Origin of the sequence: Paenibacillus sp. FSL W8-0919 (genome assembly GCF_038003785.1) — a bacterium.
GTDB lineage: Bacteria > Bacillota > Bacilli > Paenibacillales > Paenibacillaceae > Paenibacillus_AQ > Paenibacillus_AQ lactis.
This window is the reverse complement of record NZ_JBBOPV010000001.1, coordinates 5,792,108-6,022,793: the sequence shown is the minus strand read 5'-3', so window position 1 is coordinate 6,022,793 and position 230,686 is coordinate 5,792,108. Positions and strand designations below refer to the sequence as shown.

The 230,686-nt window shown below is 53.7% G+C and carries 206 protein-coding genes, 4 tRNA genes, 1 other RNA gene and 2 other annotated features (2 of these 213 cut by a window edge); of the genes, 184 read left to right on the top strand and 27 right to left on the bottom strand.

Translation table 11 applies throughout. The features are described 5' to 3' along the window. Together NST44_RS27370 and NST44_RS27365 are read right to left on the bottom strand one after the other, a co-directional pair. A protein-coding gene (locus NST44_RS27370) for an ABC transporter ATP-binding protein (RefSeq protein ID WP_007129333.1) crosses the window boundary here: on the bottom strand, positions 1-799 show its 5' portion. It extends 227 nt beyond the left edge of the window; 799 of the gene's 1,026 nt are visible here — the first part of the coding sequence; it begins with the start codon at positions 797-799; the stop codon falls past the left edge of the window. Positions 800-801: 2 nt separating this feature from the next. Next, positions 802-1,965 (bottom strand): COG1470 family protein, encoded by a 1,164-nt coding sequence (locus NST44_RS27365; protein ID WP_007129334.1) that lies wholly within the window; start codon positions 1,963-1,965, stop codon positions 802-804. 262 nt (positions 1,966-2,227) lie between these two features. On the opposite strand from NST44_RS27365, the gene NST44_RS27360 reads away from it, so the two are divergent. The 9 genes from NST44_RS27360 to NST44_RS27320 all read left to right on the top strand — a co-directional run bounded on the left by NST44_RS27360 (position 2,228) and on the right by NST44_RS27320 (position 11,925). After that, positions 2,228-2,830, top strand: a complete 603-nt coding sequence (locus NST44_RS27360) for a sigma-70 family RNA polymerase sigma factor (protein WP_007129335.1) — start codon at positions 2,228-2,230, stop codon at positions 2,828-2,830. Further along, entirely contained in the window at positions 2,811-3,665 is an 855-nt protein-coding gene (locus tag NST44_RS27355; RefSeq protein WP_007129336.1) for an anti-sigma factor domain-containing protein, read from the top strand. Before NST44_RS27360 ends, NST44_RS27355 begins: the two co-directional genes overlap by 20 nt. Beyond that, positions 3,652-3,846: a hypothetical protein gene (locus NST44_RS27350; RefSeq protein ID WP_138919324.1), complete on the top strand. Its 195-nt coding sequence runs from the start codon at positions 3,652-3,654 to the stop codon at positions 3,844-3,846. The genes NST44_RS27355 and NST44_RS27350 overlap by 14 nt, the downstream gene beginning before the upstream one ends. A 127-nt stretch (positions 3,847-3,973) precedes the next feature. Then, complete coding sequence (locus NST44_RS27345; RefSeq protein WP_210095236.1) at positions 3,974-5,017, top strand: dienelactone hydrolase family protein; 1,044 nt, start codon at positions 3,974-3,976, stop codon at positions 5,015-5,017. Between the two features lie 381 nt (positions 5,018-5,398). Continuing rightward, on the top strand, positions 5,399-6,097 hold the full coding sequence (sigK, locus tag NST44_RS27340) for an RNA polymerase sporulation sigma factor SigK (protein ID WP_007129338.1): 699 nt from the start codon (positions 5,399-5,401) through the stop codon (positions 6,095-6,097). Positions 6,098-6,311: 214 nt separating this feature from the next. Further along, on the top strand, positions 6,312-7,868 hold the full coding sequence (locus NST44_RS27335) for a PucR family transcriptional regulator (protein WP_340901128.1): 1,557 nt from the start codon (positions 6,312-6,314) through the stop codon (positions 7,866-7,868). A 142-nt stretch (positions 7,869-8,010) separates the two neighbouring features. Continuing rightward, the gene (locus tag NST44_RS27330; RefSeq protein ID WP_007129341.1) at positions 8,011-9,276 is read left to right on the top strand and encodes a cytosine permease; all 1,266 of its coding nucleotides are present in this window, start codon (positions 8,011-8,013) and stop codon (positions 9,274-9,276) included. Further along, entirely contained in the window at positions 9,276-10,379 is a 1,104-nt protein-coding gene (locus NST44_RS27325; RefSeq protein WP_007129342.1) for a DUF917 domain-containing protein, read from the top strand. Before NST44_RS27330 ends, NST44_RS27325 begins: the two co-directional genes overlap by 1 nt. Beyond that, on the top strand, positions 10,372-11,925 hold the full coding sequence (locus NST44_RS27320) for a hydantoinase/oxoprolinase family protein (RefSeq protein ID WP_340901126.1): 1,554 nt from the start codon (positions 10,372-10,374) through the stop codon (positions 11,923-11,925). Before NST44_RS27325 ends, NST44_RS27320 begins: the two co-directional genes overlap by 8 nt. Positions 11,926-11,994: 69 nt before the next feature. Here NST44_RS27320 and NST44_RS27315 read toward each other — a convergent pair whose 3' ends face one another. Both NST44_RS27315 and NST44_RS27310 read right to left on the bottom strand, forming a co-directional pair. Further along, positions 11,995-12,270, bottom strand: a complete 276-nt coding sequence (locus tag NST44_RS27315) for a hypothetical protein (RefSeq protein ID WP_007129344.1) — start codon at positions 12,268-12,270, stop codon at positions 11,995-11,997. 176 nt (positions 12,271-12,446) lie between these two features. After that, a complete protein-coding gene (locus tag NST44_RS27310) occupies positions 12,447-13,292 on the bottom strand; it encodes a sugar phosphate isomerase/epimerase family protein (RefSeq protein ID WP_040738439.1) in 846 nt (281 codons plus the stop codon). A gap of 288 nt (positions 13,293-13,580) precedes the next feature. Between NST44_RS27310 and NST44_RS27305 the strand changes: the two genes are divergently transcribed. Together NST44_RS27305 and NST44_RS27300 are read left to right on the top strand one after the other, a co-directional pair. Beyond that, positions 13,581-14,543, top strand: coding sequence for an acetylxylan esterase (locus NST44_RS27305; RefSeq protein WP_007129346.1), 963 nt, complete (start codon positions 13,581-13,583; stop codon positions 14,541-14,543). Positions 14,544-14,690: 147 nt separating this feature from the next. Continuing rightward, the gene (locus NST44_RS27300; RefSeq protein ID WP_210095242.1) at positions 14,691-15,767 is read left to right on the top strand and encodes an SDR family oxidoreductase; all 1,077 of its coding nucleotides are present in this window, start codon (positions 14,691-14,693) and stop codon (positions 15,765-15,767) included. A gap of 145 nt (positions 15,768-15,912) precedes the next feature. Here the strand turns inward: NST44_RS27300 and NST44_RS27295 are convergent, their stop codons facing one another. Then, entirely contained in the window at positions 15,913-16,287 is a 375-nt protein-coding gene (locus NST44_RS27295) for a winged helix-turn-helix transcriptional regulator (RefSeq protein ID WP_028404356.1), read from the bottom strand. Between the two features lie 500 nt (positions 16,288-16,787). Continuing rightward, positions 16,788-17,861, bottom strand: a complete 1,074-nt coding sequence (locus NST44_RS27290) for a M42 family metallopeptidase (protein ID WP_028404355.1) — start codon at positions 17,859-17,861, stop codon at positions 16,788-16,790. Between the two features lie 634 nt (positions 17,862-18,495). Between NST44_RS27290 and spoVAC the strand changes: the two genes are divergently transcribed. The 20 genes from spoVAC (at position 18,496) to leuS (ending at position 38,917) form a co-directional block, all read left to right on the top strand. Then, positions 18,496-18,987 carry a stage V sporulation protein AC gene (gene spoVAC / locus NST44_RS27285; RefSeq protein ID WP_007129352.1) on the top strand — a complete coding sequence of 164 codons (492 nt, stop codon included), beginning with the start codon at positions 18,496-18,498 and terminating at the stop codon, positions 18,985-18,987. Between the two features lie 6 nt (positions 18,988-18,993). Beyond that, the gene (spoVAD, locus tag NST44_RS27280; protein WP_007129353.1) at positions 18,994-20,013 is read left to right on the top strand and encodes a stage V sporulation protein AD; all 1,020 of its coding nucleotides are present in this window, start codon (positions 18,994-18,996) and stop codon (positions 20,011-20,013) included. Next, a complete protein-coding gene (gene spoVAE, locus NST44_RS27275; protein ID WP_007129354.1) occupies positions 20,013-20,363 on the top strand; it encodes a stage V sporulation protein AE in 351 nt (116 codons plus the stop codon). Before spoVAD ends, spoVAE begins: the two co-directional genes overlap by 1 nt. A gap of 179 nt (positions 20,364-20,542) precedes the next feature. Next, complete coding sequence (locus NST44_RS27270) at positions 20,543-21,499, top strand: AAA family ATPase (protein WP_007129355.1); 957 nt, start codon at positions 20,543-20,545, stop codon at positions 21,497-21,499. Between the two features lie 2 nt (positions 21,500-21,501). Continuing rightward, positions 21,502-22,749 carry a DUF58 domain-containing protein gene (locus tag NST44_RS27265; protein WP_007129356.1) on the top strand — a complete coding sequence of 416 codons (1,248 nt, stop codon included), beginning with the start codon at positions 21,502-21,504 and terminating at the stop codon, positions 22,747-22,749. Next, positions 22,746-24,959: a DUF4129 domain-containing transglutaminase family protein gene (locus tag NST44_RS27260; RefSeq protein ID WP_007129357.1), complete on the top strand. Its 2,214-nt coding sequence runs from the start codon at positions 22,746-22,748 to the stop codon at positions 24,957-24,959. The genes NST44_RS27265 and NST44_RS27260 overlap by 4 nt, the downstream gene beginning before the upstream one ends. A gap of 255 nt (positions 24,960-25,214) precedes the next feature. Beyond that, on the top strand, positions 25,215-25,745 hold the full coding sequence (locus tag NST44_RS27255; protein WP_007129358.1) for a YqeG family HAD IIIA-type phosphatase: 531 nt from the start codon (positions 25,215-25,217) through the stop codon (positions 25,743-25,745). Next, positions 25,742-26,866 carry a ribosome biogenesis GTPase YqeH gene (yqeH, locus tag NST44_RS27250; protein ID WP_007129359.1) on the top strand — a complete coding sequence of 375 codons (1,125 nt, stop codon included), beginning with the start codon at positions 25,742-25,744 and terminating at the stop codon, positions 26,864-26,866. Before NST44_RS27255 ends, yqeH begins: the two co-directional genes overlap by 4 nt. 65 nt (positions 26,867-26,931) lie before the next feature. After that, positions 26,932-27,786, top strand: a complete 855-nt coding sequence (aroE, locus tag NST44_RS27245; protein WP_007129360.1) for a shikimate dehydrogenase — start codon at positions 26,932-26,934, stop codon at positions 27,784-27,786. A 107-nt stretch (positions 27,787-27,893) separates the two neighbouring features. Beyond that, positions 27,894-28,184 (top strand): ribosome assembly RNA-binding protein YhbY, encoded by a 291-nt coding sequence (gene yhbY, locus NST44_RS27240; protein WP_007129361.1) that lies wholly within the window; start codon positions 27,894-27,896, stop codon positions 28,182-28,184. Between the two features lie 54 nt (positions 28,185-28,238). Beyond that, positions 28,239-28,829, top strand: coding sequence for a nicotinate-nucleotide adenylyltransferase (locus NST44_RS27235; protein WP_007129362.1), 591 nt, complete (start codon positions 28,239-28,241; stop codon positions 28,827-28,829). Continuing rightward, entirely contained in the window at positions 28,813-29,391 is a 579-nt protein-coding gene (gene yqeK / locus NST44_RS27230; protein WP_007129363.1) for a bis(5'-nucleosyl)-tetraphosphatase (symmetrical) YqeK, read from the top strand. Before NST44_RS27235 ends, yqeK begins: the two co-directional genes overlap by 17 nt. Continuing rightward, the gene (rsfS, locus tag NST44_RS27225; RefSeq protein WP_007129364.1) at positions 29,388-29,735 is read left to right on the top strand and encodes a ribosome silencing factor; all 348 of its coding nucleotides are present in this window, start codon (positions 29,388-29,390) and stop codon (positions 29,733-29,735) included. The genes yqeK and rsfS overlap by 4 nt, the downstream gene beginning before the upstream one ends. After that, a complete protein-coding gene (locus NST44_RS27220; protein ID WP_007129365.1) occupies positions 29,732-30,634 on the top strand; it encodes a CvfB family protein in 903 nt (300 codons plus the stop codon). The genes rsfS and NST44_RS27220 overlap by 4 nt, the downstream gene beginning before the upstream one ends. Before the next feature lie 37 nt (positions 30,635-30,671). Continuing rightward, a complete protein-coding gene (locus NST44_RS27215) occupies positions 30,672-31,442 on the top strand; it encodes a class I SAM-dependent DNA methyltransferase (protein WP_007129366.1) in 771 nt (256 codons plus the stop codon). Between the two features lie 457 nt (positions 31,443-31,899). After that, on the top strand, positions 31,900-32,766 hold the full coding sequence (locus NST44_RS27210) for a sugar phosphate isomerase/epimerase family protein (RefSeq protein WP_007129367.1): 867 nt from the start codon (positions 31,900-31,902) through the stop codon (positions 32,764-32,766). A 68-nt stretch (positions 32,767-32,834) separates the two neighbouring features. Next, a complete protein-coding gene (locus NST44_RS27205; protein WP_007129368.1) occupies positions 32,835-34,004 on the top strand; it encodes a Gfo/Idh/MocA family protein in 1,170 nt (389 codons plus the stop codon). A 26-nt stretch (positions 34,005-34,030) separates the two neighbouring features. Beyond that, positions 34,031-35,104, top strand: coding sequence for a Gfo/Idh/MocA family protein (locus NST44_RS27200; protein ID WP_007129369.1), 1,074 nt, complete (start codon positions 34,031-34,033; stop codon positions 35,102-35,104). Between the two features lie 76 nt (positions 35,105-35,180). After that, positions 35,181-36,068 carry an AraC family transcriptional regulator gene (locus NST44_RS27195; protein ID WP_007129370.1) on the top strand — a complete coding sequence of 296 codons (888 nt, stop codon included), beginning with the start codon at positions 35,181-35,183 and terminating at the stop codon, positions 36,066-36,068. 48 nt (positions 36,069-36,116) lie between these two features. Continuing rightward, positions 36,117-36,383: a binding site (T-box leader), on the top strand. A 92-nt stretch (positions 36,384-36,475) separates the two neighbouring features. After that, entirely contained in the window at positions 36,476-38,917 is a 2,442-nt protein-coding gene (leuS, locus tag NST44_RS27190; RefSeq protein WP_007129371.1) for a leucine--tRNA ligase, read from the top strand. On the opposite strand, the gene comER is transcribed toward leuS, so the two are convergent. Continuing rightward, positions 38,898-39,740 (bottom strand): late competence protein ComER, encoded by an 843-nt coding sequence (gene comER, locus NST44_RS27185; RefSeq protein WP_007129372.1) that lies wholly within the window; start codon positions 39,738-39,740, stop codon positions 38,898-38,900. The genes leuS and comER overlap by 20 nt on opposite strands. 177 nt (positions 39,741-39,917) lie before the next feature. Between comER and NST44_RS27180 the strand changes: the two genes are divergently transcribed. The 6 genes from NST44_RS27180 to holA all read left to right on the top strand — a co-directional run bounded on the left by NST44_RS27180 (position 39,918) and on the right by holA (position 47,338). Further along, positions 39,918-40,574 (top strand): ComEA family DNA-binding protein, encoded by a 657-nt coding sequence (locus NST44_RS27180; protein ID WP_007129373.1) that lies wholly within the window; start codon positions 39,918-39,920, stop codon positions 40,572-40,574. 49 nt (positions 40,575-40,623) lie between these two features. Next, entirely contained in the window at positions 40,624-41,142 is a 519-nt protein-coding gene (locus tag NST44_RS27175; RefSeq protein WP_007129374.1) for a deoxycytidylate deaminase, read from the top strand. Between the two features lie 125 nt (positions 41,143-41,267). After that, positions 41,268-43,997, top strand: coding sequence for a ComEC/Rec2 family competence protein (locus NST44_RS27170; RefSeq protein ID WP_007129375.1), 2,730 nt, complete (start codon positions 41,268-41,270; stop codon positions 43,995-43,997). 183 nt (positions 43,998-44,180) lie between these two features. Beyond that, on the top strand, positions 44,181-44,729 hold the full coding sequence (locus NST44_RS27165) for an RNA polymerase sigma factor (RefSeq protein ID WP_007129376.1): 549 nt from the start codon (positions 44,181-44,183) through the stop codon (positions 44,727-44,729). After that, a complete protein-coding gene (locus NST44_RS27160; RefSeq protein ID WP_007129377.1) occupies positions 44,726-46,018 on the top strand; it encodes an anti-sigma factor family protein in 1,293 nt (430 codons plus the stop codon). Before NST44_RS27165 ends, NST44_RS27160 begins: the two co-directional genes overlap by 4 nt. Positions 46,019-46,318: 300 nt before the next feature. Next, positions 46,319-47,338 carry a DNA polymerase III subunit delta gene (gene holA, locus NST44_RS27155; protein WP_007129378.1) on the top strand — a complete coding sequence of 340 codons (1,020 nt, stop codon included), beginning with the start codon at positions 46,319-46,321 and terminating at the stop codon, positions 47,336-47,338. 96 nt (positions 47,339-47,434) lie between these two features. Here holA and rpsT read toward each other — a convergent pair whose 3' ends face one another. Beyond that, positions 47,435-47,707 carry a 30S ribosomal protein S20 gene (gene rpsT / locus NST44_RS27150; protein ID WP_007129379.1) on the bottom strand — a complete coding sequence of 91 codons (273 nt, stop codon included), beginning with the start codon at positions 47,705-47,707 and terminating at the stop codon, positions 47,435-47,437. A 162-nt stretch (positions 47,708-47,869) separates the two neighbouring features. Here rpsT and gpr point away from each other — a divergent pair, with 162 nt between their 5' ends. The 18 genes from gpr to NST44_RS27060 all read left to right on the top strand — a co-directional run bounded on the left by gpr (position 47,870) and on the right by NST44_RS27060 (position 67,049). After that, positions 47,870-48,871: a GPR endopeptidase gene (gene gpr / locus NST44_RS27145; protein WP_007129380.1), complete on the top strand. Its 1,002-nt coding sequence runs from the start codon at positions 47,870-47,872 to the stop codon at positions 48,869-48,871. A 417-nt stretch (positions 48,872-49,288) separates the two neighbouring features. Then, positions 49,289-50,686 (top strand): stage II sporulation protein P, encoded by a 1,398-nt coding sequence (locus NST44_RS27140; protein ID WP_007129381.1) that lies wholly within the window; start codon positions 49,289-49,291, stop codon positions 50,684-50,686. Positions 50,687-50,707: 21 nt separating this feature from the next. Beyond that, positions 50,708-51,109 carry a hypothetical protein gene (locus NST44_RS27135; RefSeq protein ID WP_007129382.1) on the top strand — a complete coding sequence of 134 codons (402 nt, stop codon included), beginning with the start codon at positions 50,708-50,710 and terminating at the stop codon, positions 51,107-51,109. A gap of 112 nt (positions 51,110-51,221) precedes the next feature. Beyond that, the gene (gene lepA / locus NST44_RS27130; protein WP_007129383.1) at positions 51,222-53,039 is read left to right on the top strand and encodes a translation elongation factor 4; all 1,818 of its coding nucleotides are present in this window, start codon (positions 51,222-51,224) and stop codon (positions 53,037-53,039) included. Positions 53,040-53,234: 195 nt separating this feature from the next. Beyond that, positions 53,235-54,398, top strand: coding sequence for a radical SAM family heme chaperone HemW (hemW, locus tag NST44_RS27125; RefSeq protein ID WP_007129384.1), 1,164 nt, complete (start codon positions 53,235-53,237; stop codon positions 54,396-54,398). A gap of 77 nt (positions 54,399-54,475) precedes the next feature. Beyond that, entirely contained in the window at positions 54,476-54,937 is a 462-nt protein-coding gene (locus NST44_RS27120) for an N-acetyltransferase (protein WP_007129385.1), read from the top strand. Between the two features lie 107 nt (positions 54,938-55,044). Next, positions 55,045-56,079, top strand: coding sequence for a heat-inducible transcriptional repressor HrcA (hrcA, locus tag NST44_RS27115; RefSeq protein WP_007129386.1), 1,035 nt, complete (start codon positions 55,045-55,047; stop codon positions 56,077-56,079). 13 nt (positions 56,080-56,092) lie between these two features. Then, positions 56,093-57,628 carry a TCP-1/cpn60 chaperonin family protein gene (locus NST44_RS27110; protein WP_007129387.1) on the top strand — a complete coding sequence of 512 codons (1,536 nt, stop codon included), beginning with the start codon at positions 56,093-56,095 and terminating at the stop codon, positions 57,626-57,628. Between the two features lie 145 nt (positions 57,629-57,773). Beyond that, on the top strand, positions 57,774-58,349 hold the full coding sequence (gene grpE, locus NST44_RS27105; RefSeq protein WP_373872036.1) for a nucleotide exchange factor GrpE: 576 nt from the start codon (positions 57,774-57,776) through the stop codon (positions 58,347-58,349). 89 nt (positions 58,350-58,438) lie between these two features. Then, complete coding sequence (gene dnaK, locus NST44_RS27100) at positions 58,439-60,277, top strand: molecular chaperone DnaK (protein ID WP_007129389.1); 1,839 nt, start codon at positions 58,439-58,441, stop codon at positions 60,275-60,277. 94 nt (positions 60,278-60,371) lie between these two features. Next, entirely contained in the window at positions 60,372-61,490 is a 1,119-nt protein-coding gene (gene dnaJ / locus NST44_RS27095; protein WP_007129390.1) for a molecular chaperone DnaJ, read from the top strand. Between the two features lie 276 nt (positions 61,491-61,766). After that, positions 61,767-62,138, top strand: coding sequence for a hypothetical protein (locus tag NST44_RS27090; RefSeq protein WP_007129391.1), 372 nt, complete (start codon positions 61,767-61,769; stop codon positions 62,136-62,138). A gap of 57 nt (positions 62,139-62,195) precedes the next feature. Beyond that, a complete protein-coding gene (locus NST44_RS27085; protein ID WP_007129392.1) occupies positions 62,196-62,381 on the top strand; it encodes a YfhD family protein in 186 nt (61 codons plus the stop codon). A 262-nt stretch (positions 62,382-62,643) separates the two neighbouring features. Next, a complete protein-coding gene (prmA, locus tag NST44_RS27080) occupies positions 62,644-63,621 on the top strand; it encodes a 50S ribosomal protein L11 methyltransferase (protein ID WP_007129393.1) in 978 nt (325 codons plus the stop codon). Between the two features lie 2 nt (positions 63,622-63,623). After that, complete coding sequence (locus NST44_RS27075; RefSeq protein WP_007129394.1) at positions 63,624-64,307, top strand: site-2 protease family protein; 684 nt, start codon at positions 63,624-63,626, stop codon at positions 64,305-64,307. Between the two features lie 83 nt (positions 64,308-64,390). Beyond that, entirely contained in the window at positions 64,391-65,161 is a 771-nt protein-coding gene (locus NST44_RS27070) for an RsmE family RNA methyltransferase (RefSeq protein ID WP_340901108.1), read from the top strand. Between the two features lie 2 nt (positions 65,162-65,163). Continuing rightward, a complete protein-coding gene (gene mtaB, locus NST44_RS27065; RefSeq protein WP_144866985.1) occupies positions 65,164-66,507 on the top strand; it encodes a tRNA (N(6)-L-threonylcarbamoyladenosine(37)-C(2))-methylthiotransferase MtaB in 1,344 nt (447 codons plus the stop codon). A gap of 86 nt (positions 66,508-66,593) precedes the next feature. Then, a complete protein-coding gene (locus NST44_RS27060; protein ID WP_007129397.1) occupies positions 66,594-67,049 on the top strand; it encodes an NUDIX hydrolase in 456 nt (151 codons plus the stop codon). Here the strand turns inward: NST44_RS27060 and NST44_RS27055 are convergent. Next, entirely contained in the window at positions 67,039-68,013 is a 975-nt protein-coding gene (locus NST44_RS27055; protein WP_340901105.1) for a Na/Pi cotransporter family protein, read from the bottom strand. The genes NST44_RS27060 and NST44_RS27055 overlap by 11 nt on opposite strands. Positions 68,014-68,133: 120 nt before the next feature. Here NST44_RS27055 and NST44_RS27050 point away from each other — a divergent pair, with 120 nt between their 5' ends. From NST44_RS27050 to NST44_RS26905, 30 genes are all read left to right on the top strand, one after another. Next, a complete protein-coding gene (locus NST44_RS27050; RefSeq protein ID WP_340901103.1) occupies positions 68,134-69,507 on the top strand; it encodes a class I SAM-dependent rRNA methyltransferase in 1,374 nt (457 codons plus the stop codon). A 395-nt stretch (positions 69,508-69,902) separates the two neighbouring features. After that, on the top strand, positions 69,903-73,421 hold the full coding sequence (gene addB, locus NST44_RS27045) for a helicase-exonuclease AddAB subunit AddB (RefSeq protein ID WP_144866990.1): 3,519 nt from the start codon (positions 69,903-69,905) through the stop codon (positions 73,419-73,421). Next, positions 73,411-77,607 (top strand): helicase-exonuclease AddAB subunit AddA, encoded by a 4,197-nt coding sequence (gene addA / locus NST44_RS27040; RefSeq protein ID WP_340901461.1) that lies wholly within the window; start codon positions 73,411-73,413, stop codon positions 77,605-77,607. The genes addB and addA overlap by 11 nt, the downstream gene beginning before the upstream one ends. Before the next feature lie 326 nt (positions 77,608-77,933). Then, positions 77,934-79,115, top strand: a complete 1,182-nt coding sequence (locus NST44_RS27035; protein WP_210095257.1) for an exonuclease SbcCD subunit D — start codon at positions 77,934-77,936, stop codon at positions 79,113-79,115. Further along, the gene (locus tag NST44_RS27030) at positions 79,112-82,564 is read left to right on the top strand and encodes an AAA family ATPase (protein ID WP_340901100.1); all 3,453 of its coding nucleotides are present in this window, start codon (positions 79,112-79,114) and stop codon (positions 82,562-82,564) included. The genes NST44_RS27035 and NST44_RS27030 overlap by 4 nt, the downstream gene beginning before the upstream one ends. A 288-nt stretch (positions 82,565-82,852) precedes the next feature. Next, positions 82,853-83,212, top strand: coding sequence for a histidine triad nucleotide-binding protein (locus NST44_RS27025; protein ID WP_144866998.1), 360 nt, complete (start codon positions 82,853-82,855; stop codon positions 83,210-83,212). A 181-nt stretch (positions 83,213-83,393) separates the two neighbouring features. Next, positions 83,394-83,567, top strand: a complete 174-nt coding sequence (rpsU, locus tag NST44_RS27020) for a 30S ribosomal protein S21 (RefSeq protein ID WP_005547957.1) — start codon at positions 83,394-83,396, stop codon at positions 83,565-83,567. Between the two features lie 16 nt (positions 83,568-83,583). Further along, complete coding sequence (locus NST44_RS27015) at positions 83,584-84,024, top strand: GatB/YqeY domain-containing protein (protein ID WP_007129405.1); 441 nt, start codon at positions 83,584-83,586, stop codon at positions 84,022-84,024. A 245-nt stretch (positions 84,025-84,269) separates the two neighbouring features. Next, complete coding sequence (locus NST44_RS27010) at positions 84,270-85,631, top strand: NfeD family protein (protein WP_210095259.1); 1,362 nt, start codon at positions 84,270-84,272, stop codon at positions 85,629-85,631. 107 nt (positions 85,632-85,738) lie between these two features. Next, entirely contained in the window at positions 85,739-86,752 is a 1,014-nt protein-coding gene (floA, locus tag NST44_RS27005; RefSeq protein ID WP_007129408.1) for a flotillin-like protein FloA, read from the top strand. Positions 86,753-86,770: 18 nt separating this feature from the next. After that, positions 86,771-87,352 carry a hypothetical protein gene (locus NST44_RS27000; RefSeq protein ID WP_144867002.1) on the top strand — a complete coding sequence of 194 codons (582 nt, stop codon included), beginning with the start codon at positions 86,771-86,773 and terminating at the stop codon, positions 87,350-87,352. Positions 87,353-87,623: 271 nt separating this feature from the next. After that, positions 87,624-87,917, top strand: a complete 294-nt coding sequence (gene yqfC, locus NST44_RS26995) for a sporulation protein YqfC (protein WP_007129410.1) — start codon at positions 87,624-87,626, stop codon at positions 87,915-87,917. Next, the gene (yqfD, locus tag NST44_RS26990; RefSeq protein ID WP_340901095.1) at positions 87,914-89,107 is read left to right on the top strand and encodes a sporulation protein YqfD; all 1,194 of its coding nucleotides are present in this window, start codon (positions 87,914-87,916) and stop codon (positions 89,105-89,107) included. Before yqfC ends, yqfD begins: the two co-directional genes overlap by 4 nt. Before the next feature lie 6 nt (positions 89,108-89,113). Beyond that, positions 89,114-90,085 carry a PhoH family protein gene (locus NST44_RS26985; RefSeq protein ID WP_007129412.1) on the top strand — a complete coding sequence of 324 codons (972 nt, stop codon included), beginning with the start codon at positions 89,114-89,116 and terminating at the stop codon, positions 90,083-90,085. 14 nt (positions 90,086-90,099) lie between these two features. Next, on the top strand, positions 90,100-92,406 hold the full coding sequence (locus NST44_RS26980) for an HD family phosphohydrolase (protein ID WP_028404324.1): 2,307 nt from the start codon (positions 90,100-90,102) through the stop codon (positions 92,404-92,406). A gap of 3 nt (positions 92,407-92,409) precedes the next feature. Beyond that, entirely contained in the window at positions 92,410-92,907 is a 498-nt protein-coding gene (ybeY, locus tag NST44_RS26975; protein ID WP_007129414.1) for an rRNA maturation RNase YbeY, read from the top strand. A gap of 44 nt (positions 92,908-92,951) precedes the next feature. Continuing rightward, positions 92,952-93,290: a diacylglycerol kinase family protein gene (locus NST44_RS26970; RefSeq protein ID WP_260842821.1), complete on the top strand. Its 339-nt coding sequence runs from the start codon at positions 92,952-92,954 to the stop codon at positions 93,288-93,290. Positions 93,291-93,309: 19 nt separating this feature from the next. Further along, positions 93,310-93,717: a cytidine deaminase gene (gene cdd / locus NST44_RS26965; protein WP_028404322.1), complete on the top strand. Its 408-nt coding sequence runs from the start codon at positions 93,310-93,312 to the stop codon at positions 93,715-93,717. A gap of 195 nt (positions 93,718-93,912) precedes the next feature. Beyond that, a complete protein-coding gene (gene era / locus NST44_RS26960; RefSeq protein WP_007129417.1) occupies positions 93,913-94,815 on the top strand; it encodes a GTPase Era in 903 nt (300 codons plus the stop codon). A 152-nt stretch (positions 94,816-94,967) separates the two neighbouring features. Then, complete coding sequence (locus NST44_RS26955; RefSeq protein WP_007129418.1) at positions 94,968-95,108, top strand: YqzL family protein; 141 nt, start codon at positions 94,968-94,970, stop codon at positions 95,106-95,108. A 36-nt stretch (positions 95,109-95,144) separates the two neighbouring features. Then, a complete protein-coding gene (gene recO / locus NST44_RS26950; RefSeq protein WP_340901092.1) occupies positions 95,145-95,897 on the top strand; it encodes a DNA repair protein RecO in 753 nt (250 codons plus the stop codon). 362 nt (positions 95,898-96,259) lie between these two features. Beyond that, positions 96,260-97,147: a glycine--tRNA ligase subunit alpha gene (gene glyQ, locus NST44_RS26945; protein WP_007129420.1), complete on the top strand. Its 888-nt coding sequence runs from the start codon at positions 96,260-96,262 to the stop codon at positions 97,145-97,147. Continuing rightward, complete coding sequence (glyS, locus tag NST44_RS26940; protein ID WP_340901089.1) at positions 97,140-99,215, top strand: glycine--tRNA ligase subunit beta; 2,076 nt, start codon at positions 97,140-97,142, stop codon at positions 99,213-99,215. Before glyQ ends, glyS begins: the two co-directional genes overlap by 8 nt. A 233-nt stretch (positions 99,216-99,448) precedes the next feature. Beyond that, positions 99,449-99,922 (top strand): YaiI/YqxD family protein, encoded by a 474-nt coding sequence (locus NST44_RS26935; RefSeq protein ID WP_210095278.1) that lies wholly within the window; start codon positions 99,449-99,451, stop codon positions 99,920-99,922. 41 nt (positions 99,923-99,963) lie between these two features. Continuing rightward, a complete protein-coding gene (gene dnaG, locus NST44_RS26930) occupies positions 99,964-101,781 on the top strand; it encodes a DNA primase (protein WP_007129423.1) in 1,818 nt (605 codons plus the stop codon). A 41-nt stretch (positions 101,782-101,822) separates the two neighbouring features. Then, complete coding sequence (gene rpoD / locus NST44_RS26925) at positions 101,823-102,953, top strand: RNA polymerase sigma factor RpoD (RefSeq protein ID WP_007129424.1); 1,131 nt, start codon at positions 101,823-101,825, stop codon at positions 102,951-102,953. A 370-nt stretch (positions 102,954-103,323) separates the two neighbouring features. Further along, positions 103,324-104,085, top strand: a complete 762-nt coding sequence (locus NST44_RS26920) for a tRNA (adenine(22)-N(1))-methyltransferase TrmK (RefSeq protein WP_210095261.1) — start codon at positions 103,324-103,326, stop codon at positions 104,083-104,085. Next, positions 104,061-105,176, top strand: coding sequence for a Nif3-like dinuclear metal center hexameric protein (locus tag NST44_RS26915; RefSeq protein ID WP_210095262.1), 1,116 nt, complete (start codon positions 104,061-104,063; stop codon positions 105,174-105,176). The genes NST44_RS26920 and NST44_RS26915 overlap by 25 nt, the downstream gene beginning before the upstream one ends. A gap of 164 nt (positions 105,177-105,340) precedes the next feature. After that, an RNA gene (gene rnpB, locus NST44_RS26910) (RNase P RNA component class A) lies at positions 105,341-105,747 on the top strand. A gap of 208 nt (positions 105,748-105,955) precedes the next feature. Then, positions 105,956-106,240: a hypothetical protein gene (locus NST44_RS26905; protein WP_007129428.1), complete on the top strand. Its 285-nt coding sequence runs from the start codon at positions 105,956-105,958 to the stop codon at positions 106,238-106,240. A gap of 142 nt (positions 106,241-106,382) precedes the next feature. Here the strand turns inward: NST44_RS26905 and NST44_RS26900 are convergent, their stop codons facing one another. Beyond that, positions 106,383-108,308, bottom strand: coding sequence for a S8 family peptidase (locus NST44_RS26900; RefSeq protein ID WP_340901086.1), 1,926 nt, complete (start codon positions 108,306-108,308; stop codon positions 106,383-106,385). Between the two features lie 256 nt (positions 108,309-108,564). Here NST44_RS26900 and NST44_RS26895 point away from each other — a divergent pair, with 256 nt between their 5' ends. The 6 genes from NST44_RS26895 to thiI all read left to right on the top strand — a co-directional run bounded on the left by NST44_RS26895 (position 108,565) and on the right by thiI (position 113,457). Next, on the top strand, positions 108,565-109,071 hold the full coding sequence (locus NST44_RS26895; RefSeq protein ID WP_007129430.1) for a YpuI family protein: 507 nt from the start codon (positions 108,565-108,567) through the stop codon (positions 109,069-109,071). A 296-nt stretch (positions 109,072-109,367) separates the two neighbouring features. Next, positions 109,368-109,592 (top strand): DUF1540 domain-containing protein, encoded by a 225-nt coding sequence (locus tag NST44_RS26890; RefSeq protein WP_340901084.1) that lies wholly within the window; start codon positions 109,368-109,370, stop codon positions 109,590-109,592. A gap of 95 nt (positions 109,593-109,687) precedes the next feature. Then, on the top strand, positions 109,688-110,050 hold the full coding sequence (locus NST44_RS26885; RefSeq protein ID WP_007129432.1) for a hypothetical protein: 363 nt from the start codon (positions 109,688-109,690) through the stop codon (positions 110,048-110,050). Between the two features lie 157 nt (positions 110,051-110,207). Beyond that, the gene (locus NST44_RS26880) at positions 110,208-110,900 is read left to right on the top strand and encodes a lytic transglycosylase domain-containing protein (protein ID WP_340901083.1); all 693 of its coding nucleotides are present in this window, start codon (positions 110,208-110,210) and stop codon (positions 110,898-110,900) included. A gap of 161 nt (positions 110,901-111,061) precedes the next feature. Further along, the gene (locus tag NST44_RS26875; protein WP_340901082.1) at positions 111,062-112,222 is read left to right on the top strand and encodes a cysteine desulfurase family protein; all 1,161 of its coding nucleotides are present in this window, start codon (positions 111,062-111,064) and stop codon (positions 112,220-112,222) included. Beyond that, positions 112,219-113,457 (top strand): tRNA uracil 4-sulfurtransferase ThiI, encoded by a 1,239-nt coding sequence (gene thiI, locus NST44_RS26870; RefSeq protein ID WP_340901080.1) that lies wholly within the window; start codon positions 112,219-112,221, stop codon positions 113,455-113,457. Before NST44_RS26875 ends, thiI begins: the two co-directional genes overlap by 4 nt. A 203-nt stretch (positions 113,458-113,660) precedes the next feature. Here thiI and NST44_RS26865 read toward each other — a convergent pair whose 3' ends face one another. Continuing rightward, entirely contained in the window at positions 113,661-114,347 is a 687-nt protein-coding gene (locus NST44_RS26865; RefSeq protein WP_007129436.1) for a TerC family protein, read from the bottom strand. 130 nt (positions 114,348-114,477) lie between these two features. Here NST44_RS26865 and NST44_RS26860 point away from each other — a divergent pair, with 130 nt between their 5' ends. The 6 genes from NST44_RS26860 to NST44_RS26835 all read left to right on the top strand — a co-directional run bounded on the left by NST44_RS26860 (position 114,478) and on the right by NST44_RS26835 (position 119,861). Further along, positions 114,478-115,143 (top strand): TerC family protein, encoded by a 666-nt coding sequence (locus NST44_RS26860; RefSeq protein ID WP_007129437.1) that lies wholly within the window; start codon positions 114,478-114,480, stop codon positions 115,141-115,143. A 237-nt stretch (positions 115,144-115,380) separates the two neighbouring features. Beyond that, positions 115,381-115,893: a hypothetical protein gene (locus tag NST44_RS26855; protein ID WP_340901079.1), complete on the top strand. Its 513-nt coding sequence runs from the start codon at positions 115,381-115,383 to the stop codon at positions 115,891-115,893. Between the two features lie 138 nt (positions 115,894-116,031). Beyond that, positions 116,032-117,873: a translational GTPase TypA gene (typA, locus tag NST44_RS26850; RefSeq protein ID WP_007129439.1), complete on the top strand. Its 1,842-nt coding sequence runs from the start codon at positions 116,032-116,034 to the stop codon at positions 117,871-117,873. Between the two features lie 47 nt (positions 117,874-117,920). Further along, the gene (locus NST44_RS26845; protein WP_007129440.1) at positions 117,921-118,214 is read left to right on the top strand and encodes a YlaH-like family protein; all 294 of its coding nucleotides are present in this window, start codon (positions 117,921-117,923) and stop codon (positions 118,212-118,214) included. A 168-nt stretch (positions 118,215-118,382) separates the two neighbouring features. Beyond that, positions 118,383-119,486 carry an LCP family protein gene (locus NST44_RS26840; protein WP_007129441.1) on the top strand — a complete coding sequence of 368 codons (1,104 nt, stop codon included), beginning with the start codon at positions 118,383-118,385 and terminating at the stop codon, positions 119,484-119,486. A 75-nt stretch (positions 119,487-119,561) separates the two neighbouring features. After that, on the top strand, positions 119,562-119,861 hold the full coding sequence (locus NST44_RS26835) for a hypothetical protein (protein WP_007129442.1): 300 nt from the start codon (positions 119,562-119,564) through the stop codon (positions 119,859-119,861). Positions 119,862-119,932: 71 nt separating this feature from the next. Here NST44_RS26835 and NST44_RS26830 read toward each other — a convergent pair whose 3' ends face one another. Continuing rightward, positions 119,933-120,631, bottom strand: coding sequence for a YhcN/YlaJ family sporulation lipoprotein (locus tag NST44_RS26830; protein ID WP_007129443.1), 699 nt, complete (start codon positions 120,629-120,631; stop codon positions 119,933-119,935). Between the two features lie 87 nt (positions 120,632-120,718). On the opposite strand from NST44_RS26830, the gene NST44_RS26825 reads away from it, so the two are divergent. Continuing rightward, positions 120,719-122,050, top strand: coding sequence for a PhoH family protein (locus tag NST44_RS26825; protein ID WP_040738501.1), 1,332 nt, complete (start codon positions 120,719-120,721; stop codon positions 122,048-122,050). Between the two features lie 377 nt (positions 122,051-122,427). After that, complete coding sequence (locus NST44_RS26820) at positions 122,428-123,687, top strand: extracellular solute-binding protein (protein ID WP_007129445.1); 1,260 nt, start codon at positions 122,428-122,430, stop codon at positions 123,685-123,687. A gap of 221 nt (positions 123,688-123,908) precedes the next feature. Here the strand turns inward: NST44_RS26820 and NST44_RS26815 are convergent, their stop codons facing one another. Continuing rightward, positions 123,909-125,018 carry a coiled-coil domain-containing protein gene (locus tag NST44_RS26815; protein ID WP_007129446.1) on the bottom strand — a complete coding sequence of 370 codons (1,110 nt, stop codon included), beginning with the start codon at positions 125,016-125,018 and terminating at the stop codon, positions 123,909-123,911. A gap of 269 nt (positions 125,019-125,287) precedes the next feature. Further along, entirely contained in the window at positions 125,288-125,524 is a 237-nt protein-coding gene (locus NST44_RS26810) for a DUF2626 domain-containing protein (protein ID WP_007129447.1), read from the bottom strand. A 343-nt stretch (positions 125,525-125,867) separates the two neighbouring features. On the opposite strand from NST44_RS26810, the gene NST44_RS26805 reads away from it, so the two are divergent. The 37 genes from NST44_RS26805 to ileS all read left to right on the top strand — a co-directional run bounded on the left by NST44_RS26805 (position 125,868) and on the right by ileS (position 167,997). Next, positions 125,868-126,518 (top strand): RsfA family transcriptional regulator, encoded by a 651-nt coding sequence (locus tag NST44_RS26805; RefSeq protein WP_007129448.1) that lies wholly within the window; start codon positions 125,868-125,870, stop codon positions 126,516-126,518. Positions 126,519-126,670: 152 nt separating this feature from the next. Beyond that, positions 126,671-127,630, top strand: coding sequence for a ketopantoate reductase family protein (locus tag NST44_RS26800; protein ID WP_007129449.1), 960 nt, complete (start codon positions 126,671-126,673; stop codon positions 127,628-127,630). Positions 127,631-127,643: 13 nt separating this feature from the next. Then, positions 127,644-128,030: a DUF3397 domain-containing protein gene (locus NST44_RS26795; RefSeq protein ID WP_007129450.1), complete on the top strand. Its 387-nt coding sequence runs from the start codon at positions 127,644-127,646 to the stop codon at positions 128,028-128,030. Between the two features lie 148 nt (positions 128,031-128,178). After that, positions 128,179-129,840 carry a peptide ABC transporter substrate-binding protein gene (locus NST44_RS26790; RefSeq protein WP_007129451.1) on the top strand — a complete coding sequence of 554 codons (1,662 nt, stop codon included), beginning with the start codon at positions 128,179-128,181 and terminating at the stop codon, positions 129,838-129,840. A gap of 263 nt (positions 129,841-130,103) precedes the next feature. Further along, positions 130,104-131,036 carry an ABC transporter permease gene (locus tag NST44_RS26785; RefSeq protein WP_007129452.1) on the top strand — a complete coding sequence of 311 codons (933 nt, stop codon included), beginning with the start codon at positions 130,104-130,106 and terminating at the stop codon, positions 131,034-131,036. A gap of 2 nt (positions 131,037-131,038) precedes the next feature. Continuing rightward, the gene (locus NST44_RS26780) at positions 131,039-131,989 is read left to right on the top strand and encodes an ABC transporter permease (RefSeq protein WP_007129453.1); all 951 of its coding nucleotides are present in this window, start codon (positions 131,039-131,041) and stop codon (positions 131,987-131,989) included. A gap of 13 nt (positions 131,990-132,002) precedes the next feature. Continuing rightward, positions 132,003-132,998, top strand: coding sequence for an ABC transporter ATP-binding protein (locus tag NST44_RS26775; protein ID WP_007129454.1), 996 nt, complete (start codon positions 132,003-132,005; stop codon positions 132,996-132,998). Next, on the top strand, positions 132,995-133,933 hold the full coding sequence (locus NST44_RS26770) for an ABC transporter ATP-binding protein (RefSeq protein WP_007129455.1): 939 nt from the start codon (positions 132,995-132,997) through the stop codon (positions 133,931-133,933). Before NST44_RS26775 ends, NST44_RS26770 begins: the two co-directional genes overlap by 4 nt. A 169-nt stretch (positions 133,934-134,102) precedes the next feature. Continuing rightward, positions 134,103-135,734, top strand: a complete 1,632-nt coding sequence (gene bshC, locus NST44_RS26765; RefSeq protein WP_007129456.1) for a bacillithiol biosynthesis cysteine-adding enzyme BshC — start codon at positions 134,103-134,105, stop codon at positions 135,732-135,734. A 41-nt stretch (positions 135,735-135,775) separates the two neighbouring features. After that, complete coding sequence (locus tag NST44_RS26760; protein WP_007129457.1) at positions 135,776-137,044, top strand: adenosylhomocysteinase; 1,269 nt, start codon at positions 135,776-135,778, stop codon at positions 137,042-137,044. Positions 137,045-137,254: 210 nt separating this feature from the next. Next, complete coding sequence (gene mraZ / locus NST44_RS26755) at positions 137,255-137,692, top strand: division/cell wall cluster transcriptional repressor MraZ (RefSeq protein WP_007129458.1); 438 nt, start codon at positions 137,255-137,257, stop codon at positions 137,690-137,692. An 84-nt stretch (positions 137,693-137,776) separates the two neighbouring features. Beyond that, entirely contained in the window at positions 137,777-138,730 is a 954-nt protein-coding gene (gene rsmH, locus NST44_RS26750; RefSeq protein ID WP_210095269.1) for a 16S rRNA (cytosine(1402)-N(4))-methyltransferase RsmH, read from the top strand. A 31-nt stretch (positions 138,731-138,761) separates the two neighbouring features. Beyond that, complete coding sequence (locus NST44_RS26745) at positions 138,762-139,172, top strand: cell division protein FtsL (protein ID WP_077565021.1); 411 nt, start codon at positions 138,762-138,764, stop codon at positions 139,170-139,172. Between the two features lie 17 nt (positions 139,173-139,189). Further along, on the top strand, positions 139,190-141,484 hold the full coding sequence (locus NST44_RS26740; RefSeq protein ID WP_213614231.1) for a penicillin-binding transpeptidase domain-containing protein: 2,295 nt from the start codon (positions 139,190-139,192) through the stop codon (positions 141,482-141,484). 87 nt (positions 141,485-141,571) lie between these two features. Next, complete coding sequence (locus NST44_RS26735) at positions 141,572-143,518, top strand: stage V sporulation protein D (RefSeq protein ID WP_007129462.1); 1,947 nt, start codon at positions 141,572-141,574, stop codon at positions 143,516-143,518. 61 nt (positions 143,519-143,579) lie between these two features. Then, positions 143,580-145,064, top strand: coding sequence for a UDP-N-acetylmuramoyl-L-alanyl-D-glutamate--2,6-diaminopimelate ligase (locus NST44_RS26730; RefSeq protein ID WP_213614229.1), 1,485 nt, complete (start codon positions 143,580-143,582; stop codon positions 145,062-145,064). Then, positions 145,064-146,482 (top strand): UDP-N-acetylmuramoyl-tripeptide--D-alanyl-D-alanine ligase, encoded by a 1,419-nt coding sequence (locus NST44_RS26725; RefSeq protein WP_213614227.1) that lies wholly within the window; start codon positions 145,064-145,066, stop codon positions 146,480-146,482. The genes NST44_RS26730 and NST44_RS26725 overlap by 1 nt, the downstream gene beginning before the upstream one ends. Before the next feature lie 4 nt (positions 146,483-146,486). Continuing rightward, entirely contained in the window at positions 146,487-147,452 is a 966-nt protein-coding gene (gene mraY / locus NST44_RS26720; protein WP_213614226.1) for a phospho-N-acetylmuramoyl-pentapeptide-transferase, read from the top strand. Positions 147,453-147,455: 3 nt separating this feature from the next. Then, complete coding sequence (murD, locus tag NST44_RS26715; RefSeq protein ID WP_213614224.1) at positions 147,456-148,889, top strand: UDP-N-acetylmuramoyl-L-alanine--D-glutamate ligase; 1,434 nt, start codon at positions 147,456-147,458, stop codon at positions 148,887-148,889. Positions 148,890-148,938: 49 nt separating this feature from the next. Beyond that, positions 148,939-150,036: a stage V sporulation protein E gene (gene spoVE / locus NST44_RS26710; RefSeq protein WP_028406602.1), complete on the top strand. Its 1,098-nt coding sequence runs from the start codon at positions 148,939-148,941 to the stop codon at positions 150,034-150,036. A gap of 5 nt (positions 150,037-150,041) precedes the next feature. Next, the gene (gene murG / locus NST44_RS26705; protein ID WP_007129468.1) at positions 150,042-151,151 is read left to right on the top strand and encodes an undecaprenyldiphospho-muramoylpentapeptide beta-N-acetylglucosaminyltransferase; all 1,110 of its coding nucleotides are present in this window, start codon (positions 150,042-150,044) and stop codon (positions 151,149-151,151) included. Between the two features lie 157 nt (positions 151,152-151,308). After that, positions 151,309-152,214, top strand: a complete 906-nt coding sequence (gene murB / locus NST44_RS26700) for a UDP-N-acetylmuramate dehydrogenase (RefSeq protein ID WP_213614222.1) — start codon at positions 151,309-151,311, stop codon at positions 152,212-152,214. Between the two features lie 16 nt (positions 152,215-152,230). Continuing rightward, entirely contained in the window at positions 152,231-153,514 is a 1,284-nt protein-coding gene (gene murA / locus NST44_RS26695) for a UDP-N-acetylglucosamine 1-carboxyvinyltransferase (protein WP_213614220.1), read from the top strand. Positions 153,515-153,572: 58 nt separating this feature from the next. Next, positions 153,573-154,328: a cell division protein FtsQ/DivIB gene (locus tag NST44_RS26690; RefSeq protein ID WP_007129471.1), complete on the top strand. Its 756-nt coding sequence runs from the start codon at positions 153,573-153,575 to the stop codon at positions 154,326-154,328. A gap of 213 nt (positions 154,329-154,541) precedes the next feature. Continuing rightward, positions 154,542-155,825: a cell division protein FtsA gene (gene ftsA, locus NST44_RS26685; protein ID WP_007129472.1), complete on the top strand. Its 1,284-nt coding sequence runs from the start codon at positions 154,542-154,544 to the stop codon at positions 155,823-155,825. 57 nt (positions 155,826-155,882) lie between these two features. Then, positions 155,883-157,001: a cell division protein FtsZ gene (gene ftsZ, locus NST44_RS26680; RefSeq protein ID WP_007129473.1), complete on the top strand. Its 1,119-nt coding sequence runs from the start codon at positions 155,883-155,885 to the stop codon at positions 156,999-157,001. Positions 157,002-157,391: 390 nt separating this feature from the next. Then, positions 157,392-158,408: a sigma-E processing peptidase SpoIIGA gene (gene spoIIGA, locus NST44_RS26675; protein WP_244869137.1), complete on the top strand. Its 1,017-nt coding sequence runs from the start codon at positions 157,392-157,394 to the stop codon at positions 158,406-158,408. A gap of 144 nt (positions 158,409-158,552) precedes the next feature. Further along, positions 158,553-159,275 carry an RNA polymerase sporulation sigma factor SigE gene (sigE, locus tag NST44_RS26670; RefSeq protein WP_007129475.1) on the top strand — a complete coding sequence of 241 codons (723 nt, stop codon included), beginning with the start codon at positions 158,553-158,555 and terminating at the stop codon, positions 159,273-159,275. 77 nt (positions 159,276-159,352) lie between these two features. Then, the gene (sigG, locus tag NST44_RS26665; protein ID WP_007129476.1) at positions 159,353-160,135 is read left to right on the top strand and encodes an RNA polymerase sporulation sigma factor SigG; all 783 of its coding nucleotides are present in this window, start codon (positions 159,353-159,355) and stop codon (positions 160,133-160,135) included. Positions 160,136-160,296: 161 nt separating this feature from the next. Next, positions 160,297-160,638, top strand: coding sequence for a YlmC/YmxH family sporulation protein (locus NST44_RS26660; RefSeq protein ID WP_028406598.1), 342 nt, complete (start codon positions 160,297-160,299; stop codon positions 160,636-160,638). Positions 160,639-160,752: 114 nt separating this feature from the next. Beyond that, the gene (gene pgeF / locus NST44_RS26655) at positions 160,753-161,610 is read left to right on the top strand and encodes a peptidoglycan editing factor PgeF (RefSeq protein WP_007129478.1); all 858 of its coding nucleotides are present in this window, start codon (positions 160,753-160,755) and stop codon (positions 161,608-161,610) included. Positions 161,611-161,618: 8 nt separating this feature from the next. After that, on the top strand, positions 161,619-162,308 hold the full coding sequence (locus tag NST44_RS26650) for a YggS family pyridoxal phosphate-dependent enzyme (protein WP_040738455.1): 690 nt from the start codon (positions 161,619-161,621) through the stop codon (positions 162,306-162,308). Positions 162,309-162,311: 3 nt separating this feature from the next. Further along, entirely contained in the window at positions 162,312-162,758 is a 447-nt protein-coding gene (locus NST44_RS26645; RefSeq protein WP_007129480.1) for a cell division protein SepF, read from the top strand. A gap of 8 nt (positions 162,759-162,766) precedes the next feature. Then, on the top strand, positions 162,767-163,042 hold the full coding sequence (locus NST44_RS26640) for a YggT family protein (RefSeq protein WP_007129481.1): 276 nt from the start codon (positions 162,767-162,769) through the stop codon (positions 163,040-163,042). Positions 163,043-163,048: 6 nt separating this feature from the next. Further along, positions 163,049-163,831 carry a YlmH family RNA-binding protein gene (locus tag NST44_RS26635; protein WP_007129482.1) on the top strand — a complete coding sequence of 261 codons (783 nt, stop codon included), beginning with the start codon at positions 163,049-163,051 and terminating at the stop codon, positions 163,829-163,831. Positions 163,832-164,003: 172 nt separating this feature from the next. Next, complete coding sequence (locus tag NST44_RS26630; RefSeq protein ID WP_007129483.1) at positions 164,004-164,498, top strand: DivIVA domain-containing protein; 495 nt, start codon at positions 164,004-164,006, stop codon at positions 164,496-164,498. A gap of 64 nt (positions 164,499-164,562) precedes the next feature. Continuing rightward, positions 164,563-164,842: a binding site (T-box leader), on the top strand. A 65-nt stretch (positions 164,843-164,907) separates the two neighbouring features. Continuing rightward, a complete protein-coding gene (ileS, locus tag NST44_RS26625; RefSeq protein ID WP_007129484.1) occupies positions 164,908-167,997 on the top strand; it encodes an isoleucine--tRNA ligase in 3,090 nt (1,029 codons plus the stop codon). Between the two features lie 345 nt (positions 167,998-168,342). Here the strand turns inward: ileS and NST44_RS26620 are convergent, their stop codons facing one another. Further along, a complete protein-coding gene (locus tag NST44_RS26620) occupies positions 168,343-169,203 on the bottom strand; it encodes an IS3 family transposase (RefSeq protein WP_244152709.1) in 861 nt (286 codons plus the stop codon). A gap of 11 nt (positions 169,204-169,214) precedes the next feature. Then, on the bottom strand, positions 169,215-169,511 hold the full coding sequence (locus tag NST44_RS26615) for a transposase (RefSeq protein WP_007131733.1): 297 nt from the start codon (positions 169,509-169,511) through the stop codon (positions 169,215-169,217). A 1,080-nt stretch (positions 169,512-170,591) separates the two neighbouring features. Between NST44_RS26615 and NST44_RS26610 the strand changes: the two genes are divergently transcribed. Next, positions 170,592-170,933 carry a DUF5665 domain-containing protein gene (locus NST44_RS26610; protein ID WP_007129485.1) on the top strand — a complete coding sequence of 114 codons (342 nt, stop codon included), beginning with the start codon at positions 170,592-170,594 and terminating at the stop codon, positions 170,931-170,933. Between the two features lie 90 nt (positions 170,934-171,023). Here NST44_RS26610 and NST44_RS26605 read toward each other — a convergent pair whose 3' ends face one another. After that, on the bottom strand, positions 171,024-171,764 hold the full coding sequence (locus NST44_RS26605; protein WP_007129486.1) for a TraR/DksA C4-type zinc finger protein: 741 nt from the start codon (positions 171,762-171,764) through the stop codon (positions 171,024-171,026). Between the two features lie 221 nt (positions 171,765-171,985). Between NST44_RS26605 and lspA the strand changes: the two genes are divergently transcribed. The 21 genes from lspA (at position 171,986) to NST44_RS26500 (ending at position 190,946) form a co-directional block, all read left to right on the top strand. Beyond that, the gene (gene lspA, locus NST44_RS26600) at positions 171,986-172,495 is read left to right on the top strand and encodes a signal peptidase II (protein WP_213614218.1); all 510 of its coding nucleotides are present in this window, start codon (positions 171,986-171,988) and stop codon (positions 172,493-172,495) included. After that, complete coding sequence (locus tag NST44_RS26595; protein ID WP_007129488.1) at positions 172,495-173,463, top strand: RluA family pseudouridine synthase; 969 nt, start codon at positions 172,495-172,497, stop codon at positions 173,461-173,463. The genes lspA and NST44_RS26595 overlap by 1 nt, the downstream gene beginning before the upstream one ends. 189 nt (positions 173,464-173,652) lie before the next feature. Further along, on the top strand, positions 173,653-173,805 hold the full coding sequence (locus NST44_RS26590; RefSeq protein ID WP_007129489.1) for an RAxF-45 family protein: 153 nt from the start codon (positions 173,653-173,655) through the stop codon (positions 173,803-173,805). Positions 173,806-173,955: 150 nt separating this feature from the next. Then, positions 173,956-175,920 carry a ribosomal protection-like ABC-F family protein gene (abc-f, locus tag NST44_RS26585; protein WP_007129490.1) on the top strand — a complete coding sequence of 655 codons (1,965 nt, stop codon included), beginning with the start codon at positions 173,956-173,958 and terminating at the stop codon, positions 175,918-175,920. Positions 175,921-176,047: 127 nt separating this feature from the next. Beyond that, positions 176,048-177,301 (top strand): LL-diaminopimelate aminotransferase, encoded by a 1,254-nt coding sequence (locus NST44_RS26580; RefSeq protein WP_213614216.1) that lies wholly within the window; start codon positions 176,048-176,050, stop codon positions 177,299-177,301. 315 nt (positions 177,302-177,616) lie between these two features. Then, complete coding sequence (gene pyrR, locus NST44_RS26575; RefSeq protein ID WP_007129492.1) at positions 177,617-178,177, top strand: bifunctional pyr operon transcriptional regulator/uracil phosphoribosyltransferase PyrR; 561 nt, start codon at positions 177,617-177,619, stop codon at positions 178,175-178,177. A gap of 1 nt (position 178,178) precedes the next feature. Next, positions 178,179-179,093: an aspartate carbamoyltransferase catalytic subunit gene (locus NST44_RS26570; RefSeq protein WP_007129493.1), complete on the top strand. Its 915-nt coding sequence runs from the start codon at positions 178,179-178,181 to the stop codon at positions 179,091-179,093. 123 nt (positions 179,094-179,216) lie between these two features. Beyond that, on the top strand, positions 179,217-180,515 hold the full coding sequence (locus tag NST44_RS26565; protein ID WP_213614214.1) for a dihydroorotase: 1,299 nt from the start codon (positions 179,217-179,219) through the stop codon (positions 180,513-180,515). 59 nt (positions 180,516-180,574) lie between these two features. After that, a complete protein-coding gene (locus NST44_RS26560; RefSeq protein ID WP_007129495.1) occupies positions 180,575-181,711 on the top strand; it encodes a carbamoyl phosphate synthase small subunit in 1,137 nt (378 codons plus the stop codon). Position 181,712: 1 nt separating this feature from the next. Beyond that, complete coding sequence (gene carB / locus NST44_RS26555) at positions 181,713-184,919, top strand: carbamoyl-phosphate synthase large subunit (RefSeq protein WP_213614212.1); 3,207 nt, start codon at positions 181,713-181,715, stop codon at positions 184,917-184,919. A gap of 18 nt (positions 184,920-184,937) precedes the next feature. Then, complete coding sequence (gene pyrF, locus NST44_RS26550) at positions 184,938-185,675, top strand: orotidine-5'-phosphate decarboxylase (RefSeq protein ID WP_210095547.1); 738 nt, start codon at positions 184,938-184,940, stop codon at positions 185,673-185,675. Next, a complete protein-coding gene (gene pyrE, locus NST44_RS26545; protein WP_007129498.1) occupies positions 185,672-186,313 on the top strand; it encodes an orotate phosphoribosyltransferase in 642 nt (213 codons plus the stop codon). The genes pyrF and pyrE overlap by 4 nt, the downstream gene beginning before the upstream one ends. Before the next feature lie 243 nt (positions 186,314-186,556). Further along, positions 186,557-187,369: an alpha/beta fold hydrolase gene (locus NST44_RS26540; RefSeq protein WP_210095546.1), complete on the top strand. Its 813-nt coding sequence runs from the start codon at positions 186,557-186,559 to the stop codon at positions 187,367-187,369. Positions 187,370-187,468: 99 nt separating this feature from the next. After that, positions 187,469-188,050, top strand: coding sequence for a TetR/AcrR family transcriptional regulator (locus NST44_RS26535; RefSeq protein ID WP_028406168.1), 582 nt, complete (start codon positions 187,469-187,471; stop codon positions 188,048-188,050). Between the two features lie 115 nt (positions 188,051-188,165). Next, positions 188,166-188,315: a hypothetical protein gene (locus NST44_RS26530; RefSeq protein ID WP_210095545.1), complete on the top strand. Its 150-nt coding sequence runs from the start codon at positions 188,166-188,168 to the stop codon at positions 188,313-188,315. 4 nt (positions 188,316-188,319) lie between these two features. Continuing rightward, positions 188,320-189,084 (top strand): hypothetical protein, encoded by a 765-nt coding sequence (locus tag NST44_RS26525; RefSeq protein WP_210095544.1) that lies wholly within the window; start codon positions 188,320-188,322, stop codon positions 189,082-189,084. Between the two features lie 336 nt (positions 189,085-189,420). Continuing rightward, the gene (locus NST44_RS26520; RefSeq protein WP_007129503.1) at positions 189,421-189,585 is read left to right on the top strand and encodes a hypothetical protein; all 165 of its coding nucleotides are present in this window, start codon (positions 189,421-189,423) and stop codon (positions 189,583-189,585) included. Between the two features lie 82 nt (positions 189,586-189,667). Beyond that, positions 189,668-189,744 (top strand) — tRNA-Met (locus tag NST44_RS26515). A 54-nt stretch (positions 189,745-189,798) separates the two neighbouring features. After that, positions 189,799-189,872 (top strand) — tRNA-Ile (locus tag NST44_RS26510). A gap of 614 nt (positions 189,873-190,486) precedes the next feature. Beyond that, positions 190,487-190,642 (top strand): hypothetical protein, encoded by a 156-nt coding sequence (locus NST44_RS26505; protein WP_007129505.1) that lies wholly within the window; start codon positions 190,487-190,489, stop codon positions 190,640-190,642. 115 nt (positions 190,643-190,757) lie between these two features. After that, positions 190,758-190,946: a hypothetical protein gene (locus NST44_RS26500; protein ID WP_028406165.1), complete on the top strand. Its 189-nt coding sequence runs from the start codon at positions 190,758-190,760 to the stop codon at positions 190,944-190,946. A 140-nt stretch (positions 190,947-191,086) separates the two neighbouring features. On the opposite strand, the gene NST44_RS26495 is transcribed toward NST44_RS26500, so the two are convergent. The 3 genes from NST44_RS26495 to NST44_RS26485 form a co-directional block, all read right to left on the bottom strand. Next, positions 191,087-192,295 carry an MFS transporter gene (locus NST44_RS26495; protein ID WP_007129507.1) on the bottom strand — a complete coding sequence of 403 codons (1,209 nt, stop codon included), beginning with the start codon at positions 192,293-192,295 and terminating at the stop codon, positions 191,087-191,089. Positions 192,296-192,469: 174 nt separating this feature from the next. After that, on the bottom strand, positions 192,470-193,066 hold the full coding sequence (locus NST44_RS26490; protein WP_007129508.1) for a TetR/AcrR family transcriptional regulator: 597 nt from the start codon (positions 193,064-193,066) through the stop codon (positions 192,470-192,472). 173 nt (positions 193,067-193,239) lie between these two features. Further along, positions 193,240-194,007 carry a polysaccharide deacetylase family protein gene (locus tag NST44_RS26485; RefSeq protein WP_028406164.1) on the bottom strand — a complete coding sequence of 256 codons (768 nt, stop codon included), beginning with the start codon at positions 194,005-194,007 and terminating at the stop codon, positions 193,240-193,242. A gap of 191 nt (positions 194,008-194,198) precedes the next feature. Here NST44_RS26485 and NST44_RS26480 point away from each other — a divergent pair, with 191 nt between their 5' ends. The 4 genes from NST44_RS26480 (at position 194,199) to NST44_RS26465 (ending at position 196,612) form a co-directional block, all read left to right on the top strand. Next, positions 194,199-195,080 carry a glycoside hydrolase family 25 protein gene (locus NST44_RS26480; RefSeq protein WP_210095543.1) on the top strand — a complete coding sequence of 294 codons (882 nt, stop codon included), beginning with the start codon at positions 194,199-194,201 and terminating at the stop codon, positions 195,078-195,080. 206 nt (positions 195,081-195,286) lie between these two features. After that, positions 195,287-195,372 (top strand) — tRNA-Leu (locus NST44_RS26475). Between the two features lie 130 nt (positions 195,373-195,502). Next, positions 195,503-196,189, top strand: a complete 687-nt coding sequence (locus NST44_RS26470; RefSeq protein WP_028406163.1) for a uracil-DNA glycosylase — start codon at positions 195,503-195,505, stop codon at positions 196,187-196,189. A 27-nt stretch (positions 196,190-196,216) separates the two neighbouring features. After that, on the top strand, positions 196,217-196,612 hold the full coding sequence (locus NST44_RS26465) for a hypothetical protein (RefSeq protein WP_007129512.1): 396 nt from the start codon (positions 196,217-196,219) through the stop codon (positions 196,610-196,612). Between the two features lie 102 nt (positions 196,613-196,714). Here the strand turns inward: NST44_RS26465 and NST44_RS26460 are convergent, their stop codons facing one another. Next, entirely contained in the window at positions 196,715-197,791 is a 1,077-nt protein-coding gene (locus NST44_RS26460; protein WP_007129513.1) for an AI-2E family transporter, read from the bottom strand. A 116-nt stretch (positions 197,792-197,907) separates the two neighbouring features. Next, the gene (locus tag NST44_RS26455; RefSeq protein WP_007129514.1) at positions 197,908-198,246 is read right to left on the bottom strand and encodes a L,D-transpeptidase; all 339 of its coding nucleotides are present in this window, start codon (positions 198,244-198,246) and stop codon (positions 197,908-197,910) included. 190 nt (positions 198,247-198,436) lie between these two features. On the opposite strand from NST44_RS26455, the gene NST44_RS26450 reads away from it, so the two are divergent. The 10 genes from NST44_RS26450 to NST44_RS26405 all read left to right on the top strand — a co-directional run bounded on the left by NST44_RS26450 (position 198,437) and on the right by NST44_RS26405 (position 218,206). Then, on the top strand, positions 198,437-200,260 hold the full coding sequence (locus NST44_RS26450) for a cache domain-containing sensor histidine kinase (protein WP_210095542.1): 1,824 nt from the start codon (positions 198,437-198,439) through the stop codon (positions 200,258-200,260). Beyond that, positions 200,253-201,764 carry a response regulator transcription factor gene (locus NST44_RS26445; RefSeq protein WP_007129516.1) on the top strand — a complete coding sequence of 504 codons (1,512 nt, stop codon included), beginning with the start codon at positions 200,253-200,255 and terminating at the stop codon, positions 201,762-201,764. Before NST44_RS26450 ends, NST44_RS26445 begins: the two co-directional genes overlap by 8 nt. A 126-nt stretch (positions 201,765-201,890) precedes the next feature. Further along, positions 201,891-203,372: an ABC transporter substrate-binding protein gene (locus NST44_RS26440; RefSeq protein ID WP_007129517.1), complete on the top strand. Its 1,482-nt coding sequence runs from the start codon at positions 201,891-201,893 to the stop codon at positions 203,370-203,372. A 149-nt stretch (positions 203,373-203,521) separates the two neighbouring features. Next, positions 203,522-204,451, top strand: coding sequence for an ABC transporter permease (locus NST44_RS26435; protein ID WP_167324103.1), 930 nt, complete (start codon positions 203,522-203,524; stop codon positions 204,449-204,451). Positions 204,452-204,505: 54 nt separating this feature from the next. Next, positions 204,506-205,402, top strand: a complete 897-nt coding sequence (locus tag NST44_RS26430; RefSeq protein WP_034273797.1) for a carbohydrate ABC transporter permease — start codon at positions 204,506-204,508, stop codon at positions 205,400-205,402. Positions 205,403-205,430: 28 nt separating this feature from the next. Next, complete coding sequence (locus NST44_RS26425; RefSeq protein ID WP_007129520.1) at positions 205,431-207,728, top strand: glycoside hydrolase family 3 N-terminal domain-containing protein; 2,298 nt, start codon at positions 205,431-205,433, stop codon at positions 207,726-207,728. Positions 207,729-207,733: 5 nt separating this feature from the next. Further along, positions 207,734-210,952 carry an alpha-mannosidase gene (locus tag NST44_RS26420; protein ID WP_213614208.1) on the top strand — a complete coding sequence of 1,073 codons (3,219 nt, stop codon included), beginning with the start codon at positions 207,734-207,736 and terminating at the stop codon, positions 210,950-210,952. A gap of 38 nt (positions 210,953-210,990) precedes the next feature. Continuing rightward, a complete protein-coding gene (locus NST44_RS26415; protein ID WP_007129522.1) occupies positions 210,991-212,310 on the top strand; it encodes a glycoside hydrolase family 125 protein in 1,320 nt (439 codons plus the stop codon). Then, positions 212,307-215,444 (top strand): beta-galactosidase, encoded by a 3,138-nt coding sequence (locus NST44_RS26410; RefSeq protein WP_007129523.1) that lies wholly within the window; start codon positions 212,307-212,309, stop codon positions 215,442-215,444. Before NST44_RS26415 ends, NST44_RS26410 begins: the two co-directional genes overlap by 4 nt. Positions 215,445-215,467: 23 nt before the next feature. Continuing rightward, the gene (locus tag NST44_RS26405; protein WP_340901064.1) at positions 215,468-218,206 is read left to right on the top strand and encodes an alpha-mannosidase; all 2,739 of its coding nucleotides are present in this window, start codon (positions 215,468-215,470) and stop codon (positions 218,204-218,206) included. 214 nt (positions 218,207-218,420) lie between these two features. Here the strand turns inward: NST44_RS26405 and NST44_RS26400 are convergent, their stop codons facing one another. After that, positions 218,421-218,582 (bottom strand): hypothetical protein, encoded by a 162-nt coding sequence (locus NST44_RS26400; protein ID WP_007129525.1) that lies wholly within the window; start codon positions 218,580-218,582, stop codon positions 218,421-218,423. Positions 218,583-218,695: 113 nt separating this feature from the next. Here NST44_RS26400 and NST44_RS26395 point away from each other — a divergent pair, with 113 nt between their 5' ends. Further along, positions 218,696-219,079, top strand: a complete 384-nt coding sequence (locus NST44_RS26395) for a VOC family protein (RefSeq protein WP_007129526.1) — start codon at positions 218,696-218,698, stop codon at positions 219,077-219,079. 99 nt (positions 219,080-219,178) lie between these two features. On the opposite strand, the gene NST44_RS26390 is transcribed toward NST44_RS26395, so the two are convergent. Then, positions 219,179-219,655, bottom strand: a complete 477-nt coding sequence (locus NST44_RS26390; protein ID WP_007129527.1) for a L,D-transpeptidase — start codon at positions 219,653-219,655, stop codon at positions 219,179-219,181. A gap of 225 nt (positions 219,656-219,880) precedes the next feature. On the opposite strand from NST44_RS26390, the gene NST44_RS26385 reads away from it, so the two are divergent. The 4 genes from NST44_RS26385 (at position 219,881) to NST44_RS26370 (ending at position 223,595) form a co-directional block, all read left to right on the top strand. After that, positions 219,881-220,531 carry a TetR family transcriptional regulator gene (locus NST44_RS26385; protein WP_028406154.1) on the top strand — a complete coding sequence of 217 codons (651 nt, stop codon included), beginning with the start codon at positions 219,881-219,883 and terminating at the stop codon, positions 220,529-220,531. A 4-nt stretch (positions 220,532-220,535) separates the two neighbouring features. Next, positions 220,536-221,075 (top strand): GNAT family N-acetyltransferase, encoded by a 540-nt coding sequence (locus tag NST44_RS26380; RefSeq protein ID WP_007129529.1) that lies wholly within the window; start codon positions 220,536-220,538, stop codon positions 221,073-221,075. A 71-nt stretch (positions 221,076-221,146) separates the two neighbouring features. Next, positions 221,147-221,932, top strand: a complete 786-nt coding sequence (locus NST44_RS26375) for an ABC transporter ATP-binding protein (RefSeq protein WP_007129530.1) — start codon at positions 221,147-221,149, stop codon at positions 221,930-221,932. Position 221,933: 1 nt separating this feature from the next. Beyond that, positions 221,934-223,595, top strand: a complete 1,662-nt coding sequence (locus tag NST44_RS26370) for a hypothetical protein (RefSeq protein ID WP_210095538.1) — start codon at positions 221,934-221,936, stop codon at positions 223,593-223,595. Here NST44_RS26370 and NST44_RS26365 read toward each other — a convergent pair. Next, complete coding sequence (locus tag NST44_RS26365; protein WP_007129532.1) at positions 223,561-223,851, bottom strand: hypothetical protein; 291 nt, start codon at positions 223,849-223,851, stop codon at positions 223,561-223,563. The two genes, NST44_RS26370 and NST44_RS26365, sit on opposite strands and share 35 nt — an antisense overlap. Before the next feature lie 802 nt (positions 223,852-224,653). Here NST44_RS26365 and NST44_RS26360 point away from each other — a divergent pair. Genes NST44_RS26360 through NST44_RS26350 form a run of 3 tightly spaced genes read left to right on the top strand, consistent with a single transcriptional unit; the run spans position 224,654 to position 225,939 of the window. Next, on the top strand, positions 224,654-225,337 hold the full coding sequence (locus NST44_RS26360) for a hypothetical protein (protein WP_144878385.1): 684 nt from the start codon (positions 224,654-224,656) through the stop codon (positions 225,335-225,337). Beyond that, entirely contained in the window at positions 225,273-225,836 is a 564-nt protein-coding gene (locus NST44_RS26355; RefSeq protein ID WP_186311185.1) for an accessory gene regulator ArgB-like protein, read from the top strand. Before NST44_RS26360 ends, NST44_RS26355 begins: the two co-directional genes overlap by 65 nt. Next, positions 225,799-225,939 carry a cyclic lactone autoinducer peptide gene (locus NST44_RS26350; RefSeq protein WP_144878386.1) on the top strand — a complete coding sequence of 47 codons (141 nt, stop codon included), beginning with the start codon at positions 225,799-225,801 and terminating at the stop codon, positions 225,937-225,939. Before NST44_RS26355 ends, NST44_RS26350 begins: the two co-directional genes overlap by 38 nt. A gap of 168 nt (positions 225,940-226,107) precedes the next feature. On the opposite strand, the gene NST44_RS26345 is transcribed toward NST44_RS26350, so the two are convergent. Continuing rightward, a complete protein-coding gene (locus tag NST44_RS26345; protein WP_244869126.1) occupies positions 226,108-226,347 on the bottom strand; it encodes a DUF5316 family protein in 240 nt (79 codons plus the stop codon). 928 nt (positions 226,348-227,275) lie between these two features. On the opposite strand from NST44_RS26345, the gene NST44_RS26340 reads away from it, so the two are divergent. After that, complete coding sequence (locus NST44_RS26340) at positions 227,276-228,133, top strand: ATP-dependent DNA ligase (protein ID WP_144866493.1); 858 nt, start codon at positions 227,276-227,278, stop codon at positions 228,131-228,133. 329 nt (positions 228,134-228,462) lie between these two features. Next, complete coding sequence (locus tag NST44_RS26335; RefSeq protein ID WP_007129541.1) at positions 228,463-229,026, top strand: dihydrofolate reductase family protein; 564 nt, start codon at positions 228,463-228,465, stop codon at positions 229,024-229,026. A 392-nt stretch (positions 229,027-229,418) separates the two neighbouring features. On the opposite strand, the gene NST44_RS26330 is transcribed toward NST44_RS26335, so the two are convergent. Next, positions 229,419-229,491: transfer RNA gene (locus NST44_RS26330), tRNA-Val, on the bottom strand. A 141-nt stretch (positions 229,492-229,632) separates the two neighbouring features. On the opposite strand from NST44_RS26330, the gene NST44_RS26325 reads away from it, so the two are divergent. Together NST44_RS26325 and NST44_RS26320 are read left to right on the top strand one after the other, a co-directional pair. Next, positions 229,633-229,896 carry a hypothetical protein gene (locus NST44_RS26325; protein WP_007129596.1) on the top strand — a complete coding sequence of 88 codons (264 nt, stop codon included), beginning with the start codon at positions 229,633-229,635 and terminating at the stop codon, positions 229,894-229,896. Between the two features lie 377 nt (positions 229,897-230,273). Next, positions 230,274-230,686 carry the 5' portion of a GNAT family N-acetyltransferase gene (locus NST44_RS26320; RefSeq protein ID WP_007129598.1) on the top strand. It continues 31 nt past the right edge of the window, so the window shows 413 of its 444 coding nt (coding positions 1-413); its start codon is at positions 230,274-230,276; the stop codon falls past the right edge of the window.

The window sequence follows — 230,686 nt, the reverse complement described above, 5'->3', positions numbered from 1 at the left end:
GTCCTACAGTCTCGATTTCCAGGCGATGCACGCCATCAATCCCGCGGATGCTCTCCTCCAGGGCAGGCGATAGACCTTCGATGTCCGCTGTAATCAGCAGCGGATCGTCGGCGAACAGCGTCCTCGACAGGCTGGGGACATCGCCTTCGGCGAGCAGCCGTCCCCGGACGAACAGGCCGACTCTGTCGCAAATCTGCTGAACCTGATGGAGCTGATGCGAGGACAGGAGCACCGTCAGATTCTGCTCACGGCTTAGCTTGCGAATCAGGCTGAGCAGCTCCTCCATCCCGGTCGGGTCGATGCCCAAGGTCGGCTCGTCAAGAATGATGATTTCCGGGGACTTGACGAGCACATCGGCAAGCCCCAGGCGCTGGCGCATGCCTCGGGAATAAGCGCCAGTCTTCTTATGGGCGGCGTTATCCAGCCCGACCTGCTCCAGCAGCAGCTTTGCCCTCTCGCGCGCGGCATCCTCCGGGATGCCGTTCAGCCTGGCGGTAAGCATCAAGTTCTCCAGTCCCGTGCGGTCCTCATAGAAACCGACGTCATCAGGGAGGTAGCCGACCCGCTGCTTAACCGGAATCGGCTCTCGGGTCGGATTCATGCCGAGCACGTTAATCGTTCCGGAATCGGGCTCGCTCAGTCCGAGCAGCATCAAGATCGTGGTCGACTTCCCTGCCCCGTTCGGACCGAGCAGGCCGAAGATTTCGCCGCGCGATATTCGCAGGGAGAGGCGGTCGACGGCTTTCGCCTTGCCGTAGCTCTTCGTCAGCTCGTGAATGTCTATGACCGTTTCCGTCACGGTTATCTCCTCCCGTATTTGCGAATCAGATAGTAGATGCCGCCAATAATGGCCAAGATGATCAGGACGCCGATCCAGCCCCATAGCATGGAGCCTTTCACCGAAACGCGGAATTGGGCATCCGAGCTGGCCTCAGCCGCGGAAGCCTTCATGTTGGTTACATAATCGCCGGCGATCGCTTTATCGCTTGCGGTCAGCTTCGCCTCCACGGTCGTGGACTGGCCGGCCGGCAGGTTCTCGATCGTCTTTGGATTGAAGGTCACCTCCCAATCCACCGGTGCTTCGGAGCTCAAATTGATGTCCGACAGATCGGCGGTTCCCGTATTCTTTACCTGCAGCTCGACCGTCTTGCTGCCACCGGCGCTCACGCTCGTGCTCAGGAGGCCGGTCGGCGTCGTCAGCTCAAGCCCATAGGAACCGGTAATGACGGCTTCCAGCGTCAACTCGGACGAGGTGGATTGGTTGGAGGCCCGGATCGGAATCTTGAAGGTTCCTTCCGTAACCTCAGCCGGCGGTTTGACATCAACCGTGATCGATTGGTTCGCGCCCGGTTCGATCTCTACGGAAGACACCTGGTTCCCCCCTGAGGTGAATTTAACGTCCCAGCCTGCCTGGGCATCGGCTTGCAGCGCGTAATTTTGTTTACTGGCCGTACGGTTCTGCAGATTCACTGTGTAGGTGAAGGTGGAATCGGCATGGCCTTCCAAATTCGCCTGGTCGGTGGTCAGCTCCGTCTGATACGTTCCCTGCTCTGTAATATCGACGGTGAGCGGAAGGCTGCCCATGGAGCCGGCCGATAACTGGAAGCTGTAGGAGCCCTTGTTCACCTTGAGCGGAACGGTCACCTCAAGCGTTACGGATTCAGCTTCTCCCGGCTTGACCGATACCTCCTTCAGCTGCCATCCACCCCCGCTCAGCTTGGCTGTCCAGCCGTCGGGAAGGTTGTTTAATTGAAGCGGCGCCGTAACAACGCCGCCGGTATTGTTCTTGACCTCAACCGGATAATTTATCGTCTCTCCCGGCGGAGCGGATATGGAGGTATAGGGTGTATACAGCGTAACTTCCCCGGCTGCAAACACCGGCCTGCCTCCCGTCAGCAAGCTTGCGCCCAGCATAATGAGGAGCAGCAAGCTCAACGATTTTATTGACTTTCCAGCGATTCTCATGACAAAACCCCTCCTAGTGATTTCATTCATCCTTAGTACGAAGTAAAGGCGGGGATTGGATTTACGCGGAAGCTTAAAAACACATAAAAAATTCATTAAAGGAAGCTTAAAAAGCGAATGCTCCGTTCAAAACCGAAATCCGCTTTGCTACAATAATGAATCGAAAATAGCTGTCATAGCGCGTTTATGGTCAGCTTCGGGTTCCTTCATGGACAATCGCCTGGTTCGGGCGAAGACGATAAAGTCATGTTAGGGGGAGAAGATGGTGGGCGAGCATCCTGCGGAATGGCTTGCAGAGATTGCGGACGGATCGGCTGCGGCATTCGGGCGGTTCTATGACAACTACGCCCAGATGGTATATCGGCTTGCGCTGACGATGACCAAGGATCCGGCCGATGCGGAGGATTTATGTCAGGATATCTTTATGGAAGTGCTGCATAAGGCGGATCAGTACGATCCCGACCGGGGGAGCGTGGAGGCATGGCTTGCCGTACGAACGCGCAGCCGGGCGATGGACCGGCTCCGCCGCAAGCAGCGCATGACGGTGTGTGATTGGAATGAGGAGGAGCTGCCGGAGCCAATTCTGTTCAGCGAACGGGAATCCGTCGAGATGGCCGCTCTGCGCCGCGTGGAGCTGGATCAAGTGAAGGAGGCGCTGCGGGCCATTCCGCCGCTCCAGCGCATGGCCGTATATGGCAGCTACGTCGAACAGCTGTCCCACAGAGAAATGGCAGAAATGATGAAGCGCCCTGTCGGGACGATCAAATCGCTGATCCGCTACGGAATTCACAACGTGAGGCGGCGCCTTGACGCCGCCGATCCGAAGGAAGGGGGAGAGCCGAAGCATGATGCATACAAAGCATAGTCATCACGAAGATGATGCTGTCGTAAGCTGTCCGTTGTACTCGGAGGAGAAGCTGGCCGATTACGCGATGAATCGGCTGTCTGAAGCGGACCGCTCTGCAGTGGAACGCCATTTGCGGCATTGCGAAGCCTGCGCCCGGACGACCGCCGAGTGGCAGGCGATCTTGGGCGAAGCCGGGGGCTTCAGCGGCGGCTTGGTTCAGGAAGCCAGCGAGGGGGAAATCCCCGGCGGTTTCGATGCGGAGCCTGCATTCAGCACCGGGAAGGCATCCGATCGGACCGAGCCCAAGCCCGAGCCGTCCCAGCGGCTGCGAAAGAGACTTATGCGCGCGGCTTATGCGCGATCCCTGCGCAAACGTGCAGCCGCCAATCGCCGTTATGCGCTGCAGGCGATCGCGGGGGCGGCCCTCCTCGCCCTGTTCGTCGGGCTGTTTGCCTCGAAGGGGGCCGCGGGCAAGGAAGAAACCTTTGATCATGCGGTGAATCAGCGGATCGCGCATATGCAGAGCGCCGATACCGAACGGTTTGCCATCCAGCCGGTGGAGCCTTTCTATGGCAGCGGATCGGTCTGGTTAAAGCGCGGATCCGGGGAAATGCTGATTGTCGTTAACGGATTGTACTCTTTGAAGGAGAAGGATTACCAGGTATGGCTGCAGGATGAGGATCAGCTGTCGAGCGCAGGCTTTATGCTCGTTCAAGGGACGCAGGGCCGAAGCTATTATTACGGCTTTGGCGCTAAAAAAGCCAAGCGGATCGTCGTCAGCATGGAGCCTAAAGGAGGAAGCCTGCGGCCGACAGGTCCTGAGGCGGTGCTCGTCGATATTGAGAAGGAATAACACGAGCGCAAATCCGCAGCTGCGGGAGACAGCCGACCTGCGAAACAGCGGACTGCCGTTGGCAATCAATCGTATCGCCCGGTGCCGCAACGGCAAGATCCGCCGTCTTGGTGAGAGCAAGACCAATGACCGTTACACACCGGTTCCCTTAAGGATTGCGTCTGGTCAAGCAACCCGGTAAGGGGAACGGCCATGCATATGCCGGATGTCTAGCGTCTGTCTATAGAAAATAGAGCAATCGAGACACGGATCATATACGAATCATGTGATCCAATCTGAAATTTACTAAAAGGGCGGTGTAATAGCGGATGTGGTGGCATGCGGACGAATATTTGGAGAAGCTGTACGACAACAGCATGAAGTGTATAGAGACGGCGAAGGCGTCCCGTACGGCAGAGGAGAGAAAGCAGTACTTGAAGCATAAGCTGCGTGAGCTGCTCGGCGATTTTGATGCAAGCAAGGGTCCGGAGCCCGTACTGCTTGAACGAACGGTCTGTGACGGTTATATTCGGGAACGGGTTCAGCTGTCGGCGATACCCGGATTGTCGTTTGCAGCGTACGTGCTCGTTCCGGACAGCTACAGCCGCGACCCGCTGCCTGCTGTCGTAGCGCTTCACGGCCACGGATACGGAAGCAGGGAAATTGTCGGATTGAAGCCGGACGGCTCTCCGGACATGGAGCCGCCCGGAGCCCACGGGCATTTTGCCATCCAATTGGTGAAGCGGGGGATGATCGTCATCGCCCCGGACGTTGCCGGCTTCGGAGAGCGGCGGCTTATGGCGGATGTGACAGCTAACCCTGACGTGAACCACTCCTGCCTTCGCTTATCCACCCGGCTGATGATGCATGGCAAGACGCTGGCAGGTCTGCGCGTGACGGAGGCGTTAAAGACGGTCGATTATGCCGCCGGTCGGGCAGAGGTCCGTGACGATCGAATCGGCATCATGGGTTTTTCAGGCGGGGGGATGATTTCGTTCTTGACCGCGGTGCTGGACTTGCGAATCCGGGCTGCCGTCATTGCTGGATATCTGAATACGTTTAAGGACAGCATCTTGGCGATGCAGCACTGCGTCTGCAATTACATCCCCGGCATGCTGGCCCATGCCGAGCTCCCGGAGTGGCTGGGGCTGATCTCTCCCAGACCCTTGTTTGTGGAATCGGGCACCGATGATCGGATATTTCCCGAGCAGGGCTTTCGTGCCGCTGCTGATCAGCTCCGGGATATTTACCGGCGCGACGGGGCGGAGAATCGGCTGGTGGCCGATCTGTTCCCGGGAAGGCACCAAATCAGCGGTAGGTACTCGTACGATTGGCTGTTCGATCAGCTGAGCCAGCCGGGCGCGATAGAATGAGCAGGGATTCTGTAGCTCATTGGTGAGGTTCCTATTGCGAGACTCTCTGTTATGAAGCGCTGTATTGCGAAGCTCCCTACTATGAAGCTTTCTGTTGTGAAGCTCTCTAAGGAGCATCTCTTTTATTATGGACCTCCCCGGCATCACATGACGGCAAGACTGGAGCTCGCCTAGGCGAAGCCGAACGTCAGCTGGATGCAAATCGCGGTCCTTGCAGAACGCCAACAGACATGCCGAGCACCCGCTTCCTGATCGATTTTATTGGACGCATTTCCAAACGTACAGGCACTTCTGGGCCACAGCCTACATACAATGAGAAGACCGAGAACCGAGCGCGTATAGGGCCGGTTGCATTGTATTTTTCGCAGGAGGTGTCCTACAGTGCCTGGATTGTTTACCGCAATTGCTTTGTTCATTAAAGAGTTGACCCTGCTCGTTTCGTACGTGAAAAACAATGCGTTTCCCCAGCCCCTAACGGAGGATGAGGAAGCAAAGCATCTGCAGCGAATGGCCGAAGGCGACCCTCAATCGCGCAACAAACTGATTGAGCATAACCTCCGGCTGGTCGCGCATATCGTCAAAAAATTCGACAATACCGGCGAGGATTTGGAAGACTTGATTTCGATCGGGACGATTGGACTCATCAAGGCGATTGAAAGCTTCCGGCCGAATAAAGGCACGAAGCTGGCGACATTTGCTGCCCGTTGTATAGAAAATGAAATTCTGATGCATCTTCGTTCCTTGAAGAAGACGCGAAAAGACGTATCATTGCATGACCCGATAGGAACGGACAAAGAGGGAAATGAAATCACACTTATCGATATTCTCGGAAGCGAAGCGGATGATATCGTTGATGCGGTGCAGCTGAAGATTGAGAAGAGCAAAATTTACCGCAATCTTGATATTTTGGATGACCGGGAGAAGGAGGTCGTGATCGGGCGGTTTGGGCTCGAAGCTGGAGGCGAGGAGCGTACCCAGCGCGAAATCGCCAAGGAGCTCGGGATTTCCCGGAGCTATGTGTCCCGGATTGAGAAGCGGGCGCTTATGAAGCTGTATCATGAGTTTTATAAGAAAAAGTGATTTGAGGATCGGGCCATGCCCGGTCTTTTTTTGATTTTAAGTTTCATGCGGCGCTTTTTTTCCTGGTAGCAATCCAGCAGAAATCACTTTAAAATGTAAGACACGCAGCCAAGTATAAGCATCCCTTAATGACGGGATTATAACTTTGATCATTGGAACAAAAACAAAAAGAAGTGGTGAAACATATGGGGTAACCGTTAAAGATATACTGCAATTGCCTTCATTCCGGGGCGCCAAGGTGCTGACCGGACTGAACAGCCTTCATCGTACGGTCTCCTCATTATCCGTATTGGAGGTTTCCAACGCTGATTTTTCTTCTAAAATCGTCCGTTCCGTCCAAGAGGAGTGGTATGCGGAGGAAATTGTGATCAGCTCGTTATACTCCATCAAGGACAGTGTGGACAAGCAGTGCGAAGCGATTCAATACTTGATTAATCTCGGTGAAGTGGGACTGATTTTATATTATGTCGGAATTATTATTCCGAAGGTGCCGGAGGAAGTGCTGCAATTAGCCGAGTCCCAAAATTTTATTATCATCTGCATGCCGGAGAACGATTCCTCCTTGCGTTACAATGAAGTGATTTATGAAGTGATGGAAGCGATCGTGCTGGACAATCAGACGATCAATGATAATTTTGTCAATGAATCGCTGGAGAAGGTGTCGTACCTTCCGGAGCATTCGCGCAGCGTGGAGATTATGCTGAAATTGTTAGCCGACCGGCTGAAAGCCAACATTGTACTGACAAATACGAAGCTTGAGATCGTGAATCAAGTCATGTGGCCGCGTAACTCTACGCTGGATGTTGTTAAGATCATTCAGGAGCACGCGCCTCAAATGGCGAACGGCAGTGCCGGAGCGATGAGCTCCGACATCTCCTGCTTCGTTGATCATAAGGTTCTCCGTCAAAAGAACGGGGAGGCGCTGAATCTTTTTTTAATCAAAGAAAATTCGAAACTGCCGGGGAAGACGATCGATAAAATCAGCGAGGTCGTGCAGGTGGCTATCAATTTATGGGGAGACAAGCATAACGAGGTCAGCGAATATGCCTTAGTCAAGGCGATTATTAACGATGAAAGCGAAAAGATGCGGAGACTTGCCCATCTGCTGCATATCGATGTAGCGTCGATCCAAATGATGTGGCTCGTCTACATTCAGGATTTATCGGAGGAAAAACGCATCAAGGAGGAACTGTCGGAGCATCTCTCAAAATCCTATAAAACAGCGGTCATTCAAACGATCGATCATTGCATCATCGTGCTTCTGGGCAACTGCTCATATAAATACAATGAAGTTGAAGTGGCTGAAGAGTATATCGATACGACGAGCTTCCTGCCCTCTATATCCGAAATGGTGTACGCGCCGAGAATGAGGAATACGACGGATGTACGCAGGATGTATCAGCTCGTGAACCAAGTCGGGAAGAAAGTGCATCTTATATATCAAGAACGGAAAATGTTTGCGGCCGCAGAAATTCGCTCCATGAAGCGGGCGATCGACTTGAGCGTGCAAGGAGAAGAAGTCATTGAGGAATGGATGGCGGTGATCGCTCCTATTCTGGATGACCCTGAATCGGTTAGAACATTAACGATATTTCTTCTGGATGCGAAGGGGAATTTTGATGTCTGTGCCAAGCTCCTCTTTGTCCACAAAAACACCGTAAAGTACCGCATCAAGAAAATCAGCGAGCTGCTGGGCTACGATATCACGATGAATTCCGAATTTTACGATGTGTATCTGGCCTGCATGATCTACCGGTTAATCCATAACTAAGTCCAAGAATCCGAGGGTTTGTCGAAAATGACAAAAATTCGGATTTTTATTTTTATTTCGGAAAAAGACGCTTTGTCCCTCTTCTTTTACAATAAGAAAAATAGTTTTTGGTCACTCGATCAAGTGGAGGGAGCGGAATAGGATGAGCAATACAGAAAAAACGCAGTCTTGGTTCACGCTGGGGATCGTTTGGGCCGGCGCGATGATCAGCATACCGGGTCTCCTGGTAGGGAATACGCTCATCACCGGTATGAGCTTATCCCAAACCTTAGTGGTTACTTTGATCGGGTATGCCATTATCGTAGCCCTCATGATTTTACAGGGGATTCAAAGCACGGAGCTGGGCAAGTCGACCGTTCAGGTCGCGAGTCAGGTGTTTGGCAGCAAGGGATCCCGCACGATTCTTTCGATTATTTTGACGATTGCCTGCCTCGGTTGGTTTGGGATTCAGGCCAATGTGTGCGGCGCGGCGCTGGCAAATTTGTTGGCCGAGTTTGATATTGCGATTCCGGTCCCAATAGCCTCGCTGATCAGCGGCTTGGTGATGGTCGTTTCTGCAATGTACGGAATCAAAGTGCTGCGCGTGCTCAGTTATATTGCGGTGCCGCTATTGGTCGTGCTTTGCGTGTATGGTTTGGTCCAAGCGCTGAATGGAGAGGCGCTGCAGCTTATTTCGAACTACAGACCTGAGCAGAACATGAGCTTCATGGACGGGCTGGCGGTAACGATGGGCTCCTTTGCGCTCGGAGCGGTTATTGCCGGGGATTATTCGCAATTTTCCGCGAAGCGTTCCGATGTGTGGAAAGCCGCCCTCTTTGGGATTATACCGGCAGGCGTTCTGATGATTAGCGTAGGGGCCGTCTTGACGCTGGCTTACCAAACGAATGATGTTACGGCCGTCTTTTTGAACATCGCCACTCCGTTGATCGGCGGTATCGTGCTGATCCTGGCGGCTTGGAAGACCAATATGGTGAATGCGATCTCGGGCGGGTTTGCGTTGATCAATGTCTTTAACGTTTCCAAGGAAAAAGAAAAATGGGCGGTAGGCGCCGCCGGACTGATCGGGACGGTGCTTGCCGTCGTGGGCATTCTGGATTACTTTACGCCGGTCATGTCCGTGTTGTCGGCCATGGTGCCTCCCGTAGCGGGCGTCATGATTGCCGCTTATTGGGTGATGAACAAAGGGGATAAAAGCCGCTGGAAGGAAACGGAGGGCGTTAATCGACTGGGCGTTTTATCGTGGCTGATCGGTTCGGTCATTGCCTGCCTACCCGTCGTGTTGTCGTTTCTCCCCAGTTTACCGCAGGTATCTAATCAGCCGTTGATCGGCATTGTCATTTCATTTGTCATTTATGTGGTAGGATATCGCTTTACCGTTACAAAGTCTGTCATATTGGAGGAACACTGATGAGATATTTAGATAAAGCCTCGATTGAAAATATTGCGATTGGCGCTGCTTTCCTGGGAACAGGCGGTGGCGGAGACCCGTATATCGGAAAATTGATGGCGATTTCGGCTGTTGAGAAGAACGGGCCCGTCAAATTGTATTCGGTCGATGAAATCGGCGATGAAGACTTTTTTATTCCGGCAGCCATGATGGGAGCCCCTTCCGTATCATCCGAGAAATTTCCGAACGGAAGCGAGTTTGTGAAGGTCTTTCAGAAGCTGGCCCGGTATTTGGGAGAGGACAAAATCGCAGGCACATACCCAATGGAAGCGGGCGGCGTCAATTCGATGATCCCGATCGTCGTCGCGGCGCAGCTCGGTCTGCCGCTGATCGATTGCGACGGAATGGGCAGAGCCTTTCCCGAGCTGCAGATGGTGACATTTAACCTGGATGGAATCTCGGCAACGCCGATGGCGATTACGGACGAGAAAGGAAATATCGGCATTTTTGAAACGATTGATAACAAATGGACAGAACGCTTGGCCCGGGCAGCTACGGTCGAAATGGGGGCCAGCGCTTTGGTGAGCCTGTACCCGACGACCGGGGCTCAAATGAAGAGAAGCGGGGTCCATCATGTGGTTACGTTGTCTGAGCAAATCGGGGAGATTATTTCCTCGAACCATAGAGATGCGAAAGAAAAGCTGCATGAGCTTTTAAAGTTGGTGTCCGGCTACGAGCTGTTCCAAGGAAAAATCGTCGATGTGATCCGTGAAACCAAGGGAGGCTTTAATCTCGGCAAAATGAATCTGGAAGGCATCGAAGCCCACAAAGGCGGCAATATGAAGGTTCATTTTCAAAATGAGAATCTCGTTGCCGAAAGGGACGGTCAGGTTGTCGGCATGACCCCGGACTTGCTCTGTCTGGTTGATTATGAAACGTTAACGCCCGTCACGACCGAGAGTCTGAAGTATGGCAAGCGCGTGCGGGTAATCGGACTTCCGGCGCATGAAAAATGGAGAACGGATAAAGGAATCCAAACGGCGGGACCCCGGTACTTTGGATATGATTACGATTATGTTCCGATTGAAGAACTGGTGAAAAAGGCGGTGGCTGATCATGTATAGAATCGGAATCGATGTGGGCGGAACGAATACGGATGCCATTATTTTGGACGAGCTTCATCAGTTGGTTCACTCCGTAAAATCTCCAACCAGTCTGGACATCCAGACAGGGATCGAAGCATCGCTTAGGAAATTGCTGCAGGAATCAAGCATCGATAAAACTCAAATTACGCATGCCATGCTTGGCACGACGCAATGCACCAACGCGATTGTGGAACGTAAAAAGCTGGCGACGGTCGGCGTCATTCGCCTAGGCTATCCTGCAACGGCTTCCGTTCCTCCGTATACGGCTTGGCCGGACGATATGGTTGAGAAGCTGTCGGGAAATTACGCTCTAGTTCATGGGGGATATGAATACGATGGTCAAGTGCTCGGCGAAGTCGATGAGGATGAAATTCGCGAGCTGTTGGCAGCATGGCGTGGAAAAGTCGAGTCCATCGCGGTCATCGGCGTATTTTCCTCCATCAAGAACGACCAGGAGCTAAGTGTCCGCGATCTTATTCACGAGGTATATGGAGAAGATTATCCGGTTTCCTGCTCTTCCCTGATCGGCTCCGTCGGACTCATTGAACGTGAGAATGCGACCATCTTGAATGCGGCGTTGTGCAAGGTGATCGAGACGACCACCCAAGGGTTCGTAAACGCCTTGGAGGAGGAAGGAATTACGGATGCGGCTGTGTATTTATGTCAAAATGACGGCACATTAATGTCTATTGATTACGCCAAACAGTTTCCGATCCTCACGATCGCCTGCGGCCCGACGAACAGCATTCGCGGTGCTTCTTATTTGGCGAAGATCAAAGACACGATGGTGCTGGACGTCGGCGGTACGACTTCGGATATCGGCGTTCTGCAGGATGGATTCCCGAGAGAGTCGTCGGTTGCCGTGGAAGTCGGCGATATCCGTACCAATTTCCGAATGCCGGACATTATCTCCGTTGGACTGGGCGGAGGCAGTATTGTCCGCGTGGACGAAAGCGGCAAGATCTCGGTCGGACCCGACAGTGTCGGCTACAGGATCGGCGACGAAGCGCTTGTCTTTGGCGGCAGCACGCTGACAACCACCGATATCGCCGTCCGGCTGGGACTGGCCGATGTAGGCGACAAGCGATTAGTGTCCCATATAGAGGAGGCGTTTGCGAAAGCGGTGCAGGCCGAAATTTCTGCAATCGTCGAGCAAGCGATCGATAAAATGAAGACCTCCTCGGAAGACGTTCAGCTCGTTCTTGTCGGCGGCGGCAGCATTATTATCCCGGATTCGATTCGGGGAGTAGCCAGCATGATGAAAGTGGAGAACGGAAGTGTAGCCAACGCCATCGGGGCGTCCATTGCTCAAATCAGCGGGCAATATGAACAGATTTATATTTATGCGCGGAAACCGCGCGAGGCTTGTCTGAAGGATGCGGAGGCAAAAGCGGTCAAGCAGGCCAAACTGGCCGGTGCGGACTCGGATACGATCGAATTGGTTGAAGTGGAAGAAACCCCGCTCGCCTATCATCCTGAGAATGCGACAAGATTAAGAGTGAAAGTTGTCGGGAAAATGAAATAGGAACGTGAAACAGCCGGCCCCCTTGCATGATTTACATCAAGGGGGCCGGCTGTTTGGCTTTGGAGTTGATCAGGACTCTTCCTGATCGAATTCGGTCTGAATGATTTGATCCTCGGACGGATAGTCGCGCTTCAGCTCCTGATGAAGCTCCCGATTTTCATAGTCGAAGCTGTTCGGCGGCCGCTGATCGGCTCTCCACGGGCTGCTCTTGCCAAGCGATTCCGTCATCAGGCTTGAGCCGAAAGGACCTTCGGGAAACTCTTCCGCAGTCAGATCGTTGCGCTGGGACTCTACGGTCGACAAATCCGTATACTCATCTCGTTCTTCCTTCTTAAACCGGTTCATAGCGAAGCCTCCTGAATGGTACCTGATATACCGACAGTGTCCCCTGTGATCCCGGAAATCATGCGGAAAAACCGCGGCCAATCTGAAACCAACAGCGATTGTAGGATCATTTTACGTACTTGCCCTGACATCCATTCATTGTTCACTTATATAGTGACGCTCGGGCATCCGGTGCTTTATTGCTGTATCAACCCTGCAGCCTGGAACACCCGATCAAAAGCAGTGCGTGATCTGATGACAAGCTCTTCAGGCGAAGCCGTCGGCTGGGCAGCGGTCAATATCTCTTGGCTGACTGGCCCTGCATACCCGATATCGTTCAGCGCGCGAAGGAAGCCTGCCAAATCGATGACTCCCTCACCTGGATACAGCCGATCATTATCGAGGACGTCCTGCACCGGAATATCCTTGGCGTCATTAATATGAACATGAACAATCTGGTCCGCACGCAGCTGGCGGATGTCCGACACGCTCATTTCATTGGTGTACCAGTGGTAAGCATCATACAGAAGCCCGACATTCGGTTCGCCGATGGCATCGATCCAATCCAGCGTTTCCTGAACGGTCCAGATGAACGGATGCTTCCACTGCGTGCGCAGATGATGCGGCCCGACGAATTCCAGTCCCAGCCGAATGCCGTAAGCGCCCAGAATATTGGCGCAGCTGCGAAGGCGCTTGGTTGCCACAGCCATGAAATGCGCAGCCGGCGCATCCGTGGAAGGAAGAATGTATGTACAGCAGCGAGTGCAGCCCAAGGCAGCAGCCGCGGCTGCTGCGGACGGAAGCTTCTCCAGCCCTTCCAGGAACTGCTCATCCGTTCCTCTCCACTCCACAGGCAATCCGATGGCGCCGATTTGAATATTGCTCGCCTGCAGCAGCGCTGCCGCCTCTTCTGTTCCCAAACGGTCCACCAAACTTTTCGCATCTAAATCCACGCAATCAAAACCGTAGCGGGAAGCGAGTTCGATAAGCTGTAAATCGCTTTCAAGTTTTCCGATTCCTGCAGTTGTTAATCCTTGAAGCATTTCTATCGTCTCCAATCTCTTAAAGTTCATTTCTATTATAGTTATGTTTTCGCCCATAAATCTATCAAACCTTCTTATTAGGAGATTTAAAGTTGAGTTAAAGACATCGAATTTTATATCGGGCAGAGAGGGAATGCAAACCAAGGTGCCGAAATACTCTTGTTATAGAGACTCCCGAGGGTGCGTATTATTACTGATTTCACTGGGGCGCATATCAATCGGGACGATCGTACAGTAAACGATGAATCGTGAAACAAGCGACGGTAAAGGAGACGAACAACCAAACCAATGAATACCATACAGATTCGCAAGAGGGAACTTAACAACTGCCGTCCCGAACCGACGATGAACGAGGACGAGCTGAATCGATTCTGGGATCATTATCTCCATGTATACGCAGGCTCGCCGCTTCAAATCGATAGTGAGCCGGAAGAAACGCCGTATCCCCATATGAAGGTGTCCAAGGTGACATACCGCGGCTTTGACCAGACACCGATCCATGCCTGGTACATAACGCCTGCGGATTCCAATGAATCGTCCAAACGGCCTTGCGTCATTACCTTTCCTGGATATTCCGGAGACCGAGGGCTTCCGGAGCGATATGCCCATTGGCTGATGCTCGGCTATTCCGTGCTGGCAGCTGATGTCCGGGGCCAGAGCGGAGAGACGGGAAATCTGCTGCCCCTGGATGGCGGCGTCGTGAAGGGCTGGGTATCCCAGGGCATTACCGACATTCATCGATCCTACTATATGGCGATGGCCATCGATACCGTAAGAGCCGTCGATGCTGCCCTGGCACAGCCTGGGGTAGATCCTGCCAAAATCGCCGTCGTCGGGGGAAGCCAGGGAGGCGGCCTTGCGCTCCTTGCCGGGGCATTGCATCCGAAGGTGGCGGCAATCGTGGCCGACATTCCGAATCTGTGCAGAATGGATTACGGGGTGCTGCACTCGGCCAGCTCATTGACGGAAATCGCCCAGTATATCAAGCGTTATCCGGATCTGCTGGATCCTATTCTGTATCATCTGGCTCATTTCGACATCCTGAATCTTGCCCCAAGAATCAAAGCGCCGGTCATGGTTTCTGTCGGCTGGAAGGATACGGTATGCATGCCGGAGACCATCTACGCAGCTTATAACCGGATTGAGGCACCTAAGGAAATACGGGATTATCCGTTCTCCGGGCATGAGGTGAATGAGTATCAAAAGAGGGAAGCGGTACTCTTTCTGGAGCGGGTCTTGGGGAAAGCTTAAGTCAACATATTTCTTAGCTAAAAGGGCTGGTACTGCTTAAACGTTACCAAAAAGTAATTACATCACTTCAAAGTGCGTACTTCTCAAGCAGAACCCTAACGTGCAAAATGACATTAATCAATACATGACGTTAGGAGATGCGCTTATATGAATACGGATCAACGTTCACATCATTCGCTAAAAACGGCTTTGGTTGTAGGGGCCAACGGGGTGATTGGCCGCAACCTCATCGAGTACCTTGCGACGCTTCCCGACTGGGATATCATCGGCGTATCGCGCCGAGGCGGGGAGTCCACGAACCGCGTTCGTTATGTATCGGCCGACCTGCTGGACCGGGAGGATACGGCCGCCAAATTAAGCGGCTTGACCGAAGTGACGCATATTTTCTATGCGGCATACCAGGATCGGCCGACGTGGGCCGAGCTCGTCGCGCCGAATTTGGCCATGCTCGTCCATGTCGTGGAAGCGATCGAGCCCGTTGCCGCTAACCTGCAGCATGTAAGCCTAATGCAGGGCTACAAAGTGTACGGCGCTCATCTCGGTCCATTCAAGACGCCGGCCCGGGAGACGGATGCGAACCATATGCCGCCGGAATTCAATATCGATCAGCAGAACTTCCTCGAGGAACGGCAGAAGGGCAAAGCTTGGACCTGGTCAGCGCTGCGTCCCTCCGTTGTCAGCGGTTTCGCTCTTGGAAACCCGATGAATCTGGCCATGGTCATTGCCGTATATGCGTCGATTTCGAAAGAGCTTGGCATTCCCCTGCGTTTTCCCGGTAAGCCGGGAGCCTATCACAGCCTGCTGGAGATGACCGATGCCGGTCTGCTTGCCAAGGCGACCGTTTGGGCGGCAACCGATGAACGCTGCGCCAATCAAGCCTTCAATATTGCGAACGGGGACCTGTTCCGGTGGAACGAGTTATGGCCGAAGATTGCGCAGTATTTCGAGATGGAAACCGCACCGCCTCTGCAGATGAATCTGGAAACGGTCATGGCAGATAAGGAGCCGGTCTGGAATCGCATGGTTGAGAAGCATGGGCTTGCGAAGCACTCTTACCAAGAGGTCTCATCCTGGAAATTCGGCGATTTCGTGTTCTCCTGGGACTATGATTTCTTTGCGGACGGCTCAAAGGCCCGCCGCTTCGGTTTTCATGAGTATGTCGATACGGAAGCCATGTTCCTGAATATCTTTGACGAGCTCCGGCGTCGCAAGGTCATTCCATAAACACCGGGCAGTAACTGAAGCTCCCGAAACAAGGCAGCCGAGAGCGCTTCTTCCGTTCACCTCGTCACAACCAGAACATGAACGGTAATTCCGTTTTCGGATTGCACAAGAGAGCCGGCTATATTAGCCGGCTCTGTTCTGCTTGTTAATGCGATTCCTCAAGCAGCGGCTTTTCCAGAACGGTTGCGGACTCGCCGTATTTTCGCTCGATATGAGCATCTCCCCATCGGCACATCAGATGCAGAATTTCCTTTAAGCTCCAGCCATACTCGCTCAGTTCATACTCCACCTTGGGCGGAACCTGATTATAAATTTTACGTACGATAATGCCCTCCTCTTCCAGCTCACGCAGATGCTGTGTCAGCATTTTCTGGGTGATTTGGGGAATCAGGCTTAACAATTCGCTATTGCGTCTTTTCCCGAAAGTAAGATGAAAAAGAATGACCGGTTTCCACTTTCCGCCGATGACCTCCAGCGTCGCTTCCACCGCGGTGTTGTACACTTTTTCCTTATGCTCCATGATAAGCCTCGCTCCCTTCGACCAAGATATGATATTTACCAGCGATTTCCGAACTCGCGCTTTACTTCCTCCACTATAACATGAACTCCTTCATCCATCTGATCCGATCTTGCTTTGGAAATGCTGATACATATGAACTTCTCCTGCACTCGGCAATGGACAGGAAGAACGGCTTGCCGACATTGGACTGTCACCGGTTCCATGGACCACTACGCCAACTCTCCAGGTCTTCCGCTTGTCTCCTATTTCGCATGTTCAATTGCCCCATGACTTCTCTTTCTCTCACTGTAATACCAGCCAGCCAGGCACATTTCAATGTTTCTTCCCAATTTCACCGGACAGCAGATTCTTGCCAACGCAAAAACACCTCCAAGATTGTCCCCATATCTTTCGACACGGATCCTTCTCTTGAAGGTGTTTAATTTGCCTTACGCTATGGGGTCAGTCCCGTTTAGTGGAGGCTGGCTTTATCCCTTTTGATTTAGTTAGTCCGTTTACGGTTAAGCCCGGTCCAGAATCGTTTGGAGGGTCGTCCGGTCGAGCCCTTTTACCAGCTTGATCAGAAGCTCCTTGGCTGCTTCGTAGTCATCCGTGTGGATGATGGACGACGAGGTATGGATATACCGGGAGCAAATGCCGATGATCGTAGATGGAACCCCGATGCCGCTTAAGTGAACTTGCCCGGCATCCGTTCCGCCCGGCGATACGAAGTACTGATATTTGATCTTATTCGTCTCTGCCGTATCCTGCACGTATTCCACCATGCCGCGATGCGTCAGCATCGTCGGATCGAAGATGCGGAGCAAGGCCCCTTGTCCGAGCTGGCCGAATTGGCTCTTGTCGCCCATCATATCGTTTGCCGCGCTTGCATCAAGGCCGAAGAAAATGTCGGGCTGGATCAAGTTGGCTGCAGTCCGCGCGCCGCGAAGTCCGAGCTCTTCTTGAACGGTGGCTCCGGCATAAACCGTATTCGGAAGCTTCTCTCCGTGAAGAGCTTGAACGAGCTCGATGGCCAGGCCGACGCCGTATCGGTTATCCCATGCCTTAGCCATGATTTTTTTTGGATTGGCCAGCGGAGTAAATTCGCAGATCGGCACGATCTGCTGCCCCGGACGGATGCCGAACGATTCCGCCTCCGCTTTGTTGTCCGCGCCGATGTCGATATACATGGATTTGATATCGACCGGCTTGCTGCGCTGTGCTTCGTCCAGCAGGTGGGTCGGGATGGAGCCGACGACCCCGATAATCGGCCCGTTGTCGGTAATAATCTGCAGGCGCTGAGCCAGAACGGCCTGGCTCCACCAGCCGCCCAGCGGCTGAAAGCGCACCATGCCCGCTTCCGTAATGCCGGTTACCATGAAGCCGACCTCATCCATATGCCCGGCGACCATGACTCTCGGACCTTCGTCGTTCCCGCGCAGTACAGCAAACAGGCTGCCGAGCCGATCCTGTACAAATTCTTCGGTATATGGGGAGAGTGCATTTTTTACCCAAGCGCGCAGCTCTCTTTCAAAGCCCGGCGCAGCCGGAAATTCAGTAAGCGTCCGAAACAATTCGCGTGTAGATTCATTCATAGGCTATTCGCTCCTTTGGAAAAAGGTATGTATGAGTTCATCCTATTTAGTATGCCCCTATATACCGCAAAAGTCTACATTACAAGCTATGAAACAATCGCGGCTTGCTCAGGAAAAATAGATCGTCCAAGCACCAAATGATTCCCGAAGAATACGCTGGAATAAAACATGTCAATGAGTCATGGACAGGGGAAGGGCGAAGAAATATGGGCGAATACGGGGTGGGATCGTACGGCCGGCAAGCTGAATTCGGCGAGTTTCTGCTCATTATCATTCTTTTCATACTGCTCGTCATATTGCTGAATTACTTTTTGATTTAATGGGCGAAATGGTTACGGTACATTTATGCTAAATTCAATCAAGCAACTACGATCGGCAGCTTTCCGGTTACGGAAGGCTGTCTTTTTGCATTTATGCTTGCCCATGAGAGCCGTACCACCGTGGCGGCCGTTTGCGCCCTGATGACGGAATCGTTCAAAACAGCATGACACCGCGCGGCTTTTGCATTAAGGATGATTTTCCAAACATAAAGGAAGTTCGTTCAAAGCATAATGATTATCGAGTGATATCCATAATGGCTTTCCGAGGCTGGTTGAAGAATCCATACTTAAATATTCAGCGGAGGTGTAACCAAATGTCCGGTTCCAACAACCAAAAGCCCAAGTCTGATATCAGTACCATGAGCTCGGCCGAATATCAGGCGATTGCGAAGAAGCATGAGCCTCCCCGCGCCGTATTTAAAAACTGTATACGCGCCTTTTTGGTCGGAGGCCTCATCTGTTTGATCGGTCAATGCATTCAGCGCTTTTTCATGACCGTGTTCGATATGAGCACGAAGGAAGCGAGCAACCCGACGGTGGCCGTTCTTATTATCATTTCCGTCATTTTGACCAGCTTTGGCGTATACGACAAAATTGCCCAATGGGCCGGTGCGGGAAGCGCGGTGCCGGTTACGGGTTTTGCCAACTCCATGTGTTCGGCCGCTTTGGAGCACCGGGCAGAGGGACTGGTCCTTGGAGTGGGAGCTAGCATGTTTAAGCTTGCCGGCTCCGTGATCGTGTTCGGTACCGTTGCGGCGTTTATTATCGGCATCATATACGCCGTGCTCGGCATCGGGGGGAGGTAACGCGAGATGAAGATCATCGGTCAAACGTGGCAGTTCGAGAACAAACCGGTCATTATCGGCACCGGTACGATTGTCGGACCTGAAGAGGGAGAGGGGCCGCTGGCGGAAGACTTCGATTATATATACGACAACATCGAGATCAATGAGAAAACATGGGAGAAGGCGGAACGTAAGCTGCTGGAGGACGCTTCACGGAAAGCTGCGGAGAAGGCCGGGATTAAGGAGGATCAGCTTCAGTTCTTTGTAGGCGGAGACCTAATGAACCAAATTATCAGCAGCTCCTTCGCAGCAAGGCAGCTTGGCGTTCCGTATCTCGGCGTTTTCGGCGCCTGCTCCACCTCCATGGAGAGCCTTGCGGTCGCTTCGATGATCGTGGATTCGGGCTCCGCGAAATATGTGATGGCAGGCACGGCGAGCCATAACTGTACGGTGGAGAAGCAGTTCCGTTATCCGACGGAATACGGCTCGCAAAAGCCTCCGTACGCCCAGTACACCATAACGGGAGCAGGCTGCTCCGTCGTCTCCAGCGAGGGGGACGGACCGCGCGTCACATACGCCACGATCGGGAAGGTCGTCGACCTGGGCATCAAGGATCCCTTCAATATGGGAGCCGCCATGGCCCCCGCTGCGGCCGATACGATTACGAAGCATTTTAAAGATACCGGCAGACAAGCCAAAGATTATGATTTGATCGTGACCGGCGACCTGGCATCCGTCGGCCTGCCGATTGCCAAGGATCTTCTGAAGCAGAACGATGTCATCATGGACGGCACGGTTTTTGCCGATTGCGGTCTGATGATTTACGATCTGGAAAAACAGAAGTACGTGAATGCTGGCGGCAGCGGCTGCGGCTGCTCAGCCGTTGTGACTTACGGCCATATCTTGAACCGGATGCGTAAAGGAGAACTGAACAAGGTGCTGGTCGTTGCTACGGGTGCCCTGTTGTCGCCGCTGTCATACCAACAAGGCGAGAGCATCCCGTGCATTGCTCATGCAGTAGCTATAGAGACGGGAGGAAGCAACTGATGCAGTTTTTATGGGCTTTTATCATTGGCGGTTTGATCTGCGTTATCGGACAAATCATGATGGACGTTATAAAGCTGACCCCTGCGCATACGATGAGCACCCTCGTCGTGGCCGGCGCAATTGCCGACGGGTTCGGCCTGTATGAACCGCTTGTCAAATTTGCCGGGGCCGGAGCCTCGGTTCCGATCACCAGCTTCGGCAACTCTCTGGTTCACGGAGCTTTGACAGAGCTGGAGCGGGACGGCTGGATCGGGGTCGTGACGGGGATATTCGAAGTAACGAGTGCAGGGATATCCTCGGCGATCATATTCTCTTTTCTTGCTGCGCTTTTGGTGAGGCCAAAAGGCTAATGTTATAGCTGTTCAGACATCTATGCTGCCCTGGTTAAACAACCAGGGTTTTTTGCTGTTTAAAGCAAGTCTGGCGTTGGTTAAGGAACAAAATATGGCTGCGAATGTACTCTGCGACCTCGATCATGTACAATAGTACTAAATTAAGTATTTATTCCCTTACAGGAGGTTAGTCATACATGCCCGTAAGCCAAGAATCCATGAAAATCATTTCCTCGGTGCGATCCAATCTGGAGTCGTGCCTGCTAGGCAAAGAATTCGAGATCCAATTGCTCCTTACGGCGCTGCTCGCTGGTGGACATGTTCTGATCGAGGATGTACCGGGAACGGGAAAAACGCAATTGATCAAAGCACTGGCTAAATCCATGCAGGGAGATTACCGGCGTATTCAATGCAATCCGGACATTCTTCCGAGTGATATAACAGGGGTATCCGTATTTCACCCCCGAGATGAAATGTTTTATTTCCGGCCGGGACCTGTCATGACCAATATTTTGCTCGCAGATGAGATTAACCGGGCCACGACGAAGACGCAGTCCGCTCTGCTTGAAGTCATGGAAGAGCGCAGCGTGACCGTGGACGGGGAGACGCATGAGCTTCCGCATCCGTTCATGCTGTGCGCCACCCAGAACCCGATTGATTTCGAGGGAACCTATATGCTTCCGGAGGCGCAGCTTGACCGTTTCATGCTGAAGCTAAGCCTGGGATATCCCGATGCGGCAACCGAGAAGCAGCTCATGTATGCCTCGAAGGACGGACAGCTGTCGGATAGGCTGAAACCTGTGACGCATATGGATACCGTCTCCGCAATTCAGCGCGAGATTCGCGACATATTTATCGGCGAACCGGTTGCCGATTACTTGTTGAACATCACCCGCTCAACGCGGGAGCACCCTTCCGTCATGCTGGGCGCAAGCCCGCGGGCAACGCTGTCCTTCATGAATGCGGCCAAAGCCTTTGCCTTCCTTCAGCAGCGTGACTACGTGCTGCCTGATGATGTGAAGACGCTTGCCCCTTACGTCCTCTCACACCGGATTATGCTGCGTCCGGAAGCACGGCTCGATAATGCAACGCCCGAATCGGTGCTGGACTTTATTTTGCGACAGGTTAAAGTGCCTGTTCAAATGGGGAGATAAGCATGCGGCGCGCCGTTTCCGTATTTCTAAATGGCATGCAGCCGTCCAGACTGGCAGCGGTATTGACGGTTTGGTGCTTATGTCTTTTGTACGTGTTGTTTCAAGGAGGGAAAACCTCTCTCATGCTCTTTTCCATGGTCAGCCTCTTATCCGTATATGTCATCGGAGCGGGCTTTGGCGGGGTGAGGCGCGTAAAGGCGAAGCGCAACATTCTCGGTGACCGGGATCGCCGCGATCAGCTTCATGCCGGGGAGCAGGTGCGCGTTCGGCTCGATGTGAACGTCCCCGGGTTATTGCCGATGCCGTATTTGGTCGTCAAGGAAGTGCTGCAAAGACATAACGGCGATTCATGGTCATTCGAAGACAGCATTATCCCGAACATGCGCGGTGCCGGGGTGCTCGTATTCCAGACTCCGCCTCTCGAGCGGGGGCGGTATGCGTTCGCCGGGACGGAATGTATCAGCGAGGATATCTTCGGCATCATGGAGCATCGGGGACGGATCGAAGTGAACACGGAATTTAGGGTCCTCCCAAGGACGGTTTATATTCCGAAATGGAACCGGAATATCCATAGATCCCGGCTCGGCGGTACGCATACAACAGTATCTGCCTCAAGGCGGGAGACGACTCAAATTAATGGGGTGCGCGATTATGTTTATGGCGATCGGATTTCGCGGATTCACTGGAACGCGACGGCGAAGACCGGTTCGTGGAAATCCAAGGAGTTCGAGCATGAATCCTTTCCCAAGACGCTGATCGTCCTGGATGGCGCCCAGAATGCTTATGTGAGCGATCAGCAATTCGAGGTTGCCGTATCTGCTGCCGCTTCGCTGATTGAATATGGTGCGAAGGAGCATGCGGGAACGGGTTTGTTTACGGCCACAGAGGAAGGCAAGCTGTTTCCTCCGACGGAGCAGGCAGGGGAACGTATGCGCATGATTCAGCATTTGGTCGATGTGGATTACAACCGCAAGGGCAGCCTGATTGCAGAGCTAGAACGCTCCTACCGCCATTTCCCGCAGGGAGCCGTGCTCCTGCTCATCAGTCCGATGAGCGGCAGGGAGGCGTCCGAAGTCCTACGCTGGGTGGAAGCCAGAGGCATGAATCCATGCTTTCTGCAAATCATGAATCCCGGCGGCAAGCCGCTTCGCGATGAATCGATCTCGATCCTGAGGTCGCGGGGGATTTCATGTTACTCCGTCTCATCGCTTGAGGAGCTGCCTGCTGCGTTGGGAGGTGGAGTCGCTTGAAGCTGTGGCTTGATAAGCTGTCAACGACATTTTTTAATACGCTGACGGTGCTGTGGATTTGGATCATCGGCATGCAATGGGTATCCTTCACGGAATCCATCTGGCTGTCGGAGACGACGGCGATTGTAATCGCCGCCATTACCATTACCGCGGTGATTGAAGCGCTGATACCGCTTAAGCAGGTGTTTAGGCTTGTATTGCAATTCCTATTGATTCTGTACAGCGTGTTTAAGCTGCTGGAAGCCGGCGGCAGGCCGGTGCCTTCATTCGGACCGGATACGGTATTATCCGATGAACTGATGTATTTATTCCCGTATTTATGGTTCGCTGTTGCAGCGTGGGCAATTTTCGTCTTTATATTTCTCTGGGCGAAGACCAAGCGGCGCATTCTGTTTGTTGTCGGATTGAACGTGATCGGCCTTGCGGTTCTGGATTCGTTCACGAAGGTCACTCTATGGGATGAGACGGCATGGGTAGCCGGAGCAGGCATGGGCTGGCTCGTGACGAACCACTTCAACCGCTTTCGCAGACGGTTCCCGCAGGGATGGGTTAACTTATCCAGATCTCCGTTTAAAATCATTGCCAACATTCTCGTCATCTTCTCGCTCATTATCGTTGCCGGTGTCAATATGCCGCACATCAATCCGACGCTGACCGACCCTTATACGGCATGGAGGGAATGGAGCGGAGTGCCATTGTCCGGCGTCAGCACGAGCGGTACCGGTACCTTGATCGAAGCTCCGGTAGAGAGCTCGTCCGGATATGGAAGAGGCGATAACGATCTGGGCAGCGGCTTCAACTTTGATTACTCCCCGGTGATGTCGGTTAGCTCGGAGGAGCGCAGTTATTGGCGCGGGGAGACAAGGGCCGTTTACTCCGGAACAGGCTGGGCCGACCGGAGCGGAAGACGCTCGGGGGCCGATGTAGGGATCGGGGAGAGCCTTCCCGATGAGGAGGCAAGCTCCATGCCGACCAAGACCGTGAAGCAAACGGTCACGATGCTGAACGATACCGAGTATCCGGTCCTATTCGGAGCTTATAAGATCCATGAGGTTCAAATGCTGGATGAGGTTATCGATCCGGAGCGTCTAAGCTGGGTATCTGAAGGGGCTGAGCTGCATCTGCAGGGGGGACGAAACGGCGATTACCCGAAAAGCTATACGCTGGTATCGGAGGTTCCCGTCATTCCACTTGAAGAGCTTAGGGGCAAAACCTACAGTCAACTGTACAACGGTTCCGTGGATGATGCCTATCTCCAGATCCCAAGAAACTTTCCCGACCGCGTAACCGATTTGGCCAAGCAAATCACGGAATCGGCAGAAACGCCGTATGATAAGGTCATTTTGCTGCAACAATACTTACAGAGCAACTACTCATATACCAATACACCTGATCTGTCGCGCAAGCAAAGCGAGGATTTTGTGGACAGCTTCCTGTTTGAAGTCCGGGAGGGCTATTGCGATTACTTCTCCACCGCAATGGTGATGATGACCCGATCGCTGGATATCCCTGCACGCTGGGTAAAAGGCTATGCGCCCGGAAGCAGCTCAGTCAGCGAATACATCCCGATGGACGGGCAGAGTCCGGTCAGCAGCGGGACCTATACGGTAACGAATGCCGACGCGCACTCATGGGTCGAGGTCTACTTCGGCGAGTACGGCTGGATTCCGATTGAGGCGACACCTGGCTTTAGTATGCCGCTCCTTACAGGTCAGCCTGAAGCTGAGCCAGTGGTTCAAGAAGAGGTTGAAGAAGAGGAACAGGAAGAGGCGGAGACGACACCTGCCGCTGCATCGGATGATCAATCTTCCGGATGGTGGAAAGGCATCGGCATTGCGGCAGCTGTTGTGATTGCGCTGTGGATCTTTTACATTCTGTGGAGAATGCGCATTAATCTGCGCTTTGCCGGGGCGCGGCTCCGTGCAGGGAAGCCGCTGTCCGCTGCGGACAAGGTCATTGCGGAGACCGAGCGATGGCTGCGGTCGGTGCAGCGGAAAGGATTGGTCCGTCAGGACAGCGAGACGCTGCGCGAGTCGGTTCGCCGCTGGAGCGAGGCCAATCCATTGCTGGAGCCGCAGCTGAAGCCGCTGCTGCAGCAGTTCGAAACAGCCCGCTATAGTCCGGCAGAGGTATCGGAGGAGCAGTGGCGTCTTGTCCAAGCCGATGCGGAAGTCCTCAAGAAAATGATTCGGAAGGTTCGTCTGGCTTAAAGAGGAGCTCGGCAGTTCTTATCCATGTGAAGAGGGATGCCTGCCTTCAACGGGCTTGATCCCGGAAGACGGTATTATTCTGATCTTAACCGGCATCGGTAAATGCATAGGCCGCCCGAGTCCTTTTTAGTGGGATGACGGTGGTCTTTTGCTGAACATTTCGGCATCAGCGATTCAAGTGCTTTTGTTCGTGATTATTTTTACTACGGAACCGGATTATGGTATAGTTTTTCGTATGAAATTGAGGTGACGAAATTGTTTGAAATGCTAATTCCGAAGCTCCGTGTCAATACGGTTTTCGATATTGATCTGGAAGAGCTGTACGAGCAAGGATATCGCGGAATCATTACGGATCTCGACAATACGCTCGTCGGTGCGAAAGCGCCGCTCGCCACGCCGGAGCTCGTGGACTGGTTTAAGAAAGTGAAGGAGATCGGCTTCCAGCTGATCATCGTTTCAAACAACCAGCTCGAACGGGTGTCGAAATTCGCAACACCGCTCGATATCCAATATGTGCATGAAGCCCGGAAGCCGAGCAATGCCCCGTTCCGCAAGGCGATGAAGATGATGGAGCTGACCGCGGACAAAACGATTGTCGTCGGCGATCAAATGCTGACCGACGTATACGGCGGAAACCGGCTCGGTCTATATACGGTTCTGGTGATGCCCATCGCCATTAACGACGAGGGCTGGTTTACGCGTATGGTGAACCGCCGGGTGGAGCGGATCGCGTTAACCCGGCTGCGCAAAAAAGGACTATGGCTTGAGGAGGAACCGAAATCATGACCTTGCCAACAGGCGAAGACATCAAGAAATGCAGCGGCTGCGGAATCCGGCTTCAAAGCGAGGCCCAGGATCAGCCGGGGTATTTGCCGGAGAAGGCATGGGAGCGCGATCCGGTCATCTGCCAGCGCTGCTTCCGAATCAAAAATTATAATGAAGCGTCCTCGGTTGCCGTCGATCAGGACGAATTTTTACGTTTGCTGGGGCAGATCGGCGGAAAGAATGCCCTTGTCATTCATATTGTGGACCTTTTTGATTTCGAAGGGAGCCTGATTTCGGGACTGCAGCGTTTTGTCGGAAATAATCCGGTTATACTGGCTGTCAATAAAACCGATCTTTTACCGAAGGTGACCAACTGGAATAAGGTTCTGAATTGGGTCCAGAAGCAATGTAAGGAACATGGGTTAAAGACGGAGGACATCGTTCTGTGCAGCGCAAAGAAAAATCAGGGCTTTGAACGGCTGCTTGAAACGGTTGCCTATCACAGAGGAGACCGGGACGTATATGTCGTCGGTGCCACCAATGTAGGAAAGTCCAGTCTGATCAACCGCTTAATACGCGACTACAGCGACTTGGAGCAGGAGCTGACAACCTCCCGCTACCCGGGGACCACGCTGGATATGGTCCATATTCCGCTGGATGACGGACGAGATATTATCGATACTCCGGGCATCGTGTACCCTTGGCGTTACAGTGAAATCGTGAGCCGGGAGGATCTGCGCGAGGTCATGCCGGAAAATCCGCTGAAGCCGGCCGTTTACCAGCTGAATGAAGGCCAAACCCTGTTCTTCGGCGGCTTTGCCCGCTTTGATTTCGTGCAGGGAGTCCATCAATCGTTCACGTGTTTTATCAGCGGAAGGCTCAACATTCACCGGACGAAGCTTGAACGGGCGGACACGTTGTTCGAAGAGCATGCGGGCGAGCTGCTCTCTCCGCCGACCCGCGATAGGCTGGCCGAGCTGCCGGAATGGACAAGGCATGAAATCCGGATCCCGAAAGGCTCCCGGACCGATGTGTTCATTTCCGGCCTTGGCTGGATCAAGGTCAATGGCGACCAGGGAGCGCTAGTGGCCGTTCATGCGCCGAAGGGAGTCAAGGTGCTGGCTCGTCCTTCGCTGATTTAATTGCGTCGTCAACGCGTCTTCATGACTGAAGACGGTTTACTCACGGGAGAGACGGGGGAAATACAATGAAGGAAACTCAAGCCGGCACCGATTATTTGAAGCTCGGCGTCATGGGGGATCCCATCGGCCATTCCAAATCGCCGGCCATGCATAACGCGGCGCTTGCCGCATTAAACCTCCAAGGGGCGTACATTCCGCTCCATATTCGGCCTGAAAGATTGGGGGATGCGATCGAGTCGGTCAAGACGCTCGGATTTCGCGGAGTGAACGTAACGATTCCCCATAAGGTGGAAGTCATGCGGTATTTGGATGCCATCGACGAGGGCGCTGCCCGGATCGGCGCCGTAAACACGATCGTGAACGATAACGGCAGGCTGACGGGTTACAATACAGACGGAATCGGGTATGTGCGCTCCCTGAAGGAGGAGGCTTGCCCGGATCTTAAGGGCAAGCGCATCGCGGTGCTCGGCGCCGGCGGCGCTGCCCGAGGCATCATTTATGCCTTGATCGGCGAACAGCCGGAATCGATCTCCATCATTAACCGGACCGAAGACAAGGCCAAGGCGCTTGCGCAGGAATGGGGAACGATGGCCGAGCTTCACGGCTGCGGCGAAGAGCATGCGAAGGAAGTGCTTTCGCGAGCTGAGGTTATTATTAATACGACCTCAGTCGGCATGCACCCCCGAATTTCAGAAATGCCGGTTCATCCGGAATGGATTCCTGAGGGGGCGGTCGTCAGCGACCTGATCTATAATCCGCTGAAGACCGAGCTGCTGCTGCAGAGCGAGCAGAGGAATTGCACCGTGCACGGGGGACTGGGCATGTTCATTAATCAGGGGGCTTATGCCCTGGAATATTGGACCGGCCTCAGGGCGCCGGTGGAGGCGATGAAGGAAGCGGTACTCGCAAGCTTGCTATAAGGATTCATTCTTTTGTTTATTGATTAATGGGTAAGCTAAAGCTACAATATAGTTTTTAAACAAGCGATAGGCTTGTATAGATGATGATTAAGGGGTAATGACCAAGCATGTTAACAGGAAAGCAAAAACGACACTTACGTTCGCTTGCCCATCATTTGGACCCGCTGTTCCAGGTAGGCAAAGGCGGCAGCAATGAGCATTTGATCCGCCACATCGAAGAAGCGATTGAGAAGCGGGAGCTGCTGAAAATCTCGGTGCTCAACAATTGCCTGGAGGATCCTCGCGACATCGCTGAGGAGCTGGCCGAAGGTGCCGGGGCCGAATTGGTCCAAGTCATCGGAAAGACGATTGTTCTCTATAAGGAATCGAAGGATCATAAGACGATCGAACTGCCTTAAAGCAAGATCGGTGTTCAGAGTATCATAGTCCTCTGACTAGGGGAGGTGAGCCGAATGAAAGTGGGGATCATGGGGGGAACCTTCGACCCTGTTCATATCGGACATATGCTGGCGGCTGAGGCGGCGCGCGTCGCTTATGGCCTGGAGGAAGTGTGGTTCATGCCGAGCCATATTCCTCCGCATAAGGAGGATGCGGGCGTCACCGGGATGATGCGGCTGGAGATGACAGCCGAGGCGGTTGCCGGCCACCCGTCCTTCCGCACGCTGGACCTTGAAATCAAGCGCGGCGGCATTTCCTATACGGTCGATACGATCAAGGCCCTTCGCGAGATGTATCCCGAGCACGATTTTTCGTTTATCATCGGAGCGGATATGGTGGAGTATCTCCCGAAGTGGAACCGGATCGAGGAGCTAGCGGGAATGCTGACGTTCATCGGGGTCAACCGTCCGGGGACGAAGCTGAACGTAGAGTCGCTGCCGGATTTTCTTAGACGGGTGGTAAGGATCGCGGAAATGCCGCTGATCGAGATTTCATCCACGATGATCCGGGAGCGGGCGGCCGCCGGCGGATCCATCCGCTACATGGTGCCGGATCGCGTGTACGATTATATTGTTAGGAGCGGTATATATGGTGTACAGCCGTGAAGATTTGATCGAAGCCGTCTCCTCCCAGATGCCGGCCAAGCGCTGGGAGCATACGAAGGGCGTTATGGAGACGGCCGTTATTTTGGCGAACCGGTTCGGGGCCGATCCCCAGAAAGCGGATTTGGCCGCGATTTTACATGATGTAGCCAAGTACTGGCCGGTTGAGAAGCTTCGGGAGGTGCTCGAGGAGCAGGGAGAGTCCTCGGAGCTGCTCCAATATGACAAGCAGCTGTGGCATGCCGAAGTGGGCGCGATCGTCGCAGAGCGGGATTATGGGGTAACGGACACCGAGGTGCTGGATGCTATCCGCTATCACACGTCGGGCCGAGTCGGGATGAGCTTGCTGGACAAGGTGGTGTGCCTGGCCGATTATATGGAGCCGGGGAGGGATTTCCCCGGTGTGAATAATATTCGGGAACTGGCCAACCATAGCCTTGAAGAGGCGCTCGCAGCCGGGTTTGATTCGACGATTGGACATCTGCTGTCACGCAGACAGATTATTTTTCCGTTGACGGTGCTAGCCCGCAACGATCTCATTAAGCAATTGGAGGCGAATTCATGACGATAAAACCGGAAGAATTGTTAAATATAGCTGTAGAGGCCGCAGAGGATAAGAAAGCGAACGATTTGGTCGTTCTGGACCTGAGAGGCATCTCGCTTGTGGCGGATTATTTTGTTATTTGCCACGGGAATTCGGATACGCAGGTTCAGGCAATTGCAACGGAAATCCGCAAACGGATCCATGATAAAGGCGTAGCTCTTCGGGGACTGGAAGGCATGGATGCTGCCCGCTGGGTGCTGATGGATATCGGGGATGTTGTCGTCCATATCTTCCACCGGGACGAGCGCGAGTATTACAACATTGAGCGCTTGTGGTCGGATGCCAAAGTGGTGGAGAACGTATGAGCTTGATCGCGGGCACGATCGTCCAGCTTACGGTTTCCAGGGAGGTTTCGCCTTACGGCTACTTTCTTGATGGCGGCGACCGGGATGTCCTGCTGCACTATTCGGAAGTGACCGGGAGCATTGCTCCGGGGGATACCGTCGAGGTATTCATCTTCTTCGATACCGAAGACCGTTTGGCAGCAACGATGAAAAAGCCGCTGCTAACCCTTGGTGAAACGGCAAAGCTGGAGGTGGCGGACGTTCATCCCCGGCTCGGCTGTTTTCTGGAAATGGGACTCGGAAGGCAGCTGCTGCTACCGATCCGGGAGCTGCCCGAAATGAAAGAGCTGCATCCTCAGGTGGGTGATCATGTATTCGTAACGATGGAGCATGATAAACAAGGCAGGCTGCGCGCCAAGCTGGCGGGTGAGCAGGAGCTCGCTCCGCTCGCCTTCCACGCGCCGAAATCGTGGATGGGCGAATGGTTTACGGCGCTGGTATACAAGCCGCTGCAGATGGGAACCTTCGTGATCGTCGACGGAGGCGTGGTCGGCTTTGGAGCGATCGGCATGATCCACTCCTCGGAGCGGACGCGGCTTCTTCGCCTGGGTGAAGAGGTGCGCGTACGGGTGAGCCATATTCGCGAGGACGGCCGGGTGAATCTGTCGATGGTTCCGCGCAAAGAGATCGGACGAAACGATGATGCAGACCGGCTGCTGGCGTTCCTGAAGGAACGGCCGGGCGGCGCAATGCCCTATTCCGATGAAACACCGCCCGACATTATCAAGCAGCGCTTTGGCATCAGCAAATCTGCATTTAAGCGTGCGCTCGGGAAATTGATGAAGGATGGCCTTGTCACACAGAAGGAAAGCTGGACGTATTTGGTGAAAAAAGAGGAGAATTCCGGTTCGGCTGAATAGCGACCGAAGAAGAAGCTTCTGGGAAAGTGGTGTCAGCATGTTGTCTTACCGAAAGTTTGCTTACGTATATGATCAGCTTATGGAAGATATGCCATACCCCGACTGGATCCGCTTTGCGAGAACGGCTTGGGACAAGCATGGCATGCCGAGAAGCATCGCGGAGCTCGGCTGCGGAACCGGAAGCATTACGATACCGCTGGTCAACTCCGGTTTTGAGGTGACGGGCATTGATTTGTCGGCCGATATGCTGTCTGTTGCCAGGCGGAAGCTGGAAGGATCGCCGCAGGGCAGCCGGCTGTTCCGCGAAGGGAGCGTCCGCTGGGTTCAGCAGGACATGCGTTCCTGGGAGCTGCCGGAGCCCGTTGATTCCGTGATCTCGTTTTGCGATTGCTTCAACTATTTGCTGGAGGAGAAGGATATTCGTTCCGCCTTCGTCCGCACGTACCAAGGGCTCAAGGAAGGCGGAACGTTTTTGTTTGACGTGCACCATCCGAACACGTTGATCCGGTATGATGCGGAGCAGCCATTCGTGTTGGATGAACGGGAGGTCTCCTACATATGGACCTGCGATCTGGATGAGCCCCGATGTGAAATCGAGCATCATTTGACCATTTTTGCACGGGATCATCAGGACCCTGCCGTCTACCGCCGCTTTGAAGAAACGCATATCCAGCGAGGATATGATCCGGAATGGATGAAGGTAGAGCTTATCAAAGCAGGCTTCCGTGATGTCAAATGCTACGCCGATTTCGAATGGGTTGAAGCCGGCGACGACGCTGCCCGTCTGTTCTTTGTAGCCATAAAATAAGATTACGGGAAAACCTTATATCATGTTGAGACTGCCTCAAGGTCATTTGACTTTGGGGCAGTCTCTTTATGCATGAAGGACTTTTTTGCGTTTGCAAAGGCATCCGACTTGCCTCTCCCAGCACGCGGTGTAATGATGGCTGCTGCACGATGATCAGCGACGCTCGGACGACAAGCCAAATTGCTGCAGGGACCACTGACAGGCGGTCGGCGCACCCATTATAATCTGAAACGCTTTTTAGGCTAATTATTTGATTGTGGTTAAGGTACACAGACGGAGCTATAGGTTTGCAGATCGGACTATGCTACGATGGGTCATATCCGGCCATTGCAATAATGACAGCGCTGTCTACATAGATGTATCTAAGATTGTAACCTCTGGAAGGCGGGATTTCGAGAGTCCAATGATAGTTAAATTCCCCCGGTGATGATAGGGGACATGAGAGGATGAGCGTACCATGAAAATGTCTGTATTTACGGTTGCAACCCCCGACTTGCAGCCTGAACAGCTGGCCAAGGCCGCAGCCGATGCCGGTATCGAAGGGATTGAATGGCGATTTAAGGAAATCCCGCCCGGCGCCGAGGAGGAGCAGCCTTCCTTTTGGAGGCATAATCAATGCTCCATGGATCCCGGCGGGACGGAGCAGGATTGGCTGCGATTCAAGCAGGCGGCGGAGCTGCACGGCAGACAGAGCATTGCGGTCGTTCCGTATCTAACCTGCGGCGATCTGGCGGAAACGGAGAAAGTGATGAGGGCAGCCAAGCTGGTAGGAGCCTCTTTCATCCGCGCCGGCATTCCGGCTTACAATCGCAGCGTCAACTACAATGAGCTGTACGAGCAAGCTGTAAAATACCTGCTGGAAGTGGAGGATTTGGCAGCCGCTTATGATGTGAAGGCATTGGTCGAGACGCACCATAACACCATTGCGCCGAGCGCCGGGCTTACATACCGGCTCGTATCCCATTGCTCTCCTCAGCATGTCGGCGTATTGTACGATCCGGGAAATATGGTTCATGAAGGCTACGAAAATTATCGCATGGGACTGGAGCTGCTCGGTCCTTACTTGGCCCATGTTCATGTGAAAAATGGCGGTTATCGCAAGCATCCGTCGGAGGACGGGAGCGAGGCAACGTGGACCGGGGAATGGACGCCGCTTGCTCAAGGCGCCGTTCCGTGGCGTCAGGTTATCCAGGATTTGAAGTCTGTTGGTTATGACGGCTATTTCGGCATCGAGGATTTTAGCGGCACGTACGATTCGACCGAGATGCTGCTTCGCTTTGCCGAGCAGATGAAGCAGTGGAGCGAAGATAAACAATTCGCGTAACGAATAATTGGATTTATTTTTATAGATGCGTAACGGAAGATATGAAATGTATGAGGGAGGATTGCAGTATGGAACAAGTTCGTATAGGTGTAATCGGTCTCGGAATGGGCTTCTCGCATGCCAAGTCGCTCGCGGCTGGACGGATCGCGGGAGCACGTCTTAGCGCCGTATGCGATTTTAATCCGGCCAAGCAGGAGATAGCCAAAGAGACGCTGCCTTCGGATGTGCGGATCTTTAGCGACGTGGATGCGATGATGGCTTCAGGAGAGGTGGACGCGGTCATTATTGCAACTCCGCATTACGGGCATCCGCAGGAAGCGATTCAAGCGCTGAACCGGGGGCTGCATGTGCTGATCGAGAAACCGGCCGGCGTCTATACCAAGCAGGTCCGCGAGATGAATAACGCAGCGGCTGCAAGCGGCAAAGTGTTCTCCATCATGTACAATCAGCGCTGCAATCCGCTTTATAAGAAGCTGCGGGAGCTGATTGCGGATGGAGAGCTCGGCGAAATCCGGCGCATGAACTGGATCGTGACGAACTGGTACCGTTCCCAGAGCTATTACGATTCGGGAGGCTGGCGTGCGACCTGGTCCGGCGAAGGCGGCGGCGTGTTGATCAATCAATCTCCGCACCAGCTCGATTTATGGCAATGGACGACAGGCATGATGCCGAAGAGAATTCGGGCATTCTGCGCGTTCGGCAAGTATCGCAACATCGAGGTCGAGGACGACGTGACCGCTTACGCGGAATACGAAAACGGCGCAACCGCCGTATTCATCACGACCACCGGCGAAGCGCCGGGCACGAACCGGTTTGAAGTGACGGGAGACCGCGGGAAAATCGTCATCGAAAACGGCAATCTTACTTTTTGGAGACTTCGGGTGCCGGAGCCGGAATTCAACCGTCAGTATACCGGCGGCTTCGGCGAACCGGAATGCTGGAAGTGCGACGTTCCGATCGTGGGAGACAATCCGCAGCATAACGGCATTATTCAAAATTTTACGGATGCCATTCTGCACGGCACCCCGTTAATCGCTCCGGGCGAAGAGGGAATCCATGGACTTACCTTGTCGAATGCAATGCATCTGTCCACGTGGACGGATAACTGGGTGGATCTGCCGCTGGATGAGGATCTGTACTATAACCTTCTGCAGGAGCGGATCGCCGCCTCGACCGGAGAGAAGACGGTGCGGGAGATCGGCCCCGTCGATATGAGCAAAACATTCGGAACCTACTAAATACAAGAAATAGGGGAGGCAGCAATATGAACCGGAGTGATGGAATGCGATATGCGCCGGTAGGCAAAGCCCAGCCGGTCTGCAAGCCCGGGGAATTCACGATCGCGGCCATGTCATTGGAGCATGGACATATTTACGGCATGTGCAACGGTCTTATCGAAGCGGGGGCCACGCTGAAATGGGTGTACGACCCGGACCCTGGGAAGGTAAAAGCATTCTGCGAGGCATACCCCGGCGTACGGCCGGCTTCCTCCGAAGCGCAAATATTGGAGGATCCGGAGGTAAAGCTGGTCGCGGCTGCGGCGATCCCTTCGGAACGCTGCGGGCTTGGGCTCAAGGTGATGTCGCATGGCAAGGATTATTTTACCGACAAAACGCCGTTTACGACGCTGGAGCAGGTAGAGGCCGCCAGGGCGAAAGCGGCGGAAACCGGCAGAAAATACATGGTTTACTACAGCGAACGACTTCATGTGGAGAGCGCGGTTCATGCCGGACGCTTGATTCAGGATGGAGCGATCGGCAGGGTGGTTCAGGTGCTCGGCACAGGCCCGCATCGGTTGAATGCGGCATCGCGTCCCGATTGGTTTTTCCGCCATGAGCAGTACGGGGGCATTTTATGCGATATCGGCTCCCACCAGATCGAGCAGTTTTTATTTTATGCAGGCTGCAGGGATGCCCAGGTGCTGAGCAGCAAGGTCGGCAATTATGCGAATCCGATGTATCCGGAGCTCGAGGATTTCGGGGATGCCACGCTGCTTGGCGACAACGGGGCGACGAATTATTTCAGGGTCGACTGGCTGACGCCGGAGGGACTCGGGACATGGGGTGACGGCAGAACCTTCATCCTGGGCACGGACGGATATATTGAGCTTCGCAAGTATATCGACATTGCCAGACACCCGCATGGTGATCATCTGTACTTGGTGAACAAGGACGGGGAGTTCCATATGGAGCTGAAGGGGAAGGTCGGCTATCCGTTCTTCGGTGAGCTGATTCTCGATTGCCTGGAGCGGACGGAGCGCGCCATGACCCAGGAGCATGCCTTCAAAGCGGGAGAGCTGTGCGTCAAGGCCCAAAACTTAGCCGTGCGGATCGGATAAATCCATTATAATAAAGGGAGACCCCGCCAAAATTCCCGGGGAATTGATTCATAACCTCGATAAGGGGGATTCCCACATGTCTTCGCGGTTGACGACTCCACCATCCTGGATGCCGGGCTTTGACCGGATGCTGCTGAGGGAACCGATTGAACTCGGCTGCTATAATGACCGGCCTTTATCCGGCGGGACTTTCCACTCCCACGCTTTTTACGAAATTTATTATTTTCATGAAGGACGCTGCACGTATCTGATCGGAGACTCCGTTTTTGCGCTGAAGCCCGGGGACCTGCTCCTGATGAACGGGTTGACGCTGCATTGCCCGAATGTGGAGCCGGGTTCGCGCTATGTCCGGAGCATTATCCATTTCGATCCCGCCTGGGTGTGCAGGGAGCTGCCCGAATCGGCAAGATCGGTCCTGCTGGATCCCTTCGAAACGCTGCGCAATCACCGGATGACGCTGACTGGGCAGAGGAGGGAAGAGTTTGAGCGGCTGCTGGAGGATATGAACCGGCTGCGGGGGGCGGAAGCTGCTTTCAAGCAGGAGCGATTGAAGCTTCGGCTTCAGGAAATGCTGTACGTCATTGCGGGCTGGTGTCAAAGCGAAGTGCAGCAGCAGGATTCGATCTCTGATAAGGAGCGCCATGTACAGCACGTCGTCTCGTTTGTGGAAGAGCATTACATGGAGGATTTGACGCTGGACCGAATTGCCAGGGACATGCATCTTACGAAGCATTACTTGTCCTCTTTGTTCAAGGAGGTCACCGGAACGACCGTATTCAAATATGTATACCACCGAAGAATTAACCAGGCCAAAATCCTGCTGAGACTGCACCCCCATATGAGCATTACGGACGTCAGCCGGGCGGCCGGCTTCAAGCATTTGGCCCATTTCAGCCGGATGTTCAAGACGATGGTCGGAACGGCGCCGGAGCATTACCGCAAGTCCCAGGGCGAACTCCGTTGACTTGGCGCGGCTTTTTGGGTATAATAGCCACATTAAAATGGAAATCATAGTAATGCAATGAAGGGGACTAGTAGTTCCGTATGCGATCATGCAGAGAGCCGGTGCATTTGGTGGAAGCCGGTTGACGCAAGGGATGAACTCGCCTCTGAGCAGCGGCGCGAACCCGGCTTTCGGATCTTAAGAATGCTTATTTATCCGTCGGTCGATGAAACGTCGCCGTCTCATCCGCGATAAGGATGCAAAGGGAGTGAAAGGCAAAGCATGCCTTGCACTAACTAGGGTGGTACCACGGGAATCAAACCTCTCGTCCCTAGCGTCAGCGCTATGGATGATGAGGTTTTTTTTGTTTTCAGGACAGCGGCATTAACAGCCTTGTCCGTTCGACAGTGAAGGAGGAGCTATGTAGTATGACGGATCAACAATCAGCCGGCCACGGCTATAAGCCGCAGGTCATTGAACCGAAATGGCAGAAGTATTGGGAAGAGAACAAAACCTTTAAAACCGAGGACAACTCGTCCAAACCGAAATTTTATGCACTCGACATGTTCCCGTATCCTTCCGGAGCGGGTCTTCACGTCGGGCACCCGGAGGGCTACACGGCCACCGACATCATTTCCCGCTATAAGCGGATGCGTGGGTACAACGTGCTTCATCCGATGGGCTGGGACGCGTTTGGCCTTCCGGCAGAGCAATATGCGATGGATACAGGCAAGCATCCACGCGAATTCACCATCCAGAACATCAATAACTTCCGCCGCCAGATCAAGTCGCTCGGATTTTCTTACGATTGGGACCGGGAGATCAGTACGACGGATCCGGACTATTATAAATGGACGCAATGGATCTTCATCCAGCTGTACAAACGGGGCCTTGCTTATGTAGCCGAGGTGCCGGTGAACTGGTGCGAAGCGCTGGGTACGGTTCTTGCGAACGAGGAAGTCATTGACGGCAAGAGCGAGCGCGGCGGCCACCCGGTCGTCCGCAAGCCGATGCGGCAGTGGATTCTGAAAATTACCGAGTATGCGGACCGGCTGCTTGAGGATCTGGATGAGCTGGATTGGAGCGAAAGCCTGAAGGACATGCAGCGCAACTGGATCGGCAAATCGGTCGGCGCCGAGGTGCGGTTTGATATCGATGGGCATGACGCCAAGCTGGAAGTGTTCACGACCCGTCCGGACACCCTCTTCGGCGCAAGCTACTGCGTGCTGGCACCGGAGCATGAGCTGGTGGACAAAATTACGACCCCAGAGCAGCGGGAAGCGGTGAAGGCTTATCAGGATCAGGCAGCCCGCAAGAGCGACCTGGAGCGTACGGATCTGGCAAAAGACAAGACCGGGGTCTTTACCGGGGCTTATGCCATCAACCCTGCCAGCGGCGCCAAGCTGCCGATCTGGATCGCCGATTACGTCCTCGCCGGCTACGGAACCGGCGCGATCATGGCCGTTCCGGGCCACGATACCCGCGACTGGGAGTTTGCGAAGCAATTCGGGCTTCCGATCATTGAAGTGGTGAAGGGCGGCAACGTGGAGGAAGAAGCTTACACCGGAAGCGGCGAGCACGTCAATTCCGGCTTCCTCAACGGAATGGACAATGAGGCTGCTATTCAGGCCATGAACGAGTGGCTTGAGAAAGAAGGCAAGGGTAAGAAGAAGGTCACGTACCGGCTGCGCGACTGGCTGTTCAGCCGTCAGCGCTACTGGGGCGAGCCGATCCCGATTCTCCACCTGGAGGACGGAACGATGAAGACCGTTCCGGAAGACCAGCTGCCGCTGCTGCTGCCGGACGTGGATCAGATCAGACCGTCCGGCACCGGCGAATCTCCGCTGGCGAATGTGACGGAATGGGTGGAGACGGTTGATCCGGAGACGGGCATGAAAGCCCGCCGCGAGACCAACACGATGCCACAATGGGCAGGCAGCTGCTGGTACTATCTCCGTTACATCGATCCGCATAACCCGGATGAGCTGTGCTCGAAGGAGAAGCAGAAGGAATGGCTCCCGGTAGACCTGTATATCGGCGGCGTCGAGCATGCGGTGCTTCACCTGCTGTACGCAAGATTCTGGCATAAGGTGCTCTATGATCTCGGAGTCGTCGATACGAAGGAGCCGTTCCAGAAGCTCGTGAACCAAGGCATGATTCTCGGCAACAATAATGAGAAAATGAGCAAATCCCGCGGCAATGTCATCAACCCTGATGATATCGTGAACGAATATGGAGCCGATACGCTTCGGGTATACGAGATGTTCATGGGGCCGCTGGAAGCGACCAAGCCATGGAACACGAACGGTGTTGAAGGCACGCATCGTTTCCTCTCCCGCGTATGGCGTCTGTTCATTGGCGATGACGGCCAACTGAATCCAAAAATCGTGGACGGGGAAGGTTCCGACGAATGGAAACGGATCCTGCACAAAACGATTAAGAAGGTTACCGAGGATATCGAGCATATGCGCTTCAACACCGCAATCAGCCAGTTGATGATCTTCATCAACGAGGGCTACAAGGCGGATGAGCTCCCGCGGAAGGCGATGGAGAATTTCGTTCAAATGCTGTCCCCGCTCGCGCCTCATCTGGCTGAAGAGCTGTGGAGCCGTCTGGGACACACCGAGAGCATCACGTATGTTCCTTGGCCGGAATACGATGAGGCTTGGACCGTAGAAGCCGAGGTGGAAATCGTCGTCCAGGTGAACGGAAAAATCGTGGACCGCACCAAAATTGCTAAAGACTTCGATCAAGAAGCCATGCAGCAGCATAGCCTCTCCCTTCCAAATGTCAAGCAGGCGCTGGAAGGCAAGAGCATTCGCAAAGTCATTGCCGTTCCGGGAAAACTGGTCAATATCGTGGCCGGTTAACCGAGAAGCCGAATGCGGCGTCCAGTTTTGCCAGATCCTCCTCATACTTGTCGTGTGTGGTTTCGATCAATTGGTAGAACAAGCCGTTCAGGTGCGAGTTCAGTAAAATGAGCGCCTGAGCGGTGATGCCGCCGGGTACCGCGACCCTTTCCTGAAGCTGTTCGGGGGAGAAGCCCTCCTCCGTTAGCAGCTTCCCTGTGCCGACCAGCATTTCGCCGGCCAGGGCATTGAGCGTGCCGCGGTCGATCCCTGTCATTTCGACGGCAGCGTCAATCCATTTTTCCAAGAACAAACTTAAAAAAGCAGGCCCGCAGCTGGAGAAATCGGAAGTGATTCGCGTGTGCGATTCCAGAATCTCAACGGGCCTGCTGATATAAGACAGGAGGCTTTGAATAAGCTGCCTGTCTTCTTCTTTTATTCGGGAACCATACATACATAACGAAGCTCCGCCTCCGGTGATATTGGTAATGCTGGGTATGATTTTTGCCACCTTGCACGGCAGCGCCGATTCCAGGTGAATCAGCTGGACAGGGCTTGTAATCGATACCGCAATTTGGTGCTCCGAAAGCCGGTCCCTGATTTCACTGATGACGGATTTGAATTCGAGCGGCTTGACACAGATGAAGAACAGATCGCTTTCCGAAGCCGTTTCCTTATTGCAGCTGCACACGGTAAGACCGGGATGTCTCTTGGACAGCTGCTGGGCTTTCTCGGGGGTACGGTTGCTGACCCGAATTTGCTCGGGCAGGAGTGCGCCCGATCGAATGAAGGCATCGATCAATAGACTGCCCATACTGCCCGTACCGATAAAACCAACCTTCATGTGTACGTCCCCTCCTTTCGCGCTTTACGGCAGAAATGTACCGTTACTACGTTTAATGTATGCGGCAAGGATGGCGATTCATGACGGGTTCGGATACGAATTTGCGGTTTGAGATCGAAAAATCTTCACAGTCTGGATGAGCAAATCATGTTTATCATGAAAAGGAGGATTTAAGAGATGAGGCGTATTCCAGTGGGATGGAGTGTATCAGCCGCGGCCTTGGGCTGCGTACTGATCCTATTTGCCGGCGGCCCGGAGAAAGGAATTCAGGGCTGGCAGCCTCTAAATGATCAGCTTGAGCAGGCGATTGCCGCGAATCATCCGGAAGGGGAAGTCCTGCCGGCCGGAGATACTGGAACCCGTACTGAGGCGAGCCCAGGTGAAGCCGGGTCCGGCGGGCAAGCCCTTGAGGCGAAGGCGGTATCGGAGGGTGCGCCTGTCGCCGCCCAGTCCAGCAAGAATGAAGCTCATTCCGAAGGAGAAGCTCCTGCGCAAGCAGATGCGGACGCGGCGACGCCCCCCGCTGCAGCTTCCTCCGGTGCGCCTCCGGCAGGCTTGGGCACCGAGGCGGCAGCACCTCCCGCCGAGGCGGCAACTCCTACAGAAAGCTCATCTTCGCTGCCTGCGGCCGGCGGGAGGTCCGGCCTCATTAACGTGAATACGGCGGATGCCGCCGGGCTGATGGAGCTGCCCGGCATCGGGCAGGCTAAAGCAAAGGCCATTATCGATTATCGGAACCAGCACGGGGCGTTTCGCAGCGTGGCCGATTTAATGAACGTGAAGGGCATCGGTCCCAAAATGCTGGAGAAGATGAAGCCTTACGTTGAACTTTAGCTGTGTGCTACAATAAAGGAGACATTGATAAGGAACAGGTGAATGACGGATGAATACGGATCGACGGAAAGATTGGGACACATACTTCATGGATATTGCTTATATGGTATCCACCCGATCCCAATGCTCGCGGCGCCATGTCGGGGCCGTGCTCGTGCAGGGCAAGAAGCTGCTCGGAACCGCTTATAACGGAGCTCCGATGGGGGTTCCGGATTGCTCGGAGGCGGGCTGCATGATCGCCGAGGACTATGAGCTTGTTGTTCAGGACGGGAAGGAAACGGTAGTGAAGAAGCAGCGGTGCATTCGAACCATTCATGCAGAACAAAATTTGCTGCTGTTTACCGACCGGATCGACAGGGAAGGAAGCACGGTATACGTAACCGACGAGCCTTGCTGGACCTGTGCCAACATGCTGGCCAACAGCGGAATCGTCGAGGTGGTATTCCACCGCCCGTATCCGAAGGATACGGAGAAAGTATCGAACATGATGAAGCAGAAGGGGATCATGTTCCGGCAGCTATCGGGGTATGAGCCGCCGCGGGAGACGATGATGGCGGTGAAGGAATAGAGACGTTCTTGAACAAACGAATAATCGCGATGCGGGGAAGAACCTTTGTTTGCAGTGGATTGCAGGCAGGGGTTCTTTTTCTATTGTAATTAACGGGATGATGCATTCGGGAAAGGAAGGTCGGAATGATGAGGCGTAGGCCGCTGCTAGTCTTTACGGTGCTATGGGTGATTGGAAGCAGTATCGCCTGCCTGACCTCCGGATGGAGGATGGCGCTGGCTGCGGCCGGTATTCTGCTTCTGCTGCTTGTGGTTTGTCAATGGGAGCGGGTCGGAAAAATCTATACGATGTGCATGGTATTCTCCTTGTGTTGTTCCGCTGCTTACTGGGAGTGGCATGACGCGATGAATGTGTCCGATTTGCATGTCCCGGCCCTAGAACGCGGGGAAGCCGAGTCGATTCCGATTTCAGGAGTCGGTGTTATCTCTTCGGAGGTGGCGATTGACGGGGATCGCGCGGATTTTACGGTATCGCTGCGCCATGCGGAGATCGAAGGAATACTGCCGCCGGATGCAGTGAATCGGGATCCAGCTAAGCTGCCGGGCAATTCGATGGAGACGGCAGACACCGTCATGGTTCAGGTCCGGCTGCTGGAGCAGGCGGAACAGAATATCGCGGCAGGCTGGAAGCGCGGAGATTCCGTTCATGTGTCAGGCGAGCTGCAGCAGCCGGGGATCGCGCGTAATTTTGACGGCTTCGATTATCGCCGCTATTTGCGCACGCAGAAGATTCATTGGATCGTGAAGGTAAAAGGGGCTGACCAGGTAAAGGCTTCGGCACCGGACGGATGGCGCGCCTCCCATATCCTGCGCTGGAATGATTCCTTGCGCGGAGCGCTCGGGGATCGGCTGGAACAATTGTACGGCGGTGTTCATGCAGGGTATATGAAGGGACTTGTCATCGGCAATCGGGATGATTTGGATCCTGATACATTCTCGGAATTTTCAAGGCTCGGTCTGACGCATATCCTCGCGATCTCCGGCATGCATGTAGCCGTTATTGTAGGATGCCTGCTGTTTATTTGCTCTACGCTCCGGCTGACGCGCGAAGCCTCGCTTACGGTGGTGATGTGCCTACTCCCTGCGTACGTCCTCTTGACAGGGGCCAGTCCATCGATTGTCCGGGCGGGCATTATGGGAATGATCGGACTGTATGCGGCAAGGCGGGGTCTCCTTAAGGACGGCTTGCATATATTAAGCGCTGCCGCCTTGGCGATGCTGATGTACAATCCATATTTTCTGGTCGACGTCAGCTTTCAGTTATCCTTTATCGTCACGGCCGGGCTCATGATCTTTGTGCCAAAGATAATGCCGCTGTTGTCCTTTATGCCCCGCTGGCTGGCGGGGACGGCCGGCGTTACCCTCGTTGCCCAGTGGGTATCCTTTCCGCTGACCATCTATTACTTCAATCAATTCTCGCTCGTATCCGTCGCCGCGAACTTGTTGTTGGTGCCAGTTATCAGCTTGATCGTGCTCCCTTTGGGGATGACGTCTCTGCTGTTAAGCTGGGTCTGGATGCGGGGAGCAGGCTGGATCGCCGGTCTGACCGAATGGTTGAACGATTTGACGTTCCGGCTGGTCGGCTGGATGAACGGCTCGGCATTGATGACGATCTGGCCTTCGCCGGACTTGCTGTGGATCATTGTATATTTTGCGCTCTTGTACGGCCTGCTGCATATATTAAGCAAGAGAGCCGAGGCGATCCGCCAGTTCAGGGAACAGCCAACCGATGATACGGTGCCCCTGGATGGCGCACGGAAGGAAGCCTTGATAAGAGACCGCCTGAATCATGTTGAGGCGGCGGGGATATTTCCCCTGCTGGACCGGTTGTCCGGCGCGCTTCGGTGGAGAGGTTATTGGCGGATGAGCGATTATATCGTTCGATTCGGGGGAAGGACAGCTGCTGCGGTATTAGCGTTTGCGCTGTGCCTGCTTCTGTTCGATGGCTATCGCCCCTCGTCCCTGCACGGGGCGGGCTTGGTGCAGTTTTTGGATGTGGGACAGGGCGATTCGATCCTGGTCACAACGCCGGAAGGCAAGCATATCCTTATTGACGGCGGCGGGACACTCAGCTTCCGAAAGCCTTCGGATGCATGGAAGGAGCGAAAGTCTCCATACGAAGTCGGGGAGAAGGTCGTCGTTCCCTTGTTGAAAAAAAGGGGCGTGCACCGGCTGGACGCTGTAATCATGTCCCATGGAGACCAGGATCATATCGGCGGACTCCAAGCCGTGCTCCGTGAAATTCCTGTGGATTCCATCGTCTTTAATGGCAGCTTGACCGATTCGGACGCCTTTCGCCAAAGCATGGCGATCGCCCTTCGGAAGAATATTCCCGTATATCGCGCCGGAGCGGATCTTATGGAATGGAAGCTTGGCAAGGACACGGAAATCCGGTTTTTGTCCCCGGTCACGTCACCGTCCGGCGAGAGCGGCCAGGCATTATCCCTGGTCAAGGAGCAAAATCATGCCTCGCTCGTATTCGTGCTTCACATGAACGGATGCCGGTTTTTATTCACCGGCGATACGGACGAAGCGGCAGAGCAAAAAATATTGCTTCATATGGAAGAGCGTACGGATGGAGGCGGCCTGCCGTTATTAAATGAACCGATCGATGTGATGAAGGTTGCCCACCACGGGAGCAAAACCTCCACGTCAGTCCGGTGGATGGACGCCTGGCAGCCGAGGGCTGCAGTCATCTCCGCCGGCGTTAACAATAGGTACGGGCATCCCCACCCGGATGTGGTCGCCCGATTGGAGCAGTACCGATCGGTGATATACCAGACCAATCGGCATGGCGAAATTCAAATGATCGTAAAGGACGGAGCCATAAAAGTGCGATCCAGACTAAATCCTTAGAGGGTCTGTCCTGAATAGCCTGAATCGTAGTATGATCGATGTGGTATGAAATAACAGGCGGATGACGTTGCTCTATATATTTGGTATAGTTAGATGAAGTTTCTTAAAAATTCATAGGTTACATACTGCAACATTTTTGTCATCATTTCCGTCTGTATGTATGCAGGGAGAGGGGGATCCACTGTGGTGGAGCAGGGACTCATCAGAGCCGCTCAATCGGGCGATCGCGACGCTCTAATCACCCTATTGCGAGAAATCGAGCAACATGTTTACCGAACGGCCTATTATATTCTGAACAATGAACAGGATGCGATGGATGCTGCTCAGGAGGCATTGATCCGCGTGTACACCAAGATCAATTCCTATGAAGAGAAAGCGCAGTTCAAGACCTGGGTTCAGCGGATCGTAACCAACATTTGCATCGATAAATTCCGCAGGAACAAGCCGACGGTGTCCATTGACGAGCATGATCTGGTGTTTCAGGACAGCCAGGATGTCGAAAGAGAAGTCATGTCGGGCTACATTGCCCAGGATATTCAGCAGGCCATCAATCAGCTGCCGGATCATCACCGTACGGTCATCGTCCTTAGGTATTTGCAGGACTTATCCTACAACGAAATCGCAGACTGCCTGAATTTGCCGCTGAACACGGTCAAATCGTATTTGTTCAGGGCCAGGCAGCAGCTGCAGAACATGCTGCATGAGCATCAGAAAGGTGGTGTATCAGGATGAATTGCCAAGAGGTGGTGGAACGCATGCACCGGTATTTGGACCGGGATCTGACTCCGGAGGAGACGGCTGAGATGTTTCAGCATGTGGCTGTTTGCAAGGAGTGTGCGGAAACCTTTCAAATATTGAAAGCATTGAATCGTGAGCTTGAGGATCTGCCGGCCGTGTCTCCGCCTGTCAGTTTGGTGGATGCGATTATGCCCAAACTGGTTGCCATCGACCTTGAACGCGGCAGCCTCATGGATGAGCAGGCAGCGAAAAATGAGAAGTCTTCCGAGATGACGCCGGAGCTTGGCCGGACGAAGCGAGCCGGCAGCTGGTGGGGCACCATCGCAGGCAGAACCGCAATCGGCGCTGCCGCCGCGGCCGTTATCTTGGGAGTGGCGATATTCAACTATCAGCCGAAAATGCTGTCGGATGCCGAGCTTCCTTATAACGAGGAAGCAAGCACGACAAGTGCAGGGCTGCCGGATGCCGCACCTGAAGCGGAGCATCCATCCGAGGAGCCGAGAATCATGAACAAGGATGCCGGTTCGGGCTCGGCCGAAGGCTACGCTCCGATGAACGAGGCCACTCCTTCCGAAGACGAGCCTTCGAAGGAAACCGGAAGCGATGAGACGGCCAAGGAACAATCGGATCCGCCAAACGCGTCGGGTGAAGGAAACGGACAGCCGAAGGACTCCGGTGACCCGAACGCGAGCGAATCGAATCCGGCGGCTGGCATGAGAGCCCCGGTCGAATCGAATGATAAAACCTCAACCCATTCGGCCAACGCCAATTCGTATAATCCCGGATCGGCAGAACCGCCATCCGATCAAAGCGAGCCAGCCAACGGCGGCAGCTCGGACGCCGTGTCTCCGCCGCAGGAACCTGCCACTCCGAATGCGGATACGCAGCCGCCGGCCCAGGATCCGGCAGCGGATGAGGGCGGCAGCGCGGCAGCGCTGGAATCGACAGAGCCGGCGGATCAGATGATGGGCATCATGAGAGCTCCGGAACAATGGACATCGCCGAATGCGCGATACATGGCTTCCTCGGAGGGAGATCAGCTTGTGATCTATCGGGTTCCGGCTGCAAACAGCGAAGCTGAACAGCAGCAGTCGATGGAAGAGATCGGAAGGCTTCCACTGGGTGGAAGCTTGGTGTCCGGACAATGGTCCCCAGACAGCTTGACCTTCAAGTACAAAGTCAAAGTCAACGCTGAACTGATCGAATCGGTTTACACCGTGGAAGAAACGGCCCCGCCGCAGTCCGGGCAGCCGTCTTCCAAGGAACCGCCGGCTAAGCCATAAGCCGGGGCACCCGCATATTTTCCGATGTGAACTTATAGAAAAGAGCGTATTGCTCGCACAATTACCAGGAGATATGAATAAGATAAATTAGAGAGAGCATTATACCAACCACCGTCGTATGACCGGCGGCGGGATGTTTCTAGAGCATCCTGTCCGGCGTTTATATAGATGTGTTGGGACGAAGGGACCTTGCCGCTGTCATAGCCGAGGTCTCTTTGTTTTTGCAGCGGCTCTTCATTCGCTATCGCTTTCGGGTCGTCTTTTTTGGTATAGTGTACAGAGAGAAAGGGGGGGACGCCGATGGATGCCAAAGCGGCGGCCAAGGCGGTCAAGCAGGGGGATGTGTCTTCCGTATATTTGCTGTACGGCAGCGAAAAGTTTCAGATGAGGGAGTTTGCCGAATTTCTGGAGACCCAGCTGATTCCCAAGGAAGATCGCGACTTTGCCATCGTCCATATGGATTTGGGGGAGACTCCGATTCAGGCCGTGGTCGAAGAAGCCGAGACCGTTCCTTTTATGGTTCAGAAAAAGCTTGTTTTCGTACGAGATACATCGTTTTTTACTGCGGCCAAGGACAATGGGAAGGTAGAGCACAAACCGGAGGCCTTGCTTGAATATTTGAACAATCCAGCCGATTACAGCGTCATTGTGTTTATGGTGGGAGCGGAGAAGCTCGATGAACGCAAAAAGGTGGTCAAAGCGGTTAAAAAAGCAGGAGTCTCGCTTTCCTTTGCTCCGCTCGGCGGCGAGGATCTGCTTCGCTGGGTGGACAAGCAGGTGCGTAATAGGGGATGCTCCCTGCGCGAGGGAGCGGCTGAGGCCATCGTCCGCAATGCCGGGACGAGCCTTCAGACATTGGCCGGCGAGATCGAGAAGCTGTGCCTGTATGCAGGCGATGGGGGAACGATCGATACCTCCACGGTCGATATGCTGGTAGCCCGCAGTACGGAGCAGAATGTATTTGCCTTGGTGGAGGATATTGCCAACCTGAGGCTGGATAAGGCGCTCGGCATCTACTATGAGCTGCTGAAGCAGCGGGAGGAGCCGATCAAAATCGCGGCCCTGATCACCAGGCAGTTCCGGATTATTTTGCAGGTGAAGACGTTGTCGGCGCAGAGCTATTCGCAGCAGCAGATCGCTTCCCAGCTTGGGCTGCATCCCTATGCGGTGAAAATCGCGGGAGAGCAGGCGCGTAAATTCGAATCGGCCCGGCTTGAAGGCATTTTGAACCATCTGGCGAATCTGGATTATCAGATGAAGACCGGAGCGGTGGACAAGGTGCTGGGGATCGAGCTGTTTTTGCTGAGACTGGGCGCTTGATCACATAGCTGTGGCGACCAGGCAACAATTCAAAAAGCCCTGACCCGGTATAAACCGAAGGTCAGGGCTTTTTCCAATGTCTTATTCAACAAACGATTACGCTTGGGACGTAAGAGCGTTCAGTCTTTTCGCCAGACGGGATTTCTTGCGGGCAGCTGCATTCTTATGGATCAGGCCCTTTGTAACAGCTTTATCGAGCTTCTTGGAAGCGGCTTGGAAAGCAGCTTTAGCAGCCTCGATTTCTGTACCGTTCAACGCGACGTCAGCATTTTTAACTGCTGTGCGAAGCGCGGATTTTTGAGAAATGTTAAGCGCATGGCGTTTGTCGTTAGTCTTAACACGTTTAATCGCGGATTTGATGTTTGGCATTACATTCACCTCCTGTAAGGCATTTCAATAGAGCGAAATGGTTCACAACTTAAAATATTTTAGCATGGAGGTAGACAAAAAGCAATACTAAACAAGACTTCTGCATAATCTCTTCCCTCCTCTCACACACTAGTAGCAATATGAGGAGGAGTGTGAATTTAGATGGATCTGGATCTTCAGAAATATTCCGTCCGAACCGACCTTGCCGTGGAATCAAGGGAGCTTGCCGGAGGGGCCGGCAGCCCGCCCATTCCGGGCTTGATGGAGGATGTCGTTCAGGAGGACGGTATTAAAATTACAAGGCTCGATGTGGAGAACGACGCGGCCTCCCAGCAAATCGGAAGAGTGAAGGGGCACTACGTCACGCTCGAGGTTCCCGATCTTCGGAAGGGGGATACCGGGCTTCAGGAACAGGTATCCGTCGTATTCGCGCGTGAGTTCGAAGCGTTCATGGAGCGGATCGGCATAGGTCCGAAAGCGAGCGCGCTCATCGTCGGGCTCGGCAACTGGAATGTGACTCCGGATTCCCTGGGGCCGCTGGTGGTGGAAAATGTCATGGTTACGCGCCAATACTTTGAACTGATGCCGGACCGTGTAGCCCCCGGCTACCGCCAAGTGAGCGCCATAGCGCCGGGCGTCCTCGGCCTTACGGGAATAGAATCCAGCGAGACGGTTCAAGGGATCGTGGAGCGAACCCGTCCGGATTTCATCATCGCGATCGATGCGCTGGCATCCCGATCGCTGGAGCGGGTGAATACGACGATCCAAATTGCGGATATCGGCATTCATCCCGGCTCGGGCATCGGCAATAAACGGAAAGGCTTGACCAAGGAAGTGCTCGGGGTGCCCTGCATTGCGATTGGAGTGCCAACCGTTTGCTATGCGTCGACGATCGTCAACAATGCCATTGAGCTCATGAAATCCCATTTCGGCGAGAAGGCGCCGGAGACGGGCAAGATCATGGGGATGCTGCAAAATTTGTCCGAAGGCGAGCGGCTTGCCCTCGTTAAGGAAGTGCTCGAGCCTTTGGGGCATGATTTGATTGTCACCCCGAAAGAGATCGATGAATTTATCGAAGACATCGCTAATATCGTAGCGTCAGGTTTGAACGCAGCGCTGCACGAGGCGGTGGATCCCGGCAATACGGGCGCGTACACCCACTAGCAAGCGGGTTATACCGAATAAAGCTCCTAAGCTCCGAATCTATCGGAGCTTTTATATTTCTCCCCTATTCTTTTATTTGTATAAGTTGAATTAAGTATACGATGCTGGCAAGGAAGTGAAAGATTCGAAAAAATCGAAAGCTTTCTGAAGGAAAAAGCTGCATCGAAAGCATACGCTTGAGGCCGCCTTTGGCTTCGGATTTCTACTGTGCCAGGTTCTATAAATCATGAAGTCTGAAACCAACAGCGATTATAGGAACATTTTACATACTTGCCCTACCATCTTTTCAATGATTCAACTTTTCTAGTTCTATCGATTCCATCCGGTTCATAGATTGGGAGTATAAGAGATCACAGAGAGCGGGGACATGAGCTTCGAGTGTGCCGCTTCCCCGCTGAAGCCGAGGAGGACTCCGATATGAACAACCGTAAGTTTCGCATCTGGAATATTGCCAGACTGAGACGAAATGTGATGGAAGGTTTGAGCATGGGCAAAACGCTGATCGTTCTGATGCTGGGCTCTCTCATCTTTTTTATTTTGCTGGGGCTTGGGGGGATGGCCGAGCAGCGGCTGAACAGCTCGCCTGTGTCTTCGATGAAGGGGCTGGCCGCTTCCCTATCAAGTCACTTTTTTATTGATATGATCGGGATGGAGATGCCGCATATGGCCGCTTCCAAGGAAGATTCCAGCTTCTCCGGGGAGAAGATGTCGACCTTCGTGTTTCAGCTGTTGACGAGCGTGAATCCGAGAGATCCGAAGAGTCTGCTCGCCGGAGAGCTGCCGGGGATGAGAGCCAATCAGCCGGTTCAGCTGCATAGCGGCTCCGGCAATGAAGACGGGGAAGCGCCCGCGGATTATCGGCCGGACACCGCCGAGGGGGCGGCGGACCCGGGAGAGAACCCCGTAGGAAATCCGGGCGAGAATCCGGATAACGGCGAGCAGCCGCCAGAGGCGGGCGAGGATAACGGGCAGGAGCAGCAGAACGGCGAAGACGGACCGGGCGAAGGCGAGGGCCAAGGAACGGACAGCAAGAACGAGCCCGGAGGCACATCCAAGAACGGACAAACGACCGACGGCAAGAAGGCGGTGCTGATCTATCATTCCCATCCGCAGGAAGCCTACAATCCGCTCCTCACCCATCCTTCGGACAATCCCGGCGCCGTGTCGCCGAGCAAAAATGTCATGCTGGTCGGCAGCTTCATGGCAAAACGCCTCGAGGCCAACGGGATCGGGACCCTGCACGACAAAAGCGACTATCAATCGACCGTAGAAGGCTATAACTATAATTATTCCTATAAATATTCCAGGCAGACGGTGCTCGAAGCGATGGGCCGTCACGATGATTTGACCTATCTGATCGATATCCACCGGGATTCCCAGCGCTACAGCAAAACGACCGCTACCGTAAACGGGGTCAATTACGCCAAGGTGTACTTCATTATTGGACATGCCAACGAGAACTGGAGAAAAAACGAGGCGTTCGCCAGCAAAATCAATGCGAAGCTGGAAGCGTCGTACCCGGGCATTTCACGCGGCGTGTGGGGCAAATCGGCCGACCAGGGGAACGGGGAATATAATCAGTCCCTGTCGCCAAACAGCATCCTGATCGAGATCGGCGGAATCGACAATACGAAGGAAGAGCTGCAGCGAACGGCCGAGGTGCTGGCCGATATTATTGCCGAAGTGTACTGGCAAGAGCAGGAAGCGAAGAAAGCCAGCGTGAAGAAGGACGCCAAGGCCGATAAGCTGTCGGCCTCGGCAGGCCGGAAGGACGGTACGGAAGCTTCCCGGAACGACGAACGGAAAGCCGGGTAAATACTGGAGGAGGGGACTCTGATGTCAAGAACGGGGAAACGATTCGTGGCTCTGCTCATATGGACAGGCATCGGCATATTGATCGGCATGCAGCTCGGCGGGGAAAAAGCATCGCCCCCGGCTGGCGGCGTTCAAACGGTGCAGCAAGTGCAGCAGGAGCCTGCTGCCGGGCAGTCCGAAGCAGGAACGGCGGCTGAAGGCAGCGGCTGGGGCGGCGTACGGAAGTCGCCTCCGGCTTCCGGCCCCAACGAGGAGACGGAGATCCGGCCCGAGTTCGAACCGCTGCCGCGGGACATCCTCCTTCCTGAACGCTCAAGCCCGCCGGCCGATGTGCTGGCGGACAAAACGGCAGGTCTGCTCCAAGAGCTGTCGGACCAGAGCATCCGCTGGGTCGTATCGATGTTCGGATCCATCGTGGAATGATGCGCCGTTTCGGCAGCCGAATCTCGGGCAGCCGCGCCTTAGCCATTGCTGTGCATCCCCTCAACTGGTATAATAAATTGATTCAAACATCTGGTGGTTGTTGGGGGTTAGCATGACGGACGTACAAGTAAGACAACAAAAAATTCGTAACTTTTGTATTATTGCACATATAGACCATGGTAAATCGACGCTTGCGGACCGCATTCTGGAGTTTACGGGCGCGCTGACCTCGCGCGAAATGCAGGAGCAGGTCCTTGATCAGATGGATCTGGAGAGAGAGCGCGGCATCACCATCAAGCTGCAGGCTGTACGCCTTACTTATAAGGCCGACGACGGCGAGGAGTACATCTTGAACCTGATTGATACTCCAGGACACGTCGACTTCACGTATGAGGTCTCCCGAAGCCTGGCTGCCTGCGAAGGCGCGCTGCTCGTCGTCGACGCTGCTCAAGGAATTGAAGCGCAGACACTGGCCAACGTATATTTGGCGCTGGATAACGATCTTGAAATTTTGCCGGTTATCAACAAAATCGATCTGCCTAGCGCCGACCCGGACCGGGTCAAGCAGGAGATCGAGGACGTGATCGGTCTGGACGCGAGCGAAGCGGTGCATGCTTCCGCCAAGGCCGGCATCGGAATCAAAGAGATTTTGGAGCAGGTCGTGCAGAAGGTTCCTGCACCTACGGGCAGTCCCGAGGAGCCGCTGAAGGCGTTGATCTTTGACTCGCATTACGACCCTTATCGGGGCGTCATCGTGTATGTCCGCGTCATCGACGGCAGCATCAAGGCCGGTTCGATGATCAAAATGATGGCGACAGGCAAGACCTTCGAGGTCATCGAGGTCGGCGCGTTCAAGCCGCGCATGAGCATCGTGGACGAGCTCAACGTCGGCGACGTAGGCTTCATCGTGGCCGGCATCAAGAGCGTGGGAGACACCCGCGTCGGCGATACGGTAACCGATGCAAAGCGTCCGACGGCCGAGCCTCTTCCGGGCTACCGGAAGATCAACCCGATGGTATTCTGCGGCCTGTATCCGATCGAAACGTCGGATTACAACGATTTGCGCGAAGCGCTGGAGAAGCTGCAGCTTAACGATGCGTCCTTGAGCTTCGAGCCTGAAACCTCGAGCGCGCTCGGCTTCGGCTTCCGATGCGGATTTTTAGGCCTGCTTCATATGGATGTCATCCAGGAGCGGATCGAGCGGGAATTCAACATTCCGCTGATTACGACGGCGCCGAGCGTTATCTACCGCGTGACGCTGACCAACGGCGATCAGATGCAGATCGATAACCCGTCCCACTATCCGGAGATCGGCAAGATCGATTATGTGGAAGAGCCGTATGTCAAGGCGGGCATTATCGTCCCGAATGATTATGTCGGAGCGATTATGGAGCTGTGCCAGGCGAAACGCGGGGAATTCATCAACATGGAGTATCTGGATACGACGCGCGTCACAATTACGTATGAAATTCCGCTGTCCGAGATCGTGTATGATTTCTTCGATCAACTGAAGTCCAGTACGAAGGGCTATGCTTCGTTTGACTACGAAATCTCCGGATACCGCAGATCCAATCTTGTTAAGATGGATATTCTGCTGAACGGCGAGCAGGTTGACGCCTTGTCCTTTATCGTGCATAAGGACCGCGCTTACCACCGGGGCCGTGCGATCTGCGAGAAGCTGCGCGAGCTCATTCCGCGCCAGATGTTCGAGGTGCCAATCCAGGCATCGGTCGGAACGAAGGTTGTTGCCCGCGAAACCGTCAAGGCGATGCGCAAGAACGTCCTGGCGAAATGCTACGGCGGCGATATTTCCCGTAAACGGAAGCTTCTGGAGAAGCAGAAGGAAGGGAAGAAGCGGATGAAGCAGGTCGGCAACGTCGAGGTGCCACAGGAAGCCTTCATGGCGGTGCTGAAAATCGACGACAAGTAATGATTTGAACAAGCGAGGCGGCAGGCCATGAACGACCAAGCTGCAGCCTGCCATTCAACCTCATAATGCCTGTTTTGGGAGTCAAATGATGGGAAAGCCGGTTTTATGGCTTTCCTTTTCTTTCATTGAACAGGTGCCAGGGGATATAGTAGAAGAAGTCTCCAGTCGGGCAAGCAAAGAAGGGGCGAATACGAAATGACGAATAATCAACGAACGGAAGCGGTGTATATCCATATTCCGTTCTGCACGAATAAATGCTTTTACTGCGATTTTAATTCCTACGTTTTGAAGGATCAGCCGGTTATGGACTATCTGCGGGCACTGGATCACGAAATGGAATTGACGGTCAAAGCCCATCCTCCGGGAGCAATCAAGAGCATCTTTGTCGGCGGGGGAACACCGACGGTTCTAAAGCCGGATGAAATGGAGTACTTTCTGCATAGCGTCAAGCGGCATTTTCCGGTGTGGTCGGACGATATCGAGTTCTCGATGGAGGCGAATCCCGGGACAACGGATCTGGAGAAGCTTAAGGTTATGCGCGAAGGCGGAGTGAACCGGATCAGCTTCGGCGTTCAGGCCTTCCAGAACAGCCTGTTGTCCGGAATCGGTCGCATCCATGATACGGATGATGTGTACCGCAGCCTGGATAACGCGAGAGCCGCAGGTTTTGACAACATGTCCATCGACCTGATGTTCGGCCTGCCGAATCAAACCTTGGAGATGCTGGCGGAAAGCGTGGATAAGGCGCTGGAGCTCAGGCTTCCCCATTACTCCATCTACAGCCTGAAGGTGGAGGAGAATACGTTGTTCCATACCATGTACCAGAAAAATCAGCTCCCGCTTCCAGATGAAGAGGATGAGCTGAACATGTATCTTCTATTAATGGAGCGCATGAAGGCGGCAGGCTATAAGCAGTATGAGATCAGTAACTTTGCGAAGCCTGGTTACGAGAGCCGCCACAATATGACGTACTGGCGCAATGAGGATTACTACGGGCTTGGCGCCGGAGCTCACGGTTATATCAACCGTCAGCGCCACGTAAATATTAAGGGAGTGAACCCTTATAATGAAGCGGCAAGAACCGGGCTGCCGCGGCTGGAAAGCTTCGAGGTATCAAGAGAGGAAGCGATGGAGGATTTCTTGATGGTCGGACTCCGCGTCCTGGACGGTATTTCCCGGACCCGATTCGAACAGCAGTTCGATGCTTCGTTGGACGAGGTATTCAAGCGTCCCCTGAGCAAAATGGTGAGCGCGGGCTTGCTTGAAACGACGGAGGATGGGTACAGGCTGAGCTCTAAAGGCATCCTGTTCGGCAATGAAGTGTTCGCCGAATTTATCGGCACCCTGTCGGCAAATTAATCTATTGAACTTTTATGCGCTCTGTTGTATATTTATCCAAGACATATGACGGAGCGTGCAAAGGGGAGACGAGGATTATGCCGGCGGTATGCAGAAAGGCCAGATTAGAGGATGTTGAGCCGCTGTATCAGATGATTCAAGGCTACGCCGAGAAAGGAATTATGCTTCCAAGATCCAGAGCGGTGCTCGAGAAGCAGATTGGGGAATTCGTCGTGGCTGAAGCGGAAGGGAAAGTCATCGGCTGCGGTTCACTGTGCCAGCTTGGGAACGATCTCGTAGAAATCCGTTCGCTGGGGATCTCGGAAGGCTACAAGGGGCAGGGCATCGGCTCCATGCTGGTGGATTCGCTGCTGGAGGAAGCCAAGCGCCGGGAAATCCCGAAAGTAATGGCCTTGACGTACGAAGTATCCTTTTTCATGAAAAACGGCTTTGCCGTCGTCGAGAAGGAGATTTTTCCGGAGAAGGTGTGGACCGATTGCATCCATTGCAAGAAGCAGCACGCCTGTGACGAAATAGCTGTGCTTAAAGTACTGAACTGACTTGACAATCCTCAGGTCGGTTTGGTATTTTTGTTATATCGGTTAGCACTCGATGGCGATGAGTGCTAACGATTGTAAGATAGGCAGTCTATAAGGAGGGGAGCGACATGTTAACTGATCGTCAGCGCTTGATTTTGAACGCTATTGTGGATGACTACATCCGTTCGGCGGAGCCGGTTGGTTCAAGAAGCATTTCTAAACGCGGGGATGTTGGCTACAGTCCGGCAACCATTCGCAATGAAATGGCTGATTTGGAGGAGCTCGGGTTTCTTGAGCAGCCCCATACGTCGGCAGGGCGAATTCCGTCTCATAAGGGATACCGTTATTATGTCGATCATCTCACCTCGTCGTTTTCCTTGAATCCTGAGGAACTGCATATGATGAAATCGTTTTTTGCGGAAAAACTGAACGTCATGGAGCAGATGATTCAGCATGCTGCAGGTATTTTGTCGCAGATGACCAATTACACTTCCATCCTGCTGGGACCGGAAGTTTTTCATACGTCCTTACGCCACTTCCAGCTTCTGCCTCTAAATGAAGGCCAGGCGGTTGCCATCATCGTGACCAGCACGGGCCAAGTGGAGAATAAGATCGTGTCGATTCCGCAAGGGGTTTCCGTTTCGGAATTGGAGCAGGTGGTAAATCTCCTTAACGAGAAGCTGGTCAACGTTCCTTTGTATAAGCTCAAGACCCGGCTCTACACGGAGCTCGGGGCAGAGATGCAGCGCCACATCGCGCATTACGAAGAGCTTATGAAGGTGCTGGACATTGCGCTCGAGAACGAGCCCGACCACCGCGACGTGTATCTCAGCGGTACGACCAATATGCTGAATCAGCCGGAATTCAAGGATGTCGACAAGGTTCGGGACATCTTCGAGCTTCTCGAGCAGACGCCGGCACTGATGAAACTGATGGCACCGGCACCGGGAGAGCACGGTGTGCAAGTACGAATCGGCACGGAGAATACGCATGAAGCGATATCCAACTGTAGCCTGATTACGGCTACTTATTCTATAGATGGCAAGGCCGTCGGCTCCATCGGCATACTGGGGCCAACGCGAATGGAATACGCAAGGGTGATCGGCATCTTGAACGTGTTGTCCCATGACCTGACGAAGCTGCTGTCACACTGGTATAAATAAAGGAGCGAGCCTTATGAGCCAAGGACAACACAGCCATGTGGACGGCGATGAACGCTATTCAACGCTGCTGAACAACAGCAATGCCGTCCGGGCCGTCACATCCGCTGTGGAAGGGACGCTCGGGCCCAAGGGGCTCGATGTAATGCTTGTCGGCCCGCGCGGCGAAGTGGTCATTACGAACGACGGCGTGACGATATTGGACAAAATGGACGTAAGCCACCCGGCGGCCCGCCTGTTGATCCAGGTGGCCCGCGCGCAGCAGGAGAAGATCGGGGACGGCACCACGACGGCTACCATTCTTGCAGGGGCACTGGTTCAGGAAGGCGTCTCGCGCATTATCCGCGGCGTGCCGGCTTCCAAGGTTGTGGAAGGAATGCGCCAGGGGATCGATCGGGCGCTTGAACTGCTGTCCGGCCGCGTCCGTGTCATTGAAGGGTTGGACGACCCGCTTCTGGAACGCACGGTCTATGTAGCCGGGCGTGAGCGAAAGGATATCGTTGCGCTCGTTATGGAAGCGGCCCGCAAGGCCGGCATGCAGCGCCTTCATGATCCTTCTTATTCGCTTGCGGACAGTATAATTGCGCTGGAGAATGCCGACAATGAGGTGTTCGAAGGTGTCTTGCTTCGGCAGAAGCCGATCTTTACCCGCGACTACCTTCAGTACAGCGATGCGAAGGTGCTCGTGCTGCTGGATGCGCTTGAGCCTGACGAGCTGGATGAAGAAGTGCTGACAACCGAAGCGGGCTTCGCGCAGTATATGGATCTGCGGAATCGGTTCGCTGCCGATCTGGAGCGCTTGTCCGCATTGTCGGTGAAGCTGATCCTGCTGGAGAAAGGCATTCATCCTGATGCGGAGCAGTTCTGCCTCGATCACGGAATCATGGTCGTACCGCGCGTATCCCGCGCGGATTTGAAGCGAGTCTGTGACATGACGGGGGCGACACCTATACGCCGAAAGGCGTTACATAAAGATTCGGAGCAGCTTGCTGCTCTTCTCGGTGACAGCCCGCGCGTCTCTTATGATGAAACGATCGGCAAAATCAGGCTGGCCAGCGGCCGCAGGGAACGGATCGTGACGGTGATTGTAGGCGCGAGCACCTCCGAAGTGGTCGGCGAGTCCGCCAGAATAGCAGGTGATGCGGCTTCCGCCCTGCAGGCCGCTATTACCGGCGGTGTGCTTCCGGGCGGCGGAACGAGCGAGCTTGCCGTTTCCTATGCGCTCGAGCGGATCCGCGAGGCGCAGAAGGGGATGGAAGCGTTCGGATTCGAAGCCGTGTCTGCGGCGCTGCGCAAGCCGATGTCGCAGATCCTGCTGAATGCGGGCTACAACCCGCTGGAGAAGATGGAGGAGGTGCGTGCCGCGCAAATCCGTTCGGGCTCCGATTCCATAGGGCTTGACTGTGACACCGGCACCGTCGTCGACTATGAGGAGCTGGGGGTGCTGGATCCCGCGCCGGTGAAGCTTCACGGCCTGCGGGCTGCGGGAGAAGTGGCGGCGGCCGTCCTCCGGATTCATCATGTGATCAAAATGAAAGAAATCAACGAATAGGCATCTTAGAATCAGGGACCGGATGACCAGATACGATGGGAACACAGCCCGCGGGCATGCAACAGCAGGCTTACAATATGAAGGAGGTGGACGCGTCTTGAATAAAGAGCAGAAGGATGCCGTTCAAGATACAGTAACTGAAGAGATGGAACACAATATGGAGGAAACCCCAAGCACGGAGGAAGAGGTTGTTAACGAGGAGGCCGTTGCCGGCGCCGAGCAGGAGGGCGCTCCTGCGGATCAGCCAGAGGAAGGCGAGAGCGATGCCCATGCGGCCGAGATTGCGAAGCTTCAGGCTGAAGTTGCCGAGCATCAGCAGCGTGCGCTGCGTGCACAAGCGGATTTTGATAACTTCCGCAGACGTACGCAGAAGGAGAAGGAGGAGCTGGCGAAGTATGCTTCGTCGAAGCTCATTGTCGAGCTGCTGCCTGTTATCGACAACTTCGAGCGCGCCTTTCAGGCTGCCGAGGGCAGTCCGGAGTTCGAATCGTTCTCCAAGGGAATCAGTATGATTTTCCGTCAGCTGGAATCCGTTCTCGAAAATGAAGGCTTGAAGGCGATGAACAGCGTAGGCGAGCCGTTCAATCCCGAGTATCATCAGGCCATCATGCAGGTGGAGAGCGATGAGCATGAGGAAGGCATCGTTGTCGAGGAAGTGCAGAAGGGCTACATGCTGAAAGATAAAGTGCTTAGACCTGCTATGGTTAAAGTGAGCATGTAAGCGGCCACTCGCTTGGCCGTTTATCATATATAGCAAGCTTGTGAATCTCATACGGATTTCGTGTGAATAAATAAGGGAGGATTTTTTTCATGAGTAAAGTTATTGGTATTGACCTTGGAACCACAAACTCCTGCGTCGCTGTTATGGAGGGCGGGGAGGCTGTCGTTATTCCTAACCCGGAAGGCGGACGTACGACCCCTTCGGTTGTAGGCTTTAAAAAGGACGGGGAGCGCATTGTCGGCGACACGGCTAAGCGCCAAGCGATCACGAACCCGGACCGCACGATCATTTCGATCAAGCGTCATATGGGTACCAACCATAAAGAAACGATTGACGGCAAAGAGTATACGCCGCAGGAAATTTCCGCGATCATTCTGCAAAAGCTGAAATCCGACGCGGAAGCTTACCTGGGCCAACCCGTAACCCAAGCGGTTATCACGGTTCCTGCATACTTTAATGACAGCCAGCGTCAAGCCACCAAGGACGCAGGCAAGATTGCCGGTCTTGAAGTGCTTCGTATCGTTAACGAGCCGACAGCTGCAGCTTTGGCGTACGGTATGGAAAAAGCGGAAGATCAAACGATCCTCGTGTATGACCTCGGGGGCGGTACGTTCGACGTTTCCATCCTGGAACTCGGCGACGGCTTCTTCGAAGTAAAAGCAACCAGCGGTGACAACCAGCTGGGCGGCGACGACTTTGACCAAGTCATCATCGACTATCTGGTGGCTGAATTCAAGAAAGAGCAGGGCATCGATCTGAGCAAAGACAAAGCGGCGGTTCAACGTCTGAAGGACGCTGCGGAAAAAGCGAAAAAGGAACTGTCCGGCGTACTGACAACAACGATCTCCCTGCCGTTCATCACGGTTGCTGACGGCGTGCCTCAGCACCTTGAAATCAACCTGACCCGCGCTAAATTCGAGGAATTGTCCGCGGATCTCGTAGAGCGTACGCTTGGACCGACTCGCCAAGCACTGAGCGATGCCGGCCTGACGGCGAACGATATCGACAAGGTCGTTCTTGTCGGCGGCTCCACACGGATTCCGGCCGTACAGGAAGCCATCAAGAGACTGACCGGCAAAGAGCCGCACAAAGGCGTTAACCCGGACGAGGTCGTAGCGCTCGGCGCTGCTGTCCAAGCAGGCGTATTGACCGGCGACGTGAAAGACGTCGTTCTGCTTGACGTAACTCCGCTGTCCCTCGGTATCGAAACGGCTGGCGGCGTATTTACGAAAATGATCGAACGCAACACGACGATCCCGACAAGCAAATCGCAAATTTTCTCCACGTATGCCGACAACCAGCCTAGCGTTGAAATTCACGTCCTGCAGGGCGAGCGCGAAATGGCGGCTGGCAACAAGACGCTTGGACGCTTCATGCTGGGAGATATCCCTCCGGCACCTCGCGGCGTGCCGCAAATCGAAGTTACGTTCGATATCGATGCGAACGGTATCGTTAACGTTTCGGCAACCGACAAGGGAACCGGCAAGAGCCAGAAAATCACCATCACTTCTTCCAGCGGCCTGAGCGACGAGGAAGTCGAAAAAATGATGAAGGATGCCGAGCTTCACGCAGAGGAAGATCGGAAGCGCAAAGAGCTTGTTGAGGCTCGCAACAATGCCGACCAGCTCGTATACACAACCGAGAAGACCATTAAGGACCTCGGCGACAAAGTCGACGCCTCGGAAGTGGAGAAGGCGAACGAAGCGAAAGACAAGGTGAAGAAGGCGCTGGAATCCGACAATCTGGAGGAGATCAAAGCCGCTACCGAGGAGCTGACCCAAGTGGTGCAGCAGCTGTCCGTGAAGCTGTATGAGCAAGCCGCACAAGCGCAGCAAGGCGCTGAAGGCGGAGATGCCGGCACTGCGAACAAGGATAACGTCGTAGACGCTGACTACGAGGTTGTTGACGAAGACAAAAACAAAGGTTAATCTGAATAGATTGCATGGGAAGGTCAAAGCTGCGCATCTTCGCACTTTGACTTTCCTTTTGCCCTAGGAATCAAGAAGAGATGGGGGTGAAACCGTGGCTGATAAGCGTGATTATTATGAGGTACTAGGTGTCGGCAAGCAGGCATCGGAGGATGAGATCAAGAAGGCGTACCGGAAGCTCGCGCGCCAATATCATCCCGATGTCAACAAAGCGGCTGACGCGGAAGCCAAATTCAAGGAAGTGAAAGAGGCTTACGATGTATTGAGCGATAGTCAAAAGCGTGCGAGATACGACCAATATGGTCATATTGATCCGAACCAGGGAATGGGCGGAGGCGGTTTCTCCGGTGACTTCGGCGGTTTTGGAGATATATTCGATATGTTCTTCGGCGGCAATGGACGCCGTGATCCGAATGCGCCTCAGCGGGGGAACGATTTGCAGTACACGATGACGGTGGAGTTCAAGGAAGCGGTATTCGGCAAGGAAACGGATATTACGATTCCTAGAACAGAGACATGCGATACCTGTCACGGTTCAGGAGCGAAGCCGGGGACTAAGCCGCATACCTGCTCCGTCTGCCACGGAACGGGGCAGCAGGAGGTCGTGCAGAATACGCCGTTCGGCCGCATGGTCAATCGGCGCGCCTGCTCGAACTGTAACGGAACCGGGAAAATCATCAAGGATCGCTGCGGCACCTGCGCCGGAAGCGGCAAGGTCAAGAAGCAGCGCAAAATTCATGTCCGCATTCCGGCGGGTGTGGATGACGGCGCCCAGCTTCGGATGACCGGCGAGGGCGAAGGCGGTCTGCGCGGCGGCCCGGCGGGCGACTTGTACATCGTCATTCGCGTGAAGCCGCATGATTTCTTCGAGCGCGAGGGCGACGACATCTATTGCGAAGTGCCGCTGACGTTTGCCCAAGCAGCCCTTGGTGATGAGATCGAGATCCCGACCTTGACGGAGAAAGTGCGGCTGAAGATTCCGGCAGGAACGCAAACCGGAACCTTCTTCCGCCTGAAAGGCAAAGGGGTCCCTCGCCTGCGCGGCATGGGACAGGGCGACCAGCACGTCAAGGTGGTCGTTGTTACCCCAAGCAAACTGAGCGAGGAGCAGAAGGAGCTGCTGCGTCAATTCGCGTCGCTTGAAGGCGAAGAGACCCATGAGCAGGAGCAATCCTTTTTTGACCGTGTAAAAAAAGCCTTTCGCGGCGACTAATGATCATTAGGGAGCCGGCTTAGAGGGCTACTATCCTCTTCGCTTCGGTACTACCGTATCGAAACGCTAGCAGCGGAGCAAGTAATAAGAAACCGTCCTTTTTGGAGTGGAGGCATGAGGCCCCTGCTCGAAAAAGGGCGGTTTTTTTGTGCTCTCCTCCCTTCATCACCATGCGCTGTCCTCAAAAGGAATAAAAGGGGTGGGCGCGAAGCAACCTAGGGAAGGTTCGTTCCGGAAGCAGCGGATAGTATCTAAACGAAATGCAGGTGAAACCATATGGCTGAAAAAAATATTTTGGCTTATTTCAAAAGCCCGGAGGAAGCTCAGCATGCCCAGCGCAAGCTGCAGTCGCTCCGCGTTGCCGATATGTCGATCGACCGCTTCAGCGCCTATCCGGGCGGGGAGCTGAATGGCCCGATGCACCCTTTGACAGGGGATATTACGAGCTTGACCTCGATGACGCAGAATTCGGCGCTGTCGAACAGGTCTGCGGGCATCCTTGGCGCGGCTGATCCTTCCGCCAGCGGGATGAGCGATGGGGGGCAGGACGGAACGCAAGGACGGGATATATTGCTAACCGTCGTTCTCGACGAAGGCATCTTTGACCAGGCGATGCGTCTGATTGAGGAGTCCGGCGGGATGGTGTAAGCCGGAGCATCCAAGGCTTATGGAAAGAAACAACACGTGACAAGGAGAGATGCGCGTATGATGAGACGTGTGAAGAAAGGCAAGATCGCCAGTAAGACGGAAAAAATGATCGCGCTGCAATCCGCCAAAAATGAGGATGTGGAGTTTTCGGCGATGGCAGCCGATCTTGACGATGTGGAGGCGCTTCGCCGAAGCGAAGCCGCAGACGAGCGCCAGCTTAAGAAGATCCTAGAAGAAGAATAATCGGCAAACTTGCAGCTCGGGTACAATATTTTCTTCAAGTGCTGCCGAGGATGCCGATTCGCCAAGAAAGCCAAAGCCCTCTCCCGTTGCTTAGCAAAGCGAGCGGCAGGAAGGGCTTTTTTTTCATGATCACAACAAAAGGACTTATGAATGATCAGGGACCGCTATCTCCCGAGGCAATATTTTATCCACAAATTTTGTATAGAGCGTCCTCAATATAGTACAATGATAGTTATGTACGAATGAGGAGGAACAACTGTATATGCTATGGCGTGAATTAACGATACATACCACGGAGGAAGCCGTGGAGATGATTTCCAACTTCTTGCATGAAGCGGGAGCCGGGGGCGTTTCTATTGAGGAATCCGCCGCAACGAAGAGAAAACGGGACACTTCGTTTGGACAATGGTTCGATGAGATCGTCCCTTTTAACGATATTCCGGAAGGGTGCGCCGTCATTAAAGGCTATTTTGACGAGACCGTAATGCTGGAAGAGATCCAAGGGCTTATCGCCCCCCGGGTAGAAGAACTGAAGGAATTCGGAATAGATACAGGCGATGTGCGTTATGAGATGAAGACGGTCAACGAGGAAGAGTGGGCTACCGCCTGGAAGCAGTATTTCAAGCCGATCCGGGTGTCGGAGCGCTTGACGATTAAACCGACATGGGAGTCCTATTCTCCCGAATCTCCGGAAGAGCGCATTATCGAGCTGGACCCGGGCATGGCATTTGGGACCGGCACGCATCCGACGACAACCTTGTGCCTGCGCACGCTCGAGAAGGTGATTACAGGCGGCGAAGAGGTCATTGACGTCGGCACCGGCTCCGGGATCTTGTCGATCGGGGCTGCTTATTTGGGGGCCTCCCGCATTCTTGCGCTGGATTTGGATCCGGTGGCTGTATCCAGCGCCACGGAGAACGTCCGCCTGAATGGCTTGGAGGACCGGATCACCATCAAGGAAAGCGATCTGCTCTCTGTCCTGACAGACAGCTCATCGAAGGACGAGCTCGGTGTGGAGCTGCCGGTCCAGGTGGTCGTCGCCAACATTCTGGCTGAGGTCATCCTGCTGTTTATCGATGATGTCTACAAGGCCTTGAAGCCGGGCGGCATCTATATCGCTTCAGGGATCTTCAAGAACAAGGAAGAGATCGTCGGGAAGGCGCTTGTTGAAGCCGGCTTTGAGATCGCGGATATCAACCGCGAAGACGACTGGGTTGCTTTCGTAGCGAGGAAGAACTGATTATGGATTTCTTGGATCAGCTGCTGTATTTCCCGTTGGAGCAACTCCCGTTCTATTTGATTGCGTTAATGATCGCCTTTACCGTGCATGAATTTTCTCATGCTTATTTCGCGAATAAATTCGGTGACCCTACCGCTAAGCTGCTGGGCCGGGTAACGCTGAATCCCGCGGTGCACTTTGATTTTCTGGGCATCGTCCTGCTGCTGATTGCCGGATTCGGCTGGGCAAGACCCGTTCCGGTCAACCGGGAGAACTTCAGCCATCCGCGGCGGATGAGCATCGTCGTGGCCGCCGTCGGTCCGCTCAGCAACCTCCTTCTGGGCATTGTCGGTGCGCTGATTTACGCGGTGCTTTATATATCCGGCGTGATCGATCCGATCGGCATCACGCGGACGGATCAGGCGATTCATATTTTTTTCAATGTGTTCATCCAGCTGAATTTCTTCTTATGCCTGTTCAATCTGATTCCGCTGCCTCCGCTTGACGGATATCGGATCGTCGAGAATGTGCTGCCGCCTCGGATCAGCGCCAAGATTCAGCGGTTCGAGCAGTGGTCGATCCTCATATTTCTGCTCATTATCGTGCTGCCAATGCTGCAGAAGTATACCATTGCGCCCCTTTATCTCGGGGCTCGTGCCTTATCCATCGACGTTCTGAATATATTCATTACATTGTTCGGAGGTTAATTCCTCTTACAATGCTCTGGTCAGTTGCCATGAAAAGTTGTATCATGATGTTTGGCGATTTTGCAGTTAGGTGAGGATAGAAGATGCAGCGATATTTTGTGACTCCTGCACAGTTTGCGGGAGACCGGGTGGAAATTACGGGCGATGACGCCCGCCATATTACAAAGGTTATGAGGGGCAAGCTTGGCGACAAGTTCATCGTCAGCGACGGTGAGTCGCGAGAGGCCCTGGTCGGGATCGAAGAAATGGACGGGGCCTGTGTGCATGCCGCCGTTATCGAGGAACTGGAGATGAAGAACGAGCCGCGTCTGGCCGTAACCATTGCCCAGAGTCTTCCCAAAGGCGACAAAATGGAAACCGTCATCCAAAAGTGCACGGAGATCGGCGCCGCTTCCTTCGTCCCCTTCCTATCGGAGAGAACGATCGTTCAATACGATGCCAAGAAGGAAGGGAAGCGGCTTGCGCGTTGGCGCAAGATCGCTAAAGAAGCAGCCGAGCAGGCGCATCGCAACCGGATTCCTTCCGTGGAGCAGCCGCTTTCGTGGAAACAATTGCTTGCAACGTTTACGGCCTACGATGCGGTATACTTTTGCTACGAGAAAGAGGAGGGCTCCCAGATCGGGGATGCCTTAAAGCCTTTTGTAGAACGGGCCCTGCAGGCGCCGCTTTCCCGGGCCAGCCTGCTTTTGGTGGTTGGACCGGAGGGCGGCTTTACCGAGGAGGAATCCCGTGCGGCCGAGGCGGCAGGGGCTGTTTCCGTCGGATTGGGCCGCAGAATTCTTCGCTGCGAGACGGCCGGCATGGCTGCGCTTGTCTGCGCATTATATGAATCTGGAGAAATGGGGGGAGTTTGAATATGCCATCCGTAGCGTTTTATACGTTGGGTTGCAAAGTCAATTTTTACGATACCGAAGCCATTTGGCAATACTTTAAAAACGAAGGCTACGAGCAGGTGGATTTCGAACAAACCGCTGACGTTTATTTGATTAACACCTGCCATGTTACGAATACCGGGGATAAGAAGAGCCGGCAAATGATCCGGCGTGCGGTTCGCCGCAATCCCGAGGCGATTGTTGCCGTAACGGGCTGTTATGCCCAAACCTCGCCCGCTGAAATTCTGGATATTCCGGGCGTGGATCTTGTCATCGGCAACCAGGACCGTGACAAAATTATGGATTTCATTCATGATATCGAAAAAACGCGCCAGCCGATCAATGCCGTGCGCAATATTATGAAGACGAGAGTATTTGAAGAAATGGACGTGCCGGATTTTGCCGAGCGTACGCGTGCATTTCTGAAGATTCAGGACGGGTGCAACAACTTCTGCACATTCTGCATTATCCCTTGGTCCCGCGGGCTTTCCCGCAGCCGTGATCCGAAGAGCATTATCAAGCAGGCGCACCAGCTGGTGGATGCAGGCTACAAGGAGATTGTCCTGACAGGAATTCATACTGGCGGATACGGCGACGATCTGGAGAATTACCGGTTGTCCGACCTGCTCTGGGATCTGGACCGGGTGGACGGCCTGGAACGCATCCGGATCAGCTCGATTGAAGCGAGCCAGATTGATGACAAGATGCTGGATGTGCTGAACCGTTCCAGCAAAATGTGCCGGCACCTGCATATTCCGCTTCAGGCGGGCGATGATACGGTGCTGAAGCGCATGCGCCGCAAATACACGACGGAAGAATTCTATAACAAGATGGGACTGATCCGTCAGGCGATGCCGGATGTCGGCATTACGACCGACGTCATCGTCGGCTTCCCTGGTGAAACCGATGAGATGTTCCGTAACGGATACGACCTGATGAAGGCGATCCAGTTCTCGGAAATGCATGTGTTCCCATATTCCAAGCGTACGGGCACGCCGGCAGCGCGGATGGAGGATCAGGTGGACGAAGAGGTGAAGAACGCCCGCGTACACGATCTGATCGACCTTTCGGAGCAGCTGCAGCTTGCTTATGCCGAGCGTTTCGTCGGCCAGGTGCTTGAAGTGATTCCTGAACGCGAGTACAAAGGCGCGCCAAATGGCGGTAAAATGCAGGGGTACAGCGACAACTACTTGCAGCTTGTATTTGATGGAACGCCTGACCTCGAAGGGAAAATGTGCCGCGTGAAGCTGACGAAGGCCGGTGTGAACGAATGCGAGGGCGAGCTTGTCAGCGTCATGGAGAGCGAGCTTAAGGCTGCCGCCCAATAATTCCAATAGCCGCTATATCAGACAAGGATTTCATTTCCAGCTATCGGGAAGTGGAATCCTTGTTGTACATGAAGGAGGAAAGGGACATGGCACGAACGAAATTTTCTGCAGGCGGCGTCGTGTACCGTTATCATGCGGGAGCGCTGCAAATCCAGCTCATTTTGGATCGCTACGGGAAACATTCGCTTCCCAAAGGCAAGATGGAAGCCGGCGAAACGATCGAAGAGACCGCTCTCCGCGAAATCAGAGAGGAGACGGGAATTGTCGGCTCCATTACCTCCCCCGTGGACATTATCGCTTATAAATATCATCATCCCGTATATGGACAAGTCAATAAAGAGGTTCATTATTATCTGGTTAAGGCGGAAGGCGGCAGCCTCAAGCCGCAAATCGAGGAAATCAACGGAGTCGATTGGTATGAACCGCTTGCCGCGTGGAGGAAACAGCGCAGCAACGGGTATAACAATAATGATATTATCCTGCGCAAGGCGCTGAAGCTGCTGAACGTTCCTATTCCACCGGAGGAGGATATCACGTTTTAGATTGCCGCCTGGTCCAGAACGGCAGGTAGCATAAAGGCAGTGCAAGAAGCGAGCTGAGGATGTTGAATAAGGTCTGGGCATGCGCGATTTGTCCGGCAGGGTCCACCGCAAGCCAGCCGGAAACGGCGGTCAGCCAGCCGATGAACGGCGCGAACAGAAGCGCCCCGCCGATATTCAGCCCCATATGGGACCATGCGACAAAACGGCCGGCGGGCGTGCTGCCCATTGCAGCGATTAAAGCGGTGACGCAGGTGCCGACATTGGCGCCGAGCACGATGGCAACGCCGATCTCAGGCGGAAGCGAGCCGCCGACGGCCAGTCCCATCGCCATTGCGATTACAGCCGCGCTGCTGTGCATGAGCGCAGACAGAATAGCGCCGGCAAGAATCCCCCAAAAAACGCTGCGCGAGGCATGGTCAAGAAACCATTGAAACAGGCCCAGCTCCTGCAGGGTAGGCCCGATGGATTGCATGAATTGGATACCGAGCAGCACCAGCGCAAAGCCGGTCACGGCAAGGCATAAATATTGGCCCCGGACAAGCGACATCTGCAATTTATCTTGGCCGGAAGGAACGCGCTGGCTGAACAGCACGGCCCCTACCCATAGCATGAGCGACAGCACGAGCAGCGGCATGGCGGCCCGTCCGATTTGAAGGCTGATGAGCTCGGTTGTCACCGTCGTCCCTATATTGGTGCCGAGTATGATCCCGAGGGTTCCGGCGTAGCTTAATAATCCGGCATTCGCAAATCCGATCGCAAGCACCGTAACCGCCGTGCTGCTCTGAAGGAGAGCCGTGACGGCTGTGCTGGCAGCCATGCCTTTAACGGGCGTAGAGGTCGCGATGCGAAGCCACTTGTGCAGCAGCGGCCCGGCCCAGCGTGAAAGCGCGGCTTCCATCACCTTCATGCCGAACAGGAACAGAACGAGGCCGTAGCAGATGGGAAACCAGAGTGAGGATAGCATGCGATTCTCCTTTTTTTTCGAATTGGGGATCGAGGTTTTTGTTAATACGTATATGACCCCGGGCGGACATGCATGCCAATGAATTGCCGCCAGGGATATCACATAAGGAGTGAACTACTAGTGCCATCGGTTATTTTGGAGCGCAGTCGAAAGAAAAGATTGGAGCAGGGACATCCCTGGGTATACAAGAGTGAGATTGCCTCCGTCACGGGCGATCCTGCCCCGGGCGATTTGGTTTCGGTGCTGAATCATCAGGAGCGGTTTTTGGCGGCCGGCTATTATAACCCGCAATCGCAAATTACGGTGCGGATCGTGTCGCATCAGCCGATCGAACGGATGGACGAGGATTTCTTCGCCGCCCGGTTTGAGGAATGCAAAAGACACAGGGAACGGTTTATCGAGGGCGAGAATGCCTACCGTCTCGTTTATGGCGAAGCCGACTTTCTCCCTGGGCTGATCGTTGACCGCTTTGCGGACGTGCTGGTCGTGCAGCTGTTAACCTTGGGCATGGACAAGCGCCGCGACCAGATCGTCGGCGCGCTTGTCCGGGTCATGCAGCCGAGAGGAATTTATGAGCGCAGCGATGTGTCCGTCCGCGAGCTTGAGGGGCTGGAGCAGCGCAAGGGTCCGCTGTATGGAGACTGTCCCCGTCACGTCGTCGTTACGGAGAACGGGCTGTCGATCAAGGTGGATACCTGGGAAGGGCAGAAGACCGGCTATTTCTTCGACCAGCGTGAAAACCGGGCTTCGATCAAGCCGCTGATGACCGGCTGGGGCATTCGCAGCGGCATTTCGCTTCAAACGATCGAGGAGAACGGAGAGACCAAGACCGTGCCGGTGAACAAGAGCGGGAAGGCGGTCAGCTTCCCGTATTGGGACGGCGCGACGGTGCTGGAGTGCTTTTCCCATACCGGGAGCTTCACCCTTCATGCCTGTAAGTATGGCGCCAAGAAAGTGACCTGCCTGGATATCTCGGAGCATGCGATTGAGAGCGCGAGGGAAAACGTCGAGCTCAACGGGTTCCAGGACCGGGTGGAATTCGTGGTGGATGACGCCTTCCAATACCTGCGCAATCAGGTAAAGGGAGTCGAGGAGCGGCAGCAGCGCGCCCAGGCGGACCAGAAGGTGGACACGTCCAAGCCGCTAACGGCAGGTGGGGGACGGACCTTTGATGTGGTTATTCTCGATCCGCCGGCCTTTGCCAAAACGAAATCAGCGGTCAAGGGAGCCTGCCGGGGTTATAAGGACATTAACCTGCACGGCATGAAGCTGGTTAACGAGGGCGGTTATCTGGTGACGGCAAGCTGCTCGTATCATATGCGTCCGGATCTGTTCCTGGAGACGATCCAGGAAGCGGCCAGGGATGCTGGCAAGATGCTGCGGCTGGTGGAGTGGCGCGCCGCGGGCAAGGATCATCCGCAAATTCTGGGCGTCGATGAGGGACACTATCTGAAATTTGCGGTATTTGAAGTGCGGAGCAAGACGAATCTGTAGGTGATCTTGACATAGAGGAACCGGGGCCTGTTTTAGCGCAGTGAGGAGCTGTGCTGGAACAGGCTCTTTTGTCGTTGCCGTCTCCACTGGGAATACAATCCAAACGTATGTTCCTTCCGCCGCCGCTTATGCTATACTATTAATCAGCATCCTGGTGATAGATTCGCAAATTGCGAGGCGATGAACTGAAAACGAAAGGATGCAAGGTAAGGGGAAAAGAGTCTGTAAAAACCGGATTACATCATTCCCAATAAGACTGGAAACTCCAACAAATGTATACGAAATTTCAATAGATAGCAGGCGCGGATCCTCATGATGGAAGGCAGATTCATAGAACCATAGGAATTCCCCTGCATGTAAACTGTCGGAAAAGGCGAAGGAGGCTTGAGGCGAAGATGAGGATGCAATTTATAATCGGCCGGTCGGGCAGCGGAAAAAGCACGGCCATTCGTGAAGAGATGAGCCGGAGACTGGAGGAATCGCCCCAGGGCAACCCGATGATATTGATCGTTCCCGAACAGGGATCGTTCGAGGCGGAGCATGCGCTGGTGAACACAGGAGGCATCAAGGGCATATTTAGGGCCCAGGTGCTCAGCCTGCGCCGCTTGGCTTACCGGGTCATGCAGGAGACCGGCGGAGCAGCCAAGGTGGCGATCAGCGAGGAAGGCAAGCGGATGCTGCTGTACAAAATCCTTCGCCGCCGCAAGGAGGAGCTGGAGCTATTCGGCCCTTCGGGCGAGCAGCTCGGTTTTGTCGGCAAGCTCAGCGAGCTGTATACCGAAATGAAGCGGTATTGCATCGACGCCGCTTGCGTGGAGGAACAGCTCGAGCTGCTGACTTCCCATACAGGGGGGCCTCCGATGCTTCAGCGTAAGCTGAAGGAAATCGCCCTTATCTTTCGGGATTATGAGCTGGAAATATCGAGACTCTATATGGACGAGGAGGACACGCTTGCGACGCTGGCCGAAAGCATTGCGGATTCGGACTATATTCGCCATGCGGATATTTGGATCGACGGCTTCCACGGCTTCACTCCCCAGGAATATCGAGTCATCCGCGAGCTGCTGGCCCATGCAAGACAGGTGACGATTGCGCTTACCTTGGACAAGCCTTATCCAACAGGGGGCATTCCCCATGAGCTGGATCTGTTCCATCCTACGGCGAGCACGTACATAAAGCTAAAAGGGATCGCGGACGAGCTGGGCGCGGATACCGAGCACCGCATGCTTGCGCCGGAAGTCCCTCCCCGTTTCAGTGAACGACCGGTGCTGGCCCATCTGGAGCGCGGCTATGACAGGAGAATGCGCTGGCGGGGAGAGGCGGGCACGCAAGCGGATGGCTTGCGGCTCTATGCAGCCGCCAATCGCCGCGCCGAGATCGAGGGAGCGATCCGGGAGATGCTCCGTCTGGCGCAGGAAGAAGGGGCCCGGTACCGGGATATGGCGGTATTCGTCCGCAACCTGGGCGATTATGAGCATCTGATCGGCCCGTTGTTCCGGGAGTATGGCATTCCGTATTTCCTTGATCAGAAACGGAGCGAGCTTCACCATCCGGTGGTGGAGTTTGTCCGCTCGGCTTTGGATGTCAGCTTGCGCCGCTGGAGGTACGAGGACGTCTTCCGCTGCGTCAAGACCGATCTTTTGCTCCCGCTGGACGGTTCATTGTCCCGGGAAGATATGGACCGCCTCGAGAATCACGTGCTGGCTTCAGGCATTCAGGGCTCCCGCTGGACGGATGGCCGCCCATGGAAGGGTGCGCCCAGCCTCTCGCTGGAGGAAGGGGAAACGAAAGCCCGCGGTACGGAAGAGCTGCAGCGTATTGAATATGCCAGGGCTGCCGTTGCGTCAGTCCTGCATCCATTTGAGAAGCGTCTGAAGAAGGCGGCAACCGCCCGCGAGCAATGTACGGCCGTCTTCCGCCTGTTGGAGGAAGCGGATGTGCCGGAGAAGCTGGAGCTTCTGAGCAGAGCGGCGCTTGAGGCCGGCCGTCCCGAAGAGGCAAGGGAGCACCGCCAGGTATGGGGGGCTGTGCTGGGACTGCTGGATCAGATCGTGGAGATGATGGGGGATGAAAAGCTCAGCACCGAGCTGTTCGCCGGTATATTGGATACTGGGCTCACGGAATTGAAGATGGCCCTCGTCCCGCCGTCGCTGGATCAGGTGCTGATCGGCAGCATGGATCGGACGCGGACGGGTGGCGTGAAATATGCGTTTTTGCTCGGGGTGAACGACGGAGTGCTCCCGGCGCAGTTTGAGGATGACGGGATATTGACGGAACAGGAGCGCAGCGGCCTGGCGGAGCGCGGATTGGAGCTTGCCCCGACCATATCGAGGAGGCTTCTGGACGAACGCTTCCTGATCTATAATGCTTTGACTACGGCCAGCATGCAGCTGTGGGTCAGCTATCCCGCCGCGGACGATGAAGGCAAGACGCTGCTCCCATCCGAGGTGATCCGCCATTTGAAGCTGATGTTTCAGATCGGCGAGGGGCCGCTCGCATCTCGGCCGCATGCCGGGCAATCCCCTGAGGAGCAGGCGGGATACGTGACCCGGCCCGGGAAGACGATCGCTTATTTGACCGGCCGGCTGCGGGATTGGCGAAACGGCGAGGAGCTCCCAGACTTCTGGTGGCATGCTTATAATTGGTTCGCCGGCCAGCCGGAATGGAAGACGCGGCTCGGCGTAATGCTGTCCTCTTTAACCTATCGCAATGAAGGGCGAAATCTGACGGAGAAGACAAGCCGGCGCCTGTACGGCGTAAGGCTTGCAACCAGCGTATCCCGGATGGAACGCTTCGTTGCGTGCCCGTTTTCGCATTTTGCGTCCCACGGATTGAAGCTGCGGGAACGGCAGCTTTACCGTCTGCAAGCTCCGGACATCGGCCAGCTGTTCCATGCAGCTTTAAGCCAGATGGCGGTGAAGTTTCAATCGGAGCATCGAAGCTGGGGCGACCTGACGGCCGAGGAGTGTTTGCGCGAAGCGGAACAGACCGTGGACCGGCTGGCTCCGATGCTTCAGGGCGAAATTTTGCTGAGCTCCAAACGCTACGGCTACATCTCGCGAAAGCTGAAGAATATTGTCGGCCGAGCTTCTGTCATTCTGGGCGAGCAGGCGCGCCGCGGCAAGTTCGAGCCGGTCGGCCTTGAGCTTGATTTCGGTCCCGGCAAGCCGCTGCCTCCCCTTACCTTTGAGCTGGATAACGGGGTGAAAATGGAGGTCGTAGGACGGATTGACCGGGTCGACATGGCCCGGGGCGAGCATGGCGTCATGCTTCGGGTGATTGACTACAAATCGAGCCAGAAGGATCTCCGTCTGCACGAGGTGTACTACGGACTATCCTTGCAGATGCTGACTTATCTGGACGTGCTGTTGACCTATGCGGAGCTGTGGATCGGGGAACAGGCGCTGCCGGCAGGCACGCTGTATTTCCACGTCCATGATCCGGTGCTGCAGTCGGCTAACGGCATGACGCCGGAGGCGGCAGCGGAGGAGCTGCTGAAGCGGTATAAGATGAAGGGGCTGCTGCTTGCAGACCGCGAAGCGGTATCCCTCATGGACTCTTATTTGGAAAAGGGCCATTCCGCGATTCTTCCGGTTGCCGTGAAGGCGGACGGCAGCTTCTACAGCAGCGCGGCCGTCGCAACCCCAGAACAGTGGGAGACGCTGTTAGCCGCGGTTCGCCGCAACATGACGACCATCGGTTCGCGAATTACCGGGGGAGATGTGGCGATCGAGCCGTACCGGATCCAGCAGGAAACAGCATGCACATACTGCGCCTATCGGCCGGTGTGCCAATTCGACGATACGATTGAGGGCAGTCAATATCAGCTGCTCGGCAAGCCGGGACGGGATCAAGTATGGGATCTGCTCGGACAAATGAAAGGAGAGGAAGCCGGTGGCAAACATGATGGCTAAGCCAGAGGGCAGCATGTGGAGCGACGATCAATGGAAAGCCATTGCGCGCTCCGGCGACGATATTCTGGTCGCGGCAGCGGCAGGCTCAGGCAAAACGGCGGTGCTCGTCGAACGGATCATTCGCAAAATCCTGGACGAGTCGTCGGGATTCAGCGTGGATCGCCTGCTTGTCGCGACCTTCACCAAAGCCGCCGCGGCTGAAATGCGGCAGCGGATCAGAGAGGCGCTGGAACGGGAGCTGGACCTGGATCCCGAGAATGAGCACATTCGGCGCCAGCTGGCTTTGCTCGGCAGGGCGTCCATCACGACCCTGCACTCCTTCTGTATGGAGGTCATCCGCCGATATTACCAGCTGATTCCACTCGACCCCGGCTTCCGGATTTTGAATGAGCATGAAGCCGATCTGATGCGTCAGGAGCTGCTGGAGGAGCTGTTCGAAGAAAAGTACGGGGAATCGGAAGGTGAGCCCGGAAGCAACTTCATGCGGCTGGCCGACTGGTTCAGCGGCGAACGGACGGATGATGCGCTGTACCGGCTTGTTCAGCGGCTTTACGATTTTTCACGGAGCCATCCGTGGCCGGAGCGCTGGCTGCGGGATACGGCCGCCAGCTTCGAGGCGAAGGATACGGAACAGCTGGGCCGGACGCCGTGGGTGCACAGCATCCTGGCCGATGCCCGGCTCGCGTTAAGCGGAGCAGCCGGGCTGCTGGAGCAAGCTCGGGCGATTGCGCTTCAGCCGGGCGGACCGGCGGCGTACGCCGACAATTTGGAGGAAGACGCAGCGCTTGTCGGCTCCCTGCTTGAGGCGGTTCAACACTCTCCGTGGGAATCGCTGCATGAAATTTTCCGTGACGCCTCCTTCGGCAAGCTGAAATCGATCCGCAAGGCCGAGATCATTCCCGAGCTCCAGGAGCAGGTCAAGGAGCTGAGAGAGCAAGCGAAGAAAACCGTCAATGAGCTAAAGGGCGCCTTATTCGGCCGGCCGGCACGCGAATTTCTGCGGGAGCTCCAAACGGCCGCGCCGCTGATGAAGGAGCTTGCCGAGACGGTCATTCTCTTCGGCGAACGCTACCGCGAAGCGAAAGCGGCCAAAGGCATGGTCGATTTTAATGATCTGGAGCACTACTGCCTTCATATCTTGCGGCATCCCGATTCCGAACCGGGCCGCATGCTGCCTTCGGATGCTGCAATGGAATACAGGCAGCAATTCGACGAGGTGCTCCTGGACGAATACCAGGATACCAACAGCGTGCAGGAGGACATCGTCCGCCTCATTTCCCGCGAAGCGCCAGGGAACCGGTTTATGGTCGGCGACGTCAAGCAGAGCATTTACCGTTTCCGCCTCGCGGAGCCGGGACTGTTCCTGGATAAATACAAAAGCTACGGCGCAGGCGATACCGGCGAGGAAACAAGCCTCGCGGGAATCCGGATCGATCTGGCCCGCAACTTCCGCAGCCGCATGGAGGTCGTGGATGCCGTGAACATGCTGTTCAGGCAGATCATGAACGAGTCCGTGGCTGAGATCGCCTATGATTCGCGGGCCGAGCTTGTTTGCGGCGCCTCGTTTCCGGAACAGGAAGGCGAGGGCGGCAGCCCTTATAAACCGGAGCTGCTGCTGATTGACCGAAGCGGAAGCAGCGCCGATCCGGAGAGCGGGGAGTCGGCTGATGACAACGAAAGCGCAGGTCTTGAGCTTGAGGCCGCCGAGATGGAGACGGCCCAGCTTGAAGCAAGGGCGATCATCGGCAGAATCCGCCAGATGATCGGGGAAACCGGCAAGCCGCTCATGATTTATGATAAATCGCTCAAATCGATGCGTCCGGTGGAGTATGGCGATATGGTCATCCTGCTTCGCTCGGCCATGATCTGGGCGCCTTTAATGATGGAAGAGCTCCGCCTGGCGGGCATTCCCGCCGTCGGAGAGCAGAATAAAGGATATTTTCAGGCAACGGAAGTCGAGATCATGCTCTCGCTGCTTGCGGTCATCGATAACCCCCGGCAGGACATCCCGCTCGCTTCCGTGCTGCGCTCGCCGCTGGTCGGATTGACCGAGGAGGAGCTGGCCCAGGTCCGCCTCTGCGCCAAAGGAACTTATTATGACGCGCTGAAGGCTGCCTGCGCGGTCCGCAGAACACCGTCCGCAGTGGCATCCCCAGCATCGGGGCTGGTGGACGGCGCATGGAGCCTGGGAGAGGAGCTGGAGGGGCTGGCCGAGGCGGCTGCCGGACATGAGCTCGTGACCGGGGTAAGCGCCCTAAATGCATCCGCTGATCCAGAAGCCGCGGCTGACATTTCTCCGGAGCTCGGCCTTAAGCTGGACCTGTTCATGGGACGGCTGCAGCGCTGGCGGGAGGAGGCTCGTCAGGGCGGGCTAAGCGACCTCATCTGGCGTATATACAGCGAGACAGGGTATTTGGACTGGATTTCCGGTCTTCCCGGAGGCAAGCAGCGCCAGGGGAATTTAACGGCATTGTATGACCGGGCGGTTCGGTATGAGCAGGATACCTCCTCGAGGGGATTGTTCCGCTTTCTGACCTTTATCTCCCGTCTGCGGGAGCGAGGCGGCGATCTGGGGGCAGCGAGCTCGGCAGAGAGTCATGGCAATGCGGTACGGCTGATGACGATCCATAAGAGCAAGGGACTGGAGTTCCCGGTCGTGTTCGTTGCCGGGGTGTCCAAAAATTTCAATCAGCAGGATTTGAACGCGCCTTTTCTGATGCACAAGGAGCTGGGCTTTGGTCCGAAATTCGTGGACGAAGACATGCGGGTCACCTATCCGACCCTGCCGAATCTGGCGATCCGACGCCGATCCCAGCTGGAGCTGCTGGCCGAAGAGATGCGGGTGCTGTATGTGGCCCTTACCCGTCCGAAGGAGAAAATGATTCTGGTCGGCACGGTGAAGGATTTGTCGAAACGGGCAGGGGCATGGGCCCAGGCCGACAGCCATCCGGAGCTCCTGCTGCCCGACTACTTGCTGGCTAGAGGCCGGAGCTACTTGGATTGGATCGGTCCGGCGGTCATCCGCCACCCGTCCGCAGGCCAGCTTCGCGAGCTTGCAGGTTTGCCGGTGAACAGCGAAGGCGCTGCTCTGTCGAAGGATCCATCCGATTGGATCTTCGCCGTCGAGACGCCGGAGTCATTGCTGGAGCCGCCGGGCATCGTGATCGATGAAGAGGGGGATCGCGGACAGGAGCGTTTTGAACGGATGAAGGCCGTGCAGCGGCTTGAGCCGGTGCCGATCGAGGAGGCTGATGCAGATTCAGGCGGCAAAGATGCAGAAAGCCGGGAAGCCGTTAATCGAAAGCTGTCTTGGGTCTACCCTTATGAAGCCGTGAGCGGTATCTCGGCGAAGACGTCCGTCACGGAGATGAAAAAGCTGCTGGCGATGCAGGAAGAGCCGTCGCTCGACTTGGTTGAGGAGCGGGCGGTTAGGCGCGGCGCGCAGGAGGGGCTGTTTGCGGGCATTTCAGCGTATTCGCCGGATTCAGACCATAACGGCTATCCATCGGCCGCCTTTACTTTGAACCTTCGCCGCCCGAAATTTATGGAGGCGCAAAAGCTGACCCCTGCCGAACGCGGGACGGTCTATCATACATTGATGCAGCATCTGCCTCTTGGCAATTTCCAAGAAAGAGAGGCCGGAGCTGCGGATGTGGAAGCGCAAGAACCGACCGGCCGACGGCTTCACGAATCCGAAGCTCTGATCGCTGATCTGGTTCAGCGAAAGATTATTACTCCTGAGCAGGCTGCAGCCGTGGAACCATCCGATATCAGCCGCTTGTTTGAAAGCGAGGTGGGGCAGCAGCTGCTGGCAGCCGAGGAGGTATGGCGGGAGATGCCGTTTTCCTATGCGCTGCCTGCTGCGGATGCTTATCAGGGGCTTGCCTTTCTCGAGGAGCTGTCCCCGCAGGGCGCTTCGGACCGGCCGGATGTCCGGCTGCTCCAGGATGAGACGGTGCTGGTTCAAGGGGTCGTCGACTGCATGTTCCGCCGCGAAGGCAGGCTGGTGCTGCTTGATTACAAAACGGACCGGGTGCTGGAGCACCGGGGAGGCCTTCAGGCGCTTGCGGAACAGTACCGTTTTCAATTGGAGCTGTATGCGAAGGCGCTGGAGGATATTTTGGGCGAGCCTGTGCATGAGAAGTGGCTGTACTTTTTTGACGGGGGCCATGCGGTTAGGATATAAACTTTTTGGCGGCTATGCGGTTTCCTGAAATTCAGTCTACACGGCGTCAGCCCTTTCGGATATGGTCATGGTCCATGCACCGGTTGACCGAACGAAAGCGATACTGAGCCATTACTGATTGTTTGTTTTAAAATGTCGAAGGTGCTGGGGCTGCGCCGAGACTTATCTAGCGGTATCGGTCTGCGTATGATCGAGCCGAGCTTTGCACGGTGAAGGAATTATTTATTATTTTATAAAGCAATGATTTTATGGTTTGCTTAAGGGCTTTAAACCCTTTTGACGGTACCAAAAAAGAATGTTTATATCGGGGGAGGAGAGATGCAGCGATGCGCATTTTGCATACGGGGGACTGGCATCTGGGCAAGACGCTGGAGGGCCGGAGCCGGCTCGCGGAGCAGGAGCGGTTTCTGGAGGAGCTGGTTCAGCTTGCGGATGATCAACAGGCCGATCTGATTTTGATGGCCGGCGATGTGTATGATTCGGTCAATCCGCCCGCAGCGGCGGAGCAGCTGTTCTACGATGCGGCGGCGAGATTGACGGAAGGCGGCCGACCCATGGTCGTCATCGCCGGCAATCATGACCAGCCGGAGCGCGTATCTTCGATTACGCCGCTCGTATCGAACCGGGGGATCACGCTGATCGGCATGCCCGTCTCCGATGTTGTCACCACCGTGTCTGCACGAACAGGGGAAACCGCCAAAATCGCCGCTCTGCCCTATCCGTCGGAAGCGAGGCTCAATGAGCTGCTCGCCTTGGACGGGGATGAGGATCAGCTGCGCCGCGCATACAGCGAGCGGGTCGGCATGCTCATGAAGCGGTTGGCCCATGCGTTTACGCCGGGCACGGTAAACCTTGCGATGAGCCATATCTATGTGCTTGGCGGTGTGGAATGCGATTCGGAGCGTCCGATTCAAGTCGGCGGCGCATATACGGTCGATCCGTCGGCATTGGCCGTGGGAGCGTCCTATACCGCGCTCGGACATCTTCACAGGGCCCAGGCTGTAAAAGGGGAAGGGGTGATCCGCTACAGCGGCTCACCGCTGGCCTACAGCTTCTCGGAAGCCGGGCAGGCGAAGTCCGTCACGATGATCGACGTTGCGCCCGGAGGCAGCCCTGTCATCGAGGAAGTGTTCCTTACGAGCGGCAGGCCTTTAGTCAGATGGAAAGCGAAGGGCGGGCTGGAGGAAGTGTACCGGTGGCTGGATGAGGACCGGGACGCCAATGCTTTCATCGATCTGGAAATTACGTTGACGGAGGCGATGGGGCTTGCGGATATTCAGCGTCTGCGCAAAAGCAGGGACGGTATCGTACATATCCGGCCGGTCTATCCGGAGATGGAGGCGCTGGAGCTTGAGATCGAGCGCTCGCGTATTCCGCTGCCCGATCTGTTCCGCAAGTTCTACCAGAGGCAGACCGGCGGGGCAGAACCGGAGGATCAACTGGTTCAGCTGTTTCTGGAGCTGGTCGAAGAGGAAGATCAGGATGCGGCGGAGGTGAGCGGCGCATGAAGCCGGTTTTGTTGAAGCTGTCGGGTCTGCAGAGCTACCGCAGCCCGCAGGAGATTAATTTTGAAGCGCTGTGCGAAATGGGGCTGTTCGGCATATTCGGCCCGACGGGCAGCGGGAAATCGACGCTGCTCGATGCCATCACGCTTGCCATGTACGGCAAGGTGGAGCGTGCGGTCAACGGCACGCAGGGCATCATGAATCATTCGGAGGACAGCTTGTTTGTGTCCTTTACGTTTGAGCTCAGCTCGCCGGCCGGGTCGGAGCGTTACCGGGTAGAACGGCGGTTTAAGCGGGTTAATGAGCTGTCGATCAGCAATACGGTCAGCCGGTTCATACACGTCACCGCAGACGGCGAACAGGTCATGGCGGACAAACTGGCGGAAGTCACGCGCTGCGTTGAGGAAAAAATCGGCCTGAAAATGGATGACTTTACCCGCGCGGTCGTTCTGCCTCAAGGCAAGTTTGCGGAATTTCTGTCGCTGAAGGGAAGCGAGCGCAGACAAATGCTGCAGCGCCTGTTTCACCTTGAACGGTACGGCGATCAGCTTGCGATCAAGCTGAGTCGAAGGGTCAAGGAAACGGAAGGTGTTTTGAAATCCGTGGAGGCCGAGCAGCAGGGACTTGGAAGTGCAGGCAAGGAGGCGCTTGCGGAGGCAGAGCTGGCCCTGGAGCATGCCAAGAAGCACGCCGAGGCATCGAGACGGCGGCTTCAGTCGATCCAGGAGCGTCACGAGTCGCTGTCCAAGCTCCGGGAATTGGACTTGGAGCGACAGCGGCTTCAGAGCAAGCTGGATGAGCTTGCGGCGCATGAAGAAGAAATTCGGCTGCTTGAGCGCAAGCTGGAGCTGACCGGAGCGGCAGCGGCGGTGCTTCCTGCGCTTGAGGCCTGGCGCGAGACCGGCAGACAGTGGGAGCAGCGTCGGCGTACGGCCGAAGCGCAAGCGGCCCAGGCGGACGTTATGCAAAAGACAGCCGCCCAGGCCGCCGAGGCTGATGAAGCGGCCCAGGCCGCGCTTGCGGCTGAAGAACCGAAGCTGCTGCAGCGTGAGGAGCAGCTGGGCCAGGCCGTTCTGCTGCAGCGGGAGCGGGATTCCCTGCGCGAAGAGCTGAAGAGGCTGGACGAGCTTCGGGCAGCGCTCCGGAAGGAGCTGGAGGAAGTGAATGCCCAGCTCCAGAAGGAGCAGGAGCTGCTTCTTCGCGGACGGAGCCGCAGGGATGAGCTTCAGGAGCAGCTGAAGGGGCTTGAGACGCGCTCTGGGGACCGGCAGGCGCTGCATGAAGCGATGCAGCAGCTTCAATCGCTGCGTGCCGTGGAGAAGCTGAAGGCCCAGGCCGGACAGGAACTGAAGGAGCAGGAGGGCTCCGAGCAGGAGCTGCGCCTGAAGCTGGCAGAATTAGAGTCTCAGGAGCAGGAGCTGCTGCAGCACCATGCTCGATTGGCAGGCCACGCTGATCATGTAAAGAGCAGCGCCGCTGAAGCTTCCGCAGCGGCAGAGCGTATCGCGGCGGCCGCATCCGCGCTGGGCAAGTCGATGGAGGGAGCCCGGCGCGAGAGGGAGCTTCATGCGCTGTCGCTCTCATTGGCTGCCGAGCTGCGGGAGGGCGAACCTTGTCCCGTATGCGGCAGCAAGGACCATCCCCATCCGGCCGCGCGGCCTGCTGAAGGCGAGGCTTCCGATGATGAGGCGATGGAGCAGCTGAATGATGTCATGCATCGAATTCAGGAGACTCGCATGCAATTAAGGCAGCAGCTGAGCGAGAGCGAGGCGCTGCTCCGGCAAATCGGTGCCGAAGCGGCAGCCCGTCAAGGGGGCGGGGCGGCCGCTTTGGAGGCCGTCCACGACGAGGCAGGCAGCAGCATGCTCGAAGCGGCTGTAGCCGCCGTGCCGGATACCCGCCCGCCGTATGACTTGATGCAGCTTGCAGAAGAGACCAAGCGGCTTGAGCAGGCCGCCGATTCACAAGCGGCTGCGATGGCGCAGTGCCGTAACGATGCTTCGAAGCTGCAGCAGCAGCTGCTGCAGTGCCGGCAAGAGCTGGCGAAGCAGGGGGCGGCCGTGGACAGCAGAGCCCTGTCCGTCCGGCAGCTTCGGGATAAGCTTGCCGGACTGGAAGCTGAAGCCGCCGAAATCGTCAAGGCGTGGTCCGGCACCCGCCCGGATTTGCCGCTTGAGGAGGCTGAAATCCGCTTCAAGCATATGCAGGCCAGCGATGCCGAAGCCGAGAAGATCAAGGAGGGACTTGAGCGAAGCGTTCCGTTTCTGGAGCAGAAGCAGCAGGCCGTGCAAGAGCTCGAGGGCAAGCTGCGCGAGCTCGAGAAAAACCTCATTCTGGCGGACACCCAGCGGGAAGGCAAGGCGGAAGTGCTGAAGGAGAAAGAAGAGCGGCTGTCCGTATGGATCGGAGACCGCTCGGCCGAGGAGCTGATCCAGGAGTGCCGCTCCAGGCTGAAGCAGCTCAGAGAAGCCGCCGAGCAGGCCAGAATGCAGCGCCGGAAGACCGAGGAAGCGGCGCAGCAAGCCGCTAAAGAGGCAGCCATCGCCGGGCAGGCCGCCCGCTCCGCGGAGGAGCACCATGAGGCAGCGAAGCTGACTTGGGAGAAGCAGCTTGGCGCTTCGCCGTTCGCCACGGAGGGCGACGTTCGGGACGCTTGTCTGACTGGCGAAGAAATCGAACGGATCTCCGGAGCCGTCAAAGCGCATCGCGAGGGACAGCGGGAATGGACGGTCCGGCTCGGCGATGTTATGCAGAAGCTTGGAGCGAGCCCCTACAATGAGGAGGACTGGCAGCTGTGCAGCTCGGAGCTTGCGTCTGCCCGTTCGGCCGACGAGGAGGCCCTTCAGGCGAAAGCGAGGGCAGAGCGGGATCTGGAGGATCTTAGTAAGCGCCATATCCGCTATATGGAGCTTGAGGCCAAACGGGCAGAGCTCCAGAGCGAAAGCGACCGGCTGTCGAAGCTCCAGTCCTGTCTGCGCGGAAACGCATTTGTGGAGTATATTGCCGAGGAGCAGCTGATGCAGGTCAGCCAGGCGGCCTCCCAGCGGCTGCGGTATCTCACCAAACAGCGTTACTCGCTCGAGGTGGATTCCGGCGGCGGGTTTGTGATCCGGGACGATGCCAACGGCGGCGTCCGGCGTCCGGTCTCGACGCTGTCCGGCGGCGAAACGTTCCTCACCTCATTGGCCTTGGCCTTGGCTCTATCGGCTCAGATTCAATTGAGAGGGCAGTATCCGCTGCAGTTCTTCTTCTTGGACGAAGGCTTCGGCACGCTTGATCCGGAGCTGCTGGAGACCGTTATTACAGCACTGGAGCGTCTGCATACCGATAAACTGACCGTCGGAATCATCAGCCACGTGCCGGAGCTCCGGGCCCGTCTTCCGCGTAAGCTGGTGGTACGGCCTGCGGAGCAGGCAGGCGAAGGCTCGCAAATCCTAATCGAATCTATGTAAATTTCAGGCTGCAGAAGGATTCTTTCAATGTGACGGGGATCACAGATACAGCTATATGGCACTGTTATAATACAGTCAAGCCGACATGCAATAGAAGCACCTGACAGTGCTAATGCCTTCCAGCGGGCACGCTCTTCCCTTCCCCTGCGAGGCTTGGCCTGCCATGCCGGACTTTTCGTCCTTGGCGGGTGCTTCTCTTTTTTTATCATAAAAGGCGGCATAATGGACGAATCCCCCCTTTTCTTATATGATGGGAGCATGAGACTCTATGAAAGGGGTAATGATGTGATGGATTGTATTTTCTGCAAAATCGTAAATGGAGATCTCCCTTCCACCAAGGTGCTTGAGAACGATAAGGTGCTGGTATTCCAAAATATCAATCCGGAGGCGCCGGTCCATGTGCTCATCATTCCGAAGAAGCATATCGCCTCGATGAACGATGTTCAGGAGGAGGATTTGGCCCTGATCGGCGAGATGCACCGCGCTGCGCAAGAGGCTGCCGCCCAGCTCGGCATCGCCGAGAGCGGATACCGCCTAATCAACAATTGCGGCCCAAATGGAGAACAGACAGTGTTTCACCTGCATTACCATTTGATGGGTGGCAAACGGCTGGGTGCGTTGACAGGAATCTCGCCATCGCATACATAACGGCTGGACCAGCCGATACACTGCAGCTTCGCGGCATTTTAAGCCGGCGGGGCTGCTTTTGCTTGCCTGACTTTTTTTAGTTGCCGTCAAGGTTGACACCATATTTCCGTTTGCCCTATAATGAAGTTTGATGAACCGTGTTATTGCTCTTGGACGGTCTGGTCGGAGGGAGGGAAAACTGGTGTCTGAAACTAAAGTTCGCAAAAACGAGACAATTGATGCTGCACTTCGTCGCTTCAAGCGTTCCATCGCTAAAGATGGCGTATTGGCTGAAGTGAAGAAACGCAAGCATTATGAAAAGCCAAGCGTAAAGCGCAAGAAAAAGTCCGAGGCTGCTCGTAAGAGAAAGTTTTAGGAGGATCTGAACTAGCATGAATCTTAGCGAACGATTGAACGAAGATATGAAGCAAGCGATGAAGAGTAAGGACAAGTTCAAACTCTCTACGATTCGGATGGTTCGTTCGACGATAAAAAATCTTGAAATAGATTTGAAAAGAAGTTTGGATGACAACGAAGTGCTTGATATTTTAAGTCGTGAAATCAAACAGCGAAAAGATGCCCTCCAAGAATTTGAAAAAGCGGGACGCGACGATCTTGCCGCCGATGCGAAAGCAGAAATTGAGCTCCTAAGCGCCTACCTCCCGGAACAGCTTACTGAAGAAGAAATTAAAGTCATTGTACAGCAGACCATCCAGGAAACCGGTGCTTCTTCAAAAGCCGAGATGGGTAAAGTAATGAGCGCTCTCATGCCGAAGGTTAAAGGGCGTGCGGACGGAAAGCTTGTCAATCAAGTTGTTCAACAATTTCTGTAACAACATAAGTGAAACACCCCTTGATTTCAGGGGGTGTTTTTTCTTGTTTTCGGGCTTGTTGAGCGAAGCGTGATGGAATATTGCGGTCAGGGTATACTTTCTTGAAACGAAATCGCGGCTGATCCGTAAATATAACCATAGGAGAGTGACTTGATACATATGCTTATGCAGGAAGGTCATCCTCTCCTTCATGTCGAAGACAGAAGAAGGATGTCCGTATAAGTCGAAGAGAAAGGAGGAATACGATGAAAATCATGAATGGGCTGCGCCAAAGGATCGCGATGACGGCCGCTGCCGCTATTTTGTTCATAACCGCCTTGATGTGGGTGTCCCCGTCACAGCCGGCTTCGGGAGCCAACACCGGCTCAGTATACGTAATACCGGTCAAACAGCCGATTGAACGCGGCTTGACCAGCTTTATGGAACGCGGTTTCAAGGAAGCCGAGAAGATGAAGGCCGGGCTCATTATCCTTGAGATCGATACGCCGGGCGGACTTGTTGATCAGGCGGGGGAAATCGCCAAGCTGATGAAAGAGAGTAATATGCCGATCGTAGCCTTCGTTACGGGCGAGGCGGCTTCGGCCGGAAGCTATATCGCCCTTAACGCCGACAAGATTGCCATGGCGCCGGGAACCATGATCGGAGCCGCAGCGATGGTGGACGGCAGCGGCAACCCGATTGAAGATGCCAAGCTCGTGTCCTGGTGGAAGACGACGATGGCCAGTGCGGCTGAAGCCGGCGGCCGGAACAAGGAGATCGCCATGGGGATGGCGGATGTCAACATCCAGGTGGAGATGCCGGAGATCGGCCGGACGAAGGGACCGGGGGAAATCATCTCGTTAACCAACGAGGAAGCGTTGAAGACAGGGTATGCAGATACGATCGCTAGCAGCACAGAGGAAGTGATTACCTGGATGGACTTTTCCACCCAGGATGTGTTCCGGATGGAGCCAACCTTTTCTGAGAAGCTGGCGACGTTTCTGACGCATCCCGGCGTCATGACGCTGCTCTTGTTCATCGGTATTGCGGGCGTCATTATTGAGGTGCTTGTACCGGGCTTCGGTGTTCCGGGCATTCTTGGCATCGCCGCCTTCGTGCTGTATTTCTTCGGGAACTACGTGGCCGGCTTTGCAGGCTGGGAGACCTGGCTCTTATTCATTATCGGAATTCTGATGCTGGCGATGGAGCTGTTCGTTCCGAGCTTCGGCATACTTGGGATCATCGGCTCGATCAGTCTGATAACCGGTGTGGTCCGGGCTGCGTACAGCACCTCGCATGTCGCGTTGTCTCTCGGAATCGCGGTGGCGTCAGCATTAGTCGCCATCGTGGTTGTGGCCTTGGTGTTCAAGGAGCGGGGAATATGGCGAAAGTTCATCCTGAACGACAGCTTGACGAAAGAGCAGGGCTATATTCCGAATGAGGACCGGGACAGCCTGATAGGTCTTATCGGAACAGCTATAACGCCACTCCGTCCGGCCGGTACGATGGAGCTGGAAGGAAGACGGCTGGATGTCGTCACGCTCGGAGGGTATATTGAATCCGGCAGCCGGGTCCGCGTGGTGAAGACCGATGGAACGCGGATTGTCGTCGAGGAAGAAAAAGGGTGAAGCTTCATCAGGAAATGTGTAGTATGGGATAGAGAAGTGAAGTTAAGCTTGGTTAACAGCAGTACCTGATTACATTCGTTATTCAAAAGATGGAGGGTGAAGTAACAATGGATTTGGATGGTTCCTTGGTGACAATTTTGCTGATCGCGGTCGTTGCGATCATCGCACTTAGCGTGTTTTTCAGCTTCTTCCCGCTGATGCTCTGGATTTCGGCGCTCGCTTCCGGCGTGCGCATCGGAATCATTACGCTCGTGGCCATGCGGCTGCGGCGCGTAACGCCTAGCCGGATCGTCAATCCGCTGATCAAGGCGACAAAGGCAGGGCTGGGACTGAATATTAACCAGCTCGAGAGCCACTATCTGGCAGGCGGTAACGTAGACCGCGTCGTCAATGCGCTGATCGCTGCACAGCGGGCGAATATTCCGCTTGAATTTGAACGGGCCGCAGCGATTGACCTTGCCGGCCGGGACGTTCTTCAGGCCGTGCAGATGAGCGTTAATCCGCGTGTCATCGAGACGCCGGTTGTCGCTGCCGTAGCAAGAGACGGCATCGAGGTTAAGGTAAAAGCCCGGGTAACCGTTCGCGCGAATATTGACCGCCTCGTCGGGGGTGCTGGTGAAGAAACGATCATTGCCCGTGTAGGTGAAGGGATTGTTACCACGGTAGGTTCCAGTAACTCCCATAAGGACGTCCTGGAGAATCCGGATTTGATCTCCAGAACCGTTCTTGCGAAAGGGCTTGATGCCGGAACGGCGTTTGAAATTCTGTCGATCGATATCGCCGACGTCGATGTAGGCAAGAACATCGGGGCCTACCTGCAGACCGAGCAGGCGGAAGCCGACAAGCGCATCGCTCAGGCCAAAGCGGAAGAGCGCCGTGCGATGGCGGTAGCGCAAGAGCAGGAGATGAAGGCTCGCGTCGTCGAAATGAGAGCGCGGGTTGTCGAATCCGAATCCCAGGTTCCGCTTGCAATGGCTGAAGCGCTTCGCAGCGGCCAGCTCGGGGTGATGGATTACATGAACCTGAAGAACCTTGAGGCCGATACGCAGATGAGAGGCTCGATCGGCAAGATGGGCGATAATACAGGCAACCCGGGAGACAATCCGAACAATAACAAATGATGATGAGGTGAGCCTATAGTGGGCTGGTTAATCGAGAATTTTTATATCGTAGTTGTTATAGGCTTCTTCATCATTTCCGCTCTGGGAAGGCGTGGCAAGAATGCGGGGGAGAAGGGGCAGCCCCGCATGCCGTCGTTCGGCGGCGACGGTCATCGTCAAGGCCGGGGGCCGCAACAGCCGGAGCTCCGCAGAACGCAAGGGGGAAGGCCACAGCCCTTTCCGCAGGCTGAGCACCCTGCCCCCGTTCAGCAAAGTGCCGGTTCGGATTTTAACGATGAAGAGGAGCTGAACACCGGAAACGGGTATTCGCTGGAGCATGAGGAGCTGAACCGATCGCCCAGCTACCAGGAGATGGAGCGGAAGCCGGACAGCATGGATCACCGGATGGCGATGATGGAGTCGGATTTGGACCGGATCCATGCGCAGTTAAACCGGATGACGGTCGATATTCCGGAAACGGTCGTTAAGCTCACCGAAGAGGACCATGGACCGGAACGTCGAAGCCATTCGAATATGGCGGAGCAGGCTCGAAACGGCATCGTGTGGTCCGAAATTTTGGGGCCGCCCCGTTCCAGACGCCCATTAAATTATCGCCGTTAAGAGACCATATTTGAGAGTTTGCAGGCTATGAACAATGGCCCTGCATTTGGTGACCGCAGCGAATGGAAGTAAGGGTTCATTCCCGCTGGGTCTACACCACATACCAAGAGGCTGTACCAGGTCAATCGACTTTGGTACAGCCTCTTTTTCTATTGGGTTATACGCTCCGCCCCTTATCTGAACAAATCTTCGCATGTTTCTGGCTGTACATTTCATAAATCAGGATTCCGGGGCATATGGTGTACAGTACAGGAAGGGGGAAAGTCTCCATATGTCCCGCATCAGCCGCAAGCTGCAGAAATGGACCCAAGAAATGCTTGATTTGCCACAGGACCTGTTGTTTGATTTACCGCGGTTGACCCTGATCGGCAATAAAGAGCTTCATATTGAAAACCATCGAGGAGTTCGGCATTTCTCCGAGAAGCGGCTTGTGCTGTCCCTAACACAGGGCTCCTTGGAGATATCGGGGTCGGATCTCGCGATTCAGGCCATTCAAAGTCAAGAAGTGACCATTATTGGTACAATCCATCATATTCAATACATAGGAACGGAGGAGAAAGCGTGAACATCCCAACCATGATCCAGCTTCGAGGCTATTTGACGCTCACCGTGCGCGGTGAGCATGTGGAAGCATTCATCAATTCCGTAGTGGACGCGGGGATCCCGGTGTGGGATGTGATACCGACCGGGACGCAGTCTGCGGAGTTTAAGCTGCTGCTTAGAGACTTTAAGGGCCTTCGTCCCTTCTTGAAACGGACAGGCTGCCGGACGCGGATCAAGGAGCGCAGCGGCTATCCTTTCAAACTGAGGCGCTTGTGGAAACGCAAAGCGTTCGTTCTCGGGATAGTATTGTTTTTTGCTATTTTGACCGCCCTCTCCTCCATGGTATGGAACATTGAGGTAGAAGGAAATGAGAGCATTGCTGCGGAAGACATTCTGGATGCCGCCAAGCAGGAAGGAATCTACCCGTATCAATGGATTTTCAAGCTGCAATCGATGGACAAGCTGTCCGGCAGCCTGGCATCCAGACTCGACGGCGTGTCCTGGGTCGGCGTGGAGCGGAATGGGACACGGATCCGGATCCAGGTCGTTGAGGCCTCCGTTCCTAAGAAGCCGCCTTTGCAAAGCCCGAGGCATCTGATCAGTACGCAGGATGCGGTCATTACTTATATCTACGCGGAAAAAGGGCTGCCCAAGGTCCAGATCAACAGCCGCGTGAAGAAAGGCGACGTGCTGATCTCCGGCATTTTAGGCGATGAGGAAAATTCGGAGATGATCGTTGCCAAAGGCGAGGTTAAAGGACTGGTCTGGCATGAGTACGATATCGAGGTTCCGCTCGTTAAAACAAGGAAGGTGTATACGGGCGAAGGCAAGAAACGGTCATATCTCGTTCTCGGCGACCGTGCCGTCCAGCTGTGGGGATACGGGGAGGTGCCTTACTCGCAGCAGGAAATGCTCACCTATTATGATCCTCTCACCTGGCGATCACGTGCGCTCCCGTTTGGATGGATGACCGAGAAGATCATGGAGGTCACCGAGGTTCAGCATACGATCACGGAGGAGGAGGCCAAAAAAGAAGGAATAGAGGGCGCAAGACGCGATATTTTAGCGAAATACGGCACCGATTCCCGATTTGTGAGCCAAAAAATTTTGCATGAGAAGAAAGAGAATGGTAAAGTTTATATGAAAGTGCTTTTCGAGGTGGAAGAGACCATCGCGAAAGAACTTCCCATAGTATACAATCAAGGAGAATGAGACTATTTGCCACAGCAAACGACCAGCATTCAAATTTTATTACAAAGTGCGTCAGAAGGCTTGGCCTTATTCGGACCGCAAGATGCCTTCCTGAAATTGATCGAAGCGGAAATCCCTGCCACCATCGATTCGCGGGAAGCCGTCATTACGATCCGCGGAGAACACCGCAGCGTCGAGCGTCTTCAGCAGCTGTTCGAAGTGCTGCTAGAGCTCATCCGCAACGGGTATACTTTGACCGAACGGGATATTCTGTACGCCGTAGAGCTGGCCAAGGATATGCGAGCGGATCAGCTGCTTGATCTGTTCAAGGGTGAAATTACGTCAACATACAGAGGCAAGCCGATTCGCGTCAAGACGATCGGACAGAAGCATTACGTGACAACGATCAAGAAACGGGATGTCGTATTCGGTATCGGTCCTGCGGGGACGGGGAAGACCTACTTGGCGGTTGTGCTGGCTGTTGCTGCACTTAAAGAAGGCTCTGTGAAACGGATCGTCCTTACGAGACCGGCGGTTGAAGCCGGAGAGAACCTGGGCTTTCTGCCCGGAGATCTGCAAGAGAAGGTAGACCCTTATCTCAGACCGCTGTACGATGCATTATATGATGTTATGGGTCCCGAGCAAGTCGCGAAGGCGCTTGAACGGGGACTGATCGAAATCGCGCCTCTCGCCTACATGCGCGGGCGGACGCTGGATGACTCGTTTATTATTTTAGACGAAGCGCAGAATACCACGCCGGAGCAGATGAAGATGTTCCTGACGCGGCTTGGCTTCGGATCCAAGATGGTCATTACCGGAGATGTGACGCAGATTGACCTGCCGCGCGGCAAAAAATCCGGGCTGATCGAAGCGAAAGCCATTTTAAGCGGAATTGAGGAAATCGGATTCGTTTATTTTGCTGAGCAGGATGTTGTACGGCACTCTTTAGTACAAAAAATCATCGTTGCCTATGATCAAGCTGCAGAAAACCAAGATTAAAGGGGATTGTCGATATGGCCTCCAAAGAACCATCGACGGACAAGTCCATATGGGGCAGGCACAGCGGTTGGAAATATAGCGTGGCAACACGCTATATTCTGTTTTTGCTGCTTGCGCTGCTCTTTTATATCAGTCTAGCATCGAAGCTGGTGCCTGAACGCTATGACATTCAGGTCAATACGAAAAGCGAGAAGAATATCGTCGCTCCCGTCCAAATTGAGGACAGCAAAGCGACGCTGAAGGCGCAGGAGCAGGCGGCCGAGCGGGTTCAGACGATTTATACCAACCTCAATGTGAGGAACGACGTTCTGGTGACGCAGATCCTGGACCGGATTGAGCGACTGAACCAGGATGTGGATATCTCGACCCAGGAGAAGGTCAATATCTATCGCGAGGAAATCCCTCGCAGGATTGACGAGTTCGTCCAAAATTTCGTATCCGCCAATCGAGACAATGAAGGTTACTCCAACGAGCTGCTGGAGGAAATGCTGCGCGTCATCGACCAGCAGACCTACCGGATCCCGGAGGAAACTTATATCAAAATACCTAGATTAAGCGCCGAGGACATCAATGCGATGAAGCCGGTAGCCCGCGATATCGTCTCCAAGCTGACCATGAACGAAATCGTGGACGCGCAGACGGCCCGGGCGCGGGTTGCGGAAATGGTGAGCACGAGCTCGCTGGATGATCGCGTTGCCAGAGAGGTCGTTCAGGAACTGGCCCGGGCAACGATAACGGCCAACAAATTCAGGGATGAGGAAGCGACCAAGGAAGCACGCGTCGAGGAACGCGAGAATACGCCGCCTGTGTTCATTAAGCAAGGAGATATTCTCGTTAAGAAAGGGCAGGTCATTACGCCGGAGATGTATGAGCTGCTTGGAAAGAATGGTTTGCTCAAGGATGATGTAAACTATTGGCCTGAGCTCGGCGTGCTGCTGCTGTCCGTTTTATTATCGCTCGGGATCCTGATGTTCATCCGCCAGTCGAATGCCGGGAAGTTTAAATACAATAACTCCCAGCTGCTTATGCTCGTGCTGATCTATGTGATCACGCTTATTACGATGCACTTGACATCCATTTTGCAAAGCGACTCGCGGATTTATGTCGGGTACCTGGCTCCTGTAGCCATCGGTGCGATACTGGTGACGCTGCTTCTGGAAATGTCGCTTGCCTATTTCAGCGTCATTATATTCAGCATCATGGCCAGCGTCATCCTGAATGTCCAGGGTGAAATGTTCGACTTCCAGTTCGGGCTGTTCGCCGCAGTGACGTCATGCGTGGCCATCTTCTCGATTCACCGTGCGAGCCAGCGCTCCACCATGCTGAAGGGCGGGATTATGGCCTCCTTGTTCGGCGCATTGATCGTATTGATCATGCTGCTGATCAACGACGATTCCTGGACGACGACGGAAACGCTCTATGCGATCGGGTTTGCGATTGCCGGAGGCCTGCTTACAGCCGTTCTGGTGATCGGGCTGATGCCATTCTTCGAGGTTACGTTCGGCATCTTGTCGGCTTTGAAGCTCGTGGAATTATCGAACCCGAACCATCCTCTGCTGCGCAAGCTGCTGACGGAGACGCCGGGAACGTATCACCACAGCGTAATGGTCGGCAACCTGTCGGAGGCCGCTGCCGAAGCGATCGGCGCCAACGGCTTGCTGTGCCGCGTGGGATCCTATTACCATGATATCGGGAAGACGAAGCGGCCGATCTACTTCATTGAGAACCAGAACAATATGGAGAACCCGCATGATTCCATCGAGCCGAAGCTCAGCAAGTCCATCATTGTGGCTCACGCTAGGGATGGGGTTGAAATGCTGAAGGAGTACAAGCTGCCGAAGCCGATTCGGGATATCGCCGAGCAGCATCATGGTACGACCTTCCTCCATTATTTTTACCATAAAGCCATCCGACAGGCTGAGGAGCAGGGGATCGAGCCTGATTTTACGGAAGACGATTTCAGGTATCACGGTCCGAAAGCCCAGTCCAAGGAGGCAGCGATCGTCGGCATCGCCGACAGTGTGGAGGCGGCGGTCCGCTCTCTCCGCAAGCCGACCGTGGAGCAGGTTGAATCGATGATCGAGAAGATCATTAAGGGTCGCCTGGATGACCATCAGTTTAACGACTGCGACCTGACGATGAAAGAGCTTGATACCATTGCGAAAACCTTGAAGGAAACGGTCATGGGGATATTCCACTCACGCATCGAGTATCCGGAGGAGGTCAAGCGGCCGAAGCCTGATTCGAGCGCGTCTTCGGGAGATTCGACCAAGCATGCAGATTCATCCGCGCCTGAAGCGGATCAGAGAAGGAGCGTTTAAGGAATGAGCCTTGAGCTTGTATGGAATAATGAACAAGAGCAATTTGAGATTACGGAGGAGCTCATCGCTTTGCTTGAAACGATCCTGCAGAAGGCCGGTGAGGCCGAAGGGATCGAGGGCGGAGAGGTGGACCTGACCTTTGTCGATGATGAAGCCATCCACGAATTAAACCGGGAATATCGCGGGATCGACCGTCCAACCGACGTATTGTCCTTCGCCATGCATGAAGTCACGAATGATGAGCTGGAGATCATTTATGAGCTGGAGGAAGGCGAAGAGCTTGGGAACGTCCCGGACGTGCTGGGGGACATCATTATCTCGGTCCCGCGTGCGAAGCTGCAGAGTGAAGAGTACGGCCACTCGCTTGAGCGCGAGATCGGATTTCTATTCGTCCATGGTTTCCTGCATTTGCTCGGCTATGATCATCAGGACGAGGCGAGCGAGGCTGAGATGATGGGCAAGCAGGAGGCCGTCCTAGCCGAAGTGGGTCTGACGAGATAGTGAAGCCGTACAGATCTACTTTGCTTAGAGCTTTTGGTTACGCCATGACGGGCATATGGACCGCCGTACAGCGTGAACGAAATATGAAGATTCACATTGCTGCTGCCGTGAGTTGCTTCATCGCAGCAGCTTTGCTGCAGTTGGACAAAATCAGCTGGCTGTTTCTAATATCCGCCGTTGCGGCTGTGTTCATTGCGGAGCTGGTGAATACGGCGGTCGAAGCCGTTATTGATCTCGCATCCCCGGCGGAGCATCCGCTTGCCCGGGTGGCGAAGGATACGGCTGCGGGTGCATCGCTGGTTGCTGCGATATATGCTGCGGCTGTTGGCATCCTCATTTTTTGGGAACCGCTCATGCAGTGGGTTAGGTCCATAACAGGCTGACGAAAGGGAGGAATTCGGTATGGATACAGGGTTATTGATGCAGGAAGCGATTAAGGCGCGCACACGGGCTTACATACCTTACTCGAAATTTGGTGTAGGCGCTGCTCTCTTGGATGCGGGCGGGAAGGTACACCATGGCTGCAACGTGGAGAATGCTGCCTACGGGCCGACCAACTGCGCCGAACGAACCGCACTCTTCCGCGCGATTGCCGACGGACATGAGCCAGGAAGCTTCAAGGCGATTGCGATCGTCGCCGACACCGAAGGACCCTGCACGCCGTGCGGGGTATGCCGGCAGGTGCTGGTAGAGCTGTGCAAGCCGGATATGACGGTCATTTTGGGGAATATGAAGGGAGACATTCGCGAAACGACGGTAAGCGAGCTGCTTCCCGGCGCGTTTGGCCCTTGGGATCTGAACAAGGAATAATCTTCGCACAAGTTCAGACTGAAAATTAGGTTATCATGAGCGATGTTAAGGCGGATGAAGGACCGGCAAGCTGACGTGTCACCCACGGCCATTGCGGCCAAGACCCTTGATGATGATATCTCGGTGTGGGACGAAAAGAAGCAGCCATAGTCCCATTCGCCTTAAGGTGTTAGTAACGTTAGCTGGAGGAATGGTATGCAGAAAAAACAGTTTAAATCAGGTTTTGTGGCGATCATCGGCAGACCCAACGTAGGGAAATCTACGCTGATGAATCAGGTCATCGGTCAGAAGATTGCCATTATGTCGGATAAACCGCAGACAACAAGAAATAAAATCCACGGGGTGTACACAACGCCGGACTCCCAGGTTGTATTTCTGGATACGCCGGGGATTCACAAGCGTCAATCCAAGCTCGGCGATTACATGAATCAGACGGCGCTCGGCACGCTGGGTGAAGTGGAAGCCGTATTGTTTCTGGTAGACGCATCCGAAGGGATTGGCGGAGGCGACCGCTTTATTGCCGAGCAGCTGAGCAAAATCAAGACCCCGGTCATGCTGGTGATGAACAAGATCGATAAGATCGAGCCGCCGGCGCTGCTGCCGCTTATTGAAGAATACCGGAAGCTCCATGACTTTGCGGAGATCGTTCCGATTTCGGCCAAGCTTGGCAGCAACGTCGACACGCTGCTGGATCAAATCCAGAAATATTTGCCGCCGGGCCCGCAGTATTATCCGGAGGACCAAGTGACGGATCATCCCGAGCAGTTTGTCTGCGCCGAGCTCATCCGGGAGAAAATCCTGCACATGACCCGGGAGGAGGTGCCGCACTCCATCGCCGTCACGATTGAGGATATGCGCAAGGAGGAGAACGGAACCGTCTATATATCCGCCGTCATTTTTGTCGAGCGCGATTCACAGAAGGGCATTATTATCGGGAAGCAGGGCGCCCTGCTCAAGGAAGTCGGCAAGCAGGCCCGCCAGGACATTCAGCGGCTTCTCGGCTCCAAGATTTTCCTGGAGCTATGGGTTAAGGTAAAAAAAGATTGGCGCAACCAGGAGCGTGTTCTTCGTGACCTTGGATTTCACCGCGGGGAGTAATTGACCCGTACCGAAAGAAGCTTTCTGGGGGATTGGTGCCGCCGGTTGCTGCTCAGGCAGCCTGCCAACAATTGCAATTCATAAATCCGCACGGTACGCACATCCTATTTTCGTAGATGCAGACGTCATTTCCGAAGAAAGGATGAATACGAATGCGAGATTTTTCGTGGAAGTATTTTGCGATGACTGGAGATGTCGATGCTTATTTGCTGTATAAAGAAACCGACGGTGAACGGGTTCTTGCAGCTGCATCCGCAGAAGATGAGGCGGCCCAGCATGAAGAGGACGAGTAATTATTGGTTGTTCCAAGAATGGTTGGGGGATAATGCATGCTATATCGGGCGGAAGGAATTGTCATCCGCAGCATGGACTACGGTGAAGGGAACAAAATCATTACGCTTTGCACCAAAGAATCGGGCAAGGTAGGGGTGCTGGTCAGAGGAGCAAAAAAGGTCAAGAGCCGGCATGCTGCTCTGACCCAGCCTTTTACGTATGGGGAGTATGTGTTTTTTCGCAATACGGGGCTTGGAACCCTGAACGCAGGCGAGATTATAGAATCCCATCATGAACTGCGGGAGGATTTGATCAAAGCCGCCTATGCTTCCTATGCCTGCGAGCTCTTGGATCGGGTGCTGCAGGATGAGGAGACGGGGGCTTTTTGGTTCCATCAGCTGAAGGCATGCTTGACCTCCCTTCAAGAAGACAAGGATCCTCAGATTATTATCAATCTCTATGAGATGAAAATCCTGCAGGCGGCAGGGTATGGACCGGAGCTGGAGGTATGCATTTCGTGCAATCAGCCGAGAAACGACGAGGATATGCTGGTCAGCCCGCGTCTCGGAGGAGTTCTATGCCGTTATTGCAAGCATTTGGATCCGCCGGCGATGGCAGTGACGGTCCGGACCTTGAAGCTGCTGCGCCTGTTCGCCAGGCTGGATCTCAGGCGGCTCGGTAATGTGGACGTTAAGGCGGAGACGAAGGACGAGCTCAAGAAGGTAATGAGGGCGTTAATGGATATGCAGCTGGGCCTCCGGCTCAAATCCCAAAACTTCCTGGACCAGATGGACAAATACAACATTTGACGTAAGGTTCGGATTAAGGTATTATATTTATCAGTTTATGAGTTATTGCATATTGACATGCGTTGAACGGGAAAGTAGTGAATGGCCATTCGTTATAGCGAGCCGGCGGCGGTGGGAGTCCGGTACGAAGCATTCATGAACATGGCACCCGGGAGCATTCTTGAAACGATAAAGTGGGTTTAGCTACAGCGCTGCTGCACGGCAGCTGCGGGAAGGCTGGCCAAGTAGGGTGGAACCGCGGGAAGCGACAGCTCTCGTCCCTATGTCTGTACATCAGGCATGGGGCGAGAGCTTTTTTGCGTTGTACAGACTGGATTGTCGGATGTTTTATTATGAAAATGAAAGCAAAGGAGCTAAAAATCATGAATTTCCAACAGATGATTTTGACGCTGCAGCAGTTCTGGGCAGAACAGAATTGTATCATCGTGCAGCCGTATGACACGGAAAAGGGTGCAGGCACCATGAACCCGATGACCTACTTGCGCTCGATCGGTCCGGAGCCGTGGAATGTCGCTTACGTTGAGCCTTCCCGTCGTCCGGCAGACGGCCGTTACGGGGAAAACCCGAACCGGTTGTACCAGCACCATCAGTTTCAGGTCATTCTGAAGCCTTCCCCGGACAATATCCAGGAGCTGTATCTGGAGAGCCTGAAGCGTCTTGGCATTGACCCGCTCGATCACGACATCCGCTTTGTCGAAGATAACTGGGAAGCTCCGACCCTTGGCGCCTGGGGCCTCGGATGGGAAGTGTGGCTCGACGGCATGGAAATTACGCAGTTTACGTATTTCCAGCAGGTCGGGGGCATCGATGCCAATCCCGTTGCGGTTGAGATTACCTACGGCATGGAGCGGCTTGCGTCGTATATTCAAGATAAAGAGAATGTATTCGACCTCGAATGGGTGGACGGCATTACGTATGGCGACGTGTTCCATCAGCCGGAATTTGAGCATTCCAAGTACACGTTTGAAGTGTCGGATGTGAAGATGCTGTTTACGCTGTTCAACATGTATGAAGAGGAAGCCAACAAGGCGATGAATCAACATCTGGTCTTCCCGGCGTACGACTATGTGCTGAAGTGCTCCCATACGTTTAACCTTCTTGACGCCAGAGGAGCGATCAGCGTGACCGAGAGAACAGGCTACATCATGCGCGTGCGCAATCTCGCGCGCCAGGTGGCGGCTACGTATTTGGAGGAACGCGAGAAGCTTGGCTTCCCGTTGATTAAGAAAGGGGGCGCAGAACATGCCTAAGGATTTATTGTTTGAGATCGGGCTGGAGGAAGTCCCGGCAAGATTTCTGCGTGCAGCGATGGAACAGCTGGAGGACCGCCTCGTGAAATGGCTGGAAGCATCCAGAATCGGGCACGGGGAAGTAACCGCCTATGCAACGCCGCGTCGCCTTGCCGTATGGGTCAAGGATGTTGCGGATAAGCAGGAGGATGTCAGCGAGGAGGTTAAAGGACCTTCGCGGAAGATCGCGCTGGACGAGAACGGTCAGTGGAGCAAGGCGGCGCTCGGCTTCGCCCGAAGCCAAGGTGTCGATCCGGAGAGCTTCACCTTTAAGGAGCTTGGAGGTGTCGAGTATATCTACGTCACCAAGAGCAGCGTCGGCGTCGATACCCAGTCGATTCTGTCCGAGGGGCTTCACGGCATACTGACAGCGATGACGTTCCCGAAAAATATGCGCTGGGGTGCGCATGAGTTCAAGTTCGTACGTCCGATCAAATGGATCGTTGCGCTGCTGGGCAGCGAGACGATCGCGCTTGAGGTTGCCGGCGTGCAGGCGGGCAATGTGACGAGAGGGCACCGCTTCCTGGGATCCGATGCCGTTATTCCGGAAGCGTCGGCATATCGGGATATCCTTCGCGAACAGCATGTCATCGTGGACGTGAATGAGCGTCAAGAAATGATCGTTTCGCAAATTCAGGCACTCGCCAAAGAGAAGGGCTGGAATATCGCAATCAAGGATGATCTGCTGGAAGAGGTATTGTTCCTTGTTGAGACGCCTACCGTGCTCTACGGAACCTTCGATTCCTCGTTCCTTCATATCCCGCAGGATGTGCTGATCACCTCGATGCGCGAGCATCAGCGCTACTTCCCGGTTTTGGACGACAAGGGGCAGCTGCTTCCTTATTTCGTGACGGTGCGCAACGGCGATTCCCGTTCGCTTGATGTTATTGCCAAAGGGAATGAAAAGGTGCTGCGGGCACGCTTGTCGGATGCGAAGTTTTTCTATGAAGAAGATCAGAAGCTCCAGATCAAGGACGCGCTGTCCAAGCTCGAAAGCATCGTCTTCCATGAGGAGCTCGGAACGATCGGGGACAAGGTGCGCCGCATCCGCCGCATTTCCGATCAGCTGGCCGTCAAGCTTGGAATCGCCGCTGATGCAGCGGATTCCGTCAGCCGCGCCGCCGATATCTGCAAATTCGATCTTGTAACCCAAATGGTGTATGAATTCCCTGAGCTTCAGGGGGTTATGGGCGAGGATTACGCGCGTAAAGCGGGAGAGAAGGAAGAGGTGGCCAAAGCGGTATTCGAGCATTACCAGCCGCGCTTTGCCGGCGATGCCGTTCCTTCGACGCAGGTCGGCTCCATCATAAGCATAGCGGACAAAATCGACACGATTACCGGCTGCTTCTCCATCGGCATCATTCCGACCGGCTCCCAGGATCCATACGCACTGCGCCGCCAGGCGCAAGGCATCGTGCAGATCATTCTGGAGCACAAGCTTCCGATTACCTTGTCCGACGTGTTCGGCATTGCGCTGGACGTTCATGAGAACATCCGGGCGCTCAAACGGTCCGCCGGTGAAATCCGGAAGGATCTCCAGGAATTCTTCGGACTTCGCGTGAAGAAGCTGCTGTCCGAGAACCAGCGGTATGACGTTGTCGATGCGGTGATTTCGGCCGGCTTCGATTCCGTGGTATCCGTTGTGAACCGGGGACAGGCGCTGATGCATGCGGTTGAGTCCGCCGAGGACTTCAAGACGACGGTGGAATCCTTGAACCGCGTCAGCAACCTTGCGGCCAAGGCAGGGAAAGCTGCGGTGAACCGGGAGCTGTTCACGGAGTCTGCGGAAGGCGAGCTTTATGAAGCCTGGCAGGCGATCCGGAGCGATTACGAAGCGGCACTGGATGCTGCGGACGGCGAACGCGCATTGTCCTTGCTCAGTGGACTGAAGGCGCCGATTACCGGCTTCTTTGACTCCGTCATGGTCATGGCCGAGGACGAATCGGTGCGGGCTAACCGCCTTGCACTGCTCTCCGGCATCGATGGGGATTTGAAGCGGTACGCCGATTTTTCAAAATTAGTGTGGTAAGCGTAGTGACATGATGATTTTGCAAATGTTATAATGGTTTGTTCAGCGAAAGCGACAGCCCGTGTCAAGGCACAGGATGGCGCTTTCGCTGTGAGTAAGAATCAATGGCCGTACAGTAAGGCAGACTGCAGCTCATTGTTTTTTGGGAAGCAGGATTTTAATCGGTTCAAGACGTATATAATAGTAAACAGCACAGGATGGTTCCAAGAGTACAGGAAAAGCCGGTGATATCAATGATTGAAGGTTCCTCCTGCCGGATCGTGGTTGACGGCGACGCCTGTCCCGTCAAGAAGGAAATCGCAGAAACTGCCCGTACATTCCATGTGCCGGTGCTGCTCGTTTCTTCCTATGATCATATGCAGCAGGCCGAGGAAGGCGTCGTGACGATTCAAGTGGACCGGAGCGACCAAAGCGCTGATCTCTATATTGCGAACCATATATCGAAAGGGGATATCGTGGTCACCCAGGACTATGGTTTGGCTGCGCTGGCGTTAGCGAAATCCTGCTATGTCATCTCGTTCCGCGGCCGGATATTCCGCAATTCCGATATCGATTTCATGCTGGATTCGCGCCACCATCAAGCCAAAGCAAGAAGGCAGGGGAAGTACGGCAAAGGACCGAAAAAGCTGCTTGACGAAGACCGGGTTTTTTTTCAACATAAACTGACAAAACTTTTGCTTGAATTGCAGGAGAATGTCCACCCGTAGCGAATACTATTTACGTGCCAAATGAGATGAAGGTGGTTTGGATGAGTACCGGACAAGGCAATATTCCGGATGATGTCATTGAGGCGGTGCTGGCCAAAAGCGATATCGTGGATACGGTCAGCAAATACGTGCATCTTACGAAACAGGGGAAGTATTTAAAGGGCCTGTGCCCTTTTCATTCGGAAAAGACCCCATCCTTTACGGTTACACCGGAACGCCAAATCTTCTACTGCTATGGCTGCGGCAAGGGCGGTAACGCCATTAAATTCAGAATGGAAATCGAAGGATTTTCCTTCCCCGAAGCCGTAAGAACCATGGCCGAAGAGAACGATATCTCGTTACCGGAAGGTCAAGGGGTTCCCGTAATTCCTCGCAATCCGGAGAAAGAACGTTTACTTGAAGCTTATGAGCTGAGCGCCAAGCTGTATCATTTTCTGCTGAAGAATACGGAGCATGGCACCGAGGCGATGAAGTACTTACGGTCCCGCGGCATGAGCGACAAGATGATCGATCAGTTTCAGATCGGCTATGCGCCGGATCGCTGGGATACGCTGGTTCAATTTCTTACCAAGCGGTCATTTGACCTGAAAGAGATGGAGAAGGGCGGTTTGTTGTCCGCAAGACATGAACAGGAAGGCTATCTCGACCGGTTTCGGGGACGTATCATGTTTCCGATCCATGACCGCAGCGGCAAAGTGATTGCGTTCGCCGGAAGGATCCTCGGGGATGGTCAGCCGAAGTACTTGAATTCCCCGGAAACTCTTTTGTTTAACAAAAGCCGTACGTTGTACAACCTGCACCAGGCGAAGACATCCATACGCAAATTGCGTCAGATCCTATTATTCGAAGGTTACGGTGATGTGATCTCGTCTTGGGAGGCTGGACTTCAGAACGGCGTGGCAACGATGGGCACGTCCCTTACGGAAAATCAAGTAGCGATTATGAAATCCATGGCCGAAGAGGTTGTTGTCATCTATGACGGCGACAGGGCCGGTATGGCAGCCGCGATGAAGGTCATCCCGATGCTGGAGGGCGCCGGACTTCGGGTGAAGATTGCGCTTGTCAGCGAAGGCCTGGATCCGGATGAATACATCCGCAAATTCGGTGCCGAGCGATTCAGGCATGTAGTGGAAACAGCTGTTTCAACCACAAAATTTAAACTTATATATCTGAAGAAAAACCATATACTGCTAGAAGAAGATGGCAAGATCGCGTATACGAAAGAAGCGCTGCCGATTATCGCCGCACTTCATTCCTCAACCGAGCGGGAAGTATATTTGAGGGAATTATCCTCGGAGCTGAACCTTTCCTACGAGAGCCTTAAGCAGGATTGCAATTTGCTCAGGCAGTCCATGCAAAAAAAGAGGGGCGATGGGGATAATAAGGAAAAAAGGTGGAATAATGGTAGGCATATTAACGGGCGTCAGCCCGCCCCGGCGCTGCTGCCTGCCTATCATGCGGCTGAACGGCGGCTGCTGTCGCTGATGCTGCAGGATGCGGAAGCCGCGCGATACGTAGGCGAACGGCTGGGAGAAGCGTTTAATATCGAAGATCATGCGGCGATAGCTGTTTATCTATATGCTTATTATGCACAAGGCAAATCTCCGGATATTAGCCGTTTCATGTCATCTCTCCATGATGATCGTCTGGAAAAGACCGTCAGCTCCATTATGATGATGGAGGCACCCGCGGAGTGGAATGTTCAAGTGCTTGACGACTGCATCCGGGAGGTACTGAAATATCCGCAGCAGCGAGAGATCGAGCAGAAGAAGGAAGAAATGATGAAAGCAGAGCGCTCGGGAGATTTTTTGCGGGCCGCACAAATTGCAAGTGAGATTATCGCCCTAGAAAGACAATGATGTCCGCACATTGCTGCTTCTAGGGAGGAGGGAGTCGAAAAATGGCGAATGATCAGCATACTGAACTAGAAACGGAATTTACGCTGGATCAAGTCAAAGATCAATTGATTGAGCAGGGTAAAAAGAGATCCGTATTAAGCTATAAAGATATTATGGAGAAACTGTCGCCATTCGATCAGGATACGGAGCAGATGGAGGAGTTCTACGAGCAGCTTGCCGACCTCGGCATCGATGTGGTGAACGAAAGCGACGATGAGGTCAGCCACCGGGCATCGGAAGATCACGAATCCCATGACAATGAGGATTTCGGCTTCGATGACGATTTGTCGCTGCCGCCGGGCATCAAAATCAACGATCCGGTGAGAATGTATTTGAAAGAAATCGGACGTGTACCGCTCTTGTCCGCGGACGACGAGATTGAGCTTGCGAACCGGATCGAGCAAGGGGATGAGGAGGCCAAGCGCCGTCTGGCCGAGGCGAATCTGCGGCTGGTTGTCAGCATCGCGAAGCGGTATGTCGGTCGCGGCATGCTGTTCTTGGATCTGATCCAGGAAGGCAATATGGGCCTTATTAAAGCGGTGGAGAAGTTCGATTACAAAAAAGGCTTTAAATTCAGTACGTATGCCACATGGTGGATCCGGCAGGCCATTACGCGCGCGATTGCCGACCAAGCCCGTACGATCCGGATTCCGGTGCATATGGTTGAGACGATCAATAAGCTGATCCGTGTATCCAGACAGCTGCTGCAGGAGCTGGGTCGCGAGCCATCGCCGGAAGAAATCGCGGCAGAGATGGAGCTTAGCGTGGAGAAGGTTCGGGAAATTATGAAGATCGCCCAGGAACCGGTGTCCTTGGAAACGCCGATCGGCGAAGAGGACGATTCCCATCTCGGCGATTTTATCGAGGATCAGGAGGCTCTCGCTCCAGCTGATGCCGCAGCATACGAGCTTCTTAAGGAACAGCTTGAAGACGTGCTCGATACGCTGACGGAGCGGGAAGAGAACGTGCTTCGTCTCCGGTTCGGCCTTGACGACGGGCGCACAAGAACGCTTGAAGAAGTAGGCAAAGTGTTCGGCGTTACGCGTGAACGGATCCGGCAGATTGAGGCCAAGGCGCTTCGGAAGCTTCGTCATCCGAGCCGCAGCAAGCGGCTGAAGGATTTTCTCGAATAGAGTGATCAAGGGACCTTCTGCATTTTCCGGCAGCAAGGTCTTTTTTTTCTGAGATGAAGGTACGCTGCTTACAAGCTCTGGGCAATTGGATATTAGAGTTCCATCGCAATGCGGTCTGCCGCCGGAAGGCTTGTTTTCCTTGGTTCTGGAATTTCTGCCTGTATTTGTTGTATCGGTCTTTATTTTATCTCTTTTCCAAGATCAATGCAAATGATGGACGAGCCCTAAACCTGAGAATAGCATCACTTCCAAATGGCGATGGAATGAATGGATGGTCCCAATATCCAGAGTGGATTTGCAGTTTATCATGCGGTCTGTTACGTTAAAATGTAGTGTCGCATGCAACTATAATGGATGTAGGAGTGTCATCGTGAAATTATCAAAAAGGTTACAGCTAATCCTGGACCAAATCCCCCAAGGCAGCCGGCTGGCCGATATAGGGTCTGACCATGCGCTGCTGCCGGTTGCAGCCGTAGAATGCGGCGCAGCCGTCCAAGCGATTGCAGGCGAAGTGAATCAGGGCCCGTTCGAGGCTGCCGCAAAGCAGGTGAAGGAATCCGGGATGGAGGACTGCATTCAGGTCCGGAGAGGAGACGGTCTTGAAGTTCTGTCCGCAGGCGAAGCGGATGTCATTACGATTGCAGGCATGGGCGGGAGTCTAATCGCTGCGATTCTGGATCGGGGCATCGGCAAGCTTGAAGGGGTGCGCCGGCTCGTATTGCAGCCGAACGTCGGTGAGGATATTTTGCGCAAATGGCTGCTTGCCCATGAGTGGGTGCTGATCGACGAGTTTATTCTGGAGGAAGACGGAAAGATTTATGAGGTGCTTGTGGCCGAGCCCGAGCGACCAGGGGGCCCCGTGACGAATGAGGAAATATACTCGCAGCGGGCCATTGCCGGAAAGGTATCCCTATCCGCCGAATGGCTGCTGCGCATGGGGCCGTGGTTAATCCGGGATGCAGGCACCGTGTTCCATGATAAATGGAAATCGGAGATCGGGAAGATGAATCAAATTCTGAAGTCGCTGTCGCGCTCGGATCAGGATACGGCTAAAGGCAAGGCGGCGGAGATTCGGGCGGATATCGAGTTTATCGAGGAGGTGCTGGCATGCTTGCCAAAGGACAAACCGTAATACAATATATGGAGCAGCTTGCTCCGAAGCATGTGGCTGAGCCGGAGGACCGGATCGGACTTCAGCTCGGTACCCTTCAGAAGGAAATCCGTACAGTGCTGGTTGCGCTGGATGTCAATGATGAAGTGGTTGACGAGGCGATTCGCCTTGGAGCCGATTTGATTATTGCCCATCACGCCATTATCTACCGGCCGCTGAAGCAGCTTCAGACCGACACGCCGATGGGCAAGGTGTACGAGAAGCTGATCAAGCATGATATTGCCGTCTACGTCAGCCATACGAATCTTGACGTAACCGAAGGTGGGATGAACGACTGGATGGCCGAAGCGCTCGGAATCGAGAATACTTCGCCGATTCATGATCTGCATAATGAGCAGCTGTCCAAGCTGGTAGTATTCGTGCCGAAGAGCCATCACGAGGAAGTGCTGAACGCCGTGCTGGACGCCGGTGCGGGCTGGATCGGAAACTACAGCCATTGTAGCTTTAACATTGAAGGATTCGGTACGTTTATCCCGAGAGAAGGAAGCAACCCGTATCAAGGCAAAGCCGGCAAGATGGAACGGGCCGAGGAAGTGCGGATCGAGACGATCGTGCCGCATACGATCCGGAACAAAGTCATCCAGGCGATGCTTAAGGCCCATCCGTACGAGGAAGTTGCCTACGATCTGTATTCCATGGATCTTAAGGGACGGTCGCTGGGACTCGGACGGGTCGGCAAGCTGAAGGAGCCGCTGACGCTGGCGGAGATGGCTGAAGTCGTCAAGGAGAAGCTGGACGTTCCGAACGTCCGGGTCGTGGGCGATCTGAACCGGACGCTCCGCAAGGCGGCGGTCATCGGAGGCTCCGGGGGGCGCTTCTATCCCCAGGCGTTGTTCCGGGGCGCCGATGTGCTCGTAACGGGGGACATTGATTACCATACGGCACAGGACGCGCTTGCCGCCGGCCTAACCCTAATTGATCCAGGACATAATGCCGAGAAAATCATGAAGGGCAAGGTCGCCGAATGGATGCAGCAGAAGCTGCAGGAGAACAAGTATGATACCAAGGTCGTCGCTTCGTCGGTCAACACGGAGCCGTTTCAATTTATGTAAGCTTAGGTTTATCGGCCGTTATCAAGGTAGGAGATGGCACAAGGCGGGCGGCTGATATTTAGGCATGATCATGACGGCTGCTCTGGTAATTTCATCATCGACTGCTAATGTTTTAAGGGTTGTGCATGGACATAAATCAAGATATAATATGTAATGTTGTCCGGAAAGTTTGACAGACAATCGCTGGCGGCGAAAAGCCGCGAGAGGAAAGTCCGGGCTCCATAGGGCAGGGTGCTGGATAACGTCCAGTCAGCGCGAGCTGAAGGATAGTGCCACAGAAATGGACCGCCGATGGCTGTGGATTCACAGCACAGGCAAGGGTGGAACCGAGGTGTAAGAGACCCCGAGGAACGCTGGTGACTTCGTTCCTGGTAAACCCCACCTGGAGCAAGACCTAATGGGACGCGAGTCTCCCTTGAGGAGACAGCCTTTGCCCGAGGCGCGTCTGGGTTGGTCGCTTGAGCCGTTTAGTAATAATCGGCCTAGATAGATGATTGTCGCTTATAGTGGCAGGGTAGTTCCCGAGATGACCACGAAGAGCACAGAACCCGGCTTACGGAAAACTTTCCAAACTGAACAACCGTTATTTTCATATGTAAACCAACCGTATAAACGCGCATAATCTTTCGCTTCCCTTCGGGACGCAGAGAGCATGCGCGTTTTTTCATGTTCGGGATATTTTTTTCGATAACATTTGCCTGTAAAGGACAGTCGTCCATACCATAATGTCCTTCTGTTAATAAGCTATAATCATCAACGGAAAGGAGATGCGAAAAATTATGTCATGTCATCACCATGGACCATGTCCTGAAGTTTCGCCAATCGTATGCGACCCGATCGTCATCGTAAGAGATCATTATGTTCCGCAAATTGTCCCTGTCATCCATCCGATTAAAGTGGTGGACAAAATTCATTGCTGCCCTGTCGAGAAGCATATTTATACGTATTCGCAGGAAGTTGAGGACGGCGTTTACGGCGGCGGTGCCGGTGTCAGAAACGTTGCCGTTTCCGGCAAGTCGTCCAAGAAGCGCTCCGAACGCGCCCGCTCTCGCCGCAAGAGATAACCTCATCCCGCGCCTTGGAGAGCTGTCTAACTACTGACTGAGCAGTTCACCTGCCGTATATAAGAAATTGACCCGCAAGGAATGGCCGCTAACAGACGCTTCGACCAACCCCTGCGGGTCCTTTATATCAGGTGCAGACAGCTTATTTCTTCGTTCCGCCGAGCTTCCGAAGCTCGTCTTCGAGATGGCGGAGCGCCTGGCTCGGCCACATTTGGAGCGGGACCTCGGAATTGCCGACTGCCTTTAGCGATTGGAAAATATCGATCTGGCCATGACCGTAATATTTGTCCTTTCCTTTATCCCCCAGATCAACGGCATGGTTGATCATGAGGTCCATGACCTCCTGGTTGGTCAGCTCGGGGTTCAGGGAACGGATTAGGCCCGCCATGGCAGCCGCATGCGGACTGGCCATCGAAGTTCCCGAGAGCGCGGCGTACTGATTGCCCGGAAAGGTGCTGGCGATATTCGTGCCGGGAGCCGATACGTCGATGTAATCGCCGTAGTTCGAATATTCGGCACGCTTTTGGTCTGCATCGATGGCAGCAACGGCCAGCACCTCCGGATAAGCGGCCGGGTAGCCTGGACGCTCGGTATTGTCGTTGCCGGAGGCGGCTACAAGCACAACGTCACGATCATAGGCGTATTTTACAGCATCGTGCAGAAATTGCGAATCGGCATAATTGCCGAGGCTCATATTAATGACCTTGGCCCCGTGGTCGGTTGCCCATATAATGCCTTCGGCGACGGCATAGGTTGTACCTGAACCTGTGCCGTCAAGTGCTTTGACCGGCATGATCTTATTGTACCAGCTGACGCCGGCAACGCCCTCGCCGTTGTTGACAAGTGCGGCGATAATACCGGCTACATGCGTTCCGTGACCGACATCGTCCTGAGGCTTCGCCTCCTTGTCCACGATGTTGTAGCCTTCGACCAGCTGTCCGTCCAGATCGGTATGGGCCAGATCTACGCCGGTGTCGATCACCGCGATGATCACATCCTCGCTCCCTTTGGATATATCCCAGCCGCGGTTCGTCTCGATGACCGGCAGATTCCATTGATACTCAGAGAAGAGCAGATCATTCGGGATGTTAACCTGACCGTCGGGACCTTCGGGCATGGACTCCGAGGCTGCGCCGGATTTAGCCTGCCGGTCATTGGTTAAATAAATATAGTGGGGCTCGGTGTAGTTAATGCTCCACCGTCTTTCGAAATAGCTACGGAGTCTGTTGTAGTCCATCTGTTTGGAACGAAATACATAGGCATAGCCAAGTTTGCGGGAGGATTCGGCAGAGATATCACGCTCGATGAGGCTGAGGTCCTCCTTTGTCGGTTCAGACTTAAACGACACCACGATTTCGTTCTCGTAATAATGGCTGGCCTTTTCGTTGTCATGCCCAGTCTTGACGGTAATGTCCGATAACGTATCCGCGTGAATCGATTCGACCTTGAATTTCCCCTCCTTCGGATAGGGAATCATGCGAAGATTTCGCTTTTGGTGGTTGGACACCTCATGCAGCACCGCTTGATTCACCAGGGCTGCGGCGCCATGCTTGCCGTCCTTGGAGGGCTCGGCCACAACGAAGTAAGGCTTCCCGGCCGCGTAGAATTTCGGGGAATCGTAAGGCTTACCCTGCTTTAGCTTCTGCAGCGCCATCTGGAAATGGTGGGCGATCAAAGCTTTATCCTTTTTACTCATAGGCGGCAGCTTTCCGTTAATTTCCGTGCTTTGGTTGTTCCGGAGCTGATACCATCTAACCTGCTCGAAATGTTGATGGGATTTTTGCTCCTTGAGGGCATAGGATTTCACTTGCCCGGCGTTGCGCAGTTTATCGTTGTTCAGCATCGCCCGCAAATGCCCCTTCGCATCAACCCGGTTCAATCGGTCGGTTGATTCGATATCGCTGAGCAGGGTCATATGCTTCGCTTTATGCTCGACCTGAGGCTTCAGCGGCTGTGGGGGCTGTGCGGTCTGGCCGGGCTCCTTGGAGCCTGGAATGAACAGGAGCACCAGAAGCACTCCCAGAACCGACCCTGCAGCGATCCAAGTCCACAGTTGACGTGATTTCACATGTATTCCTCCTCACCGCCTAAGACGGATTTGATATGGTTAGCGTGGGAAATGGGCACCTATTTTATTCGCGATGAGGGGCTTGTGAAAAGTGGAAGAACTTGCGCAAAGGGGCGCACCATAAATATCCTTGTAAGTGCATTCAGAAGGGATTTCGCTCTCTCCAAATTTGTGTTAGGATAGTACATATTAGTACGACCGTTAGCGTCCAAGGTTATTAGCCTGGCGGTCACACCATTAAGGGGGATCTATCGTAATGCCAGCAGACAATCTTCAGAAATTATGTTCGGAGTCCAGAGACAAGTTGAAATCTGCTATTTCGATTATGGAAGCGTTTTTGAACGAGTATGCTTTACCGCAGCTGGTCGAGGAACGCGATGAAGAGACCGTACATTTTTATAAGGGATTTCTGTCCGATGTTCGTCATCTGCTCGTATTTTCAGAAGTTTCGTATGAGAAGCTTGGCGTTGTGCAGCGTCGCCCTAATTTTGATGCCGATTTTGCCGAGAAGGCTTTGTATAATGTGTACCACCGCTGCGTAAACAGCTTTTTTTATCCGGTCAACGAAAGCTACTCCGAAGACGGCCGTTATGCCTACACCGGTCAGGACGCGATTCGTTTCCGGAAGAAGCCGGTGCGCCCGGCACGCGACGTTATTATGAACATTACGAAGATCTACGAAGAGCTCCGTGACGATCTGGCTTATTACGAGAGTGATTATTTGACGGAGCGCCGGATGCATTCCGAGAAGAGCCACGCCTAAACATAAGATGCTGCAAGCCTGAACGCCATTCCTTGGTTGATGAAGCATCCTTAACCTGACAAAGAGCTGCCCCTATGTAGTTTTTCTACAGCGGGGGACGGCTCTTTTTTGACCCTTCAGATCAAGCATTGAAGCTGATCTTGCTTCGTAATTTTGGACTTCGTCCGCGGGTAAATTCGCGATGAAATGAATACCTTGACGAAAACCGAGGCTCCTTCGTCCTGACACCAACTGACAGTCGTAACGGTGCATACCGCCGCTGAACTCAGGAAAAAATGTTGACGAGGTGATGCTAAATGGCCAACGAAGCCAAACCATTAGTGAAATGCAGTGTAAGCAATTGTCATTATTGGGGAGAACAAAACGTGTGCAAAGCCGAAATGATCATGATCGAAATTGACCGCCATGCTCACATGAAGCTGAATGAGGAATACGGGGCAGAGGCGTATACGAATGACCACCAGGATGTTGCGAACAAATCCTCCGAAACCTGCTGCTTGACCTTCAAGCCTCGGGCATAATGCTTCGGGACTACTGCAGGAATGATCTATGGTCTCATCCTTAAAATTTGGCAGCTGTCCGCTCTTTAAGATTATTCAATCAGGAGGTGTATGCTTTGGATAAGAAACAGGGACGAAACAAGATGAAAGTGGTCAATGGAAAACGAAGCCGCGTAGATTTTCCGCGCAAGGATCACCGGGAGGAATATGCGGCTGAGGTTGCCCCTCCAAGCGACGTTACCGTCAAGCGCACCGATGATGCCGGCAGGGAGGCGACTGCCGGCCGGACCGCCGGATATGTCGGGCTCGGGATCGGCATCCTTTCCTTGTTCATGTGGTCTGTTATTTTGGGGCCGATTGCGGCTGTAGTCGGTTACTACGCTTACAATAAAGGAAGCAGAACGACCGGCGCATGGTCGATCGGTCTTGGCATTCTGGCAACGATCAGTTATTTTATTCTGATTCCGTTCGCCAGATAAATCTTAGGCCGCTTAAACAGGAGCAACACTGGGCGAATCCATCCGGGAAACAAGGGGATTCGTCTTTTTTTGTCGAATAGGCCTAGCAGATTGTTCCAAAGCCATGGTAGAATAGGACCAGAACATTGAATTTTACGGAGGAAAGTGAGTTAGAACCATGCAAATTGATCCGATTCTCTGGTCGCAGAGCGCGACCAATGTGCAGCGGATGCACACCGGCTCGGGGGAGGCCGTGTCAGGGTTTAGCGATGTGCTGAGCCAGCTGTTGACGGAGGAGCCGACAACCGTGCCGCAAGGCCGAACGATAAGCGCGCTGCCGCCCGGCGTGACTTGGGAGGACGGTTTGCTGTGGCAGCAGCTCGGGCCTGTCAGCGAAAAGTACGCGGATATTGGGACTCAGGATTATTCAATCGAGGATACGGGATCTACCGTCAAGACAAGCTTTGAGGATTTAATCGCCGCGGCAGGGGAACGCTATGGTGTACCGGTCTCATTGATCAAAGCCGTGATTGACGCGGAGTCCTCCTTCAATCCCGATGCGGTTTCATCGGCCGGCGCCAAAGGATTGATGCAGCTTATGGACGGTACCGCACGGGGCCTTGGTGTAAGCAATCCGTTCGACCCGGCGCAAAATATTGAGGGCGGCACGAAGTATTTGGCCAATCTGCTTCAGCGTTTCGGCGGGGAGCTGGCGATGGTGCTGGCCGCCTACAATGCGGGTCCAACCCGAATTGCGGGGCTTGGCGTTTCGAGCGACGAGGAGCTCATGTCCATGCTTCATGTCCTCCCGAAAGAGACCCAGGCCTACATCGGCAAAGTAATGAATGCACGCACGAAGTATATGGCGTAACGAAGATGGAATCATCACGCTCGCTCGCTTGAGGATCAAACGGTAAGCTTAAGGATGTCCGATTCATGGACGGCGGCTTTACCGTTTGATCTTTTTGTGTAAATATAAAAGTCTGGGTTACAATGAATTGCCGTTAGTGGGTATGGAAAGGGGATATGACCTTGATATATTGGGATCACGCCGCTACGACGCCTCCATTGGAGCAGGTGGTGGATACGATGTCCGAGATTATGAAGATGCATTACGCGAACCCGTCAGCCCTTCATCGCTCAGGCGAGGCCGCCGGGAAGCTTCTGAAGCGCGCAAGAGAGGTGTGTGCGGCCGCGCTGCAGGTGCAGCCCGGTGAGATCGTCCTGACTTCGGGGGCAACGGAAAGCAACAATATGGCGATTAAGGGTGCAGCGATGAAGTATCGCAGCAGAGGACAGCATATCATTACGACCGGAACCGAGCATCCCTCCGTATACGAATGCTGCAAGCAGCTCGAATCTCTGGGCTGGGAGGTTACCTATCTGCCGGTGGATGCGGAGGGCATTGTCGATCTGGCTGCGCTGGCGGCAGCCATACGGAAAGATACGGTGCTTGTAAGCATCATGCATGTCAACAACGAAATGGGAGCCATCTCCCCGCTTGCCGATATCGGCCGGATCGTGAAGGAGCGGAATCCGCGAACAATGCTGCATGTGGACGGCGTTCAAGGCTTCGGAAAGCTCCCGGTTGAGCTGTCCGCATGGCAGGCTGACCTGTACAGCTTGTCCGCACATAAATTCAACGGTCCAAGAGGAATGGGCCTGCTGTACGTAAAACAGGGTGTACAGCTGTTTCCGATTCTGTCGGGCGGATCGCAAGAAAGCGGCCACCGGGCCGGTACCGAAAATGTTGCCGGTGCCGTCGCGATGTCCAAGGCGATGCGACTTGCACAGGAGGGCCAGCCTGAATTGCATGCCCGCTTGACCGAAATCAGGGATATCCTGCTTCGCGAAATTCGCCAAATCCCGGGACTGGAGCTGAACAGCAGCGAACGGAGCGCGCCGCATATCGTTCATTTCTCCTGTCCGGGATTGAAGCCGGAAGTAATGGTGCATGCCTTGGAAGAGCTCGGGATGCTCGTGTCGACCAAGTCGGCATGCTCCTCCAAATTAAGCGAGCCGAGCCGGGTGCTGCTCGCCATGGGCAAGGATGCGGCCCATGCATCCTCGGGTATCCGCATCAGCCTCGGCAAGGAGCATCAGCCTGAGGATGCGGCTTCTTTGGCGCAGGCGCTCCGCGTGGTGTGCGGCAAGCTGCGCCCGATTATGGAAAGAGAGGGACAACGAGAATGACATACGATATGCTGCTGCTTCGCTTCGGCGAATTTACGTTAAAAGGAAAAAACCGCAGCCGGTTCGAGAGATCGGTGCATAACCATATCAAGAGCGTGCTGCGGCCGTTTCCCAAGGCGAACATCATAAAGGAATACGGCAGGTTGTACGTGGAACTGAACGGGGAGTCCCCAGAGGCGCTTGCCGGAGCGCTTAAGAAGGTATTCGGCCTCGTATCGATCAGCCCCGTCCGAGTATGCCCCTCCGAGCTGGACAGCATTATCAAGACCGCTGTTGAATTTGTAGGGCAGAAGGTATTGACGAAGGAGACAACCTTTAAAGTGACCGCCAGACGGGTGTGGAAGCCATTCCCCCACTCCTCCCAGGAGATGAATCATCTGGTCGGCTCCCCGCTGCTGCGGGCCTACCCTCAGTTGAAGGTTCAGGTCAAGAATCCGGAGATCGAGCTACGGATTGAGATTCGGCAAGAAAGAACCTATCTGTTCTATGAGGTGATCCCGGGTGTCGGCGGATTTCCGCTCGGAACGAACGGCAAAGCGATGCTGCTCTTGTCCGGCGGAATCGACAGTCCGGTGGCCGGTTGGGAGGCGATGCGCCGAGGGCTTGAAATTCAGTGCGTTCATTTTTACAGCTACCCTTACACAAGCCAACTCGCCAAGGAGAAAGTCATGGAATTGACCAGGATTTTATCAGGGTATGCCGGCAGGCTGAAGCTCCATCTCGTTCCGTTTACGGATGTGCAGACGTCCTTCGTCGGGATCGGGCAGGATAATCTGATCATCACCCTCATGCGCAGGGCCATGCTGAGAATAGCGACCACCCTTGCAGAGAAGGAGGGGGCGCTTGCGATTGTTACCGGGGACAGCCTGGGCCAGGTAGCGAGCCAGACGCTGGCGAGCATGAACGTCATCGGCCGGGCGACCGACCTGCCGATTCTGCGTCCGCTTGTTACATCCGATAAGAACGAGATTATTCGGACGGCGATTGATATCGGCACATATGAAACGTCCATTCTTCCTTATGAGGACTGCTGTACGCTGTTTGTTCCCAAATCCCCGACAACCAATCCGAACCTGCATGTCGTGGAGAGAGTGGAGGCATCGTTAGAGCATCTGGCTGCAAGAATTGAGGCGGCCGTGGCCGGAACCGAGACGCTGATCATTAAACCTGACACGAACATCAGCGCCGGTTCTTCGAATGATGACGGGGCGGTTGTAAACGAGGACTGGTTCTAGGGCTGCAGGTGGTTTTGTGTTTCAGCAGCTCAGCTGTTGGCGTCAGCATGGTTATCATGGGGACCGCTGCGGGCTCCCGCCACATTTCGAAAAAAAGCAAGCGGCTAAGGCTTTCCTTGGCTGCTTGCTTTTTTTGACTTTGGAGGGTTTTTGGCCACCGTGGGTTTAAACTTCTGTAAGGTCGCCTCTTCTGCAACCGAAAACTAGGACATCGTTGACGATTGCCGTTGCTGCGACTTTTTCTTCAGATGGCCTGCCGTAAGCACTCCAACGATAATGAGGGCAATGAACAGATATTTGATGATCTGATGGCCTTCAAAATAAGCATGGAAGTGCTTCTCGTCGGTAATCATGGACGAAGCCGTGTAGGCGAGTACGGCCGAGCCGAGGTAAATAATCCATGGAAAACGATTGATCAGTTTAATAAAAAGGGTACTGCCCCATACCACGATCGGTACGCTGATCAACAGCCCGATCGTAACCAGCACCATATTGTGCTTGGAAGCGCCCGCTACAGCGATGACGTTGTCCAGACCCATGGCGGCATCCGCCACGATGATGGTGCGTATGGCAGAGCCCAGGCTTTTTCCTGCCTTAATATCGTTATGGTCGCTGTTATCATCGGTCAGCAGCTTGTACGCAATGCCGATCAAAAGAATGCCCCCGACCAGCAGGAGCCAAGGAATATTGAGCAGCCAGACAACGAGAATGGTGGCTATAATCCGGAGCACGACGGCTCCGCCCGTTCCGTATATGATCGCCTTCTTCTGGGTGGTCGGCGGAAGATTCCTTGCCGCGAGCCCAATGACGATGGCGTTGTCTCCGGCTAGAATGAGATCGAGAAAAACGATGTTGATTAGGGCCAGAAAAAATTCGGCGGTGGTTTCCATGAATGTCACTCCTCTTCGTATACGGTTCCACAATAACAGAAAGCCGATTCATTATATGCCTATTTTTCCGGTTGTGCAAGCATAGCCTGGCCACCTGACTCATATGTGTTAGAGTGGGGGTGTGACATGCATGGAGACGATGCTTCTGCTTGGACAAATTCTAATGATCAATCTGGTATTAAGCGGCGACAACGCACTGGTTATAGCCATGGCCAGCAAGGATCTTCCCGATAAACACCGCAAGCGGGCCGTATGGATCGGAACCGTTGCGGCTGTCCTGATGAGATGCGTGCTGACCCTGGCAGCGGTATTGCTGCTGAAGATCCCCTTTCTGCAGGCTGGAGGCGCCCTGCTCCTCGTTTGGATCGCTATCAAGCTGATGGCCCCTAAAACGGACGATGATGTTTCGATATCCGTTTCGCTTACGCTCTGGTCGGCAATCAATACGATCCTGGTAGCTGATTTTGTGATGAGCCTGGACAATGTGCTCGCGATTGCCGGTTTGGCTAACGGCGATTTGGCATTGATCGCGATCGGCATATTACTGAGTATTCCAATCGTGGTTTGGGGGAGCGGCCTGATTTCTTCGATGCTTCATAAGTTTCCGCTCCTGCTGTATATCGGGGCAGGGATATTGGCTTTTACCGCAGGGGAAATGCTGACGCAGGACGCGCGTGTCGGCTTGCTGCTCGCCTACTGGCTGCCGCACGGCCACAACCTGATCCCGATATTTCTTGCGGGCGCCGTCATCCTGATCGGCGGTATGCAGACAATGGGCAAGAGGCATAGAGCCTAGCGTTGGTGGATGTAAAGGTTGAATCGGCTTGCGAAAGCACGAATAACGATGGGTGATGGATCCGGTAATGGACCGTCATCCATTTTTTTGTTGAAAACCGCGAATCTGGTTAATATTTAAATGGAACAAGCTCGGGATATAGTTTTTTTTGTCGGTTTGGGCTAAAATTAACGTATCGAACGACTAATAAAACACGCTGATGTAATGAATGATACATACTGAAGAGAGGGTGATCAGATGTCCTCAAGAAAAGATTTGGCGCTGGGCTTGTTCATCGTCGGGGCCGGAGTTGTCATATTCCTTGGAAAACTCGGCGTATTCGGCTTTCTAGGCCGAACGTTATGGCCGCTGATCGTGCTGCTGCCGGGCATATTTCTGCATTTGCTGTATTTCAGCCGCCGTGCGACGGCCGGCATTCTTATTCCAGGCGGGATCTTGACCGTATATGGTCTGCTGTTCCTGATCTGCAACTTTGCAGGATGGGGGCTCATGTCATCCTTGTGGCCGATCTTGATTTTGGGCGTAGGGGTCGGCTTGTTTGAATATTATTTGTTTGAAATTCCGCGGCCGGGAGGAGCGCTTCCGATTGCGCTCGGACTAACCGCGCTGTCTGTGCTTATCCTCTTCTTTACATGGCTGTCGTCTGCGGCACTCTACATTATCGCATTTTTGTTGATTGCTTCAGGCGTATGGATGATTGTCAGGCGGAATAGCTCGGGACGAAACAATAAGTGGAGTCGGGGATGGTAAGTATTATTGGAAGTTTTCTGAAAAGACTTGATTTCACCATTCGTTTCCCTATATTATTAGGAGTATGTTGAAGCGTCGGCATGTCGTCCGGCGCTTTCTTTGTGGCTCATTCGAACAGAAGGGATTTGAGATACATTTATGCAATCAAGAGATCAGATTCGCAACATTGCCATTATTGCACACGTTGACCATGGCAAAACAACACTTGTAGACCAGCTGCTGAAGCAATCCGGTATTTTCCGGGAGCATGAGACGCTGCAGGAGCGCGCGATGGACTCCAACGACCTGGAGCGCGAACGCGGGATTACCATCTTGGCCAAAAATACGGCTATCACGTATAAAGATTATCTGATCAATATTGTAGATACACCGGGACACGCCGATTTCGGCGGTGAAGTGGAACGGATCATGAAAATGGTTGACGGCGTTCTGCTCGTCGTCGATGCCTATGAAGGCTGCATGCCTCAAACCAAATTTGTGCTCGGCAAAGCGCTCGCACATAATTTGACGCCAATCGTCGTTGTTAACAAAATCGACCGTCCGGCCGCCCGTCCGGCTGAAGTTATCGATGAAGTGCTTGATCTGTTCATCGAGCTCGGCGCAAACGACGATCAACTCGATTTTCCGGTCGTTTATGCATCGGGCTTGAACGGAACCTCAAGCAAGGATCCGGACAAGCAGGATGACAATATGCTTGCCATGTACGAAACGATCATCGAGCACATTCCTTCCCCAACGGAGAAAGTGGACGAGCCGCTTCAGTTCCTCGTTACCTTGATGGATTACAACGAATACCTGGGCCGCATCGCGATTGGCCGCGTGAACCGCGGCATTATCAAGCAGGGACAATCCGTTACGGTCATCATGCGCGACGGATCAAGCAAGAATGCCCGGATCGAGAAGCTGTTCGGCTTCCAAGGCTTGAAGCGGATCGAGGTTTCGGAAGCCGGCGCAGGCGATATCGTTGCCATTGCCGGTATCAAGGATATCAACATCGGAGAGACGATCGCCGATCCTCAGCATCCGGAGGCACTGCCGGTGCTGAAAATCGATGAACCGACACTCCAAATGACATTCCTCGTGAACAACAGTCCTTTCGCCGGACGTGAAGGCAAATGGGTAACGTCCCGCAAGCTGCGCGACCGGCTGTTCAAAGAGCTTGAGACTGACGTCAGCTTGAGAGTGGAAGAAACCGACAGCCCGGATGCATATATCGTCTCCGGACGCGGTGAGCTCCATCTTGGCATCTTGATCGAGAACATGCGCCGTGAAGGCTACGAGCTTCAAGTATCCAAGCCGGAAGTTATCGTCCGCGAAATCGACGGCGTCAAAATGGAGCCGATCGAACGCTTGATGATCGACGTGCCGGAAGAAAGCATGGGCGCGGTCATGGAAAGCCTTGGAACACGCAAGGCAGAAATGGTGAATATGGTGAACAGCGGCAACGGACAGGTTCGATTGGAATTCCTGATCCCGGCCCGCGGATTGATTGGATACCGCACCCATTTCTTGACGCTGACTCGCGGCTACGGCGTGATGAACCACGCATTTGACAGCTACGGCCCGCTAGTGGGCGGCCAGGTCGGCGGACGCCACCAAGGCGTGCTCGTATCGACGGAGAACGGAACGTCGACCTTCTACGGCATGCTGTCTGTAGAAGATCGCGGAACACTGTTCCTTGAGCCGGGTACTGAAATTTATGAGGGCATGATCGTCGGGGAGCATACCCGTGACAATGACATCGTCGTTAACATCTGTAAGGAAAAGCAGCTGACGAACGTCCGCTCCGCAACGAAGGACGACACGGTGAAGCTGAAGACGCCTCGCATCTTCTCTTTGGAGCAGGCGCTCGAATATCTGAATGATGACGAATATTGCGAAATTACGCCGAAGTCTGTGCGTCTGCGGAAGAAGATCTTGAACAAGAGCGAACGCGAGCGTGCAGAAAAACATCGTAAAATGGCGCAAGCGAATCTATAATAGAGAATATGCTAAAGATTACTTGTCCTTAAAGGAGTGAGCCTGTCATGCAGGAATGGTTGGCCGCGCATCCGCTCATCTCGTATATTTTGATCTTTGTGATGATTACCTACGTGTACAACAAGGTGTTTCGGGTTAAACAGAAGCTCCCCTTGCTTAAGGAGATTCTGTTGTACTTCCTGATGCTGCTCGGATCGGCTATTCTGCTCGTGTTCCAAATCGATAAGCTGCCGATCATCCAATGTCTGCTTGTAGCGGTCGCCTTGATGTTCATGGTTCGGATACGCTATTTTGTGGAGGAACGCCAGAAGAAAAAGACGCAGGCGGAATCCAAATCGTAAAAAACGAGAGAACATTCGCGCGATTTTACGCTGATTTCGGCAACCTTTTGTCAGTCCCCGTCGTTTAATAAGAGAGAGAAGTAACCCATGGTCCGATGAATGCTCAGTCCTAAGGTCTGAGCATTCATCGGACATTCATCTAATTTGAATGAAATCAGGTGCAATGATATGAATTCTAATCATACCAATCTCCCTCCAAGATCAAAAAGCGGGGGGAAGGGCAAGAAAACCTCTGCTCCAAAGCGAAAAAAAAGCGGTGTAAAAACATTTTTTAAAACGATTCTGATTATTTTACTGATCGCAATCCTATCCGCCGCAGGCTATGCAGGATTTTTGTTCTTTAAAGGCAATGAAGTTATCGAGAAGAGCGGAATCGACAAGCCGGTGCCTCCAGGGCAATCCGCCAAGGAAAAGCCGATCACGATGCTGCTTCTCGGAACGGACTACCGTCCGAAAACCGGAACTTATTTGACGGATGTTGTCATGGTGGTTTCGATGCATCCCGATACGAATACGGCGACGCTGGTATCGCTCCCAAGGGATACGCTCATCGAGCTTGAAGGATATGTGCCGAACAAGCTGAACTCGTATTATCCGAAGTTCAAAGCTGCCTTCAACAAGGCCGAGAAGAAGCAGCCGGGCAGCGGAATTAAGCCTGAGGATGAGATGAAGGTCATGATGAGCAAATACATGGGAGTGAACATCGATTACGTCACCGTGATCGATTTCCAGGGCTTCCGTGATATTGTTGATACCTTTGGCGGCGTTGATGTCAACGTAAAATACAATATGTGCCACAGGGACTCCGCCGATGGCACGGATATCAACCTGAAGGCAGGCCCGCAGAAGCTGGACGGCGCTAAGGCGCTGGATTATGTACGCTACCGGAAATCGATGAACTGCAACCCGAAAACCAAGGAATCCAACGATTTCGACCGCAATGCCCGTCAGAGCGAGGTGCTCCACTCCTTGCTGGACCGCATGAAGTCTTTAGGCGGGGTTACCAAGGTCGGCAACGCGCTGGATGCGGTATCGGACAATATGATCACCGATCTGGAGCAGGATCAGATCCGCAACCTGATCGCAACGTATTATGATATTAAGAAGGATGACGTACGGTTTATGCCGGTGACCGGCGAATGGCGAAGCCCGAATGTGTATATCAGTTCGGCTGAGCTCGAGAAGGCGAAGCAAGCGCTGCAGGAGGAGCTGGCCGGCAATCATAAAGCCGGGACAGCAGGGGAAGAAGGTACAACTCCTGTCTCACCGTGACAATTGAAGGCAAGTTTTACCGTGTGATATAATACAATGTAACAGATGGAGATCATTGTACAGGAGGCCTCATTTATGTCCTACCCAATGATGCACACGACACGCGCGCCGATCCGGCTTGATCAGGCTGCTGAAGCAGCTTGGGGATTTGTGCGGTCAACTTCCATCCGTATACACTCCGCAGAAGACGGCATCTGCTCCGTTTCGAAGCTCCTTCCGCCGCATGGGTCGGAATTGGATATCGAAACGGGCGGATTTTCGCTGCCGTTTCTTGAATACGCTGGCCGTTCTCCTCGATCGGCGGTTTTACTGAAGACGGGGAAGCTATGGCCATGTAAAAAGCCCAGTGGGATTTCACTGGGCTTTTTTGTATGAAAAATGTGGAGTCTTGGCGGACAAACACGGATCTTCGTCCGAGTCACGAATCGATTGCCGTCATGAAATGTCTATCTGCTGCGGTTGGTGTTTTGCGGTGCATTCCCTTGAGGACTGTTCGGCTGAACCGTGCGTCCTCCGTGATCTTGGGCATTACCGTTTCTAGGCGTGACATCTTTAGGCAGCTGCGGAATGATGCGTCCGACGATATCGGCAAGCTCGCTGGCCAGTCCGGCTATCGGGTGACCCTCCTGAATATGTCGGCCAAGATCGGCAATGCGGTTGGTAATGTCCAAATCGGCTGTAACGAGCGCGTTGGCTCCGGCAGGATCCTTCTGTAGAGCTTCGGCGACCGTGTATTTGATGGTACCCACTTCAGCACGGTCGAGATTTCCATCGACATTTAGTCCCACAACGGCCGTATTGCCCATGACCACACAATTGGCATTCTTGACGCCTGGTACACTTTCGGCCAACGCTTTCAAATGATTAGCGGTCGACGTATCCACACGCGCATTACCTTGGGTATTGTCAGCCGCGTCCCCCCTGTTCGTGATACCCGGGCCCCAGCCATCTACATTGTTGGTGGCAAGGCCTCTGTTACCATTCAAGCTCTGGGCTGTCGTGTTATTCGTCTGTCCATTCGTTTGATTACGAGGAGAGGGTGATGCATTGTTATTGGCAGTCCCGCAGCCTGCGAGAAGCACCATCGTCAGCACTAGGGATAGAGCAGCTTTCATATGAATCTGTCCTTTCGTCGTAAATTTCATTCGATTACTCCAGAGGCTAAGCTTATTATGTCCGGGACGAAATGGTTTAATGTGTACCTGATGATGAAGAAGCAGTGGAGGGATAAGATGAGTAAAATTTTTGTGCTGGATACGAACGTACTGCTGCATGATCCTCAATCCATTTATGCTTTTGAGGAGCATGAGGTCATCATTCCTGCGGTGGTTCTTGAGGAGATCGATTCGAAGAAGCGTAATGCCGATGAGATCGGCCGAAATGCCCGCACCGTGTCCCGGCTGTTGGATGGATTACGGGAACGGGGGCACCTGCATGACGGGGTGCTTCTGGAGAATGGCGGGACACTGAAGGTCGAGCTGAATCATCGCAGCTTCGTCAAGGTACAAGAACTGTTTAGTGAGGCTACCAACGACAATCGAATTTTGGCTGTCGCGTTAAATTATAAATTGGAGGAGGAACCGAAGGAGGACGGCAAGGCTGTCGTGCTCGTCAGCAAGGACGTATTGGTCCGGATCAAGGCGGATGTGCTTGGATTAACGACACAGGACTACTTGTCCGACCGGACGGCCGATCCGAGCGAATTGTTTCCCGGATATTCGACGATCAAGGTACACCCGTCGGTCATCGACGAGTTTTACAGCTACCGTTATCTTCCGATCAAACCGCTGCAGCTGCCTTATCTGTTGTACCCGCACGAATTCGTCATTTTGAAGGATGAAATGGGCTCGGCCAAGTCGGCATTGCTTCGCGTCAATGAGGATGCTACACGGCTTGAGCCGCTGCACTTGAGCAATGAACCGGTATGGGGAATAAGCGCCCGCAATGCCCAGCAGCGAATGGCGATCGAGCTGCTGCTTAACGACGATATCCCGCTCGTGACGATCACGGGGAAGGCGGGAACAGGGAAAACATTGCTGGCGCTTGCAGCCGGTCTGTCCAAAGTCGAGGATGAGCACCGATATAAAAAGCTGCTGATTGCCCGGCCTGTCGTTCCGATGGGCAAGGATATCGGTTATTTGCCCGGCGAGAAGGAAGATAAGCTGAGACCTTGGATGCAGCCGATATATGATAATCTGGAATTTTTGTTCGATACCAAGAAATCGGGCGATATCGATAAAATACTCATGGGGCTCGGCAGTATTCAGGTCGAAGCGTTGACTTACATTCGCGGCCGGTCCATTCCAGGGCAATTCATTATTGTGGATGAAGCGCAAAACTTATCGCGGCACGAAGTCAAGACCATTGTGTCTAGGGCCGGAGAAGGAAGCAAAGTCATTCTTATGGGAGATCCGGAGCAGATCGATCATCCGTATCTGGATGCGGTGAGCAATGGCCTGACCTATGTGGTAGAGCGGTTTAAGCAGGAGCGCCTGAGCGGTCATATCACATTAACGAAGGGCGAGCGTTCCAAGCTGGCTCAACTGGCGGCAGATTTGCTGTAGCTGATATTTCCCGAGAAATAAAGAAAAAGGGAACAAACGACATCTGATATTTGAAAAAGGGGCGGTTCGGAAATCTTTATCATTTCCGGACCGTCTTTTCTAATATCTTCCGCAGCACTTGGGTGCGGTGCAAGAAGGGATCCCTCACTCTTGCTTGTGTTGGGTTCATGCCGTATAGAGACTCCGGGGCAGTGAGCTTGCTTAATGCGTTCTGCATTCACTTGACAACATACTATACAGCTGCGCAGGGTACGGTTTCGTATAGTTCTATCTGTCTGTTCTTGCAAACCGGTGGTATAATCTATAAATGAGATAGGACAAGAGCACTAGAGGTTTGGTAAAATAAGGGCAAGTGGCTAAAGGAGTGAAGTGGGGATATGAAACGGAAAAAATATTGGTTCCTCTTTGCGGTCTTATTATTGTCTTTATCCAGTTTATCTCCCAGCTTCGACTTCACTCATTATACCAAGCGGGAGCCGCCCGGAGATGAGCCGATTCCGCCCGAACAGCGGCCGGAAACGCCGGAAGCCGACCAGGGCCCGATTCAGGTCGGGGTTCAGTTAAGCGGCGCCGAGCTGAGGAAGCTGAATGAGCTGAACGAACAGTTTATGCAGGAGTACGGCGCCGAGGTTAAGATAGTTCCTCTGGAATCGAATGATCCAGACGGGGAGGAATCCCTGGATTCCTTTATGATGCAGTTAAGCCTGGGAGAAGGGCCGGATATCCTTTTGACAGATTCGCATTATATAAAAGCGCTTGCAATGAACGGTTATTTGCTCCCGGTCGATGCCTCCCAAGCGGTTATGCCGGACGGCGAGGCCTTGAATGGCCTGCTCACGCCGCTGCAGTGGAACGGATACCAATGGGGCTTGCCTTTCGACATCGATCCCTATGTCATGGTCTGGAACGGGCAAGGGAAGGACGAACCCTCCAAGAAGCTGCCCCGAAGCCGGAAAGAATGGAAAGAATATTTCGGCGTACATACATCCGGTGCGGTGCTGTCCTTTGACTTAAGGGACCCCTACGCCTTTGCAGCTGCGGTTCACCTCATGGAAGGAGATCCGTCCAGTCCGGATCGGGATGTTCTGGACTTGCTGCTGCGGGGCATCAGACCTGCTTCGGAGTCAATGAGCGGCGAGCAGCAGGTTCCCGGGGGAAATTCGGAACCGAGTGACGAGCCGGGAACCGTTCAGATCGGGCCCTATTCAGCCTTTGTCGATCAAGACACCGACGGTAGGACTCTTGCTCTCGCGATGGGGAATAATCATCCAAAGTCCCCTGTCGTTCGCACACGATGTCTTGCCGTTGCGGCCCAAACGGAATCTTCCGCACTCGCCATGAAATGGATAACGTACATGACGGAAAAAGAGCAGCAGCGCGAATGGAGCAAGTCGGCAGGAACGCTGCCTGTTTTGTCAGAGCTTTACGTGACCAGCAGTCACTTGCTTCATGACCAAGGCATCTGGCAAAAGGCCGCCGTTCCGGTTCAGCTGCTGCTTGCGGAGAACGAAGCTTCGGTGCTCGATTTTGGGGAGCCGGTGAACTTCCAGGCCTATGCCGAATCGGCCCGGAGCCTGTTGAGCGGAGAAATAACCATGGAGAAGTACCTGGAGCTGCATCCTCCTGAGGCGAAGTGAAACGCATAATTAGGATCAGCACGTCAAACAACTGCCCGGAACGTTAGATTGCGAATGTTCCGGGCAGCTGTTTTTTTGTTCATCCTATGTAGTGGATAATAGAGGCGTCAATCTAATGGCAGTTAATCCATACAGCCTTAAAGATGATAGTGACCGGGGGCGGGACTTTCGGTACTGCGCTTAATTGCAGTGGTTTCTTAAGTTAAACAAGCTATAGCAAGCTATAAATCCAGCTCCATCGTAACCATGAGCCTCTGATTGGCGCTTGAAACCTCTGTTGCTTTCAGAAAGGACACCAGCTGTTTCGGATAGAAGTTCATGTCGAATTCTTCCTGGAGCGCCTGGCGCGTTGTGTCCGGCAGCTCGATCCGGTTGAATACAAGCTTGTCGACATGGAACATAATGGCGTTCTGCGGATCTTCGACAACCGTATACCGGCCTTCGATCAAAAGGGATAAATTGCCGCTTTCTCCGGATGCAATCACTTTGCCGTCATTGAAATGAAATGCGAACGAGTTGAAGAGCTCGTCCTCGGACCGGAGGAAGGCATTAAGCTCATCTTCATGAATGTTTATCGTATACACTTTCCCGTTTGTCTTCAATATGTTCTTGCTGCCCTGAACGAAATCCGGAAGATTCTCCATTGCGTTTGCCAGGGCCCGGAAATGGCGTTTCACCTCGTAGAGGCCGACGTTCTCCCAATATAAAGTAAACTCCTCAATCAGCTTTTTCATGGCTTCAGGATTGCTGCTTGTCGATACGGCGCTGTCCACCTGCTTCTCCAGCGCAAGCACACGTTCCCGCTGCCTGACCAGATTATCCTTCACTTCAACAAGCGCCGATGCATTCCGAGCGGCCTCAGCCTTGGAGGAGGCAAGCTCCTGGTATTGGTTGTTATAGGCCGTTAACACGTCCCGGTCATTCTGAATGATCAAATCGTAAAAATCCAGTACACGGAAAAACCCGGCCAAGCTTTTAGCAGATAACAGCATGTAATATAACTGCTCGCGCTCGCCCATGTAATAGGAACGCAGCACAGCTCCGGCGCGCTCCTGGCGGTCACGAATCGTCAGCTCCAATTCTCCGATCTTCCCTTGAAGCTCGTCCTGCAGCGCTTCAAGCTCCACAATCCGGCTCGATATCCGGGAAATCTCCTCATCGATCTCGACAATGGACAGACTGTCCTGCAAGATGCGGCGCGCCTCTTCCGAGTCCGGCATGACGGGGCTTGCATCCTGCTCGGAGTAAACCGCTGGAGTAAACATGAAACAGAACAACAGAAGCAGCGTGAGCATGAACGGGAGGATCGGCGTTTTTAATCGTTCAATCAACAGGAGTCCTCCTTGAATGGTTGTTTAGACGAAAGGAATCCGTCCGCTGTCCCTTCATTGTTAACCAATATATGATGATGACGCTATAAATATCAACCTTTTGGAAACTGAAAAAAAACGACCCGCAGCAAATGCTCCGGATCGCTTTTTTTTAAAGACACTGTTCACGAATCGCAAGGAAACCATCCGCACCCGTCCGCTTAGCCGGGTTGTCCAAGTTCAAGCGCCAGCGGGAGCGGATATTCGCCTGCTTGGTTTGTTGGCATTCATTAGAGCGGCTTGCCCATAACGAAGACCGTCCAGTAGCTGAAGCCTGTGAAGGTCACGATCATATAAGCCCAGAAGAGAAGAATATAGGTTCTCTCCGTGAATTTCAAATATCCCAGGATCACGAAAAATGCCGTCTGCAGGAAGAACAGCAGAGCCATTTCAATAAGATCACCGGCGAAGGCCATCAACCCGATCGTTAGGGTAAAAAAGCCCAGCACTCGAAACATCCGTGCCACGATATATCCTCCTCTCGTATGTACGCACATAATGCCGCTATTCCCATTATAGCGTTACGGGAAAATGGTGTAAACGCCTAACTCAAGAAAAACCTGCTTTATTTTTATTATGTGCCGAGAAGGTCCCGAAATAATCAGGAAGTTTTTCTAAGGTTTCGCACCATTTCCCCGCTTAAGCGTATGATCTGTATTCAAAATGGAAATACATTTTAGTATCAAATAGATTCTATGAACTCTATGAGAGGCATAGGAATGAATTAAGCAGTTTTTATACCCTATTCAGCAGCCGATTTACGGTATTGAAGACGGTTATTTTAGGATGTCGTTAGGAGGGTTTTATGGTATGTCAGCAGTAAGACAGGATGCTTGGAGCGCAGAGGATGATCTGATTTTAGCGGAGGTGACCCTGCGCCATATTCGGGAGGGCAGCACCCAATTGGCTGCCTTTGAGGAAGTAGGGGAGCGGATCGGCCGCACTTCGGCCGCCTGCGGATTTCGATGGAACAGCTGTGTGCGCAAAAAATACGAGGAAGCAATCAGCTTGGCGAAATCCCAGCGCCAGAAAAGAAGTTATTATAAGAAGCAGTCGCCGCTTAGCGGCCCGCAGGTTGCAGGCGTAGCTGCCCAGGAACTGGAACAGGATGCCTATAAAAACGACGGAGCCACGGAAGAAACGCTGTCCATTGATGCCGTCATCCGTTTCCTTCGTCAATGGAAGGGCGGGTTGCAGGAAAGCTCACGCCAGTATAAGCTGCTGGAGAAAAATCTGCGCGAGAAAGAGGAAGAGCTTGCAAGACTTCGCAGCGAGAATGAGCGTCTCTTGAAGGAAGTCAGTGAAGTGAAAACCGATTACCATGTCGTCAATGATGACTATAAGGCGCTGATCCAGATCATGGATCGGGCGCGAAGACTGGCTTTCCTGAATGAAGAGGACGAGGAGCTGAAAACTCGCTTCAAAATGGACGCCAACGGAAATCTGGAACGAATCGAATAGAAACAGGCTAGACATCCAGTGCCTAGCAGCCGTAACCCGCATTAGTGCATTTCATGCGCTTTGGCGGGTTATTTGTGCGTATATGAATTCTTTCTGATATATACTAGAGCTAGTACAGCATTTTGTTATTTCTAGCGATGATGGAGGTAAGGATGAACATACATATTTTGGGGGCCGGTTCCTTGGGCCTGTTATATGCCGCCAAGCTTGCGGCAGCCGGAAATGACATCACATTATGGTGCCGCGGCGCTCAGCAGGCGGAGAGAATCGGGACAGAGGGGATATCATTGGATAATACGGCCGGCGAACGGACGCTGGTCCAGCCGGACCGGATCAAGGCGTATCCGCTGTCTGCCTTTTCGGCTCGGGGCGGGGCGGAAGGAGCAGATGTTCTTTTTCTTATGTTAAAACAGCAGGGCATCGAGGATATGGCAAAGCAAGTGCTTCTTCCGTTCGGGCATGCGAAACGCCGGTTGATTTGCTTTCAAAACGGAACCGGCCATATGGAGCTTCTTAACCGCTACCTTCCGGCCTGGGAGCTTTACGCAGCGATAACGACGGAGGGCGCCAAGCGTACGGGTCCGGCCTCGGTGCTTCATGCAGGACATGGAACGACGACGATCGGGAGGCTGCCTCAAGCTGAGGGGTCCAGTGGGCAGGAGCAGGAAGACGAAGCCGAAATCGAGCTGGTGAAACAGCTTAACCGTGCAGGATTCGAGTCGTTTTTGTCGAAAGAAATGGAAGAGATGATCTACCGGAAGCTGCTCATGAATGCTGTCATCAATCCGCTGACGGCTTTGTGGCGGGTTCGAAACGGAGAGCTGCTGGCCTCGCCGCAGCGGGTGGCGATCATGAGGGCGCTTTACGATGAAGGAATGGCGGTATATAAGGCGGGTAATATCCCGTGCGGGAGCCATTTATGGGAGCAGATCGAGCAAGTCTGCCGGTCTACCTCGGACAACACCTCCTCGATGCTGAAGGATGTTCTCGAGGGACGCACGACGGAAGCGGCCTGGATTAACGGAAGTATCGTCCGCATGGGCAGAAGATATAGAGTAGCTACACCACACCACGAGCTCATTTTACAGCTTATTGAGGGAATGACTATATAGGAGGTACGATAGTATGGGTTTCTTGAACAATCTGCTCTTTTGGTTGAGTGTAATTCCATTCATTCCGTTTTTCCTGGTATACTTCATCGTCATTCGAAAGGGGAACAGCCGTAAGCAGGCGATTGAGCTCGCCATGGATGTGACGACCTTCTTTTTGATATTCTCGGTTTCGGCTTTGTTTAACATTATATTCCAGTCAAAATTTGGTTTTTATCTGGTTTTGCTCCTGCTGCTCATTGCGGCAGGGTTGATCGGGAGTGCGCAAAACCGCTGGAAGGGCCGGGTCAATGGGAAGAGACTCGTCAGGGCGGTGTGGCGCCTGGGGTTTGTCGCCTTAAGCGCTGGATACTTACTTTTTACATTTTTTGGACTGCTTACATACATAATTAAGGTTACATAGGGACAACTTAATCGTTAAGATAACACTTGGGGAATCTGCCAGATCTAGGATCAGGCAGATTTTTCAATTTTCTGATTTATGGATTTTTTTGACCACTGGTTGTATAATCGATAAGCATATACCTATTTTATGAGGGGGATAACGCAAGATGAAGAAACACAAGAAACTGCTGCTTCTCATGACACTGATTCTTGCCTTCAGTTCAGTGTTGGCCGCATGCGGAGCTGACAAGAATGATCAAAGTGCCAACAGCGGAACAGGGAACAAGCCGAAAGAACAAGTCTTTCGCATGAACCTTGCCTCCGACCCTCCGACATTGGATCCAGGATTGTCCCAGGACAATACATCGAATACGGTTATCAACGCTGTGTTTGAAGGTCTGGTTCGCAAAGGTGCCGACGGCACGGAAGAACCTGGCGTAGCGGAAAAATGGGACATCTCCGAAGATGGCCTCAAATATGTTTTCACCCTTCGCAAGGACGCCAAATGGAGCAACGGCGATCCGGTAACGGCCAAGGATTTCGAATTCGCGTGGAAGCGCGTGCTCGATCCTAACTTTACTCCTGCATCCCCTTACGCTTACCAGCTGTACTACATCAAGAACGCTGAAGCGTATAACAAAGGAGAAATGAAAGACGCTAACGAAGTCGGTGTAAAAGCAACCGATGACTACACGCTGGAAGTAACGCTGGAGAACCCGACGCCATACTTCCTGAGCCTCATGTCCTTCCAAACGTATTTCCCGGTTCATAAATCCGTTGAAGGCAACGCTTCTTGGGCGACGAAACCGGATACGTTGATCGGGAATGGTCCGTTCAAAGTTTCACAAATGACGAAGGGCCAAAAGATCGAGCTTGTGAAGAACGACCAGTATTGGGACAAAGCTTCCATCAAGCTTGAGAAAGTACAAATGAGCATCGTTAACAGCTCTGCGACCGAGCTTGCAAGCTACCGTAACGACGAGCTGGATTATGCCGGACATCCGACAGGAAACATTCCGACAGACCAGCTGAATGCGGTGAAGAAAGAGCTTGGCGATGAGCTTGTGATCAAGGGGATCGCCTCGACGTACTTCTATATCTTCAATACAACGGAAGAACCGTTTGATAACGTAAACATTCGTAAAGCCTTTGCGATGGCAATCGACCGCAAGGCGATCGTAGAGAAAATTACGCAAGGCGGACAGCTCCCGGCTTACGGCTTCGTTCCTCCGGGCATTAAAGGCGAGAAGGATGAATACCGTAAAGAAGTTCCGGACAACTACTTCAATGAGAATCTGGAAGAAGCGAAGAAGCTGCTCGAACAAGGCATGAAGGAAAAAGGCTATACGACTTTGCCGGAGGTTACGCTGATCCACAACTCCGATGACAACCACAAGAAGATTGCGCTGGCCATCGCGGATATGTGGAAGAACAACCTTGGCGTAACGGTTAAGGTTCAAAACCAAGAGTGGGGCGTATTCTTGAAGAACCGCACGGATCTCAACTACCAAATTGCACGTTCCGGATGGGGAGCCGACTACAACGACCCGATGACCTATATCGACATGTGGACATCGACCGGCGGCAACAACGATACCGGCTTCAAGAGCGAAGAGTATGACAAGCTTGTCAAGGAAGCTTATGCTACCAGCGACAATGCGAAGCGCATGGAATTGATGTCTCAAGCGGAGAAGATTCTCGTTCAGGACAACCAGGTTGTTATGCCGATCTACTACTACTCTAGCGTTTCCCTGGTTAAACCTTGGGTGAAGAACCTCCATCTTGATTATAAAGGCGATATCGATTTCACACGTGCGTATATCGAGTAGTCTTCTGTAATTCCTTTATAAAAGTGCATGTTCAAAAAGTCGGTTTAAAAGACGACTTTTTGAACAACCTCTAAAAGGTTGCAGTTCGGGATATATATGTGGGGCTTCTAACACCTCATATATATCCCGATTTTTTGTATGAGCGCCCGGTTACCAAATCCTGTGTCCCTTGGTGAAACTTATTGGATGCTCATTTGATTAGGGAAGACTACAATGAAATAGACGGCTTGGTATAGAACAACAGGAGCAGGAGGACGACAAGAATGCTGAGGTATGTGGCGAGTAAGTTTTTTTACATGCTTGTATCCTTGTTCATACTGATCTCAGCCACTTTTTTTCTTATGAAGGCCATACCGGGAGATCCGTTTATGGGAGAGAAAAAACCATCGCCTGAAATCTTGGCGAGGCTGATGGAGCAGTATGATTTGGATAAACCGGTTTTTCAACAATACACGAAATATTTAGGTAATATCATTCAAGGTGATTTCGGTTTGTCTATGAAGCATCAGGGGCAATCGGTCACCGATATTATAGTAGATACGTTCGGACCTTCGCTTCGGTTGGGTCTGATCGCGATTGTCGTCTCCGTAATCGTCGGTGTACTGCTGGGGATGCTGGCAGCTCTTTATCACCGGAAGCTGATTGACAATCTAGCGATGATTATCTCGGTTCTCGGGATCGCGGTTCCGAGCTTCGTCCTGGCATCCATGCTGCAGTTCGTATTGGCGGAGAAAGCCGGCCTGTTCAATGTCATGGGCTTTGACGGTCCGCTCGATTATGTCCTGCCTGTCATGGCTTTGTCCGCACAGCCGATCGCGTTTATCGCCCGTTTGACACGCTCCAGCATGCTGGAAGTGCTTCATTCGGATTATATCAAGACAGCAAAAGCCAAAGGACTTAACTGGTTTGCAATCATGTTCCGCCATGTCATCCGCAACGGCATCCTGCCGGTGGTTACGTATGTCGGTCCAATGACTGCCAATATCATTACCGGTTCTGTCGTTATCGAGCAAATTTTTGGTATCGGCGGCATCGGCAAGCAGTTTGTGGAGAGCATTACGAACCGTGACTATACGGTGATCATGGGGATTACGATTTTCTACGGCATCCTGCTGATGCTGGCGCGTTTCGTTACAGACATCGTATACGTATTTGTGGATCCGCGCATTAAACTATCCGGCGGGAAGGAGGGATAAACATGGCGACAGAACAGGGAATGCCTCATCCGGCCGCTCAGCAATTAACGCCTGAAGACTTCCGGAAGATCGGTCCGGATGAGAAGCAGTCCGAAGTCATCCAGCGGGAAAGCTTGTCTTCCTGGCGGGATTCCTGGGAACGATTGCGCAAGAATAAGCTTGCGATGACGGGCCTCGTTGTCATGATCCTGATTGTCATCATGGCGATCATCGGACCGATGATTTCGAATTATGACTATGAAACCAATGATTTGATGAATACGAACGCTCCGCCTTCCGCCGAGCATTGGTTCGGTACGGACGATCTGGGCCGCGACGTGTTTGTCCGCACCTGGATGGGAGCTCGCATATCTTTGACGGTTGGCCTTGCGGCGGCAGCCATTGACCTGATGATCGGCGTTATTTACGGCGGCATTATGGGTTACTTCGGCGGGCGCGTCGACGAATTCATGAATAAATTTGCAGAAATTCTGTATTCCATTCCTTATTTGCTGGTAACGATTTTGCTTCTGGTCGTGTTTGAGCCGAGTCTTGGGACGATCATACTTGCCTTGACGATTACAGGATGGATCAACATGTCCTGGATCGTGCGAGGCGAAATTATGCAGCTGAAAAACAGGGAATTCGTGCTGGCTTCCCGGTCGATGGGCGCAAGCGCGCCGCGGCTGTTGTTCCGGCACTTGATTCCGAATGCGATGGGACCGATCATCGTTACATTGACGTTGTCGGTGCCGAGCGCGATTTTCTCCGAAGCGTTCCTGAGCTTCTTGGGTCTTGGCGTACAAGCTCCTGTCGCTTCGTGGGGCTCCATGATTAACGACGCTCTGTCGGGATGGATGTACTATCCTTGGCGGATGCTGTTCCCGGCTCTGTTTATCAGCTTGACAATGCTTGCATTCAACATTTTCGGTGACGGTTTGCGCGATGCGCTGGATCCGAAATTGAAAAAATAGGAGGTGGGAAGGTATGGAACCGATCTTGCAGGTTAAAGACCTCAACGTATCGTTTCGTGTCCGAGGCGGCGAGGTAAAGGCTGTGCGCGGCGTGAATTTTGAAGTCGGCAAGGGGGAGACGGTTGCCATCGTTGGTGAGTCCGGCAGCGGTAAAAGCGTTACCGCCCAGACCATTATGCGTTTGATTCCGTCGCCGCCCTCAGAGATCAAAAAAGGAGAGGTCATTTTCCAAGGACAGGACCTTCTCAAAAAAACGAATAAACAGATGGAAGCGATCCGCGGCAAGGATATCGGGATGATCTTCCAGGATCCGATGACCTCGCTGAATCCGACCATTAAAATCGGCAAGCAGATAACCGAGGTGCTCGTGAAGCATCAGCGCATGTCGTTCTCCGAAGCGAAGAAGCAGGCGATCGAAATGCTGAAGCTCGTCGGCATCAAGAATGCCGAGGAACGGTTTGATCAATACCCGCATGAATTTTCGGGCGGCATGCGTCAACGTGCGATGATCGCGATCGCGCTTGCCTGCAAGCCGACGCTGCTTATTGCGGACGAACCGACAACGGCGCTGGACGTGACGATCCAAGCTCAAATCATGGATGTCATGAAAGAAATGCAGCAGCGTCTCGGCACGTCGATTATTCTGATCACCCATGACCTTGGGGTCGTGGCCGGCATGTGCGATCGCGTGATCGTTATGTATGCGGGCGAAGTGGTAGAGACCGGAACGAAATGGGAGATCTTTAAAAATCCCCAGCACCCCTACACGAAAGGTCTGCTTCGTTCCATGCCGCGCCTGGATCAGAAGAAGGACGAGCCGCTCATTCCGATCATCGGAACGCCGCCGGATCTGATCAAGCCGCCTGTCGGCTGTCCTTTCTGCGCCCGCTGCGATGAGGCGATGAAGATTTGCGAACGGATCGACCCGGGAGCGACGGAATTCAGCGACACGCATATGGCGCGCTGCTGGAATTTGCATCCGATGGCGAAGGAGGCGCAAAGCTCATGAAGGATAACCATCTGATTGAAGTGAAAGGCCTCAAGAAATACTTTAATGTCGGCGGGGGCAATGTGCTCAAGGCGGTCGACAACCTGAACTTCTATATCCGCGAAGGCGAAACGCTCGGCATGGTCGGGGAATCCGGCTGCGGCAAATCTACGGCGGGTCGGACGATTCTGCGTTTGTACGAGCCGACGGCAGGCAGCGTTAACTTTAATGGTACGGACATTTACAAGCTGTCTCCGAAGAAAATGAAGGCGATGCGGCGCGATATGCAGATGATCTTCCAGGATCCGTATGCATCGCTGAATCCGAGATTTACGGTTTCCGATATTATCGGTGAAGCGCTGGATATTCACGGCATGGCCGGAAGCCGCGCAGAGCGCAAGAAGCGGATTGAGGAGCTGCTTGACATGGTCGGCCTGAACAGCGATCATGCAACGCGTTATCCCCACGAGTTCTCGGGCGGTCAGCGGCAGCGGATCGGCATTGCGCGCGCGCTTGCGGTCAATCCGAAATTCATCATATGCGACGAGCCGATCTCGGCGCTCGACGTATCCATTCAGGCTCAGGTGGTCAACCTGCTGAAGGATTTGCAGAACCGTCTCGGATTGACGTACCTTTTCATCGCTCACGACCTGTCGATGGTCAAGCATATCAGCGACCGCGTAGCGGTGATGTATCTCGGGAAAATGGTCGAGCTGGCGGACAGTGAAGAGCTGTATGCCAACCCGATCCATCCTTACACCAAAACGCTGCTGTCCGCCATTCCGATTCCGGATCCGGAAATCGAGGCGAACAAAACGCGTCTTAAAATGGAAAATGACATGCAGGGACCGATTTCGGCCGCCAAAGGAGAGGACGGAACGGTTCAGCTGGATGTGGATGATACCGAACTGGTCGAGGTATCCAAGGGCCATTGGGTTGCCAAGGCTTACGCATAATTCGGCCTTGACAAGTAGGAATAGCCGCAGGCAATCATGCCGGCGGCTATTCTTTTCCTTTGACGCACAATACCAACATTCGGTACAATCAAGAAAGGTTTTATTAGGTTAGAATAAATGATCGTACACATATTGGAATTTTGGCGACGAAAGAATAGGAGGCGACATCATGAATATCGTTCCGGAACCATTACACCTCGCCTCGCGTCTTGCTCAGGACTATATTCACCGTTTCGATCAAGTCAGCGGATTATACGGTGGAGATTTCCGCAGCGAGCGAAGTTTTGCCGAGCGGGCAGCATGGCTGGACCTTTCGGAAGACAAGCGCACGCCGCGCAAGGCGCTGGTCAGTTGTCTTCGGGCATATAATAAGAAGCACAATAATCATCCTGCAGTACATACGTCGCTGGATTCACTGGAGCAGCAGGGTACGCTGGTGATGGTCGGCGGGCAGCAAAGCGGGTTGTTTACAGGTCCGCTGCTCGTTGTATACAAGGCCATCACGATCATCCAGTCTGCCCGGGAAGCACAGCGGCGGCTCAACCGGCCGGTGGTGCCTGTATTTTGGATCGCTGGGGAAGATCATGATTGGGACGAGGTGAATCACACGTATTTCTTGTCCCCGGATCAGAGCCTTGCCAAGGTGAAGCTGGATCCGAAGGATGCACTGAGAACCTCTGTCAGCTATACGAAAGTAGACCGTGCGGATTGGGACGGGCTGCTGAACGAGCTGCAGCAGCAGCTGCCTGACAGCGAACACAAGGGCGAGTTGTTGAGGCTGGTCAGCGAATCGGTCCAGGATGCACCCTGTTTAAGCGATGCTTTTGCAAGGCTGCTCGGCGGGATGTTCGGCAAATACGGATTGATTTTACTCGATTCCGCCGACCCTGCGCTGCGGGAGCTGGAGGTTCCCGTGTTCGAAGCGATGATCAAGCGTAATGAAGATTTATGCCGCTCCTACCAGGCTGCGGCTAAAGAAATCGCCGGACGGGGCTATGAAGTTCAGGCGGAGGTCGCAGAGAATGGGGCGAATCTCTTCTACGTGCATGAAGGCAGACGGCTTCTGCTGTTCCGCGAGGGGGATGTCTACTCGGACCGGAAGGGCCTCGTATCCTTTACACGGCAGGAGCTTCTCGACGAGCTGCATAAGCATCCGGCCCGGTTCAGCAACAATGTGCTGACCCGTCCGATCATGCAGGACTCACTGCTCCCCGTACTCGGAACCATCCTCGGCCCAGGCGAGATTTCGTATTGGGCGATCACCCGCGACGCTTTTGCCGATCTGGGATTGCGGATGCCGCTGATCATCCCGAGAATGTCCTTTACGCTTCTGGACGGGACCGTTCATAAATACATGGATAAGTATGAGCTGACCTTCCAGGACGTGCTGCTCAATCTAGCGGAGAAGCGGGATGCGTGGCTGGCTGGTCAAGACAAGCTGAATTTGGATGAACGGTTTGCCCAAACGAAGGCCGCGTTTGAGACGCTGTACCAGCCTTTGATAGAAGATATTGGTAAAATGCAGGCGGGGCTGTTAAAATTAGGGGAAACGAACCGCGAGAAAATCTTGGAGCAGATGGATTTCCTGCTCAGCAGATCAAAAAGCGCATTGGCCCAGCAGCATGAAGCAGCTTTGGCGCAGTGGAAGCGGATCGAAGTGTCGCTTCTGCCTGAGGGCAGCCCGCAGGAAAGGGTGTACAACATCGTAGAATACATGAACCGCTACGGGCTGAATCTGGTGGACCGCCTGATGGAAATCCCGTATGAAGGTTCGGGCACCCATCGTGTCGTATTCATATAATAAGCCGGTATGCATTAAACAGACCATAGGAGGTTAGTTGTATGAGCTCATCTGCATTACAGAACAGCAGCATCGCCGACGTCAAGTTGGCGCCGGAGGGTCATTTGAAGATTGACTGGGTGAAGGCGCACATGCCGGTACTGAACCGGGTGCGGGAGCAGTTCGAACGGGAGCTTCCGTTCAAAGGCTTGAAGGTCGCCATCTCCTTGCATCTGGAAGCGAAGACCGCCTATCTTGCAAAAGTCATTCAGGCCGGGGGAGCCGAAGTGACCATCACCGGCAGCAACCCGCTGTCCACACAGGACGATGTGTGCGCGGCTTTGGTGGAGGACGGCATTACCGTGTTCGCGAAATATAATCCCGATCCGGAAGAATATAGACAGCATCTCATCTCGACATTGGAGACGAGACCCGATCTCATTATTGATGATGGCGGCGATCTCGTTACGATTTTGCATGCTGAGCGCACAGACCTGCTTGAAGGGGTTCGCGGCGGGGCGGAAGAAACAACGACCGGCATTCTGCGACTAAAGTCCCTGGAGAAAGAAGGGGCGTTAAAATTCCCGATGGTGGCCGTCAATGATGCATACTGCAAATATTTATTCGATAACCGCTACGGTACGGGCCAATCCGTATGGGACGGCATTAATCGGACGACGAATCTGGTCGTGGCTGGAAAGACAGTGGTTGTCGTCGGCTACGGCTGGTGCGGCAAAGGGGTTGCGATGCGGGCTAAAGGTCTTGGTGCCAATGTCATTGTTACCGAGGTGGATGCGATTAAAGCGGTTGAAGCCTATATGGACGGCTTCCGGGTGATGCCGATGCGCGAAGCGGCGAAGCTGGGGGATTTCTTCGTTACCGTAACCGGCAACCGCGACGTAATCAGCGGCGAGGACTTCGATGTTATGAAGGACGGAGCCATCCTATCGAATGCGGGACATTTCGATGTGGAGGTCAACAAGCCGGATTTGGCCGAGCGCGCCCAGTCGGTTCGCACCGTTCGCCGCAATATTGAGGAATATCATCTGAAAGACGGACGCAAAATTTACTTGCTGGCCGAAGGCCGCCTCGTCAATCTGGCAGCGGGCGACGGCCATCCGGCTGAAATTATGGATATGACCTTTGCGCTTCAGGCGCTGTCCCTGAAGTATGTAAATGAACAATATCAGCAGATCGGTACGCGGGTGCTGAACGTTCCTTATGAGTTGGATGAGCAAGTGGCACTTTATAAGCTGGAAAGTCTAGGCATTCAAATCGACAGCTTGAGCGCTGAGCAGAAAGCTTACTTGGATAGCTGGGCCCAGCATTAAACCTATACGGCACCTTAACACTTGAGAACCTCCTTCCATTCCCGGCAGGGATTTGGAAGGAGGTTTTTTTGGTGCGGTTATCTTGAGAGAAATAACCAAAAAAACAAAATCCCGCTTGAAGGAATTTGATTCTTGACGCCGAATCTATTATCCTAAAGTGGTGGAAAGTGGTGCAAAGTGGGGAAACGGGGTTAAGGGGTGGAATGCCTGATGTTTATGGGGGAGTTTCAGCATAGCATTGATGACAAGGGAAGAATCATCATCCCCGCTAAATTTCGGGAGCTCTTAGGCGCCTCGTTTGTTGTTACCCGCGGATTGGACCAATGCCTATTTGTATACCCCAGAGAAGAATGGTCCATTATGGAGCAGAAGCTCAAATCCCTGCCGCTCATGAAGTCGGATGCCCGCGCATTCACCCGGTTTTTCTTTTCCGGGGCAACCGAATGCGAATGGGATAAACAGGGAAGGGTAAATTTGCCGGGCAATTTGCGCGAGTTCGCCAAGCTGGAGAAGGAGTGCGTCGTTATCGGCGTATCCAACCGCGTGGAGATCTGGAGCAAGGAGCAGTGGCAGAAGTACTACGAGCAGTCGGAGGAGACATTCAACGACATCGCCGAGAAGCTGGTCGATTTTGATTTCGATCTTTAAACGGCTTGCAGTAGTACTTGACGATTGAGCAGCAAATGTAAACGACTAGAATGTTGAATTCAGACACAATGGAGGGCTGCAGCTTTGTTCCATCACATCACGGTGCTTAAGCAAGAAGCGACAGAAGGGCTGCGCATCAAACCAGATGGTATATACGTTGACTGTACGCTTGGAGGCGCGGGGCATAGCTCGCTCATTGCTTCCCAGCTAAGTTCGAAAGGCCGGTTGATCGCATTGGATCAGGACGATTGGGCATTGAATAATGCCCGGGAAGTAATGAAGCCTTACGCAGACCGGATTACGCTCGTCAAGACGAATTTTCGGGATCTGGAGGAGGTGCTCCGGAGCGAAACGACGCCAGGCGGGAACGAACAGCCGCAAGTTGACGGTATACTCTTTGATTTGGGCGTGTCTTCTCCCCAATTCGATGAGGGAGGGAGAGGGTTCAGCTACAATCACGATGCGCCGCTGGATATGCGGATGGATCAATCCGCCGAGTTGACCGCTGCAACGATCGTCAACGAGTGGCCGGAGCAGGAGATTTCGCGAATTTTGCACGAATACGGCGAGGAGAAATTTTCGCGCCGCATCGCCAAGGTCATTGCGGAAAGAAGGGCACAGAGGCCTATTCAGACAACCGGAGAGCTTGTCGAATTAATTAAGGAAGGAATTCCGGCAGCGGCAAGACGTACGGGCGGCCATCCGGCGAAGCGCAGCTTTCAGGCGTTCCGGATTGCGGTCAATGATGAGCTTGGCGCATTCCAGGATGCGCTGCATCAGGCGGTGAGATGCCTCGCCCCGGGGGGAAGAGTGTCCGTGATCACGTTCCATTCGCTGGAAGACCGGATATGCAAGCAGATTTTCAATTCGTATATTCCTAAATGCACTTGCCCTCCGGATTTTCCAATGTGCGTATGCGGAGGCGGCCAGGGGGATCTGAAGCTGGTGAACCGCAAGCCGATCATACCGTCGGCGGAGGAAATTGAGGGCAACCCAAGAGCAAGATCGGCGAAGCTGCGAATTGCAGAAAAGCAGTAGCACACATTATACCTGAAGAAGGAGAATCGCCATGGCATACACACGCGGTAATTTGGCTGTACAGGAGAGACAGAAGGAAACGCAGTCCGCCTATCTCGAGAAGACGAAAGTCATCAAACGCCGTTCCCAGTTACCCCAGAAAGAAAAGCTTCTGTATTTGTTGTCCGTGGTATTCATGGTTGTCGTCATGGGCGTGATCGGCATGAGCCATGTTCATTCCTATGACTTGAATCGGCAGATTCATGTAACGGAGAATAAGATTGAAGAAGGGAAACGGACGGTTACACAGCTTCAAGTCGAGAAGCAGACGCTGGAGATGCAAATTTTGGACAAGGCAAAAGAGCTTGGCTACGTGCCCATTGATGAAACAGACGCCATTCATTTGTCACCGGTTTCCGGACAATCCGGAACAGAGGCTTCGAAATCCGGACAAAATGATTAAAGTGTGAGGTTACGCCAATGGTTAAAAAAATCAAACTGCGCACCGTGCTAATAGGGGGATGTATAACCCTCTTTTTTGCTTTATTAATTGGTCGGGTGTTCTGGCTGCAGGTCATCGACAACGATTTCTGGAAGGCGGAAGCGATGAAGCGCTGGTCCCGCTCGCAGGATCTCCCGGCATCCCGGGGGACGATCATGGACCGGGACGGCGACATTCTGGCCATGGATGCGCCGGCCTATACCGTGGTCGTCAATCCGAAGGTCATTCAGGCGAACGGCCTGGAGGAGGATGTCGTTAAGGGGCTGCATGACATTCTCGGCAAGGATGAGGACGAGCTTCGGGAAATGGTCCGGGCCAAGAACGATAAGGGAGAATACCTTCTCGGACGCGAGGTCCGCAGCGAGGGCTGGAAGATCGATGAGGAGACCAAGGACAAGGTCGTTGAATTGAGAACGGGCTTGGAAGAGAAGCTGAAGAAGGCCGGCAAGATCGCCGATTCGGGCATCGGGCTCCAGCGGGAGCAGAAGCGCTTCTATCCGCAAGGGACGCTGGCAGCGCATGTCGTAGGATATACGGATCTTCAGGGAGAAGCGATTGGCGGAATTGAGGCCTTTTACGACGACTATTTGAGGGGCAAGGATGGGTTTGCCTCCTACAAGAGCGACAAGAAGGGCGTCAAGCTGCCGAGCCAGGATGATTTATACCAGCCTGCCATAAATGGGAAAAATTTATTGCTGACGATCGATGATACAATCCAGTATTATATCGAGGACGCGATGCGCGAAACGTTTGACAAATACAAGCCGATCAGCATGACGGTGATCGCGGCGGATCCGAAGACCGGAGAAATCCTCGGCATGGCGAACCTGCCGACCTATAATCCCAATACATACTGGGAATCGGAATATAAGAACTATTACAATCATGCGGTAAGATCGCGGTACGAGCCGGGATCGACCTTCAAGATCGTCACCTTGGCCAGCGCCATCCAGGAGAAGCTGTTCAACCCGAATGCAGCTTACCAGTCAGGTACCATCCGGGCCGGGGGGCGAACCCACAAAGACATCCGTCCGGAAGGATGGGGGCCGATTACGTATCTGGAAGGTGTAAAGCGGTCGAGTAACGTGGCCTTTGTCAAGCTGGGGTACGAAATGCTTGGCAAGGAGCGGCTCACCAACTATATCAAGCAATTCGGCTTTGCGGAAAAGACCGGTATCGACCTTCCGGGCGAAACGTCCAGTATCCTGAACATGACTTACGATCCGGATATCGCCTCCATGACCTACGGCTATGCCGTTTCGGTGTCGCCGATCCAGCAAATTGCGGCCATCTCGGCCGTTGCGAACGGCGGCAAGCTGATGACGCCGCATTTGGTGAAGGAGATCGAGGATCCGAACACCGGCAAGACCAAGAAAATCGAGCCAAAAATGGTCCGCCAGGTCATCTCGCCCGAGTCAGCCAGGGAAACCGGCAAATATCTCGAGCAGGTCGTTGCCGACGCTGACAAAGGTACAGGGCACGCGGCATATATCGACGGTTACCGGGTAGCGGGGAAGACGGGTACTGCCGTCAAATCCAGCGGCGGCTATAAGGATACGACCAAACAGGTTGTTTCCTTTATCGGTTACGCGCCGGTGGAGGATCCGAAGATCGCTGTGCTGGTCATCATTGACGAACCGAATGAGGAGAAAGGCGGAGGCGCGCTCGCGGCACCGATCTTCAAAGAGATCGTATCCAAGACGCTGACTTACTGGGGCGTTCCGAAGTCGAATGCCGAAGATAAGGGGAAATCGAAAGAGACCGTACTTCCCGACGGGTCCTATGAAGCTCCGAAAATGACGGGCATGAAGGTAAGCGAAGCGAAGGCGAAGCTGCTTGAGGAGGGCGTTGTATTCGAGACGCTCGGCAGCGGAAGCACCGTAAAGAAGCAGTTTCCGGAGCCCGGCACGCCGATCAGCGGCGCGCAGCGCATCTATCTCTTGACCGAGGATGAAGCGACGATGTCAGTTCCGAATTTGCAGGGCGAGTCACTTCGCGATGCGATGGAGGTCCTGACCTTGATGCGGGTCAAGGTCATGGTCCAGGGCGAAGGCTACGTTACCAAGCAAATGGAAACGAGTGAGAACGGCCAGCGGACCGTGCATCTGACACTGACGCCTGCCGAGGATAAGTCGGAGGCAAGCGACAGCGAAACCGGAGCTGAAATCGAAAACGAAACCGAAAACGAAGCTGAATCCGGAACCGCAACTCAAGAAGAGAAGGCAACCGATGCCGCCGACCAGGCGGCGGGAAGCGAAGAGGACAAGGAATAGCTTGTTCTATCCCCGGTTTGTCCCGAATACTCATGTGATGAAGGCATTTCATGAGCTTTCGGGTTCAAACGGGGAGGGAAGCTTAAGGTGAAAGTATCCAAGGTATCACAGCGGCGCCGTCTGCTCTGGAGCCTGCTGCTGCTGCTCCTGCTGTTCTCGGCATTGATCGTCAGGCTGGGGTATGTCCAAATCGGAAAGGGCGCGGAGCTGTCAGCGAAAGCAGAGGAGCTGTGGCGCCGGGCCATTCCGTTTTCGGCGAAGCGGGGCGAGATTCTCGATAGAAACGGCACCGCGCTTGTAACCAACATCACGACGCCGACCATATGGGCCATTCCGGCGCAGATCCAAAACCCCGATGAAACAGCCAAGACGCTCTCCGGGATGTTGGGGGTAGGCGAAGCCGATGTGAAGAAGGCCATTACCAAACGGAAATCCATGGTGGAACAAATCAAACCCGGAGGGCGTAAAATTACGATGGAGCTGGCGCAGGAAATTCGTGATTTGAAGCTGCCGGGTATCGTTGTTGCCGAAGACAACAAGCGTTATTATCCATACGGCGATCTTGCCGCACATATTTTGGGATTTGCGGGAATTGACAATCAGGGACTTACCGGCTTGGAAGCGAAGCATGACGATAAGCTGAAAGGATTCAACGGGAATATCTCGTACCTGTCGGATGCGGGGGGCAGGCTGATGCCGGGCTCCACCGAGACGTATAAGGAACCGCGTAACGGCTTGAATCTGGAGCTGACGATCGATAAATCGATTCAGTCCATTATGGAACGGGAGCTTGATCAGGCGATGGTGAAATACCAGGCCAATGGGGCTTGGTCCATCGCCATGAATCCGAAGACGGGCGAGATTTTGGCCATGGCCAGCCGTCCGAGCTACTCGCCAGCGAATTATCAGGAATTCTCCCCCGAGACGTACAATCGGAATCTTCCGATCTGGATGACGTACGAGCCGGGGTCGACCTTCAAGATCATCACGCTGGCCGCAGCGCTGGAAGAGGGGAAGGTGGATCTGAAACATGATCATTTCTTTGATTCAGGCGCAGTCGAAGTTGGGGGCGCTCGCCTCCGCTGCTGGAAGCGGGGCGGACATGGCAGCCAGACCTATTTGGAAGTCGTCCAGAACTCCTGCAACCCGGGCTTTGTGGCACTCGGCCAGAAGCTCGGCAAGGAAAGCCTGTTCCAATATATCCGCGATTTCGGCTTCGGCTCGAAGACGGGGATCGATTTGAACGGGGAGGAGAACGGCATCCTGTTCAAGCTGGACAACGTCGGGCCCGTTGAGCTTGCGACGACGGCCTTCGGCCAGGGGGTCTCGGTGACTCCGATCCAGCAGGTGGCCGCAGTATCTGCCGCCATTAACGGAGGCAAGCTCTACAAACCTTATGTGGCCAAGGCATGGATCCATCCGGAAACCGGCGAGGTGGTGGAGGAAGTGAAGCCGCAGATGGTGAGGCAGGTCATCTCGGAAGAGACGTCCAAGCAGGTCCGCGAAGCGCTGGAAAGCGTCGTGGCCAAAGGAACCGGACGGCCTGCCTTCATCGACGGCTACCGCGTCGGCGGGAAGACCGGGACGGCCCAGAAGGTCGTGAACGGACGTTATTCCTCCACCGAGCATATCGTATCCTTTATCGGCTTCGCGCCGGCGGACGATCCTGAGATCGTTGTGTATACCGCGGTCGACAATCCGAAGGGAATTCAATTCGGGGGCGTGGTTGCGGCTCCGATCGTGCAGAACATCTTGGAGGATGCGCTGCACTATATGAATATTCCGCCGCGGAAGGATCAGCTTCCCCGCGATTACAAATATGGGGAAGTGCCGACCGTAACCGTGCCGGATCTGGTTGGAGCGACGGTTCAGGAGCTCTACGAGGACTTGAACATGAACTTTAACCTGGCCAAGTCGGGGACCGGCAACACGGTCATTTCCCAGGCGCCGAAGCCGGGAAGCCGAGTGGAGCGGGGATCCACGATCCGTATCTACATGGGCGAGGCTCCGGACGAAGCGAAACACGAACATTAAGCCGTATCATCCGGATAGACGCCGTGCCGGATGATACGGATATATAGAGAGAGGGATATCCATGAAATTGAACGAATTATCATCCGTGCTGGCAGCCGCCGTGATCGACGGTGCCGGTGACGTTGAAATTACCGGAATCCAAGTTGATTCTCGGGAAGTAAAGCCGGGCGATCTGTTTATATGCCTTCCGGGTCATACCGTGGACGGCCATGACTTTGCCGCCCAGGCTGCCGAGCGGGGCGCAGTTGCCCTGGTCGTGGAGCGGAAGCTTGACATCCACCTTCCCCAGATCATCGTAAAGGACAGCCGGTTCGCGATGGCCGGGCTTGCCAATGCGTTCTTCAATCAGCCTAGCTCGCGGATGAAGATCATCGGCGTGACGGGAACGAACGGCAAGACAACGACCACCTATCTGATCGAGAAAATCATGAATGATCATGGTTTAAAGACCGGATTGATCGGAACCATTCAGATGCGATACGCCGGCAAGTCGTTCCCAATGCCGCGCACGACGCCTGAAGCGCTGGAGCTTCAGCGGAACCTGAACGAGATGGCCGAAGCAGGCATGCAGTGCTGCGTGATGGAGGTTTCCTCCCATGCGCTGGAGCAGGGACGCGTCAAGGGCACGGATTTCCGCACCGCGATATTTACGAACCTGACGCAGGATCATCTTGACTATCATCATACGATGGAAGAATACCGGGCGGCCAAAGGGTTATTTTTCTCCCGCCTTGGCAACGCTTTTCCCAAGGACGAACAGTCCCGCAAATATGCGGTCCTGAATGCCGATGACGAGGCTTCCGCATATTTTGCCAAGCAGACGGCTGCGGAAGTCATCTATTACGGCCTCGGCGAGCAGGCGGATGTGCGGGCCAGCAACATCGCGATTACTGCGCAGGGCACGTCGTTCCATGTGGATACCTTCCGAGGAAGCACGGATATATCCATCAAGATGGTAGGCAAGTTCAATGTATATAACGCGATGGCTGCCATTGCTGCAGCGCTGCTTGAAGGCGTTCCGCTTGAGGACATTAAGAGCAGCCTGGAATCCGTTCCGGGTGTCGACGGCCGGGTTGAGGTTGTCGATGAGGGCCAGCCGTATGCGGTGATCGTCGATTATGCGCATACGCCCGACGGGCTCGAAAACGTGCTGCGGACGGTCAATGAATTTGCGGAAGGACGGGTGCTGACCGTGTTTGGCTGCGGCGGCGACCGTGACCGCACCAAACGGCCGATCATGGGTAAGATCGCTACCAAATACAGCGATATCGTGCTTGTTACTTCGGATAATCCGCGAACCGAGGACCCGGGAGCGATCCTTAAGGATATTGAGGCGGGATTGGTTGAGGACGGCGTGTCCGAAGACCGCTACAAGCTCATTGTCGACCGCCGCGAAGCCATTCAAAAGGCTATTGAAATGGCAAGCCCGGGCGATGTAGTATTGATTGCGGGGAAAGGTCATGAGACCTACCAGCTGATTGCGGGCGAAGTGCTTGATTTTGACGACCGCATCGTAGCCAAAGACGCGATAAGGGGCAGACAATAGTGATCCATAAATCATTGCGGAGCATTGCCGACATGTGCGGCGGTACGCTCTCACGAAACCAAGACGACGATATTGTAATTCAAGGAGTCGCAACCGACTCCCGCACGATACAGCCGGGCAATCTGTTTGTTCCGATTGTCGGCGAAAAATTCGACGGACATCAATTCGGGGCGGCTGTGCTTGCAGCTGGCGCCGGCGCGCTGCTATGGCAGCGGGATCATGACATGGTCCCTGACGGTCCTGTCATCCTTGTGGATGACACGCTGTCGGCTCTTCAGAAACTTGCAGCCGCTTATTTGGCAGAGAGCCGCGCCAAGGTGGTCGGCATTACCGGCAGCAACGGCAAGACAACCGTGAAGGACATGGTGACCGCGCTCCTCGAAACCCGTTACAAAGTTCATAAGACGCAGGGCAATTATAACAATCATATCGGTCTTCCGTTAACGGTGCTTGCGATGAAGGAAGATACGGATATCGCGGTGCTCGAGATGGGGATGAGCGGCCGGCATGAGATTGAGCTGCTCTCTTCGATTGCGCGCCCGGATATCGCGGTTATCACGAATATCGGCGAAGCGCATTTGCTTCAGCTCGGCTCGCGGGAAGAGATTGCCCGGGCCAAGCTTGAAATCGTGAGCGGCATGAAGCCCGGCGGATTGCTGGTATACCATGGTGATGAGCCGCTGATCGATCAGGTGCTGCAGGAGCCGGGAACGGTCAAGCCGGCGTCCATGAACACCTTTACGTTCGGCAGCCGGGACACCAATGACGCTTATCCGACAGGCATGATGTTTCACGCCCGCGGCATTGTGTTCACCTCGAACCGGTATGAGGGCGAGGGCTTCAGCCTTCCGCTGCTCGGACGCCATAATGTCATCAACGCTCTGGCTGCCATGGCGGTAGCGACCCATCTGGGCGTCAGCGACGAGGAGATTCGCCGCGGCTTCGCTGGTCTCAAGCTGACGAGCATGCGGATCGAGGCGATTGAGACGAACCATGGGGTGACGGTGCTGAACGATGCCTACAATTCCAGCCCGACGGCCGCGAAGGCTGCGATCGATGTGCTGGGCGACATGAAGGGATACCGGTGCCGCATTGCCGTTCTTGGGGACATGCTTGAACTTGGGCAGCGCGAGCGGGAATTCCACGAAGAGATCGGAAGCTACCTTTCGCCGGATCAAGTGGAGCTCGTATTGACCTACGGTCCATTGTCTCAGCACACGGCGGAGGCGGCAAAGGCGAATTACCCGGACGGGGCTGTTCTTGCGTTCACGGACAAGGAACAGCTTATAACGGAGCTGCTGAAGCGGGTGACCGAGAAGGACATCGTATTGGTGAAGGCTTCGCGGGGAATGAAGCTGGAGCATGTGGTCGATGCGCTTAAAGCCCTGCCTGGCGGCAACAACGGAGTGAGGGGGTGAGCTTATGGACTTTCAGCTGCTGTTATTGACCATCGGTGTAGCGTTTATACTGGCTGTCATTTCGGCCCCGCTGCTGATTCCGTTGCTTCGCAGGTTGAAGTTCGGACAGCAAGTGCGAAACGACGGTCCTCAAAGCCACCTCAAAAAAGCAGGTACGCCGACAATGGGCGGCGTCGTCATTCTGCTTGCGTTCACGCTGACGTTTATCAAGTTTTCGCCGGTCGATACCGATTTTTATGTGCTTCTAGTGGCAACATTGGGCTTTGGCCTGATCGGATTTCTGGATGATTATACTAAAATCGTATTCCGCCGATCGTTGGGACTGACCCCTCGGCAGAAGCTGTTCGGACAGCTTCTGTTCTCGGGGATCATGTGCTGGCTGCTCATTTCCAACGGACACAGCACGGCGATCGGGGTACCGGGGATGAACTGGTCATTCGACTGGGGGCCGTGGTTCTATTATCCGTTCATCGTTCTGATGATGATGGCCATCAGCAACGCGGTCAATTTCACGGACGGTGTGGACGGACTGTTATCCGGCGTCAGTGCGATTGCTTTCGGAGCCTATGCCATTGTGGCGATCCAGTCGACCTCGTTCGCGGCGGCCTTCTGCGCGGCGGCGATGATCGGCGCGGTGCTCGGGTTTCTGGTGTTTAACGCGCATCCGGCCAAGGTGTTCATGGGAGATACAGGCTCGCTGGGGATCGGGGGCGCGATCGGAGCCATCGCCATCGTGACGAAAAGCGAGCTGTTGTTCCTTATCCTCGGAGGCGTATTCGTCATCGAGATGCTTTCCGTCGTGCTCCAGGTCATCTCGTTCAAAACAAGAGGCAAACGCATCTTCAAGATGAGCCCGATCCACCATCACTTTGAGCTGTCCGGATGGTCGGAGTGGCGCGTCGTCATCACATTTTGGGCCGTGGGACTGGTATTGGCGGGACTCGGGCTCTTTATCAACAAGGGGTTGTAGCATATGAAGCATCCAGATGAATACCGGGGAAAGACCGTCGTTGTTCTCGGACTTGCCAGAAGCGGCGTCCAAGTAGCCAAAGTACTGCATAAAGCCGGGGCGGAGGTCACGGTGAATGATCGAAAAGAAAGAGAGCAGTGTCCCGAAGCGTCGGAGCTCGAAGCTTTGGGCATTTCTGTTATTTGCGGGGGGCATCCGGATGACTTGATTCATCCCGGCGTGGCGCTCCTCGTCAAAAATCCCGGCATTCCTTATTCGGTTCCGCCTGTTCAGAAGGCAATGGAGCTGGGAGTTCCGGTCGTAACCGAGGTAGAGGTCGCTTATCATATTTGTGCAGCGCCGATGATCGGCATCACCGGCTCCAACGGCAAGACAACGACGACGACCTGGGTCGGTCAGCTGCTGGAGGACGCCGGTCTGTCCCCGATCGTTGCGGGCAATATCGGCACACCGCTGTCGGAGGCCGCCCAGGAGGCGAATCCGGACAATTGGATGGTCGTGGAGCTCAGCAGCTTCCAGCTCAAAGGAACCGAGGATTTCCGGCCGCGCATCGCCGCGCTGCTGAATATAGCTGAAACGCATCTTGACTATCATGGCGGGATGGACGATTATATCGCATCCAAAGCCAAGCTGTTCGCGAATCAGACGGCGGACGATACCGCTGTGCTCAATTGGGATGATCCCGTGTGCAGGAGCCTCGTCCCGTATATCAAGGCCCGCATTTTGCCATTCTCGATGAACGAAGTCCTTCGTGAAGGTGTTTACGTGATGCCGCCATACGGGGCTGAGGGTCAAATGCCGGGCGGCGAGGAGCCGGAGAGGACTGTCGTCTATACGGACGAAAAAGGCTTTACGCATGAGATCATCCGTGTGGAGAACATCGGATTGCCCGGCAGATTCAATGTCGGGAACGCGCTCGCGGCTTCGGCAATCGCAATTACGGCCGGCGTGAGTCCGGATAGACTCGAGCCGGTATTGTCCAGCTTCCGCGGCGTAGAGCATCGGCTTGAATTCGTTGACGAGCGGGACGGCATTGCCTATTACAATAACTCCAAGGCGACAAACTCCAAAGCAACCAACATGGCGCTAACCTCGTTCAAGGAGCCCATCGTGCTCATTGCAGGCGGTCTTGACCGCGGCTCGGATTACGAGGAGCTCGTGCCTTCTCTTAGAGAGCGGGTGAAGGCTGTCGTCCTCCTAGGCCAGACGAAGGAGAAAATCGCGGCTGCGGCGGAAAAAGCCGGGTTAAAGCAAATTATCCTCGTCGATAATGGAAAGGACGCCGCCGATACATTGACTATGGCTGTCCAGGAGGCGGCCCGGCTTGCCGAGCCCGGCGATATTGTTCTTCTGTCGCCGGCATGCGCCAGCTGGGACATGTTCCCTTCCTTTGAAGTCAGAGGACGCATTTTTAAAGAGGCGGTGCATAACCTTTAAGTAGGGGGGTGGATAAGCCCCTACTAAGGATGTACGAGGTGGCCTTTCCATGAACAAGAACCGCCAGGCGCCCGATCTGTGGCTGCTTATATGCATTTTGGCCCTGCTGGCCATCGGGATCGTAATGGTATACAGCGCAGGCTCCGTGCTCGCCTTCCATGATTACGGCGATAAGTTTTATTTTGTGAAACGGCAGGCGTTTTTTGCTTGCCTCGGGCTTGCGGCCATGTATTTCACTTCCAAAATCGACTATAAAGTATGGATGAAATACAGCAAGCTGGTGCTGCTCGTCTGCTTCTTCCTGCTCGTTATCGTTCTGATCCCGGGGATCGGGGTCGTTCGGGGCGGCGCGAGAAGCTGGCTCGGCATCAGCTCGTTCGGCATTCAGCCTTCCGAGTTTATGAAACTAGGGATGATTCTGTTTCTATCTCGGTGGCTCAGCAAACAAGACTATGATATTACTTCATTCAGCAAGGGACTGCTCCCGCCGCTAGGTTTGATCGGCCTTGCTTTCGGATTGATCATGCTGCAGCCGGATCTCGGCACCGGCGCGGTTATGCTCGGGGCTGCCATGATGATCGTGTTCACGGCCGGTGCGCGAATGAAGCATCTGGGATTTCTTGCTTTAGGCGGTGTCGCGGGCTTTGCCGGACTAATCCTTACGGCTCCGTACCGGTTGAAGCGGATTACGGGCTTTCTCGATCCATGGTCGGATCCGCTCGGGACCGGCTACCAGATCATTCAGTCGCTGTATGCAATCGGCCCCGGCGGCCTTGGCGGCCTCGGTCTTGGCATGAGCCGCCAGAAATATGCTTATGTGCCTGAACCGCAAACCGACTTTATCTTTTCCATCTTGGCCGAAGAGCTCGGCTTCATTGGCGGGCTGATCGTGCTGCTGTTGTTCGCGGCTTTGGTATGGCGAGGCATGAGGGTCGCCATGACGGTTCCGGACGGCTTCGGCAGCCTGCTCTCCGTAGGGATTGTCGGAATGGTCGCGATTCAGGTTGTCATTAATATCGGCGTTGTCATCGGAATGATGCCGGTAACCGGCATTACGCTGCCGCTGATCAGCTACGGAGGAAGCTCGTTGACACTGATGCTGACCGCGCTCGGCATTCTATTAAATATTTCCCGTTATGCGAGGTGAACAGTATGCGTGTCGTATTAACAGGCGGCGGGACGGGTGGGCATATCTACCCGGCTGTCGCCATTGCAAGGCAATGTGAATTGGAAGATCCGAAGACGGAATTTTTATATATCGGCGGGGAGCGGGGCCTGGAAAGCAAGCTGGTGCCCCAGGAGAAGCTCCCGTTTGAAAGCATTGATATTACGGGCTTTCGGCGCAAGCTGTCGTTTGAAAATGTGAAAACGATCATGCGCTTTTTCAAAGGCGTCCATCGATCGAAAGCGCTGCTATCGCAGTTTAAGCCCGATGTTGTGATCGGCACCGGCGGCTACGTATGCGGACCGGTCGTATACGCAGCTGCAAAATTAGGGATTCCGACCATGATCCATGAGCAGAATGCGATTCCCGGGCTGACGAATCAGTTTTTGAGCCGCTACGCGGATACGGTAGCGGTGAGCTTCGAGGGCTCCGAAAAGGCCTTCCCCAAAGCTAAAAGAGCGGTGTATACAGGGAATCCACGCGCGACGACGGTCCAATCCGCCAATCGTGAGCGTGGATTTGCTTCGCTTGGCATCCCGATGGACAGTCAGGTCGTTCTGATCGTCGGCGGAAGCCGGGGGGCCAAGGCGATCAATGATGCCATGATCGGCATGGCCTCTCATATAGGCCGTCTGCCAGGTATTCATTTTGTGTTCGTAACGGGCGATACTTATTTTGAGCGCACGCGCGAGGAGATACGCAGCCGCCTCGGCACGATGCCGAACCATCTTCATATCATGCCTTATGTTCATAACATGCCGGAAGTGCTTGCTGCAACTTCCCTGATTGTAAACCGTGCGGGAGCTTCCTTTCTGGCCGAAATCACTTCGCTCGGCATTCCTTCGGTCCTCATACCGTCACCCAATGTGACCAACAATCATCAGGAAGCCAATGCCAGACAATTGGAGGATGCAGGCGCATCGAGGATGATCCTTGAGAAGGACCTTACCGCGGAAACTTTGTTTGGGCGGCTTGAGGAAATCATGACAAGCCCCGATGTCCGGAAGTCGATGTCCGAGGCTTCCCGAAAGCTCGGGAAACCGGATTCCGCTGCCGTCATTGTGGAGGAAATCCGCCGGCTTACCGGCAAACGCTAAATCGGCTGGGCGATTGTCACACACCTATGGAGCCTGACATAAGATACTCTATAATCGTGACACACCCATGAGGCCGGCATTACAGACAGCGGCCATCTTCCCGCCAGTTTCGGGGGAATGGCCTTTTGTTTTGAAAGTCAAGGGAGGTTTATTTACAATGCAGCAGTGGAAATCGCTACTATCTGAAGCCAATGTCGGAGCCGTCTTATGGAATGAACCGCTGGCCAAATACACAACTTGGAAAATAGGCGGACCAGCCGATTGCCTAGTTGTTCCCGAGAATAAAGAGCAGCTCGCTGAGCTGGTCGCCCTTCTCCATGCCCATCGCATTCCTTGGACACAACTGGGACGCGGCTCGAACATGCTGGTATCCGATAAGGGCATTCGGGGAGCGGTGATCAAGCTGGGCCAGGGCTTCGAGGAGTTTCGTTTCGAGGGGGAGACGGTGACGGCAGGCGGCGGCCTGTCGCTCGTCAAGCTCAGTGTTCTGGCCGGGAAACAAGGATTATCGGGTCTTGAATTCGCCGGAGGCATCCCAGGATCGGTCGGAGGGGCCGTTTACATGAATGCAGGCGCTCACGGGTCTGATGTGTCACGCATATTTAAGTCCGCTGACATTGTACTGGATACAGGGGAATTGGTTACGTATGCTGCCAAAGATATGGCGTTCGATTACCGGCACTCCATTCTGCACGAACGAAAAGGGATTGTGACGGAAGCGGTATTTGAGCTCCAGTATGGGGACCGCAAAGAAATTTCAGCTCGGATGGCTTCCTATAAGGACCGCCGCCGGCGCACACAGCCGCTCCAATCGGCAACGGCAGGCAGTGTATTTCGCAACCCGCCCGGCGACCATGCCGCGAGGTTGATCGAAGAAGCGGGTCTTAAGGGGCTGCGGATCGGAGGGGCGGAAATTTCGTTGCAGCATGCCAATTTCATCGAAAACACCGGTCAAGCGACAGCAGAGGACGTGCTCGCCTTGATTGAGCATATCAAGGAGACCATTGCGAAGAAGAACGGAATTCATATGGTACCCGAGGTGTATGTTCTAGGCGAGCGGTAAACTCGGAGGTGATACATTGGACAAATTGGTGATTGAGGGTGGAAGGCCCCTATCAGGAACCATACGTATCCATGGTGCGAAAAATGCAGCTTTGCCTATTTTGGCCGCAAGTCTGCTTGCAGAGGGGACCGTAAAATTAAGCAACGTCCCGCATCTGCTGGACATTGAAGTGATGCTCAGCATTCTCAGCCGTCTCGGTTCCAAATGCAAGCACGAGCTGGAGACGGTTACCGTGGATACCTCGTCTGCCAATTCGTTTCATGTCCCGGAAGATTTAATGAAGCAGATGCGATCCTCCATCTTCTTGATGGGACCTCTGCTGGCCCGTTTCGGTGAAGTTACCATTTATCAGCCAGGCGGCTGCGCGATCGGGGAGCGGAAGATCGACCTTCACCTGCAAGGGCTCCAGGCGCTGGGTGCGCAAATCGAGGAAAGCAGCGATAAAATCCATTGCAGAGCCAGCCGGCTGGTCGGAACGGATATTCACCTGGATTTTGCCAGCGTCGGAGCAACCGAGAATATCATGATGGCAGCGGCAACGGCGCACGGCACAACGGTCATTTCGAATGCCGCAAGGGAACCGGAAATTCAGGATCTTCAGCATTTTCTGAACAAAATGGGTGCTAACATCATCGGAGCGGGAACCGATACCATTACGATCCACGGCGTGGAGCGCCTGACGCCTTGCGAATACGAGATTATTCCCGACCGGATCGTGGCGGGAACCGTTATGATCGCCGCTGCCGTCACCCGGGGGAGCGTAACGCTGACGAAGACGAATCCGTCCCATCTGACCTCCCTTATGCATGTGCTGAAGCGCGCCGGTGTTCAAACCAGTGTATGCAATGATATAATAAACATAAGCTGCATGAGCCGTCCAAAAGCGGTGGAACGAATCGTGACTTCGCCGTACCCTTCCTTTCCTACCGACCTGCAGTCCCAGGTGATGGTGCTGCTGTCTGTAGCGGATGGTTTCAGCGTGATGAAAGAAACGGTATTTGAAGGACGATTTAAGCATGTGGAGGAGCTTTCCCGGATGGGAGCCGATATCTCCACGGATATGAACTATGCCTTTATACGCGGTGTTCAGCGAATTTATGGAGCGACCGTAGAGGCAACCGACCTGCGGGCAGGTGCGGCTCTAGTCATCGCCGGATTGGCTGCGCAGGGGACGACGGTGGTTGAGCAAGTGCACCACATCGACCGCGGTTATGATCGGATTGAAAACATGTTCCAAGGCTTGGGAGCGCGTATTTACCGCCAGAGTTCCGTACCGAAGCCGCTTGATTTAGCCAATTGAGGTCCTGGTCATCCCCTCCTTGCGGAGGGGGTGGCAGGTCTTTATGGAGAGAGAGGATATGTCTAATACTCATATACCTGTCCTGAAACAGGACAAGCCCAAACCGAGGGCGGCGAGAAAGATTATATGGATTCTGCTGCTATTGTTCATAGCCCTGCTGACGATTCTATTCTTTCGCTCGCCGATCAGCCAGGTTTCTGAGATTCAAATCAAGGGCAATACACTGAATACCAAAGAGCAGCTGATGGAGCAAAGCGGACTCCGGATCGGAGAGCAGTATTTCGGAGTCGATCCCGATGAGGTCAAGCAGCGATTAGCCGAGCTCGGCACGATTAAATCCGCTGAGGTGAATAAGAGCTTTCCCGGCGAGATCAGCATCGTGATCACCGAGTATCCTACAGTCGCCTATGAGCTGTCCGCCGACGGCGATTTTCAAGCTATCCTGTCCAGCGGGACTTCGGTTCCCGTTGCGGCCAGCGGAATCGCCGTAGAGAAGCCGATTCTGACCAAGTGGGACCCGGCCGATCCGAACAAGGCGAAGCTCAGCCAGGTGCTGGCCGAAATACCGAGCAGCATGACCTCCGACATTTCGGAGATTATGCCTTCGCCCACGCTTTCCTTCCCGGACAGGATCAAGCTGTACACGCGCTCCAAGTTCGAAGTAATCACCTCCATTTCGCTGCTTCGGGATAAGGTGGAGTATCTCAATCAAGTGACGGAATTGGAACAGCCGGGTATCATAACGATGCTGGAAGCTGACTCCTACGTGCCTTTCGAGGAAGAAGTTGAAGAAGAGGCTCCGGAAGGGGAATAACCCCCTACTCAGGCGTAGGAATAAATGGTACAATTGAAAGTATTGACAACATTGGGCTCTCATTTATATTTTATGTGTTTTACGGCTCTCAATAGTAAATGTTGGCAGTAAAAATAATGTAGAAAAAAGAGGGATAGCCCCTTCCATGTTGAATAAGTAAAAATGTAAATCTTGAATGACGACTTTATTTTGTTAAACAGGAGGTGCCAGAGCTTGAGCAACAATGACATCATTGTTAGTTTGGACATCGGTACATCCAAAGTTCGTGCTATTATTGGGGAAGTTAATAATGGAACCTTTAATATTATTGGAGTTGGATCTGCCGACTCGGAGGGAATTCGTAAGGGTGCAATCGTAGATATCGACCAGACCGTACAATCCATTCGCAACGCTGTTGATCATGCGGAGCGTATGGTCGGTATTCAAATATCCGAAGTATATGTCGGCATATCCGGTAATCATATCGGACTTCAATCCAGCCACGGCGTTGTGGCAGTATCGAACGAGGATCGCGAGATTGGGGAAGAAGACATCGACCGCGTGCTGAAAGCCGCGGAGGTTGTGGCTCTTCCTCCCGATCGGGAAATAATCGATGTAGTGGCAAAACAATTCGTAGTAGACGGGTTAGAAGGAATCTCCGACCCTCGAGGCATGATTGGTGTAAGGCTTGAGGTTGAAGCGACGATCATTACCGGCGCGAAGACGGCAATACATAATCTGCTCCGATGCGTGGAGAAATCAGGCTTGAAGGTCAAGGATCTTGTGCTGATTCCGCTAGGCGCCGGCCAATTGGCTCTCTCGAAGGACGAGAAGACGATGGGCTCGGTGCTCGTGGACGTAGGCGCAGGATCAACGACGCTTGCGGTGTTTGAAGAGGGAAGCATTGCAGCGACCTCCACGCTGCCGGTAGGCGGAGATTTCGTGACGAATGACATTGCGTACGGATTGCGGACGTTAACCGATCAGGCGGAGAAGGTCAAGCTGAAATACGGCTGTGCGCTCATGGAGAGCGCTGCGCCTGAAGTTACGTTTAAAGTAACGAGGATCGGAAGCAATGTGGACAAGGAGTTTAACCAAGAGGACCTGGCCGCCATCATCGAGCCTCGGGTTCAGGAAATATTCCAGCTGGTGCGTCAGGAAATCAAACGCCTGGGTTACAATGAGCTTCCGGGTGGTTATATACTTACCGGGGGCACGATGTCCATGCCTGGTGTGCTGCAGGTGGCACAGAACGAGCTGGCGACTTCCGTTCGGATTGCCGTTCCCGATTTTATCGGCGTGCGTGATCCGGGATACTGCAGCGGAGTCGGCATCCTCCATAATGCAATCCGGAATGTCCGAGTGCGCAGCAGTGCAGGAGGAAGCAGCAACAGCGGAAATAGCAAGAAACCGGTGAATCGCGCTAAGCCGCAAAATCCTGTCGCAGCAACTCAGGAGACCAGCCAGAAGCCGGGATTTATTGAACGCTTGAAAAAAATGTTCAGCGAGTTTATATAGCGGATTCATTTGACTGTGGACGTGCCATCCACGCACATTGAGGGGGAGATGGAATAGATGTTGGAATTTGATTTCGAAATGGAGAGCTTAGCTCAAATTAAAGTAATCGGTGTTGGCGGCGGCGGAAGCAATGCCGTCAACCGAATGATTGAAAACGGCGTGCAGGGCGTTGAGTTTATTACGGTAAATACGGATGCCCAAGCGCTCCATCTTGCTAAATCCGAACACAAGCTGCAAATCGGGGACAAGCTGACTCGAGGACTCGGAGCCGGCGCCAACCCGGAAGTAGGCAAAAAAGCCGCTGAGGAATCCCGCGATTTGATTATGAACACCTTAAAAGGTGCGGATATGGTATTCGTGACCGCCGGTATGGGCGGAGGCACGGGTACCGGAGCTGCTCCTGTCATTGCTGAAATCGCTAAGGAATGCGGAGCATTGACGGTCGGCGTCGTAACCCGCCCTTTCACATTTGAAGGACGCAAGCGTTCCTCTCATGCAGAGCTGGGCATCGAGGCTTTGAAGGAGAAGGTGGATACGCTTATTGTCATTCCAAACGACCGGCTTCTCGAGATTGTGGACAAGAAGACTCCGATGCTGGAAGCGTTCCGTGAAGCGGACAACGTTCTCCGCCAAGCGGTTCAAGGTATTTCCGACTTGATCGCGGTACCGGGTCTCATCAACCTCGACTTTGCCGACGTGAAGACGATTATGACAGAACGCGGATCGGCCCTGATGGGAATCGGAATGGCGACCGGCGAGAACCGCGCATCCGAGGCGGCCCGCAAGGCCATCATGAGCCCGCTGCTGGAAACGTCCATCGAGGGCGCACGCGGCGTCATCATGAATATTACCGGAGGAAACAATCTCTCCTTGTACGAGGTCAATGAAGCGGCCGAGATCGTAACCTCCGCTTCGGATCCGGAAGTGAACATGATCTTCGGTGCCATCATCGATGATAGCATGAAGGAAGAAATCAAGGTAACGGTGATTGCGACCGGTTTTGAGAGCAAGCCGATGCCGACACCGCCGGGACGGCGCCCAGCGATGCCGCAAAGCGAACAGCAGCCGGCCTCCGACAAGGGCAATGTGAATCTGAGACCATTCGGGAATCAGAGCACCAATGACCAGCTTGATATTCCTACATTCCTTCGCAATCGTTCGCGTAATAATGATTAATACGAATAAGCCTGCGCTTGTTGCCCCTGCGGCTAAAGCGCAGGTTTTTTTTTGTTATGAAATCCGCCGCAAGTTTTAGGAAGAGCCCACCAGTGTCAGACTTTCGCGAATATCGCTTATACGAGATCATCCGGCTAAAAGCGCCGTCCCAGAGCAGCTTGTAACGCCGTCCACCCGGCATTGGCGGGGCGGGCTTCCCGTGCACCGTATCCCTGTCTCTAAAAACTGCCCTCCATCGACAAAAAAAGTCTGCGAACGGCCCACAGGTTTAGACAGACTTTGATCCCTATTCTTCTTATACTAGTAGCATCTCCCAAAGCCTTGAAAAGAACAGACGCATCCGAGCGGACAAAGAGCGAAAAAGGAATTCAGACTAGGCGGGTGAAGATCCTGGTTGTTTATATCGATCTGATTTTTATCGTGAACCTGCTGATTGACGGGGTCCTGCTGGCGCTGACGGCCTGGATGCGAAGGACCAAGCTCAAGTGGTGGAGGCTTGCCTTGTCATCCGCGGCAGGGGCTCTCTATGTCGTCATGATGTTTGTCCCGGAGCTTTCCTTTCTGTACACCTTTCTGATCAAATTTGGACTGTCCCTGCTGATGCTGTGGATCGCATTCGGCTTTACCAGCCTGCAAAGCTATATTCACCATTTAGGCGCCTTTTACATGGTCAATTTCGCTGCGGCCGGGGGAATTATCGGCGTTCATTATTTGGTTCAGAATTCGGGGGAGCTGTTTAGCGGGATATGGTATACGGCAACCGGGGGATTATCGTTCGAGCTGAAAGTGGGGTTTTGGGCTGCGTGTATTACCTTTTTTGTAGTTGTATTCGGGTTTAAGGCCGTTCAGACCACGAAACGCAAAATGGAGAGCAGGGAAACGCTCCTGGGAGAGGTAACGGTTTGGATCGGAAGCGTGAAAATAAGCTGCAGAGGCCTACTGGATACCGGCAATCAGCTCAGCGATCCTTTGACTCGTACACCCGTAATGGTCATGGAGGCCTCGCTCTGGGAATCGTTCCTGCCGGAGGGATGGAGCGAGCGGCTGGTAGAAGGAGAGCCTGACCGGCTGATTATGGATCTGGGGATGGAGGAATTTGAATGGCAGGATCGCCTGCGGCTCGTTCCTTATCGCGGCGTGAACCGCGGAGCAGCCTTCATGCTCGCCTTGAAACCGGATGCAGTCCGAATTGAGCTCGGCGGCATCGAATATACGACTACCAAAGTACTGATCGGTCTAGACGGAGGCACCCTGTCCGGGGACAGAGTCTATCGGGCGATTATCCACCCGGCGCTAACGGAAGGTGAGGGAACTCCGAATACTTCTTCGAATGCCGCAGCAGATGCGGCAGCAGCGGTAGGGAGCACCCATGGTGCAGGACCGGAGCAAGCCAAGCCGGCAGGATGAGCTTATGAAGGAGTCTTTGAAAACTTGGGTGTATACCGCTTTCTATGAAACCTATGATTCATGTCCGTTTTCCCTTCGGGAAAGCCCGCAGGCATAGTATCAAACGTTCGTTTCCCATCAGGAAAACTTTTAGGAGGATAAGAGATGCCCGTAAAATGGAGATTAGCGCTGCAGCTTCAATATTATCGCGTATTGTTTTTGCTAGGCTTGAAAAGTCAGGAAATCTACTATATCGGAGGAAGCGAGGCCCTTCCGCCTCCGCTTACGAAAGAGGAAGAAGAATACCTGCTGAAAAAGCTGCCGTCAGGTGATGCGGCAACCCGGGCCATGCTGATCGAACGCAATCTTCGTCTTGTCGTGTATATTGCCCGCAAATTCGAGAACACGGGCATCAATATCGAGGATTTGGTGTCGATCGGCGCCATCGGATTGATTAAAGCGGTCAATACATTCGATCCCGAGAAAAAAATCAAGCTGGCCACTTACGCCTCCCGCTGCATCGAAAACGAGATTTTGATGTATTTGAGGCGCAACAATAAAACGCGGAGCGAGGTTTCCTTTGACGAGCCGCTCAATATTGACTGGGACGGCAATGAGCTGCTGCTCTCCGACGTGCTCGGCACCGAGAATGATACCATCTACCGCAACATCGAGGAGCAGGTTGACCGAAAGCTGCTGCAAAAGGCGCTGGATAAGCTGAGCGACCGGGAGCGGATGATTATGGAGCTTCGATTTGGCCTCCAGGACGGGGAGGAAAAGACGCAAAAGGACGTTGCCGACCTGCTTGGCATCTCGCAATCCTACATTTCCCGATTGGAGAAGAGAATTATAAAGCGGCTCCGGAAGGAATTCAACAAGATGGTGTAACTGGAAAAGGCAAGGAATAAAATAACCCCCCTCGGAGATAATGTACAGTAATGTTTCTCCTTGGGAGGTTAGTCATCATGACGCGAAACAAAGTTGAAATTTGTGGTGTGGATACGTCGAAGCTGCCGGTTTTGACGAATGTGGAAATGAGGGAGCTGTTCCATGATCTGCAGCAGAACAACGAACGGTCAGCTCGAGAAAAATTGGTGAATGGAAATTTGAGGCTGGTCCTCAGCGTCATCCAGCGTTTTAACAATCGGGGGGAATTTGTTGACGATCTGTTTCAGGTCGGCTGCATCGGTCTGATGAAAGCCATCGACAATTTCGATTTGTCGCAAAACGTAAAATTTTCCACGTATGCCGTACCGATGATTATCGGAGAAATACGCCGTTACTTAAGGGATAACAATCCGATTCGCGTCTCGCGCTCCCTGCGTGATATCGCCTACAAGGCGCTGCAGGTCAGAGACCAGCTGACGAATGCGAATTCGCGCGAACCGACCATTTTTGAAATTTCCGAAGCGCTGAACGTGCCCAAGGAAGATGTTGTATTTGCACTTGATGCCATTCAAGATCCTGTCTCCTTGTTCGAGCCGATCTACCATGACGGCGGCGACCCGATTTATGTGATGGACCAGATTAGCGACGACAAGAACAAGGATATTTCCTGGATCGAGGAAATCGCGCTCCGGGAAGCGATGCATAAGCTCGGACAGCGCGAGAAAATGATTTTGTCCATGCGTTTCTACGAAGGGAAAACCCAGATGGAGGTCGCCGACGAAATCGGCATCTCGCAGGCGCAGGTGTCCAGACTGGAGAAGTCAGCGATCAAACAGATGCAGAAGCATGTAAAAACTTAAAGTTGTACCGCTATCAAACCCAAAACATAACGATCCCCATTTACGGGATCGTTTTTTTAATGAAAATAAGCTATTTTACGCGTTTTGCTCATATAGTATACCAAGGGATTCCAGAAGGCTTTGATTGAGCTCCGATTAAATACATCTAAGGTGTGATGCGGATGATACCAGATAATCAGATGGTGGGGAAAAAGATGAAAATATCCGATTTTCAAACGAAGGATGTTATTAATATTATCGACGGGAAGCGGCTCGGCCAGATCAGCGATCTGGAGCTTGACCTGCGTCAAGGACGGATCGAGGCGATCGTGGTGCCCAGCTACGGAAAGTTTATGGGGTTGTTCGGGGGCGGAAGCGATCTGATCATTCCTTGGCGCAATATCGTAAAGATCGGGTCGGACGTTGTCCTGGTTAAAATGGAGGAGCTTAGACGCGTGCCGGAGGAAGAGGGCGCGGTGGAATATTTGGACCGGCCGAACGGGCATGACAGAAGAAATTTTTGAACATGTCAGAAAGGATAATGGATTATCCTATCCAGCGATTTGCAAATGCAGCAACGGATAGCGGTGTCTCCGGGCTGCGTTTTCTGTTACACTGGGATAGAGGTGAGTGATTCGATGGAACCTTTCGTAAAACAACATCAGCAGGAATGCGGACGGTTTGTGCTGGAAAGCTGGGAGCGCGGTGCGCCGGATGGTAGGCTCGCCGCGGGGTTTACCGGGCGGCATGGCGGGGTCAGCGCGAAGCCCTATGACAGCCTGAATTTGGCATTTCATGTAGGGGACGTTCCCGAACATGTCATTGAGAACCGGAGGCGGATAGCCGGAGCGCTTGGCTTCTCCCTGGAAGACTGGACGTGCGGCGAGCAGGTCCACAGCGGGGATGTCGCGATTGTGCGGGCAGGGGATCGGGGAAGAGGCAGCCTCGACCGTGATTCCGCCTTTCAGGATACGGATGGACTGGTCACGAACGTGCCGGGCATTCTATTGACATCCTTTTACGCGGATTGCGTACCGCTGTATTTCTGGGACCCGGCAACGGAGGCGGTCGGTCTTGCCCATGCCGGTTGGAAGGGTACGGTCGCCGGCATTGCCGGGAACATGGTCAGCGCGATGACAAGCGAATATGGCAGCGATCCGAGCCAGATTCGGGCTGCGATCGGCCCCTCGATTGGAGCCTGCTGTTATGAGGTCGATGATCGCGTCATGGAGCGCGTAAGACAGCTGCTCCTGTCGCCGCAGGATTCCGAGGAGAACCCGCAATCTGCCATGTATATCGACAAGGGAAACGGGAAATACATGCTGAACTTGAAAGAAATAAACAGACGCATTATGATTAAGGCAGGAATATTGGCGGAACATATCGAATGTACAACATGGTGTACAAGCTGTAATAACGACTTGTTCTTCTCGTATCGCAAGGACGGGGGAACGACAGGTCGTATGGCAAGCTGGATCGGGATGAGAAAGAGGTGAGTCGTCCCTTGAGTTTGAAGGAACGTATCGATCAGGTAGAACAGCGAATCACGGAGGCATGCGCGCGCAGCGGCCGGGACCGGAGTGAGGTCAATGTCATCGCCGTAACGAAGTATGTCTCCTTGGATACGACAGCTTCGGTACTGGATCAGGGGCTCCGGCATATCGGCGAGAACCGCTGGCAGGATGCCCAGCACAAATGGCAGGCCCTTGGAGACCGCGGTACATGGCATTTTATCGGCCATCTCCAGACGAACAAGGTCAAAGACGTGATCGATAAATTTCAATATATTCATTCACTGGACCGCTTATCGCTGGCGAAGGAGCTTAACAAGAGGGCTGCAGCCCTGGATCTTCAGGTATCTGCGTTCATGCAGGTGAATATCTCGGGCGAGGAATCGAAATACGGCCTTCCTCCCGAGCAAGCGGCAGATTTCTTGAAGGGGATCGCGGATTTGTCCCATGTAAAGGTCATCGGATTGATGACAATGGCTCCCTATGAATCATTGGCGGAGCATACGCGTCCCGTATTCCGCGGCTTAAGACAACTAAGAGATGAGCTGAATCGGCAGGCGCTGACGAAGGAGCCGTTGACGGAATTGTCTATGGGCATGTCAAACGATTTTGAAGTGGCTGTTGAGGAAGGGGCGACCTGGGTGCGTCTCGGCTCGATTTTAGTAGGGAAAGAGGAGGAGTGAGGGATGGGCGTGATGAACCGGTTTATGAATTTCTTGGGATTGCAGGATGAGGAAGAGGTTGTGGAGCGTGAAGTGCTTGCCGCACAGGACGAGCCGGTGGAGCCGACGCCGTTCGAGCAGCGCAAAAGCCAAAAGGGCGGCAATATCGTCAGCATCCATTCCCAGAAGAATGTTAAGGTAGTATTAGTCGAGCCTCGTTCATATGATGAAGCACAGGAGATTGCAGACCATCTCCGATCCTTCCGGACCGTCGTCGTGAACCTGCAGCGCGTCCGCAACGATCAAGCGCTGCGCATCATTGATTTTCTTAGCGGGACGGTGTACGCGCTGAGCGGAGGCATATCGAAGGTAGGCGGCAATATTTTTCTGTGCACCCCGGATACGGTTGAAATCCAGGGCTCCATCTCGGAGATATTGGCAGACGAGCATGACTATACGAGAATGAGGTGACCTAGACTTTGTCAGTGGAAATTTTCCAAATTGTACGTACGCTGTTCCAAATCTATTTTTATATGATTTTGATCTATGTGTTAATGTCATGGCTTCCGAATGTGAGGGAGAGCTTTGTCGGGGAGCTCCTGGGCAAGCTCGTGGAGCCGTATCTGTCCCCGTTTCGCCGGTTTATTCCGCCGATCATGGGCATGATCGACATCTCCCCGATCATTGCATTATTCGTCCTGCAGCTAGCCGAGCGGGGAGTTTATGCTATTCTGGAATTCTTTCTTAGCAGGTGACGAACGATGAAACCGGGCATCTATGAGCATTTTCACCAAGACGAGCGCGAGTTCGTCGACCGGGCCTGGGAATGGGTCGCCAACGCAGGACAGTATCACGAGGTGAAGCTGACGGACTTTCTCGACCCTCGCCAACGCTTCATTCTGGAGACGCTTGTGAACCGGCACCCTGACGTCCATGCCGCTTTTGAGGGCGGCTATGCGGATGCCGAGCGGGTACGCGCAATCATTGCGCCCGATTACCGCGAGCTGGACGGCGAAGACTTCAAAATCAAGGTGCTCAGCATCACGTCGGGAGATCAGAAGCTCCTGGAGCTCGAGCACGGGGATTATATGGGCTCGATTCTCGGCCTCGGCATCAAGCGTTCGAAAATTGGAGATATTCATGTCATCGAAAGCGGATGCCATGCCGTCGTATCGGAGGAGATCGGCTCTTTCCTGAACTTGAACCTGAGCCAGGTGCACAGGGTGCATGTGATGACTGAGCTTCTGCCGATGGACAAGCTGCAGGCAGCCGAGACGAAGCTTGAAACGATGGACATTACGGTATCCTCGCTTAGACTCGACGGCATTGCCAGCGATGCACACCGGATCAGCCGGACGAAGATCGTCGTTCCGATCAAAGCCGGACGGTGCCGGGTGAACTGGAAGGTAGAAGAGGATCCGTCAACCAATTTAAAAGAAGGCGATGTCGTCTCCATACAGGGAATGGGCAGATTTGCCGTACTGGAGATCGGCGGCCTGACGAAGAAAGGGCGGTACCGTGTCAAGGTTGGTAAATATGTCTGACCTTTGAAGGAATTGCCGTTTTTTTGTCGAAATCATTTAGGACGTACATTCAAAATGCGGAATGAATTGCCGATAAATCAGAATGACCGCTATTGTCCTCATGGACGGGTGGTCTGGCTTATACAGCGGATAAACCGTCTTGTGAGGCCCATATATTTAGGAGGTGCACACCATGCCATTGACACCGCTTGATATACATAACAAAGAATTTGCCCGTCGAATTCGCGGTTATGATGAGGACGAGGTCAACGAGTTTTTGGACCAGGTCATTAAAGATTACGAGAGCGTCATTCGGGAGAATAAAGAGCTCGGAAATCAGCTGATGGCGATGCAGGAGAAGCTGGATCATTTCGCCAACATCGAAGAAACCTTGTCCAAGACAATCATCGTAGCCCAAGAGGCTGCCGATGAGGTAAAGAATAATGCGAAGAAGGAAGCGCAGCTTATCGTGAAGGAAGCGGAGAAGAACGCGGACCGGATCATTAACGAGGCGCTCGGAAAATCCCGTAAAATTGCGTTGGAAGTAGAAGAGCTCAAGAAGCAGGCGTCGATCTACCGCACCCGGTTCCGTTCTCTTGTGGAGGCTCAGCTGGAGCTGCTGAAGCAGGACGGATGGGAGACCTTAGAAAGCCGCGAACCGAGCCTGGAGCCTAAAGAGGTGTACTAGGCGGGGCGGCCTTGACTTTTCCCCTGAAGTCGTCTATAACTAATATCATATTCTTGATTATGATGAAAATTTGTTGATGGGAACAGTAGGCAGAGGAATTGTCCTTCAGAGAGCCGGCATTTGCTGAGAGTCGGCGGTCAGTCCTGGGCTGAAGATCATCCCGGAGAAGCGAAGCTGAAGCGTGATCGTAACGTGCGTAAGCTGAGCCGTCCGCCGAACGTTATATCGGACCATGCCGGTAGTTATAGGCATGGACATTGAGGTGTCGCCCGGGACAGTCGTTCACGGCTGGGTTTGCGGGCGGAATTAGGGTGGTAGCGCGAGAACAGGTTCTCGTCCCTTTCGGGATGAGGGCCTTTTTTTATTCCCTTGAGGAACTTTACTCACATTAGTGAAAGGAAGATCTGCAATGAACAGAGTAGACGTGAAAGAGAAGGCGCGGGCCAGAGAGCTTCGCATCCTCGACAAATGGAATAAGGAGAACACGTTCAAGAAGTCGATCGAGCGCCGGGCGGGCAAGCCGAACTATGTTTTCTATGAAGGGCCGCCGACAGCTAACGGTGCACCGCATATCGGCCATGTGTTAGGCCGGGTAATCAAGGATTTCGTAGGCCGATACCAAACGATGAAGGGCTTCCATGTTGTCCGCAAAGCGGGCTGGGATACGCACGGGCTTCCGGTTGAATTGGGCGTTGAGAAGCAGCTTGGCATTTCCGGCAAGCAGGAGATCGAGAATTACGGCGTAGAGGCGTTCATCAAGAAATGTAAAGCCAGCGTGTTCGAATATGAGCATAAGTGGCGCGAGCTGACTGAAGCGATTGCCTACTGGACCGATCTGGACCACCCTTACATTACGCTGGAGAACAACTATATCGAGAGCGTATGGAATATTTTGGCGACGATTCATGACAAGGGGCTGCTGTACCGCGGCCACCGCGTGAGCCCGTACTGCCCTTGCTGCCAGACGACGCTGAGCTCCCACGAAGTGGCCCAGGGCTATGAAGATGTGAAGGATTTGAGTGCAACGGCGAAGTTCAAGCTGCATGACAGCGGTGAGTACATCCTTGCATGGACGACGACGCCATGGACCCTGCCATCCCACGTCGCGCTTGCGGTGAACCCGAATATGGAATATGCACGTGTCCAGCAGGAGGACGGCATCTACATCGTGGCGAAAAACCTGGTGGAAGACGTCATGAAGGGCGAGTACACCGTCCTGTCTACGCTCCAAGGCTCCGAGCTGGTCGGCCAATCTTATACACCTCCTTTCACCTATGTGAAGGCCGAAAAGGCGAATATCGTTGTCGGAGCATCGTTTGTTACGGATGCAAGCGGTACGGGGATCGTGCACATGGCTCCGGCCCACGGGGAAGACGACTACCGCGTATGCCGTGAGAACGGCATCAGCTTCGTAAGCGTCGTAAACGGTCAGGGACGGTATACGGACGAGGTCACGGATTTTGCCGGACGCTTCGTGAAGGATTGCGATCTGGACATCGTGAAGACCCTTTCGGAGAAGGGGCTGCTGTACAGCAAAGAGAAGTACGAGCACAGCTATCCGTTCTGCTGGCGCTGCAAATCGCCGCTGCTCTACTATGCAATGGAAAGCTGGTTTATCGAAACGACCGCGGTCAAGGATCAGCTCATCGCGAACAACAACGAGGTGACCTGGTATCCTGGCCATGTGCGCGAAGGCCGCTTTGGCAAGTTCCTTGAGGATCTGGTGGATTGGAATATCAGCCGGAACCGGTATTGGGGAACGCCGCTGAACGTGTGGGTGTGCGGAACATGCGACGGACAATTTGCGCCGCACAGCATCGCGGAGCTTCGTGCCCAAGCGGTAGGCGAGGTCTCCGAGGATCTGGAGCTGCATAAGCCGTACGTGGATGAAGTCAAGGTGAAATGCCCGCATTGCGACGGCGGCGTCATGGAACGGACCTCCGAAGTGATCGACGTCTGGTTTGACAGTGGATCGATGCCGTTCGCGCAGTACCATTATCCGTTCGAGGATAATGAGAAATTCGCGCAGCAGTTCCCTGCCGATATGATCTGCGAAGGGATTGACCAGACACGGGGCTGGTTCTACAGCTTGCTCGCGGTATCGACGCTGTTTACGGGCAAGGCGCCATATAAGGCGGTTATGGCTACGGGGCATATCCTGGACGAGAACGGGCAAAAAATGTCCAAATCCAAAGGAAACGTCATCGATCCTTGGGAAATCATCGAGGAATACGGCACCGACGCGTTCCGCTGGGCACTGCTTGCCGACAGTGCGCCATGGAACAGCAAACGCTTCTCCAAGGGCATCGTAGGGGAAGCCAAGTCGAAGGTCATCGATACCCTTGTGAACACCCATGCCTTCCTGACGTTGTATGCCGGAATCGATGGCTACAATCCGGCGGAGCATCCATTCAAGGGCTCGGACAACAAGCTCGACCGCTGGATTCTGTCCCGCCTGAACAGCTTGATTCAAGTCGTGGACAAAGGGCTGTCGGTGAACGACTTCTTGAATGCGGCGAAAGCGATCGAAGCGTTTGTCGATGAGCTGAGCAACTGGTATATCCGTCGTTCGCGGGACCGCTTCTGGGGCAGCGGCCTCGGTGAAGATAAGCTGGCCGCCTACGGAACGCTGACCCATGTGCTGCTGACGGTTGCCAAACTGATGGCTCCGTTTACGCCGATGCTGTCAGAGGATATTTTCGTAAACCTTGGCGGCGGAGAGAGTGTGCATTTGGCCGACTTCCCTGAAGCGGACGAAGCGTTGATCGACAAGTCGCTCGAGCAGGACATGGAGACGGCAAGACAGATCGTCGAGCTTGCCCGCAATGTCCGCAACGAGACCGGCATTAAGACACGTCAACCGCTCTCCGAGCTGATTATCTCGATGGATCGCCAATTTGATCTTGCCGGGTATGAGGCGATCATCAGGGACGAAATCAATGTGAAGTCAATCATCGTGGAAACGAGCGACAGCGGCTTTGTTGATTTTACCTTGAAGATGAACCTGAAGGTGGCGGGCAAAAAGTACGGTAAAAATGTCGGCTTCCTGCAAGGCTTCCTGAAGGGCATGAGCAGCGATGAAACGCGTGCGGTCGTTCAGAACGGCGGCGTGAACGTCACTTCGCCGGATGGGGAAGAGCTGCAGATTACGTCGGAAGAGCTGCTGATCGAGAAAAAAGCGAAGGAAGGCTTCGCTTCCGCGTCCGGCTATGGATTGACGGTAGCCCTCAACACCGACATTACGCCTGAGCTTGAGCAGGAAGGCTGGGTGCGCGAGGTCGTGCGGGCCGTGCAAGACACCCGGAAGAAGCTGGACCTCGCGATCGAGAAGCGTGTCAATCTGACGCTGGATACGGATGAGGAACTGAAGGCGGCGATTACGGCATTCGAACAAGTGCTGCGCGAGAATGTGCTCGTCAATGAGCTGCATTTCGGCAAAGCGGGCGATATGGAACGGGTTGAGCTCGGTGGAAAGACAATCGGGATTTCCATTGCTTAAATCCGGTATGAAGGCGAAAGTCCTGATGATTGCGAGATTCCGGATGATTACGAAATTCGGGATGATTGCTTAAATTCGGATCAATAAGACAGGGCAGTATCGCCAAGAGCTTATAATCCTGAACGCGAATCTTTATAAGAACGACAAGACCATGGAGCGGCAAAGCGGCCTCCATGGTCTTTTTTATATTGGAGCCTAAAAGAACTTGTATTGGCTGAACTGGGCAAATGTGAGCGATTGTTCGCACCAGAAGTACCTAAAAGGGACTTGCTCGGTCCAGGGAGGGCGGTTTCCGCACCAGAAGTACCTAAATGCTCTTCTGTCAAGAAAGTAGACACCTCTAAGCTAAGCTATGCACTCGTAATAGCACTGCTCAAAACGCACCGGGGACATATACCCAATCGTACTGTTAGAACGTTTTCGGTTGTAAAAAAATTCAAGGTACCGGTACAGCTTCTGCCCGGCTTCCTCTTTTGTTTTAAACTTAGGTTTGCTGTAAATGAATTCTCGCTTTAGGATACTGTGAAACGCTTCAATACAGGCGTTGTCGTAGCAGTTTCCTTTGCGGCTCATACTGGGCTTCATGTTAAATTGCTTCAACTGTTCACGGTACTCTTTAGCGGCATATTGCGAACCGCGGTCGGAATGGTGAATCAATCCCTTCGGAGGCTTCTTAGCAGCATACGCCATCTTTAGGGCATCGAGGGTAAGGTCTGTGGTCATCCGATCGCTTAGCTTCCAACCGACGATTTGTTTGGTGTACAGATCCAGGATGCTCGCAAGGTAGAGTTTCCCTTGGCGGCAGGGGATGTACGTGATGTCAGCGACCCACTTTTCGTTGGGCTTTGTGGCTTTGAAATTTTGTTCCAACACGTTAGGGGCAATCGGGAGATCATGCTTGGAATCGGTCGTAACCACTCGGAACTTACGGGCCATGCATGAACGAAGGCCATGTTCGCGCATAATGAGGCCCACCGTACGTTCCGATACCGTCCATCCTTCCTTCACCAGCTCGTTTCGTATTCGGGGACTGCCGTAGGTTTCATCGGAGTCATAGAAGTGCCATTTCACACGTTCAGCCAGCGTTGCCTTACGTTTTTCCCGTTCAGAAGCTTCAGAGGTACGCCATTTGTAATAACCGCTCCGAGACACGTGAAAGAGAACGCACATCTTCTCCAATCGAAACTCGGAGCGATGATCTTCGATAAACTGGAACCTTAGTTCTTTTCTTTGCTGAAGATGTGCATGGCCTTTTTTAGGATCGCAATTTCTTCTCTCAAATCATCAATTTCGCGTTTCTGATCTTCGATAAGTTGGGTTTGCTGACGTAAGGTTTCCCCATGATTGACAGGCTCGTGCTCGAATGTTCGATACTTTTTGACCCAGTTGCGTAATGTGCCTGGATTAATGTTCAACTCATCGGCGATCTGCTCCAGCGTCTTCGACTGTTCTTGCACGTACTTTACGGTTTCACGCTTAAATGTCTCGTTGTAATGTTGTCTATTGCCACTCATTTTTTTTGACACCCTCTCGTCTGCTTTGTTTCATTATCGTTTTATCACTAAGGGGTGTCCACTTTTTATTCTAGCTGCAAAAAGGGACTTGTTCCGGTCAGAGAGGGCGGTTTTCGCACCAGAAGTACCTAAAAGGGACTTGTTCCGGTCAGAGAGGGCGGTTTTCGCACCAGAAGTACCTAAAAGGGACTTGTTCCGGTCAGAGAGGGCGGTTTCCGCACCAGAAGTACCTAAAAGGGACTTGTTCCGGTCAGAGAGGGCGGTTTCCGTACCAGAAGTACCTAAAAGGGACTTGTTCCGGTCAGAGAGGGCGGTTTCCGCACCAGAAGTACCTAAAAGGGACTTGCTCCGGTCAGAGAGGGCGGTTTCCGCACCAGAAGTACCTAAAAGGGACTTGTACCGGTCAGAGAGGGCGGTTTCCGCACCAGAAGTACCTAAAAGGGACTTGTTCCGGTCAGAGAGGGCAGTTTTCGCACCAGAAGTACCTAAAAGGGACTTGCTCGGTCCAGAGAGGGCAGTTTTCGCACCAGAAGTACCTAAAAGGGACTTGCTCGGTCCAAAGAGGGCGGTTTTCGCACCAGAAGTACCTAAAAGGGACTTGTTCCGGTCAGAGAGGGCGGTTTCCGCACCAGAAGTACCTAAAAGGGACTTGTTCCGGTCAGAGAGGGCGGTTTCCGCACCGGAAGTACCTAAAAGGGACTTGTTCCGGTCAGAGAGGGCGGTTTGCGCACCAGAAGTACCTAAAAGGGACTTGCTCGGTCCAGAGAGGGCGGTTTTCGCACCAGACGTACCTAAAAGGGACTTGTTTGGTCTAAAGAGGGCAGTTTTTGCACCAGAAGCCTAAAAGGGACTTGCTCGAACAACGAAGGCGGTTTTCCCCTCCAGAAGTAACCTCTTGTTTTGGTTCGCTGCCGGCAATCTTTGAAGAATGATACGGTTGCAGCGGACGTATACTATCCATGTATTTTTTGTGGGATGCGACGAATACGACGAGCATGTTATGCACTATTTTGGGAACAAGGGAAACGACTAAGCCCGCAATAGCCGAGGCTGTCCAGTGTATAAGGAGGTAGCGGTGTCATGGCGGAACGCAAGGATACGAAGGATCCAGCGGAGCATGCGGAAATGAACGAGGAGGAGCGCTTGAACGCCATCCACCGGATGCTTACGGATATCGCACAGCAACTTGAAAAGTCGAGGATCGCGGATTATACGCAGCTTCTGAATCGGCCATGGCGGCTGATCGGAACCAACTTGCTGGCGGGGACGGCACGCGGGGTGGGAATTGCGCTTGGGTTTACATTTTTCGCCGCTACGATCATTTATGTGCTTCAAGCCCTTGGCGCGCTAAATCTCCCGATTATCGGGGACTATATAGCGGATATTGTGCGCATTGTGCAGCGGCAGCTGGAGCTTCGGTAAGGCGGCCGGGCATTAGGAGGCTTGGGCGTATGTACAGACCGGCAGCCAGAGGTATTCCGTAAGCTTGCTGCCGGTCCCGCTCACGAGCAATTAGATAAGCGAATCGTCGTCGGACTCCGCATGAGGATCCAGCAGGTAGCTTCCTTCGCCCCGATTCAGGTAGTCGATGTACTGCGGACTGCGGACGATGAACACTTCCGACCCGTCGATGTTGGTGGCCACAAAGTTTTCATACACTTCAACAAAACCGCCCAAATCATCCTCATGCTCAATATCCATTTCGTTATAACTGTCAATATTATTCCCTTCCGCTAAAGCCGGCGAGTTTGAGTTCCCCCAGCTCTCAACAATCTGCCAGGCGTCCTCGCCGTCGAAGGCCGCATACTCATGCTCGTCCATGCTGGACTTGCCGAAGGCGGGAGCCAGCACCTCTTCTTCAACCGGGCGGTCTCTGGAAATTTCCGTTTTCGGTGTATGCTCAACGCAATATTTGGTATCGGGAAGCACTTCAAGCCGTTCATACGGAATCGGCTGACCGCAGGTCTCGCAAGTACCGTATCGCCCGTGATGGATGGCTTCTAGCGCGAAAATGACGCGCTGCAGCTCAAGATCCACCCTGTCCTGAAGCGCAAGGTCCTTCCCCCTTTCGTAGACCTCGGTGCCCAAGTCTCCGGGATGGTTGTCGATATGGGATAACTCGCCCGTATTATCCCGCTCCGATTCGCCGAGCCCATGCTGGTCGTTGTGTACCATCCGTGATTCGAGCTCAGCCTTCCGTTCCATCAGTTTCTGCTGCAGGGTCCTTAGTTGTTCCTGAGTAAGATGCGACATGTTAGGCTCCTCTCCGGTCCGAAGTTGACCTTCTTGTTCTTACCTATATAGTGCGCTGTGTGGGTTCGTTTTACTGACGGAAAATGTTCACCCCATTGGAGAGGAATGGACGTTGTCCGAGCCCCTGTGCTACAATAAGACGAGTTACTGTCCGGTCCTGCGGGGAGCTTGTTGACTCGGGGACGAACCGGCAGATGTAAAGATCGGAGTGACATAAACGAGTGGTATATTATTTGATTGCATTGGTAATGTTTCTTATCGATCAGGGCACTAAATATCTGATCGCCTCGAGGCTGGAAATGTATGAGCAGATCCCGGTTATCGGCAATTTCTTCTTGATTACATCCAGCCGGAACCGTGGAGCCGCATTCGGTATTCTACAGGACCAGCTGTGGTTTTTTATCGTCGCAACGATAGCTGTCGTGGCCGGTATTGTATGGTATCTGCGCAAAATGACGAAGGAAGGCCGCAAATTGCTGCCGACAGCGCTTGCGCTTGTGCTCGGCGGTGCCTTGGGGAATTTTATCGACCGTCTGCTGATGGGCGAGGTTGTCGATTTTCTGCAATTCAATTTCGGCAGCTACACCTTCCCGATATTCAACATTGCCGATTCCTGTATCGTGATTGGCGTTGGCCTGATTATTCTGGATACCATTCTGGATGGAAGACGGGAGAAGCTCAATAAGCTCAATACATCAAGAGAAGTTTCTGGCACGGAAGGGAATGAGTAATGTTGCAGGACGGGCAGCGTACAGATCATGTGGTAGATTCGGACGAGCAGGAGCAGGACGTTCAGGAATGGATCGTCGACGCCGAGTCCGCCAAGACCCGGATCGATAAATACATCACCGATGGACTGGCTGAAGATGTGTCGCGATCTCAGGTCCAGTTGTGGATTGCCGATGGGCATGTCCTAGTCAATGATTCGCCGGTGAAAGCCAATTACAAGGTAAGCCAAGGAGACCGGATTGCGCTGACCATACCGGCCCCATCGGTCGTCGAGATTGTTCCGGAGGATATTCCGCTCGACATTGCATATGAAGACCGTGACGTTATCGTGGTCAACAAGCCAAGAGGGATGGTGGTTCATCCGGCCCCCGGCCATGTATCAGGGACCTTGGTGAACGCACTGATGCATCACTGCAAGGATCTATCCGGCATTAACGGCGAGCTCCGTCCGGGGATCGTCCATCGGATCGATAAGGACACCACAGGGCTGATCATGGCCGCCAAGAATGATAAGGCGCACGCGTCTCTGGCCGCACAGCTGAAGGAGCATAGCGTGAACCGGCGCTATCTGGCACTGGTGCATGGCAACATCAGCCACGATCAGGGAACGATCGATGCGCCGATCGGCCGGGATCCGCAGGATCGCAAAATGTATACAGTCACGGACCGGAACAGCAAGCATGCGGTGACGCACTTTACCGTTGTTGAGCGATTCGGCGATTACAGCCTGCTCGAGCTGAAGCTGGAGACGGGGAGAACGCACCAAATCCGGGTGCATATGAAATATATCGGCCATCCCCTTGTTGGAGATCCGGTATATGGCAAGAGCAAGGGAATCAAGCTGAACGGACAAGCGCTGCATGCGGCCGTGCTCGGCTTCGTCCACCCTGCAAGCGGACAATATTTGGAGTTCTCGGCACCTATGCCGGAGGACATGGAAGAACTGCTGACGATTTTAAAGAGCCGTTAGCGGTTCTTTTTTTGTTGGTTCCTGCGGTGCTCCCAAAAAAAGATCAAAAGGTCAATGACAGTACAGACGCTGCCGGGGTCAGTGTCCAGGCTTTTTACCCTATTCGGGCAGCCGTTCATACACAGACTTGCGCTATCATTTGGCAATATGGTATATTGTCGATAACTTGAATGAAGGAGGTGAGGCAGGATGAATATCGAGATGGTGAACAACCGTATTAGCCAGCTACCTATGGCAATGGCTGGCATTGTTCATGCTTTTTCCGACAACGGGAGAGGTCTGTCCATTTTTAAGCATACGGAATTCACCATCGAGAAGTCACCTGCCTGCCTGTACGGATGAAGCCTGATTAATCGGGCTGTTTAGTATCCTTAGGTCTCGCGGAGCTTGCTCTGCGGGACCTTTTTGCATTCCGGGCGAGGTCTTCTCCAAAATACGGATTCGGCATGGCTTTATCATTACAGGTCATGCCGGTACAGGAGGAAGCCTAGAATGAATATGATTGATGCACAACAGTTAACTTATTACCATGGCGCCAATCTGGTGCTGGACCATATATCGTTTGAAGTCCGCGAAGGCGAGAAATTAGCGCTGATCGGACGAAACGGCAGCGGGAAGACAACCCTGATGCGTCTTCTGGCCGGAATCGAGCAGCCGAGTGAAGGGCGTTTAGCGATCAAGAAGGATGCAAAGGTAGGATACCTGGAGCAGATTCCAAAGGATACGAAGGATTGGACGGTGTGGGATGTCCTGTCCTACGGCTTGCGGTCTTTGAAGGAATGCAAGTCGGCGATGGCCGAGCTGGAGTCTCGGATGAGCGATCCGGCGGCTGCCGGGGATGCCCAAGAGCTGGAGCGGCTGCTCCGGCGGTATGCGGTGCTCCAGGAGCAGTTTGAACGCGGGGGAGGCTATGAGATGGAGGCGAGCATCGACAGAATCGCATCGGGGCTCGATATTTCCCAGTCGATTTATGATCTTCCATTCAGTGCCTTATCGGGCGGGGAGAAGACCCGGGTGATGCTGGCTTCCCAGCTTATCGTGAAGCCTGATTTGCTCCTGCTTGACGAGCCGACCAATCACCTGGATTTGCGGCGCACCGAATGGCTTGAATCATTTTTGCGTGATTATTCCGGCACCTGTGTCGTCATCTCGCATGATCGGTACTTTTTGGACCGCGTGGCGACGCGAACCATAGAGCTGGAAGACGGGGAGGCCTTTACGGCCGCTGGCGGCTATACGGCTTATATGGAAGCGAAGGAGGCAAGGCTGCTCCAGCAGTTTGAGCAGTACCAAGAGCAGCAAAAGATCGTCAAGAAGATGAGGGAATCGATTCGGCAGCTGGAAGAGTGGGGACGGATCGGCGGAAACGAGAAGTTCTTCAAGCGGGCTGCCTCGATGCGCAAGGCACTGGAGCGGATGGAGCCGGTCAAACGGCCGGTACTGCAGCGCAGATCGGCCGATTTTGACCTGAATCCTGAGGAACGGACGGGACGCCGGGTGGTGAGCTTTGAGCAGGTTGTTCACGCTTATGGTGATGAGCCTGTACTGCATGGCGTATCGGGGCTGTTGGAATTTGGGGAGAAAATCGTGCTCATGGGGGCGAACGGCAGCGGAAAAACGACACTGTTCCAGGTGCTGCTCGGCAAACTCACGCCTGCTCAGGGCTCCGTTGAGTTGGGCGCCCGCGTGGACGCAGGTTATCTTGCCCAGGAAGAGAAGCCGGAGAATCCGCAGGAAAGCGTCCTCGAATTCTTCCGGCAGCATGCCGGGATCGGTGAAGGGGAGGCACGCGGCAAGCTGGCCCGTTTCCTGTTCTACGGTCCGGCGGTTTTCAAGGCGGTGGGCCAGTTATCCGGCGGGGAATGGACGAGGCTGAGGCTGGCTGTGCTGATCCATCGAAAGCCGAATCTGCTGCTCTTGGATGAGCCGACCAATCACCTCGATATCGAATCCCGGGAGGCGCTGGAGGATGCTCTGCAGGAATTCACGGGCACCATTCTTGTCATCTCCCACGACCGGTATTTCGTCAATCGGATCGGCGAGAAGATATGGGAGCTGGAAAAAGGCCGTTTGACTGCCTACTTAGGGAGCTACGATGATTTCCGTGCCAAGAAGGAGCAGCTTGCTTTGGTAAAAGCGGAAGGAACCTCAAAGACAGAGGCAAGCGATCCGGTGAAGCAGCTGGCGCAGCAGCTGTCCGCCGAGGATCGGCGCAGAAAGAAAGCTTCAACGGCTGATTCAATTATAGAGCCGTCTGCTATGGACCGAATGAAGCGGTTGGAGAAGGAAATCGCGGAGCTCGAAACGCGAATCCAGCGTCTGGATGAAGCGATTGAAGGAGAAGCTAATCCGGAGAGCGAGGAGGACTTCGCAACATTGGAGGAACGCTGGAAGGAGCGGGAGTCTTTATCGGCGATGCATGACCGTCTGCTGGCAGAATGGCTTGAGCTCTCGTGATGCTGACGCATTTTCCCAATTAGAAAAAGTACAAATCATCTGATACAAAATACATGGCTCCAGCAGTCCATTTACGGCATATTTAAATTAAAAATTGGATTGTATAAGCAGGAGATGAGTACAAACGATGAGCATCGATAAATATCAGGAAACGTATATTCAACAGAACTTTGCCGATCGAATCGGCGGTGCTAACTACGGTAAAGACACAGCCATTTATAAATTCGAGAAGATCAAAAGAGCCAAAGCTGCCGCGAAGCTGGAGCATCCCGATACGGAGCTGATCGATATGGGCGTCGGCGAACCGGACGAGATGGCTGACGCCGGGATCGTAGCGAAGCTGGCCGAAGAAGCGGCTAAGCCGGAAAACCGCGGTTACGCCGATAACGGAATTGCCGAGTTCAAGGAAGCCGCTGTCCGCTATTTGAAAAACGTATTCGGTGTGGAAGGGATCAATCCGGCCACGGAGGTGCTCCATTCCATCGGCTCCAAGCCGGCGCTTGCCATGCTGCCGTCATGCTTTATCAATCCCGGCGACGTCACGATTATGACCGTTCCGGGATACCCTGTGCTCGGTACGCATACTAAATATTTGGGCGGCGAAGTATATAATGTGGAGCTGAAGAAGGAGAATGATTTCTTGCCGGACCTCAGCTCCATTCCGGAAGATATCGCACGCCGGGCGAAGCTGCTTTATCTGAATTACCCGAATAATCCGACGGGGGCAAGCGCAACCTACGAATTTTTCGCCGAGGTCGTTGAGTGGGCCCGCAAATACGGCGTTGTCGTGGTGCATGACGCTCCATATGCTGCGCTGACCTTTGATGGCCTGAAGCCGCTCAGCTTCTTGTCGGTGCCCGGGGCGAAGGATGTCGGTGTGGAGCTGCATTCCTTGTCCAAATCCTATAACATGACCGGCTGGCGCATCGGCTTTGTTGCCGGTAACCCGCTTGTCGTCAAAGCGTTCGGCGATGTAAAGGACAACAACGACTCCGGCCAGTTCATCGCGATTCAGAAGGCTGCCGCTTACGGCCTGGACAATCCGCAAATTACGGAGAAGATCGCAGAGAAGTATTCCCGCCGTCACGATATGCTGGTGGAGATGCTGAACGAGCTTGGCTTTACGGCCGAGAAGCCGAAGGGCTCCTTCTTCCTATATGTTGAAGCCCCTAAAGGCATTAAAGGCGGACGCCGCTTTGAATCCGGCGAAGACTTCTCACAATACTTGATCCGCGAAAAGCTGATCTCGACGGTACCTTGGGATGATGCCGGCCATTTCGTACGGTTTTCCGTAACCTTTATCGCGAACGGGGAAGAGGAGGAACGGCGCGTCATCTCTGAAATCCGCAGAAGGCTCAGCGACGTCGAGTTTGAATTCTGATTGGTAAAATTTTGGGTTTGGTTCATGACTTTATTCGACATGATCGCAGTTGACAACTCTTATGGGGTCTGTCATAATGAGATCAATCGAATAGCACCTTTAAATCAGTCCCGTGAGGCTGGCAAGGTAACGTGAACCGAGGTTCATTTTTGTGGAGGCATAGCTCTGTCTGCGGACGGTTGCTGCTGCCTGCCTATCTCTGTGAGATCAACTCCTTGCCCAGCGGGCAAGGAGTTTTTTTGTGTGTATGAAACTGGTTGATTTCAACAGACTGGTTAAGGGCTAATCCAAGAAGTGAATAAGGAGGAAACAAGGATGAGCAGTGAACAGCATGTCATTATGGACGAGACGGCGATCCGCCGTGCGCTGACAAGAATTGCCCATGAAATATTGGAAAAGAACAAGGGGATTGAGGATTGCGTGCTGGTCGGTATCCGTACGCGCGGCGTTTTCCTGGCCCAGCGAATTGCTGAGCGGATGAACGACATTGAAGGCACCCCGATCCCTTGGGGGGAGATCGACGTAACCTCTTACCGGGATGACCGTGACAGCAAAGGAGCGGCTGCCGGCGCAGGCGAAGGGGCCAAGCAAAGTTTGGCGCATCTGGACATTCACGACAAGAAAGTGATTCTGTTTGACGATGTGCTGTACACCGGACGGACGATCCGGGCGGCGATGGACGCCTTGATGGATTGCGGCCGTCCGAGAATGATCCAGCTGGCGGTGCTGGCAGACCGCGGTCATCGCGAGCTGCCGATTAGACCGGATTATATCGGGAAGAATGTTCCGACCTCCAAGCAGGAGGAAATTACGGTGTCGCTGAGCGAAATCGACGGCAAGGACGAAGTGACCATCAGCCACAGAGAGGAACGATAATATGACGACAACGGCCATTTCTTTGAAAGAACGCAGCCTGCTGGGATTAAAGGATATCAGCCGGGATGAGATCGCATCGATCCTGGACCGTGCAGCTTACTGGGAAGCGCAAACGGACAAAGTGATTCCGGTTCTCCAATCGAAATTTGCAGTGAACATGTTCTTCGAAAACAGCACGAGAACGAGATTTTCCTTCGAAATGGCCGAGAAGCGTCTTGGGGCCGAGGTGATGAACTTCGCGGCGGCCGCTTCGAGCGTCGAGAAGGGAGAATCCATCTACGATACGGTACGCACGCTGGAGTCGATGGGCGTCGACGCGGGGGTGATCCGGCTGAAGCCTGCAGGCGTTCTGCAGGAGCTGGCCGAGCGGGTATCGATCCCGCTCGTCAATGCCGGCGACGGAAACAATGAGCATCCGACGCAGGCTCTGCTGGATCTGTATACGATGCGAAAGTGCTTCGGCGAGCTGAGAGGGCTGACCGTATCGATCATCGGCGACATCAAGCACAGCCGGGTGGCCCGCTCCGACCTATGGGCCCTGCAAAAATTCGGCGCGAGCGTACAGTTCTGCGCACCCGAGTCGATGCAGGCTCCGGAGCTTGCGCAATATGCGCCTTACGTTTCGATGGAAACGGCGCTGAAGGCCGACGTGGTCATGATGCTGCGGGTTCAGCTGGAGCGCCACAATGAAGGGCTGTTCAAGTCGAGCAGCGAATACCGGGAGCAATACGGGCTGACGGAAGAGCGGGCCGCGCAGCTGGCCGGCCACACCATTATCATGCACCCGGCACCGGTCAACCGGAATGTGGAGATCGACGATGCGGTGGTGGAAAGCCCGAGATCGATGATTTTCAAGCAGATGTCCAACGGGGTTCCGATCCGGATGGCGGTTATGGAACGGGCGATGAAAGGGTAATTGAAGCGGCATAAAACGGTAAGAAATGAAATCGGGATTAATAAATATACACAAATATGAATTTTTATTATACAATATACAAAGAAGCGAATCGAAGCTTCGCTTTCGGAGGGGAATCTTAAGATGCAGATGCAAGTCATTAAAAATGCAAATGTGATCAATGAGCAGGGGCAGCTGGAACTTAAACATATCGTAATTGCAGGCGGGTTGATTGAAGCGGTGGTCAGTGAACTGGCGGATCTGCCGCAAGATTCCCGCGCACAAATCATCGATGCGGAGGGCAAGCTGGTCACGCCGGGATTCATCGATATGCATGTGCACTTAAGAGAGCCGGGCTATGAGCATAAGGAAACGATCGAAACCGGCAGCCGCTCGGCGGTTAAGGGCGGATTCACGACGATCGCCTGCATGCCGAATACAAGACCGGTAACCGATACGCCGGAGACGGTGAAGCTGATCCTCGATAAAGCGCGCGAAGCGAATCTGGCGAAGGTGCTGCCATACGCGGCCATCACGAAGAACGAGCTTGGACGCGAGCTGACGGATTTCGAAGCCTTGAAGGAAGCCGGGGCCATCGGATTTACGGATGACGGCGTCGGCGTTCAGAATGCGCAAATGATGAAGGATGCGATGAGAAAGGCCAAGGCGCTCGGCATGCCGGTCATCGCCCACTGCGAGGATGACTCGCTGGTGAAAGGCGCTTGCGTAACCGAAGGGGAGTTCGCTGAGCGCCACGGGTTGAAGGGAATCCCGAACGAATCGGAGGCGATTCACGTCGGGCGCGACATTTTGCTGACGGAAGCTACGGGCGTGCACTACCATGTGTGCCACGTGAGCACGGAGCAATCGGTCAGATTGATCCGCCAGGCGAAAGCGATCGGCATTTCGGTAACGGCCGAGGTCTGCCCGCACCATCTGGTGCTGTCGGATGAAGATATTCCGGGCCTTGACGCGAACTGGAAAATGAATCCCCCGCTGCGCTCGCCGCGCGATGTAGAGGCTTGCATCGAAGGGCTTCTGGATGGAACGCTGGACATGATCGTAACCGATCATGCGCCGCACAGCGCCGAGGAGAAAGCGAAGGGGATGGAGTTGGCACCGTTCGGCATCGTCGGATTCGAAACAGCCTTCCCGCTGCTCTACACGAAGTTCGTCGCCACGGGGAAATGGGATCTGTCGCTCCTGGTACGCCGGATGACCAGCGACCCGGCTCGCGTGTTCGGACTGGACAGCGGCGTGCTGAAAGCCGGCGCCGCTGCGGACCTGACCATGATTGATCTGAATGCGGAGAAGGAAGTGAACCCTGACACGTTTGCGACGAAAGGCCGCAACACCCCGTTTACCGGATGGAAGCTGAAGGGCTGGCCGGTTATGACTTGGGTCGACGGCGAAGTGAAGTGGTCCGAACAAGGCGGGTTTTAGTAACACTTAGGCAATTGACCTATAAAATATATTACACATAGATGACAGGAGTGATCGGGATGCAGGCAAGATTGTTACTGGAGGATGGAACGCTGTTCGTCGGGAAGTCCTTCGGCGCGGATGCTGAGATGACCGGAGAGGTCGTATTCAATACAGGAATTACAGGATATCAGGAGGTGCTGAGCGATCCTTCGTACTGCGGACAGATCGTTACGATGACGTACCCACTGATCGGAAACTACGGCATAACGCGGGATGACTTTGAATCCATTCGGCCGTTCGTGCACGGATTCGTCGTTCGCCGACATGAGCCTGTTCCCAGCAACTGGCGTGCAGAGTACAGCGTCGATAATCTGCTGAAGGAATACGGCATCCCAGGGATCAGCGATATCGACACCCGGATGCTGACCCGGATTATCCGCCACCACGGTACGATGAAAGGGATTCTGACCACGTCCAGCAAATCGGTGGAAGAGCTGAAGGAAATGCTCGGACTCACCACGATCGATGAACTGCGGAATCAGGTAGCCAGAACATCCACGCCGCAAATGTTCTCGAGCCCGGGCTCCAAGGAGCGGATCGTCCTGGTCGACTTTGGGGCAAAAAGCGGGATCCTGCGCGAGCTGACCTCCCGCGGCTGCGATGTGATCGTGGTCCCTCATGACACGACCGCCGAGGAGATCCGCAGACTGCACCCGGACGGAATTCAGCTGTCCAACGGTCCTGGGGACCCGAAAGACGTTCCTTATGCCGTGAACATGGTGAAGGAGCTGCTCGGCGAATATCCGATCTTCGGCATCTGCCTGGGTCATCAGCTGTTCGCGCTGGCAGCCGGCGCCGATACCGAGAAGCTGAAGTTCGGGCATCGCGGCGGCAACCACCCGGTAAAAGATCTCGCCAGCGGCCGCTGCTACATCACATCGCAGAACCATGGCTACACGGTGAATGAAGAATCCGTCAAGAGCACGGAGCTCGAAGTGACTCACATCAACAATAACGACAAGACGATTGAAGGCTTGAAGCATAAGAAATTCCCGGCTTTCTCCGTACAATATCACCCGGAAGCTGCACCTGGACCGCACGACAGCAGCTACTTATTCGATCAGTTTCTTGAGATGATTCGAGAGCACAAGCAGAACGAAGTCCGGAAACCGCGCCAGGCGGTTCTGGCCGCAGCCGTGAAAGGAGCTCGCTAATATGCCAAAAAATGAATCCTTGAAAAAAATACTCGTCATCGGCTCCGGTCCGATCGTAATCGGTCAGGCCGCAGAATTCGACTATGCCGGCACACAAGCTTGCCAGGCGTTAAAGGAAGAGGGCATCGAGGTTGTGCTGATTAACAGCAACCCGGCCACGATCATGACGGATACCAACATGGCGGATAAAGTATACATCGAGCCGATCACGCTGGATTTTGTAACCCAAATCATCCGCCAGGAGCGTCCGGACGGCCTGCTGCCAACGCTGGGCGGCCAGACCGGCCTTAACATGGCAGTGGAGCTTGCACGCGCCGGTATTTTGGAACAGGAGAACGTGAAGCTGCTTGGAACGCAGCTGGAATCGATCGAGAAAGCGGAGGACCGCGACCTGTTCCGCGAGCTGATGCGCGAGCTGGAGCAGCCGGTGCCGGAAAGCACGATCGTCACGACGCTTGAAGAAGCGCTGGCATTTGCCGACGAGATCGGATACCCGGTCATCGTACGTCCGGCTTATACGCTGGGCGGCACGGGCGGCGGGATCTGCGCGAATGAGGAGGAGCTGCGGGAAACGGTGAGCTCCGGTCTTCGCTACAGCCCGATCAGCCAGTGCCTGATCGAGAAGAGCATCGCCGGCATGAAGGAAGTGGAGTATGAGGTTATGCGCGATGCGAACGATAACTGCATCGTCGTCTGCAACATGGAGAACTTCGACCCGGTCGGCGTTCATACGGGAGACAGCATCGTAGTTGCGCCGAGCCAGACATTGTCAGACCGCGAGTATCAAATGCTCAGATCCGCTTCGCTTAAAATCATCCGCGCCTTGAACATTGAAGGCGGATGTAACGTACAGTTCGCGCTTGACCCGAACAGCTACCAATACTATGTCATCGAGGTTAACCCGCGGGTCAGCCGCTCCTCGGCGCTGGCTTCGAAAGCGACGGGCTATCCGATCGCGAAGATGGCGGCCAAAATTGCCATGGGTTATACGCTGGATGAGATCGTCAATCCGGTAACAGGACAAACCTATGCCTGCTTCGAGCCGACGCTTGACTACATCGTCAGCAAAATTCCGCGCTGGCCTTTCGATAAATTCACGCAAGCGAACCGGAAGCTTGGAACGCAGATGAAAGCAACGGGTGAGGTCATGGCGATCGGCCGTACCTTCGAGGAGTCGATTCATAAAGCGGTCCGCTCGCTTGAGATCGGCGTTCACCGCCTCTACCTGAAGGGTGCGGACGAGCTGAGCGACGATGTCCTGAAGCAGCGCCTCGTCAAGGCCGATGATGAACGTATATTCCTGATCGCGGAAGCGTTCCGCCGCGGCTACGGGCTGCAGGAAATTCAGGATCTGACCCATGTCGACTGGTGGTTCCTGGACAAAATCGAGCGCTTGATCAAATACGAAGACCATATCCGCCAGGAGGCTGCGCTGACCTACGAAACCTTGTTTGAAGCGAAGCGTCTCGGCTTCACGGACCGCGCGATTGCAGAGCTTCGCGCCGAAGGCAAGGCGAGCACGCATACGACCGAGGAATCGATCCGCTTCCTGCGCCGTGAGCACGGACTGCGTCCGGTATACAAGATGGTTGACACCTGCGCAGCCGAGTTCGAAGCATCGACACCTTACTATTACTCGACGTACGAGACGGAGAACGAAGTGATCGAATCCTCCAAAGAGAAGGTAGTCGTTCTGGGCTCCGGCCCGATCCGTATCGGTCAAGGCATCGAGTTTGACTACTCCACGGTGCACGCCGTATGGGCGATCCAAAAGGCCGGTTACGAAGCCGTCATTATCAACAACAACCCGGAAACGGTATCCACGGACTTCAACACGTCCGACCGTCTCTACTTCGAGCCGCTCTTCTTCGAGGATGTCATGAATGTCATCGAGCAGGAGAAGCCGGTCGGCGTTATCGTGCAGTTCGGCGGACAAACGGCGATTAACCTGGCTGCTCCGCTCGCGAAAGCCGGCGTCAAAATTCTCGGCACAAGCCTCGAGAGCATCGATGAGGCCGAGGACCGCAAGAAATTCGAGGCGCTGCTGTCCAGACTGAACATTGCCCAGCCGAAAGGCAGCACGGTAACGTCGGTGGATGAAGCTGTAGGAACTGCCCAATCCCTTGGATATCCGGTTCTTGTTCGACCATCGTATGTACTAGGCGGACGCGCGATGGAGATCGTTTACTCCGACAGCGAGCTGCTGAGCTACATGGAGCAGGCCGTGAAGATCAATCCGGAGCATCCGGTTCTGATCGACCGCTACATGCTCGGCAAGGAAGTCGAAGTGGACGCGATCTGCGACGGCGACACGGTACTGATTCCGGGAATCATGGAGCATGTGGAGCGCGCAGGCGTTCACTCCGGCGACTCGATCGCGGTTTACCCGCCGCAATATTTGACGCAGGAACTGAAGGATAAGATTGCGGAAATTACGATCAAGATCGCGAAAGAATTGAATACCCGCGGATTGGTAAACATCCAGTTCGTTATCTATAAAAACGATGTGTACGTCATCGAAGTGAATCCGCGCTCTTCAAGAACGGTGCCTTTCCTGAGCAAGGTAACCGGCATCCCGATGGCCAACCTTGCAACTCAGGCCATCTTGGGCGGCAAGCTGAAGGATCTCGGCTACGAGGAAGGCATGTGGCCGGAGAGCGAGCATGTATCCGTTAAGGTACCGGTCTTCTCCTTCGCGAAGCTGCGCCGGGTTGAACCTACGCTCGGTCCGGAGATGAAGTCGACCGGCGAGGTGATGGGCCGGGACGTGAAGTATGCCAAAGCGCTGTACAAAGGCTTGATCGGAGCCGGAATGAAGATTCCGTCCACCGGCGCGATCATCGCAACGATTGCAGACAAGGACAAAGCCGAAGCGGTAGATCTTCTGAAGGGCTTCCATAAGCTAGGTTACAAGATTGTGGCTACCGGAGGCACGGCAGCCGCACTGAAGGAAGCCGGACTTGATGTGACGACCATCAATAAGCTGTCCGAAGGCAATCCGAATATCCTTGACATGATCCGGACGGGCGAAGCGAACTTCGTCTTCAACACACTGACAAAGGGTAAGACACCGGAACGTGACGGATTCCGGATCCGTCGGGAAGCCGTTGAGAACGGCGTAGTATGCATGACCTCGCTTGATACGGTTCGCGAGCTTCTGACGATGCTGGAGACGATCAACTTCTCCTCTGAAGCGATGCCGGTTTAAGTCGGGAGGAGGAACTAGATGAACGCCAGCTATCAAGAAATGGCGGGCCGCCTGATGGTGGCCCTGGATTTTCCGGATGCCGCCCGCGCGATGGAACTGGTGCGGCGGTTAGAGGGAATTCCATGTTACATGAAGGTGGGCATGCAGCTCTTCTACGCTGCAGGTCCGGACTTCATAAGAGAGCTGAAGGCAGCAGGATACTCCGTGTTCCTGGATGTCAAGATGCATGATATTCCGAATACCGTAAAAGGCGGCTCGCACAGCGTTACCCGGCTTGGCGTGGATATGTTTAACGTCCATGCCGGCGGCGGGCTGGCGATGATGCAGGCGGCAATAGCCGGGGCGGAGGCCGCAGTGGCGGACACCCCGGGCCTTGCCATGCCTACGGTCATCGCGGTTACGCAATTAACGAGCACGAGCCGTCAGGTGATGAACGAAGAGATCGGTATCGCAGGTTCGGTGGAAGACACCGTCGTCCGATACGCAGAGCTTGCCCGCCAAGCCGGACTTCACGGCGTTGTGGCTTCTTCGCTCGAAGTAGAGGCCATCGCCGCAGCCTGCGGGAAGGCGTTTAAGACCGTGATTCCGGGCATCCGGCCCGCAGGCTCGGATGTGGGCGATCAGAAGCGGGTGCTGACACCGGGAGAGGCGATCCGCAAGGGCAGCCACTATCTGGTTGTCGGCCGTCCGATTACGGCTGCTTCAGATCCGCGGCAAGCCGCCGAACAAATTATAGAGGAGATGATTCAAGCATGAGTACACTCGCGAATATTCCACAACAGATCGCATCCTATTTGCTGAAGATCGAGGCGGTATCGCTTCGTCCGCATCAGCCGTTCACATGGACATCGGGCATCAAATCCCCGATCTACTGCGACAACCGGCTGACGATGTCCTATCCAGAGATTCGCGAAACCATTGCTGAGTCATTCGCGGCGGTCATCCGGGAGCAGTATCCGGAGGCGGAAGCGATCGCGGGAACCGCAACGGCAGGCATTCCTCACGCAGCATGGGTGTCCCAGAAGCTGAATCTCCCCATGTCCTATATTCGCGACAAAGCGAAAGGCCATGGCAAGGAGAATCTGATCGAAGGCCTGATCAAGCCCGGCCAAAAGATCGTTGTCATCGAAGACCTCATCTCCACCGGCGGCAGCTCGCTGAAAGCTGCGCAAGCGGTGAAAGATGCAGGCGCACAGCCGCTGGCTGTACTGGCTATCTTCAGCTATCAGCTGGATAAAGCGGTACAAGCCTTCGCCGAGGCAGACATTCCGATGCAGAGCTTATCGAACTACACGGCGCTGATCGATGTAGCGCTTAGCGAGAATCGGATTCAAAAGGAAGATGTGGAGCTGCTCAAGTCTTGGAGAGCGAATCCGTCGTCCTTCGGAGTATAAATGCAATCGTTAATGCCTTCAGGGGCTGTTCCGGGTCAGTAGACTTGGGGGCAGCCCTTTCTTTTGCTTTCACGATATTGAGCTCCTCTGTTTCAACGTTGATCTACCCTTGTTGGAGTATTTTATAGCTAGCAAAAAATAGACTATCCTATTTAAAGAAGTATAAAATAATTGTAATCACTCGATGATTATTCGAAATAATTGTACTATAATTGAGTTATAAGTACATTTTTGGAGTTGGATATGGGGGTGGGGAGTCTGAACCTGTACGTTAAGGAAAGCGGCAACCAAGACGCTTCGCGGATGATGGTGTTCTTACATGGGGGCGGCGTAAGCGGGTGGATGTGGAACAAGCAGGTATCTTTTTTTAAGGACAGCTGGTGCTTGGTCCCTGATTTGCCCGGCCATGGCCGGAGCAGCGGAGATCATGTCTCTTTTTCCATAAAAGAAACCGCGGAACAGATCTGTGATCTCATTTCGGCAAAGGCGGACGGCAGAGAGGTTGTTGTTGTCGGCTTTTCATTAGGTGCGCAGATCCTTGTGGATATGATGTGCCAGAACCCTGAGCTTATCCATTATGCCGTCGTAAACAGCGCATTGCTGCGTCCGATGCCGGCAGCCCTTCGGATGATCGTACCGTCCGTCCGGCTCAGTTTCCCGTTGATGAGAAGAAGATGGTTTTCCAAGCTGCAGGCCGGTACGCTCTACGTTGGCGAGGATGATTTCGAGCACTACTACGCCGAATCGCTTCAGATGAACCAGAAGCTGCTCGTTTCCGTGCTGACGGAGAATATGTCCTATTCGCTCTCGCCGCAGATCGCGGAGTCGAATGCGAGGCTGCTGGTTACCGTCGGGGAGAAGGAGCGGGGCATCATGAGAAAATCGGCGGAGGATCTGGTAGGGCACTCCGACCGTGCTGTCGGCGTCGTGTTTCCCGGCATCGGGCACGGCATACCGCTCGCCAATCCCGAGCTGTTTAACCATGTCGTTGACGGCTGGCTCGGCACGGGGGCCGTCTCTTCAGATGTAGACTCCATCCGGGCGAATCCGCGATAAGCACAGCCAGATGATATCTGGGTACCTAGAGGTCACTGAAGGCGTTAACTACGGGGAGTATTTTAAAGCGCATTACGAAAGAGGAGGACAAGCCACTTTATGAAGGCGAAGAAAGAAGCTGTGCTTGAAGCGGGGAAGCGGTTATTTTTAGAACAGGGGATCTTGCAGACGAGCATGGAGCAAATTGCCGAAGCCGTTCCGGTGTCCAAAATGACCCTCTATAACTATTACCACAGCAAAGAGGGGCTTCTGGATCAAGTCGTAGACCGGCTGATTGAGGAGATGATGACATTATACCGCGGCGTGATGGACCAGGCGGAGAATCCACTAGAGGCGTTGACAAGCTTGTATCAGGATCAGGAGGCATTCCGGAAGATTGCCTCGCAGAAGTTTGTGACCGACCTGGCCAAGTTTCCGGATCAAATGGAGAAGCTGAGGAAATTCAATGAGAAGCATGTTGTGCCGGAGTTTGAAATGCTGATCTTTAAAGGCCAGCAGCTGGGACAGATTCGGAAGGATATCTCGCCGCAGGTGCTTGTTGCTTTTCTGGCCTTCATTAAGGAGTTCTCCGCCCGTACGGAGTGGTACGCCGGTCTGGGCAGCTTGAACGCGATCAGCGAGCAGCTGATGACGATTCTGTATTACGGAATCATTCAGAGAGACGGGCCGCAAGAACATTGAACGAGCAAACATATTCCGGGTAGGTACTCTTCACGGGATGTTGTTTCGCGGCGTCTCGCGCTGGGCTCGTTAATCGACCGAGTGAAATGCTAGTTTCCTTGGAGGATTGTCCGAGATGGCGAAAATACGTGTAGGGCCTGAAATATTAAGCCGGCAAGGGGCGGAGACGGGAAGAAGATACCGTGACCGAAGGCTTGAAGAGGGGGGCGGAGAAGATCGGTTCAACGATGGCCGGCTGGTTCAAATAACTATGGGGAGTGGATGAGGAGATGAACATTTCAGAGGAGGAACGGTTTCATTTTCGGCTCATTCCGGCAGAGCAGATCCGTGGAGGCATCGTATGCTTTCTGTTCATTCTGCTTATTCCGGCTCTCGTAACGCTGGCGTCGCCGATAATGTCGCCTTACTTCTATGCGGCTTGTGCGATCTGGGCTGTGATGCTCATATGGGGAATCGGGATCGGGAGCAATCCTTACCGATCGGAGGTCGCGTTTGTGCTTTTCATGGGCGTATTCAGCCTGGCGCTGGCGTTTACCTGTCAAATTGCTGTTCTTAAAATGATGTACGATCTGGCCGGATTGACCGGCATCGGTTATGGCGCAAGTTCGCTTGGCGGTATGGTGCTGCTGTTCGGCGTGTTCTATACGCTGCACTTCAGGGCTCTACAGAAAGGTGCTTACCAATCGATGGAACGAAAGGGCGGAGTCGGCAAGGCGGGGAGAGTGGCTCTGCTGTGTGCGGGCATCGGCTATGCGGCTTACTATATCGCAGTCGCTGTCATCGGGGATATCGGCAGCTTTGTGATGGGGATGGCCGCCTTCACGGTGCTGCTGGTCCTTGGCATCTATATGGCGGTCGTCTTTATTCACCGCTATCTCTTTATCCGGCAGCATATGGATAAGCTGAAAGCCCACTACCCCGTTCTGGGAATGCCGAAAGAGCAGCGCACGGCGGCGCATTTGACGAAGATGAACGGCGGGAGCGGTCAGCAGCCGGCTCATCGTACACGCAAAAAAAGGAGGGGATCGAGATGAAGGAGCAATCGCTGCTTCCGAACGGCTCTATCGTCATTTTGAAGGAAGGCGAAGGCGGAGCCGATGAATTTGATAGCATGTTGCGTCCGTGGAACAGGAGCTGATGAGCATAGAAGCCTGGTTTTGCCGAGGCTGACGGTCAGCGATAGCGTAAACTAATGGAAAAGTCCTGAATTGCAGCCGTCATCCAATAATCGCGCAGTAAGGCATGTGCAGCGGTTGATGTGATGATGGTTTTGTCCATGCACTCGCTTTTGGCGGTAAAGCGGTTTTTTACAGGAATACTGGACATAATATACTTTGTCTAGATGATCTTGGGAAAAGGAGCAAGCGGAGATGAACTGGGTATATTATGGAAAGCTCTATACGAGCAAATTTCAGGCCGGCTGCTTTGCCAAACGGCTGGAGCAGGATGCATGGCTGTTCGGCTATAATGATCCCCGTATCGTTGAAGTGTATCGATCCAAAAAAGGCCGCTATGGGGTTCGCTTCCTCCCTTAATGAAAATTCCACCAAAACATACTTGACGAGCACCAGTGAAATAGTGTATATTTATTCTTGTCGCTGTTTATGACAGCATTGTCGCGGGGTGGAGCAGTCCGGTAGCTCGTCGGGCTCATAACCCGAAGGCCGCAGGTTCAAATCCTGCCCCCGCAACCAATTTATTTCATTCGATGTATGACGTCCTTATGAATACGTGTACATGATTACTCAGGGCCCTTAGCTCAGTTGGTTAGAGCGGTCGGCTCATAACCGATTGGTCACAGGTTCGAGTCCTGTAGGGCCCACTCACACAAAACCCTTGCGCAGCAAGGGTTTTTTTCTATTTACACAGATAACATTCATGGACTGACGTGTTGGCCTTTGCAGGATACAAGCAAGGAAGGCAATGGGCGAAAGGGATCGAGAAGACCTACTTTTTGAAGCCAAGATTTTATTCTGTATATGATGGGTTAGTTTGTATTTGAACAAATATTAAGTAATCCGTAAGCCAAAATACCGCATCCCACGATAAGATACAGCCAGCCGATCCTTCTAATCATTAGGATATATTCCGGGTCTGGCGACGTGTCCCCCTGCTTCAGCTTCCATGCTTTATACCTCGTGCTCCAGGCGGGGCGCCATATTCCCAACCAACCGCGAGCGATAAAAAAGATGGCAAACAGAATCATCGCGATAACAGACATGGTTCACCTCTCTATATAAAATGCAGCTTTAGCCTACATAACGGCAATACAAAACCCAAGCGCATTTCTTATCTGAAATTATACCATGATCTGGAAGCCCCGCGGAGCTTTCGTGACAAGCGGGTCGTCTATGAATCGAAATCCTGCCGCCCGATGCAACGGTTGATCCCAATACTGCGTATAAACCATAAAGAAGCCTGAGGGAGGAGACTTTGATGGGCAATGAGTTTTATGTAGGCTGGGGCACGCTCGCCTTGATCAACGCCGGACTGGCCCAAGGGAAAAACCGAAGCGGCCTGAACTGGTTTCTTTTATCCTTATTCCTGGGACCTGTCGCAACTTTTCTTATTGTTATCATGGGTAAGGAATAACGGGTGTTTCATCCGCTCGCCGATACCCCCAAAAATTTGAAATTGTGGACAGCTTACGTTACATTTTAAAAGGGAAAATGGAAAATCATTCAATGAACGGGACGGGGGATCAAGCGTGTCAGAATGGCTGCTTAATCAATCGTGGGGGCTGCCGGTATTGGCGGCTTTCCTGGCGGTTGTGCTGGTGTTCGAGATAAGGAAGGCCATCAAGGCCTTTAAGGAGAAGAAACGATTTGAGCTCGGGATGGCGGTAGTGTTTGCGGTAGTCGCAGGCTTGGCCTTATTTGTTTTATTTTATTTCTAGGTTGTTCGGTTGTCCGATCAAGATCATATCGTTGCAAAAAAAAGCAAGCTGCCTGAGGATTTGTCCTCGGCAGCTTGCTTAGGTTTGATGTTATTTCGCTTCGGGTACCCCAAAGCTCCCGACAGGAAGCCTAGCCTGAGTCATCCGCGTTCCTGAACTGCGGTTTCTGTCGCCGTCCAGGCTCTTCCGGCTCTCATAGCAAGAATGAAGCATAGGATCAGGACAATCGATGCCGAAATATACGGATAATTGATATCAAGGTCGAATAAATAACCTGCGACCAGAGGCCCTGCAATATTGCCGAGACTGGTGTAGGCCGAGTTCAGACCGGCCACATAGCCTTGCTGGTCGCCGGCCAGCTTCGACATCTGCGTTCCGATGGCCGGACGCAAAATATCGATGGACAGGAATACAAGGAACGTCACCAGGAAAATGAGCCAGTACTTGTGCACAAACAGCGTGAGCAGGATGCAGATGCCGGCTGTAATCAGACTGATCGTAATAACTCTCTTCTCGCCGAACCGGTTCAGAATCCAGCCGAAGATGGTCGCCTGGACAACAGCCCCTGAGATCGATCCGAATGTAATGATCATGGCGATATCCGTCGGCGTGAAGCCGAACTTATGGTCGACGAACAATCCGAATACCGTTTCGTAGTTGGCAAGACCAAAAGACAGTACGAATACGATGATAAGACTCAGGAAATACGGCTCCCGGTAGGAACGCGCCAACTGGACCGCAAGGCTAGGCTGCTTTTGCCCAGGCGAGGCTTGTACCTGCTTCTGAGCGGCCGATTCCGGCAGCATCAGCAACGTGATCAAGGCGGCAACCGCGCCTGCAACGGCAGCGGCATAGAATGGTACGCGAATGCCGAATTCGGCGATAAAGCCGCCGATGCCGGGACCGATGATGAATCCGGTCGTAATGGCAGCGTTGATGAAGCCCATGCCTTTAGCCCGTTCTTCTTTCGATGTAACATCGGCCGTATAAGCCATAACGGCAGGCATAATCAGCGCTGCGCCAATCCCCCCCAGCATTCTCGAAGCAAACAGCAATACAGGCGAATTTGCGACCCCGAACAGCCATTCCGAAAGGGCGAACACGAGCATTCCGGCAATAATGATTCTTTTGCGGCCCATATTGTCGGACAGCCTTCCGGCGAGCGGAGAGAACAGCAGCTGTGTGAGTGAGAAGGCGGCAACGAGCATGCCTACCGTGCCTCCGCTGATATGCAGCTCCGACATGTAGGTCGGCATGATCGGGATGACAAGCCCGATGCCGGTAAAAACAAGAAAGATATTAAACATGAGGAGCAGAATGGCTCCATTATGACGTAGTAACAATGACATGATGACATTTCCTCCAAAAGTTGAAAATTCCAGTGTGCATAAAATGGTTCCTTTTTATATACTGACTGTTCGGTTTGTATGAATGTGTAACCGGGTGCCTGAAATAAACCGACTGTGCTTGTAAGAGACAGGGGAAGCAGCCCGCCTGTTTGACGGATCGCCGCAGCGGCAGAGCTATTTTTTGGCAATTCCGTGCAGAAATACATGCATGGCCGAGTGATATACCGGAAGCGCGTCGGACAGCTTGGTGATGCGGGTTAACTGGCACAAGCCGGCGAGCAGGCTTTCGAAAATGATGGACAGATGCTCGACATTATGTTTCTCGAACTCGCCCGACTCAATTCCCTGCAGCAGCAATTGTTGATTGAATTCCAGCCGCTTATTGAAAATATCGGAAATCTTCTGTTCAACGTCTTCGGTCGCAGCTTCATTATTCGTTATAAATTCATCGAGCGCCTTGGTGAAGGGATGGTTAAGGTCATCCTTCACCAGCTGCTCCGCCATGCGGAACAGTTTATCCATGGTGGTCGTGTACTGCTCTTCCGTGCTCATCCATTTCTGAAACCATTCCAAGTCCCATTCCTCTATAAGATGAAGAAAGAGGCCTTCCTTGCTCTTGAAATGATAATAGATATTTCCTTTGCTGCTTCCGGTCGCGTCAACAATATCCTCGATGGACGTGGATTTATATCCTTTTTGCATAAACAGGGCTTTTGCGGCTTCCGCAATCCGTCGCTTGGTATCTTCGCTTTGCTGCTGCTTTTTGTTCATTGGCGCCTCCCTGTATGAATTCAACGATTATTTTATTATACTGAACGTTCGTTCTGTATCTTATCACGAGGTACGGGGACATTCAAGAGAAAAGTGTGCGGCCAGCGTCCCGAATGTAAAAAACCGCCATCATGGATGGCAGCGTCACGGATTGCGGCATATCGTCCTTGGACTTAATGGTTTACCTCAATATGCTTATGCGATTTTTCGTGGTAGGACAACAGCTCGGTTACAGTAACAAACGAAAAGCCCCGTTCCTTAAGCTCCGGCAGAATCTTTTTGAGCGCTTCGACCGTCTGGTCGCTGCCCGGTACGAAATCATGCATGAGTACGATGTCGCCGTTGCGGGCGTTCTTCAAAACTGTCCGCACGATGGCATTCGCGCCAGGTTTACGCCAATCCAGCGTATCCTGATGCCAGGACCACAGGACGGTAAGCATTCCGACCTCCTTGCTCGCGCTGACGATTGCATCGTTATATCGTCCTCCGGGCGGGCGAAACAAGACAGAGCGGATCCCCGTCGCTTGATAAATGGCATCCTGTGTCTTGGTCAATTCCTTCCTCAAGGCATCTGCCCCAATATTATAGAACGGAGGATGGGAGTAGGAATGGTTGCCGATCTCATGACCTTCATCCAGCGCACGGGCAACGATTTCGGGATGCTTCTCGACGCGGCTGCCCACCACGAAAAATGTCGCTCTGGCATCGTACTGCTTGAGCAGGTTGAGAATTTGTTCCGTATGCTCCTTATCAGGGCCGTCGTCAAAGGTAAGGGCGATTACTTTATTGCTGGTCGGCACCTCCCATACAATATCGCCGCGCTCCTCGTAGTAATCCCTCTTCTTGGCCGAGGAAGGCATTTGATTGGCATCGGCATGACCGTGAATAACGCCGAATGCTGCGATCAAGGTTAGAAGTAAAGCAATGGCTTGTCTGTTCATGATGTCCCGTTTCCTTTTCTATGCATGTATTCTTGGCATCTGGCAGCGGGCTGCAATTCCTCCTTATCCTTTGGAGAATCTGCTCAAAATATTCCGGCACCCGTCATAACCCGGCGGCAAAAAATCCCGAATGGTGCTCGCCCTATCCGGTGCTTCAGCATATGGTAATAGGAGAGAAGGAGTGATGACCGATGCAATCCAGAAGCGTTTCGCATGCGCGAGGAATCGATGTAAGCCGGTGGCAGGGAAGCATTGATTGGAAGCAGGTTCGGGAAGCTGGGATATCATTTGTTTTCATCAAGGCCTCTCAAGGGAGCTCGCTGGAGGACCCGAAATTTGCAGAAAATGTGCAGGGAGCTAAGGCCGCGGGCTTGCTGGTCGGTGCCTATCATTTTCTAGGGGCGGCGAGCGCTGCGGCGGCAAGGCAGGAGGCGAAGCATTTTGTGGAAACGATGAAAAAAGCAGGCCCGCTAGCCTGGTTCGATCTCCCGCCGGTGCTTGATTATGAGAATAATCCGGCAGGGATCAGCCGCGCAGCCATCAATCAAGCTGCCGCTGCCTTCCTTGAAGAAGTGGAACGATTGACAGGAAGGCAGCCCATTCTATATACCGGCAACGCGTTTGCGGCCAATTTCGATGAGTCTTTGGGCAGGTATGACCTGTGGATTGCAAGGTACAGTGAAACCCGAGTCCCGGATGACCGTCCCGCTTGGAACAAGTGGACCTTCTGGCAATACACCGATTCCGGACGGATTAACGGCATAACGGGAAAGGTCGACCTCAATGTTTATGCCGGCACCTTGTCAGATCTGAAAGCGTACGCCTCCCAGGGGAACACTGGAAATGGCGCGGCAGGCTCGTTTGGAGGGATTCGTGAAGTCAGTCCTTGGGCTGAAGCGAGCTGGCGGGAAGCGGTGGAGAACGGCTTTTTCGACGATGCCCGTCCCGGTGACCCGATGACGCGTGAAGAGGCAGCCGTTCTGGTGAACCGGCTGCTGCGCGAGCTGCGGCAGCGGATTGAGGCACAGGAGAGACGCATCGAGTCGCTTAAACGGGGAACAGACATATTATAAGGAAAACATCGTTGAAAAGCAGGTGATGCGTAAAATAATAGAGTTCATATATTGACATCATATGGTTAGGCATGGTATTATCATTTTTGTCGCTGAGACGAAAAACTCGCACGAATAATGTATGAAACTTCCGTTGTTCGGCATGAATCCCATGCGGTGATTCGGCATTAAGCGAAGTTAAATCGCTTGACAGCGCAGCAATATTTGCCGGGGTGGCGGAATTGGCAGACGCACAGGACTTAAAATCCTGCGGTAGGTGACTACCGTACGGGTTCGACCCCCGTCCTCGGCATTATGACTCAACGCCCGAGTATTTATGAGAATAAGTCGGCCCCCTGCAGGGTGCCGGCTTATTTTTTAAGATACCCATACACATATTTCGAAGTCCAGCCCAGGGATGTAGGGAGAGTAGGAGCATGCGGTTGTTTAATAATGATTGGGACCTGATCCTGCAGGAAGAGACGGACAAGCCGTATTTCAAAGAACTGCTTGAACGGATCGACGAGGAGTATCGGCTGCATACGGTCTATCCGCCGAGGGATGAAATTTTTCGTGCTCTTCAGGAGACGCCATATCAGTCCACCAAAGTGGTCATTCTCGGACAAGATCCATATCACGGACGGGGACAGGCGCAAGGACTTAGCTTTTCGGTCCGGCCAGGAGTTACAATCCCCCCATCACTGCGCAACATTTACAAAGAGCTGGCAGCCGATCTGGATGCCCCGATTCCGGATCATGGATCCCTGATCGCTTGGGCCAAGCAGGGCGTTCTATTGTTGAACGCCGTGCTCACAGTCAAGGAAGGAGAGCCCAACTCCCATAAAGGGCTAGGTTGGGAACAGTTCACGGACGCGGTCATTTCGAAATTGAATGAACGGGAGCAGCCAACGGTTTTCATTCTTTGGGGAAGCTATGCGCAGAAGAAAGGGGCGTTTATCGACCGAAGCCGGCACCTCGTTCTGGAGAGCGCCCATCCGAGCCCCTTTGCTGCACGTAAAGGTTTTTTCGGTAGCCGTCCATTCTCAGCTTCAAACGCATATTTAATCCAGCACGGGATGGCCCCGGTCGATTGGGTCATTCCTAGCACCACGGACATTGGGGATGAATAATCCGTAAGAGATGAAGAGGTGACCTTCATGAAGCATTGGATTGGCCGTCATGTAGTCATTGAGCGTTTAGATGGGGGCAGAACGACGGTGGAAGGCATTCTGAAGGGGTGGGATCCGGTGCAGGAGAAGGCGATCCTTGGACCGGACGAGCTCGCGATTCCGTTTCGCGCCATTCACCGTATCATGCCCAAAACAGCTTATCCGGTGTTGAATTCCATCGGGTATTCGGTGCATCATACCATTCAATTCGATAATGCCGTATACTTCGGATCATGCGTCATGGTGTGGAGAGGGAACCGGCTGATCCATCCGAAGGCCGTTCTCGCATCCCATGACGAGGAAACCGTGACGCTCACAAGCGGACAGCGGCTCCGCAAGGACGAGCATCACTTCGTTGTCCGCTCTCTCCGGGGCAACGCGTAAGCGGTACGCAGATTACGAAATGAAACGAAAAGATGTCCCCCAGGCCCTGATTTCCTAAGTGGAATAAGACCTGAGGACATCTTTTTTTGCGTGCGCGGGGCTCTATAATTCATCCACTTTCTCGGCCAAGAACATTTCATAAATCCGCACCACAATGATCTTGATGATCATATAGGCTGGGATGGCGAGCAGAATGCCGAGGATGCCGAAGAAGTCGCCGCCGACGAGTATAAGAACAATGGTTGTCAGCGGATGGATATCGAGCTGCTTGCCATAGATCACCGGCGTCAAAATATTATCCTGAATCTGTTGAGCAATAATAATGACGACAAGGGACCAGATGGCAATGGAGGGCGATTCGATAAACCCGATAATGACGACGGGGATGCTTGCAAGCACCGCGCCGATGTATGGAATGAAATTCAGGAAGAACGAAACGACCGTCAAGAGCAGCGAATAAGGAAGACCGATGATCAAAAATCCGATATACATGAGCAGGCTCAGAATAAGATTCAAAATCACTTTACCGATAATAAAGCTGCTGAGCGCGCCGTCGATCTCGACGAGAACCTCCTGCCCGTCGCGCCGGTAGCGTCTTGGCAGCACGCTGAGCAGTTTAGGGGGGAGCTTCCCGCCTTCCTTCAGCATGTAATACAGAATAATCGGGATCGTTGCAATGATGACAAGCACGCTGGACACAACGGTAACCAGATGATTGACAGAATTGCTGACCCAATTAATGATTCGGTTCATGTATTCGGTCAAGGATGTCGCGAGCTCCGATTCGGTCGGGATAAAGCGGGACCAGTACGGCGCCTGCTGCAGCTGGTCAAGCTGATCCTGCATGTCCTCGACCAGAAACGGCATATGGCTGATGAAATTCTCGATCTGCTCCCGCAATGTCGGCCATACGACGATGCCGAAGATGGCCATCAGGCCGGCGAATACGAAGTACAGCATGAGCACGCCGATCGATCGTTTGATTTTGCGCCGTTCCAGGTAGTCCACAATCGGCCTAAGCAGGTAGTAGAAGAAGCCGGCGATTGCCACCGGAAAGATCAGCATATTGAACATGGAAACGATCGGGCGGAACAGGAAGCTGACTTTGGAGCCCAAGTAAATGATCAAGAGCAGGGCGATTATACCGAGGCATGTACGAAAATATTTGCTCTGCATCATGGCAATCCCTCCATAACGGCGAATAATAGTTAAGGTAAAGTACCGTTTAACAGTTGTATTTAACCCATTTGGCGGGATTTGAAATCATCGGAGGATTGCCGCTTGTTATTCGTAAGCTATTTTCGAATGGTGACACGGGTATGGACAGGCACGAGGGAAGCGAGCTCAAGCACATCCTTGTTATACATACGCACACAGCCGTGGGAAACCGATCTGCCGATGGATGAGGGATCGTTCGTCCCGTGGATGCCGTAATGCGGCTTGGACAGTCCGAGCCAGTAGGCGCCATAGGGCCCGCCGGGATTGGGCTGCTTGTTCACGATCGTATAATTGCCCGGGGGCGTCTGGGTTGCCAGCTTTCCGAGAGCCACCGGGTACGTATGCACGACGATATCTCCGTCCAGCAGATGCAGCCGGTAATCGGATATATCCACGATAATGCGATATTTCGGCATCAGCATTCTCCTTTCTTCTGATCATGCTATGAGAGCAAGGGTGCATCCGCCCCTCGAAGCCCCAAAATAGGCAAATGCTGACTTCACCGAATTGGCGAATATTTCAATTATTGCGCTTTCCCTGCCGATGTTATAGTAAGTACAGATAGACCATGCAAAGGCGCTAATTTCACAGGAAGGGGATCACCTCATGTCTCCTGCAGGATTGTACCGGAAATATATTAAAAACAATATGTTCACCAAAATATTGCTGCTGATCGCCGTGATTGCGGTCATTACGATCGTGGCCTTATCTTATTTAATGTACTATTTCTTGTTTCAGTCTGCTGTCCGCAGCGAGCTGGACGTTCAGCGTGGAGCTGTGGAGCGGGTCGAGCGGTATGTCGATCAAAAGTACGAGAACGTGCAGTCCTATGTTAATGAGCTGTACCGGAACAGCTCGCTCGGTCTGGACGCTTCCTATTTCCTCATGAGTTCGTTTAACGAGTATATGGCGAAGCGGATGGACCGGATCGTCGACAGCACCCAGTCCAATACGGACAGCGTGCTGGCATACTTCAAGCAGAGGCTCGACGATGATCCGGATATCCAGAACATCATGCTGTACAGTGCCGAGGAGCAGTATGTATACGTCTACAAGCAGGGTAGCATGACCCGGCTATATCAAGCCAACGCTACGCGATCCTATATTCCTGATGTGATGGCGATGGAGACCCAGAGCGTCACGCTGCCGAATCTGTGGCTGCGGAAGCTGACCGGAGATGCCAGCGTGCCTTTGATATCCATTCGCAGTCCGATCAATGACATGACGACGTACAAGAATCTGGGCCAGCTGCTTGTGCTGTATCGGACAGAGGCGCTGGATAAGGTCCTGCGAAGCAATGAAACCGAGATGAAGGGCTATGTCATGATCCTGTCGGGGGACGGCCAGGTCATGTTCGACTCTTCGGGAAAATATTACGGACAGAAATATCCTTACACGGACCAATTGGGGAAAGTGAAAGATACCGCTGCGCTGGAAGAGGAATCGTATGTGACCACAGCCGTGCACAGTCAAGCGGGATACACGGTCGTCGGCATTACGCCCAAACGCGAAATTGCCGGTGCCTTCGAAGGACTGCGGAACACGATCATTGCGACGGCGCTGCTGTGCATTGTGGTTGCCGTGTCCATTCCGTCGCTCATGATCGTCAACTACTCGAAGCGCACCAATAACATCATCCGGTTCATGCGCAAGGTCGAGAAGGGCGATTTTGTGGCCCGGATCCAGGATGCGAAGGAGGATCAGCTCGGACAGATTTCCAGCAGCTTCAACGAAATGCTAGACAAGCTGACGAGGTATATCGACCAGGTCTATAAAGCCGAGATCAACCAGAAGAACGCCGAGCTGTCGGCGCTGCAGGCGAGAATCAATCCGCATTTTCTATACAATACGCTTGAAGTGATCCGGATGAGGGCCTTGTCGCAAGGGGCTCAGGATGTCGGGGACATGATCTACAGCCTATCTATGCTGTTCAAGAATATCGTTCAGCATAAAACCAGATACACGCTCAAGGATGAATTGGAGGCATGCCGGCTCTATCTGGAGCTGTTCCGCATACGGTACAAGGACAAATACATTTATAAAATGTACTGTGACGAGCAGATCAAGGATGTGCCGATGATCAAAATGTCGCTGCAGCCGCTGATCGAAAATTATATTGTCCACGGCCTCCGGAGCGAGCGGGACGACAATGTCCTCTCAATATCCGCGGAGCTGAAGGATCAGGAGATTTGGATCGAGATTCGGGATAACGGTAAAGGAATAGAGCCGGAGCAGCTCGAGGAGATCAGATCCCGGCTTGCGCTGGCCGAATCGAGCGGGGAGTCATTCGGTCTGCGGAGCGTGAACGATCGTTTGAAGCTGACGTATGGACAAGCCTACGAAGTGGACATCCAAAGCGAGCCGGACGAAGGTACGGTCGTAACGATCCGTATTCCGGTTACAGAAGAGGAGCTGAACCGAGTTGTATAAAGTTTTTATCGTCGATGATGAGCCGTTTATTATTGAAGGATTATATGATGTCGTGGATTGGTCGAAGTATGGAATTGAGATTGTAGGGCATGCGGAGAACGGGCGCCAAGCGCTGGACAAAATGATGATTATCCCGGTCGACATCCTGATCACGGACATATCCATGCCCGTCATGACCGGACTTCAGCTCATCGAGGAGGCCAGAAAGCTCAATCGCAATCTGAAAGTCATCATCCTAAGCGGCTTTGACGATTTCGCTTACTTGAAGGAAGGGATGCGGCTCGGCATCGAAAACTACTTGCTGAAGCCGATCAATCTGAAGGAGCTGGAGGAGACGATTGCCAGCACGATCGACAAGATGAACAACGCCCGCAGGGAGATGCGGCTTGACGAATATGATATGAACATCCTGCGAAGCAATATATTGTATCGCTGGATTACGGATCGCATCGAGCCGGAGGAGCTAAACGAGCGGGCAACCCTGCTCGGTTTGAACCTGAATATGCCTTACCTGATGGTATCCATCCTAAGGGCGGATTTCCCTCCGCTGGAGACGATGCTTCGCGATTTGATGGAACGGGAACAGGGCGTGATGTACTTCCGCGACAATGACGGGGACCATGTCTTGATCTTCATGATGAGAGACCCGGATACGGAAAAGGCAAGGGCGGTCCGGCTGCTTCAGCAGGTGCGGGAGCAATGCTACGACGAGGAAATCTGCATCTCGCTCGGGAGCGTGCAAAGCCTCGGCGCAAATTACCCGGACAGCTATCTCCATGCCAAGGAGGCGCAGGAATACTATTTGCTGCTGGAGCAGCCGGCTTATGTGGACTACGTGGATGTTCAGCTGAAGAAAGGAGAGGCCTCCGAATCTTATAACGTGCAGTGGCCGGAGTATGCCAAGGGCATCGCGGCAAGGGATAAGGATACGCTGTTCCGTCTGATCGACACGGATTTTGAAGGGCTCCGTCACACGCAGGGAATGAATCCGGCAATTTTGAAGAGCATTGCTGTCGAGATGGTCATTCGGCTCAAGCTGGAGCTGAACGATATTCAATATACCGCTGCACCCGATTTTGTGAAGAATACGGTCCATGAAATTATGGAGTCCATCTCGATCGATGATCTGATCGCGGCCGTCAAGGGCGGAGTCGGCGGTCTCGTCGATTCGCTTACGAATGATGTGAAGAGTCCGGTCATCCAGCAGATTCTTCATCATATCCAGCTGCGGTACAATGAGGATCTGTCCCTCAAGGTGCTCGGTGCCCAGTACCACATTCATCCCGTTTATTTGGGCCACCTATTCCATAAGGAGACGGGTGACAGCTTTACCGAGTATATTAACCGGTACCGGATCGACAGAGCGAAGGAGCTGCTGCGGACAACCCCGATGAAAGTCCAGGATATTGCGAAGCAGGTGGGCTATTGGGAAACCGGTTACTTCTATAAACAATTCAAAAAATTCGTTGGCGTATCGCCAAGAGATTTTAGAGGAATGCTCTGATTGATCGAATCAGAGCTTTTTCTTTATTTTCACCAGTAATCCTTTAATTTTTCGCCTATATGAAACTGCTTTCATCAGATAATCTTAATGGTGTAGAGATACTGAGATTCAAAAGGGAGGATTCACATGAGTAAATCGAAGAAAAAATGGCTCTTGCCGCTGACGCTTTTGTTATCCGCTTCAATGCTGTTGTCGGCATGCGGAGGCAAGAAAGAAGGAAGCGCTGGCAGCACTGAAGGAACGGCCGAAAAGCCGGTTGAGCTGATCTGGTACACGATCGGAACGCCGCAGAAGGACGTCGACAAGGTTGAAGCTGAGATCAACAAATATACAGCTGAAAAAATCGGCGTTACGATCGACATGAAAATGATCGATTTCGGTGACTACAACCAGAAGATGCAGGTTATGGCAGCATCCGGCGAACCGATGGACATCCTGTTCACAAGCTCCTGGGCATTCGATTACGTGCAAAACGCGCGTAAAGGCGCATTCCTTGAGCTCGACGAGCTTCTGGAAACCCATGGAAAAGGCATCAAAGAAACGATTGACCCTGCGTTCCTGGAAGGCTCCAAGGTCGATGGCCACAACTACGCGATCCCTGCCAACAAAGAGCTTCCAGCACAAGAGGCATGGCGCTTCAACAAAACGCTGCTTGATAAATACAATCTCGATATCTCCAACGTAAGATCGATGGAAAGCCTTGAGCCGCTGCTCAAAACGATCAAGGAGAACGAGCCGAACGTCGTTCCGCTGGCGATCAGCAAAGACTTCGGACCACTGCTTCCATTCGACTACATCATCGAGAAAATGCCGATGGCCGTTTACCTGGATGACAAGGAAGAGCTGAAGGTTGTAAACTTCCTTGAAATGCCGGAAACGTTGGAAACGCTCAAATTGATGAACAAGTACTACAAAGCGGGATACATCTCCCCTGAAGCAGCAACAACGACTTCTACGCAGGATCTGATGACATCGGGCAACTGGTTCGCCGACCGTGCCGCTACACAGCCGTTCGCGGACAACCTGTGGAGCCAAAGCTACGGCTATCCGGTCGTATCGACGCCTGCCGGCGATGCCACGATCTTCAACTGGTCCGTTATGGGCTCCATGCAGGCGATCTCGGCCAACTCCGAGCATCCTGAGAAAGCGATGGAGTTCCTGAACCTGCTCAACACCGACGTATATCTTCGCAACCTGGTGGATTCCGGTATTGAAGGCGTTCACTACAAGAAGCTTAGCGAGAACGTAATGGAGAACCTGCCAGAGTCGAAAAACTACGACATGCCGACCTTCTCCCTCGGTAACGTCATGCTGACGTACCTGAACCCTGAAGATCCTGAGAACAAATGGGAAGAGTTCAAGAAGTTCAACGAGTCCGGTAAGCCTGCACCGCTGCTTGGTTTCAACTTCGACCCAACCAAAGTGTCCACAGAGCTCGCTGCGGTCAACAACGTAAAAGAAGAGTTCTGGGCGCCGCTGATGACAGGCACGGTTAACCCTGAAGAGTACCTGCCTAAAGCGAACGAGAAGCTGAAAGCTGCGGGTCTGGATAAAATCATCGCCGAGGCGCAAAGCCAAATCGATGCATGGAAAGCAAACAACAAGTAATAGAATTCCCTCGGCCTTCCGGCCTGCTGTTCGCCCCTTGATGGGCGGCAGGCCGGCCTTAAGGGCCGAAACACTGGACGGGGCGGCGGAATATGACCGCCCTTCTTTTGTCATTTCATACTTCACGAGGAGGGGTAAGCGTGAGAGCAATCGGACAGTTTTTCAAAAATCTTATGACAAACAAAGCCATGCTGTTCATGGTTTTGCCGGGGACGCTGTGGTTCCTCTTATTCTCATATTTGCCCATGTTCGGGACGATTATTGCGTTTAAGGAATACCGCTTCAGCCGGGACGGCTTTTGGGCCAGTATCGTAAACAGCGAATGGGTCGGATTCCAGAACTTTAAATTTTTGTTCAGCACAAACGATGCGTACATTATTACACGGAACACGGTGCTGTATAACTTTGTCTTTATCATTCTTGGGCTGCTCTTCTCGGTGGCGCTGGCCATCGTGTTGTCCGAAATCGTCAACAAGCGTCTGGCGAAGGTGTACCAGACCGGCATGTTCCTGCCATACTTCCTGTCCTGGGTTATCGTAGGATACTTTGCGTTCAGCTTCCTGAGCATGGACAAAGGGATGCTCAACCAAATTCTCGGCTGGTTCGGCATGGAACCGGTGCAATGGTACTCCGAGGCCAAGTATTGGCCGATCTTCCTGACGCTGATCAGCTTGTGGAAATCGGTAGGATATAACAGCGTCGTGTATCTCGCTGCGATCATGGGGATTGACAAGTCTCTGTACGAAGCAGCCATGATTGACGGCGCGAACAAGTGGCAGCAGATCAAGGCGATCACGATCCCGATGCTGAAGCCGCTGATGACCATTCTGACGCTTCTTGCGATCGGCAAAATATTCTACGCCGACTTCGGTCTGTTCTACCAGGTGCCGAGAGATTCCGGAACCTTGTATTCGGTAACGAACGTAATCGATACGTATGTATACCGCGGTCTGAAGACGACCGGAGAGATCGGAATGAGTACGGCTGCAGGCCTGTACCAATCGGTTGTCGGATTCATCCTCGTCCTCGTATCCAACTATATCGTACGGAAATATGACCGGGATAACGCATTGTTCTAAGACTCGCAGCTTTCAAAGAAGGAGGTATGTAATGTGTTTAAAGCAAGAAGCAAGATGAAGGATTTCCACCACCTGTCCACCGGATGGAACGTTGTGTTCAACTTGATCGCCGGCATCTTCTCGTTCCTGTGCGTGTTCCCGTTCCTGTTCGTCATGATCATTTCGTTCACGGACGAGGCGTCGCTGGCGCGGAACGGTTATCAGATTTGGCCGGAAAAATGGAGCCTGGAAGCCTACAAGTACGTATTCCAAACAGGGGATACGCTGCTCCGTTCCTACGGCGTAACGATCTTCGTAACCGTTGTGGGCACGCTGATCAGCTTGTTCATTATTTCGCTCTATGCCTATGCCATTTCCCGCAAGAGCTTCAGATACCGTAATTTCTTCTCGTTCTTCGCATTTTTCACGATGCTGTTTAACGGCGGCCTGGTGCCGACCTATATCGTGGCGACCCAGCTGCTGAACCTGAAGGACACGATCTGGGCGCTGATTCTGCCGCTGGCGCTGAACGCCTTCTATATTATGATTCTCCGTACGTTCTACAGCACGAGCGTTCCGGACGCCATCATTGAATCCGGAAAAATTGACGGTGCAAGCGAGTTTAAAATATTCTATAAACTGGTGCTGCCGTTGTCCTTGCCGGGCTTGGCCACCATCGGCCTGTTCAGCACACTGGGCTATTGGAACGACTGGTTCAATGCGCTTCTGTATATCGATGACCCGAATCTGGTTCCGCTGCAATCGATGCTGATGCGGATCGAAACCAGCATGCAGTTCATTTTGCAAAATTCCCAAAATTCATCGCTGAGCATGGCTGCACTTCAGAGCATGCCGCAGGATACGTCGCGGATGGCGATGGTCGTACTGGCCACGGGCCCGATCATTCTCGCCTATCCTTTCTTCCAGCGTTACTTCATTCAAGGTCTGACGATCGGCGCGGTGAAAGAGTAAACTACTGGACGCGAGCGGAGGAGATAAGATGAGTTATAAAGATCCCAGCAAGCCTATTGCCCAGCGGGTAGAGCATCTACTAAGCCTTATGACGGTGAAGGAAAAGGTCGGTCAGCTGGTCCAGCCCTTCGGCTGGAAAACGTATGAGTCGAAGGATGGCAAGATCACGCTGGCCGAGTCGTTCAAGGAGCAGGTGAAGGAAGGGGGCGTCGGTTCCTTATACGGCACGCTGCGTGCCGACCCATGGACCGGCGTCACGCTGGATACGGGCCTGTCCCCGCGTGAAGGAGCAGAGGCTGTGAACGAAATCCAGCGCTATGCGGTCGAGCATTCCCGGCTCGGCATTCCGATCCTGATCGGGGAGGAATGCTCGCATGGGCATATGGCGATCGGGGCGACGGTATTCCCTGTTCCGCTGTCGCTCGGCAGCACGTGGAACACCGAGCTGTATCGCGAGATGTGCCGCGCCGTAGCGCTTGAAACGCGCAGCCAGGGTGGGGCGGTGACGTACTCGCCGGTGCTTGACGTCGTGCGTGATCCGAGATGGGGACGTACGGAGGAGTGCTTCGGCGAAGATCCGTATCTGATCGGGGAATTCGCTGCCGCATCGGTTGAAGGGCTGCAGGGCGAATCTCTTGACGGAGAGGCCAGCGTGGCAGCCACCCTGAAACATTTCGTCGGCTACGGAAGCTCGGAAGGCGGCAGAAATGCCGGCCCTGTCCATATGGGAACGCGCGAGCTGATGGAAGTGGACATGTATCCGTTCAAGAAGGCCGTTGAAGCTGGCGCTGCCTCCATCATGCCGGCTTATAACGAAATTGACGGCGTTCCTTGCACCGTGAACGAGGAGCTGCTGGATGGCGTGCTCCGCAAGGAGTGGGGCTTCGACGGCATGGTCATTACGGACTGCGGCGCGATCAATATGCTGGCTGCGGGACATGATACGGCCGAGGATGGCATGGACGCGGCCGTTTCGGCGATATCGGCCGGCATCGATATGGAGATGTCCGGCGAGATGTTCGGCATGTATCTTGAGCGTGCGGTCCAAGAGAAGCGGCTGGACGTTTCGGTGCTGGATGAGGCTGTGCGACGGGTATTGACGCTGAAGTTCAAGCTTGGCTTGTTCGAAAATCCTTATGCTGACCCGGCGCGGGCGGAGCAGGTGATCGGCTGCTCCCGTCACCGGGAGATGGCCAGACAGCTCGCGGCCGAAGGAATCGTGCTGCTTAAGAATGAAGGCAGCACGCTGCCGCTCTCCAAAGAAGACGGCGTTATTGCCGTCATCGGACCGAATGCCGACCAGGGCTATAATCAGCTCGGGGATTACACCTCGCCTCAGCCTCCGTCCCGCGTCGTAACGGTGCTGGAGGGCATCCGCGCGAAGCTTGGAGGGGACAAAGGGCGCGTGCTGTATGCGCCCGGCTGCCGGATCAACGGGGATTCCCGCGAAGGCTTCGAGCTGGCGCTTTCCTGCGCCGGGCAGGCCGATACGGTTGTATTGGTGCTCGGGGGCTCAAGCGCCCGCGATTTCGGCGAAGGCACCATCGATCTGCGGACAGGTGCCTCCAAGGTTACCGGCAATGACTGGAGCGATATGGACTGCGGGGAAGGCATCGACCGGATGACGCTCCAGCTGTCCGGCGTCCAGCTGGAGCTGGCCCGGGAGATCCACAAGCTTGGGAAGCGTCTGGTTGTCGTTTACATCAACGGGCGGCCGATTGCCGAGCCGTGGATCGACCGGCATGCAGATGCCATTCTGGAGGCTTGGTATCCGGGACAGGAAGGCGGCCACGCGGTCGCGGACATTCTGTTCGGGGACGTGAATCCGTCCGGAAAGCTCACGATTTCGATTCCGAAGCATGTCGGGCAGCTTCCCGTGTACTATAACGGCAAGCGGTCCCGCGGCAAGCGATACCTTGAGGAGGATTCACAGCCGCAATACCCGTTCGGTTACGGACTCAGCTATACGGAGTTCCGGTATTCCGATCTTCAGGTGACCCCGCAAACGATTAGAACGGGCGAAACCGCGGTCGTCACGGTGAATGTGGAGAACAGCGGCAGCGTAGCCGGAGCCGAAGTCGTGCAGCTATACATTAATGATGCGGCAAGCCGATTTACAAGACCGGCCAAGGAGCTCAAGGGCTTCCGTAAAATATACCTTGAACCCGGTGAGAAACAGCGAATCGAATTCACTGTCGGCCCCGAGCAGCTTCAGTATATCGGGCAAAACTATCAACCCGTCGTTGAGCCCGGCTTGTTCCGGGTCATGGTCGGAAAGCATGTGAACGACACGCTCAGCGCGGATTTGACCGTGCAGGAGGACTGATGCCCATGGAAAGAATCAGACGGTTTATTCGCGAATTGTCGGAGCGGCAATGGCTGGAATCCGTTTCGTTGAGAGAATGGAGCATCACCCGGTCCACCTACGTGGTGCCGGGGGTGTACGAGAATTCGGCGCCTTACACGGAAGGTGAGGACTTCGATCGGTTTCCGAGCAAGCAGGGAACGACGTATTTCTTCCGCCGCAGACTGGAGCTGCCGAAGGAGTGGCTGGAGGAAGCGGGAACGGTAGGGCTTATATTCGAGTCCGGCGGTGAGGGCCTGCTGCGCGTAAATGGAGCGTCTTATCAAGGCCTGGATCGCAACCATACCTTTGTCACCCTTGATCCCCAGCGGACGGGCACCCGGATGGAGCTCGAAATCGAGCTGTACGATCCGATTCCGGAGCCGGTTGACCCGCTGAATCAGCAGGCGGTTATTCAGCCGCCGATTACGCGCGTTTCAAGCCAGCTCGTGAAGGTGAACCGGCCGGTCCAAAGCTTGATGTACACCGTTACCATCGTGAGAGATTCGCTCAGGCTGCTGCCGGAGTCCGATATGCGGCGCATCCGGCTTATGGAAGCGCTGCATGCGTCCATGGACGCCTTCGTCAGCATGGATGAAGGCTCAATCCGGGAAGGTGCCGCGGTAACCGAGCTGGAGCAGGAGCTTGTCCGGAGGGTCAAGCTCATCGGAGGGAACAGTGAGGGCACCGAGCATATGGTCGGACAGTCGCACATCGACATAGCCTGGCTGTGGCCGGTCCGCGAAACGGTGCGTAAGACGAGCCGGACCTTCTCGACGGTCGATGCGCTTATGAACGAATATCCGGAGTATCGTTACGCCCAGAGCCAGCCGCTGCTCTATCAGTTCCTGAAGGATCATGATCCCGAGCTGTACGAGCGGGTGAAGGCCAGAATTAAGGAAGGACGCTGGGAGCTTGTCGGCGGAATGTGGGTCGAGCCCGATCTCAACATTCCGAGCGGGGAGTCGCTGATGCGGCAGATGCTGTACGGCCAGCTCTTTTACCAGGAGGAGTTCGGCAGACGCTCGCATATCGAATGGCTCCCGGACACGTTCGGTTACTGCGCCTCCTTGCCTCAGATTTTGAAGCATGGCGGCATCCGTTACTTCATGACAACGAAGCTCGGCTGGAATGATACGAACGTTTTCCCGTATGACCTGTTCCACTGGGTCGGCATTGACGGAACGCCGATGCTGTCCTATCTGAATCACGGCGTGAACGAGAACACGCTGCCGAAGGACGTGCACGATCATTGGCAGTCCTACCGGCAGAAGGCCGTTCATCCCGAGCAGATGCTGCTCTACGGGCATGGCGACGGCGGAGGCGGCGTAACCCGCGAGATGCTGGAGAACATTCAGCGAGCCGACCTGATGGTCGGGCAGCCTGCCAGCAAGTACAGCACGGCAGCGGAATTTTTCAATGGTATCGAAGAGCGGCAGCCGAAGCTCCCGAAATGGCGGGGAGATCTGTATCTTGAGCTCCATCGCGGTACGTACACGACGCATGCCCGCAACAAGCGGCATAACCGCAAAGCCGAAATCCTGTACCGGGAGGCGGAGCTGTGGGGCACCATGGCATTCCCTGCACTGAATTCAGGCGAGCGCAAGGGCATGATCCGCGCGCTGCATGAAGGCTGGAAGCTGATTCTGCTTAACCAGTTCCACGATATTATTCCGGGGTCGGCGATAACGGAATCATATGTCACGTCGGAGAAGGAATACAAAGAGGTATTCAAGCTCGGACAGACAAGCCTTCATACAGCTGTGAAGGCGGTAGCGGAACAGATCAATACCGAAGGGGAAGGAATCCCTTACGTTGTATTTAACGGACTCGGATGGACCCGGAATGCCGTCATATCCTTGACGGAGGATCAGGGGCTTGCCGGATTTGCGCCGCATGATGCGGACGGAACGCCGCTTCTGTACGATATGATCCCCGGGGAGTCGGATGCAGAACCGAAGAGCATGCATGTTTACGTTCCCGCCATTCCGGGCTTTGGATACACAACGATTTGGCTCAAGGCTACCGGCGCTAGCGGATCCGGCGAAGGCTCGAATGATGACTTGATCAATGGACGGAACGATGATCGGAACGACAAGCCGAACGATGGACCGGATGGTGGAGATGCGGGTTCGGCGCTTGCAATAGCGCAGATTCAGCTTGGCGACGTTTGGGAGACGAAATATTACCGGATCCGGTTCAATCACCGCGGCGAAATTACGAGTCTGTGGGACAAGGAAGCGCAGCGTGAAATCGTGAAGCCGGGCGAGTCGGCGAACCGCTTCCATTTCTTCCATGACCGTCCGACGCTGTGGGATGCGTGGGATATCGATACCCGCTATGAAGATCAGCCGGCCGGCGACGCCGAACTGATCGGAAAGCAGCTGGCACATCAAGGTGACGTTCAGGACGTGCTGCGCTTTAGCTGGCGCATCCATGAATCTGTCATCACGCAGGACATGATCCTGTATCACCATGACAAGCGAATCGATTTTCAGACGCATGTCAGCTGGAACGAATCGCACAAGCTGCTGAAGGTCGGCTTTCCGATCGACGTCGTGGCCGACAAGGCGACCTATGAAATCCTGTTCGGCACGATCGAACGCCCGACCCACCGGAATACGAGCTGGGAACAGGCTCAATATGAGGTGTGCGGCCACCGGTTTGCGGACGTATCCGAGCATGGATACGGCGTCAGCTTGATCAATGACTGCAAGTACGGCTATGACATCCAGGACAGCACCATTCGGCTGTCGCTCCTAAGAGCACCGAAATGGCCGGATCAGACGGCCGATCTGGGCGAGCATGTATTCACTTATTCGCTCTATCCGCATGAAGGAGACTGGAGACAAGCAGGAGTTGTACGCAAGGCTGCCGAACTGAATCACGAGCTCCCTTGCTTGAAGACGAGTCCGAAGAAAGGCACCCTTGCGCCGGTTCATTCATGGATCGAGCTGGAAAGCGTGCATGTCGTGCTGGATACGGTTAAGCCGGCAGAGGACGGCAGCGGTTATATTCTGCGTCTCTACGAATCAGCCGGAGGCCGGGAGGAAGTGAGGCTTGAATGGCCTCACGCTTATGAAGCGGCGTACCTTTCCAATGCGCTTGAAGAGGAGCTTGAACCGATCGTTTGCGAAGCCGGCAGCTTGAAGCTTGAATTTAAGCCGTACGAGATCCGAACGATCAAATTTAGAACTATGAACTAGGAACGACACATTACTGAACAAGAAGGAGCCAGAACAACATGGAACAATTCAGACTCCCCAAAATCCCGATGCCTGCACTCGAGCTGCCGGCATCAATCCAGGCCGTGCTAGAGGAAGCCGAGGAGAAGCTGGCGCACCGTCCGAAGCTGCTGCGTCTCTTCAAGAACTGCTTTCCGAACACGCTGGAGACGACCACGAAGCTGATGGACGACGGCACGACCTTCGTCATCACTGGCGATATCCCTGCGATGTGGCTGCGCGATTCGGTGGAGCAGGTCGTCCACTATATCCCGTTTGCGAAGGAAGATCCGCAGCTCCAGCGTATATTGAGCGGGTTGATCAAACGTCATTTTCAATATATTCATATCGATCCTTACGCGAATGCTTTTAATGAGTCGGCCAACGACTGGCATTGGAACACGACGGACGTAACCGACATGTCGCCATGGGTGTGGGAACGGAAATTCGAGATCGACTCGCTTTGCTTCTCCGTCCGCCTGGCCTATCTGTATTGGAAAGAAACGGGACTTACGGACGTGTTCGACGCGAACTTTAAATCCGCAATGCTGAAAATCGTGGAGCTGTTCAAAACCGAGCAGCGCCATTTCGAAAAGTCGCCGTACCGGTTTACCCGCAACAACGGCATCCCGACGGATTCTCTTCGCAATGATGGCCTCGGCATGCCGGTCAATTATACGGGCATGATCTGGTCCGGCTTCCGCTCCAGCGATGACGCATGCGATTTCCACTACAATATTCCGGGCAATATGTTCGCGGTCGTTGCCCTGCGCCAAATGCAGGAGTTCGCCGAGTGGGTGTTCCGGGATATGGCGCTCCTGGACGAGCTGAAGCGCCTTGAAGCCGACGTTGACCACGGTATTCAGCTGTACGGGATTTACCGTCATCCGGAGTTTGGGCCGATCTACGCCTACGAAACCGACGGATTCGGCAATTACTGCCTCATGGACGATGCGGGAACGCCGGGCTTGATGTCGATTCCGTATCTTGGATACGTTACGGCGGATGATCCGATCTATCAGAACACCCGCCGGTTCGCGCTTAGCAAAGAAAACCCGTTCTATTACGAGGGCACCGCGGCCAAAGGCATCGGCAGTCCGCATACGCCGCCGGGCTACATCTGGCATATGGCATTATCGATGCAGGGGCTGACGGCACAGACCGCCGAAGAGAAGCTGGAGATGATCGCGCTTCTTGAAGCGACGGATGCCGATACGGGCTTCATGCACGAAGGCTTCCATGCCGATAATCCGTCCGAATTCACCAGATCATGGTTCGCCTGGTCCAACAGCCTCTTCTCGCAGTTGGTCTATCAGGCGATGAAGGCGGGGATTCTATGAGCGGGCGTCTGATCGTATTGTATGATCCGGCATTTCCGGCGGCGGAAGCCGCCGGGCTGCCGGCTTCTGCCGCAGTTCTGGAATCGTTCGGCCTCGTGTGCCGTGCCGATGAGCTTGCGGAAGCGTTGTCTGCAGCGGGACCGGGGGCAAGCCTGGTCAACCTGCACGCTCCGTATTTTCCGAAATCCGCATGGCGCTCCATCCTGGATTTCCTTCGGAACGGAGGCGGTCTCGTAAGCATCGGGGGCGCGCCTTTCAAGCGCCCGGTACGTTTCGAGGACGGCCGCTGGATAATCGAGCATGAGCAGACGGCCTATCATCAGCAGCTGCATATCCATGAAGCGCTGCCGGTCGATTGCGGGCGCGTGGACCGTTTGGAAGCCAGCGACGAGATTCCCTTGATGGAGAACAGCCGGGAGCTGCTGCAGGTAGCGGATACATGGAACCTGGTTCCGCACGTAACCAAGAGCAGCGACCTTCCGCATCAAATGGGTTCGGCAGGCCCGATGGACACCCGCATTTATGCGCTGCTTAAGGGAATGACGGCCGAGGGCCGCGATGTCGCCGCTCCTGCGGTGCTGTGGGAGCATGTAGGCGGCCCGTACGCCGGCGGCCGCTGGCTTCTGGTGAACCAGCCCCTCTCCCCTCGCTTCTGGGAAGAGGGCGGGGGAGAGGAGGTACGTCGGTGGGCTGCATTCACGGCTGCCGGCGTGACGGAGCTGTGGATCAAACCGAACTACGCTTCGTATGAAGCCGGCGAGCGCGCCGTCCTTACACTGCAGACGCAGAGACTGGGACGCGCTCTGCCTATCGCCGAGCCGCAGGATTGGACATTCCGCATTACGGTGACCCATGAGCAGGATGAAGCATTGCGCTGGACCCGGGATCATCAAGCAGGCGTTAACGGTCAGTTCCATGTGGAGCGGATTTCGGTTCCGCTTGATATCAAGCCGGGCGCTTATCGCGTCGTATGTGAAGCCCAAGGTCCGGACGGTGAGGTTCGCAGGCTGAAACAGGGCTTCTGGGGAGCGGATGCGGAGCTGCTTCAGGCAGGAACGCCGGTCAGCTGCAACCGGGATTATTTTATCAAGGACGGACGTCCGCTGCCTGTGGTGGGCATGACCTACATGACCTCCGATGTGGCGCGGAAATTCCTGTTCCTACCGAATACCGACGTCTGGGACCGGGATATGGCGCAGATGAGCAAGGCCGGCATTAACTGGATTCGCACGGGCATCTGGACGGCCTACCGGAACGTGATGCAGGTCGACGGACATGCATCCGAAGAGGTGCTGCGCTCGATCGACGCATTTTTGATGACGGCGAAAAAGCATGATTTGCAGGTGACCTTCACCTTCTTCTCCTTTACGCCGGAGACATGGGAAGGCAAGAATCCTTATTTGGATCCGCGCAGCGTTGAAGCGCAGAAACGGTTTATCCGCTCGATTGTGTCAAGACACAAGAATACGAAGAACGTGGATTGGGACTTGATCAACGAGCCGTCCATGTTCGATCCTCCGCGCATCTTCTCGGATGGGCCGCGTTCCGCGCGGGATTCCTATGAGCGGCAGGCCTTTGCCGAATGGTTGAAGGCGCGTCACGGCTCGATCAATCGGCTTCAGGAGCGTTGGAATATGACGCCTGAGCAGCTTCCTTCATTCGAAGCGGCGGCTGTGCCGGAGCCCGAGGAGATCAACTTCGATGTGCAGGATATGCACCAAGGCAAGAAGGGCACGCGCTGGCTCGATTATGTGCTGTTCTCCATGGAGATGCACAATCGCTGGGCCAAGGAGCTGTATTTGACGATCAAGGATGTATGCCCGAACCATATGGTGACCGTGGGGCAGGACGAGGCCCTCGGCGCGCAGCGGCCGTCCCCGTTCTTCTATGCGGAAGCGGTGGATTACACCACGGTGCATTCCTGGTGGCTGAACGATTATTTGATTTGGGACGGCATTTTTGCCAAAACGCCGGATAAGCCCAATCTGATTCAGGAAACGGGCATTATGTATGTGGAAACCCCTGACGGCCGGGCGAAGCGGAGCGAAGCCGAGCTGCGGAACCTGCTTGAGCGTAAATACGCATACGCATTCTCCACGGGAGGTGCGGGGGCGATCCACTGGATCTGGAATACGAACTTCTATATGGATAATGCGAATGAATCCCATATCGGGGCGCTGCGCGCTGACGGCACGGAGAAGCCGGAGGCGGACGTCTCCTATGACTTCGGAGCGTTCATGGCCGGAATCCGGGATCTGTTTACCGGCCGGAAGCTGGAGGAGACCGCCGTGGTATTCCCGTACTCGAACGATTTCTCGAACCGCAAGCTGGCCTTCGAGGCAACGACCAAGGCGACGCGGGCACTGGCTTATGAGCTGAACGCGCCGTTCCGCGCCGTCGGCGAATACGATCTTAGCTCCCTGCGGGATCAGCCGGTGAAGCTGATCATTCTGCCAAGCGCCCATAATGTGGAGGACCAGGCTTTCGACGAGCTGATCGACATCGTTAAAAGTACGGGTGCAACGCTTCTGGTAACCGGTCCGATCGGGCTGGACGCATATTGGCATCCCGTGAACCGTCTAGCCGACGAGCTCGGTGTACGTGAGCTGGCTAACGTCCGCCGCGAGGAAAGCGTCCGCATCGGCGATCGGCTGATGGCCGTATCCTACGGCCACCGAAAGATTGCCGAGCTGGCGAAGGAAGTGCCGGCCGCAGGCATTGCGGGCAGCGCTTCAGGTTCGGCTGCCGGATATCCGGTGCAGGAAGTGAAGCTCGGACAGGGACAACTCCTCTGGTGTCCGCTGCCGGTAGAACTGAATGACCGAACCGATACGCTCGTTGCGCTGTACCGATATGCGCTGGAGCTGTCCGGTCCGGATACGGGACTGGTATGGAAGCAGGGCGGCGAGTGGTCCGGCGTTTATGGCCGGAAGCTATCGTTTGATAAAGGTGCGCTCTTCGTATTCGGGTCGGAGCAGTCGTGGGACGCTCCGGTTGAAGTGATGGATCCGGCGACGGGACGCAGCTATTCGTTTACGCTTGAGGCGGATCGTTCGGTATTGTTCGCGGTCGATGCAGCCGGCGCGCTGCTGGCAGTCTATCGGGAACGTGAAGTTGAAATTACCGTATCCTAGCGGTAACAAGGGGGACGCGAGAGATGGAACAATCGAGAAAAGCACATATCATTTCACATACGCACTGGGATCGAGAGTGGTATCTGCCGTATGAGAAGCATCACGTCCGGCTGATTCAGCTGATGGACAGCCTGCTGGAGACGATGGAGAAGGATTCCGAGTACCGCAGCTTCTTCCTTGACGGCCAGACCATCATCATCGAGGACTATCTGCAGGTTAGACCCGAGAAGAAGGAGCAGCTGCTGAAGCTGATCGCGGACGGCCGCATCATCATCGGCCCGTGGTATATTCTGCAGGATGCGTTCCTGACAAGCAGCGAAGCCAACGTGCGGAACATGCAGATCGGGCACCAGGATGCGGCACGCTACGGCTCCGTGGCGAAAATCGGTTACTTCCCGGATACGTTCGGGCTGACGGGACAAATCCCGCAGCTGATGCGTCAATCCGGGATCGACAATGCCTTTTTCGGACGCGGCGTGAAGCCGACGGGCTTCAATAACACCGTCTCCGACGGCGGCTATGAGTCGTCGTTCTCCGAATTAATGTGGGAGAGCCCGGACGGCTCCAAGGTGCTGGGCATTCTGTTCGCGAACTGGTACAGCAACGGAAACGAGGTTCCCGTGGATGAAGAGGAAGCCCGCAAATTCTGGGACCGCAAGCTGGCAGATGCCGAGAAATATGCATCGACGCCGGAGCTGCTATACATGAACGGGTGCGACCATCAGCCGATCCAGCGCGATCTTGCGGAAGCGATCCGCACGGCAAGAAAGCTGTATCCGGACACGGAGTTCATCCATTCGAACTTCGACGATTATTTGAAGGCATTGCGGGACAAGCTGCCTGAGGATTTGTCCTCCGTGAAGGGCGAGCTGCGCAGCCAGCGGACGGACGGCTGGGGCACCCTGGTCAACACTGCCTCGGCGCGCGTCTACCTGAAGCAGATGAACCAGCGAGGGCAGACTTTGCTTGAGAAGGTTGCGGAGCCGCTTGCATCCCATGCAAGCCTGCTCGGCCTGGAGTACCCGCACCACCTGTTCACGTATGCCTGGAAGACGCTGATGCAGAATCATCCGCATGACAGCATCTGCGGCTGCAGCGTGGACGAGGTTCACCGCGAAATGGTGACGCGCTTTGAGAAGAGCCGTCACGTGGCGGAATCGATCGTAGCGGACAGCGTGCGCGTGATTGCGGATTCGGTGGATACATCGGCTTTCACGCAGTATGGCGAGGATGCACTGCCGCTGGTCGTATGGAATACGACCGGCTGGAGCCGCAGCGGAACGGTTACGATCGAGCTTGACGCGGGGCGCCTCTATTTCCGCGAAGGCTTTACGCTGGAAGAAACGAGCCGCCGGATGAAGGAACTGGACCTGTCGGGCCGCGTACTCGTTAATGACAAGGGCGAGGCATTGCCTTGCACGGTGGAGGATCTCGGCGTGCAGTTCGGCTACGATTTGCCGGACGACCGGTTCCGTCAGCCGTACATGGCGCGCAGGGTCAGATTGACCTTCGAGGCAAGTGAAGTGCCAGCTGTCGGCTTCGCTACGTACGCTTGGGTCAAGAGCGGTGCAGCCGCTCCGGAGGGAGCTTCGCTGATCAGCGGAGAGAACGTATTGGAGAACGCATGGCTGAAGGTTGAAATTGCTGCAGACGGATCCTTTACCTTGACCGATAAAAAGGGCGGACAGGTGTACCGCGACCTCGGCGTTTATGAGGATACCGGGGACATCGGCAACGAATACATGTACAAACAGCCGAACGGCGAAGCAGCGCTTACGACGAAAGGTCTTCCTGCGCAGATCCGGGTGGTAGAGGATACGCCGTACCGGGCTGCCATCGAGATTGTGCATGACTGGGAAGTCCCGGCATCGGCGGACAGCAGATTGGAAGCGGAGCAGATCGAGCTTGTATACTACCCGCAGCGCAAGGCACAGCGGGTCACCGAGACGGTTCCGATGAAGATTCGTACCGTCGTTGCTCTGAACAAGAGCGGCCACGGGGTTGAAATTGAGGCCACCCTCGATAACCGGGCGAAGGATCATCGCGTGCGCGCCTTGTTCCCGACCGATCTAGAGACGAAGACCCATTTGGTCGACTCGATGTTCGAGGTTGCCGAGCGCAGCAATGTGCCGGCAGAGGAGTGGACCAATCCGAGCAATACGGCCCACCAGCAGGCATTTGTCGATGTAAGCACTTCGGAGGCCGGACTTACCGTGGCGAATCAGGGCTTGAATGAATACGAGGTGCTGCGCGACGGGCGCAACACGATTGCGGTGACGCTGCTTCGTTCCGTAGGCGAGCTTGGCGACTGGGGCTACTTCCCTACGCCGGAAGCCCAGTGCATCGGCGAATTCACCGTTCGCATGGAGGTCATCCCGCATCAGGGCGATGGCATCGGCTCCGGCGCCTACGCCGAAGCATACCAGTTCCAGGTGCCTTGGACGGCCGCACAGACCGGCATTCATGAAGGATCGATTCCGACGACGTACGCGCCGCTCGGCTGGAGCCGCAGCGACCGGGAGCTGGCCTTCTCTTCGATGAAGATCAGCGAACGGACGGGCGACCTGATGCTGCGCTGGTTCAACATGGCCGGTACGCAAGCAGAGCTCGGGCTGCAATCCGAACTGGCTTGCGAAGGCGTCTATAAGAGTACGATTCTGGAGGATGAGGGCGATGTTCAAGCCTTCAGCACAGACGGAAGCTATTCCATGACGGTCAAACCTTATGAAATCGTCACTTTGGGCATAAAGACCGCCCGCTAAGCAAGAAACTCACCGTTGAGCATGAAGCGATGCGTTGTCAAGGGCAAGGCCCGTCTGCGAATGCAGTAGCTCGGGCTTTGCCGCATATGAATAAAGGAGCTGTGCCTATCCGGGTTTCGTAAAACCTGGCTTAGGGGCAGCTCCTTATTCGTTAAACGGGACGGATTTTTCAAAAGCTCTTATGGTTCAGCTCGTCTCTTAGGACAAAATAAGCCTACTGCTGTTCGCTGCCGTCCTGCTTTTTCTCGTAGGCGATCAGCGTAATCTCCTTGCCGGTGAGCTCCGCAATTTTCGTTTCCGCATCTTCAATCGCCTTCAAGGTGCCTTCGTTTCCGTTTAACGCAGCGATTTTATATTCATTCGTGTGAATATCCATCTACTCGCTCCTCCTCTGTAATTCCTTTGCGGGTCATTAACGTTATATAAGTTTTCCTGTACAATGAACAATCATACAATCAAATGCACAATTGCAAGGAGGGGATATCATTCATGATTCAATTCGAGCGAATTCATCATGTCAGCTTGGCGGTCAGGGATTTGGACAAGGCAAGGGCATTCTACTCGGATATCCTGAAGTTCCGGGAAATCCCGCGTCCGCCGTTTCAATCGAAGGGAATATGGTATGAGGTTGGCGATCAGCAGCTGCATTTGCTGGAGCATCCGATCAGCGACACGCTGCGGGAACGGGGAATCGATACGACGGACGGTCATTTTTCGATCTGGGTGAAGAGCTACAGCGAAACGAAGACGTGGCTTGACCGGATGGGCGTTGAATATGTGGCTAGCCCCGACAGCGTAGCAGGTTTTGCCCAAATCTTCGTATTGGACCCGGACCGGAATATCATCGAATTCGGAGCCGAATACGGCTCCTAGGCACCAGCCTGGAATGCGAAGCGGGCAAAGCAGCATTCAACATATTTAAAAAGCCGTACGCGATTACAGGTCACGTCCGGCTTTGGGGTAAAAACGGTATTATTTTTGAATGAGGACGGGCGTGCTCATCTTAACCCGGTCATACAGCCAGATGACGTCTTTATTATGCATGCGGATGCAGCCTGCGGAGACGTACTTGCCTATGGAGCCGGGGTTATTCGTTCCATGAATCGCGTATGCATAGCTGACTTTTCCGTTTATTTTTACATTAATGCCAAGCCAGCGGGCTCCGAGCGGATTCCGCGGATCGCCGCCCTTGATGCGTTCCTTGTAATAGGGGCGGTTCTTCACCTTCTCGTGAATCTTGAACAGGCCTTCCGGCGTATAGGAGGGCTTTTTTCCTGTGGCTACGGAAAACGATTTAATCAGCTTGCCTTTTTCGTAATACATCAGTTTGTTGCTGGATTTGTCAATGACGATGAACTGTGCGTACCGGGTGTATTTGCTGTCCAGCTTCTGTCCGGAAGCGGCGTGGGCTCCTGACGGGAGAAGAAAAATCAGCAGAAGCGCAAACACGAGTACGCGGTAGATCCCCCTTATGATGTTGCATCACCTCTTTTCGCTCTCCCCCATATATATGCAGCATTTCGCGAATGTTGACGGATTTGTCGGAAGCCATTCATAGAACAAGCCGTTTTCAAAGAATGGTCCGTTCTTGATTGAAAACGACATCAATGTCGTTTATACTGAATGCTAATAACGACAATAATGTCTATTTTAAAAAATGGAGATGAAATGCCCATGTGCCCGAGGGTTAGCGACGAGTACAAAGAAACGAAGAAGCGGGAGATCGCGGCTGCCGCAAGACGCGTCTTCATCCGGAAAGGCTTCGCCCATGCCGTCATGCAGGACATTATGGATGAGGCCGGCATATCGCGCGGTGCGCTGTATGCTTATTTTGACAATCTTGAGCATGTCTTCATGGAAGTGCTGCGATATGACGATGAGGAGCTGTTTCAGTGGACCGGGCCGGAACTGCAGTCCCCGGTGTGGGGGATGCTCATGAAGTGGCTGGGTGAAATCGAGCAGGATCTGATGAAGCTTCAGCATTCGCTGGTGCGGGCGCGGGCAGAGTTCTTTCTCTCCTCCGCCTATGTGAAGGACAAGAAGCATTATCCGTATATCCGGCAGCGTTACGAGAATGCCGTCGATGCGATCAGCCGGGTGATTCGGGCCGGGGAGGAGCGGGGGGAGTTCCAGCCGCTGCAGGATGCGCGGAGCCTTGCGGGGTATATCCTCTCTTTTCTCAACGGCCTGATGCTGGATACGTATCAGCTTGGACCGGATGCGACCTGGGCGGAACAGCAGCTGGATGTGTTCCGGAACACACTGAAGCTAATGCTGAAGCCCTCGAGTACGGATGGTTATCGCGATTTATCCATAGGAGAGTGAAAAAATGCTATTCCAATCCGAACGTTTGGTTTGCCGAAAAATGACCATGGAAGATGCCGAGCTCTATCATGCATGGAGAAACGACCAGGAGGTTATGGAATCGACGAGTCCATTCCTGGACGCGTACACGATGGAGGAAACCAGAGATTTTGTGCAGCATGTCATCATGGGCTCAGCCTCGTCGAAAAGCTATCTGCTCCTGCTGAAGGAGTCGGGCAAGCCGATCGGCATCATGTCGCTTATCCAGATCGACCTCAAGAACCGCAACGCGGAATGCATCCTCGACATCGGAGACAAAGACTGCTGGGGGCAGGGGTACGGCGCCGAAGCGATGCGGCTCCTGCTGGATTATGCCTTCCTTGAAATGAATCTGCACCGGCTGGGATTGCGCGTATTCTCGTTTAATCAACGGGCGATTCGTTTGTACGAGAAGGCTGGCTTCACGCGTGAAGGCAGTGCGAGACAGAGCCTGTTCCGGGGCGGGAGCTGGCATGACATCATCTATATGGGAATTTTGCAAAGCGAATATGTCAAGAAAGGTTGATTTTGATCATCTTCCATAATAAGGTAAAGGCATGCGTTAAAAATTATGGGGGAACAGGAGAACGAAAAATCATGTCTACGGAAGAAGTGCTGTCGATTCAGGATCTGAGGATGAAATATGATGGACGCTACGTGCTTAACGGAATTGATCTTCATGTGCGCCGGGGCGAGATGATCGGGTATATCGGTCCGAACGGGGCCGGGAAGAGCACTACCGTCAAGATTATGCTTGGCTTGGTGGAGGGATATACCGGAACGGTCCGGATCTTTGGGCAGGATATTGCCGATGGCAGCGTCGAGTACAAGCGGAGAATCGGATATGTGCCCGAGGTCGCGGAGCTGTACGATCAGCTGACGCCGGCGGAGTATTTGACGTTTACCGGCGAGCTGTACGGGCTTTCGTACGAGGAAGCCTATGAGAAGGCAGAAAGGTTGATGGAGTGTTTTGATCTGGGAAAGGTCTATCACTCGCGGATTGCTACCTTTTCCAAAGGGATGCGCCAGAAGGTGCTGCTCATATCCAGCCTTCTTCATGACCCGGATCTGTTGTTTCTGGATGAGCCGCTGAGCGGCTTGGATGCGAACAGCGTCATGGTGGTCAAAGAAATTTTGGCCAAGCTGTCGGCCGCGGGCACAACGATATTTTACTCCTCTCACATTATGGACGTCGTGGAGAAGATCAGCAGCCGGATCGTGCTGCTTGCCGATAGCCGCGTTGTAGCGGACGGAACGTTTAAGGAGCTGCAGCAGCAGTCGCAGGAAGGTTCCTTGGAAGAGGTGTTCAACCAGCTGACCGGATTCCATAACCATGGAGCGATTGCGGACCGGTTCGTTTCGATCATTCGGGAGGGCTCTTGATATGCTGCCGCAGGAACCGTCCTTTCGGACGCTGCTGCTGCTGGATAAATTCAAAGGGATCCTGACCCGAATGGGTGCCGATTACGGGATGCTGCGCCGCATTTTGCAGGTGAAGCTGCTGATGGATTCGCGCCGGGTGCCCATCATCTTATCGAATACGAACCGGAAGGAGGAAGATGCGGATAAGAACCTGTTCATTCGATCCCTGTGGCTGTACGGCTTGATGGGGATCGTACTCGCGCCGTTCGTGTACATTAGCGATCCAAACTATATGATGGCAATGAGTGTCGTGGCTGCCATCCTCATGTTTTTCATTATGACCTCCATGATTTCGGACTTTTCGTCGGTGCTGCTGGATGTGCGCGACCGGAGCATACTCATGACGAAGCCGGTAGACGGGCGTACGGTCGGTCTTGCAAGATCCATCCATGCGGGCATATATATGCTGCTGCTCACAGCCTCGCTGTCGGCCGCTTCGCTCGTGACCGGCTTATTGATCAACGGCGTGATGTTCTTCCTGATTTATCTTATCGAGCTTATTCTGATGAATCTCCTCATCTTGGCGGTTACGACGCTTGTTTATCTGCTGCTGCTCAAGTACTGGGACGGGGAAAAGCTCAAGGATTTGATCAATTACGTTCAGATTGGCCTGTCCGCGGTCATAGCCATCGGTTATCAGTTCGTGATCCGTTCGTTCGAGCTGGTTGATTTCAATATTTCATTTACGCCGGCTTGGTGGCAGCTGCTGCTTCCACCGGTTTGGTTCGCGGCCCCGTTTGCGTGGCTGCTTGGCGGGGAAACGGACCCTTGGATTATCGCTTTCTCGCTTATGGCCGTAGCCGGCCCTGTCGCGCTGCTGCTTATCTATCTCCGCTATATCCCGTCATTTGAATTATTTCTGGAGAAGCTGTCGCACAGTGACGCGGGATCGGGAAAGGAACGGGGACGCGCGGACCGGGCGCTTGCCAGATGGTTCTGCAGGACGCGTGAAGAACAGGCATGCTTCCGATTGTCGGCCAGCATGATGAAGAGCGAACGGGAATTTAAGCTTAAGGTTTATCCTTCGCTCGGCTTATCGATGATTTTGCCCTATTTGTTTTTCTTTACGGCGCTCAGGGGCTCGACACTGGCGGAAATCCGGTCGGGGTCATCCTTTTACGTCCTATACGCTATGCTGGTCATGGTCATAACGACCGTGATGATGCTGAAATACTCCGGTAAACCAAAAGCGTTCTGGCTATTTCGCGCAGCACCGCTCTCATCGCTGGGACCTCTCTACAGGGGAACGCTCAAGGCGTATGCCGTGAAAATGTTTTTGCCGCTGTTTGCGGTCAATGCTGCGATCTTCCTGAGCCTGTTCGGCATGCGGATCGTTTGGGATTTGGTCATCATCCTGCTGACCGGGCTTGCGCTCATTCCTGTAGCTGCCAAAGCCATGCTGCGGACGCCGCCGTTTGCGAGAGCCTTTAGCGTTACCCAGCAAAAAGACGGCTGGATCGTGTTGCTGTCATTTCCGGTGCTGGGCGGACTTGGAGGATTGCATTATGCCAGCAGCACGGTTCCGTTCGGAGCTCCGGCCTATATCCTTCTGCTGCTGTTCGCGAACGGATGGCTGTGGACGAAGCTTTTCACCAAGGCCGGCCGAACAAGCATTCTTGAATGAAGATCAGAATGGGATGGAAGGTATATTTCATGAGTTCGGGCAGGAAGAGGGGAGCATCCGGAGTAAATCCGAAGTCACCCTCGCTCCGGAAGCTGGGCAACAGGTCCTCTGTCGGTGCCTCCAGGTTATAGGCGTCACGGAGCCTCTGTTCCGTTTCGTTGTCGATCGGGCGGGAATCCATGGCATAGCTTGTTCCGATGCCGGACAGGAGAATGGCCAAGAGAAAAAGGATGGCGGCGGATTTTCGGAAACGCATATATGAACACGCCTTTCAAATGAAATCGGGTGTCCTAGAAGCAGAGTCGTGCTTCAGGGCACTTTTTCTTTATATCGTAACTGATAAATGGGATAAGCGATACTAAGCTATCTCCTATCCACCGGGCTGAACGCAAGCCGAGAAGCCCATCTCGGCGGTAGTTATTGTGCAGATACGGTATTTTCCAGATGTGAAATTGTTCGTGCAAAAAGATTGAATAGGATTGAATGGGAACACATGTTCTTGTATAATAGGTATAAGGATATCCTGCTAAGTCTCTTGCAACCGGTTTGCATCTTTTATATTTACCAACATCATTTCACGCTCCATGGTTTCAGCCTTCACGAAATCATCTTCTTCGTCTTCCGAGAGGGATACATTTCTACAGATTGCTCTTCTGACGCCACATTTGTATTAAATTACCTGTTAAATCTGCAGCATTGCCTTATATAATCATACTTAGATTTTCACAGTGAATGAAGTGAGGGTCGTCAGGGTCAGTTCAATGGAATATGTTCTGGACAAGCTAACATTTATGCCAAACTTCAACATCGATACATGTTTATTGATTTGTGCTTTCCATCAGAGATTCCCGGCATTTTTAAGAAAGCGGTAGTCGCCACCGGAATAGGCCTCAAGAACATGCATCATATGTGACGTCTCGATTCGATATCCACATGTCTTTTCTTCAGCCGGCATCACGAATTCGGTGGTGGGATTGTTGGCAGGCTCCAGGGTTCGGGTTGAGGAGTGGCGTAGAATCATTTAACCATTCTTAAGCTGCAAGGAGGAATTGTCCTGTATGGAAGCTGTCTTATTTATGTTTTTTTCAACATTAGAAACACTGGCGATTCATTGGCTGATCATGAGCCTGCTGCGGATCCCCATATCCCAGCACCTGGGTCAAGCTCTGCTGGTTATGACCTTGGCGAATGTTCAAAGCCTGATCTTGCGCAATGAGTATCATTTGGATTTTCTAGTTCCGTTAATTACCCTTCTGATCTTCCTGTTCTTATACTCGACCATTATCAAGATTCCTGTCATCTGGTCTGCCGTTTGCACGATGATCGGTTACATGCTGTATGCCGTGATTCAGGTTGCCTATTTGTCCTTGATATTCGGCTCGGTTGAGACTGTGCAAACCGATCATGTTGACGGATACATTCTTCAGGTGCTGAGTGCAGGAACAGGACTGTTGGCCGCCTGGGTCATGTATAAACTCGGTATCGGCTTTCATTTTAATATCGAGAGGACACGTTTGAAATTCGAGCATGTTCTCTTGATTGTCCTCATCGCGATCGTGCTCGTCTTGGTCGCCATCTTGTTTTATCTGAACCATTTGTGGCTTCATTTTGTTTTCTTTGCCAGTACTTTTGGAATCTTCTTGTACTATGCCATCCAATCGGAGGAGCGGGATCGCCATGTTGTTAGAGGAAACCGCCAAACGGATCGCAGAGAGGATCAAACGACAAGTACCCGACCATAAATCGACTCTCCCCGTCTTGGCACATGCTGTTGCCATTGTGTTAAATGTGGTGCTGATCGTATCGCTAACGATGCTGATCGCATGGTTGACCGGCAATACGGGGCAGGCGGCTCTATCCCTGATCGGCTTTGCCGTCCTGCGGCAGTTCTCGGGAGGGATGCATTTGAAATCCGGAGCCGCATGCATTGCCGTGACAACCGGATTGTTCACCCTGGTGTCCTTTCTCGAGCCGGGCCTTTTATACATACAACTTCTGAACTTGGCAAGCTTGCTGCTTGTCATCCGCTTTGCCCCGAGCCGAATTAAGGACCAATCCCGTATATCCAGCGTGCATTACCCTAAACTTCGCCTGATCAGCTGTTTGATTGTGGCGGTGAATATTGTGATTCAATCTCCAACGTTAGCGATCGTATTTTTCATCCAAGCGGTCAGTTTAGTTCAATGGAGAGGAGGAGGCTCTTATGTCCCGGATCGGCAAAGCGAAACACCGCTTCTATAGCGGTGTCGCATCGGCCCTGACGATGGTTTCGGTGTTTGTTGTCAATTCCGCAAGCCCTTTATTTGTGTACCGCGGCGAGACACCGGAAGAATTGCTGAAATGAAGTGACGGCAGGGGACTCCTGCTGTCTCCCCTTGAAACATCCTGACAAGGAGCCGGATGCATGTATCCGGCTCCTGTTTGTTATGGATACACCTAACAATCTTTTTTTGAAGGATCCATAATAGGCTGGAAAGTAGGTGAGGAGCAGGATCGTTGGAACATTAAATGGTTATGTGGAAGCGGGGGTGCTTTTATGATCATTTAAAAAGATACACAATCCCGGCCGCTGATAGTAATACGATCCCGGCTCGGCTATAAAGAACCTATTGGCCGCTTTCTTTTTTGATGTCCGATCATCCTTCGAATCCGCATAAAAGTTCCCCCTTTGCTGGTATCCCGTCGTCCATGCGCCAGATAAGAGCCCCGTTACCAGGATGCAAGCAATACCTGCATATAAGAGCAGATCCATGATTGAGTTCCTCCCGCCATACTCTTTATCGTTTAGAACGCCTGTTAAGCGGGATTGGTTATGCATTTTTGAGGAAGTTGTTTCGGTGATTAATAATGGATGCAGCCTTGCCGTCAGATTTCTTGAGGAAGGGCGATGTGAAGGAAGAAGAATAAGGATTAGGAAGCTATAAGAAGGGGGATAAGGGTTAGAGCGTTTAAGAAACGGTTTTGCATGGGATTGTTCTTCTAATTATTGACCCATCGGAGGGATAGAAAGGAGTCACTTTTGGAGAGCTGTACAGGACAAAGAAATAGTTCATGGTCATAGCTACATACGAATAAGTACCCCGTCGGGATGGTTCAGTTGTGAGTTTTTTATTTTTTCATGCGCTTTAAGAGGATCATAACAATCCATACGAGCAGTATCGTGGCTATAAATGGAAAAACCAGAGTGATAAGTTTCATTTTGAGAAACCTCCAGAATTATCTTTGGATTCGGATTCAATTACTATAAGGTAATTATAACAGCTACGAAGGTATATACGGCATTCGGTATGATACTAGACGCATAGGAATGAGGGCAGATGAGTCCAAAGAAAATGGATCAAAAAGGAGAGCAGAGCCGTCTTTTGTTACCCTCTTGTCCCTAAATCCCTATCAACTGTGAAATGGGGGATATGAGCACGTGCCAACAAATCTTTGTGATCATTAATGTATAAACTTAACTCCGAATACTTCTTCAGTTTCCTGCTGCAAGTGTGGTGTGAGAATGACGGTCTAGCCTCTTTATACTTGATCCCCCCCGCTGAAAGGATTGGTTAAAGATTGTCGTCCATTCGTGCTGTTCCCGAACAAAGAGTTTTGGATGATATTCATGTTGTGATTTACAATACTTACCGCCTCTCATAGAACATGCCAAAAGGTATAATCGATGGAGAGGTGTTCCTATGTTTATTAGCCCGATGTTATTAGAGACAGCAAGTGGCCCATTTAGCCACAATGATTATATATTTGAGCCCAAAATCGACGGGCACCGGCTCCTGTTCTCCCAGGAGGACGGCCGAATCCAGTTGTATACCCGGCATGAGACATGCTGCACGCGGCAGTATCCCGAGCTTCTGAAGCCGTTTGAACATGATATCCTTCTGGATGGTGAGGTTGCTTGTACCGATCCGCAGACGGGGCTGGTTGACTTCGAAAACGTCATGACCCGGTTCCAGGCCAAGAAGGAGCAGCGTATCCGGCAGCTAATGGACATATCGCCAGTGACCTATGTTGCGTTCGACATCCTGAGATACAAGGGGCAGGACCTTCGAGAGTTGCCCCTGCTGAGGCGTAAAGAGATTCTGGCAGGCATCAGCATGCCGAACAGACACTTCGGTATCATACCCTTTGTGGAGGGAGCAGGAGAGGCACTGTTTGGGCAAATGAGGGCCCAGGAGCTCGAGGGGATGGTCGGGAAGCTTCAGGGCAGCCGGTACGAGAGTCGCCGATCACCAGCCTGGCAGAAGGTCATCAATTGGACCTATGCCGAAGTGTTTATCACCGGCTACCGGAAAGAAGAATTCGGTTGGTTAACGACTGTGATGACGGAAAACGGGCGTCTGCGGCCGACTGGTATTGTCGAGCTGGGCGTGCCGCCGAAGGCCAAACGAGCCTTTTACGGAGTGAGCCAGCAGCTTGTAACGGGTGAGGATAAAAATTTCGTTCACCTGAAACCACGGATCCGGGCGAAGGTGAAAACCCGGAACTGGACCAAGGCAGGCATGCTGCGGTCGCCGGCGTTTGTTGAATTTGTCATTTGAATAGCAGAAGGAAAATCCCCTCTTCTTATCAAACCTATGGCTGTAAGGAAAAATAGAAGGGATTACTTGACCTGAAATAACTTATAACGGAGATACAACTGAAGGAGATTGAAAGGATAAAAAGCTGCCCTTAGGCGGCTTTTTCTTTTACATAAGAACGCAGGAAGAAGGTGTATGATATGATTCCGTTGCCGAAGAGCGTTGGGTTTATAATTTATTTGGGAAATGCAGGGATCGACTTCTCGATGTCGAAATACCAAATACCAATGAGTGAGAATCAAATCGGCTCCATGTTGTGGAAGTACTGACCATTAGAAGGGTGGTATCCTATGATTGAACTGGTGTATCATGTTGCCGTAACTGCTGATCTGTTCATTGCGGACAAAAATGGCGTTGCGGATGATTCCGTATTTCTGTATGCGGATGACGGCGGTGATTTCTTCGAAAGTGTCCGGCAGTATCATGCTGTATTGATGGGTAGAAAAACATATGAATATGGATTTCAATATGGATTGAAGCCGGGTGAACCTTCCGGAATTGCGCAGGCGGCTCATCCTGGACTGAAGCATTATATTTTCTCGAATCAAATGGAATTTGAATCCAATGAGCAAGTGGAGCTTGTCAAAGAGGATGTGGTGTCGTTTTGTACGAGGCTAAAACAGGAAACTACGGATCAGCAGAAAAAAATATGGTTATGCGGAGGAGGAAATCTGGCCGGAAAGCTCCTCGACCACCAATTGATTGACACGTTGATTTTGAAGGTCAATCCCATCATTCTTGGTGAAGGCATTCCGTTGTTTGGAGCCAGCAAGAAGAAAATCAATTTGAAATTAACTGACATCAAGTCTTATGAAAGCGGAGTGATCGTGCCTACTTATCAGATTATATATTGAGAGTCTGTATGCACCAGAAAGAGCTGCGCTATACTTACGAGTGCTGAATTTGTAAATACAAAGGAAGTACAACTTTAGCTTTATCTAGTGCCCTTCTACTCCTTGACGGGAAATCGTGTGTCATATAAAAAAAGCACCTAATCGGGTGCTTTTTTTATGGGATTTGATTAACGGGATGAGTGATGTGTCAACTTACCGCGCAAACATATCAGGAAAAGAACCTGCCATTCACCCGGATCGACAAATTTGTTTGAGATATGGGGTAAAGCCCAATGAACAACAGATTTACTTTACCCTCAATAAAACCCTTTCGGCACCAATTCGACATTTCTGGACTGGGGAGTGAATGAGATAAAACAAAAGAACCCTTGCTACGCAAGGGCTCTCGGTGATGATCTGTAGTGGGCTCGAACCACTGACCCCCACCCTGTCAAGATGGTGCTCTCCCAGCTGAGCTAACAGATCAGAAATAAAATAAAAAATTGAGGTAATTCATATATTACCAGCAGACAAGCTGGCTGTCAACGGTTTTTTCGTTATAAAATAGGACGTTTCGGTTCAGACTAGGAAAAGTGCCATTTTTCCATAAACAGGAGCGTGAATTCCATGAAACAAGCAGCTTACTTCAGCATGAATCGAATCGCGGTTGCTGCTGTAACCCTAACCACCATCGCAGTCGTCAGCGGATGCAGCGTTCCGGAACGGACGTCGGTTCAGCTTGAGCCCTTGAACTCGCCTTCGGCTCCCGTTCTGCTGGATGTATACAGCCGTTCGGTTCAAAACGAAGTATATTCAAGGGATGGGGAGCTTCGTCCCGAACCGATGTCAACGCTTGAATCCGATCCAACGCTGCCCGAGCTGACCCATTGATTCCGTTTGGCATCAATCGTTCATCAGAGGAGCGGTAGTCCCGCTACTCGATCGGTTCCTTGTCATAACGTGCAAGCGCGGATGTTCGGTAACCGCCGGCCACAAGGCTGGCGGCCGCAATTTAACCAAGTTATCTATTCCTCATCCCATTTGCGGGAGTAACCCTTCTTTATTGCCCAGAATACTGGAAAAATGATGAGGACGGCAATGATAGCGGCTACAAAAATCGTGCCTCCGATTCCCATGCTCGGCCTAGCTCCTTTCTAAGAAGACGTTAGCTTCTACTATACAGGAAATCAAATCTTTTGTATAATATTTCGATCTGATAAAGATAGAGGGTTCCGATAGACGAATCTACATAAAGAGGTGTGAATCAAGTGGCAGCAGAGATTATTAATGTGACGACCGAGGAGCAGCTGGAGCAAGCACTGGACATCCGTAAAGATGTGTTCGTGCTGGAGCAGAAGGTGCCGATTGATCTGGAGATTGACGATTATGACCGGTTGGATGCGGAGGCCTGGCATGTATTGATCAAATCGGAAGGGCAGTATGCCGCAACCGGCCGTTTGACCTACTATAATAAGGATTCGGCGAAAATGCAGCGGATCGCCGTCCGCAAGCCGTTCCGCTCCAAAGGCATCGGCCGGGTGCTGATGATGGCATTAGAAACGCAGGCTCGGGAGCTGAAGCTGCCTTATGCAGTGCTGGATGCCCAAGTACAGGCAGAGCCGTTTTACCGTAAGCTCGGATACGAGACGATATCGGATGAACCGTTCGACGATGCGGGGAT

Coding starts and splice junctions, on each gene's coding strand:
- NST44_RS26615 (WP_007131733.1), bottom strand. CDS start 169,511: ATGAGTGGCAATAGACAACATTACAACGAGACATTTAAGCGTGAAACC.
- NST44_RS26340 (WP_144866493.1), top strand. CDS start 227,276: ATGTTTATTAGCCCGATGTTATTAGAGACAGCAAGTGGCCCATTTAGC.
- pyrE (WP_007129498.1), top strand. CDS start 185,672: ATGAGTACACTCGCGAATATTCCACAACAGATCGCATCCTATTTGCTG.
- spoVAE (WP_007129354.1), top strand. CDS start 20,013: ATGCAGTTTTTATGGGCTTTTATCATTGGCGGTTTGATCTGCGTTATC.
- NST44_RS27175 (WP_007129374.1), top strand. CDS start 40,624: ATGAATACGGATCGACGGAAAGATTGGGACACATACTTCATGGATATT.
- NST44_RS26645 (WP_007129480.1), top strand. CDS start 162,312: ATGGGCGTGATGAACCGGTTTATGAATTTCTTGGGATTGCAGGATGAG.
- NST44_RS26635 (WP_007129482.1), top strand. CDS start 163,049: ATGAAACCGGGCATCTATGAGCATTTTCACCAAGACGAGCGCGAGTTC.
- NST44_RS26560 (WP_007129495.1), top strand. CDS start 180,575: ATGCAGGCAAGATTGTTACTGGAGGATGGAACGCTGTTCGTCGGGAAG.
- NST44_RS26890 (WP_340901084.1), top strand. CDS start 109,368: ATGGCCAACGAAGCCAAACCATTAGTGAAATGCAGTGTAAGCAATTGT.
- mtaB (WP_144866985.1), top strand. CDS start 65,164: ATGCCATCCGTAGCGTTTTATACGTTGGGTTGCAAAGTCAATTTTTAC.
- NST44_RS26790 (WP_007129451.1), top strand. CDS start 128,179: ATGAAGAAACACAAGAAACTGCTGCTTCTCATGACACTGATTCTTGCC.
- NST44_RS27010 (WP_210095259.1), top strand. CDS start 84,270: ATGAAAATCATGAATGGGCTGCGCCAAAGGATCGCGATGACGGCCGCT.
- spoVAD (WP_007129353.1), top strand. CDS start 18,994: ATGAAGATCATCGGTCAAACGTGGCAGTTCGAGAACAAACCGGTCATT.
- prmA (WP_007129393.1), top strand. CDS start 62,644: ATGCTATGGCGTGAATTAACGATACATACCACGGAGGAAGCCGTGGAG.
- floA (WP_007129408.1), top strand. CDS start 85,739: ATGGATTTGGATGGTTCCTTGGTGACAATTTTGCTGATCGCGGTCGTT.
- NST44_RS27015 (WP_007129405.1), top strand. CDS start 83,584: ATGAATCTTAGCGAACGATTGAACGAAGATATGAAGCAAGCGATGAAG.
- gpr (WP_007129380.1), top strand. CDS start 47,870: ATGGATCTGGATCTTCAGAAATATTCCGTCCGAACCGACCTTGCCGTG.
- NST44_RS26465 (WP_007129512.1), top strand. CDS start 196,217: ATGAAGCATTGGATTGGCCGTCATGTAGTCATTGAGCGTTTAGATGGG.
- sigE (WP_007129475.1), top strand. CDS start 158,553: ATGCCCGTAAAATGGAGATTAGCGCTGCAGCTTCAATATTATCGCGTA.
- NST44_RS27025 (WP_144866998.1), top strand. CDS start 82,853: ATGGATTGTATTTTCTGCAAAATCGTAAATGGAGATCTCCCTTCCACC.
- NST44_RS26490 (WP_007129508.1), bottom strand. CDS start 193,066: ATGAACAAAAAGCAGCAGCAAAGCGAAGATACCAAGCGACGGATTGCG.
- aroE (WP_007129360.1), top strand. CDS start 26,932: ATGAAGGAAACTCAAGCCGGCACCGATTATTTGAAGCTCGGCGTCATG.
- ileS (WP_007129484.1), top strand. CDS start 164,908: ATGAACAGAGTAGACGTGAAAGAGAAGGCGCGGGCCAGAGAGCTTCGC.
- NST44_RS26410 (WP_007129523.1), top strand. CDS start 212,307: ATGAGCGGGCGTCTGATCGTATTGTATGATCCGGCATTTCCGGCGGCG.
- NST44_RS26935 (WP_210095278.1), top strand. CDS start 99,449: ATGATTGAAGGTTCCTCCTGCCGGATCGTGGTTGACGGCGACGCCTGT.
- NST44_RS26605 (WP_007129486.1), bottom strand. CDS start 171,764: ATGTCGCATCTTACTCAGGAACAACTAAGGACCCTGCAGCAGAAACTG.
- NST44_RS27320 (WP_340901126.1), top strand. CDS start 10,372: ATGTATAGAATCGGAATCGATGTGGGCGGAACGAATACGGATGCCATT.
- NST44_RS27090 (WP_007129391.1), top strand. CDS start 61,767: ATGGCTGAAAAAAATATTTTGGCTTATTTCAAAAGCCCGGAGGAAGCT.
- holA (WP_007129378.1), top strand. CDS start 46,319: ATGGATGCCAAAGCGGCGGCCAAGGCGGTCAAGCAGGGGGATGTGTCT.
- NST44_RS27360 (WP_007129335.1), top strand. CDS start 2,228: ATGGTGGGCGAGCATCCTGCGGAATGGCTTGCAGAGATTGCGGACGGA.
- NST44_RS26345 (WP_244869126.1), bottom strand. CDS start 226,347: ATGGATCTGCTCTTATATGCAGGTATTGCTTGCATCCTGGTAACGGGG.
- hrcA (WP_007129386.1), top strand. CDS start 55,045: ATGTTAACTGATCGTCAGCGCTTGATTTTGAACGCTATTGTGGATGAC.
- NST44_RS26350 (WP_144878386.1), top strand. CDS start 225,799: ATGTCCCGGATCGGCAAAGCGAAACACCGCTTCTATAGCGGTGTCGCA.
- NST44_RS26660 (WP_028406598.1), top strand. CDS start 160,297: ATGATACCAGATAATCAGATGGTGGGGAAAAAGATGAAAATATCCGAT.
- lepA (WP_007129383.1), top strand. CDS start 51,222: ATGACGGACGTACAAGTAAGACAACAAAAAATTCGTAACTTTTGTATT.
- carB (WP_213614212.1), top strand. CDS start 181,713: ATGCCAAAAAATGAATCCTTGAAAAAAATACTCGTCATCGGCTCCGGT.
- NST44_RS26880 (WP_340901083.1), top strand. CDS start 110,208: ATGCAAATTGATCCGATTCTCTGGTCGCAGAGCGCGACCAATGTGCAG.
- NST44_RS26540 (WP_210095546.1), top strand. CDS start 186,557: ATGGGGGTGGGGAGTCTGAACCTGTACGTTAAGGAAAGCGGCAACCAA.
- NST44_RS27235 (WP_007129362.1), top strand. CDS start 28,239: ATGAAAGTGGGGATCATGGGGGGAACCTTCGACCCTGTTCATATCGGA.
- rsfS (WP_007129364.1), top strand. CDS start 29,388: ATGACGATAAAACCGGAAGAATTGTTAAATATAGCTGTAGAGGCCGCA.
- NST44_RS27180 (WP_007129373.1), top strand. CDS start 39,918: ATGAGGCGTATTCCAGTGGGATGGAGTGTATCAGCCGCGGCCTTGGGC.
- NST44_RS26455 (WP_007129514.1), bottom strand. CDS start 198,246: ATGCCGAAATATCGCATTATCGTGGATATATCCGATTACCGGCTGCAT.
- glyQ (WP_007129420.1), top strand. CDS start 96,260: ATGAATTTCCAACAGATGATTTTGACGCTGCAGCAGTTCTGGGCAGAA.
- addB (WP_144866990.1), top strand. CDS start 69,903: ATGAGGATGCAATTTATAATCGGCCGGTCGGGCAGCGGAAAAAGCACG.
- glyS (WP_340901089.1), top strand. CDS start 97,140: ATGCCTAAGGATTTATTGTTTGAGATCGGGCTGGAGGAAGTCCCGGCA.
- NST44_RS27330 (WP_007129341.1), top strand. CDS start 8,011: ATGAGCAATACAGAAAAAACGCAGTCTTGGTTCACGCTGGGGATCGTT.
- NST44_RS27355 (WP_007129336.1), top strand. CDS start 2,811: ATGATGCATACAAAGCATAGTCATCACGAAGATGATGCTGTCGTAAGC.
- NST44_RS26415 (WP_007129522.1), top strand. CDS start 210,991: ATGGAACAATTCAGACTCCCCAAAATCCCGATGCCTGCACTCGAGCTG.
- abc-f (WP_007129490.1), top strand. CDS start 173,956: ATGAATATGATTGATGCACAACAGTTAACTTATTACCATGGCGCCAAT.
- NST44_RS26805 (WP_007129448.1), top strand. CDS start 125,868: ATGTCAGCAGTAAGACAGGATGCTTGGAGCGCAGAGGATGATCTGATT.
- NST44_RS26845 (WP_007129440.1), top strand. CDS start 117,921: ATGCAGGAATGGTTGGCCGCGCATCCGCTCATCTCGTATATTTTGATC.
- NST44_RS27160 (WP_007129377.1), top strand. CDS start 44,726: ATGAATTGCCAAGAGGTGGTGGAACGCATGCACCGGTATTTGGACCGG.
- NST44_RS26830 (WP_007129443.1), bottom strand. CDS start 120,631: ATGAAATTTACGACGAAAGGACAGATTCATATGAAAGCTGCTCTATCC.
- murG (WP_007129468.1), top strand. CDS start 150,042: ATGCGTGTCGTATTAACAGGCGGCGGGACGGGTGGGCATATCTACCCG.
- yhbY (WP_007129361.1), top strand. CDS start 27,894: ATGTTAACAGGAAAGCAAAAACGACACTTACGTTCGCTTGCCCATCAT.
- NST44_RS27075 (WP_007129394.1), top strand. CDS start 63,624: ATGGATTTCTTGGATCAGCTGCTGTATTTCCCGTTGGAGCAACTCCCG.
- ftsZ (WP_007129473.1), top strand. CDS start 155,883: ATGTTGGAATTTGATTTCGAAATGGAGAGCTTAGCTCAAATTAAAGTA.
- NST44_RS27210 (WP_007129367.1), top strand. CDS start 31,900: ATGAAAATGTCTGTATTTACGGTTGCAACCCCCGACTTGCAGCCTGAA.
- NST44_RS26690 (WP_007129471.1), top strand. CDS start 153,573: ATGTCTAATACTCATATACCTGTCCTGAAACAGGACAAGCCCAAACCG.
- NST44_RS27305 (WP_007129346.1), top strand. CDS start 13,581: ATGAATACCATACAGATTCGCAAGAGGGAACTTAACAACTGCCGTCCC.
- NST44_RS27120 (WP_007129385.1), top strand. CDS start 54,476: ATGCCGGCGGTATGCAGAAAGGCCAGATTAGAGGATGTTGAGCCGCTG.
- NST44_RS26905 (WP_007129428.1), top strand. CDS start 105,956: ATGTCATGTCATCACCATGGACCATGTCCTGAAGTTTCGCCAATCGTA.
- comER (WP_007129372.1), bottom strand. CDS start 39,740: ATGAAGGTTGGTTTTATCGGTACGGGCAGTATGGGCAGTCTATTGATC.
- NST44_RS26485 (WP_028406164.1), bottom strand. CDS start 194,007: ATGAACAGACAAGCCATTGCTTTACTTCTAACCTTGATCGCAGCATTC.
- grpE (WP_373872036.1), top strand. CDS start 57,774: ATGGAACACAATATGGAGGAAACCCCAAGCACGGAGGAAGAGGTTGTT.
- pgeF (WP_007129478.1), top strand. CDS start 160,753: ATGGAACCTTTCGTAAAACAACATCAGCAGGAATGCGGACGGTTTGTG.
- NST44_RS27060 (WP_007129397.1), top strand. CDS start 66,594: ATGGCACGAACGAAATTTTCTGCAGGCGGCGTCGTGTACCGTTATCAT.
- NST44_RS27215 (WP_007129366.1), top strand. CDS start 30,672: ATGTTGTCTTACCGAAAGTTTGCTTACGTATATGATCAGCTTATGGAA.
- NST44_RS26565 (WP_213614214.1), top strand. CDS start 179,217: ATGCAGATGCAAGTCATTAAAAATGCAAATGTGATCAATGAGCAGGGG.
- spoVE (WP_028406602.1), top strand. CDS start 148,939: ATGAACAAGAACCGCCAGGCGCCCGATCTGTGGCTGCTTATATGCATT.
- NST44_RS26980 (WP_028404324.1), top strand. CDS start 90,100: ATGGCCTCCAAAGAACCATCGACGGACAAGTCCATATGGGGCAGGCAC.
- rpoD (WP_007129424.1), top strand. CDS start 101,823: ATGGCGAATGATCAGCATACTGAACTAGAAACGGAATTTACGCTGGAT.
- NST44_RS26820 (WP_007129445.1), top strand. CDS start 122,428: ATGAAACGGAAAAAATATTGGTTCCTCTTTGCGGTCTTATTATTGTCT.
- NST44_RS26420 (WP_213614208.1), top strand. CDS start 207,734: ATGGAAAGAATCAGACGGTTTATTCGCGAATTGTCGGAGCGGCAATGG.
- NST44_RS26570 (WP_007129493.1), top strand. CDS start 178,179: ATGACGACAACGGCCATTTCTTTGAAAGAACGCAGCCTGCTGGGATTA.
- NST44_RS26745 (WP_077565021.1), top strand. CDS start 138,762: ATGGCATACACACGCGGTAATTTGGCTGTACAGGAGAGACAGAAGGAA.
- NST44_RS26380 (WP_007129529.1), top strand. CDS start 220,536: ATGCTATTCCAATCCGAACGTTTGGTTTGCCGAAAAATGACCATGGAA.
- NST44_RS27170 (WP_007129375.1), top strand. CDS start 41,268: ATGATGAGGCGTAGGCCGCTGCTAGTCTTTACGGTGCTATGGGTGATT.
- NST44_RS26840 (WP_007129441.1), top strand. CDS start 118,383: ATGAATTCTAATCATACCAATCTCCCTCCAAGATCAAAAAGCGGGGGG.
- NST44_RS26915 (WP_210095262.1), top strand. CDS start 104,061: ATGCTTGCCAAAGGACAAACCGTAATACAATATATGGAGCAGCTTGCT.
- NST44_RS27035 (WP_210095257.1), top strand. CDS start 77,934: ATGCGCATTTTGCATACGGGGGACTGGCATCTGGGCAAGACGCTGGAG.
- yqeH (WP_007129359.1), top strand. CDS start 25,742: ATGACCTTGCCAACAGGCGAAGACATCAAGAAATGCAGCGGCTGCGGA.
- NST44_RS26595 (WP_007129488.1), top strand. CDS start 172,495: ATGTTGCAGGACGGGCAGCGTACAGATCATGTGGTAGATTCGGACGAG.
- NST44_RS27135 (WP_007129382.1), top strand. CDS start 50,708: ATGTCAAGAACGGGGAAACGATTCGTGGCTCTGCTCATATGGACAGGC.
- NST44_RS27195 (WP_007129370.1), top strand. CDS start 35,181: ATGTCTTCGCGGTTGACGACTCCACCATCCTGGATGCCGGGCTTTGAC.
- NST44_RS27085 (WP_007129392.1), top strand. CDS start 62,196: ATGATGAGACGTGTGAAGAAAGGCAAGATCGCCAGTAAGACGGAAAAA.
- leuS (WP_007129371.1), top strand. CDS start 36,476: ATGACGGATCAACAATCAGCCGGCCACGGCTATAAGCCGCAGGTCATT.
- NST44_RS26580 (WP_213614216.1), top strand. CDS start 176,048: ATGAGCATCGATAAATATCAGGAAACGTATATTCAACAGAACTTTGCC.
- murB (WP_213614222.1), top strand. CDS start 151,309: ATGCAGCAGTGGAAATCGCTACTATCTGAAGCCAATGTCGGAGCCGTC.
- NST44_RS27345 (WP_210095236.1), top strand. CDS start 3,974: ATGTGGTGGCATGCGGACGAATATTTGGAGAAGCTGTACGACAACAGC.
- sigG (WP_007129476.1), top strand. CDS start 159,353: ATGACGCGAAACAAAGTTGAAATTTGTGGTGTGGATACGTCGAAGCTG.
- NST44_RS26860 (WP_007129437.1), top strand. CDS start 114,478: ATGGAGACGATGCTTCTGCTTGGACAAATTCTAATGATCAATCTGGTA.
- NST44_RS26385 (WP_028406154.1), top strand. CDS start 219,881: ATGTGCCCGAGGGTTAGCGACGAGTACAAAGAAACGAAGAAGCGGGAG.
- hemW (WP_007129384.1), top strand. CDS start 53,235: ATGACGAATAATCAACGAACGGAAGCGGTGTATATCCATATTCCGTTC.
- spoVAC (WP_007129352.1), top strand. CDS start 18,496: ATGTCCGGTTCCAACAACCAAAAGCCCAAGTCTGATATCAGTACCATG.
- NST44_RS26825 (WP_040738501.1), top strand. CDS start 120,719: ATGAGTAAAATTTTTGTGCTGGATACGAACGTACTGCTGCATGATCCT.
- NST44_RS26780 (WP_007129453.1), top strand. CDS start 131,039: ATGGCGACAGAACAGGGAATGCCTCATCCGGCCGCTCAGCAATTAACG.
- NST44_RS26430 (WP_034273797.1), top strand. CDS start 204,506: ATGAAGGATTTCCACCACCTGTCCACCGGATGGAACGTTGTGTTCAAC.
- NST44_RS27030 (WP_340901100.1), top strand. CDS start 79,112: ATGAAGCCGGTTTTGTTGAAGCTGTCGGGTCTGCAGAGCTACCGCAGC.
- NST44_RS27220 (WP_007129365.1), top strand. CDS start 29,732: ATGAGCTTGATCGCGGGCACGATCGTCCAGCTTACGGTTTCCAGGGAG.
- NST44_RS26785 (WP_007129452.1), top strand. CDS start 130,104: ATGCTGAGGTATGTGGCGAGTAAGTTTTTTTACATGCTTGTATCCTTG.
- NST44_RS26535 (WP_028406168.1), top strand. CDS start 187,469: ATGAAGGCGAAGAAAGAAGCTGTGCTTGAAGCGGGGAAGCGGTTATTT.
- NST44_RS26450 (WP_210095542.1), top strand. CDS start 198,437: ATGTCTCCTGCAGGATTGTACCGGAAATATATTAAAAACAATATGTTC.
- ybeY (WP_007129414.1), top strand. CDS start 92,410: ATGAGCCTTGAGCTTGTATGGAATAATGAACAAGAGCAATTTGAGATT.
- NST44_RS26775 (WP_007129454.1), top strand. CDS start 132,003: ATGGAACCGATCTTGCAGGTTAAAGACCTCAACGTATCGTTTCGTGTC.
- NST44_RS27365 (WP_007129334.1), bottom strand. CDS start 1,965: ATGAGAATCGCTGGAAAGTCAATAAAATCGTTGAGCTTGCTGCTCCTC.
- dnaG (WP_007129423.1), top strand. CDS start 99,964: ATGAGTACCGGACAAGGCAATATTCCGGATGATGTCATTGAGGCGGTG.
- NST44_RS26375 (WP_007129530.1), top strand. CDS start 221,147: ATGTCTACGGAAGAAGTGCTGTCGATTCAGGATCTGAGGATGAAATAT.
- NST44_RS26460 (WP_007129513.1), bottom strand. CDS start 197,791: ATGATGCAGAGCAAATATTTTCGTACATGCCTCGGTATAATCGCCCTG.
- NST44_RS27315 (WP_007129344.1), bottom strand. CDS start 12,270: ATGAACCGGTTTAAGAAGGAAGAACGAGATGAGTATACGGATTTGTCG.
- mraZ (WP_007129458.1), top strand. CDS start 137,255: ATGTTTATGGGGGAGTTTCAGCATAGCATTGATGACAAGGGAAGAATC.
- NST44_RS27300 (WP_210095242.1), top strand. CDS start 14,691: ATGAATACGGATCAACGTTCACATCATTCGCTAAAAACGGCTTTGGTT.
- mraY (WP_213614226.1), top strand. CDS start 146,487: ATGGACTTTCAGCTGCTGTTATTGACCATCGGTGTAGCGTTTATACTG.
- NST44_RS27055 (WP_340901105.1), bottom strand. CDS start 68,013: ATGCTATCCTCACTCTGGTTTCCCATCTGCTACGGCCTCGTTCTGTTC.
- addA (WP_340901461.1), top strand. CDS start 73,411: ATGATGGCTAAGCCAGAGGGCAGCATGTGGAGCGACGATCAATGGAAA.
- thiI (WP_340901080.1), top strand. CDS start 112,219: ATGACATACGATATGCTGCTGCTTCGCTTCGGCGAATTTACGTTAAAA.
- NST44_RS26520 (WP_007129503.1), top strand. CDS start 189,421: ATGAACTGGGTATATTATGGAAAGCTCTATACGAGCAAATTTCAGGCC.
- NST44_RS27270 (WP_007129355.1), top strand. CDS start 20,543: ATGCCCGTAAGCCAAGAATCCATGAAAATCATTTCCTCGGTGCGATCC.
- NST44_RS26370 (WP_210095538.1), top strand. CDS start 221,934: ATGCTGCCGCAGGAACCGTCCTTTCGGACGCTGCTGCTGCTGGATAAA.
- NST44_RS26770 (WP_007129455.1), top strand. CDS start 132,995: ATGAAGGATAACCATCTGATTGAAGTGAAAGGCCTCAAGAAATACTTT.
- NST44_RS26795 (WP_007129450.1), top strand. CDS start 127,644: ATGGGTTTCTTGAACAATCTGCTCTTTTGGTTGAGTGTAATTCCATTC.
- NST44_RS26865 (WP_007129436.1), bottom strand. CDS start 114,347: ATGGAAACCACCGCCGAATTTTTTCTGGCCCTAATCAACATCGTTTTT.
- NST44_RS26970 (WP_260842821.1), top strand. CDS start 92,952: ATGACGGGCATATGGACCGCCGTACAGCGTGAACGAAATATGAAGATT.
- NST44_RS26505 (WP_007129505.1), top strand. CDS start 190,487: ATGGGCAATGAGTTTTATGTAGGCTGGGGCACGCTCGCCTTGATCAAC.
- NST44_RS26360 (WP_144878385.1), top strand. CDS start 224,654: ATGGAAGCTGTCTTATTTATGTTTTTTTCAACATTAGAAACACTGGCG.
- NST44_RS26405 (WP_340901064.1), top strand. CDS start 215,468: ATGGAACAATCGAGAAAAGCACATATCATTTCACATACGCACTGGGAT.
- NST44_RS26530 (WP_210095545.1), top strand. CDS start 188,166: ATGGCGAAAATACGTGTAGGGCCTGAAATATTAAGCCGGCAAGGGGCG.
- NST44_RS26440 (WP_007129517.1), top strand. CDS start 201,891: ATGAGTAAATCGAAGAAAAAATGGCTCTTGCCGCTGACGCTTTTGTTA.
- yqfC (WP_007129410.1), top strand. CDS start 87,624: ATGTCCCGCATCAGCCGCAAGCTGCAGAAATGGACCCAAGAAATGCTT.
- NST44_RS27265 (WP_007129356.1), top strand. CDS start 21,502: ATGCGGCGCGCCGTTTCCGTATTTCTAAATGGCATGCAGCCGTCCAGA.
- NST44_RS26855 (WP_340901079.1), top strand. CDS start 115,381: ATGTCCTCAAGAAAAGATTTGGCGCTGGGCTTGTTCATCGTCGGGGCC.
- NST44_RS27290 (WP_028404355.1), bottom strand. CDS start 17,861: ATGAATGAATCTACACGCGAATTGTTTCGGACGCTTACTGAATTTCCG.
- pyrF (WP_210095547.1), top strand. CDS start 184,938: ATGAACGCCAGCTATCAAGAAATGGCGGGCCGCCTGATGGTGGCCCTG.
- recO (WP_340901092.1), top strand. CDS start 95,145: ATGCTATATCGGGCGGAAGGAATTGTCATCCGCAGCATGGACTACGGT.
- bshC (WP_007129456.1), top strand. CDS start 134,103: ATGAATATCGTTCCGGAACCATTACACCTCGCCTCGCGTCTTGCTCAG.
- typA (WP_007129439.1), top strand. CDS start 116,032: ATGCAATCAAGAGATCAGATTCGCAACATTGCCATTATTGCACACGTT.
- NST44_RS26400 (WP_007129525.1), bottom strand. CDS start 218,582: ATGGATATTCACACGAATGAATATAAAATCGCTGCGTTAAACGGAAAC.
- murD (WP_213614224.1), top strand. CDS start 147,456: ATGAAGCATCCAGATGAATACCGGGGAAAGACCGTCGTTGTTCTCGGA.
- cdd (WP_028404322.1), top strand. CDS start 93,310: ATGGATACAGGGTTATTGATGCAGGAAGCGATTAAGGCGCGCACACGG.
- NST44_RS26355 (WP_186311185.1), top strand. CDS start 225,273: ATGTTGTTAGAGGAAACCGCCAAACGGATCGCAGAGAGGATCAAACGA.
- NST44_RS26495 (WP_007129507.1), bottom strand. CDS start 192,295: ATGTCATTGTTACTACGTCATAATGGAGCCATTCTGCTCCTCATGTTT.
- yqeK (WP_007129363.1), top strand. CDS start 28,813: ATGGTGTACAGCCGTGAAGATTTGATCGAAGCCGTCTCCTCCCAGATG.
- dnaK (WP_007129389.1), top strand. CDS start 58,439: ATGAGTAAAGTTATTGGTATTGACCTTGGAACCACAAACTCCTGCGTC.
- NST44_RS26835 (WP_007129442.1), top strand. CDS start 119,562: ATGTCCTACCCAATGATGCACACGACACGCGCGCCGATCCGGCTTGAT.
- NST44_RS26325 (WP_007129596.1), top strand. CDS start 229,633: ATGAAACAAGCAGCTTACTTCAGCATGAATCGAATCGCGGTTGCTGCT.
- NST44_RS26525 (WP_210095544.1), top strand. CDS start 188,320: ATGAACATTTCAGAGGAGGAACGGTTTCATTTTCGGCTCATTCCGGCA.
- NST44_RS26730 (WP_213614229.1), top strand. CDS start 143,580: ATGAAATTGAACGAATTATCATCCGTGCTGGCAGCCGCCGTGATCGAC.
- NST44_RS27310 (WP_040738439.1), bottom strand. CDS start 13,292: ATGCTTCAAGGATTAACAACTGCAGGAATCGGAAAACTTGAAAGCGAT.
- NST44_RS26895 (WP_007129430.1), top strand. CDS start 108,565: ATGCCAGCAGACAATCTTCAGAAATTATGTTCGGAGTCCAGAGACAAG.
- NST44_RS26335 (WP_007129541.1), top strand. CDS start 228,463: ATGATTGAACTGGTGTATCATGTTGCCGTAACTGCTGATCTGTTCATT.
- NST44_RS26610 (WP_007129485.1), top strand. CDS start 170,592: ATGGCGGAACGCAAGGATACGAAGGATCCAGCGGAGCATGCGGAAATG.
- NST44_RS27325 (WP_007129342.1), top strand. CDS start 9,276: ATGAGATATTTAGATAAAGCCTCGATTGAAAATATTGCGATTGGCGCT.
- NST44_RS27110 (WP_007129387.1), top strand. CDS start 56,093: ATGAGCCAAGGACAACACAGCCATGTGGACGGCGATGAACGCTATTCA.
- NST44_RS26955 (WP_007129418.1), top strand. CDS start 94,968: ATGCGAGATTTTTCGTGGAAGTATTTTGCGATGACTGGAGATGTCGAT.
- NST44_RS27295 (WP_028404356.1), bottom strand. CDS start 16,287: ATGGAGCATAAGGAAAAAGTGTACAACACCGCGGTGGAAGCGACGCTG.
- NST44_RS27200 (WP_007129369.1), top strand. CDS start 34,031: ATGAACCGGAGTGATGGAATGCGATATGCGCCGGTAGGCAAAGCCCAG.
- NST44_RS26630 (WP_007129483.1), top strand. CDS start 164,004: ATGCCATTGACACCGCTTGATATACATAACAAAGAATTTGCCCGTCGA.
- pyrR (WP_007129492.1), top strand. CDS start 177,617: ATGAGCAGTGAACAGCATGTCATTATGGACGAGACGGCGATCCGCCGT.
- NST44_RS27205 (WP_007129368.1), top strand. CDS start 32,835: ATGGAACAAGTTCGTATAGGTGTAATCGGTCTCGGAATGGGCTTCTCG.
- NST44_RS27140 (WP_007129381.1), top strand. CDS start 49,289: ATGAACAACCGTAAGTTTCGCATCTGGAATATTGCCAGACTGAGACGA.
- NST44_RS26365 (WP_007129532.1), bottom strand. CDS start 223,851: ATGCGTTTCCGAAAATCCGCCGCCATCCTTTTTCTCTTGGCCATTCTC.
- NST44_RS26760 (WP_007129457.1), top strand. CDS start 135,776: ATGAGCTCATCTGCATTACAGAACAGCAGCATCGCCGACGTCAAGTTG.
- NST44_RS26395 (WP_007129526.1), top strand. CDS start 218,696: ATGATTCAATTCGAGCGAATTCATCATGTCAGCTTGGCGGTCAGGGAT.
- NST44_RS26480 (WP_210095543.1), top strand. CDS start 194,199: ATGCAATCCAGAAGCGTTTCGCATGCGCGAGGAATCGATGTAAGCCGG.
- NST44_RS27070 (WP_340901108.1), top strand. CDS start 64,391: ATGCAGCGATATTTTGTGACTCCTGCACAGTTTGCGGGAGACCGGGTG.
- NST44_RS26800 (WP_007129449.1), top strand. CDS start 126,671: ATGAACATACATATTTTGGGGGCCGGTTCCTTGGGCCTGTTATATGCC.
- era (WP_007129417.1), top strand. CDS start 93,913: ATGCAGAAAAAACAGTTTAAATCAGGTTTTGTGGCGATCATCGGCAGA.
- NST44_RS26425 (WP_007129520.1), top strand. CDS start 205,431: ATGAGTTATAAAGATCCCAGCAAGCCTATTGCCCAGCGGGTAGAGCAT.
- rpsT (WP_007129379.1), bottom strand. CDS start 47,707: ATGCCAAACATCAAATCCGCGATTAAACGTGTTAAGACTAACGACAAA.
- NST44_RS26590 (WP_007129489.1), top strand. CDS start 173,653: ATGAATATCGAGATGGTGAACAACCGTATTAGCCAGCTACCTATGGCA.
- NST44_RS26740 (WP_213614231.1), top strand. CDS start 139,190: ATGGTTAAAAAAATCAAACTGCGCACCGTGCTAATAGGGGGATGTATA.